We start from the raw sequence: 230686 nt of genomic DNA, 5'->3' as shown, positions 1-230686 counted from the left end.
CGCGCGCCCGAGCGCCAGCATCTGGCGCTCGCCGCCGGAGAGGGTGCCGGCGGCCTGGCGCTGCCGCTCCTTCAGGCGCGGAAAGCGATCATAGACCTCGTCCAGCGTCTTCTGGACGCCCGAGCGGTCGCGCAAGCTGTAGGAGCCGAGCAGGAGATTGTCGGCGACCGACATGTCGGAGAACAGCTCGCGCTTCTCCGGCACGAGGCACAGCCGGCGCTCGACGCGGTCCTCGACGGACATCCTGCCGATGTCGTTGCCCTGAAAGACGAGGCGGCCGCGGGAGGCGAGCAGCCCGATGGCAGCCATCAGCAGCGTGGTCTTGCCGGCGCCGTTCGGGCCGATCACGGTAACGATCTGGCCTTCCTCGACCGACAGCGAGACGTTGCGGACCGCTTCGACATTGTCGTAGCAGACGGTCACATCCGTCATGGAAAACATCTCGCTCACGCGACGCCTCCGAGATAGGCCTCTTGAACCCGTTCGTCGCTCCGGATCGCGGCGGGCGCGCCCTCGCAGAGCTTGGAGCCGAAGTCGAGCACGACGATGCGGTCGACCAGCGACATCACGAACTCCATGTCATGTTCGACGATCAGGATGGTCAGATGGTCCGACCGCAGCGAGCGGAGCAGCTCCGCAAGCCTGAGCTTCTCCTGGCGGCGCAGGCCCGCGGCCGGCTCGTCCAGCACCAGCAGCGCCGGGTCTGCGGCGAGAGCGCGCGCGATCTCCAGGATGCGCTGGTTGCCGAGCGGCAGATTGCCCGCGAGCTCGAACGGCTTGTCGCCGAGCCCGACGCGTTCGAGCTGCTTCAAGGCCTCGTGCCGGGTGCTGGCTTCCTCGCGCTGGTTGAGGCGCAGGGCGCCGGCGAACAGGCCCGTGCTGGTGCGCGCGTAGGTGCCGAGCATGACGTTCTCGAGCAGGCTCATGCGCGGCCGCAGCTTCACATGCTGGAAGGTCCTGGCGATTCCATCCCTCGCGATGCGGGATTGTGGATCGCGCGTGATGGCGCGTCCGGCAAAGACGATCTCGCCCTTGTTGACCCTGAGCGCGCCCGTCAGGCAGTTGAACATCGTGCTCTTGCCGGCGCCGTTCGGGCCGATGACGGCGAGGATCTCGCCGGAGCGGACCTCGAAGCTGACATTGTTGACGGCGACAAGACCGCCGAACCGCCGTTCGGCGCCGTCGACCTTCAGAAGCAGTTCGCCCGGTTTCGGCTGGGGACGGCGAGGCAGGGGCGGAGCGGCTGGTGGCCGTTCGCGCTTGATCTTCGGTAAGTAGCGCGCGACGAACGGCACGATGCCCTGCCGCGCCCATTGCAGGAACAGGATGAACAGCGCGGAGAAGGCGACGATCTCGAGCTGGCCGGACGCGCCCTTGGCGATCAGCGGCAGATAGTCCTGCACGCTGTTCTTCAGCAGGGTGACGATAGCGGCGCCCACGACGCCGCCGAGCAAGCTGCCGGCGCCGCCGACCATCGACATCATCAGATATTCGATGCCCATGCCGGCATCGAACGGGCCCGGGCTGATGAAGCGGCTCATATGGGCGTAGAGCCAGCCGGAGAGCGAGGCGAGGAAGGCCGCGATCACGAAGGTCACGAGCTTGATCCGGAAGGCGTTGATGCCGAGGCTTTCGACCAGGATATTGCCGCCGCGCAGCGCGCGCATGGCGCGGCCGACCCGGGAGTCCAGGAGATTGTATCCGAGGAAAAGCACCACGACGACGATGCCCCAGATCAGGAAATAGATCTGGGCGCTCGAGACGAGCGCGAACGATCCGATACTGATCGGCGGGATCGACGAGATGCCGTTGAAGCGCCCGAGTCCCTCGACATTGCCGAACAGGAAGCCGATGGCGAGCCCCCAGGCGACGGTCGAGAGCGACAGGAAATGCCCCTGGAGCCGCAAGGTGACGACGCCGAGGACGGTCGCGACACCGCAGGTCAGCGCCACCCCGAACACGAGGCCGAGCCACGGGGAATATCCATTCAGAGCAGAGACCCAGGCCGTGGCATAAGCCGCGACGCCGACGAAGGCGGCCTGTCCGAAGGAGACGATGCCGCCGACGCCGGTGAGCAGGGCAAGGCCGATCGCGACCAGCGAATAGATGCCGATATAGTTCATCAGCGTGATGCTGAAGGGGTTGAGGACGAATGGCGCGAGCGCAAGGCACGCTACCGCCGCCACCGCCGCGAGCTGAACGTGAAGGCGCGTCATTCCTCGATCTCCTCCTCGGAATGCAGCGAGGCGAGGGATCGCCAGATCAGGATCGGGATCAGAAGCGAGAACACGATGACATCCTTCAGCGCGCTGCTCTCGAAGGATGCGAAGCTTTCGAGGATACCGACGCCGACCGCGCCGATGGCCGCGCCGGGATAGCTCGTCATGCCGCCGACGATGGCGCCGACGAAGGCCTTGAGGCCGAGCAGGAAGCCGGAATCGTAGAATATGGTGTTGACGGGCGCGATCAGGATTCCGGAGACGCCGGCCATCAGCGAGCCCAGGAGATAGGCGATGGTGCCGGCGCGGGCGGGACGTATGCCCATCAGGCGGGAGCCGGTCCGGTTCACGGCCGTCGCGCGGAGCGATTTACCGACCAGCGTGAAGTCGAAGAAGAGATAGAGGAGGCCAGAGAAGACGAGGGCTGCGATCACGATCAGCATGGTCTGGCCCGAGATCAGCACGCCCGCAAACTCGGTCGACAATGACGTCAGCGGCTCGGTCCTGACACCCTCGGGACCGAAGAAGAGCAGCCCAAGGCCGACCAGCGCGAAGTGCAGGGCGACGGAAACGGTCAGGAGCAGCAGCACCGTTCCGTCCGCAATGGGACGGAAGACGATCCGGTCCAGCAGCGGGGAGATGGGGGTGATCAGCATCAAGGCCAGCACGAGCCTGATGGCGAGCGGCGGATCGGCGCGCATGGTCAGCCAGGCGAGGCCAACCACGGCCAGCGGCAATGCGAGATAGAAGAAGAGAGCGCGCGGAAGCAGCCGACGCTCGCCATTGCGCAGCAGCGAGACGATTTCGATCAGGGTTGCGAGGCACGCAAGGATGACGACCAGCGCACCCGTGCCCGGAAAGCGCTTCGCGTCGAGCGCCGCCAGCGTCAGCGCCGTGAAGGCCGCGATGTCGCCAAAGGGAATGAAGATGACCCGTGTCACCGTGAAGATGAGGACGGTCCCGATCGCCACCAGCGCGTAGACTGCGCCGGTGGCGATCCCGTCGATCGCAAGAATGGCTGCGATGTCGCTCGTCATTGAGAACGCCGTCCCCTTGTTCTGGTGGCCTGGCCTGTCCGACTACGGCGCGTATTTCCAGGCGCCGCCCGTCAGGCGCACCACGACCAGCGCGCGCTCATCGACGCCGGTCACCGCGCCGGGCTTGAAGTTGTAGATGGCGTGCACGCCCGGTAGCTCCTTGGTGCTGAGGATCGCGTCCCGCAGGGCGGCGCGAAATTCCGCCGTGCCGGGCTTCGCCGTCTTGAGCGCGCGCTCCGCTGCGTTGGCGAAGATCAGCCAGGCGTCGAAGGAGTAGGCCGAGAAGCCGTCGGTGGTCGGGATGTTATGGACCTTCTGGTAGACGCTGCGGAAATCCAGCGCGATCTTCTTGGCGAAATGTTCGTCGGGCAGCTGCTCGGCCACGATGACCGGGCCGGCGGAGACCTGGATGCCTTCGGCCGCCTTGCCGCCGACGTTCACGAAGTCCGGATTGACGAGCGCCACGGTGCCGTAGGTGTTTCCCTTGAAGCCGCGCTCCGCGAGGCTGAGGAGCGGCAGCGCACCTTGGGTCCCCGAGCCGCCGTCCAGCACGGCGTCCGGCCGCGCCGCGAGCACTTTGAGGATCTGCGCGGTGACCGAAGTGTCGGTGCGCGCATAGCGCTCGTTGGTCTGGATCTTGACATCGCCGGCGGCCTCCGCCGCCTTGGCGCCGTTGTAGACGAGGTCCCCCCAGGCGTCGGAGAAGCCGATATAGCCGATGTTCTTCATGCCATCGCGCTTCATGCGATCGGCGATGATCTTGACGAGGAGGGACGCAGGCTGCGGCACCGACACCACCCACTGCTCGGGTGTTTCCGGCAGTTTGCCGATCGGCGAGACCGCGATCATCGGCACTTTCAATTCGCTCGCCACCGCCGCCATGGCGATGGTCGAGGGCGCGGTCGCGGTGCCTATCAGAAGGTCGACCTTCTCTTCTTCCACCAGCTTGCGCGCGTTGCGGGTCGCGGCCGACGGGTCGGAGCCGTCGTCGAGCTGGATCAGGCGGATGGTCTCGCCGTTGACGGTCTTCTTGTATTCATAGGCCGCGTTGATGCCGCGCCCGTAGGGGATGCCGATCGACGAGCCGTTGCCGCTGAGCGAGGTGACGAAGCCGATGGTGATATCGGCCCGCGCGGCGGGGGCTGTGACGATGCCGGCGGCAAGTGCAAGTAAACTCAGAGTCTTGCGCATATGCGTTCTCCTCCGTTGATGCTGGATAGAAATGCTTCGATGCTGCCTCGCGGGATCCCCGGACGACGAACCGACCGATTGAAAACATTGCTGCGGCGCCAAAGACCGGGCGCGACCGAAGAGTGTGTGCTCCGGGCGCTCAGCAGCCATGATGTTGTGCGCCGCGCGAACGATAGGCCCACCGGCACATGCAAGCGGGCCTTTTCCGGAGCGATGAAAGGTCGTCGGTGCCGCCGCGATGCGCGACCGGCGATGCTGCTGCTAAGGCCGGCTGTTCGAGCACGGCGACTGTCCACACGATCGAGTCTCTCAAAATCGGTGCCCTGCAACATCATTGTCATGGCCACCGGTCCTTGACCGGCGAGGAATTACTTAAAGCCTAAAGTAACTCCGGTGGCGCCGTCAACACGTGTCACGGGGCTGTCAGAAAAAAATGTTGTTGCATACAATTTCGTCAGTGTGCGGCGCTTCTGCGCTAATCGGCCGATCGAAAACACCGTGCTCGCCGTGGCCCCGACGGCACTGGTCGCCGTCGCCGCCGCGCCCATTTGACGCGTCAATTAGTTTATGATTGAAATATATTCATCGGCAGCCGACGACCGATCCTCCGATCACCGCTTGAGGAGAAGGACGATGCGCATCTTCTGGCAGAGCTTTGTTGATGCGAGCGTGAATGCGCCCTACATGGCGCGGCTGTCGGAATACCTGAACGACATCGCTGCGCCAGGCACGACGGTCCACGTCCAGGGCATCAGTCCGCCGGACCGCGAGTTCGGACGGCTCGCGGAATTGCGCTGTGCGGTCCAGGCAATCGACAACGGTATTGCAGCGGAGGAGGGTGGGTTCGATGCCTTCGTCATGGGGCATTTTCAGGATCCCGGACTCTACGAGCTGCGCTCGGCGCTCGACATTCCCGTGATTGGGACTGGCGAGGCGACGTTGCTGGCGGCCTCACAACTCGGGCGGCGGCTGGGTCTTGTGACGCTCGATCCCGTCTTCGAGGTCTTGCACTATGAGCAGGCCGAGCGTTACGGCCTCGGCGATCGCGTCGTCCATGTGACCGGCCTTGGCTGCAGGCCGGATGATTTCGCCGATGCGTTCGCCGGAAACGCTGCCGCGCAAGCCCGCATGATCAAGGACTTCGTCGCCTGCGCGCTCCCGCTGGTGGAACGCGGCGCGGATGTCGTGATCCCGGCCGGCGTGTTGCCAGGCCTCTTGATCGGGCGAGAGCATGGCCTGAAGGTCGGCCACGCTCCGGTGGTCAACTGCGCGGCCGTGGCGCTCAAGAGTGCCGAGATGTGGGTACAGCTCCGGAAGCTCAATGGCACCGAGCCCAGCCGCGGGCCGAGCTTCAGGCGGGCCAGCGCCCAGGCCCGCGATGACTTCCGCGCGCTACTTGCCCGTAACAGCCGTTAGTGCTCGAAAAACCGTTCCTGGAGAACCAATCATGATGACCCCCGAGAAGATTTTGTACGAAACCGAGGTGACGGCGACCGGAGGTCGGGATGGCAAGGCGGCCAGCGCTGACGGTCTGCTCTCGGTGTCCCTGTCCTTGCCGAAATCGATGGGTGGTCCCGGCGGCGAAGGCACCAATCCCGAGCAGCTCTTTGCGGCCGGCTATGCCGCTTGCTTTCTCGGCGCGGTCAAGCTCGTCGCGCGCACGCGGAAGGTGGTGCCCTCTGCCGAGCCGTCCGTGACTGCGAAGGTTGCGATGGGGCCGGTGCCCGTCGGATATGCGCTCGCTGTCGAGCTGAAGGTCAGCCTGCCCGGTGTCGAGAAGGCCGTGGCCGAAGAGGTCGTTGCCGGTGCGCATGAGCGTTGCCCCTATTCGAACGCAACCCGCGGCAATATTGACGTGAAACTGACGGTGGTCTGAGGCGGATGAACGAGGGCGGTCGGTGACCAACACCTTGCGCGCACCATATGACGGCGTGGTGATCGCGGCTCCCGTCACGATTCCCTATGTGCGCTACTCCATCGAGAGCGCGCAGTGGTGGATCGGGCGGGCGCTGAGCGCGCTCGTCGCGCAGGCCGGCATCAAGGCCTCCGACATCGACGGCCTGTGCGTCTCCAGTTTCACCATGGGCACGGACAGTGGCATCGGATTGACACAGCATTTCGGGCTCTGCGTCCGGTGGTTGGATACGATCCCGCTCGGCGGCGCCAGCGCTATTGCGGCGCTGCGCAAGGCGGCGCGCGCGGTTCAGGCGCGCGATGCCGACATCGTGGCGTGCGTCGCTGGCGACACCAATCACGTCGATTCGTTCAGGCTGACGCTGGAGAATTTCTCGCGGTTCAATCAGGACGCCGTCTATCCTTACGGCGCGGGCGGCGCCAATGCCAGCTTTGCGCTGATTGCGCGCAACTATATGCGAATGTTCGGCGTCGCGCGCGAGGACGTCGGCAAGATCGCTGTCGCCCAGCGCGCCAATGCCCTGCGCAACCCGCATGCGCTCATGAAGGCTCCGCTCACGCTCGAGCAATACCTGGCGGCCCGGCCGATTTCCGATCCGATCCACCTGTTTGATTGCGTGATGCCCTGTGCGGGCGCGGAAGCTTTCCTCGTGATGCGCGATGAGACGGCTTCATCCCTGAAGCTGCCCGCCGCGCGACTCCTTTCGACGATCGAGCGGCACAATGCCTTTGCCGACGATCCGATGCAGGTGCGCGGCGGCTGGGCGATGGATGTCGACGAGCTCTATGCGATGGCCGGCGTCAAGCCTGACGATCTCGATGTCGTGCAGACCTATGACGACTATCCCGTCATCACGATGATGCAGTTCGAGGATCTCGGATTCTGCAAGAAGGGCGAGGGCGCTGAGTTCGTGCGCCAACACGATCTCACCATCGATGGCGACTTCCCGCACAACACCTCGGGCGGACAGCTCTCGGTCGGGCAGGCCGGTGCCGCCGGCGCCTATCTCGGCCTCGTTGAAGGGTTGCGGCAGGTTCTGGGCAGTGCCGGTCCCACGCAGGTCAGGAATGCCAGCCTCGCTCTGGCCTCGGGGTTCGGTATGATCAACTATGATCGTGGTCTCGCCTCGGGTGCCGCGATCCTTGCTGGACCTTCGCGATGATAGAGCCGATCAAGCCGCCCCGGCGCAAGAACCCGCTGCTGCGGACGCGGCTACCGGCCTCGCCACCGCGACCGCGCAGCAGGATGTCGCACGGGTTCACGCGCGCGGCCGCCGAAGGCCGCTTTATGCTGCAGCGCTGCGAGGCTTGCGGCACCTTTGCTTATCCGGCGCGCGAAGCCTGCCCGTCTTGTCTTTCGGCCGGCCTCGCTTTCGTCGATGCGCCGCGGCAAGGTGTACTGCTTGCCGAGACAACGGCGCGGGTGCCGAGCGACGTCTATTTCCGCGAGCGGGCGCCGTGGCGGATCGGCCTCGTCAAGATGGATTGCGGTCCGACGATCGTCGCACATCTTCATGCCGACTGCGCAGAGGGCGCGGCCGTCAGCATGTCGCTGCAACTCGACAAGAGCGGCCAGGCGGTGGCCTTTGCCCGTCCCGAAGGGGAGACTCCCAACATGGCAGACGACAAGCAGTGGCGGGAAATGACGGCCGATCCGAAATTCCGTCGCGTGCTCGTCACCAATGGCCGCAGCGTCATCGGTCAGGAAGCCGTCGCCGCATTGAAGGCGGCGGGTGCCAAGACGGTGTTCGTCGGCATTGCCGAACCATGGCGACCGTTCGCCGGCGAGGAGCGGCTGCGCGGTCAGGACGGGATCGAGATCGTGACTCTCCATGCGGCTGACGAGAAATCGGCTACCGATCTTGCGGCCGACATCGGCGGCAAGGTCGATATTCTCGTCAACACGACGGAATATGTCCGGCCGGGCGGCCTGCTCGACCGCAGGGGCACGAGCATCGCACGGGACGAGATCGATCAGGCCTATCTCGGCTTCATCAATCTGGCTCAAGCCTTTGGCCCGGCCATGCGGATGCGCGGTGCCGATGGCATCAACAGCAGCGCGACATGGGTCAATATTCTCTCGGTCTATGCGCTGGCGAACTGGCCCGCCTTCGGCGCCTACTCGGCCTCGCAGGCCGCCTGCCTGTCGCTGTCACATTGCTTGCGCGCGGAGCTGCGGCCGGGCGGCGTCCGGGTGATGAACCTGTTCACCGGCCCTGTCGACACCGAATGGTTCCAGACCGTGCCGCCGCCGAAGGTCGCACCGCGCGCGATCGCGCAGGCGATCGTGTCGGGCCTCAAGAACGGACTCGAAGAGATGTATGTCGGAGATGTCGCCGAAGAGATCCGGCAACGTCTCGCGGCCAATCCGAAAGCGCTCGAGCGCGAGCTCGACCGATAAGAAGCGGGATTTCAACCGAGCTGGAGGACTTGACGATGCAAAGCAATCTCCTGGAGCTAGCGAGTGCGATTTCTTCCGGCGCGGTGCGCGTCGTCGATCTGACCTTCACACTCAGTCCGGACTTTCCGGTCATCGTCCTGCCGCCGGAATTCGGTCAGGCCGCGCCTGTCCGCATCCAGGAGATATCGCGATACGATGGTCGCGGCCCGGCCTGGTACTGGAACAACGTTACGTTCGGCGAACACACCGGCACGCATTTCGACGCGCCGATTCACTGGTTCACCGGCAAGAACCTGCCGAACAATGCCGTCGACACGATGCCGGCCAAGGACATGATCGCGCCGGCCTGTGTCATCGACTGCTCGGCGCAGGCGGCGCAGGATCCCGACTTCCTGCTGACCGTCCCGATTGTCGAAGCCTGGGAAGCCAGGCACGGCCGCATCCCCGAGCGGAATTGGGTCTTGCTCAGGACAGACTGGTCGAAGAAGGGCTGGCGCGACTACTCCAATCTCAGGGACGACGGCGCGCATACGCCGGGCCCGAACCCGGCGGTGATGAAGTGGCTGGTGGAGGAGCGTGGCGTCATCGGCTTCGGCACCGAAACCATCGGCACGGATGCGGGGCAGGCCGGACACTTCGAGCCGCCTTATCCAGCGCATCACTTCCTGCACGGTGCGGGGCGCTACGGCCTGCAATGCCTGTGTAACCTGGATCAGCTGCCCGCTACCGGTGCCGTCATCGTGGCTTCGCCACTGAAGATCCAGAACGGCTCCGGCAGCCCGCTTCGAGTCATCGCGCTGGTGTCGTCGACCTGATCCCAATCCATGGCGCGCTCCAATCAGAACAAGAATTCTCACGAAAGACAGGTGCCATGAACTTGATCAAGAGCCTGGTGGCTTCCACTGCATTGCTGCTTGCCGTTCCGCAATTCGCGCAGGCCGAGATCCTTGTCGGCTTCGTTACCGGCCTCAGCGGGCCGGTGTCATCGATCGGTATTCCCAACGCGAAGGGGATCGCGGCAGGTCAGGTCTATATCGGCGAAATTGGCGGCGAGAAGCTACGGGTCATCCAGCTCGATGACGGCTCTGATCCGACTGCGTCGGCGCGCAATGCGCGCAAGCTGGTCGAGCAAGAGAAGGTCGATATCCTGATCGGCACGTCCGGCGCTCCCCAGACGCTCGCCATGGCGACGGCGGCTATCGAGATGAAGATTCCGATGATCGCGGTGTCGCCGATCGCACCGGTGCCATCGGGCGACGGCGGTCCCTGGGTCGTGCAGACACCGCAGCCGACGCCGCTTCTGGTGCAAGGTATCGTCGACCACATGAAGGCCAAGGGCCTGACGACCGTGGCCTTTATCGGTTTCTCCGATGCGTTCGGCGATCTCATGTACAATTCGCTCGAGCAGAGTGCGAAGGCCGCTGGCATCAAGGTCATCGCCAACGAGCGCTACGCCCGCTCGGACTCCTCGGTGACGGCTCAGGCGCTGCGCGCACTCGCCGCGCGCCCCGACGCCATCATGCTCGGCGGCACCGGCACGCCGGGCGCACTGCCGGTCATCGCTCTGTCCGAGCGTGGATATAAGGGACCGCTCTATGGCAACCACGGGCTGATCAGCGCCGATTTCCTTCGTCTGGCCGGCAAAGCCGCCAACGGCATCATCTGCCCGACCGGACCTGTGACCGCGGCGGAGCAGCTTCCGGCCAGCAATCCGATCCAGAAGGTTGCCCTCGATTTCCGCTCGGCCTTCGAAAAGGCCAACGGCGAGGCACCGACGGATTCATTCTCGTCCTATTCGTTCGACGGCTGGCTGATCTTCGCCGACGCCGCCAAGCGTGCGATGGCGACCGGTGCCAAGCCGGGCTCAGCCGAGTTCCGTACCGCGATTCGCCAGGCGCTGTTCACTACCAGGGAGGTCGTGGGGACGCAGGGCGTCTACACCTACACGCCGGCGGACCGGCATGGCGTCGACGATCGCTCGCGCATCATGATCCAGATCGAGGACGGTAAGTACAAGCTGCTGCCTTGAGGTGCGGGCATGATCGCAGTGGAGAACGATGCGCTGGGGAACATCACCAACGTGGTCGGTAGTGAGAATGCGACGCCTGCCTGGGCGCGCGCGATCGCGTGGTATCCACCGTCTGAGCGCATCCTCTCGACGATGCTCGCGCGGCAGGCAGAGCGTTACGGCGACCGCCTTCTGCTGGTGGCCGGGGAGGCGCGCTGGAGCTTTGCGCAGGCCGCCGCGATTGCGGCTGCGTCGGCCCAGACGCTGGTCGATGCCGGGATCCAGCCGGGCGACCGAGTTGCGCTGATGTGCTCGAACCGTCCAGAATTCTTGCAGGTCTATCTCGGCTGTGCGTGGCTGGGGGCGATCGCGGTCCCGATCAACACCGCGTTGCGCGGCTTCCAGCTGTCCCACATTTTCCGCAACTCGCGTCCCGCGCTGCTCGTCATCGAGGCTCAGTTCGCCAGCGCGGTCGAGAGTGTCGAGGCGGATGTCGAGCTGCCGCCTCGGACCTGGATCATCGGAGCTGCCGCCGACGCAATCGGTGCCAGGCTTTCCGCGGTCCCGCTGCCGCCTCTTGGCGCCGCAGCCCCGGCCGGCGCCGTGCGTCCCGGTGACACCGTTGCGATCCTCTATACGTCGGGCACCACGGGGCCTGCGAAGGGTGTGTGCTGTCCGCAGGCGCAGCTGTTCTGGTGGGGCGTCTATTCGGCGCGCGCGCTCGGAATCCGCGAGGGCGATGTGCTGTTCACGACGCTGCCGCTGTTCCACACCAACGCGCTGAATGCGTTCTATCAGGCGCTGCTGAACGGATGCACGTACGTGCTCGAGCCGAAGTTCTCGGCTTCCGGCTTTTGGGCTGCCGCGCGACAGCACAATGCGACGGTCGGCTATCTGCTCGGTGCGATGGCGTCGATGCTCCTGGCACAGCCGAAGAGCGCAGACGAGTCAATGCATCGTCTTCGTGTCGCGCTTGGCGGCGGCGTGCCGCCGCAAATCCACGGCCCGTTCCGCGAGCGCTTCGGCGTACCGCTGGTCGACGGCTACGGGTCGACGGAGACGAATTTCGTGTTCGCCGGCACGATTCCGTCGGATCGGGCGGGGACGATGGGGTACCTGGCCGATGGCATTGAGGCGCGGATCGTCGACGAGAATGATTCCGCGCTGCCTGATGGAGAGGCCGGCGAGCTCGTGCTTCGCGCGAGAGAACCCTTTGCGTTCGCGTCCGGCTATTTCGGCATGCCGGAGAAGACCGTGGAGGCCTGGCGAAATCTGTGGTTCCACTCAGGCGATCGGGTCGTTCGCGATTCCGACGGGCATTATCGCTTCATCGATCGCATGAAGGATTCCATCCGCAGGCGCGGCGAGAACGTGTCCTCGTGGGAGGTCGAGCAGGCGATCCAGGCGCACCCCGCGGTCGCTGCCTGCGCGGTCTACCCGCTGCCGTCGGAGTTGGGTGAGGATGAAGTTGCTGCTGCGATTCTGCTGGAACCGGGCCACTTGCTACAGCCCGTCGACATCGTCAGGCATTGCGAAGGACGGATCGCCTATTTCGCTATTCCGCGTTATGTGCGAATCCTCGGTCAGATGCCGCTGACGGAGAACGGCAAGATCAAGAAGGGCGTGCTGCGCGATGCCGGTGTCACGACGGATACATGGGATCGCGAAGCGGCCGGAGTGAAGGTACGACGCTGACGTCGTATCCGCTCAAGGTTTTTGCAAGGCGTCCCTGACGGCGGCCTTGAGTTCGTCGAGCTCGCCGATCAATCCATCGAACCGATCTGCCGGGAAATCCGCCAGCAGCTCGGCAAGCCATGCGCCGTGGCTCTTGGCCATTCGCCTGAAGATCTTGCGGCCTTCGACCGTCATACAGACGATCTGCACCCGCCGGTCGAGGTTCGACGCCGTGCGGGTGATGTATCCATCTGCGACCAGGCGGTCGACGATTGGCGTGAGGTTCCCGGCCGAGACCATCAGGCGCTTGGGCAGCTCTCCCAACACAAGTCCGCTTGGTTCGCGGTCGAGCTGGGCGAGAACGTCGAAGCGGGGCATCGTGAAGTCGAACTCTTCGCGAAACCGGCGCCGCAACTCGCCTTCGATGAGGGACGTGCAGGCGAGCAGTCGGAGCCAAAGGCGTGTCTGAGCCCTGTACTCAGCCTCCTGATCCGTCTCGTTCTTGGCCGAAACAGGGGTGGACTCCTTCGCGAGTGCCAATCGAATCTCCCGGGCTTCGTGGCTTACGAAAGCTGGCGCAGCTCTCGTGGACATTGGCAAGATAGTTCGTGCCAAAAGTAAATTCAAGGCTGGGTCCGAGGGATCCGGAATCGGCGCCGCCGTGCATCCGATTTACACTAAAATTCAGATCGACGCTGCGGCGAGGGGCGTGCCCTCCAGGGCCTTTGCAGAACCGCCTTGACAAGGCACGCGTCGAGGAAATATTTTATACTTAAAATAATTGGGTGAGAGCTCGGCGCAACGCGCGAAAGCGAGGGATCATGCGCATAGTCTGTATCGGCGGCGGGCCGGCCGGCCTCTATCTGGGCCTCCTGATGAAGCGTCGACATCCGGAACATGTCGTCACGGTCGTCGAGCGCAACAAGCCCTACGATACGTTTGGCTGGGGGGTGGTATTCTCCGATGCCATGATGTCTGCGATGCGTCTTGCCGACCCCGAAAGCGCGGCCGAGATCGAAGACGCCTTCAATCACTGGGACGACATCGAGCTGGTCTTCAAGGGGACGCGGCAGCGCACGACCGGCCACGGCTTCATCGGCATTGGTCGCAAGCATCTGCTCAACATTCTCCAGAGGCGCTGCGAGGCTCTGGGTGTCGAGCTCGCCTTCGAGCGTGAGGTGGAGTCCGATCTTGAATTCCCCGACGCCGACCTGATCGTGGCCACCGACGGTGTGAATTCCAGGATTCGCGCCCGCTATGCCGAACAGTTCCAGCCGGACATGGTGATCCGGCCGAACCGCTACATCTGGCTCGGTACCAAGAAGGCATTCGACGCCTTCACGTTCGATTTCCAGAGGACCGAGCACGGCTGGTTTCAGGCACACATTTACAAGTTCGACGCGGAGACCTCGACCTTCATCGTCGAGACCACGGAAGAGACCTACAATGCTCACGGGCTGGGCGAGCTCGATCAGCAGGGGTCGATCGACTTCTGCGAGAAGATCTTTGCCGAGACGCTCGACGGTGCGAAGCTCTTGACCAACGCCCGCCATCTGCGCGGCTCGGCCTGGCTCAATTTCAGCCGCCTGATCTGCGGCAAATGGAGCGTGTTCAACGGCCGCTCCCATGTCGTGCTGATGGGAGACGCCGCGCACACCGCGCATTTCGCCATTGGGTCGGGCACCAAGCTCGCGCTCGACGACGCCATCGAGCTCGCCAACCAGTTCGATCGCCATGGTCACGGGCGCGACCGCATCCAGACCGTGCTGGAGGCCTACGAGGAAGTACGCCGCGTCGACGTGGCGCGCATCCAGAACGCCGCGCGCAATGCGATGGAATGGTTCGAGGTGGTCGGCCGGCGCTATGCTGATACGCTCGAACCGCCGCAATTCTTCTATTCGATGCTGACGCGTTCCCAGCGCATCAGCCATGAAAACCTGCGCCTGCGCGACCGTGCCTGGTTGGAAGGATTCGAGCGATGGTTTGCCGCGCGCTCGGGCATCGCCGTCGAGGACGGCGAACGGGTACCGCCGCCGATGCTGACGCCGCACCGCGTGCGCGGCCTCACGCTGGCGAACCGCATCATGGTCTCGCCGATGGCGATGTATTCGGCGAAGGACGGGCTGATCAACGACTTCCACATCGCCCACCTCGGAGCGCGCGCCATGGGCGGCGCCGCGTTGATCTTTGCCGAGATGACCTGCGTCTCACCGGATGCCAGGATTACGCCGGGCTGTCTCGGGCTCTGGAATGATGAGCAAGCGGCACAATGGCGCCGGCTGGTCGATCTGGTCCATAGCCTCGGACATGCCAAGGTCGGCACCCAGCTCGGCCATGCCGGGCGGAAGGGATCGACCCGGCTCGCCTGGGAGGGGATTGACCAACCGCTGGCTTCAGGCAATTGGCCGCTGATCTCGGCTTCCGCGCTGCCCTATCTGCCGCACAGCCAGTTGCCGCGGGAGATGAACCGCAGCGACATGGACCGCGTCCGCGACGATTTCGTCGCCGCAACGCGCCGTGCTGCCGACGCCGGTGTCGATTGGCTCGAGCTTCATTGCGCCCATGGCTATTTGCTATCGAGCTTCCTCTCGCCGCTGACCAACCGGCGGACTGACGAATATGGCGGCAACCACGAAAATCGTGCGCGCTTTCCGCTGGAGGTCTTCAGGGCGATGCGCGCGGCGTGGCCATCCGATCGGCCGATGTCGGTGCGGCTGTCCTGCCATGACTGGACCGAAGGCGGCAACACGCCGGCCGACGCCGCGATCTTCGCTGCGATGTTCAAGGAGGCGGGAGCAGACGTGATCGATTGCTCCTCGGGACAGGTCTGGAAGGAGGAACGGCCGATCTACGGCCGCCTGTTCCAGACGCCATTCGCCGATCTGATCCGCAACGAAGTCGGCATCGAGACGATAGCAGTCGGTGCGATCTCCGAGGCCGATCACGCCAACTCGATTCTCGCGGCTGGCCGCGCGGATCTCTGCGCGATTGCGCGGCCGCATCTCGCCGACCCGGCCTGGACGCTGCACGAAGCCGCGCGCATCGGGATCACAGCGGTCAACTGGCCGAAGCAATATCTGTCCGCCAAGGGACAATACGAAGCCAATCTGGCGCGTGCCGCTGCCGTGGCCGCGCAGTGAGCGAAGGAGGGATCGGATGAACTCCGTGGTAAAGATGATCCGGCGCGAATGGCTGGACTGGCCGTTCTTCGAGCCCCGCCATCTTGCGATCGGCGAGGCGCTCGATCGCTTCGTGCAGTCGGGAGCCCTCGACAAGATCGATCACAATGATGTGGATGGTGCCTGTCGCAAGCTTGTGCGCGCGATGGGCGCGGCAGGGTTGCTCGATTGCGCGGTCGCGGCGCCCGATGGCGATGCGACGTCGATCGATTCCCGCTCGATCTGCCTGTCGCGCGAGTCGCTGGCCTATGCCGATGGCCTCGCCGATTTTGCTTTCGCCATGCAGGGGCTTGGCTCCGGAGCGATTGCACTGGGTGGCTCGGCGGAGTTGCGCAAGGCCGTGCTGCCGAAGGTGCGTTCCGGCGAATGGCTCGCGGCCTTCGCGCTCTCCGAGAAGGAGGCGGGGTCGGACGTCGCGGCGATGTCCTGCACGGCGCGGGCCGACGGCGACACCTACGTCATCGACGGCGAGAAGACCTGGATCTCGAACGGCGGCATTGCCGACGTCTATACGCTGTTTGCGCGAACGGGCGAGGCGCCGGGCGCCCGCGGCATTTCGGCCTTCGTCGTCTTTCCGGATGATCCCGGTTTTAGCATTGCCGAGCGCATCGACGTCATTGCGCCGCACCCGCTGGCGACGTTGCGCTTTACTAATTGCCGGATTCCCGCGAGCCGTAGGCTCGGCGCGCCCGGGGGCGGGTTCAAGCTCGCGATGCAGACGTTGGATATTTTCCGCGCATCGGTCGCCGCCGCAGCCCTCGGCTTTGCCCGTCGCGCGCTCGACGAGGCATTGTCGCATGCCCGCAGCCGAAACATGTTCGGTGCGACGCTGGGGGATCTTCAACTGACCCAGGCCGCGCTCGGCGACATGGCGACCGACACCGATGCCGCGGCGTTGCTGACCTACCGCGCGGCCTGGCGCCGCGATGTGCAGAAGCTTCCGACGACGCGCGAAGCTGCCATGGCGAAGCTGACCGCCACCGAGACCGCGCAGCGCGTCATCGACCGTGCCGTCCAGATGTTCGGCGGCCGCGGCGTGCGCAAGGGAGAGGTCGTCGAAAGTCTCTACCGCGAAATCCGCGCGCTGCGCATCTACGAGGGCGCGACCGAGGTCCAGAAATTGATTGTCGCACGCGAGCTGTTGAAGCCGCGCTGAGAGGATTGAGAGCGACGCATGAGCACGATCAGCAAGCCGGAAGTTCCCGCGACGCGTGGTCTGCAACTGCTTCAGCCCAGCGGCTGGCCGCAGCCGAAGGGGTATGCGAACGGCGTCATGGCTGAAGGACGACTCATCGTGACGGGTGGTGTGGTCGGTTGGGACGCAGCCGGGCGATTTGCCGACGGACTCGTTGCGCAGGTCCGCCAGACGTTCGAAAACATCGTCGCGATCCTGGCAGAGGGCGGCGCGCGGCCGGACCATCTCGTGCGCCTGACCTGGTACGTCGTGGATATGGACGAATATGTGTCGAACCTGAAGGCGCTCGGCAAAGTCTATCGCGAGGTCATTGGCACCCATTACCCCAGCATGGCGCTGGTGCAGATCGTGCGTCTCGTCGAGCCATCCTCGCGTGTCGAGATCGAGGCGACGGCCGTCGTGCCGCGCTGACGAAGGCGTCGGCCGCAGGCTCGCACGATGGAAAGCTCTCTACGGCGCCCATGATGGATTGGAGCGAGAGCTCAATATTTTCAATCGGCTAAGGGGCGGCGTGTGCACGATGTGTGCACCGGGAGATGCACAAAAATCTATCGACTGCAAATTTGAGCAGACGGTCTGAGGCGTGATACTGAGCTCGGCTTCCGCGCGATCGAATTGACGAGAGCAGTGCAGCGACTACAACAGGCGTTTCGCCGCCGGTCATGAGTGAGAAAGAAGCCCAATGTTCCTGACCGAGAACGATCTGAATGAATTGGTGACATGGCGACGCCATCTTCACGCCGTGCCAGAACTGTCGGGGCAAGAGGCAAAAACCGCGGAAGCCGTGCGGGCCCGTCTTCAGGCGGCGGGTGCCGACAGGATCGTTTCGGGCCTCGGTGGTCACGGCGTGCTTGGAATCTATGATGGACGTGAGTCTGGCCCGACGATCATGCTTCGGGCCGAACTGGATGCACTGCCGATTCAGGAAAAATCACAACTCAAGCATCGATCGCTGATAGCAGGAAAGGCCCATCTCTGCGGTCATGATGGTCATATGGCAATTCTGGCGGCCGTAGCGCAAAATCTGAGCCAGCAACGTCCAAGCCGAGGTCGCGTAGCACTCCTGTTTCAGCCGGCCGAGGAGGACGGGTCCGGTGCGGCCGCCGTTCTGGCTGATGCGAAGTTTGAGCAGGTGCGGCCCGACTTTGTCTTCGCGCTGCATAACCTTCCCGGCCTCGGTCTTGGACAGGTCTCTCTTGCCGAAGGTTTGGTGAATTGCGCCTCGCAAGGAATGCAGATCAGATTATCAGGACGAACGACGCACGCGTCGAAGCCGGCGCTCGGTATCTCCCCGAAAGACGCGCTCGCCAGGCTTCTGCTGGAGATACCCGCGCTCGGGCGCGGGACGGAGCTAGACGACGACTTCTCAATGCTGACGGTCACCCACGCAAGACTTGGGGAGCCTGCGTTCGGTATCGCGCCGGGCTTCGGCGAATTGTGGGCGACACTGAGAACATGCACCGACGTGATGATGGAACGGCTCCGCCTGGAGGCGGAAGACTTGGTTCGGCGCGTGACGGCCGGTGAGGGGCTGAGCACGGAAATCGCTTATCGCGACGTCTTCAATCATTGCGCAAACGACGTCGATGCTGTTGCCCAGCTTAGAAGCGCGCTGGACGCAGAGGGGGTGCGACATTCGGCGGAGGGCCTTCCACTGCGTGGCTCCGAGGACTTCGGACGTTTTGGCTCCCGTTCGAAGTCGGCGATGTTTTTCCTGGGAGCCGGCAAAGAGCATCCCGGGCTGCATGAGTCGAACTACGACTTTCCGGATCAGTTGATAGAAATTGGTGCAAGAATATTCGTGCGCACCATACGCAACCTGCTTGGCTAAATAGAGAATTCCGGACGGAGTGACAGCGTATCGCCTGCATGTCACATGTTGGATCGGCGCTTAGAACGATTTGAAACTAGAAGCTTTCGAAAATTTTCAGTGAAGTTCGAAGCAGGAAATCGCTTCTCCGATCACGACGGTTTCGTCGTGCAACCTTAGATAATTTCTAGGTCCCAATTCCTTCTCGCAGCACCGTCGTATGTTAGGAAGCGACGGGGACGTGCTTGCAAGTGGAATTGGGGCGCAGGAATGATGCGTGAACTCTCGGCCAGGAAAATCGTGCGTACACTATCGTTGGGCGCGGTGAGTTATCTCGCACTGTCGATGGAATCTTCGGGTGACCTTCAGCATGCGGTTGCGCAATCCAATCTGCCGCCCGTGACCGTGGATGCCCCCAAGCCAAGAGCTCGTCAGCCGGTCCAGAGATCACAGTCGACGCGCGCCTCGCGTGGACAGCGATCAGTCGCCGCGGCGCCTCCGCGCCAGGCTGCACCCGTTCCCTATGTGGTGCCCTCGACCGGAACGGTCGGCACGGTGCCGCCCGCCTACGCAGGCGGCCAGGTTGCAACCGGCGGGAGTCTCGGTCTGCTCGGCAATCGCGGCGTGATGAACACGCCGTTCAACCAGACGAGCTATACGGCGGAGCTGATCAAGAATCAGCAGGCGCGCACCGTCGGCGATGTGCTGTTCAACGATCCCTCGGTCCGGGTGAAGACGCCTGCCGGCAATGGCATCGATGGTGTCTACATCAGGGGCTTCTACCACGACAGTGGCGACTACGCCATGAATGGCCTCTATGGAATGGCGCCGTTCTATTCCACGTCAGCGAATTTCCTTGAGCGCGTCGAGGTTCTGAAGGGACCGGGCGTGCTTCTCGGCGGCATGCCGCCTGCAGGTGCCAATGGTGGTAGCATTAACTTGGTGACTAAGCGCGCACCTGACTTCGACATCACGCAACTCACTGCACTTTACATATCAAGGTCTCAGTTCGGACTGCAAACCGATGTGAGCCGTCGATACGGCGAACATAAAGAATGGGGCGTCCGGTTCAATGGTGAGGCGCGGGGCGGCTCGACTGCGTATGATCGGCAGACCGATCAGTTCGGCAACGCCGTGCTCAATCTGGACTACCGGGGTGAACGCGTGCGCTTTTCAACGGATATCGGTTATCAGGCTGATGATCTGAAGCCGCCGCTGCGGTTCCTGACGTTTACCACCAGTCCTCCGTTCGCGACCACCATCCCAGTTCCCGCCCTTCCGAAGCCCGGCGCCAATTACATGCCGGAATGGGCGACATGGAAACCGAAAGACGCGTTTGCCATGACGCGCGGTGAAGTCGATTTAACGGAGTCGGTGACGGCGTACGGTGCGGCTGGATATCACAAGAGCGAGATCGACTACGTCTATCCATCGCCGCGCATCACGAACGCGAACGGCAACTGGACGGCCGTTCCATTCAGCGGGCGCGATGTTTATGACAATTATACAGGTGAGGTCGGGCTGCGAGCCTCGGTGGATACCGGCCCCATCAATCATCTCTTGACTGTGAACTACTCGGCTTTCGAGCGAGATTACAGTTCGTTCGGCAGGGCAGGCGCTGCGATCAATTCAAACTTGTACAATCCGGTTCCGATCCCTTATCCCAACTTCGCTACCGTCGCCCAGAATCTGGAGACGCGAACCAAGCTTACCAGTGTCGGTATCGCTGATACGATGTCGATGTTCAACAACAGGCTTCAGTTTGTTGTCGGGGCGAGGCGGCAGACAGCGGGCGTAGACAGCGTGAACCTGCTGACCTCTGCCAAATCGAGTGTCGACGTTCCGACCTGGAGTCCCGGCTATGCGGTCATCGTCAAGCCGGTGGAGAACATCTCCCTTTACGCAAACTACATCGAAGGCCTTAAGGCGCCCGAAGTCGTTGTCGGCGCCACGTCGTATTCGAACGTTGGCGAGATCATTCCTCCTGCTCAGACCAAGCAGAAGGAAGTCGGCATGAAGGTCGATATGGGCCGGATCGGCTTTACTGCCAGCGCATTTGACATCACCAGTCCGAACATTATTTCGGTCGCAGTGCCGGGGCAAACCCTACCTGCGAGGCGACTTTCCGGCGAGCAGCGCAATCGGGGCTTCGAACTGTTCACCTTCGGGGAGGTGACCCCGACGTTCCGGGTGCTGGGTGGTGTGACCTTCATTGACGGCGAGGTCGTCAGGCAGGCGGTCTCCGTCGGATCGATCATCGTCAACTACAATGGCAAGGTTCCCGTCGGCGTGTCGGCGGTTAACTTGAACCTCGGCGCCGAGTGGGACACCCCGTTCCTGCCGGGACTGACTATGACCGGCCGGGTCATCTACACTAGCGAAAGCTACGCCAACGATGCGAATACGCAGGAGCTTCCTGCGTGGACGCGAGTCGACCTTGGCGCACGCTACACATTCCTGTCGCCTTGGAACGGTAAGCCGATTGTTGTTCGCGCCAGCGTGGAGAACGTGTTCAACGAGGCGTACTGGAATTCCTATCGCACGGTGAGTAGCGCGGTATCACTCGGCGCGCCGCGCACCTACCTCCTGTCGACGACGTTCAATTTCTGAACGCTGGTCCTTGGTACTCCCGATGCGCACCGCCGTGGATCTGGTCCGCGGCGGTTTTTCGTTGGTCCATAATCAGCAAGCTGCACTTGTCGCGATTGATGACAGTGTCATGAAACACCACCGCGATAAAATCGCACCATCACGCCACATCGGAAAAGTTCCTCCTTGCGCAGTTAGAATTGCAGCAATCTTCGTCGCGTCCTGAAATCCCAATAGTTTTCCGCGTATTGGCGCGCAAGCGCGGAGGTTGCATTGTGTCCGCCCGTCGCCAATTTTGAGGTCTTACAAAAAGTCGCGTCGATATTGCTTTGACCCTCGTCGGCTTCTCACCTAGTCAAACGTCTCTGCTTTCGCTTTCCGAAAAGGGGATCGCGCCATGATGGTGTTCGACAGAGACGATGTCACCTTCACCGTCGTCGTCAATCACGAAGAGCAATACTCCATCTGGCCGACGTTCAAGGAGATTCCGGCCGGCTGGAAGGCGGTGGGCAAGTCCGGCAGCAAGAAGGAATGTCTCGACCATATCGAGCAGGTGTGGACCGACATGCGCCCGCTCAGCTTGCGCAAGTTCATGGACGGCGCGTCGCCTCAGCAGACGACGTAGTCAGCGAAGTCTGGTCGTCCGATGCGGCTTCTTTGTCTGCCTTATTCCGGCGGCAGTGCCATGTTCTATGCGCGGTGGCGCAGGCTGCTGCCGTCATGGATCGACGTTCGGCCGGTCGAATGGCCCGGGCGTGGTGCGCGCATGGACGAGCCGCTGGCGACCGATCCGGGCGTGCTGGCGGCGCAGCTGGCTGGTGAACTCGCGGCACAGCTCGACGGGCCCTATGCGTTGTTCGGGCACAGCCTCGGTGCCGTGATCGCGTTCGAGCTCGCACATGGCCTGCTCGATAGCGGAGTGCCTGCGCCGGCCATTCTCTTCGCCTCGGGTGCGGAAGCGCCGGCGGTTCGGGACGGCAGCAAGTGGCGCCATCCCCTGAGCGACCAGGCGCTGATGCAGGAGCTGCGTGATCTTCAGGGCACACCCGACGAGGCGCTGTCGAATGCCGAGTTGATGCGATCCGCGCTGCCGGTACTGCGCGCAGATTTTCTGATGTGCGGAGCCTATGCCTACCGGCCGCGGCGTCCATTGCCGTGCCCCGTACACGTTTTTGGCGGAGCGGACGACGAGACCAGCCGCGAAGCACTCGAGGCTTGGCGGCTGGAGACCTCGGCGGCATTCACGCTCGATATTCTGCCCGGGCATCACTTCTTCATTCACACACAGCAGGCCGAACTGATCGACCGGATCGGCTGGGCGCTGGCCCGGCAATCGGGGCGATCGACCGGTTTGCATCGGAGCGAGGATCATGAGCGCGTTCTCCGTCCAGCCACTCATTGAGGGCAAGGCTCTTCCCATGCTGCTTAGGGCAGGTGAGGCCGGGCAGCCGCTCGGCGAATCCCTTCCCATGCTGCGTGCAACGATCGACCGGTACCTCACCGACAGCGGCGGCATCGTGTTTCGCGATTTCGCGCTCGATGGTCCCGATGCGTTTCGAGCCTTCGCGGCCGATTTCGGCCACCCGCTGCTGACCTACGAGTTCGGGTCGACGCCGCGTTCGCAGGTGACCTCAGGCGTCTACACGTCCACGGAGTATCCGCCGCACCAGCATATCCCGCTGCACAACGAGCAGGCCTATACCCGCGATTGGCCGATGAAGATCTGGTTCTACTGCATGCAGCCGGCGCTGGAAGGCGGCGAGACGCCGATCGCCGACAGCCGCGCCATCTATCGCGACATGCCGCCGGCCATTCGCGAGCGGTTTACCGAGAAGGGCGTGATGTATGTGCGGAACTACGGCAACGGGCTCGACGTCGACTGGCAGCAGGTGTTCGGCACCGACTCCAGATCGGAGGTGGAGGCTTACTGCGCTCGCCACGACATCGAATGCGAGTGGAAGGAAGACGGCGAGCTCCGCACGCGCCAGATCTGTCAGGGCACGGCGCAGCACCCGGTCACCGGTGACCGGGTCTGGTTCAACCAGGCGCATTTGTTCCACGTCTCCAATCTCGACCCGGAGGTGCGCGAGAGTCTGCTCGACGTGGTCGACGACGAAGCCGATTTGCCGCGCAACGTCTTCTATGGCGACGGTTCGACGATCGAGGACGAAACATTGTCAACGGTCCGGACCGTTCTGGAGAGGCACAAGATCAGCTTTCCCTGGCAGGCTGGGGACGTCGTGATGCTCGACAACATGCTCACCGCGCACGCGCGTGCCCCGTTCAAGGGGCCGCGCAAGGTGATCGTCGCCATGGCCGAAGCTCATCGGCAGGGGTGATCGGCGGCACTCGGCGTGGGGATTTCCGGCGCGCGGCCGGACAGGAATTTTCGAAGATGGATAGATCCAACCTCGTCGAACGCTTGCGAGAGCATGCCGCTTTGCGACCGCAGAAGATGGCTTTGCGGTTCCTCGAAGGCGACGACGTCGCCGACGAGCTGACGTTCGCCGCGCTCGACGCTCGGATCAGGGCGCTTGCGGCTTGGTTTCAGCAGATGGGCGGTACGGGCGAGCGGGCGGTGATCCTGCTTCCGAGCGGGATCAACTATGCCGTCGCATTCTATGCCTGCCTGTATTCGGGCGTAATCGCCGTGCCGGCCTATCCGCCTGAGGGCGGCCCCGAGCGCTATGCGGGACGACTCAACGGTATCCTGCGAGATGCCGCGCCGCGCTTCATCCTGGTGGAGACGGGGCTGCGCGGCCTCATCGAGGCGGCATTGCCCGAGCTCGCCGACGTGCAGATCGTTGCGGTGGACACGATTTCGCCCGATCTCGCGGCGGACTGGCGCGAGACGGGGCCTGCGGCCGATGGGATCGCGTTCCTCCAGTACACATCCGGCTCGACCTCGCAGCCGAAGGGCGTTTGCGTCTCTCACGGCAATCTGGCGGCCAACGAGCGTGCCATCGAAGCGGTTTGTGGCGGAACGCCGGACGACGTGTTTGTGAGCTGGCTGCCGCTCTATCACGACATGGGGCTGATCGGCGGACTTCTGAACCCGCTGTTCACGGGCTTTACCGGCGTCCTGATGTCGCCACGGAACTTCCTGGAGCGGCCACGGCGCTGGCTCGAGGCCATCGACCGTCACGGCGGCACGTTGAGCGGTGGCCCCGACTTCGCGTACTCACTCTGCACCGACCGCATCTCGGAAGAGACCATCCGTCGGCTCGACCTCAGCCGGTGGAGGTTTGCGTTCTCGGGCTCGGAGTTCGTCCGCCGCACCACCTTCGAGAAATTTGGCGACCGGTTTGCGCGGGCCGGGTTCGATCGACGGGCGTTGACGGCTTGCTATGGACTTGCGGAGGCGACGCTGCTGGTCACGGCCAGCGACATCACCGCCGAGACCGTCAGCTACACGCTCGACACCGCGGAACTCGCCGCCGGCCGCATCGCGAGCGCCAGCGAAGGCACGGACCTCGTGGCATGTGGTCGAACTGCTGCTGGTCACGCCGTGCGCATCATGCGCGTCGACGAATCGGCGGTGGCCGAGGCGAATGAGGTGGGCGAGATCTGGGTCACCGGTCCCAGTGTCGCGCTCGGCTACTGGAACAATGTCGAGGCCACGCATCAAGCCTTCGTCGAGCGAGATGGTGCGCGTTGGCTGCGGACCGGCGACATCGGCTTCCTTCGCGACGGCGCACTCGTGGTGGCCGGTCGTCTCAAGGACCTGCTGATCGTTCGCGGGCAGAACGTCTATCCGACGGATGTTGAGCAGGCGGTCGAAGCCGAGGTCGAATCCGTCCGCAGCGGACGGGTTGCCGCCTTTCCCATCGAGGTCGAGGGGCGTGAAGCCATCGGAGTGGCGGTGGAGTTCAGCCGCGCCGTGCTCAAGCGTAGCAATCCGGAAGCGCTCGCACATGCGATCGGCGAAGCCGTGCTCCGGCAGGCGCAGGAATATCCGGCCGTGATCGTTCTGCTGAACCCGCAAGCGATGCCGCTGACGACGAGCGGCAAGCTGCAGCGGTCGGCCTGCGCAACGCGTCTCGCCGACAACACGCTCGACAGCTTCGCGGTGTTCGAGAGAGGGCGTCGCCGCGGCACTGCATCCCTGACGGTGCCGGCGACTGATACCGAGCGCGCCGTCGCTGCGATGTGGTGCGAGGCGCTTGGCGTCGCGGCGGTGCATCGCGAGGACGATTTCTTTGTGCTGGGCGGAAACTCGATCGCGGCTGGCCAAGTAGCCGCGGCGATCCGCGACCGCCTGAACGTGGAAGTGGAGCTGCGCACCTTCTTCGACGCGCCGGCGCTTGCGGCCTTCGCTGGCCGGATCGATGTTTTGGCGGGCACCGGCGCTGGCCGAGCGCTCCCGCCGATCCCATGGGCCGTCGCGGCCGATCGCACGATGCTGTCGCACGCACAGGAGCGGCTCTGGTTCCTCTGGAACATGGATCCTGCTGGGACAGCCTATACCGTTGCGAGCACAATCGGTCTGAAGGGACGGCTCGACCGTGCAGTGCTTTCGCGTGCTTTCGGCGAGATCGTCCGTCGTCACGAGATATTGCGCACCACGTTCATCGCCAGAGACGGCCGTGGGACGCAGCTCGTCCACGATGTCATGAGCATCGGCGTTCGGCACGAGGATCTCCGCGCCTATTCTGTGCGGGAGCGCTCCGAGCGCGCGGAGACGGTCAGGCGATCCGAGCTCGGCAAGCCATTCGATCTCGTGAACAGGCCATTGTTGCGCGCCGTGCTGCTTCAATTTGCGGACGATGCGTATGAACTGCTGTTGCTGGCCCATCACATCATCGTCGATGGATGGTCGCTTGATGTGCTACTCGAAGAGCTGGCCGCTCTCTATCGAGCCGGTACCGGTCAGGACGCAGGCGTGCCGCCGGTTCCGGCAATTCAATATGCTGATTTTGCGGCTTGGCAGCGAAGCTGGCTTGCGGGCGGCGAGGGCGATCGGCAGCTCGCCTATTGGCGCGCCAAGCTCGGCGATGTTCACCCGGTGCTGGCGCTGCCGCATGATCGGCCGCGCCCGACGATCCAGAGCCATGCCGGCGATACGATCGGTCTGGCCATCGACGCCGTGCTTGCGTCCCGGCTCCGGGAGATCGCCGGCAAGCAGCGCGTCAGCGTCTTCATGCTGCTGCTCGGCGCATATTACGCGCTGCTCCAGCGCTACACCGGGCAGAGTGATTTGCGTGTCGGCGTGCCGGTCGCCGGGCGCCGGCATACGCAGCTCGAACGACTGATCGGATGTTTCGTCAACACGCTGGTGCTGCGGGCCGAGATGACCGCCGAAGCGAGCTTCACCAGCCTGTTGCGTCAGGTCAGGGAGTCGGTGGTCGAGGCGCTGACGCACCAGGATCTTCCGTTCGAAATGCTGGTCGACGGCCTCAAGCCCGAACGCAGCGGTGGGCAAAATCCCCTGTTCCAGGCGAAGTTCAACTACATGACGGCGCCGGGCGGTTTCTCCGGCGTCGAGGGGCTCACTGCCGACATCGACATTGTCGATCTCGCTGGTTCGCATTTCGATGTCGCCCTCGACGTCATCGATGGCGTCGGCATGAAGGTCACGTTCAACTACGCCACCGATCTGTTCGAGCGTCCGACTATCGCGCGATTGGCGACGCAATTCGGTTCGATGCTGCGCCAGATTGCCGACAACGCCGAGCGGCGGATATCGGACTTCGTCATCGACGACGGACACCGGCAGACCGTGCCGAGTGAGGCTGCGGCGTTCGGCTTCGCCGATGTGGTGAGCCTTCATCGCGCGGCGACAGTCGATCGACAGACCGCCATCGCCATTCGATGCGGCCGGGGGCGACTGACCTTTGCGGAGCTCGAGCAGCGGTCAAATCGTATCGCACACGCCCTCATCGCGAAGGGCGTGGCACGCGAGACACCGGTTGCGCTGTGGATCGAGCGCTCTCCGGCCTTTGTCGTCGCCTTGCTCGGTGTGCTGAAGGCGGGCGGCTCTTATGTCCCGCTCGATCCGAAATGGCCGTTGGAGCGCGTCCGCCGTATCCTGACCGACGGCGGCATCGACATCATGCTTGCGGCGGGCGACAAATTGGCGGATGCGCGCGAGCTGGGCTGCCTGGTGCTCGAGGCGGAGGCGGAAGCGGCGCGCGCCGAGGTGTCGAGCCTGCCGCCCGACACGATCATTCACCCGGCGCAGACCGCTTACGTCATCTATACCTCCGGATCGACCGGCGCGCCTAAGGGCGTCAGCGTCTCGCACGGGGCCTTGGCCAATTACGTGCAAGCCCTGTTGCAGCGCCTGAAGCCGCGCCCGTCGGCGAGCATGGCGATGGTTTCGACGGTGGCGGCCGACCTCGGCCACACTGTCCTGTTCGGTGCGCTCGCATCCGGCGGCACGCTGCATCTGCTGTCACCGGAGGCCGTATTCGACGCGGATGCGTTTGCACAAGCGATGCGCGAGGGCGAGGTCGACATTCTCAAGATCGTGCCGAGCCATCTGCGAGGGCTGCTTCAGGCCTCGCGCTCGGCCGATCTGCTCCCCCGCGACGCGCTCGTCCTGGGCGGCGAGGCGTGCGATGGCGCGCTGCTGGACGACGTCCGGCGCATGCGGCCGGAATGCCGGATCCTGAATCATTACGGGCCCACGGAAACGACCGTCGGTGCGGTGACGCATGAGTGCGCGGAAGGCCGCGGGGACGGTGCGGTTCCGATCGGTCTGCCTCTTGCCAATCTGCGCGTCCATGTCCTCGATGACGCCTTGAACGAGGTGCCGATCGGAGTCGTTGGCGAGCTCTATGTCGGCGGCGCTGGGCTGGCGCGGGGCTATCGCGGCGCGGCGGGCCTGACCGCGGAACGCTTCGTGCCGGATCCGTTCGGTGCCGCGGGCGGGCGCCTCTACCGAACCGGGGATCGTGTCCGCTGCGACCGCGAGGGCCGGCTGATATTCCTGGGTCGTTCTGATGACCAGATCAAGTTGCGCGGCTATCGCATCGAGTTGGGCGAGGTCGCGCGCGTCATCAAGGCGCTGCAGGGAATCGGTGACGCAGTGGTCGTTTCACGCGCCATCGGTGAAAGTGAGCGCCAGGAGCTGATCGCCTATTGCGTGGCTGAGAGCGGCGCCGCTCCACAGGCCGATGCGATCAAGCAACAGCTGGCTGCAATCGTGCCGGACTATATGGTTCCGTCACACATCGTCATGTTGGCGCAATTGCCGCTGACGCCCAATGGAAAGGTCGATCGTCGCGCCTTGCCCGAACCAGCCGAAGAGGGGGCGTCGGCCGGCTATGCCGCGCCTGCGGGGGATATTGAAATTGCCATCGCGGCGGTCTGGTGCGAGGTGCTCGTTCGCGAGCGCGTCGGCCGTAATGACAATTTCTTCGAACTCGGCGGCGATTCGATTCTGAGCCTGCAGATCATCGCCCGCTTGCGCAAGCGCGGCATCCGGCTCACTCCGAAGCAGATCTTCAGCCAGCAGACGATTGCCGGGTTGGCGACGGTCGCCGTGATATCGGCGGGGACGACCAAGAAGGAGAGACCGGCGGCGAAGGCGTCAGTCGGCGACACCGCATCTGGCATGCCCCATCTGATGCCGATTCAGACGCGCTTCTTCGCCGAGGACATTGCCAACCGGGATCACTGGAACCAGGCGGTTCTGCTGCTGCCCCGTATGCAGGTCGATTGGGAGACGCTGCGGCGCGCGCTTGCGGCCATCTCGGACCATCACGATGCGCTGCGTTTGCGGTTCAAGCAGGTGGATGGCGCCTGGCGGGCGGAGCAGGGCCCGGCACCGGCGTCATCCGAACTGTTATGGATTCACGGGGGCGTCGGCGGCGCGACGGACATCACGGCGCTCGCCCGTGCCGCGCAGGAAAGCCTCTCACTGTCTTCCGGACCGCTGCTGCGCGCGCTCGGCATGGACCTGGCGGATGGTAGCCAACGCTTGCTGCTTGCGATCCATCATCTCGTCGTCGATGGCGTGTCCTGGCGTATCCTGCTGGAAGACCTGGCGTTGGCCTATGACCAGCTGCAGCGTGGCAGTCCCGTCGCGCTGCCGCCGAAGAGCGACTCCTTTGCCTCGTGGAGCGAGCGGCTGCATGCCTATGCGGCAACGGCGGAGATCGCGGCCGAATTGCCGTATTGGCTGGATCGTGGCGCCGGCGCACGCCTGCCATGCAACGACGACCATGGCGATGTCGATCGCGTCGGTGATGGCGGCGAGGTGTCCTTGGTGTTGGATGCCGACCTGACGTCACAGCTCCTCGAACAGGCGCCGGCTGCCTATCGGACCCAGGCCAACGATCTCCTGCTCGCCGGTCTCGTGCGCGCGGTGTCGCGCTGGAGCCAGCACGACGAGATCACCGTGGAGCTCGAAGGCCACGGCCGCGAGGAGATCTTCCCAGATGCGGATGTGTCCCGCACCGTCGGCTGGTTCACGACGGCCTTCCCGGTCCGGCTGAAAGATGCAGGCGACGAGGCGTCGCTGATCAAGGCGGTCAAGGAGACGCTTCGCGCGATTCCGAATCGCGGGATCGGCTATGGCGTGTTGCGCCATCTCGGCTCCGAGCAGCAGCGCCATGCTCTGGCTCAATTGGCGGAGCCGCAGATCGTCTTCAACTATCTAGGCCGCTTCGACGCCAACATAGGCACCAACCAGCGCTTCTCCTTCGCAGCGGAGAGTGCAGGTCCCTCGCGTAGCGCCACGGCACCCATGCGCGGCTGGCTGAACATCACTGGCCTCGTGCGTGACGGCCGATTGGAATTATCTCTCGGATACGGACGCAAGCGCTACCGGGACGCGACGGTCGAGCGGCTCGCCGCACATTACAAAGACGCACTGCGCGAACTGATCGCCCATTGCTGCAAAGGAGCGTTCGGCCTCACGCCATCGGATGTCCCGTTGTCTGGGCTCGCTCAAGCCGACCTCGACCGGTTGGCTGCGAACCTGGATCTGCGCGGCATCGAGGAAATCTATCCGCTCTCGCCGATGCAGCAGGGCATGCTGTTTCATGCGCTGCGCGGCGGTGCCAACGACGCCTATGTGAATCAGGTCGGGCTCGAACTGTTCGGCGTCGATGCGGGCAAGCTGAAAGCCGCGTGGCAGATAGTCAGCGACCGGCATGCAGCCCTGCGGACCGGGTTTGTCTGGCAGAACCTGTCGGGCGCAGCGCAGCAGATGGTGCATCGTCATGTGACGGTGCCGTTCGTCGAGGAGGACTGGCGCGGCAGCGCGCCTCCGGATTTGCAAGCCGCGCTGGCGGAGATATCCCGGCGTGAGCGCGAGATGGGCTTCGACATTTCGCAGCCGCCGCTTCAGCGTATCCGTCTGATCCGTCTCGACGACGACAGGCACTGGCTGATCTGGACCCATCATCACATCTTCGTCGATGGTTGGAGCTCGGCCCGGCTAGTGGCCGAGGTATTGCAGCAGGCGAGCGGCCGCCCGCTGCCGGCCGTGCAGGGCGGCTATCGCGACTACATTGCCTGGTTGCAGGGCCGCGATCGCGAGAGCGCCGAGAGGTTCTGGCGCGAGGCTCTGGCAGGGCTTGAGGCGCCCACATTGCTCGCGAACACACTGACGCCCCCCAAAACATCCCTCGCCGAAGGCCATGCCAACGTCGGGCTTGCGGTGGACGCAGCGTTGACCGAGCGATTGAAGTCCTTTGCAAAGCATGAACGGGTAACACTTAACACGCTCATACAAGGAGCATGGGCGCAGCTGCTGCGGCGTCATTCGGGGCAGTCCGCGGTCTCTTTCGGCGTGACCATCTCGGGTCGTCCGGCCGAATTGCCCGGTTCAGAGGAGATGGTGGGCCTCTTCATCAACACGCTTCCCATCGTCGATGCGACCAGCCCGCAAGCTATCGTGGGCGATTGGCTGCGCCAGTTGCAGGAACAGAATTTGGCGCTGCGCGAGCACGGTTGGACGCCGCTCTACGACATTCAGCGGCTCGCCGGCCGTGCCGGGCAGCCGCTGTTCGACAGTATCCTGGTGTTCGAAAACTATCCGATCGACGAGGGGGTGCTGCGAGGCGGGGAAGGTGGTCCGCGGCTGGGACGTGTGGCGCATGTGACGCCGACGAACTATGCGCTGGCGGTCGCGGTGTTCGCCGCCGGCGATCGGCTGAACATTGAATTCAACTATGACCGGAGCCGGGTCGACGAGGCGGCGATCCTGCGCCTTCGCGACATTCTCCACGCCCTGCTGGAACGGATTGCGGCGAATTCGGAATGTGCGCTCGGTGATCTCTCTGCGGCAGTCGAGCAGGACGCGCGACGAGCTCTCGAATGGAGTGGCGCAGCGCGGCTGACCTCCGCATCATCCTGCGCCGACGTCGTGATGCATATCGAAGCACAGGCCGCGCAGGCGCGGTCTGCCATTGCCATCGTCTGCGGCGACCAGCGCATCTCCTATGGCGAGTTGAACGCGCGTGCGAACGCGCTCGCACGACGCCTTCGCCTCTGGAACGTCGGTCCGGATCGGCTGGTCGGCATTGCCTTGAGCCGAAGCCCGGACATGATCATCGCGTTGCTCGCGGTTCTGAAGGCCGGAGGCGCCTATCTGCCGCTCGATCCGGATTATCCGGCCGAGCGGCTTGCCTACATGCTGCGTGACGGCGGCGCGGCGCTGGTCCTGACGCAAGGCGCGCTGCTCGAGCCGCTTGCACCGGTGCTGCGCGAAGCCGGGGTCGAGGCGCTCTGCATCGACCAGCCATCGCCGCGCGCCGGCGAGGACGGCGGGAACCTCGACATCGAAATCCATCCGGACAGCCTGGCCTATGTCATCTACACGTCCGGGTCGACCGGCGCGCCGAAAGGCGTGGCGGTTGCGCGCGGACCGCTGGCGATGCATTGCGAAGCCATCGGCCGGCTGTACCGCATGACCTCGCGTGACCGCGAGTTCCAGACGGCATCGATCAATTTCGACATCGCCCACGAGCGATGGCTGGTGCCGCTGATGACGGGCGGTTCGCTCGTCCTGCCTTCGAAGCCCGGTCTCCTGATTGACGATCTCGTCAGCGAGATGACCCGCAATGCGGTGACCTCGATCTTCCTGCCGCCGGCCTATGCGGATCAATTGAGCGCGGCATTGCGGCAGGGTGGGCGCAGGCTGGCGATCAGGGCCTGTATCGTCGGCGGCGAAGCCTGGTCCGATACCGGGGTCAGGGCATTTCGCGAGGCCGTCGATATCCATCTTCTGGTCAATGCCTACGGCCCGACAGAGACGGTGATCGCACCGACGGCGTGGATCGTCGACGCCGCGGCGCTGACACCTCGCCAGCCCGCACCGATCGGGCGGCCCGTCGGTGCGAGGTCGGCGCACATTCTCGATTCCGACCTCAATATCGTTCCCGTCGGTGTCACCGGCGAGCTGTTCATCGGTGGTGTTGGCCAGGCCCGCGGCTATCTGAACCGGGCTGCACTGACCGCGGAGCGGTTCGTCCCCGATCCGTTCAGCGTCGATGGCACGCGCCTCTATCGCACCGGCGATCTCGCGCGCTGGCGCGACGACGGCGTGATTGAATATGTCGGCCGCGCCGACCAGCAGGTGAAGATCCGCGGCTTCCGTATCGAGCTCGGAGAGATCGAGGCGCGTCTGCTCGAGCAGCGTGGCGTGCGTGCGGCGGCCGTTGTGGCGGGCGAAGGCCGGACCGGGCGCCAATTGTTCGCCTATGCGAGTGGCGGGCCGTCGCTCGAGGGCCGCGCCTTGCGCGATGCACTGTCCGCCGTTCTGCCTGACTACATGGTGCCGTCGTCGGTGACGGTGCTGGAGCAGTTGCCGCTCACCGCTAACGGTAAGATCGATCGCCGTGCACTGCCGGCGCCGGGCGAGGATGCGTTGATGCGTCGCACCTACGAGGCACCCGAGGACGAGATCGAGCTTGCGCTGGCTGGGATCTGGGCGGAGCTGCTCGACGTCGATCAGGTCGGACGCAACGATCACTTCTTCGAGCTCGGCGGACATTCCTTGCTCGCAGTGCGGGTGCTGAGCCGGGTGTCGCAGGAGATCGGCGTGTCAATCGCGGTCTCGGATCTGTTCGCTCATCCCGATCTTGCCTCATTTGCCCGGGTCGTGTCGATCAGGCTCATCGAGCAAGAATTCGATGCCGAAGAGCTCCAGGAACTGGTGGGAACGGAGCAGTGAGCATGGCTGACACGGCAAAGCCGAGCTTACGCGATCTGGATCCCCAGCAGATGAGAAAGCTCGTCGCGCTGGCCAGGGATCGCGGCCGGAGTGCCGACAGGAGTGGCGCCAGTGCCATTCCGGTGGTGGCGCGGAGCGGATCGTTGGAAATGTCCTTTGCGCAGCAGCGGCTCTGGCTGCTGACGCAGCTCGATGGTACGAATTCCAGCTATCACATTCGCGGAGCATTGCGGCTTACGGGCGAGCTCGATCTCGAAGCCTTGCGTCGCAGCATCGACCGTGTGTTCGCGCGCCACGAAGCCCTGCGCAGCGTCTTTCGCGTAGTGGACGAACAGCCGCGCGTGGTGCTGCTGCCCACGGATGCGCGTGTGCCGCTGCTCGAGCATGATCTGAGTAGCCGGGACGATCGCGAGCAGGAGCTGGCGCGCCTCTGCCGCGAGGAGGCCGCGACGCCGTTCGATCTCGCCGCAGGACCGTTGGTCCGCGGTCGCCTGATCCGGATGGCGGAGGGAGAGCATCTCTTCTTGCTCACCCAGCATCACATCGTCTCCGATGGCTGGTCGATCGGCGTGCTCATGCGCGAGCTCGGCGCTCTCTACCGGGCATTCGCCGCCGGCAAGGACGATCCTCTGCCGCCATTGGCAATCCAGTATCCGGACTATGCCGTCTGGCAGCGGCAATGGCTGTCGGGCGAACGCTTGCAGCGGCAGGTCGACTATTGGCGAGAAGCACTCGCGGACGCTCCTGCCGTGCTTGAATTGCCGACGGATCGGCCGCGTCCGCCAATCAGGTCGCTCGCCGGGGCGTCCCTGCCGATCGAGATCGATGTGGAGCTGGCCTCCGGCATCAGGCGACTGAGTCAGTCGCATGGCGCCAGTGCTTTCATGACGGTGCTGGCGGCCTGGGCAGTGGTGTTGTCGAGACTCTCCTCGCAGACCGATATCGTCATCGGGACTCCGACGGCCAACCGAAATAGGCCGGAGATCGAGGGCCTGATCGGATTCTTCGTCAACATGCTGGCTCTCCGCGTTGATCTCTCGGCGGAGCCCAGCGTGGCCGAACTGCTCCGCCGCGTGCGCGCGGCGGCGCTCGCGGCGCAGGATCATCAGGACCTACCGTTCGAGCAGGTCGTCGAGATCGTCCAACCGCTGCGACGGCCGGAGCAGACACCGGTCTTCCAGGCCGTGTTCGCCTGGCAAAACAACGAGAGGGGGCCTCTCGAGTTGCCCGGCCTCAAAGCCGAGGTCGCTGATATTCCGCTGCAACAGGTCAAGTTCGATCTCGAGCTCAATCTCGGCGAGATGGACGGGCGCATTGTCGGCTCCCTGAATTATGCGACGTCGCTATTCGACGAAGCGACGATCACGCGCCATCGGGGCTATCTGTTGACCGTGCTGCGGGCGATGATCTCCGATGCGGACCAGGAGGTCGACCGGATCGATATCATTGGTGCCGATGAGCGCAGGCGCGTTCTCGACACTTGGAACGAGACGGCCACGCCGTTTCCCTCCGAAAGCTGCATTCAAGATCTGTTTGCGGAGCAGGTGAGAAGGGCGCCGGACGCCATTGCGCTGGCATACGAGGACGTTCGTCTGAGCTATAGCGAGCTCGATGCGCGGGCGAACAGGCTTGCGCGGCACTTGATCACGTTGGGAGTGGTGCCGGATCAGCCCGTTGCGATCTGCCTGCCGCGGGGCATCGCAATGGTGGTGAGCCTGCTGGCCGTGCTGAAGGCGGGCGGCGCCTATCTGCCGCTCGATCCCGCTTATCCTGCGGAGCGGCTACGTCAGATTGTCGACGATGCCAGGCCGCGCCTGCTGATCGCAGACGCCACAGGACGCGCGATCATTCCAGATGGGACCTGCGAGATGGTCGACCCCGACGTAGACGCAGGGCTGGCGACGTCGGATCCGAGTGTTCTCCTCGAAGGCCTGACTGCGCGAAGCCTCGCCTACATCATCTACACGTCCGGCTCGACCGGTCGGCCGAAGGGGGTGATGGTCGAGCACCGTGGCCTGGTGAATTTGGCGTTGGCGCAGCGGGCATTGTTCAACATCAATTCGAGCAGTCGCGTCGTGCAGTTTGCCTCGCTCAGTTTCGATGCCAGCATCTGGGAAATCGTCATGGCCCTGTGCTCGGGCGCCGCGCTGTTTCTGGCCGGCACGCGCGAGCATCAGGACACCGCGGCATTGTTCGGCTATCTCGCGGACAATGCGATCACGCATGCGACCCTGCCGCCGGCGATGCTGCAGGGGCGGACCGATCTCGAACGGCTCGCCTCGTTGCGGGTCCTCGTTCTTGCCGGTGAATTGCCCAAGGCCGAGCTGGTCAAGGGATTGCCTGCTGACATCGCCGCCTTCAACGGTTACGGGCCGACGGAAGCAACGGTCTGCGCAACGAGCTGGTTGCGGCATCGGGACTTTGACGACGACGCGGCTCCGATCGGTCGTCCGCTGCCGAATGCGCGGATCTATCTCCTGGACCGGTTCGGTGCGCCCGTTCCGCTCGGTGCCGTCGGCGAAATCTACATCGGCGGGGTCGGAGTCGCGCGCGGTTATCTCAATCGCGCCGATCTGACGGCAGAGCGCTTCGTGCGCGATCCCTTCCGCGGCGATGCGGATGCGCGCATGTACCGCACCGGCGATCTCGGCCGCTATCTCCCGGACGGCAACATTGTGTTTCTCGGCCGCAACGACTACCAGGTCAAGATCCGCGGCTTTCGCATCGAGCTCGGTGAGATCGAGTTTCGGCTCAACGAGCACGCCGACGTTGCCGATTCAATCGTGCTGGTGCAGCGCAATCATGGCGGCGACATGCGGCTGGTCGCCTATGTGGCCGCTAGGGGGGGCGTAAGGCGCGATGGCGGAGAGCTTGCCAGCGCGTTGCGCGATCACCTGCGTGCGTGTCTGCCGGACTACATGGTGCCGTCAGCGTTCGTAAGTCTCGATGCACTCCCGCTCACGCCGAATGGCAAGGTGGACCGCAAGGCGCTGCCGGCGCCGGAGAACGATGCATATGCGCGGCGCCGTTTCGAACCGCCGCGAGGCGAGGTCGAGCAGATTGTCGCAAATATCTGGGCCGAGCTCTTGGGCGTCGATCGGATCGGACGCAGTGACCACTTCTTCGAGCTCGGCGGCCACTCGCTGCTCGCAGTGCGCATGCTGGAGCGATTGCAGCGGCATGCGCTGAGGGCGGATGCGCGCATGCTGTTCGCGAAGCCGGTGCTGGCGGAATTTGCCGCCAGCCTCGATGGCGGCGTAGAAGCCGACGTTCCGGTCAATCAGATCACCCGGCAGACGACGGCGATCACACCGGAATTGTTGCCGCTGATCACGTTGACGCAATCCGACATCGACAGCATCGTGGCCGACGTTCCTGGCGGCGTCGCCAACATCCAGGATGTCTACGGCCTCTCGCCACTTCAGGATGGCATTCTCTTCCACCACCTGCTGTCGAAGGAAGGCGATCCCTATCTGCTGGTCGGCCGAATGGCATTTGCCAGCCGCGACCTGCTCGATCGCTATCTCGACGCGGTCCGGCAGGTGGTCGCCCGTCACGACATTCTGCGAACGTCTATCGTGTGGAGCGGCCTGTCCACGCCGGCACAGGTGGTTTGGCGGCAGGCGCCCTTGGTCGTCAGCGAGGTCGTGCTGGTCGGCGAAGGCCCTGCCGAGGAAGAGCTCGCGCGACGATTCGATCCGCGCTTCCATCGGATCGATCTCGGACAACCGCCGCTTCTGCGATTTGCGGTCGCGGCCGATCCGGGTGGAGAGCGCTGGCTGCTTTTGGTCCTGCTGCATCATTTGATTGGCGACCACTCCACGCTCGAAGTGATGCACGACGAGGTCGGGAAGATCCTGTCCGGGCGGAGCCACGAATTGCCGCCGCCTAATCCGTTCCGGAATCTGGTGGCACAGGCGCGCGGATCGGCGGCGACCGTGGAGCATGAGCGTTTCTTCCGCGGCATGCTCGCCGACATCGACGAGCCGACCACACCGTTTGGACTGGACCGGGTGCACGGCGACGGCGGTGGCGTCGTGGAAGCCCGGCGAATGCTGCCTGAAGGGTTGAACGCAAGGCTTCGTGTGCAGGCGCGGCGGTTGGGCGTCAGCCTCGCCAGCCTTTGCCATCTCGCCTGGGGGCAGGTGGTGGCGCGAACCAGCGGGCGCGAGCACGTGGTGTTCGGGACCGTCCTGTTCGGCCGCATGCACGCCGGCGCGGGCGGCGATCGCACCATGGGCTTGTTCATCAACACCTTGCCGTTGCGGCTGGATCTTGGTGACGCTGCGGTCGAGGACAGCGTTCGTGATGCGCATCGCCGGCTGACCGAACTGATGGCACATGAGCACGCCTCTCTGGCGCTCGCGCAGCGATGCAGCGGCGTCACGGCACCTGCGCCTCTGTTCAGCGCGGTCCTGAACTATCGGCACAATGCAATGCCGGCGGATCTGGCTGCCAACAGGGAGAGCACCGGCATCGAATGGCTCGGGGGCGAGGAACGCACCAATTATCCCCTGATGCTGGCCGTCGAGGATTATGGTCAGGCGCTGGGCCTGACCGCCCAGATCGTCCGGCCATTCTCGGCTGATCGCATCTGCGCCTTGATGCAGCGAGCGCTCGACCAATTGGCCGATGCGCTGGAGCATGCGCCGCGTGCGCCGGTCCGGCAGCTCGACATTTTGCCCCTCGAGGAGCGTCGGGTTTTGCTGGAGGTGTGGAATGGCGCGCAGGCGCATGATCCGCAAGTCCGATCATTCGTCACGCAGTTCGAGGCGCAAGTCCGGAAGTCGCCGCAGGCGATCGCGCTGGTGTTCGGCGAGGCGGAGCTGAGCTATGCTGCGCTGAATGCACGCGCCAACCGGCTGGCGCGGCGATTGCGGGATCACGGCGTCGGGACCGAAATCGTGGTCGGGCTGGCGCTCGACCGCGGCGTCGGGATGCTGGTCGCGCTGTTGGCGGTGCTGAAGGCCGGCGGGGCCTATTTGCCGCTCGATCCGGATTACCCGCCGGAGCGGCTGGCGCACATGCTGGGCGACAGCGGCGCGGCGCTGGTGCTGACGCAGGAGAGATTGCACGATCAGTTCGCAGCCATCCTGGCGGAGACCGGCGCAGAGGCCTGGTTCGTTGATGGACAGGACGGCGAGGGCGGCGATGCCGGCAATCTCGATGTTGCCGTTCACGGCGAGAGCCTCGCCTATGTGATCTACACGTCGGGCTCGACCGGTCTGCCCAAGGGCGTGATGGTTCGCCATGATGCCGTGACCAATTTCCTGGCGACCATGGCGGAGCAGCCCGGCATGACGGCCGCCGACCGGGTGCTTGGCCTGACCTCGCTGTCCTTTGACATCGCAGTGCTTGAGCTCTGGCTGCCGCTGACGATCGGCGCCTGCGTGGTGCTGGCGGATCGCGCGGCCGCGCATGATCCTGCCAAGCTCAAGGCGATCGTGGAGCGGCATGGCGTCTCCCTGATCCAGGCAACGCCGTCGACCTGGCGCATGCTGCTCGATCATGACGGCCCTGCGCTGCCGGCGAGCTGCCGGGTGCTGTGCGGCGGCGAGGCGCTGCCGCCGGATCTGGCGCGGCGGCTGGTGGCGCAAGCCGGCGAAGTCTGGAACCTGTACGGTCCGACCGAGACCACGGTGTGGTCGGCGCGCCATCGGCTCGATGCGATGGACGCTCGTCCGCTGCTCGGCCGCCCGATCGGCAACACCACGCTTTACGTTCTCGACGGTGACCTCAACCTCGCGCCGGTCGGCGTCGCCGGCGAGCTCTATATCGGCGGGAGCGGGCTCGCCCGCGGCTATTGGCAGCGCGGCGCCCTGACGGCGGAACGCTTCATCCCCGATTCGTTCGGTCTGCCGGGCGCACGGCTGTACCGTACCGGCGACGTCGCGCGGTGGCGATCCGACGGCGTGCTCGATTATGTCGGCCGTGCCGATTACCAGGTGAAGATCCGCGGCTTCCGCATCGAGCTCGGCGAGATCGAGGCGCGGCTGCAGGCGCAGCCGGGCGTCCGCGCGGCCGTGGTGGTGGCGCGCGAGGCCGGCACCGGCCGCCAGCTGGTCGGCTATGTCAGCGGCGAAGCGCTGGATGGGGCGGCGCTCAAAACGGCGCTGTCCCCGGTGCTGCCCGACTACATGGTCCCGGCGCGGATCGTGGTGCTGGAGCGTCTGCCGCTGACGCCGAATGGCAAGATCGACCGCAAGGCATTGCCGGCGCCGGATCAGCTCGCGGAGTCAGAACGCATCGCGCCGCGCACGCCGGCGGAGGCCGCATTGGCCGCGATCTGGGCCGATCTGCTGCGCCAGCCCAATATCGGTGTCACCGACAATTTCTTCGAGCTCGGCGGCGATTCCTTGATCGCGGTCCAGCTCGTCAGCCGCATCAAGCGGGATCTCGGCCACGACCTGCCGCTCAATCGTCTGTTTGAATTGACGACCGTTGAAACCATGGCTGCTGCGCTGGGCCTGGAGAGCGAGATCGACAAGCGAAGCGACGACATCGTAGCGATGCTCGACCTGTTGAAGGAAGTCGAACTGTCCCATGAGTGACACGGCAACCACGCAAAAGCAGCAGCTGCGCGACATTTCACGGCGCTTGATGCGTCTCGATTCCGGCAAGCAGCACGCGTTCGTGTCGCAGCTCGCGGCGAAGGGCGTCAACCTCGCCATGCTGCCGATCGTGCGCCAGGGGCGAAAGCGGGCGCCGCTGTCCTTTGCGCAAGCGCGCCTCTGGTTCCTGTGGCGGATGGATCCGTCCAGCGCGGCCTACAACATATCAGCGACGGTGCGCGTGCGCGGCCAGCTGCAACCACGCGCATTGCAACAGGCGTTCGATATGCTTGTCGCCCGCCACAGCGCGCTTCGCACCGTCTTTCGGCAGGAAGGGGAGCAGGCCGAACAAGTCATCCAGGTTCCGCAGCCGGCCGCATTGCGGCACCTGGCCCTCGATGGCGACGACCGCGAACGGCAGGCGCGCGAGCTTGCGCGGCAGGAGGCTTCGCTGCCGTTCGATCTCGAGGCCGGCCCGCTTATGCGCGCGACGCTGCTGACGCTGGACGAGGGCGATCACTTCCTCGTCGTCAGCCTGCACCATATCGTGGCCGACGGCTGGTCGATGGGCGTGCTGGTTGATGAGTTCTGGAAACTGTACGCGGCATTCGCTTGCGGTGAAGAACCGGCGCTGCCGGAGCCGGAGATTGACTATGCCGACTACGCCGAATGGCAGCGGCTCTGGATGAGTGCGGTCGATGGCGAACGGCAGGTCGGCTACTGGACCAGACGTCTCGCCGATCCGGCGGTGCTCCAGCTGCCGATCGACCGGCCGCGCCCGGCGGTCCCGGATCTGGCGGGATCGGCACTTCGCATCCCGCTCGACCGGGCGCTAGCCGATGGCTTGCGCGCGCTCGCGCGGCGGCATCGTACGACCCTGTTCGCCGTCCTGCTGGCGAGCTTCAAGCTGCTGCTCTATCGCTACACCGGGCAGTCCGACATCAACATCGGCGTGCCCGTCGCCAACAGGCATCGCGGCGAAGCGCGCGGCGTGATCGGTCTGTTCGTCAATACCCAGGTGCTTCGCACGCAGATCGACGGCCGCGCGGCGATCAGGGACTTCATTGCGGCGGTTCATGCGGCCACTGTCGAGGCACAGGAAAACCAGGACCTGCCGTTCGAACGTCTGCTCGAAATCCTTCAGCCCACGCGCAGCCTGAGTCAGAATCCACTGTTCCAGGTCCTCTACAATCACCAGCGCCGTCGGGTCTCCAGCAATCCGCCCAATGGGACCGGCCTCCAGATCGAGACGATCGATACGGAGGTCGATGCCGTCAAGTTCGACCTCGCGCTCGATACCGAGGAGGGGCTGTCAGGCGAAATCCGCGCCGTCTTTACCTATGCGGCGGCGCTGTTCGAGGCGGCGACGATCGAGCGTCTTGCCGCGCATTGGACCACGACCCTGAAGGCCATGGTCGCCGACGACGCGCAAGGGATCGCCGATGTGGCGTTGCTGTCCGAACAGGAACTGGGGCAGTTGCGGCAATGGAATCGCGCCGACGAAACGGCAAGCTCATCGTTCACACCGGTGCATCGGACGGTTGCACGGCTGGCCGCCGAAACGCCCGACGCGCCGGCGCTGGTCTTCGGTGACGATGAAATCAGCTATGCCGAGCTCAACCGCCGCGCCAATCGGCTCGCGCACCACCTGATCCGCCTCGGTGTCGGGCGCGACGACCTTGTCGGTGTCTCGGCACGGCGTTCGCCAGGCCTCATTACAGCGCTGCTCGCCATCTTGAAGACGGGTGCAGCCTATCTGCCGCTCGATCCCGAGCATCCGGCCAGACGACAGGTCGGCACCCTGCGCGATGCCGGCGCGCGCGTCGTGCTGGTCGACGCAGATAGTTCGGCGTTAACGCCGCCGCCAGCTGGCGTTGTGGTCGTTCCGCTCGGTGCGATCGATCTCGCCAAGGAGAGCGAAAGCGATCCCGAGATCGCGGTGGTGCCAACCAGCCTTGCCTATGTGATCTACACCTCCGGCTCCACCGGCATCCCCAAGGGCGTCGCGGTCGAACACGGTCCGTTCGCCATGCACTGCGAGGTGACGGCCGGGCTCTACGACATGGATCGGCACTCGCGCGAGCTGCACTTCCTGTCCTTCACCTTCGATGGCGCCCATGAGCGGCTCTGGACCGCACTGACCTGCGGCGCGGCGCTCGTGATGCGGGATGCGGACCTGTGGTCCGCCGAACAGACTATCGAGGTTCTGCGCCGGCAGCGCGTCACCAATGCCGGATTCCCGCCCGCCTACCTGCAACAGCTCGCTGATTTCGCGATGTGGCGTGGCGATCCGCCGCCAGTCGAGCTGTACTCGTTCGGCGGCGAGGCGATGCCAAAGGCCGGCTTCGACAAGGTCAAGCGCGCGCTCAAGCCGCGGGCATTGATCAACGGCTACGGGCCGACCGAAACCGTGGTCACGCCGCTGGTCTGGAAGGTCGATGCGAGCGAGGAGATCGACGGCAACTATGCCCCGATCGGTCGCCCGGTGGGCCGCCGCTCGGCCTACATCCTGGACAATGATTTCAACATCGTCCCGGTCGGCGTGACCGGTGAACTGTTCATCGGCGGCGAGGGCTTGGCGCGCGGTTACTGGCAGCGCGCCGAGTTGACGGCCGACCGCTTCGTCCCTGATCCGTTTGGCGCGCCGAGCGCGCGGCTGTATCGCACCGGCGATCTGGCGCGGTGGCGCGCCGATGGCGTCATCGAATATGTGGGCCGGACCGATCATCAGGTGAAGATCCGCGGCTTCCGGATCGAGCTCGGCGAGATCGAGGCATGGCTGATGCGGCAGGCCGGCGTGCGGTCGGCCGTGGTCGTTGCCCTTGAAGCCAGCGTCAGCCGTCAGCTGGTCGGCTATGTCGCCGGCGATGGGCCGTTCGACGAAGCGGCGATGCGTGCGGCGCTCTCGGATGAGCTGCCCGACTACATGGTGCCGGCCCGCATCGTGCGATTGGACCGGCTGCCGCTCACCGCGCACGGCAAGGTTGATCGCGACGCCCTGCCGGCGCCTGAGATGCCGGCCGCAACCACCGCGCATGTCGCGCCGCGCTCCGCAGCCGAGACGGTGCTCGCTGCGATCTGGGCCGAGCTGCTCGGCCAGCCCGCCATCGGCGCCACCGACAATTTCTTCGAGCTCGGCGGCGATTCCATCATCTCGCTGCAGCTGGTCGGTCGCGCGCGCCAGGCGGGCTGGCTGATCGAGCCGCGTGACGTCTTCCGGCATCAGACCTTGCAGGATCTGGCGCGCGTGGCGCGGAGTGAAGACAAAGCGGAGATCGTCGCCGCTGAGATCGATCTCGACGGCCGCGAGCACCTGCTGCTGCCGATCCAGTTGCGGTTCCTCAGTGAGGATGCAGGGGACCGTCATCACTGGAATCAGGCCGTCCTGCTGATGCCGAAGTCGCGGCTCGACTGGAAGCTCGTCGAGCTCACGCTTGCCGCTCTTGTCGCGCATCATGCGGCCCTGCGCCTGCGTTTCGAGGAGATTGATGGCGGTTGGCGCGCGACCTACGGCGCTACACCGCCAACGTCCGAGCTGCTGTGGATTCTTGGTGACCTCCAGGATGCCGCCGCAGTCACGAAGGTCGCCTCACAAGCTCAGGCCAGCCTGTCGCTGGCCGGGCCGCCGTTGCGTGTGGTCGGCATGGATCTCGCGGACGGCAGCCAGCGGCTTCTGGTGGTGGTGCATCATCTCGTCATCGACGGCGTGTCATGGCGTGTGCTGCTCGAAGACTTTGCGACGGCGTACGATCAGCTCCGCCAGGGCGCGGCTTCAGTCGCACTGGCGAGGAGCGACTCTTATGCATCCTGGGGCGCGCGATTGCAGGCCTATGCTGCAACCGACGAGCTGGCAGCCGAGCTCGACTATTGGCTGGAGCGGGGATCGCATGCGGCGTTTCCCTGCGATGACGATCATGGCGGGGTCGACCGGGTTGCAGACGGCGAGGAGGTCCTGCTGGCGTTCGACGCCGGATTGACCACGCGGCTGCTGAAGGAAGCCCCGTCCGCCTACCGCACCCAGGTCAATGATCTCCTGCTGGCGGCACTTGCGCGAGCCGTGTCGCGCTGGGGCGGGATCGAGGACGTCGTCGTCGAGCTCGAAGGCCATGGCCGCGAGGACGTCTTTGCGGGCGCCGATGTGTCCCGCACCATCGGCTGGTTCACCACTGCTTTTCCGGTGCGGCTGTCGGGTAGCTCCGAGGAAGATGCCTCTCTGATCAAATCCATCAAGGAGGAGCTTCGGGCCGTTCCCAACCGCGGGCTGGGGTACGGCATCCTGCGCCATCTCGGCACCGAGGCGCAGCGGAGCGCCCTGGCGACACGCCCTGAGCCGCGCATCGTCTTCAACTATCTCGGCCAGTTCGATTCCAGCATGGGAGAGAGTGCCCCGTTCCGCCTCGCGCCCGAGAGCTCGGGGCCGATGCGCAGCGAAAGCGCGCCACTCGGCCGCTGGGTCAGCATCAACGGTCAGGTCGGCGAAGGACAGTTGCGCCTGTCGTTCAGCTATGGCCGCAGGCGTTACCGGCGCGCAACGATCGAACGTCTCGCCGAGCATTACGCGGCTTCCTTGCGCGAACTCGTCGCGCATTGCACGGGCGGCGCCCGCGGCATCACGCCGTCGGACTTCGCCTTGTCGAACCTCAAACAGGCTGATCTCGACGCGCTGGTCGCGACGATCGACTGCCGCGAGATCGAGGACATCTATCCGCTGTCGCCCATGCAGCAGGGCATGCTGTTCCATGCCCTTCGTGATGGCGAGAGCGGCAATTACGTCAACCAGATCGGCCTGGAGGTCCGTGGTCTCGAGGCCGGCAGGCTGCGCGCAGCCTGGCACGAGATCAGCTCGCGCCACGCCGTGTTGCGAACCGGATTTGCGTGGCGCGAGCTGTCGGGGGCCGCGCAGCAGGTGGTCTATCGCTCTGCGCCTTTGCCATTCGAGGAAGAAGACTGGCGCTCGCGGGCGGCCGCCATGGAAGAGGAGGAGCTGCGGGTTGCGCTCGCGGGTATTGCGCAAGCCGAACGTACCAGGGCATTCGATCTGTCTCAGGCGCCATTGCAGCGGGTCCGGCTGATCCGGCTCGACGAGGCACGCCACTGGCTGATCTGGACCCATCACCATATCCTGCTCGACGGCTGGAGCGCCGCGCGTCTCATGGCCGAGATCCTGCAGCACGAACGCGGTGCGCGACTATCGGCCGTGAAGGGCCGCTACCGCGACTACATCGCGTGGCTGCAAAGGCAGGACCGCGACGCGTCCGCGTCGTTCTGGCGATCGGCCTTGGCCGAATTGGACGAGCCCAGCTTCCTAGCGGACACGCTGGGAGGACCTGCGGCCAACGGTGCTTCCGGCCATGGCTCGTCGGACCTGCTGCTCACGGCCGACCTGACGGCAAGCCTGCAAGCCTTTGCGCGGCGCGAGCGCGTCACGCTGAACACGCTGGTGCAAGGCGCTTGGGCGCAGCTGTTGCGCCGCCACACCGGCCAGAGCGCGGTCTGTTTCGGTGCGACGGTCTCGGGCCGGCCGGCGGAGATCAGCGGGGCCGAGGAGATGGTGGGCCTGTTCATCAACACGCTGCCCGTCGTCGATCAGGCAAGCCCGCAAACCGAGATCGGAGCGTGGCTGCGCGATCTCCAGGCGCGCAACACGGATCTGCGCGATCACGGCTGGATGCCGCTGTACGAAATCCAGCGTCTTGCCGGCCGTTCCGGACGCGCGCTGTTCGACAACATCCTCGTGTTCGAGAACTATCCGATCGATCAGGCGCTGCGGGGCGAGAGCGAAAGCGGACGCCGGTTCGGCCGGGTCGAGCAGGTCTCGATCACCAACTATGCGCTGACGGTGGCGGTCTTCGCCAAGCCCGACGGCATCAATCTGGGCTTTCGCTACGATCGCAGCCGCCTCGACCACGATCATATCAGATATCTGCAAGCCTCGCTGTCGCAACTGCTGGCCAGGATCGTGGCGGACGCCTCGCGGCCGCTGGGCGCGCTGGACAGCCTCGATGCCGATGAGGAGCAGAGATTGCTCGGCTGGGGCGGCAGCGCCGAGCGGGCACCGAAGCTTGGCGACACTATCGTCGCGCAGATCGAAGCCCGGGCCGCGGCTTCGCCATCGTCGATCGCGTTGATCTTCGGTGAACGACAGATCAGCTATGGCGAGCTGAACGCACGTGCCAATCGCCTGGCCTGGCGGCTGCGGGAGCACGGGATCGGTCGCGACCGGCTGCTCGGCTTGGCGCTCGAGCGCAGCGTCGAGCTGATCGTCGGCGTCCTGGCCGTGCTGAAGGCCGGAGGCGCCTATTTGCCGCTCGATCCCGACTACCCGTCCGATCGCCTGCTCCACATGCTGCGCGACAGCGGAACGGCGCTGGTGCTGACCCAGGAGCGGCTGCTTCCGCATCTGGCGTCTGTGATCACGGATGCGGACGTCGAGGCCTGGACGATCGACGGCGAGGGCGAGGCCCACATCGAGATGCCTGCGGGCAACCCCGAAGCGGTGCTTCATCCGGACAGTCTGGCCTATGTGATGTACACGTCGGGCTCGACCGGCGTACCCAAGGGCGTAGCCTGCTCGCATCGCGCACTCGCGGCACGGCTCGGCTGGATGCAGGCGGAGTATGGTCTTGATCCTGCCGAGACCTTGCTGCACAAGACCCCGTTCAGCTTCGACGTCTCGGTTTGGGAGATATTGTGGCCGCTCGCAACCGGCGCGCGGCTGGCGATCGCGCCTCCAGGCGCGCATCGCGAGCCGCGACTCCTGGTGGACGCCGTCATCGCCCATGACGTGACGACGCTGCACTTCGTGCCGCAGATGCTCGAGCATTTCGTGGCCGAGCCCGGCGCGGCGCGCTGCACCTCGATCAAGCGCCTGTTTGCTGGCGGCGAGGCGCTGTCGCTCGATCTCATGACGCGTGTACGTGCGGCGTTCCCCCACGTGCGATTCGACAATCGCTACGGTCCGACCGAGGCTCTCATCAACGCCACGTATTGGACTTGTCGCGACGAGGATGGGACGAGCGTGCCGATCGGCCAGCCCATTCCCGGCGTGACGATCCGCATCCTCGACGCCGATCTGAACATGGTTCCGGCGGGCGTCACCGGCGAGTTGTTCATCGGCGGGGCGGGCTTGGCGCGGGGCTATTGGCGACGCGAGAAGCTGACGGCGGAGCGCTTCATTCCCGATCCCTTTGGGGAGGAAGGCGAGCGGCTCTATCGGTCGGGAGATCTGGCGCGTTGGCGCGCCGATGGCGCGATCGACTATGTCGGGCGCGCGGATCATCAGGTCAAGATCCGCGGCTTCCGCATCGAGCTCGGTGAGATCGAGGCCCGGTTGCTCGAGCAGTCCGGCGTTCGCTCCGCGGTCGTGGTGGCGCGAGAGGTCGGGGCCGGCCGGCAGCTCGTTGGCTACGTCAGCGGGATGGGGAAGTTGGAAGAGGCTACGCTGCGGACAGCGCTGTCGGCCGTCCTGCCGGATTACATGGTGCCGCCGAGAATTGCCGTGCTGGAGCGGCTGCCCTTGATGCCGAGCGGCAAGGTTGATCGCCAGGCGCTGCCGGCGCCCGACATGGCCCAATGCCATGCGGATCATCAGGCGCCACGCACGCCTGCGGAGATGGCTTTTGCGGCGATCTGGGCCGAGCTGCTCGGCCGGCCGGCCGTCGGCCTCACCGACAATTTCTTCGAGCTCGGGGGCGATTCCATCATCTCGCTCCAGATGGTGAGCCGCGCCCGGCGCGCCGGATACCTGATCGAGCCCCGCGACGTATTCCAGCATCAGACGCTCGAAGCTCTGGCGCGCGCGGCGCGGACCGAGCAGCGCACGGGGACGCTCGCCGATCAGGGGCAGGTCATCGGCCCGCATCCGCTCTTGCCGATTCAGTCCCGCTTCTTTGCTGAGGACATGGAGAATCGGGATCATTGGAACCAGGCTGTGCTCTTGCATCCGCGAGAGCGCCTCGACTGGAACGTGATGCGGCGCGCGCTCGCCGCCGTGGTCGATCATCATGATGCGCTACGCCTGCGCTTCGAGCAGAAGCAAGGAAGCTGGTATGCCGAGCACGGCGCTGCTGTTGGCGCGGAGGAACTGCTCTGGGTCCGGCAGGCGGCCGGCCGCGATGCCGTGACGGCGCTGGCATCGTCGGCGCAAGCAAGCCTGTCGATCTCCGGCGGGGAGCTGTTACGGGCCGTCGGCATCGATGTCGCTGATGGCAGCCAGCGTTTTCTGATCGTTATCCACCATCTCGTGGTCGACGGGATGTCATGGCGCATTCTGCTGGAGGACGTCGCGTCCGCTTACAGGCAGCTTGCGAAGGTTGACGCCGCGGCCGCGCTTCCGCCCAAGACTCATGCTCACGCGCTGTGGGGTCAGCGCTTGCGGGCTTACGCGACCTCGCCAGAACTGGCGACGGAGTTACCCTACTGGACCAGCCGCTGTGCAAACGCGGACGTTCCCTGCGACGAGGACCACGCGGGCAACGATCGCATCGCCGATGCCGATGAGGTCCTGCTGTCATTCGAAAGTGAATGGACGCGGCGCCTGCTGACGGATGCGCCGTCGGCTTATCGTACGCAGATCAATGATCTCCTTCTTGCCGGCCTTGCACGCGCCGTCTGGCAGTGGAGTGGGCAGGACGACGTTCTCGTCGAGCTGGAGGGGCATGGCCGCGAGCCTCTCGCTGGCGATCTCGATCTCTCGCGCACGGTCGGCTGGTTTACGACGGCCTTTCCCGTGCGGTTGGCCGGTGGCTCGGAAGTTCCTTCGTCATTGATCAAGACCGTGAAGGAGGAGCTTCGCGGCGTTCCCGGCCGCGGACTGGGCTACGGCGTATTGCGCTATCTTGGCTCCGAAGAACAACGTTTGGCGCTATCGCATGCCGGCGAGCCGAAGATTGCGTTCAACTATCTCGGCCAGATCGACGGAGGCGATGAGGCGGCGCTGTTCAAGATGGCAGCGGAAAGCGCCGGCCGATCGCGGGATGCATCGAGCCCGCTGCGACGCTGGCTGACCGTGAACGGCACGGTGCGCGATGGTCGGTTGTTTCTATCGTTCGGGTTCGGCCGCAAGCGCTATCGGCGCGAGACGGTCGAGCGGTTGGCTGCGTTGTACGAGGCTGCGTTGCGCGAGCTGGTCGATCACTGCACCGGCGGCGCTTGCGGCCTGACACCATCGGACGTGGCGTTGTCGGGGCTGGGTCAGACCGAACTCGACAGGCTTGCGCTTGATTGGCGCGAGATCGAGGACATCTATCCATTGTCGCCGATGCAGCAAGGCATGTTGTTCCATGCGATGCATGACGGCGAGAGCGGGCTCTACGTCAACCAGGTCGCGGCGGAGATCCGTGGGCTGGACGCCGGAAAGCTGCGCCGCGCCTGGCAGGCAGCCAGCGATCGTCACGCGGTGCTGCGGACGGGATTTATTTGGCGTGACCTGTCCGGCGCGCCGCAACAGGTCGTCTATCGACGGGCCGAAGTGCCCTTTATCGAGGATGACTGGCGGGCACGGAGTGCGACCTGGGACCAGGCGCAACTGGATGCGGCGCTGGCCGACGTTTCGCGGCAGGAGCAGGCCGCCGGCTTTGACCTGTCGCGGCCGCCCTTGCAGCGCGTTCGGTTGATCCGGCTCGGCAACGACAGGCATTGGCTGATCTGGACGCATCATCACATTCTGCTCGATGGGTGGAGCTCGGCGCGGTTCATCGCCGAAGTGATGCAACATAACGGCGAGGGGCGCCTGCCGCCGTTACGGCACCGCTATCGCGACTACATCGCGTGGCTGAAGAGCCGCGACAGCGACGCATCGGCGGCGTTCTGGCGCAATGCGACGGCTGGGCTGGTCGAGCCGAGCTTCCTCGCAGGCAGCCTGGCCGAAGGGGGGGACGTGGAAACGTCCGGCCATGGCATGCTTGCGCTGGAGCTGGATCCTGCCATGACCGGACGGTTGCAGGAATTCGCGGCGCGCGAGCGCATCACGATGAACACGCTGGTGCAGGCGGCATGGGCGCAGTTGCTGCGACAGCATACCGGGCAGGGCACGGTCTGCTTCGGTGTCACCGTCTCGGGCAGACCGCCGGAGCTCGCCGGCGCCGAAGAGATGGTCGGCCTGTTCATCAACACGTTGCCGGTCATCGACGGTGTCAGCCCGCAGCAGACCGTTGGATCATGGCTGCACGAGTTGCAGGATCGCAATCTGGCCCTGCGCGAATTCGGCGCGACGCCGCTCTATGAAATCCAGCGGCTGGCAGGGCGCCCCGGACGGCCGCTATTCGACAGCATCCTGGTGTTCGAGAATTACCCGGTCGACCGCGCGCTAATCGGACAGAACCGGCAGATCCAGGTCGGCGAAACCCGGATCGTCGAGACCAGCAATTATCCTTTGTTCGCCAGCATCGGCGTCGATGAGCGCCTGCGCCTCGTCTTCAACTATCAGCGCAAATATTTCGACGAGGCCCAGATCGCACGGCTGCAGCGAACCTTTGTGCGGCTGATCGAGGCGCTGGCCATCGATGCCGATCGACCGGTCGGCATGATCGCAGCCCGCGACGCCGCGGATGACGTCCTGCTTGCACGGGCGAACGATACGCGCCGGGATGAACCGCGCGAGGGGATCATTGCGCAGTTCGAGGCACAGGTCCGGAAGTCGCCGCAGGCGATCGCGCTGGTGTTCGGCGAGGCGGAGCTGAGCTATGCCGCGCTGAATGCACGCGCCAACCGGCTGGCGCGGCGATTGCGCGATCGCGGCGTCGGGACCGAGATCGTGGTCGGGCTGGCGCTCGAGCGCAGCGTCGAGATGCTGGTCGCGCTGTTGGCGGCGCTGAAAGCCGGCGGGGCCTATTTGCCGCTCGATCCGGATTACCCGCCGGAGCGGCTGGCGCATATGCTGCGCGACAGCGGCGCGGCGCTGGTGCTGACGCAGGAGAGATTGCACGATCAGTTCGCAGCCATCCTGGCGGAGACCGGCGCAGAGGCCTGGCTCGTTGATGGACAGGACGGCGAGGGCAGCGATGCCGCCAATCTCGATGTCGCCGTTCACGCCGAGAGCCTCGCCTATGTGATCTACACTTCGGGCTCGACCGGTCTGCCCAAGGGCGTGATGGTTCGCCACGACGCCGTGACAAACTTCCTCGCGACCATGGCGGAGCAGCCCGGCATGACGGCCGCCGACCGGGTGCTTGGCCTGACCTCGCTGTCCTTTGACATCGCAGTGCTTGAGCTCTGGCTGCCGCTGACGATTGGCGCCTGCGTCGTGCTGGCGGATCGCGCGGCCGCGCATGATCCTGCCAAGCTCAAGGCGATCGTGCAGCGGCATGGCGTGTCCCTGATCCAGGCAACGCCGTCGACCTGGCGGATGCTGCTCGATCATGACGGCCCTGCGCTGCCGGCGAGCTGCCGGGTGCTGTGCGGCGGCGAGGCGCTGCCGCCGGATCTGGCGCGGCGGCTGGTGGCCCAGGCCGGCGAGGTCTGGAACCTGTACGGCCCGACCGAGACCACGGTGTGGTCGGCGTGCCATCGGCTCGATGCGGCGGACGATCGTCCGCTGCTCGGCCGCCCGATCGGCAACACCACGCTCTACGTTCTCGACGGTGACCTCAACCTCGCGCCGGTCGGCGTTGCCGGCGAGCTCTATATCGGCGGGAGCGGGCTCGCCCGCGGCTATTGGCAGCGCGGCGCCCTGACGGCGGAGCGCTTCATTCCCGATCCCTTCGGTCCGCCGGGGGCGCGACTGTACCGCACCGGCGATGTGGCGCGGTGGCGATCCGACGGCGTGCTCGATTATGTCGGCCGTGCCGATTACCAGGTGAAGATCCGCGGCTTCCGCATCGAGCTCGGCGAGATCGAGGCACGGCTACAGGCGCAGGATGGTGTCCGCGCGGCCGTGGTGGTGGCGCGCGAGGCCGGCGCCGGCCGCCAGCTGGTCGGCTATGTCAGTGGCGAAGCGCTGGATGGGACGGCGCTCAAAACGGCGCTGTCCTCGGTGCTGCCCGACTACATGGTCCCGGCGCGGATCGTGGTGCTGGAGCGCCTGCCGCTGACGCCGAACGGCAAGATCGACCGCAAGGCATTGCCGGCGCCGGATCAGCTCGCGGCGTCCGCCCAGCATGTGGCGCCGCGCACGCCGGCGGAGGTCACATTGGCCGCGATCTGGGCCGATCTGCTGCGCCAGCCCAACATCGACGTCACCGATAATTTTTTCGAGCTCGGTGGTGATTCCATCATCTCGCTGCAGATGGTGAGCCGCGCGCGGCGCGAAGGCGTGCTCATCGAGCCGCGCGACGTGTTCCGGCATCAAACCATCGAGCTGCTGAGTGCGTCGTCCCGAGATGTCGAGCCCGATAAGGAAGACCCCGCATCGGAGCGTGGCTCGCTGGCGGGACTCTCCAGTGAGCAGCTCGAACGGCTCGGTCTGGACTGGAGCCGCGTCGAGGACGTCTATCCGCTGTCGCCGATGCAGCAGGGCATGCTGTTTCACAGCCTGCGCGATGCTGGCAGCGGCGTTTATGTCAATCAGGTCAGTGTCGAGATCCGGGGCCTCGACCCGGAACGGCTCGGCACAGCGTGGCGCGAGGTGAGCGCGCGTCATCAGATGCTGCGGACCGGCTTCCTCTGGCGTGAGCTCTCCGGCTCCCCGCTGCAAGCCGTCTATCGCGACGCCATCGTGCCGTTCGCAGAGGAGGACTGGCGAGGGCAGGCGATCAGTGATGAAAGAATTGCGGCGGCTCTTGCCGATGAGCGCGCCGCCGAGTTCGATCTCCAGAGGCCGCCGCTCCAGCGGGTGCGGCTGTTGCGCCTCCAGGACCACCTGTATCGGCTGATCTGGACCTATCATCACATCCTGATGGACGGCTGGAGCTCGGCAAGGTTCGTCGGAGAAGTCCTGGAGTGCTATTACGGCGGCGCTGCTGCCGCGAACGCGACGCGCTACCGCGACTATATCGCCTGGCTGCAGGCGCAGGACGCCAAGGCTGCCGAAGCTTTCTGGCGTGAACAACTCAGGAGCTTTGATCAGCCAACGCAGCTCGCCGACGCCTTCGGCGCGCGCCGCCATCAGGCATCCGGCCACGAACGCTGTTACACGCGTCTCGGAGAGGCCGCGACCGCGGAGCTGAAGGCGTTCGCGCGCCGCGAACGGATCACGCTGAACACCGTCGTCCAGGGCGTGTGGGCGCTGCTGCTGCAACGCTATACGGGCCAGAACACAGTCACATTCGGCGTAACCGTGGCCGGTCGTCCGGCCGGTCTCGACGGATCGCAGCAGATGCTCGGGCTCTTCATCAACACGCTGCCCGTGATCGATACGATTCCGCCCGAAAGCCCGATCGGTGAATGGCTCCGCGCGCTGCAGGACCGCAATTCGGCGATCCGGGACTACGAGCACACGCCGCTCTATGACATCCAGGGCTGGGCCGGCCGCGCCGGTCAGACCATGTTCGACAGCATCATCGTCTTCGAGAATTATCCGATCGAACGCAGCATGCACCGCGGTGCAGGCGGGTTGCAGTTCAGCGGTCTGAAGAATGTCGACGTGACGAACTATCCGATGGACCTCTCGGTGCTGGTCGAAGACACGCTTCAGGTCGAATACACCTATATGCCGAGCCATTTCACCGCGGTGCAGACGACCCAGATCAAGGTGCAGTTCGAGCACTTGCTGGCGGAGCTGACGCGGGATGCCGCGGCCTTGCTTGGTAGCATCGATCCCGTCACGGAACTCGATGCCGCTCTTGCAGATCGTTGCAATCGGCACGCGACGTCGAGCGCTCCGCTGCCGCTGGTGCATGAGGCGATCAGCAGCCATGCGCGGCGTCTCCCGGAGCGGACGGCGTTGACAATCGGCAGCTCGGTGCTCTCGTTCGGAGACCTCGAGCGCAGGGCCAACCGTCTGGCGCATCACCTGATCGCCCGGGGGCTCAAGCCCGAGCAGCGCGTCGGCGTGGTGGTCGAGCGAACTGCTGCCACGATGATTGCGCTGCTGGCCGTGCTCAAGGCGGGTGGGGCCTACGTTCCACTCGATCCCGAGCTGCCCTCGGAGCGGCGCGCGTTCGTCATGCGCGATGCCGCAATCGCGTTCCTGTTGACGGGTCCGCTCGAAATCGAGGGCAGCCCGGACGGCATGGAGCGAATTTCCTTGTCTTCGTTCGAGTTCGACGCGGGACCGGACCATCCGCCGCAGCCCGAACTGCATCCGGAAAACCTTGCCTATTTGATCTACACCTCGGGCTCGACGGGGACGCCAAAGGGCGTCGCTGTCGCCCACGGACCGCTGGCGATGCACTGTCACGTCACGGGCAGCCTCTACGAGATCGACGAGAGCTCCTGCGAGCTGCATTTCCTCTCGCTGGCCTTCGACGGCGCCCATGAGCGCTGGCTCACAGTTCTGTCGCGTGGCGCACGGCTGTTGATGCGTGACGCCGAATTGTGGACGCCGGAACAGACCGTCGAGAACCTGCACGCCCATCGCGTCAGCCATATCGGATTGCCGCCGGCCTACCTCCAGCAGGTCGCCGATTGCGTCGAGCAGAGCGGCAATCCACCGCCGGTCAAGCTCTACTCGTTCGGCGGCGAGGCGATGCCGAAGGCGGGCTTCGACAAGGTCAGGCGCGTTCTCAAGCCACGCATTCTGATCAATGGTTATGGTCCGACCGAAACCGTCGTCACGCCGCTGGTCTGGAAAGTCGATGGCGCGTCGGAATGCGACACGCCCTACGCGCCGATCGGCGTGCCGGTCGGAGATCGCCGTGCCTACATTCTCGATGCCGCGCTCGACATTATTCCCGCCGGCGTCGCCGGCGAGCTTTATCTCGGCGGCTTTGGGCTGGCACGGTGCTATCACGGCAAGGCCGGTATGACCGCAGAGCGCTTCGTGCCTGACCCATTCTCGTCGGCCCCGGGAGCGCGGCTGTACCGCACCGGCGATCTGGCGCGGTGGCGCGAGGACGGCACCGTCGAATATCTCGGCCGCAGCGATGACCAGGTCAAGGTCAACGGTTTCCGGATCGAGCTCGGAGAGATCCAGACCTCACTGCTCCGTCACGAGGCAATCGCGCAGGCCGCGGTGGTGGCGGTGCCGGGTGCAGCCGGAAATCAGCTCATTGCCTATGTCGCGCCGAAGGCGGCAGATGACGCCGCGCCTGATGCGGCCGAGACGCTGGTCGAGCGCTTGACCGGTTTCCTGAAGCTCGTCCTGCCGGCCTATATGGTGCCGGCTCGGATCGTGGTGCTGGAGCGGTTACCGACATTGTCGAGCGGCAAGATCGACCGGCGTGCATTGCCGGCTCCCGATGCCTCGATGCGGAGCTTCGTCCCCCCGCGAACCCCGGCAGAGATTGCAATGGCGCGCCTGTGGTCCGAGATCCTGGAGGTGCCGCAGGTCGTCGTCACCGACAATTTCTTCGAGCTTGGCGGCAATTCAATCCTGTGCCTCAAGGTCGTGGCGCGGGTCCGTCAGGACAAGACGTTCGGGATCGAGATCAAGCTGCGCGATCTGCTTCAGAAGCCGACGATCCGCGCCTTGCTCGCCGGCAGCGCCACCGCGGCGTCCGCCGTCGCACCCGCGCCATCGGCGCTGCTGCCGCTGAATGCCGCGGTTCGCGGCGTGAACCCGGTCTTCGCTGTGCATGGGGGCTTCGGCACAGTGTTCGACTACGGGCCGCTGGCGCGCCGCCTCGAAGGGCACCGGCAGCTGATCGGGCTGCAATCGAGAATGCTGGTCGATCCCTCGTGGACCGACGCCTCCCTCGAAGCCATGGCCGTGGACTACGCGGCCGAGATCCGGCGGATGCAGCCGCGCGGTCCCTATAGCCTGGTCGGCTGGTCCTTGGGAGGACTGCTGGTCGGTCTCGTCGCGGCCGAGCTCGAACGCGGCGGTGAGCGCGTCGATCGTCTCGCGCTGGTCGACAGCTTCGTGCCGCGGCAGCCGGACGGATCGAACCGGCAGGAGTCGATGGCACACTGGGCCGACGATCTCGCAGGATTGCTGTCGGCGGTTCTTCCGAGCGCTGCGGCCTCTCGCATCAAGGCGCAGGCCGAGGCGGCGAAACGCGCTGATTTGCCGGAGACGCCGGAGCGCATCCGCGATCTGGTCGCCTCTGTTGTGGAGCAGAGCAGGAGCGTGAGAGCGAACGACGCCTCGCTTGGCGCCGATGATTTGTCCGCTGCATTCGCAGTCGGACGGCACCTCAACAGGCTGGCGCAGAACACAGCGCTGCCGCGGGGCCTGGAAGCCACGCCGCTCTGCTGGTGGACCTCGACCCGTCTGGCACAGCGTGATCGGCTGGAATCGCAGTTGCCGAAGGCGGTCGATCGCGGCTTCGTCGGCGACAACCATTTCACGATCCTGAGGGATGCCGGCCTGCTCGGTGAGATCTGCGGTCTGCTCGTGCCGGCGGAGGCGTCGACGATCGCGCAGGATACGGTCCCGGAGCCAGCGGAGTAAGTCTTTGAGTCTTGATCCAGATATCGCGGCATTGCTCGAGATGGTGCAGGCCGGCACCGAAAGCGGCGCGCGCGTTCCGTTTCCGCAATTGACTGCTGCGCAGGCGCGGGCCGATTTCGATGCGTCCTCGCCGCTGCTCGACGTCGATCCGCCGGCGCTTGCCTACGAGCGGCGTTTGTCGCTGCCGGTGCGGGATGGCGCGATCATCGAGGCGCGGCTCTATGCGAGCGCGCAACCGAGCGAACGCACTCCCATTCCTGTTCTTCTTTACATGCACGGCGGCGGCTTCGTCGTCGGCAGCCTCGATTCGCATCAGCCATTGTGCCGCGGCCTCGCCGAGGACAGCGGTGCGGCCGTGCTCTCGGTCGGCTACAGGCTCGCACCGGAGCACAAGTTTCCGACGGCCTTCGAGGATGCAGTCGATGCGCTGACCTGGATCGGCCTCGAGGGCCGCGCGATCGGGCTCGATCCCCGCCGGGTCGCCGTCGGCGGCGACAGCGCCGGCGGAACCCTTGCCGCCGCGCTCGCGATCGAGGCGAGGACAAACACGGGCCTTCCGCAGCCGGTGCTTCAGGTTCTCGCTTATCCCGGTCTCAGCTCCCGACAGACCTCCGCATCCTACCAGCGCTACGGTACCGGCCATCTCCTGGAGCGCAGCACTGTCGATTGGTTCTTCCGGCAATATCTCCGCGACGAGTCGGATCGCGACGATTGGCGTTTTGCGCCGCTCGCATCGGATGATTTGTCGGGCCTTGCTCCCGCATGCATCGTCCTCGCCGAGTTCGATCCCCTGGTGGACGAGGGGCACGATTATGCAGCCCGCTTGGCGGCGGCCGGCGTTCCCGTCGATCTGCACGTTTATCCCGGCATGATCCATGAATTCCTGCGCATGGGAAATGTCGTGGCCGATGCCTTGCAGGCGAGAGCGACGATCGGGCGGGCGCTGGCCAAGGCCTTTCTCGCCGCTGGTGAAAAGGCGGCCTGATATGGCAATGCAGCGTGAACGAGAGTATGTGATGATCATCATCTGTCGCGGCCTCTCTGCGAGAGGCGCCTGAACGGATCCCATGAGCACGTCTATTCCAGACCATAGGCTGTCCCGCCGTGCGCTCCTCGGCGCGGGCGCGGCGATCGGAGGCACGGCCCTTGCGGGTCCATGGCCCATGGCGTTTGCCCAAACCGCTGGATCGCAATCCGGGCCCCGGGTCGCCGCGCTCGGCTGGGCCTGTGCCCAGACGATCCTGGCGCTCGGCGTCGTGCCGCTGGTGATTCCGGAGATCGAGCGCTATGGCCGGCTCGTCGTCGAGCCGCCCGTTCCGTCCGCGGTTCAGGAAATCGGTCTGCGTTCGGAGCCAAATCTCGAACTGCTGCAGAGCTTCGCGCCCGACATCATCGTCATCGATCCCAGCATTGCGGCCGCCGTCCCCCGGCTCAAGCTGATCGCGCCGGTCGAAACGTTCACGATCTTCAGACCCGGCGGGCATCCTCTCGACACGGCGCGCCATTCGACGCTGGAGCTTGCCAAACGCCTCGGGGTGCAGTCGGCGTGCGAAGCCTATTTCGCCCGTTTCGACGTCGCCATGGCCGGCTATCGTGAGCGGCTCCGGGGTCGCGGCGGCAAGCCGCTCTATCTCGTCAGCGAGATCGCGCGCAACCGCGCGCTCGTGTTCGGTCCGAACAGCCTCTATCAGGAGGTGCTCGATCAGTGCGGATTGAGGAATGCCTGGACGGGACAGAGCGGCCCATGGGGCCATACCAGTGTTGGGCTCGAAGTGCTCGCCGCGGTTCCGGACGCGCGGCTGGTGTTGATGACCTCGCGGGTCGCCGATGTCGAAGCGCTGCTGAAAGCAAGCCCTGTGCTTCAAACCCTGCCGTCTCTTCGGTCGCATCGGCTGACGGTCCTGGGTAATCAATTTTTCTATGGCGGCGTGCCGGCGGCCGAACGTTTCGCCCGCCTTCTCGCCGAACGTCTGCCGCGGGAAAGCCATGAGCAAGGTTGAGGCACTGCCGGCCCGGTCCGGCTTGGAGATGCATCCGGCGGTGCTGATCGGCTTGCTGCTGGCAGCCGCGGCCGCGCTGACCTGGCGCAACCTGTCCGGATATCTGCCCGCAGGCGCCTGGCTGCCGGTGTTGTGGCGGCCCGAGGTCACCGATCCCCAGCAGATGCTGGTGCACTACACCGTGTTTCCGCGCATCGCAGTGGCGCTGCTGGCCGGCGCAGCCCTCGGTCTTGCCGGCACGGTCTCTCAGCAGGTGTTGCGCAATCCGCTTGCGGAGCCGAGCACCATCGGCGTCCTGAACGGCGCCTATCTTGCGCTGGCCGTGACGACCCTGTGGGCGCCGTCGCTGCTGGCCTTCGGCCGCGAGTGGATTGCGCTGTGCGGCGGGTTCGCTGCGTTCCTGTGCGTGTTCGGGCTGACCTGGAAGCGTGCGCTGTCGCCCGTCGTCCTGGTGCTCGCTGGATTGATCGTCAGCTACTACTGCGCGGTGACCACCCAGGCGCTGGTGCTGCTCAACCACGAATATCTGATCGGTCTGTTCATCTGGGGCGCCGGCTTCCTCAATCAGCAGGATTGGAGCAACGTCACCTTCCTGGCGCCGCGGCTGCTGATTTCGATCGTGCTGATCGCGGCGATGGTTCGTCCGCTGACCCTGCTCGGCTTCGACGACGAGACCGCGCGCAATCTGGGCCTCGGATTGACGAGGGCCCGGGTCTTCGCGCTCGTCATCGCGATCGCGCTCAGCGCGTCGGTCGTCAGCGTGGTCGGCGTCATGGGATTTGTCGGTTTGTCCGCGCCGGCCATCGTCATGCTGTCAGGCGCGCGCCGCTTTCGCGACCGGCTGATCTGGGCGCCACTTTGCGGCGCCCTGCTGCTGTGGCTGACGGATCAGCTCGTGCTTCTGATCCCGCCCGGCTATCGCGAAATGCCGGCCGGTGCGGTGACGGCCCTGATCGGCGCGCCAATGTTGCTCGTGCTGCTGCCACGGCTGCGAGCCACCATGCCGATGGGAAACCTCACGCCATCCGCTCCGGCGCGGCTCGATCATCCCTGGCGCGTGATCCTTTTGGCCTTAGTCTTGCTGCTGCTCGCCGTCTGGATCGCGCTGGCCCTCGGCGTCGGCTCCGACGGCTGGCGCTGGAGCGGCCTGTCGGGCTTGCAGGAATTCTGGCCGTGGCGCTGGCCGCGCGTGGTGTCGGCGCTGGCCGCGGGCGCGACGCTGGCGGTCGCCGGCACGCTGCTGCAGCGGATGACCGGAAACCCGATGGCCGCGCCGGAGGTCATGGGCATCAGCTATGGCGCCGCGATGGGCGTGATCGTTCTGCTCTATCTCTTTCCCGCCCACACCCGGCTGGAGCAGATTGCAGCGGCCGGGATCGGCGCCTTCATCGTGCTGGCGCTGGTGCTGCTGTTCAGCCGGCGGTCCGAGTTCAGTCCGGAGCGCGTGCTGCTGGCAGGCGTCGCCATGAGCGCGGCATTCGGTGCGATCATTGCCATGGCGCTGGCGACAGGCGATCCCCGCATCGGCACGCTGCTGTCGCTGCTGACAGGCTCGCTCTACCAGATCGGCCCGGCCGAGGCCGCAATCCTCGCCGCCGCGGCGCTCGTTCTGCTGATCATGGTGCCAATGCTGTCCCGCTGGCTTGATATCCTGCCGCTGGGGCCTGCGACCTCGCGTTCGATCGGCATCTCGCTGACGCGGAGCCGCGTCATCATCATGCTGCTGACGGCGTTGCTGACGGCGACGGCCACGCTGATGGTTGGTCTTCTGAGCCTGGTCGGCTTCATCGCGCCGCATATGGCACGGATGATGGGGGCGCAGCGCGCGCTGCATCAGGCGGCGCTGGCCGCGTTGATCGGGGCGATCCTGATGGTGACGGCGGATTGGGCCGGACGCATGGTGATCTTCCCGTTCCAGATGCCCGCCGGCATCTTCGCCATGATGCTTGCCGGACCCTATCTCATCTGGCTGCTGCGCCCGCAGCGCGGTTGACGGCGCTCACCGCGCGAAGCTGATGAGATGGCCATGGTCCGGCGACGGCATCACGCCCATGGGGATGCCGTAGATGGTTTCGAGCTCGGCCGGCGTCATGATCTTGTCCGGTGTGCCGCGCGCGATCAGCTTCCCGGAATGCAGCGCGATGATCTCGTCGCAGAAGCGGGCGGCCATGTTGACGTCGTGGAGCACCACGACCACGCCGAGATTGCGCTCGCGGGCGAGCTGCCTGACCAGCGACAGCACTTCGATCTGATGAGCGATGTCGAGCGCCGAGGTCGGCTCGTCGAGCAGCAGGCACTCGGCATCCTGCGCAACCAGCATGGCGATCCACGCCCGCTGGCGCTCGCCGCCGGACAACGTATCGACCAGGCGATCCGCAAAGGGTTCGATATGGGTCAACGCCATGGCGTTTGCGACCTTCTCGCGGTCGATGTCACCGAACCGTCCGAGCGCGCCGTGCCAGGGATAGCGGCCGAGTGCGACCAGCTCCTTGACCAGCATGCCGGCGGCGGGCGGCGTCTGCTGCGGCAGGTAGGCGACCTTGCGGGCATAGTCCCGATCGCTCCAGGCGCGCAGTGCGCGGCCTTCGAAACGAATCGTTCCTGACGAGCTCGGCTGCTGGCGCGACAACAATTTCAGCAAGGTCGATTTGCCGGAGCCATTATGGCCGATCAGCCCGACGACGCTGCGTGCGGGAAGGGATAGCGTCAGCGGTTCGAGCAGCGCGCGCCCGGCCACGGCGAAGCCGACCTGGTCGAGCTGGAACAAGGGCGCGGGCGCTTCCAGTGAGGCCTGCGTGACGTCGGGCAAGGCGAGCGTCCTTTCGCTCGTCTGCGCGTGTTGGATCGTCATGGTTGGCGTAGGCTCCAATAGGCGACGGCCAGAAGCTGGTCACGGGAAAGCTTTCGCTCATCGCGCAGATGGTTGCGCAGGGTCTTCAGCGCCTGCGCCTCACACGCGATCCAGGCGAAGACGTCCCGATGGTGCGGCCATCGCACTGCCTTGACGGCGTCGACCAGGAGCTGCGTCGTCCCGGCTGGACGGCCCTCGCGATGCAACCAGCGGATTGCTACCCCGGCCGGGGCGACCAGCGGAACTTCCTCGCGCCGATCCGCGACCTCGATAAAGGCCTCACCCGTCGCCGTCGCCGGCAGCGTCTCCAGAATTCGCGCGATGGCGGGCAGGGCGGTTTCGTCGCCCGCCAGCAGCACCCAGCGCGCCGGACGAATGCCCCGGCCGAGCGGGCCGGCCATGCCACAGATGGCACCGGCCGTCGCGTTCACCGCGAACGTCGAGCCCGGCCCGGCATGATCATGGACCACGAAATCGATGTCGATCTCGCGGCTCTGCAAGTCGATGCGGCGGATCGTGTAATAACGGGTGACGGGCCTGCGATCGGGCTCCGGCCACAGGATACGTCCGTCGGGCGCGGGCCACGGCCATTCGGGCTTGGCGAGGCCCTCGGGCGGGAAGTACAGCCGCACGTGCAGATCGTCGTCATTCACGAAACGGGCGATATCGTCGCCCGTGAAGGTCAGCCGCCGCATGTGCGGCGTCAGGGTGATCGCGGCCTTCAGCCGCACTTCACGGAAATTAGCCAGCGTGCCGCCGTTGGATTCATGACCGGACCAAATGATGGTTGGGGCAATGTCGCCCGCGAACTCGATCACATGCGAGGCGACGACCGAGCGCAGCATTTCCAGATTGCCCTTGTCGTTGGCCTCGACGCGGATCTTGAGCGCTTCGGCCTCGACGGCGAGGGAACTGATGCCGAACGGCAGTTTCGCCACCATGAGACCGTCCCGGTCCTCGAAGGCGATGTCATGCTCGGCCAGATGATCGATCATCCGCGCGGCGAGGCCGGCGGCGTCGGGAAGCGCGATGCGGGTTTCGGAGATCAGCAAGTCCAAACTCATTCTCCACCGGCCTGTCCGATGCCAGCCTGCAAGCGCTTCAAATGTCCGGATGTCGCGGCCTGGCACGGCTCTGGATCAAAAATCCTGCTCGCTCGCCGGCTGCGATGCAAAAGCGATACTACCCGCATCATATTAAAGGCATTGCCGATCCCAAATTAGAATCCATCGAAAGAGCAGCGAAAATAACCGCTGGAGTTGCGGTGCTGCCATCATGTATTCGCATCACTTCGGCACGGCTTGTCCGGCCATATAGGTTCGCTTCAGGTCTCCTCCAGCGCGGCTCTCATCATGAACTCACGAAGCGGCCTGACGACGCAGATCCTGCAGCTCCTGCGGCCCTACTGGCCACTCGTGCTCGGCGGCAGCGTTCTCGGAGTGGTCGGCGGTGCCTCCGTCGCGGCGTTGCTCGCGGTCGTGAATCATGGGCTTTATGCCACGCAGGCCGACGTGGTAACGCTGTTTTTCGCCTTCGCTGGCCTGTGCCTTCTGATCCTGATCGGTTCCATTGGCGCCGACATCAGCGCCAATTTTGTCGGACAGCGGATCATCGCCGAGCTTCGTAAGTCGCTCGCCGCCAAAATCCTGGCTGCGCCGATCGATCAGCTCGAAATCTACCGGACGCATCGCCTGATCCCGGTTCTCACGCAGGACGTCGACACGATCAGCGATTTCGCGTTCTTCTTTTCGTCCTTTTTCGTGTCGCTCGTGATCGCGCTCGGCTGCATGGTTTACCTGGCGGTGCTGTCTTGGCAGCTTTTCCTGATCACGGGAGTCGTCATCGTGCTGGGATCGCTGGCGCATGGATATGCGAGGACGCGCGGTGTTCGCGGCTTCAGCACCGCGCGAGAGGCCGAAGATCAGCTGCACAAGCAATATCGCGCGATCGCCGAAGGTGCCAAGGAGTTGCGCCTCAATCGGGTGCGCCGTCGGCGCGTCTATGTCGAGCAGCTCCAGCAGACCGTCGACCGGATCAGCTCGGTGCAGATCAGGTCGATCAATCTGTTCGTGACGGCGCGGGCGTTCGGGACGATGCTGTTCTTCGTCGTGATCGGCGTGGCGCTGACCTTGCGACCGTTCCTGTGGCCCGACAGTCCCGCTGCGGTGTCCAGCGGGTTCGTGCTGGTGCTGCTCTTTATGCGCGGGCCTATTGACCAGGTCATCGGCATCCTGCCGGCGCTCGGTCGCGCCCAGGTCGCGATGCGCCGCATTGCGGAGCTCTCGGGGCAGTTCTCGAGCCCCGAGCACGATCTGCTGGCCAGTGCGCCCGCTGCACCCGGCAAGACCGCCATCGAATCCATCGAGCTCCGCGGCGTAACCTATGCTTTTCGCGCCGTGCCGGGCAGCGATCCCTTTGTCCTCGGGCCGGTTGATCTGTTCGTTCGGCAAGGCGACATCGTCTTCATCGTGGGGCAGAACGGCAGTGGAAAGACGACCCTGATCAAGTTGTTGCTGGGCCTTTATGCTCCGCATGGCGGCGCCGTGCTGCGCGACGGTTCGCCGGTCCTGACGGAGACACGCGACGATTACCGCCAGCTCTTCACGACCATCTTCTCCGACTATTATCTGTTTGAGGATCTCATTCGTGGAGAGGGCGTGGTTCCTGATGTGGCGGAACGCTATCTCCAGCGGCTGGAGGTCGCGCACAAGGTCTCGGTCGAGAACGGCGTGTTCACGACGACGGACCTGTCGACCGGACAGCGCAAGCGATTGGCGCTGATGAATGCATGGCTGGAGGAAAGACCCGTGCTCGTGTTTGACGAATGGGCCGCGGATCAGGATCCGGCGTTCCGGCACATCTTCTATACGGAGCTGCTGCCCGATCTGAAGCGTCTCGGAAAGACCATCATCGTGATTTCACACGATGATCGCTATTTCGGGATTGCGGATCATCTGGTGCGGCTGCGCGACGGCAAGATCGTCGCAAGCGAGGCAAGGGCCAGCAACGTCGCTGGGCCTTCCGCAGTTCCAACCGATGCGCCGCTTTAGACACAATGTAGCGAGCCGCTGGCGCCATCTGTCGCACAAATGACGGCATACGATCCCGTTTTGCGACAGGCCGTCAGATTTGTAGAGAATCTAATCTGCGTGTGCGCGCATTCCTTGTCAGCCTGTAGGCGAGTGATCTACACCACGCCTCAGCGATGATCGAGATGCGAGGGCCGGATGAACAAGGCTTCGGATTCCGGGACCGGACCTCGTGCGTTCCCGGTCGGCCCATATTCCGCTCAGACCGTTTTCCAGGAGGGCGATCGCCTTCGCGTCGTCGCCGCCGATGTGACCGCGTTGGAACTGCGTCTGCGCGAGCGCGTCGATCACCTCGATATCCTGAATGCCTCGGACGACCGCGAGGTTGCGGCACGGGCGGTGTCGGCGTCCGCCGAGGCGCTGTTTGCCTGGCGACCTGGCGCCGATCGGCTTGTTCTGGACTTCGCTGGGAGAGCGCCGCTTGCACGAGAGCTGACCGAGAGTGGTCTTGCCATCATGTCCGAGGGGCGACTGGTGCTGCTGCCCGAACTGGTGATGCAGCGGCGGGACAACTGGCTGGTCAACCCCGGGCGACCGCCATTGCCGCAACTCCACGTCATGACGGACGGCAAGCGCCATCCGCGCCGCGCCGCAAAGCCGGCGGGAAAGGTGTACGGTCGTTTCATTCCCTGGCTGTCGGAGGTCATCTCGTTTCGCGTGGCCGATCTCGAGAATGACCTCCATTTGTTGCACCGCTGGATGAACGATCCTCGCGTCGATGCATTCTGGAACGAGGCGGGCGATCTCGACAAGCATCGGCGATATCTGGCCGGCATTCTGGCCGATCCTCATATGCTGCCGTTGATCGGCTGCTTCGGCGAGCAGCCGTTCGGCTATTTCGAGCTCTATTGGGCCAAGGAAAATCGCATTGCGCCGTTCTATGATGCCGACGACTATGACCGGGGATGGCACGTGATCGTGGGCGAGGACGCTTTTCGCGGCGGTCGTTACATCAGCGCGTGGCTGCCGTCTCTGATGCACTACATGTTTCTCGAAGATTGCCGCACGCAGCGGATCGTCGGGGAGCCGGCGGCGGCGCATGCGCAGCAGCTTCGCAATCTCGAGCGCTCGGGATTCGCAAGGATCAAGAACTTCAACTTTCCCCATAAGCGCGCGACCCTGGTCATGCTGTTGCGCGAGCGCTTCTTCGGCGATCGGCTTTGGCTTCCGGCAGCCGCCGGCCCAACGGTCTCGTCTTAAAGCGCAAGCGGAGCGCGGCTTCATGTCCCATCAACTTGCGATCGAGCACGACGTCATTGGCGTCGGATTCGGGCCTTCCAATCTCGCGCTCGCCATCGCATTGGACGAATGCGCGAAGCGATCACGGCTGAAATGCACGCCGCTGTTCGTGGAGAAGCAGCCGCACTTCACCTGGCATGGCGGCATGCTGCTTCCGGGCAGCGACATGCAGATATCGTTTCTCAAAGATCTGGTCTCCTTGCGCGATCCGACCAGTCCCTTCACCTTCGTGAACTACCTGCATAAGCGCGGCCGCCTACTGGATTTCATCAACTGCCGGACGTTCTATCCGAGCAGGGTCGAGTTCAACGATTACCTGCAGTGGGTGGCGAGCCATTTCAAGTCGCAGGCCGCTTACGGCGAGACCATCGTCGCCGTCGAGCCGGTGACGGCCGGGCAGACGGTGACGTCGTTGCGGGTGCATTCGCGCTCGCTCGCCGGCGGGGAGACCGTGCGGCTGGCGCGAAATCTCGTGGTCGCGGTTGGAGGCCAGCCCTATGTTCCGCAGGTGTTTGCCAAGGCTACCGACGATCGCAGGCTGCTGCATTCCAGCCGCTATCTCGACCTGATCGAGCGCGTTGTCCCGCGCGGCCGGTCCGTGCGTGTGGCCGTCGTCGGTGGCGGACAGAGCGCGACCGAGGTAACGGTCGATCTTCATGGCCGATGTCCCGAAGCGCATATCGATCTGATCTTCCGCGGCCATGCTCTCAAGCCGTCCGACAGCAGTCCCTTCGTCAACGAGATCTTCAACCCCGACTATACGGACTTCGTCTACGCGCAGCCTGCCGAGCGGCGGGATGCGATCGTCCGCAACTTCCGGAACACCAACTACGCCGTCGTCGATGCCGACCTGCTGGACCAGCTTTATCGGCTGCTCTACCAGCAGCGCGTCGGTGGCGACACAAGGGTCATGTTGCGTCCCCGCAGCGAGATTTCCAATGTGGATGCGGGACCGGACGGCATCGAGATCGGCGTGATTGACAAGTTCCGCGGCGAAAACCGTCGTTCGACTTATGACGTTGTCGTGCTGGCGACGGGATACGACAGGGAGACGCCGCACGGGTTTCTCGAACCGATCCGCCGCTACATTCGCGATGCGGCGCTGGATCGCAACTACCGGCTCGTGATCAATCCGGCGTTCCGGCCGCAGATCCACCTCCAGGGCTATTCGGAATCCTCTCACGGTCTGAGCGACACGCTGCTTTCGGTGATTGCCGTGCGGTCGCAAGAGATTGCGGAGTCTCTGCTCTCGACAATCTCGCGCCGGGAACTCATCGCCTAGAACACGATCCGGGAGAGATCGCAGCTCCAAAAGCCTTGCGCGGATGGAGATTGAAACGCATCACGAATCGTCCCGTTCTCATTACACAATAGCCGGCGTTCTCGCGGTCACCCTGCAGGCGTGTTCCGCTGTCGCTTTGGGGTTCCCCGATCTAGAACCTGTCTAATCGAGATCAACCGCAGCGTGTACGTGTGAGACAACGCCGATTGGCTTTGCTAGAGGAGTTCTTAGAACGATCTTGGAATTTCTGAAAGTCTAGCTGGAATTGACCGTGAGGAAAGCTCTCGTTCCCAAGCAGGGGCAAAGCCTTCTCCCTGAGCGAATTGCAGGCATTCTGGTTCACAGTCCGCTTGCGGCGTTGGTTGGCAGAGAGCCCGTGACGCGCATGCACTACCTCCTCGAGATTGCGTCGCTTCACACCAAGGCCGAGCTCCTGGCGCAGCCGGGCTTGGGACGTTCAGGCATGCGTCGCATCGAGAACTGGATGGCCTTTCACGGACACCGCATGCGCGACGTGAATGAGAGTCTCGATAGCGTCATCTGCCGCTTTGCGTTCCGACGTTCTTCCGTTCGGAAAGGAAACGTTCGTTCTCTCCCCTTATCGGCGTTGCCCTCGCGTTTCACGCGGGCGGCTGGTGGCTAAGGCGGTACATGCGTGGGCGCAAAGCAGGTCGATTGTTTTCAGACGCTGTCTCACGAGCTTGAGCATTGGACCGGCGCTCCCTGTCGAAGCCAGCGAGCTCGCCCGAGTGCTCGCAGGCGAGCTACTGCTTGAGCTTGGTGTAGCGCCGCGGCGTACGCCAATCCTCGCGGCCCGCAACAAGCGAGGTAAGGACGGCCGAGTGGCGAAGCCTGATCTGATCAGGCGCAACCACGCTGCACAGATTTGCTGCATGGCGACGTGATTGGAGCAGCCTGCGCTGCAATAGCGTGCTTGATTTCGCTTTCGATCTCTCATGTTGGTTAGGGGCTATCGTGTCCACGACATGTGCACCGGGAGATCAAGGCAAATCTTCCGACGGCCCACGTGAGTGAGCATGCTCTTCGCGCGCTACTCGCTGGCAGCGGACTGGTCGCGTTCGACGTGTACGCGTTCGAGCGCGGCGCCGCGCCGTGCTGCCGCGAACCGCTTGCCGTCTGGTCTGGCGCCGGCCTTCCCCGCGCCGATTGGCTCGCAGAGCGTGCCATCGGGCCCGGCACGGTCATGAAATCCGCTATTCCCGTCGGGGGCTCGAAAGTCTATATGATCCATATGTTGTATCATCGCTTTTCCGTGGCCCCCATGATGGATTGGACCGACCGGCATTGCCGGGTGTTCCACCGTCACCTGACGCGGCGGGGATTGCTCTATACCGAGATGCTGACGACCGGCGCGATCATTCACGGCGACCGGGTGCGGCTGCTTGGGTTCGACGCGGTCGAGCACCCCGTGGCGCTTCAGCTCGGCGGATCGGATCCGCGCGAGCTCGCGGCGGCGGCACGGATCGGCGAGGACTTCGGTTATGACGAGATCAATCTCAATGTCGGCTGCCCGTCCGATCGTGTGAAGGATGGCCGTTTCGGCGCCTGTCTAATGGCCGAGCCGGAGCTGGTGGCGAGGTGCGTCGACGCGATGAAGCGCGTGGTCGCCGTTCCCGTCACGGTGAAGTGCCGCATCGGCATCGATGATCAGGATCCGGAGGTCGCGCTCGATGCGCTCGCGCGTGCGGTGGTCGCCGCGGGCAGCGATGCGTTGATCGTGCACGCCCGCAAGGCCTGGCTCAACGGCCTGTCGCCGAAGGAGAACCGCGATATCCCGCCGCTCGACTATGATCGCGTCTACCGGCTCAAGCGCGCGATGCCCGATGTGCCCGTCATCATCAATGGCGGCGTTCGGAGCATCGACGAGGCAAAGGCGCATCTTGCCCATGTCGACGGCGTGATGCTCGGCCGCGCCGCCTATCAGGAGCCGTGGCGGCTGCTCGCGGTCGACCACGAAATCTTTGGAGGGCCGGCGCCGCACGCCACCATGCAGGACGCGCTCGAGGCGATGATGCCCTACATCGAAGAGCAGCTCGCGCACGGCACGCGGCTGCACGCGATCACGCGGCATTTCGTCGGCGCATTTCATGCTGTGCCCGGCGCGCGTGCGTTCCGCCGGCATCTTGCCGAGCAGGGTGTGAAGCCCGGCGCCGGTCTCGACGTGCTGCGCGAGGCGATCACGTGCGTCGGGGCCCGCGCGCCGGCTGAGGCGGCCTAAATGAGCGGGAGCATGATCCGGAAAAGTGCGCAGCGGTTTTTCGAAAAGATCATGTTCAAACAACAGCCTAAAGCGCGAGACGATTCATCCTAATCGCATCGCGCTTTAGTCGACCGCCGTACGCGCGCGGCGGGGACTGCGCTGCTGCTCCGGATACCCTGTCAGCATCAGCGTGTCGGCGCGCACGCCCCAGCTTTCCAGCCGGTCGAGGAAGCTCATGCCGAGCAGATTGGTCTTCATCTGGCCGCGCTGCACGACGAGGGCCGGCACCGACTTCTCGACCAGCTTGCCGACGGCGAGACGGTCGAGCGTGAGCCGCGCTGCCTTGGTGTGGCCGCCTGCGGTCTCGAGATCGACGTCGTATTCAAGCATCTCGAGCGGCAGCCCGATCGCCCTTGCGGTTTCCCAGGTCAGCACCACCGACGTCGCGCCGGTATCGATCACCATCGGCGCAGTGACGCCGTTGATCTTCGCGCGCAGCGTGAATTCGCCGCCCTGGCCACGCGGGATCTGCACGGCCGGCGCCGGGGAGGCGGCTTGTGCGCGAAAAATATGCGAGACCTTGTGGCTGGCGCGCGCGATCTGGTCGGGATCGCCATAGGCGACGACGGCACCTGCCGTGCCGGCGAGCATGATCAGGACGAGCAGGAAGCGGATCATCGCGCGCCTCCAAGGGCACGCAGGCGGATCAGACGTGCTTTGGGGATCCAGCGATCCGCACTAGTCCGGCTTCCGTCATGCGCTCCGGCAAGAGGGCCATGATCGCGCGCCGGTCCGCGCTCTCCATGGCGTGCCAGCGTGCGATCTCCGGCAAGGTGCGGCCGCAGCCGAAGCACAGCTTCGTCTTGGGATCGATCATGCACACGGCGACGCACGGCGTTTCTTTGCTCATACGGACATAGTGAGGGATGATCGGGCATGTCTGCAAGCATCTCGTTAAGAGCCTGTGCCGGCACTCATGATCGGCTTGTGCCGCGGCCGGCGTTTCTCGTCCGGCACGACGGAGCTCTCCGGCTGGAGCGGTGGAGAATCGTCCGAGAGTGGGGCAAGCGCGCTCATCACGCGCTCCGGCGGGAATGTGACGATCACCTCGGTGCCGATGCGCAGCTTCGATTTCAACGTGAACGTGCCGCCGTGCAGGTCGATCAGGTTCTTGGCGATCGGCAGGCCGAGGCCGGCGCCCTGTTCAGCCGACTTGATCGAATTGGAGCCCTGGCCGAACGAGGCGAGCACGACCGGGATCTCGTCCTCGGGTATGCCGGAGCCGGAATCCCTCACCGAGAGATATTGTCCGCCGGAGGCGGTCCAGCCGGCCTTGAGCCAGATCTCGCCGCCCTGCGGGGTGAACTTGATCGAATTGGAGAGCAGGTTGAGCACGACCTGGCGGATCGCGCGCTCGTCGGCCCAGAGCCGCGGCATCGCCTGCTCGAACACTTCGTGGATGGTGATGCCGCGGCTCGAGGCACGCAGCTTCATCAGATGATGGCAATCGGCGACGATGCCGACCAGGGACACCGCCTCCTCGTTGAGCTCGTAACGGCCGGCTTCGATCCGCGACAGATCGAGGATCTCGTTGATGAGGTTGAGCAGGTGCACGCCGGAATTATGGATGTCGGCGGAATATTCCTTGTAGACCGGTACCGCATGCGCGCCGAAAATCTCGCTCTTCATGACCTCTGAGAAGCCGAGGATGGCGTTCAGCGGCGTCCGCAGCTCGTGGCTCATCTGCGCGAGGAAGCGCGACTTGGCGACGTTGGCGGCTTCGGCGCGGTGGCGCGCTTCGTCCGAGATTGCCTTGGCCTGCTCCAGCTCGCCGATCAGCGCGTCCTTTTCCGCACGTGCTTCCAGCGTGGCGAAGGTGGAGGAGTGCAGGCGGTGCGCCAGCAGCACGAAATAGCCTTCGGCGGCGAGCGACAGCGCTGCCAGGATGTAATTGTCCAGCGATCCGGTCGTCACGAAGCTCAGCGCCATCGCAACCGCGACCGGCGCCGTGGCGGCGAGGGCTGCGATCGGCAGATTGGCCGCGAGCATGCTCGATACTGCGATCACCAGCAGCATCAAGAACATCATCAGCGTTTCCGTGACCATGTCGAGCACGGGATGGATCAGGATCGCCATCCAGCACAGGCCATAGAGCAGGTCGAGCACGACGAAGCGCGTCCGCCATGCGCGTGTCGCGGCCGGCGAGGCGGGCTCGGTCAGGAAGCGCCGGCAGCTGCGGATCATGGCGCTGTGGATGCAGAGCATGCCCGCGGTCCAGGCCGCGGCCGGGATCGGCTGCATCCATAGCCCGAACAGCACGCCGGTCGCCACCACCAGGAGCATCACGACATAGGAGGCCGACAGCCGGGTCTGGGCGTATTGCCGCAGCATCTCGGCGTCGAAAGCCGGCCGGGTTCCACTGGTCGACGTTAACTTGTCGCGCGCCTCGCGCACCCGCTGCGCCGCAGCCCTTCGGCTGCTCGCCGATGGCGCGCTCACCGGCTCGGCCGGAAGCTGCACGACCTCAGGCTTTTCAGCGGGGTTACTCATCAAGCAACACGGATTCCTGCCCACGCCGGAAGCGGGCTTTCTGCATTGTCTATCTCTGGCAAGAAATCCTTAAGAGCTGACTTAAGGAGCTAAAGAATTACGTTAACCGAACGTTAATTCATACGCAGTCCGGGCGGCCGCTTTCATCAACCCGCGCTTCAATCATCTGAAGAAAACGAGCGTGACCAACCCGAAGACCGGCAGCAGCAGGACGGAGGTCCAGGCCATGTATCCGAAGAAGCCGGGCATTGCGACACCACTCGCTCGGGCAATTGCGTACACCATGAAATTGGGCGCGTTGCCGATGTAGGAGTTTGCGCCCATGAACACCGCACCGGCGGAAATCGCGGCAAGGGTCAAGGCGCCGTTCGTCATCAGATGCTTGGCGTCGCCACCGGCAAGTTCAAAGAAGACCAGATAGGTCGGTGCATTGTCGAGAAAGGATGAGAGCAGGCCGGTCAACCAGAAATATGCGGCATTGTTCGGCGTGCCGTCTGCGTTGGTGACCATGTTTACGACGGAGGCAAACGCGCCGGATTTGCCGGCGTTGAGAATCGCGAGCACGGGAATGATGGTGATGAAGATCGCGGCAAACAGCTTTGCCACTTCGATCATCGGGCCCCAAGAGAAGCCGTTCGCGTCTTGGTCCTCCTTCGAGGTGACGGCGAGAGATGCGAACACGACTCCGATCATCACGGCATCGCGCAGGAGATTCTGCACCTGGAGATGCGTGCCGAGAACTTCAAATCCGCCGAGGTCGAGCTTGGCACTCAACAGGATCGCAGCGATGATGACTCCCATCAAAGCGAAGTTGAGGCCGCCGCTGATCCGCAAGGGATTGTCCGGAGTTGGGTCCGGTTTGACGCGGCCTTCCCTGCGATAGAGATAAGTATCGATGCAAAAGAACAGGGCGAGCAGAAGCCAGGCCGCGAACGTGGTCTGGGGAAGCAGGTGTGTCGTCGTCCAGAAAAAATCCACGCCGCGCAGGAACCCCAGAAACAACGGGGGATCTCCCAGGGGGGAGAGCGAACCGCCGATGTTGGACACCAGAAAGATGAAGAAGATCACGACGTGCGCGTTGTGCCGCCGATCGTCATTGGCGCGGATCACCGGTCGGATCATGACCATTGAGGCGCCGGTCGTGCCGATGACGCTCGCGATCAGAGTGCCGAGAGCGAGCAGCAGCGTATTCAGGACGGGGGAGCCGTGAAGATTGCCACGCACCACGATTCCGCCGGCGACGGTAAACAGGGCGAGGAGGAGCAGAATGAACGGGACGTATTCGAGCAGCGCCGTGTGAACGAGCGCTTGGACGGTTGGAAGCGGGCCGTACCAGATTGCAAGCGGCAGCGCGATCAGGGTGGCCCACATCGCGGCAATCTTGCCTTGGTGATGCTCCCAGAAGTGAGGCGCGGCGAGCGGAAATATGGCGATCGAGAGCAGCATCCCCGCGAATGGAAGCGCCCATTGCGGGCCAATGCTGGCACCATCGAGCGATGCGGCAAGCGCCTGTGCAGGAGATCCAACCAGGATCAGGAGCGCGACCGGGAGCAGGCGCGCGATGAGCCGGGATCGCCGCACGCCCAAACCTGCGGCAATCCTGGCGGTTCGGAGTCGAAGCTCCGGCGCGAATTCGACGCGGGCAACAGCAAGGATGGCGGCGATCACGCTAAGCAAGGCTCCCCCCGGAAGTCTATGGTTGTTCGGTCGGTGCGCTCGACACAATTCGTCGCGGCCGAGGTCGCGACGAAGTTCAAAGCCGGCTACGCCGAACCAGGCCGCAACAGAGCGTCAGCGTTGCAGGCGTGCGAGCAGGCTCGACGTATCCCAGCGCTTGCCGCCCATCTTCTCGACCTCGGAATAAAACTGATCGACGAGCGCGGTCACCGGCAGATTGGCGCCGTTGCGGCGGGCTTCGGCCAGCGCGATCGAGAGGTCCTTGCGCATCCATTCGACCGCGAAGCCGAAATCGTACTTGTCCTCGTTCATGGTCTTGTAGCGGTTCTCCATTTGCCAGGACTGGGCGGCCCCTTTCGAGATGGTCTCGATCACAGCGGCGACGTCCAGGCCGCTCTTCTTGGCGAAATGGATGCCCTCGGAGAGGCCCTGCACCAGACCGGCGATGCAGATCTGGTTGACCATCTTGGTCAACTGGCCGCTTCCGGCGGGCCCGAGCAGCTTGCACATCCGCGCATAGGCGCCCGTGATGATCGGCTCGGCGCCGGAATAGGCGTCCTGCGCGCCGCCGCACATCACCGTCAGCACGCCGTTCTCGGCGCCGGCCTGGCCGCCGGACACGGGGGCGTCGACGAATTTGAAGCCGGCCTTGGTCGCGGCCGCGTCGAGCTCACGGGCGACCTCGGCGGAGGCAGTGGTGTGGTCGACGAAGGTCGCACCCTTCTTCATGCCGGCGAAGGCGCCGTCGGGGCCGATCGTGACCGCGCGCAGATCGTTGTCGTTGCCGACGCAGCACATCACGAAATCCTGACCCTCGGCGGCGGCCTTCGGGGTCGGCGCGGTCTTGCCGCCGAACTTGTCCGCCCATTCCTTCGCCTTCGCCGCGGTGCGGTTGTAGACGGTGACCTCATGGCCCCCTTTTTTCACGAGGTGTCCGGCCATGGGGAAGCCCATCACGCCAAGACCGAGGAAAGCGACTTTAGCCATAGTGGTACCTTGTCCGTAGTTCGGGTTTACGGTTCTTGCCAAGCGAGGGATGCCTGGGTTCCGCGGTGAGGGCGGACCGGAGGCGCACCATAAACCCTTGAGGCCAGAGGGCAACGGCTTCGTTTGGCGGCCTGCCGTGCTAGGGTGGCGACCCAAGGACTTCAAAACAAGGGAGCGAGAGCATGGGCGGCGTGAGCGTAGGCGTCCTCGATCATTTCAACATTCGGACCCGGAATCTGGCCGAGACCGTCCGCTTCTACGAGGACGTGCTGGGCCTGGAAAAAGGCGCGCGGCCGAACTTCGCCTTCCCGGGCGCCTGGATGTACAGCGAGGGCAGGCCGGTGGTTCACCTCGTCGACATTTCCCCGACCGACGAGCCACAAAAGCCGGATTCCGGCGTTGTCCACCATGTCGCCTTCGCCAGTCGCGGCTTTGACGGTATGAAACAGCGGCTGGCGTCAAAGAAGATCAAGTTCGAGGCCCGCCAGGTGCCCGGTGGCGATCTCTGGCAGATCTTCGTCCACGACCCCAACGGGGTCATGATCGAGCTGAACTACGAGGCTGCCCTGGAGCAGGGGGCGGCGCCGGCCGAAAAGGCGGACGATATCGGCAGACAGTAGCCTTTTGGGCGTTTCCGCTCTAATGGGGCATCCTCAACTGCAGGAGATGCGCTTTGAGCGTGACGCAGCAACAGGTTCTCGATAGCCTCGCCAGGGTCCAGTCGCCCCGCGGGGTCGCGCTCCCCCATGCCAATGTGCTGAGCGCGATCAGCGCCTCCGACGGCAAGGTATTCTTCTCGATCAATGTCGACGCCGCCGAGGCAAGAGCCTGGGAATCCGTCCGGGCCGAAGCGGAAGCCGCCGTGCGCAGCATTCCCGGTGTCACCACCGTCATGGTGGCGCTGACCGCCGAGCGCAAGCCGGGCTCCGCGCCGCCGCCACCCCCGCAGCCGAGCCGCGGCGCGCCCGGCGTGCAGCCGGCCCATGCCCACAAGCCGCCCCAGGGCGGGGGGTCGCCGATGGCGCGGCAATCGGAAATTCCCGGCGTTGCGGCCGTAATCGCGGTCGCCTCCGGCAAGGGCGGCGTCGGAAAGTCGACCACGGCGCTCAATCTGGCGCTCGGCCTGCGCGACCTCGGCCTCAAGGTCGGGCTGCTCGACGCCGATATCTACGGCCCCTCGGTGCCGCGCCTGACGGGCCTGCGCGACAAGCCGGAGCTGAACGACGAGCGCAAGATGATTCCGCTTCGGCGCTTCGGGCTCGCCATCATGTCGATCGGCTTCCTGGTCGAGGAGGAGACCGCGATGATCTGGCGCGGTCCGATGGTGATGTCGGCGGTGACGCAGATGCTGCGCGACGTCGAATGGGGCAAGCTCGACGTGCTGGTCGTCGACATGCCGCCGGGCACCGGCGATGCCCAGCTCACGCTGGCGCAGAACGTGCCGCTCAAGGGCGCCGTGATCGTCTCGACCCCGCAGGACCTGTCCCTGATCGATGCGCGGCGGGGGCTTGCCATGTTCAAGAAGGTCAACGTGCCCGTGCTCGGCATCGTCGAGAACATGAGCTACTTCCAATGTCCGCATTGCGGCACCAAGTCGGATATTTTCGGCCATGGCGGGGCGCGGCACGAGGCCGAGAAGCTCGGCGTCCCATTCCTGGGCGAGATCCCCCTGCACATGGCGATTCGCGCCACCTCGGACGCCGGCAATCCCGTGGTCGACAGCGAGCCGGACGGCCCTCATGCGGCGATCTACCGCGCCATTGCCGGCCAGGTCCGGGACCAGCTCAAGGGTGTCATCGCCGCGGCCTGAATGGGGGCACCGCGGCAGGCTCCGGGGCATGCGACTTTCGTAGAGCCCCGTCATGCCATTGTCGCGTTCCGAAACCGGGCTGGCCGTGTTAAAGGCCCCCCGCAGTCAAGCCCCTTCGGTTCGACGCGACCTCAACGCGTCGCCGGAACGAGCGGCGGCAAGAAGAGAAGTCAAGGGGAAACGCCCCAGCAAGGAGAGACCTGAAGATGAAGCGTCGTGATTTTCTCAAAGTGTCGGCAGCAGGCGCGGCGGCGACCGCGGTGGCCTCGCCGGCGATCGCACAGTCCTCGCCCGAGGTGAAGTGGCGCCTGACTTCGAGCTTCCCGAAGTCGCTCGACACCATCTATGGCGGCGCCGAGCAGGTGGCGAAGTACGTCGCCGAGATGACTGACAACAAGTTCCAGATTCAGGTGTTCGCCGCCGGCGAAATCGTCCCCGGCCTCCAGGCGCTCGATGCGACCTCGAACGGCACGGTCGATATGTGCCACACCGTCTCGTACTATTACGTCGGCAAGGACCCCACCTTCGCGATCTTCGCCTCGGTGCCGTTCGGCCTCAACGCGCGCCAGCAGAACTCGTGGCTCTATCAGGGCGGCGGCAACGAGCTCGCCAACGAGTTCTTCAAGAAGTCGAACGTGATCGGCTTCCCATGCGGCAACACCGGTACCCAGATGGGCGGCTGGTTCCGCAAGGAGATCAAGACTGTTGCCGACCTCTCCGGCCTCAAGATGCGCATCGGCGGCATCGCCGGCCAGGTGCTGCAGAAGGTCGGCGTGGTGCCGCAGCAGCTCGCCGGCGGCGACATCTATCCCGCGCTGGAGAAGGGCACCATCGACGCCGCCGAGTGGGTCGGCCCCTACGATGACGAGAAGCTCGGCTTCGCCAAGGTCGCCAAGTACTACTATTATCCGGGCTTCTGGGAGGGCGGTCCGACCGTCCACGCCTTCGCCAACCTGGAAAAGTTCAATGCGCTGCCGAAGAGCTACCAGGCGATCCTCACCAACGCGACGGCGAACGCCAACAGCTGGATGGCCGCGCGCTACGACATGCAGAACCCGGCGGCGCTGAAGCGCCTGGTCGCCGGCGGCACCCAGCTTCGTCCGTTCACCAACGAGGTGCTGGAAGCCTGCCTCAAGGCGACCAACGAGCTGTGGGCCGAGGTTTCCGGCAAGAACGCCGACTTCAAAAAGGCCATTGACTCCATGCAGGCCTACCGCTCCGACGAATATCTGTGGTGGCAGGTTGCCGAATATACCTACGACAGCTTCATGATCCGCTCGCGCACTCGCGGCTGATTTATTGCTTAAGTAGTAAGACCGGAAAGCCCGGCCTCGCTCGCGAGGCCGGGCTTTTTCTTTGCCGCAGTGCGATCGGGATGGCATTCGGTCCCGTGATGCTCCATTCTGTCGGCAAGCCTCGCAAAGAAGGCTCCACAATTCGATCCATCAGGGTAGGAAATCATGAAGAGAAGAGACTTCATCAAGGTCACAGGACTTGGTGCGGCCGGCGCCGCCACGCTCGCGGCTCCCGCGATCGCGCAGTCGATGCCGGAAATCAAATGGCGCATGCCGACGAGCTGGCCGAAATCGCTCGACACGCTGTTTGGCGGCGCCGAGATGATGTGCAAGATGGTTGCCGAGGCGACCGACAACAAATTCCAGATCCAGATCTTCGCGGCCGGCGAAATCGTGCCGGGCCTGCAGGTGCTCGACGCCGTGCAGAACGGCACCTGCGAGATCGGCCACACCGCGTCCTATTATTATTTCGGCAAGGACCCGACCTTCACCTTCGGCTCGGCCGTGCCGTTCGGTCCCAACATGCGCATCAACCAGGCCTGGTACATGCTGGGCGGCGGCCGCGACGTGCTCAACGAGTTCTACAAGAGCTACAACGTCGTCTCGCTGCTCGCGGGCAACACCGGCTGCCAGATGGGCGGCTGGTTCAGGAAAGAGGTCAACACGCCCGACGATCTCAAAGGCATGAAGTTCCGCATCGGCGGCTTCACCGGCCGCGTGCTCCAGAAGCTCGGCGTGGTGCCGCAGCAGCTCGCCGGCGGTGACATCTATCCGGCGCTGGAGAAGGGCACGATCGACGCCGCCGAATGGGTCGGGCCCTATGACGACGAGAAGCTCGGCTTCTACAAGATCGCGCCGCACTACTACTACCCCGGCTGGTGGGAAGGCGGTCCGATGCTGATGGCTTTCGTCAACCTCGACAAGTGGAACGCGCTGCCGAAATATTACCAGAGCGTGCTGGAGCAGGCCGGCCACTACGCCAACAATTACATGATGGCGCGCTACGACAACGCCAATCCGCTGGCGCTGAGGAAGCTGCTCGCGGGCGGCACCAAGCTGCACGCCTTCTCGCCCGCGATCATGGATGCCTGCTACAAGGCGGCCAAGGAGCTGCACGCCGAAGTCGCTGCGACCAATCCGAACTTCAAGAAGGTGAACGACTCGCTCGCCAAGTTCACGAGCGACGGCTATTCCTGGTTCCAGGTGGCCGAGGTCGGCTACGACATCTTCATGGCGCGGCGCTCGCAGAGCTGATCGCGTCCCGATCGGATGCGGCACGCCCCGGAGCGAAAGGCTCCGGGGCGTTGTCGCTGCTGTTGGGAGGGCGTCCAACCAAAACATCGAAAACAACCCCATGCACAGTAGACCGGGGCAGCGATATCAATGACTTGACTTCGTTACCACGAGCGATTGCGAAATTACCGAAATTTTTGACCCGTCGGGCAAAACAGTGGTAGACATGCATCATCGCCCGATCCGAAATCGTGGCGCTGAACGATGCCCCCGATGCGCTTCGATCCCGATGAAATTCAAAGAGCGCTGCGCAAGGCCTGGTCGATGTCCTTTTCCGTTAGTGCCGGCGCGCGTCGTAATGGAAAGGTCCGCGCGTTGGGGCAAGCTGAGTCTTAGCAGCCGAGCTTATTTGCCGCCAGAGGCGGACCATCGGTCGGCTGCCGAGCATCGGAAGCGCGGCTAGCGAACGACGCCTGCTGCGTCTCTTGCGCTTGGCATGAGCCAGTCGAGCCCGAGCAGGGCAGCTTCGAGAATGACGAAGGCGACAATTCCGCCGATCCAGCCGAAGAACACGATCGAAAAGGTGCCGAGCAGGATCGCGCAGAAGACGTCGGCGAGCACCTTGCAAATGCGGAAGGCTTGGTCTTCGCCAGATGGAAAATACGACATCGGGCTCCTCCAGGCGCTCATCCTGAGCGCTTGGATTTAACGACACGCCAAAACGAATGTTCCGTGGGTCAATCTTCGGCCGGCGATGATCATGTGGTCGATGACCGGGTTCATGCGCAGCGCTGGCTTACACTGGCCTGACAAGGAGAGGCTATTCGGCGCTTTTTCGCTGGCCGCGGCGCCCCGAATGCTGGAAAAGAGCGCAGATGCGGCGCGAGCGGTGCGGTATCAGGAACGTCCAGCGGATATGCGATGCGGCTTCTGATCGTCGAGGACAATGCCGAGCTGTCGCGGCTCGTGGCCGGTGGGCTGGCCGCAGCCGGCTATGAGAGCGACATCGTGGGCAGCGCGGCCGAGGCGCGCGAGGCGGTGAACAGCGTCAGCTATGCCGCGATGATCCTCGACCTCGGTCTGCCCGATGCCGACGGCCTGTCGGTGCTGCGCGAGCTGCGCCTCAAGATGGAGCCGCTGCCGGTGCTGGTGCTGACCGCGCGCGGCGGCTTGCAGGACCGCGTCACCGGCCTGCGCAGCGGCGCCGACGACTATTTGGCAAAACCGTTCGCGATGGAGGAGCTGGTGGCGCGGCTGGAGGCCATCCTGCGCCGCCCCGGCCAGTTGCTCGGCCGCTCGCTCACTCTCGCCAACCTCGTCTACGACACCGAGAGCCGGCAGATCTTCGTCGACGACCAGCCGCGGATCATCTCCGCGCGCGAGACCTCGGTGCTCGAGATCCTGCTGCGCCGGCAGGGGCGGGTGGTACCGAAGAAGAACGTCGAGGACCACATCTTCGGTCTCGAAGGCGACGTCGCCTCCAATGCGATCGAGGTCTACGTGTCGCGGCTGCGCAAGCAGCTGACTGAACACGGCGCCAAGGTCGTGATCCATACGATCCGTGGCGTCGGCTATCTCATGACCGAGGAGAAATAGCGTGCCCGCCGCGGGCCGTGCCGGATCGCTGACCTTCAAATCACTGATCTCGCGCATCGTGTTTCTGCACATCGTCGCGGTCGCGATGGTCGCGATCTTCCTGCCGCTGGTGTTGTTCTGGCTGCTCAACTCCGAGATCGACCAGCTGCATCGCGATGCCATGCGCGCGCAGGCCGAGGTGCTGGCGGAGCGCATCGTCGCGCAGCCGGACGGCACGTTGACCTTCAACCTGCCCGACAGCCTCAAGGGGCTTTATTCGGACGCCTACGGCCGCTACCAGTTCGACATTCGCGATGCCGACGGAAGGTTGCTGTTCTCCTCCCACCGGCGTTCCGCCGCGACGGCGCCCTCCCGTTTCTCCGACACCGTCTCCGGCGCCAGCGTCACGCGAGACGTTGCCGGCAAGACGGTGCGCATCCAGGTTGCCGAGGATCTGGCCCACCGGGACGTCATCATCGACGATATCGTCTCGAACTTTTTTCGGCGGGTCGGGTGGATCACCGTCCCGATCCTCCTGGTCCTGCTTGCCATCGACATCATCATCTTCCGCCGCGCGATCGCGCCGTTGTGGAAGGCCTCCCAGGAGGCCAGCAACATCGGCCCTGCACGCACCGACATTCGCCTGCCGACCGAGCAGATTCCGCGCGAGATCGTGCCGCTGGTCACCGCCGTGAACCAGGCGCTCGACCGCCTCGAGGCCGGCTTTCGCGTGCAGCGGCAGTTCACGGCGGATGCCGCGCATCAATTGCGCACGCCGCTGGCGATCCTGCGCACGCGGATCGAGACGCTCGGCGACGGCGCGGAACGGCGGGCGCTGCATGCCGACATCGAGGCCATGAGCCGGATCGTCGCCCAGCTGCTTGAGATCACCGAGCTCGACACCCTGGTGCTCGATCCCGGCGAGGCCGCGGATTTGCGCGCCGTCTGTGCCGAGGTGGTCGGCTCGATCGCCCCGTTCGCGATCGCGCAACGCAAGGACATCGCGCTGAAGGGCACCGACGCACCGGTCCTGATCCACGGCAATTCGGAGATGCTGCAGCGCGCGGTGTTCAATCTTGCCGAAAACGCCATCAAGTTCACGGCGGAGGGCACCACCGTCGAGGTCGAGGTGGGGGAGGACGGTTCGGTGCGGGTGCGCGATTCCGGCCCGGGGATCGCGGAGGCCGAGCGCGAGCTGATCTTCCAGCGCTTCTGGCGCGCCGACCGCCGGCGCAGCGACGGTGCGGGGCTGGGACTCTCGATCGTGCGCGCCGTGGCGGACGATCACGCCGCCACGGTCGCGGTGCAGAACCTCCCCGGCGGCGGTGCGGAGTTCACGCTGCGGTTTCGGCTGGCGGACAAGGTCACGATGGGAAGGAACTGGCCCGGCAATGACAGTGCACCTTTTCCCGTGCGCGGAGCAGGGAGCCCGGATGGCGCTTGAGGCATGTATGACATTGTCATATCTTGCGTTGTAGAGCACTGAAGGGGGACCACATGCGGACCAGCAAGCCGATCCCCGTCACTCTTGGCCCGCAGCGCGCGAGCCTGGAAGCCCGCCTGAAGTCAGGCGAATATGCCTCCGCCAGCGAAGTCATGCGCTCGGCCCTCCGCGCCCTCGATCGTCAGGATGCCGCGCTTGACGAATATCTGGCCGCCAAGGTCCGAGCTTCGGTCCAGGATCCCCGCCCCAGCGTTGCTGCGAGCGACGTTTTCAAGCGCCTGCGGACTCGTCACGCCAGAAACGTGAAGGCAGCCAAGCGTGGCGCTTAAGGTCGTATTCCGACCGGAGGCGGAGGCCGATCTGGTTGGCCTTTACGAGTACATCGCAGAACGTGCCGGCTACCGAATTGCAGGCGGCTATATCGACCGTATCGAGAAGGCATGCAAGGCTCTCGCCACCTTTCCCAAACGTGGGACCAGTCGCGACGATCTTCTTCCGGTCTGCGTACCGTCGGATTCAAGCGGCGCGTGACGATCGCGTTCCGTGTCCTGAAGACAGAGGTCGAGATCGTCACAATCGCATATGCCGGACGTCATTTCGAAGGCGATGTCTGAACACTCCTGTTCGGACGAAAGAGCTTCGCTCTGTCTCGTCGCGACGGAAGGCCGCGAGCCGGAGAGTGACGGCGACCGCAGCCGCTATTTAAGCTTGCCGGTGGACAGGTCCATGATCATGCGTGTCGTCAGATAGAGCCGCGGCACGATGCTGCCCACCTGCACATATTCGGCATCGTTGGAGTGCGCGCCGAAGGCCGACAGGCCCATGCCTTCCACCACGGCTCCTTTGGATTGCAGCGCGGCAAAAGCCGCATCAGTGCCGCCGCCGATGGCCTTCTCGTCGACCTTGAGGGATAGTCCGATCTCCCCATAGATCGTCTTGCCATAGGCCGCCACCCGGCGCGAGGCCTCACTGGGTTCGAGCGGCGGGCGCCGCACCTCGAACTTCAGCTCGACTCTGGAATCGGGCAGCAGGCGATTCTTGATCTTGTCCTGCAGCGCCTTCTGCAACTCGTCGAAGTCGGACACCTTGAGGGCGCGCGCGTCGGCCTGGGCCGTCGCCTCGGCAGGGATCACATTGCGGTTGGTTCCGGACTTGGACACCGTCCAATTCAGCTTCAGGCCCTGCTCGGGCTTGGACAAGTCCTTCATCTGCAGCACCTGGTGCGAGAGCTCGTACAGCGCATTCACGCCGCCTTCGGGCCGTGCGCCGGCATGTGACGACTTGCCATGCACGGTAAGATAGGCCGAGCCGATGCCGCTGGTGGCGAGGCGCAGCGTGCCGTCGGTGCCGCCGCCTTCGAACGAGAACACCACGTCCTGATCCGAGGCGAGCTTGGTGATGGTGCTGCGCCAGCCGGGCGAGGAGATCTCCTCGTCGCCGTTCGTGAGCACCGTGAGCGTGCCGTAATCCCTGAAGTTCAGCTTCTGCAGCAATGCCACGGTATGGAGAATGAGCGCGATGCCCTGCTTGTCGTCGGCAATGCCGAGCCCGTACGCCTTGTCGCCGTCGATGCGGAACGGTTGGTCCTTCAGCATGCCCTTCAGGTACACCGTGTCCATGTGGGCAATCAGCATGATCTTCTTGGACCCCGTGCCCTTGAACACGGCGTGCACGGCCGGCCCGATCTTTTCGGGGGTGTCGTCGAGGCGATAGATGTCAGTCGGCTGCAGGATCTCCACCGTGCCGCCGAGTTGCTTGAGCTGACCGGCAATGCGCTCGGCGATCTGGTTCAGGCCTTCGATGTCCTTGCTGCCGGATTCGATGTTGACGAGATCGCGCAGCGTGTCGAGCAGCGGCTGCTGTTCCTTCTGCGCCAGCGCATGGACGTTGGCGACCGGCTCGGCGTGCACCAGCGTTGCGGCAGATGCCAGCCAGAGTGAGGCGATCAACGTTCCAAAGAACGTGGAAGCGAGGTGCGATCGGGGCATGAGCGGACAGTCCTTCGGTTGAAGAAGGAGCCGATATGCCTGTGTTCGCGGCGCTTGTCACGCGGCCGTGCTGCACCCTCTCCCCTGGTGGGAGAGGGCGGCTTCGCGATAGCGAAGCCGGGTGAGGGGTTGTCTCCGCGAGTCCGACGGCGAGTAAAATGCGCGGAGAGAAACCCCTCATCCGGCGCGAACTGCGTTCGCGCCACCTTCTCCCACAAGGGGAGAAGGGAAGAGGGTGTGGGCGCTCGCTGCTAGAACCAGTTGTCGCACTACTTCTGCGGAGGGCCGAGATCCAGCGGAGGCAGCTCGATCTGCGGCACCTCGATTTTGATCGTGCTGGGATCGATGTTCGTCTGCACGCCCTTGTAGTGCATCACCATCGACGGGAACGCGATCACGAGGCCGACCATGATGATCTGGATGACGACGAAGGGCACCGCACCCCAATAGATCTGGCCGGTGGTGACGGGGTCCATCCGCTTGCCAGTGACCCGATCGGTGTATCGCTCCTTCGGCGCGACGGACCGGAGATAGAACAGCGCGAATCCGAACGGCGGGTGCATGAACGAGGTCTGCATATTGACGCCGAGAATGACGCCGAACCAGATCAGGTCGATGCCGAGCTTCTCGGCGGCCGGTCCCAGTAGCGGGATCACGATGAAGGCCAGCTCGAAGAAGTCGAGGAAGAAGGCCAGTACGAATACGAGCGCGTTGACGAAGATCAGGAAGCCGATCTGGCCGCCCGGCAGCGATGTGAGCAGGTGCTCGACCCAGACGTGACCGTTGACCCCGTAAAAGGTGAGCGAAAAGATGCGGGCGCCGACCAGGATGAACACGACGAAGGCCGACAGCTTGGCGGTCGATTCCGTGGCCTGCCGGATCAGGTCCCAGCTCAGCCGCCGCTTCACGGCACCGAGAATGAGGGCGCCGGCGGCACCCATCGCACCGCCTTCGGTCGGCGTGGCGATGCCGATGAAGATCGTGCCCAGCACCAGGAAGATCAGGAACAGCGGCGGCACCATCACGAAGGTGGTCTGCTGCGCCATCTTCGAGAGGAAACGGAATCCGGTCAGCTTATCCACCACCCAGTTCAGCACGGCGACGGCGAATGCGAAGATGATGCCGTAGAACATGCTGAGCACCACGTAATCGGCGCCACGAGTGCTGGAATTGCGCATCATGAGCCATCCGAATGCGCAGCTCGCGAGGAACAGCACACCGAGCGATACAAGGCCGCGATCGCCGTTCTCTTCGCGGAAGCCGATGGCGTCCTTCGGCAGGCCGGGCGTCGCCTTCGGCCAGATCATGCTGACGAGGAAAGCGTATCCGGCGTAGAGGGCGGCAAGCACGAGGCCCGGGATGAAGGCGCCTTCGTACATGTCGCCGACGGACTTGCCGAGCTGGTCGGCCATCACGATCAGGACGAGGGAGGGCGGAATGATTTGCGCGAGCGTGCCGGAGGCGGCGATGACGCCGGCGGCCACGCGGCGATCATAGCCATAGCGCAGCATGATCGGCAGCGAGATCAGGCCCATCGAGATCACGGACGCCGCGACCACGCCGGTGGTCGCAGCGAGCAGCGCGCCGACGAAGATCACGGCATAGGCGAGGCCGCCGCGGATCGTGCCGAACAGCTGGCCGATCGTGTCGAGCAGGTCCTCGGCCATGCCCGACCGCTCCAGCACCAATCCCATGAAGGTGAAGAAGGGGATCGCGAGCAGCGTGTCGTTGTTCATCACGCCATAGACGCGCTCCGGCAAGGCCTGGAGGAAGTCGGGGTGAAACTGGCCGAGCTCGACGCCGATGATGGCGAAGAACAGGCCGACGGCGCCGAGCGAGAATGCCGCCGGATAGCCGAGCAGCAGCATGACGACCAGCGATACGAACATGATGGGCGCCATATTGGCGATGATGAATGCGGTCATGGATTCCCCCTACACCGTCGCCAACGGCTACTTCTTCTCGATCGCTTCAACGAGATGCTCGACTTCCGCTTCGAGCGCCGACACCTGCGATTCGTGCGGGTCCGGTATCAAGCCGCGCATCACCGCGATCCGCTTGATCAGCTCGGAGATGCCTTGGACCAGAAGGAAGGCGAACCCCACCATGATCAGGGCTTTGGCGGGCCATTGCGGCAAGCCGCCGGCATTGCCGGATTGCTCGTTGATCTGGAAGGAGCGCAGGAAGAACGGCACGCCCGTGACGATCATGACGATGCAGATCGGAATGAGGAAGAACACGTGACCGACGATGTCGATGACGTTGCGCGCCTTCTTGGGCATCGTGTTGCTTACGATGTCGATGCGGATGTGCTCATTGTCGAGCAGCGTCCAGGGCGAACAGAGCAGGAAGACGATGCTGAACAGCACCCATTGCAGCTCGAGCCACGAATTGGACGAGGTGTCGAACGTCTTGCGGATGATCGCGTTGACCGCCGAAATGACAACGGCGAGCACGATCAGCCACGCAATACGTTTGCCGGTCCAGCGCGTGAACGCGTCGATCCTGCTGCTCAGCTTAAGGAGCGCTTGCAACGATAGGTCCTCCCCCGATTGTGCCCCGGCCGTCTTGACTGCGCCGAGATGGCGCGTGGCTTATCCCGCCGCGCAGGCATGAGGCCGCCGCACCAAACCAGCGGGCGTGCCGCCAGTCAATCGGAAGTTTGTTGATAGTTAAGGGGAATAGGGCCGCAACTATACGGAGTTAGCCGCCGGTGACGCTCATGTGCCTGCTGACGCTGGGCCGGTCGTGGCGGCGGTCGATGATGAAATCGTGGCCCTTGGGCTTCAGGCCGATGGCGCGGTCGATCGCATCCGCAAGCAATAGATCGTCGCTCGATGCACGCAGAGGTTTGCGCAAATCGGAGGCATCCTCGTGGCCGAGGCAGGTGTGCAGCGTTCCGGTGCAGGTGATGCGTACCCGATTACAGGATTCGCAGAAATTATGGGTCATCGGCGTGATGAAGCCGAGCTTGCCGCCGGTCTCGGCGACGCCGACATAGCGGGCCGGACCGCCGGTGCTCTCGGCCAGATCCGTCAGCGTGAACTGCTGGGCGAGGCGGGCGCGCACCAGCGACAGCGGCAGATATTGGTCAATGCGGCCCGATCCGATCTCGCCCATCGGCATCACCTCGATCAGCGTCAGGCCCATGCCCTTGCCGTGGGCCCAGCGCATCAGCGAAGGCAGCTCGTCCTCGTTGAGGTTCTTCAGCGCCACGGCGTTGATCTTGACGGCGAGCCCTGCGGCGCGCGCGGCCTCGATGCCCTCCAGCACCTTGTCGATCTCGCCCCAGCGGGTGATCTCGCGAAACTTCTTGGGATCGAGGGTGTCGAGCGAGACGTTGATGCGGCGGACGCCGCAATCGGCGAGCTCCCGCGCGTGCTTCGCAAGCTGGGTGCCGTTGGTGGTCAGCGTCAGCTCGCTCAACGCGCCGCTCGACAGATGCCGCGACAACGAGCGCACCAGCGACATCACATTGCGGCGGACCAAGGGCTCGCCGCCGGTGAGGCGCAGCTTCTTCACGCCCTTGGCGATGAAGGCCGTACAGAGCCGATCGAGCTCCTCCAGCGTCAGCAGGTCCGCCTTGGGCAGGAACGTCATGTCTTCGGACATACAGTAGAAGCAGCGCAGGTCGCAGCGGTCGGTGACGGAGACGCGCAAGTAGGTGATGGTCCGCCCGAACGGATCGGTCATCGGGGTCGACAATGCGGCGGATCCGGTCATGCGAGAGGCCTTCACTTATGGCGACGGGCGCACCTTTGCTGCAGCGGTGCGGTCGACGCAATCTAAGCATCGGACGCGGCAAGGACAATCGGGTGGTATACGTGAGTGCAGCGCTGACGCATGTGACCCCCTCGGCGCGGGATTTCGGCTCGTTCGGTGCGGCTCGCAGCTGGGTTCCGCGTACGACCGGCAACGCCCGCGGCGCCGGTGAAGTCAGCCCTCTATGCATCCATTTGGGATGTGAGGCGGTGAAAATGGCAATCCTATCAAAGCGTTGCTGTGTTGCTTGCCGTCATCAGGCTGATCGCGGCCGCTGGCAGATCGCGCATGTGGTGGATCAGGCGGTCCGGCTTCAGCTCGGCGATCGGCACGTCGGTGTAGCCGAAGCTGACCCCGATCACCGGCACGCCGGCCCGCCGGGCGACGCCGACATCGGTTCCGGCGTCGCCGACCATGATGCTGGCCTTCACCTCGCCGCCGGCCCGGGCCACGGTCTCGCGAAGAATGGTCGGATCGGGCTTCTGGACGCCAAAGGTGTCCGCGCCGCAGATCGCCGCGAAGCGGCGGCTGAGGTCGAGCTGGTCCAGCAGGCGCTTCGACAGCCATTCCAGCTTGTTGGTGCAGACCGCGAGGCGATGGCCCTGGGCGGCAAACTGGTCCAGCGCGGCCTCGAGACCCTCGAAAGGGCGGGATTCCACAGCGATATGGTCGGCGTAATAGGCGATGAAATCCGCCGTCATCCGGTCCATGTCGGCGGGGGTGACGGTGCGGCCCTCCGCCTCCAGCCCCCGCTCGATCAGCTTGCGGGCACCGGCGCCGATCATGTTGCGGGCCGAGGCCATCGGCACCGGCGGCAGGCCTTCGCGGTCGAGCACGTAATTGAGGGCCGTGATCAGGTCGGGTGCCGTATCCACCAGCGTGCCGTCGAGATCGAAGACGATGGTGTGAGGGGAAGTCGTCTTGAAGGAGGTCATGATTCCCAAGCGCTACCGGCCCGGTCCTATCCGCGCAAGGGGCGGGCCCATAAGATCACCTTATAGGCCTGTTCCCAGACCCTGTTCCAGGCCCTGTTCTCCTGGGAAAAACGAGGCTACATAGGCGCCCGAAACCGGCCGGAATCGGCCGCATGTTCGAGACTTCACAAGGCAGGCGCACACGTGACCATGGACCAGTTGAAGCGGCAGGCTGCGGCGCGTGCGCTGGAGGAGGTGCGCGACGGCATGCAGCTCGGGCTCGGCACCGGCTCGACCGCCAAGCACTTCGTCGAGCTGCTCGGCGAACGCGTTGCCGCCGGGCTCAAGGTGATCGGCGTGCCGACCTCCGAGGCGACGCGGGCCGATGCGGAACGCTGCGGCGTCAAGCTGACGACGCTGGACGAGATCGACCATCTCGACCTCACGATCGACGGCGCCGACGAGATCGATCCCGAGCTCAATCTGATCAAGGGCGGCGGCGGCGCGCTGTTGCGCGAGAAGATCGTGGCGGCCGCCTCGGACCGCATGATCGTGATTGCCGACGACAGCAAATGGGTGCCGACGCTCGGCAAGTTTCCGCTGCCGATCGAGGTCATCCCGTTCGGGCTCGGTGCGACGCGCCGCGCGATCGAAAAGGCATTTGCCGAATGCGGCGTTTCCGGGCAAATGGCGGTCCGCAAGGCCAAAGGCGGGGACAAGGACGGCCACGTTTTCGTCACCGATGGCGGCCACTGGATCGTCGATGCCCAGCTCGGACGTATTACGGATCCCCCCGGTCTCGCCAAGGCGTTGAGCGCCATTCCCGGTGTGGTCGAGCACGGGCTGTTCATCGGCTTGGCCAGCTCGGCCGTTCTGGCGGGCGGCGGCGGAATCCGCGTGATTGAACGGCGCAAGCCGAAAGGAGACCAGGAATGAAGAACGTGTTGAAAATCTTGCCGGCTGCGGCTCTCGCTGCGGGATTGGCCCTTTCGGCCGCCCCGGTCGCCGCGCAGCAGGCGGGCCAGAAGGCTCCCGCGGCGCCGGCCCTGCCGAAGGCGTCGCCCGCGGCGATTGCGGCAGCGAAGGAAATTCTGCAGATCAAGAACGCCGCCGGGATGTATGCGGGCGCCGTGCCGGGCATGGTCGAGAAGACCAAGGGCGCGCTGATCCAGCAGAACCTGAATTACCAGAAGGACCTCAACGAGGTCGCCCCGATCGTGGCCCAACAGCTCAACGGCCGCCAGAGCGAGATCGGCGAAGGCATGGCGCAGATTTATGCCAGCGAGTTCACCGAGCAGGAGCTGAAGGACCTCGTCACCTTCTACAAGTCGCCGCTGGGCAAGAAGCTGATCGATGCCGAGCCGCGCGCGATCGGGCAGAGCATGGCGTTCATGAACAGCTGGGCCCAGAACTTCTCGGAAACCGTGATGGGCGCCTTCCGTGCCGAGATGCGCAAGCGTGGCAAGGAGATCTGAGCGCACCTATCTGAAAGGTCGTTCCTGATAAGGGGTCGGAGTGGATAATGGCTGATTTCGACGTCGACCTCTTCGTCATTGGTGGCGGCTCGGGCGGCGTCCGTGCCGCCCGCATCGCGGCCGGCTACGGCGCCCGCGTCATGATCGCGGAAGAGTACCGCATGGGCGGCACCTGCGTGATCCGCGGCTGTGTGCCGAAGAAGCTGTTCGTGATCGGCTCGCATGTCCGTCACGAGCTCGAGGACGCCGCCGGCTTCGGCTGGACCGTTCCGCCCGCCAGCTTCGACTGGCCGACGCTGATCGCCAACAAGGACAAGGAGATCGCGCGGCTGGAGGCGGCCTACACGGCCAACGTCGAGAAATCAGGCGCGCAGATCGTCAAGAGCCGCGCGGTGATCGAGGACAAGCACACCGTCCGCCTGCTCGAGAACGACAAGAAGGTCACGGCGAAGTACATCCTGATCGCCACCGGCGGCGCGCCCAACCATGGCGCGGCGATCCCCGGCATCGAGCACGTGATCTCCTCCAACGAGGCGTTTCATCTTGCGAGGCTGCCGAAGCGGATCGTGATCCAGGGCGGCGGCTATATCGCGCTGGAATTCGCCGGCATCTTCGCCGGCTTCGGCTCCGACGTCACGGTGATCTATCGCGGCGACAACATTCTGCGCGGCTTCGACGAGGATGTCCGGACCCATGTGCGCGCCGAGATGGAGAAGCAGGGCATCACCATCCTCACCGGCTGCACCGTGACCAAGGTCGACCGCCACGGCGAGGACTTCACCACGCATCTGTCGAACGGCTCGAGCCTCGCCTCCGACCAGGTGATGTTCGCGATCGGCCGCCATCCGAACGTCGCCAATCTCGGCCTGGAGAATGCCGGCGTCGCCATCAATCCCGCCAACGGCGGCATCGCGGTCGACCATTTCTCCAAGAGCTCGGTCGACAGCATCTATGCCATCGGCGACGTCACCCACCGCTTCAACCTGACGCCGGTCGCGATCCGGGAGGGCCATGCCTTCGCCGACACGGTGTTCGGCAAGCGCGAGGTGCAGGTCGACCATGCCAACATCCCGACGGCGGTGTTCTCGCAGCCGGAGGTCGGCACGGTTGGCCTGACGGAAACCGAGGCGCGCGCGCAATTCAGCCACGTCGACATCTACAAGACGACGTTCCGGCCCATCAAGGCGACGATGTCCGGCCGCGACACCCGCGTGCTGATGAAGCTCGTGGTCGACGGCGCGACCGACCGCGTGCTCGGCTGTCACATCGTCGGCGATGCCGCCGCCGAGATCACGCAAGCCGTCGCGATCGCGGTGAAGATGAAGGCGACCAAGGCCGATTTCGACGCGACCATCGCGCTGCATCCGACCGCGGCCGAAGAGCTCGTCACCATGCGCACCCCGACCGCACGCCACGTGCGGCAGGCGGCGGAGTAGTTGCGGCGGCACGAGCACACTCAACCGAATAAGTTGGTGCGCGCTTACCCTCTCCCCTTGCGGGAGAGGGTGGATCGCCGCGGAGCGGCGAGACGGGTGAGGGGTCTCTCTCCTCACGAACAGTGTTACGAGCTGAGAGAACCCCTCATCCGGCGCTTCGCGCCACCTTCTCCCACAAGGGGAGAAGGGAAGAAGACCCTAGCTGCGAGCCGCCTAGCCGTACAGATATCCGACCGGTTTGCCCTCGGTGCGCAGGGGACGCACGTCCTTCTGCGTGATGATCTGACCGGCGAGGCCGTCGATCTCGTCGCGCTGCGTCGCCGTCCAGCTGCGCAGCTCGTTCATGCCCTTGAGCAGGCCGAGGCGGAGAACCTGGGTGTTTTCGCCGACGCCGATCAGGCTGATGGAATCCTTGCCCGCCGTCACCACGTCGCCGGCAGAGAGTTCAAAGCTCTCGCCGGACTTCTTCTTGAACTCGGCCGTGCCGCGAATGACGCGATAGATCACGACCTCGCCCTTGGCAAAGCGGGTCGCGTCCGCCGCGGCAGACGTGCTCTTCGGCAAGAGCGCGTGGCCACGCGGGTCGGTCGCGATGATGTGGCCGGTGACGAGATGCCCGCTCGGAATCTCGATGCCGATGTCGCGAATGTAAACCGGCATCGCCGATCTGACAGAACCATCGCTGAGAGGCTTGAAGAGCGCGTCGAGCGCCAGGGGATCCTGAAGCCAGAAGCCGGCATCGGCCGGGCGGTCATGCAGCGGATGGCTCCAGGCCACGCGCGGCGTTTCGTCCTCATTGATCTGATCCGGACCGACGATGGTCGGATTCGGAAAGGTGGTGGGATCGGTGATGAAGGCTTCGAGGAATTTGCCGGAATAGCCCATCGAGATCGGATCGGGCACCACCGTCTGCGGCGTCTTCAAATTCTCTTCGGTTGGCAAACCCGACCAGGTGTAGAACAGCTGGCGATGCACGATCGCGCTTTGCAGCATCACCGCGCCCGGGCCGACATTGTACCAGCGGCCGTCATAGTCGAAGGTGAACGCGCCCGAGGTGACCAGCACGAGCTGAAAGCCGCCCGGCGGCAGATGCAGATGGAAATCGGTGGGGCCGGTGTCGGGCCGGTAGATCGGCAGATTGGTCGCGACCTCGTGCAGCAGGAAGGTTTCGTTGTTGGCGTGGAAGCCTTCATTGGCGCGGTTGTAGAGCGCCTGCGGCCGGTAGGTCGCCTCGAAATTCGCATTCTTATCGCGATCGATCGCCACGAAGTCCTGATCGTTGAGGCGCAGCCGGGCGCCGTTCGGATGGGTGAGACCGGTGAATTTGATGTCTCCGGCAGCATGCACGTTCATGGCATTCTCCGATCTGAGGCCATTCATCCCGGAAGCCGAGCGCACGTGACTGGCCGCTCCTCATCTGGCCGGGCAGGGACTTGGCCTGATGCAGTCTTGCGAATTTCAGGCCAGCCGGAGCGCAATGCGGCGCGCTGGTCCGCCGGCTGCACGCGACGCGCAAATAATCGAGATTGCACCTGAGGTTAGACAATGGGTGGCGCCGAACTCGCCCGACTTCTCCGGACAAGCGTCAGTGGGCGCAGCGGCTTGTCTTGTCTAATTTGTCGGCATGCCCTGCAAAAGCGCATGCAGCCGGCCCCCGCGACGGGCGCCTGGCACGGTTCAGTCGAATGATCGCGGGAGCGCCGGCTCGGGCTTGCCGGACGGGCTGCCTGCCCATTTCGCCATGTCCATGGCGCGCGCGTCGAAGCCTTCGCACCAGAGGCAGCTCGGCTCCGTGTGGCCGTGGGCCGTCAGCATCGGCACAAGCGCATGGCCGCAGCCGGGGCAGGGTGTGGTGCGGTTCATGCGCTTCTCCAACGATCTCCGTAACTCAGGAGTGGCATTTTCGTCGCGCAAGCTTGCGCGGGCGCTATGACGGTGCAGGAGCGCTGCGATGCACAGGCGCGCTCGTTCCTGACAGCGTAGAGGTAGCGATCCATTGTGACACGGCTGCGATGTCGTCGTCGCTTTCGCGATAGGCGCGAAGCTGGAATTCCGCCGAGCTGCCGCGCGCGACGATGGTACGGCAGTGTTCGATCTCGGCGGAGCAGTTCAGCGCGGCTGCGTCCTCCGCAATGTCGTCGATCACCCCGGTGAGCAGCTCCGAGATCGTCACCGGTCCGTCCTTCGAGGCGAAGATGCAGTCGGTGCCGTAGCGCTGGGCGCGCCATTTGTTCTCGACCGCGATCGCGCGCTCGACCGCAGTGACCTCCCGGGACAGCTGAGGGCGCAGATAGAGATGCCGCGTCAGGCAGCGGTACAGCGAGGCGATGGCAACCGCGTCGTCGACGAAGGTGCAGGTGTCGGGCGCGCGAAGCTCCAGCGTCGGATGCTTCACGGAGGGGCGCATTGCCCACCAGATGTGGCTTTCGTCCGGGATCACGCCGGAGCGCTGCAACGCGCCGACATAAGCGTCGAAATCCTGCTTGCCTTCGAACAATTCGGGCAGGCCGGTGCGCGGCAGCTCGGAATAAGCCGCGAGGCGGTAGCCCTTCAATCCGGTCTTGTGCGAATTCCAGAACGGCGAGGACGTCGACAGCGCGATGAACAGCGGCAGATGCGGCAGCATGGCCCGCATCACCGCCATGCGCTTCTCGGGATCCGGCAGCTGCACGTGCACATGCATGCCGCACATCATGTTGCGGTGGCCGAGGCTGCGCAGATCCTCGATCATCTCCTCGTAGCGCGGTTTCGGGCTGGGCTGCGACATGCGCCAGACTGCGCTCGGGTGCGTGCCGCAGGCCATGATCACGAAGCCGTATTGCGCAGCGACGTTCGCGACCTCGCGTCGCAGGAAGCGCAGCTCCTCGCGCGCGTCGTTCACGTCGACATGAACGTTGGTTGCGACCTCGAGCTGCGATTGCAGCATCTCGCGCATGGCCTGGCCGCCGGTCGACCAGTTTGCCGATTCGAACAGCTCGTTGGGCGTGCGGATCGCGACCTCGAAGCTGCGGCGGTCAGCGAGGAAGTATTCCTCCTCGATGCCGAAGGAATATTCCGCCGGATTGCCGCCGCCGCCGGCAGAACGGATGACGACATGCTGCTTGTCCTCGGAGGGGGCAAGACGCAGCAGCTTTGAAACGTCTGAAGCAAATGTCATTGGCCACCGGCGGGGTCATTACCTGCGGGCGATAATCCGTCTGATTGTGGCCGGTTCCGCACCCAATGTACTGGAAATTGCAGGGTCGAACGGAACAATTTTGACGGCTTCGGACGCTCGCGCGATCAGGGCGTGGTTCGGCGGGACTTCCGCCCAGTCCGATTCCTTATCGAACGGCTCGGAGACGACGATGACTTGCCCGCCGTCCTCGCGGAAGTAGAGCGTGTTCGCGGCATCGTTCACCGAGACCCGAAATGCGTAGAGGTCGCGGCCGTTGGCAATCGCGCTGGTAAAGCGCAGCCGCTCCCGAAGCCCGCCTTCATTGACGAATCCGAGGAGCGATTGCAGCACGGACTGTGTCGCGCCGAGCGGATCGTGCTCGAGACCGGCCCCCATCATGGCCAGGAACACGGCTTCCGAATCCGTCGTGCCCAGCCGCGACGGATAGTAGGCATCGGGAATCAGCGCCTCGACTTTGCGCCGCAGCCGATTCCAGCTGCCGACGAACCCGTTGTGCATGAACATCCAGTGCCCGCAGGCAAAGGGGTGACAATTCTGCCGCGTCACGGCCGTGCCGGTTGCGGCACGCACATGAGCGAAGAACAGATGCGAGTGCAGATGCCGGCAGAGGTAGCGCAGGTTTTCGTCCGACCACGCCGGGCGCGTCTCGCGATAAAGGCCCGGCTCGGGGTGCTCGCCATACCAGCCGAGACCAAAGCCGTCTCCGTTCGAGCCCGCCGTGGACTGAAGCGAGCGGATGCTCTGCGCAATCAGCGAATGCTCGGGTTCGGTGACATAAGGCTCGAACGAGGTGGTTTCGCCCCGGTATGCGATCCAGCGGCACATGCGGGTTCCTGCCAGGCGGTTTGATGCGTCGCGAGGTGCATCAACACCTGTCACGGACGCATGGTTCCAGCTGCGAAAGGGTTGCATGACCGATCCCGCAACGCCGAACGGATGCGGCGGCTGGTCGCAGCCGGTCCGCCTTGATTCCGACAGGCGTACCTATAATTCTGAAGCGAACAAGAATCCGGGCCCCTCTGGCGAGGACGTCGACGTTCGTCGGCAAACCTCGCGATGTCGGATGACCAGTCCCGCGCGAATGCGATGGATCGGCCGATTGTCGGGCCCCCTGTTTCGTTTTCTCCGACCATTCGTCCCCATCGCAGCTCCGTGCGGCTATTTCGCAAGTTAAGGGAGCTACGATGTCCGGAACCAAGTCCTCAAATTCGATCGAGATCACGGAATCGTCCAGCCTGAATGAGCAGGCCGCGGCGGCCGTGGTGATCGTGGGCGCCCTGGTAGCGGTTGCTGACCGGCGCGTCTCACCCGTCGAACGCGACGAGGTGATCCGTTTCATCAGAGACCGCAAGCTGGCGCCGCACATCGGCGACGAACGGCTCCGTGCGATGTTCGACGAACTCGCCGAACGGCTCGAAGAGCCGGATTTTGCCAACGTCGTGATCGATACGCTGCGACCGGTTTCGAACCTGCCGCTGTCGTCGCATCTGGTGGAGCTGTCGGAGCGCGTTGCTGCCGCAGACGAGGACGTACATCCCCACGAAGTCCAGGCGATTAAATTGTTGCGCTTGCTGACGCTGGTGCTGCCGCGCGCGAAGCCGGTCGGGGCGAGTGCGCCGGGCCCCAAGCTGCAGGCCGCCTCGAAGGGGTAAGCATGAGCACGATTTCGAACGAGCGCGCCAGGCAAACCGAGGGGAACACCGAGCAGATCGCTGGTGGAGACCCGCGCCTGGCCAAGCTCGTCGACCGCCTGCCGCCGCGCATGAGCGACACCCTGACCTATCTGCTCAAGCCGTCCAGCCGCTGGGTCAGGATCCCCTCGGGCACGCTGCTGGTCGTCGGCGGTGTGCTCTCCATCCTCCCGGTGCTCGGCGTCTGGATGCTGCCGCTCGGCCTTGCTCTGCTCGCCGAGGACGTGCCTGCGCTGCGCTCCTCCCGTTCAAAAGTCTTCGACTGGATCGAGCGGCGCAAGCCGCATTGGCTCGATCCGTCTGCCTCTAGGAATGATCAATCATGACTGAACTCATCACCGCCGAAGCGCTGTCCGCGCTGTTTCAAGTCATCCTGATCGATCTCGTGCTCGCCGGCGACAATGCCGTCGTCATCGGCCTTGCGGCTGCCGGCCTGCCGGCCGAGCAGCGCCGCCGCGCCATCATCGTCGGTATCGCCGCTGCCACCGCACTGCGTATCGCCTTCGCCGGCGTTGCGACCCAGCTTCTGCAAGTGATCGGCCTTCTGCTCGCCGGCGGCGTGTTGCTGCTCTGGGTCTGCTGGAAGATGTGGCGCGAGCTGCGCGAGCAGGCCGCGCATTCGAAAGAACTCGCATTCGATAGTAACGGCGCAGGTGCTGCGCCGGTACAGCAGCCGGTAACGCAGAAGACTTTCGGCCAAGCGGCGGTGCAGATCGTCGCCGCCGACGTGTCGATGTCGCTCGACAACGTGCTCGCGGTCGCGGGCGCCGCGCGGGAGCATCCCTACATCCTGGCCTTCGGCCTGCTCTTGTCGGTTGGGATGATGGGCGTTGCCGCGGATCTGCTTGGCCGTTTGCTCCAGAAGCAGCGCTGGGTGGCCTATGTCGGCCTCGCCATCATCCTTTACGTCTCGTTTGAGATGATCTATCGCGGCACGCTGGAACTTGCACCGGTGATTGCGAGTCTCTGAGGCGACAATCTACCGCAGTCCGGAGTGATCAATGACGTCTGAACCCAAAGCACCTTCGGCGCGGGCCGCGCCGTTGCCACCGGTCGGCCTGCTTCCGAAGCTGATCTTCGGCTCGCGCTGGCTGCAGCTGCCGCTCTATGTTGGCCTCATTGTCGCCCAGTCCGTCTATGTGCTGTTGTTCCTGAAGGAGCTCTGGCACCTCGTCTTGCATTCGTTCGACGCCAGCGAGCAGCAGATCATGCTGGTCGTGCTCGGGCTGATTGACGTCGTCATGATCTCGAACCTTCTGATCATGGTAATCGTGGGTGGATACGAGACCTTCGTTTCCCGGCTGAACCTCAGCGGCCATCCGGACGAGCCGGAATGGCTCGGTCACGTCAATGCCAGCGTGCTCAAGATCAAGCTCGCAATGGCGATCATCGGCATCTCCTCGATCTCGCTGCTCAGGACCTTCATCGAGGCCGGCAATCTCGGCACGACCCGCAGCAATTTCACCGAGAGCGGGGTAATGTGGCAGGTGCTGATTCATATGACCTTCATCGTCTCGGCGGTCGGCATCGCCTGGGTCGACCGCCTCAGCGAGAGCGGCCATCGCAAGGCGGCCGAGCACGGCTGATAAGCTGGCCGCCCAATACCTCCCGAGCGGCCAATCCTGGAGCCCGCCTGATCGTCCGGTTGGGCGGGCTCTCTTTCGAGATCGATAAAATTGTCTGCAATCGGTTCAGTGCCGGCAAACGCTGCCGACAAGAAGCCGGGCGCCTTAAACCAGGCCTTTGGAACCGATCTGCATCCTGCCCGCAAAGGGCAGGGCATCGGCATGACAATTCTCAGGGAGATCGTCGCAGCGGTCGCGGGAGTCTACGCGCTCCTGCTGGTCTGTGACGCATTGTTCGGCGTCGGCGAGGCGCGCTTCGACGACGCTTATTACCGCGCAAGCTTCTACGCACCGCGGCCGAAGGAGTTTCGGTTCGCGAGCGACACGCCGCCGGCGGTGCGCGTCAGCGACGCCTTCGCGCAGTTCGCACCTAGCGACGCCAAGCCGAACCGGCGCTACTCGTCGCTGACGACGATCATCCGCTGACGCAGCCTCATTCCCCCTGAATCCATTCCGCGACGCCGCGCCACAGCGTGTCGCGGTGCTCGGGGCGGAAGAAGCCGAAATGGCCTATTCCCTTGGCGCCGACGTCGGACGGTTTGACCATCAGCACCTCCGGCTTGATCGCAGTGAATCCGCTCGCGAGCAGCTCGACCGCGGGCCGCGTCGCCCAGGGATCGTCGGAGAAACATAGCGAGCGCAGCTCGCCCTTGAACCTGGCGAAGTTCTCGAGTGCCGGCAGCTTTGAATCGAACAGATAGCGCGGGCTCGAGACCCATTCGGTCCATTGCAGGAAGACGCCCTTGGGCAAATCCTCGCCGACGCCGGCCCAGCCCGGTGCGTAACCGAGTGCATGGACCAGCGGAACGCCGACAAAATTCATGAAGGCGTAGACCCGGTATTTTTCCGGCGAGGTCATCAACCGCCATGTCGCGGCCTGCGAGGCCACCAAGGCTGCGCGCGAGATCTCGCTGTTGTTCGCGATCAGCCCGAGCGCCTGGCCGCCGAAGGAATGGCCGATATAGGCGAGCGGCAGGGCATGATAGCGCTCGCGCATCCAACTGACCGCGGCGGTGACGTCGAGCGCAGCCCATTCCGACATCGAGGCCTTGAAGCCGACCAGCGATTTTGGCTGGTTGTAGCCGACCATCGCCGGCAGGCGGGAATCGCCGATGCCGCGATAATCGTAGGTCAGCACCGCGCAGCCGCGATGGGCGAGGTAGGAGGCAAAGCCCCGATAGATCTTTCGCGGCACGGCGGTCGCCGAATTGATCAGGACGGCATGGCGCTTGGCGCCGCGCGGCAGGAACAGGGTGCCGGTCAGGGCATAGCCGTCGGCTGCCGGGAAGCTGATCTCGTCGATGAAAACGTCATCCAGTGCCGCGCCCATGGCGGTCGGTGTCCTGTCGGATTCCTCAAGCCTGCCCAAGCAAATGCGAATTCGGCTTTGGCCGCAAGGGTTTGCGCTGCGAAATGGATTTACAACTGGCGGGGCGTGGCCGGCCTGTGTATAAGGCGGCCCTCGCAACCCCTAGATCAGGTTGCGGTTTTTGCTTCACGGAGAGATTGCGATGTCCGAGCGGTGGACGCCCGAGTCCTGGCGCAGCAAGCCGGTGCTACAGGTGCCCGAATATCCCGACACCAAGGCTCTGGCCGACGTCGAGGCGCAGCTTGCGACCTTTCCGCCGCTGGTGTTCGCAGGCGAGGCGCGCAATCTGAAGAAGGCCTTGGGCCGCGTTGCGGCGGGCGAAGCCTTCCTGCTGCAGGGCGGCGACTGCGCCGAGAGCTTCGCCGAGCACGGCGCCAACAACATCCGCGACTTCTTCCGCGTGCTGCTGCAGATGGCGGTGGTGCTGACCTATGCCGGCGCGGTGCCGGTGGTGAAGGTCGGCCGCATCGCCGGCCAATTCGCCAAACCGCGCTCGTCGGGGACCGAGAAGGTGAATGGCGTCGAGCTGCCGAGCTATCGCGGCGACATCGTCAACGACATCGCCTTCACCAGCGAAGCGCGCATTCCCGATCCGCAGCGCCAGCTGATGGCCTATCGCCAGTCCGCCGCGACGCTGAACCTGCTCCGCGCGTTCGCCACCGGCGGCTTCGCCAATCTCGGCAGCGTGCATCAATGGATGCTGGGTTTCCTCAAGGATAGCCCGCAGTCACGCCGCTACAAGGAGCTGGCCGACCGCATCTCGGACGCGCTCAACTTCATGCGCGCCTGCGGCCTCGACCTCGAGAGCCATCCGGAGCTGCGTGCCACCGATTTCTACACCAGCCATGAGGCGCTGCTGCTCGGCTACGAGCAGGCCATGACCCGCGTCGATTCCACCACCGGCGACTGGTACGCGACCTCGGGCCACATGATCTGGATCGGCGACCGCACCCGCCAGCTCGATCACGGCCATGTCGAATATTTCCGCGGCATCAAGAATCCGATCGGGCTGAAGTGCGGCCCCTCGCTCAAGGTGGACGAGCTGCTGAAGCTGATCGACGTGCTCAATCCCGACAACGAGCCGGGCCGGCTGACGCTGATCGGCCGCTTCGGCTCCGACAAGATCGGCGAGCATCTGCCGAACATGGTCCGCGCCGTGAAGCGCGAGGGCCGGGTGGTGGTCTGGTCCTGCGATCCCATGCACGGCAACACCATCACCTCGACGTCCGGCTACAAGACTCGCCCGTTCGACCGCATCCTGTCCGAGGTCAAGTCGTTCTTCGCGGTCCACGCCGCCGAGGGCACCCATGCCGGCGGCGTGCATCTGGAGATGACCGGCCAGGACGTCACCGAATGTCTCGGCGGCGCCCGCGCGATCACGGATGAGGATCTCAACGATCGCTACCACACGGTCTGCGATCCCCGCCTCAACGCCGAGCAATCCATCGATATGGCGTTCCTGGTCGCGGAGCTGCTCAAGCAGGAGCGCGCCGGCAAGGCTCAGCCGATTCCGGCCGCAGCGGGGCTGTAAGATCTTGCTGCGGATCTGGAAGGCCACGATCAATTCCCGCAACGGGCTGGCCTTTGCGTTCCGGTCGGAGCAGGCGGTCCGCGAGGAGATTTTTGCGCTGCTGCTGTCGGTGCCGCTCGCCTGGTTCATCGGCGCCACGGCGATGCGCGCGGTCGAATTGGTGTGCTCTGTCGCTTTCGTGCTGACGGTCGAGCTGCTCAATACCGCGATCGAGAAGCTCGCCGACCGGCTGACCTTGGATCACGACAAGCAGATCGGCCGCGTCAAGGACATGGGCTCGGCCGCGGTTGGCGTTGCGCTTTTGATGACCGGCGCGTTCTGGATCATTGCCATCATCGAGCGATTGGGATTCCTGTAACTCGGGATCGGATAAAGCGGCCATGACCGAACGTCTCGACACATTCGCGGTCACGCTCGCCCAGCTCAATCCGACCATGGGCGACGTGGAGGGCAATGCGGCCAAGGCGCGCGCGGCGCGGGCGCAGGCCAAGTCCGACGGCGCCGATCTCGTGTTGTTTCCAGAACTGTTCATCGCCGGCTATCCGCCGGAAGACCTGGTGCAGAAGCCCGCCTTCCAGGCCGCCTGCCGCGCCGCGATCGAAAGCCTCGCGCGCGAGACCGCCGATGGCGGGCCTGCGATGCTGGTCGGCACGCCCTGGGTCGAGGAGGGCATGCTCTACAATGCCTGTGCGCTGCTCGACGGCGGGCGCATCGCGAGCCTGCGTTTCAAGTGCAACCTGCCGAATTACGGCGTGTTCGACGAGAAGCGGCTGTTTTCGCGCGGCCCTGCCGCCGGTCCCGTGACTGTGCGCGGCGTGCGCATCGGTGTGCCGATCTGCGAGGACATCTGGCTGGAAGAGTCCGAGGATTACGAGAACGTGGTCGAGACGCTGGCCGAGACCGGCGCCGAGATCATCCTGGTGCCGAACGGCTCGCCTTACGCCCGCGACAAGAACGACGTGCGCCTGTCGGTCGCGGTGGCGCGCGTCACGGAGAGCGGGCTGCCGCTGGTCTATCTCAACCAGGTCGGCGGCCAGGACGAGCTCGTGTTCGACGGCGCATCCTTCGCGCTCAATGGCGATCTCTCGCTCGCGGCGCAGCTGCCGGCCTTCGAAGAGGGCATCGTCACGCTGCGCTTCAGCAGAAACGGCGACGACTGGCGCTGCAGCGGGCCGATCGCCGAGCTGCCCGAGGGCGACAAGGCCGACTACGCCGCCTGCGTGCTGGGCTTACGCGATTACGTCACCAAGAACGGCTTTCCAGGCGTGCTGCTCGGCATCTCCGGCGGCATCGATTCGGCGCTCTGCGCGGCGATCGCGGTCGACGCGCTCGGCGTCGACCAGGTGCATGGCGTGATGCTGCCTTACCGCTACACCGCGCCGCATTCGATCGCGGATGCCGGCGAGCTCGCCGGCCATCTCGGCATCCGCTACGAGGTGCTGCCGATCGCCGAAGCCGTGACCGGGTTCGAGACGATCCTGTCCGGCATCTTCAAGAACCTGCCGCCCGATATCACCGAGGAGAACCTCCAGGCCCGCACCCGCGGCACGCTGCTGATGGCGATCTCCAACAAGACCGGGCTGATGGTGGTGACGACCGGCAACAAGTCGGAGATGTCGGTCGGCTACGCCACGCTTTATGGCGACATGAACGGCGGCTTCAACCCGATCAAGGACATCTACAAGACGCAGGTGTTCCGCCTGGCAAGCCTGCGCAATTCCTGGAAGCCGGAGGGCGCGCTCGGCCCTGCCGGCGAGGTGATCCCGCCCGACATCATCACGCGCCCGCCGACCGCGGAGCTGCGCGAGAACCAGACCGATCAGGACTCGTTGCCGCCTTACGACGTGCTCGATGCCATCCTGGAGCGCCTGGTCGAGCGCGAGGAGCCGCTCGACCAGATCATCGCCGCCGGCTTCGACCGCGAGACGGTGATCCGGATCGATCATCTGCTCAACGTCGCCGAATACAAGCGCCGCCAGGCCGCGCCTGGGGTGAAGGTGACACCGAGGAATTTCGGCCGCGACCGCCGTTATCCCATCACCAACCGTTTTCGCGACAAGGGCCAGCCGTTGCCGGCGACGGATGAGGCGCTGGTGTCACGTGGAAGCACGGCGTCAATCGACGCATTCGAGGGGTGAAGCCTAGCCTGAGCGACGGCAGGGGCTATGACGGGGTTGCGAAAAACAGCACCCTCAGGAAGCGCGTGTATTCGGATTCGAGCGCCATGATCGCCACAAATACGAATACCACGACCGGCGGCAGCAGGATGGCATAGGTCAAGGCCAGCCGCTCCCAGGCCATGTGCATGAAGACGGCGACGATCAGGCCGGCCTTCAACATCATGAACAGCAGGATCAGCGACCACCTCAGATAGCCATGCAGGCCAAAGTAGTCGACGAGGTAGGAGAACGTGCTGAGGACGAACAACCAGCCCCAGACCACGAGGTAGAGCTTGATCGGGTGCTGTTGCCCCTCGGCGTGAACGGCTTCCGTTGCGACTGCGCCGTGCGCCGGAGCGTGGAGCCGCTCTTCCATGTGTACCGCCGCGTTTGTCATGCGCCGACCTCACCAAAGATAGAAGAATGCGAAGATGAACACCCACACGAGATCGACGAAGTGCCAGTATAGGCCCGTGATCTCGACGATCTCGTAATTCCCCCTTCGGCTCGTGAAGAAGCCGCGCCTCTCGACGTCGAAGTCGCCACGAAAGACCTTTCGCGCGATGGCGATCAGGAAGATCACACCGAACGTCACATGGGTGCCGTGGAAGCCGGTGATCATGAAGAAGCTCGCACCGAACTGCGGGGCGCCCCATGGATTGCCCCAGGGCCGGACGCCCTCCATGATCAGCTTGGTCCATTCGAAGGCCTGCATTCCGACGAAGGTCGCGCCGAAGGCTGCAGTGACCAGCATCAGGATTGCGGTTCTCACGCGATCGCGGCGGTAGCCGAAATTGACGGCCATCGCCATCGTACCGCTGCTGCTGATCAGCACGAAGGTCATGATGGCGATCAGGATCAGGGGCATGTGGTTGCCCCCGATATCGAGGGCGAAGACTTCGCTGGGATTGGGCCACGGCACGGTCGTCGACATGCGCGCCGTCATGTAGGAGAGCAGGAAGCAACTGAAGATGAAGGTGTCGCTGAGGAGGAAGATCCACATCATGGCCTTGCCCCAGGACACGTTCTTGAAGGCGCGCTGATCGGACGCCCAGTCGGCGGCGATGCCGCGCCAGCCTTCAAGCCGCGCAGGCGATTGGCCCGGATTTGTCAGCACGGTCTCAGCCATCTGGTCTCGCCTCCCTAGCTCAGCAATTGGCGGCAGATGTCGACGAAATCGTCGGTCCAGCCGGTGAGAAGACCGAGCAGGACAAGCCAGACCAACAGCAGGAAGTGCCAGTAGATGGCGCACAGCTCCACGCTCAAGCGCATGCCGGCGATCTCGGCGCCGCGCCACATCTTGGCCGAGGTTCGGCCCAAGGCCACCAGACCGCCCGTCAGATGCAGCCCGTGCACTGCGGTCAACAGGTAGAAGAAGGAATTCGATGGATTGGACGCCACGAAATATCCCGCAGCCCCGAGCCGTTGCCAGGCCAGGAGCTGCCCGGCGAGGAAGATCACGGCAGATGCTCCGCCCGCGAGCAGACCGATCATGACGCCTTCGGTATCGTGTCGGCGCGCGGCCACGTACGACCATTGCAGCGCGACACTGCTCAGGACCAGGACGCCCGTGTTGACCCACAGCAGCCGCGGCACCGGCAGCGGCCGCCAGTCCACCACGCTCATGCGCATCGAGTAGGCGCTGATGAAGAGGATGAACAAGGCGCTCGCGACCGCGAGAAACACGCCAAGTCCGATCTTCGCTGCCGGCCAGGTCATGGCATCGCCGCCGGGGAAGTCACCGGCCGGGCCTTCCTCCAGCCAGGGCTTGGCCGTCAGGCGCTGTTGCGACAGCCACCATCCGGCGATCACCGCAAGCACAGCCAGGAACAGGATGATGGCGCTCACGAAGCAGCTCCCTGAACGAGCTGAGTCGCGCGCGGCGGCTGGTTCTGCGGAATGAAGTCCTCCGCGGCACCGGGCACACTGTAATCATAGGCCCAGCGGTACACGACAGGGAGCTCCTTGCCCCAGTTGCCGTGCGCTGGGGGCGTCTCCGGCGTCTGCCACTCCAGCGTCGTCGCCCGCCACGGATTGCCGCCTGAGGCCTCACCTTTGAACAGGCTCCAGACAAGGTTGAACAGGAACACCATCTGGCTAAAGCCGACGATCAAGGCCACCACGGAGATGAAGGCGTTGAGTGAATGGGCCGAGGACGGAATGAACGTCGTATCCAGGAGTTCGAAATACCGGCGCGGGACCCCGAGCAGTCCAAGATAGTGCATGGGGAAGAAGATCAGGTAGGCGCCGAGGAAGGTGACCCAGAAGTGAAACTTGCCCATGGCCTCGTTCAGCATCCGCCCCGTGACCTTTGGGTACCAATGATAGATCGCGCCGAGCACGACCATGATCGGCGCCACGCCCATCACCATGTGGAAATGGGCGACCACGAACATGGTATCCGAGAGGGGCACGTCCACGACGACGTTGCCGAGGAAGAGGCCGGTGAGCCCGCCGTTCACGAAGGTGACGATGAAGCCGAGGGCGAACAGCATCGGCACCGTGAGATGAATGTCGCCGCGCCACAGGGTCAGCACCCAGTTGTAGACCTTGATCGCGGTGGGGATTGCGATGATGAGCGTCGTGGTGGCGAAGAAGTACCCGAATTGCGGGAACATGCCGCTCACATACATGTGGTGCGCCCATACGATGAAGCTGAGCGCGCCGATGGCTACGATCGCCCAGACCATCATGCGATAACCAAAGATGTTCTTGCGCGCATGCGTGCTGATCAGATCGGAGACGATGCCGAAGGCGGGCAGGGCGACGATGTAGACTTCGGGATGACCGAAAAACCAGAACAGGTGCTGGAAGAGCAACGGGCTGCCGCCGCCATGTTTCGAAAGCGTGCCCATCTCGAGGAGAGCGGGCATGAAGAAGCTGGTTCCCAAGAGACGGTCGAACAGCAGCATGACCGAGGCAACGAACAATGCAGGGAACGCGAGGAGCGCCATAACGGTCGCCGTGAAAATGCCCCACACCGTCAGGGGCAGGCGCATCAAGGTCATGCCGCGCGTGCGCGCCTGCAACACAGTGACCACATAGTTCAGCCCGCCCATGGTGAAGCCGATGATGAACAGGATCAGGGACGCGAGCATGAGAAGGATGCCCCAATCCTGCCCGGGCGTTCCTGAAAGGATTGCTTGCGGCGGGTACAGCGTCCAACCGGCGCCGGTGGGGCCACCGGGCACGAAGAATGTCGAGGCAAGCACCAGGACTGCGAGCAGGTAAATCCAGTAGCTCAGCATGTTCACATAGGGGAAGACCATGTCCCTGGCGCCGACCATCAGCGGGATCAGGTAGTTGCCGAAGCCGCCCAGGAACAATGCAGTTAGCAGGTAAATCACCATGATCATGCCGTGCATGGTGATGAACTGGAGGTACTGGTTGGCATCGATGAAAGAGAATGTGCCGGGGAATCCCAGTTGCAGCCGCATCAGCCACGACAGCACCAGGGCCACCAGCCCGATGGCCGTGGCCGTCAGCGAATACTGAATGGCGATCACCTTGGCGTCCTGCGAGAACACATATCGTGTCCACCAGCTCCGCGGATGATAGAGCTCGACGTCAGGTACTTCGGCAGGCGGGATGCCGGGGATCCCTTCATATGGAACATCGACCATAGAACCTCCTCGGTCGTTCCATCGGGGGGAGGCGCTGGCCTCTTGCGCCCGATCTATCTTCGGCGGCAGCTTGCTACTTGCTGCCGGATTGGTACGTCGTCTTCACGACGGCTTTTGCCGGCGATAATTCTGCGAATGTTTTTTGTTGCTCCAGCCAAGCGTGATATTCACGCTCTTCGTCGACGATGACCTTGGCCCGCATTTGATAGTGAGCAGTGCCACAAAGCTCCGCACAGAGGACATCGAAGGTTCCGGTTCGGATCGGCGTGATCCAGAAATAGGTCACCATGCCTGGAACCATGTCCATCTTGGCTCGGAATTCGGGCACGTAGAAATCGTGCAGGACATCAACCGAGCGGAGGAGAACCTTGACCGGCTTTCCGACTTGAAGGTGCAGGTCGCCGCTCTCGATCACGACATCGTCCTGCGCGTGCCGGTCGTCACGATTGAGCCCCATCGGATTGTCGGAAGCGATGTTGCGAACATCGGATGTGCCCAACTGCCCATCCTTGCCCGGAAGGCGGAAGCTCCACTGCCATTGCTGGCCCATGACCTCGATCTCGGTGGCATCCGCAGGCACCGTCACGAACTGGTGCCAGACCACGAGGCCAGGCGCCAGCATGGCCGCGACGCCGACGCCGGTCCCGACGCTCAGCCACCATTCGAGCCTTTTGTTTTCCGGATTGTAGTCAGCCCTTCTTCCCTCTCTATGGCGAAAGCGGAAGACGCAGTAAGCCATGAAGGCGATCACGGCGACGAAAACAAAGCCCGTGATCCAGAACGTGATGTTGATCGTGTGGTCGATATAGGCCCAGTTCGTGGCGATCGGCGTCCACCACCACGGGCTGTAGATGTGAAACAGCACCGAGCCGATCGCGACCAGAAGCAGTATCAGTGCGACAGCCATCCTGATCCATCCTTGCCATCGAAGGCTACGGATACGAATCCCGGGCGGAGCTCATGTCTGTCGCGATGGCTGGCCTTTCTTGGCATATGCCATCGCCGGCCTCTTGCTTCGCCCAGTCCACCGATCGCGAAATCAAGAGAACGCTCGCGACCTTCAACTCTAAGGGCGTCTGCGTCTAAAATGATCCCAGCCTAATCCGGCGTCAATAGAGCAATAGAGGTGCCCGAATTGGTGTGATTGCCGGTGCTGGCAAACCGACAAGCATCCGGTGCCCATTGTTCGGTTTGGGTGATGCAACGCACAAATCCGTGCTGGTGCGCAATTCACCCAACCGTGAGTGCAGTCGTGCTCCGCGCGCGCTAAGCTTGCCGGGCAAGTCGCGACGGGTTCCGTCCGGCCAGGCTCGGTTACTGAACCTGGGTTGCCGTACCAGACCCATCGCGTTTCCTGCTCGTCAGGCGGACACGCGTGGCTGAAGAGCGCGTGTTGTCGAAAACCGCGATTTTCAGCACGGGAGGGTCCGTACATGGCCACTCTGTACTCCCACGACATCAGGCGGCGCGCATTCGGCGAAGCGACCTCCTATCCCATTCGCAAGATCAGCTTGTCCGACCTGACCGAGGTCCTGCGCCTGGGTTGGGGTGATTTCCAGGCGATGCCGAGTCACGCGATCGTCGTGTGCCTGATTTATCCCGTTCTCGGTCTCGTCCTGTTCAGGATGGTGCTCGGCTATTCGGTGCTGCCGCTACTGTTTCCGCTGGCCGCCGGCTTTGCCTTGATCGGTCCTTTTGCCGCGATCGGTCTCTACGAACTCAGCCGTCGTCGCGAGCGCGGTGAAGAGGTCGAAGCATGGGATGCGATTAAGGTGCTGCGCGCACCGTCGTTCGGCGCCATGGTCGAACTCGGCGTGCTCCTGCTGGTCCTGTTCGGGGCCTGGATCGGTGCCGCGAACGCAATCTATGTCGCGATCTTCGGTCACGCTGCGGCCGCAAGCATACCCGACTTCGCAACGCGCGTGCTGACGACACCCGAAGGCTGGTCGCTCATCATCATCGGTTGCGGTGTCGGCTTCCTGTTTGCGGTTGTGGCATTGTGCGTTAGCGTCGTGTCATTTCCGTTGATGCTGGACCGTCATGCGACGGCGATCGACGCGATCCGCACGTCGCTCCGAGCGGTGGCGGCGAATCCGGTTGCGATGGCCGGATGGGGCCTCATCGTGGCGGCTCTGCTCGTGATCGGCTCGCTGCCGCTCTTCGTCGGTCTCGCCGTCGTTCTGCCGGTGCTCGGTCATGCCACCTGGCACCTCTATCGGCGGGTGGTCGAGCCCAATCCGAACCCACCGGATGCACCGCTTCCGCCCCGGAAGGGCAGGCGCTACGCAGCAGACTTTCCGGCCAATCTCTTCCCGTGGAGCCGCGAGGGCGAGCCGTAACAGCGGAACGGCCGCGCTGGGACGCCCGCGCGGAGCATGACAGAGCGACGGCCTACTTCTGCTGCTGCGGCAGGAAGGTCGGGCCGACCGAGCGGATCGGCTTGTTCTCCGGCGCGGGGCTCGCGTCCGCGGGTGGCGTGGCGACCGGTGCGGCAGCAGTTGCTGGCGCAGGAGCCGCGCCTTTCTTGGCATTGGCAGGCTGCGGCGCGCCCTTGTTGAGCCGTTGCTGCTGCATCTTCCTGGCGCTTTCCTCGGTGACGATGATGTCGCCCTGCTGCTCGGCCGCGGCCTTGTCGTCGGCCGATTTCAGCGCATCCGCCCAGGTCTGTCCCGCCGCCTTGCAGGAGCAGGACGGGTTGAACTCGCTGCGGAATTTGAATGCGGTCGGCAGCGCCGTGTAGGGCTGGCCGCCGATCGAGACCGCAGCGTTCATATCCTCGCCGGGATTGCGATGGCTGTAGAGCACGGCTTCCGCCGCCGGGCACAGCGCCTTGCAGGTCTTCTCATCGTCAGGGAAGCGCGCCGGCACGGTGGCAAAGGAGATCGGGAAATAAGCGCCGTCGCAGGTGCGCACGCAGACGGTGCGGAAGGTGCCGGATTGCGGGCCGAGATCGGAGGGCGGCATGGCCTGCGGATTGTTCGGGTTGTTGCCGCCGAACAGATTGCTGAGGAAGTTGCCGCCGCCCTGCTGCTGCACGGCATTGGCATATTGCGGGCCGCAATTGTTCTGCGCCAGCGCCATCAGCACCGAGCGGCGCTGGTTGTCGCGCTCCGGGTTGGCGCCGGGGCCGCCGCGCAGCCGCTCCAGGCTGCCGGTAATCTGGTCCAGATTGGCGCGCATCTGCTGGATCTGGGTGTTGACCGGGCCGCACTGCGCCGACTGGCCGTTGAACAGCGAGAAGAAGCCGGAGGAATCGCAGCCCATGCGCTTGGCCTGCATGGTGACACGGTCGAGCTCGGCCTGCTGCTTGGCCTGGGAATCCTGGTAGCGGCGGATCTGCTCTTCGCGCGCGGCATCACCTCCGCCGCGATCGAGCGCGGCGAGTTGGGCTTCCAGCCGCACGCACATCGGGTTCGGTCCGAGCCCGTTCTGGCCGGGCTGGGGCGGCGGGCCGGCCTGCGCCAAAGCGCCATCGGCGAGCACGAGTGTGCCGAGGAGCACGGTGCAGGCAAGGAGGGAGCGGGCACGGAGGAGAGAGAAGAATTCAGGCATATCCGCCATTCTAGCGAGGTCACGGCCCAGCGTGATCATCCAAGTGAGGTGGGGGCCGAAGCGCGCCCTCCAATAGCCGCTTCCCGCGGCATCGTCACGTCGTTTCAGGGGCCGAACTGGTCCTAAGGTCCGCCAGCTCCGAGGGAATTCAGCGCTGGCAGGTGATTGCGACATATTCGTCGCAATGGCCATGGGAGCAGTTTGTGCCGGTTTTGGGGACGGAGCCGGTAATTTCGTCGGGATCGATCCGGCGATAGCCTGATGCCTTTGCAAAATCTCGTGACTGACAATAGGTGCGCGCGGCGGAGGCGCCGCATGTGTCGCCCTTGGTGTCGTTCTTGGCCAGGCACTGGTCGGCGATGATGAAGACGCGGGTCTCGGCGCACGCCTGAGGTGCTGCAAGGAGGGAGGCGCCGAAAATGAGCGCGAGCAGGGATCGCATGAAATTACCGGGGGCAAAAAAAATTGGGAACCGCAGGTTCCAGAATGGCCTCAAATGGTTAGGGGATCATGAACCCTCCGGGCAGGCCGCGCCCCGTGCGGGGCAAAAACGGCATTTTCGCGGCCCTTGACGCCGGGGCCCGTGGTGGCCCATATGTGCCCGCATGAACGGTCTCCTCGCCATTTGCGCCATTTGCCGCGAGATTACGAGCTAGCGATTCGCTGGCTGGAGCCGTCTTTTCTCAAACACATTGAGAGCCTTGGACGCCCGGCCGAGAGGGATGGGTTGTCATGGAATTGCGTCTTTACGATACGCTGAGCCGGGAAAAGCGCACCTTCGTGCCGCTCGATCCGAACAACGTCCGCATGTATGTCTGCGGACCGACGGTCTATGACTTCGCCCATATCGGCAATGCGCGGCCGGTGATCGTGTTCGACGTGCTGTTTCGGCTGCTGCGCCACATCTACGGCGAGGCGCACGTCAAATATGTCCGCAACATCACCGACGTCGACGACAAGATCAACGACCGCGCCGCGCGCGACTTTCCCGGCCTGCCGCTGAACGAGGCCATTCGCAAGGTCACCGAGCAGACCGGCAAGCAGTTCCATGCCGACGTCGATGCGCTCGGCGCGCTTCGGCCGAGCGTCGAGCCGCGCGCCACCGAGCATATCGGCGAGATGCGCGAGATCATCGAGAAGCTGGTCGCCGGCGGCTTTGCCTATGTCGCCGAGGACCACGTGCTGTTCTCGCCGCAGGCGATGAACGCGGCCAATTCCGCGCTGCCGCGCTATGGCGCGCTGTCGAAGCGCTCGCTCGACGAGATGATCGCCGGCGCGCGGGTCGATGTTGCGCCCTACAAGCGCGATGCGACCGACTTCGTGCTGTGGAAGCCGTCGGAGCCGGGCGAGCCGTCCTGGCCGTCGCCATCCGGCATCAAGGCGGAGGGGCGTCCGGGCTGGCACATCGAGTGCTCAGCGATGGCCTGGAAGCATCTCGGCGAGCATTTCGACATCCATGGCGGCGGCATCGATCTCGTGTTTCCGCACCACGAGAACGAGGTCGCGCAGACCTGCTGCGCCTTCCATCGCGAGCGCATGGCGAATTATTGGATGCACAACGGCTTCTTGCAGGTCGAGAGCGAGAAGATGTCGAAGAGCCTCGGCAACTTCATCACGATCCACGAGCTGCTCAGGGATTGGCCGGGTGAGGTGCTGCGCCTCAACATGCTCAAGACGCATTACCGCTCGCCGATCGACTGGACCATGAAGTCGCTGGAGGAGAGCGCCAAGACGCTCGACGACTGGTATCGCGTCGCGGCCGATGTCGTGTCCGGCGAGCCGGCTCCGTCGGTGGTCGAACCGCTGCTCGACGACCTCAACACGCCGCAGGCGATCGCGGCGCTGCACGGCCTCCGCGGCAACGATATCGCAGGTCTTGCGGGCTCGTTGCGGCTGCTCGGATTCCTCTCCGAGAGCGCGGCGCAGTGGGAAGGGCGCAAGCAGCAGGCGAGCGGGATTGACGCCAACGAGGTCGAGCGCCTGCTCGCGGAGCGAACAGCTGCGCGTAGCCGCAAGGACTTTGGCGAGTCCGACCGCATTCGCGATCTGCTCGCTGCGATGGGCGTCGCGATCAAGGACTCCAAGGAAGGCACCACCTGGGAGATCGCCCGATGAAGCGCCCCGAGACGCCGTTTCCGCGGCACTGGCTCTATTACATCGCGCTGAAAATCGCGCTGCTCGCCGGCGCGGTGGCGATCGTGCTCAAGCTTTATGGGATGTGGTAAGGACGATGGGACAGACTTTGCCAAAGCCCGCACTGAGGCCCTTCCTGCCGGCGGATGTGCCGATGCTCGCCGCGATCTTCGCCGCCAGCATCGAGGAGTTGACCGGCGACGATTATAGCGAGGCGCAGCAGGAAGCCTGGATGGCGGCGGCCGAGGACGAGGAGTTCGGCAAGCGGCTTGCGTCCGACCTGACGCTGATCGCGACGCTGGAAGGCTCGCCGGTTGGTTTTGCTTCGCTGCGCGGCAACGATCACATCCGCATGCTCTATGTGCATCCGGCCGTGGCCGGGCAGGGCATCGCGACCATGCTGGTCGACGCGCTGGAGAAGCTCGCCGGCGGCCGCGGCGCCAAGAGCCTCTCGGTCGACGCCAGCGATACCGCGGAGGGCTTCTTCGCCAAGCGCGGCTACACCGCCCAGCAGCGCAACAGCGTCACCATCAATGACGAGTGGCTCGCCAACACCACCATGAAGAAGACGCTCGGAGCGGGGCAATGAGCAAGCAGCGTCTCTATCTGTTCGACACCACGCTGCGCGATGGGGCGCAGACCAATGGCGTCGACTTCACGCTGGCCGACAAGCAGGTCATCGCGGCGATGCTCGATGATCTCGGCATCGACTATGTCGAGGGCGGCTATCCCGGCGCCAATCCGCTCGATACGGAGTTCTTTGGCTCCAAGCCCAAGCTCAATCATGCGCGCTTCACCGCCTTCGGCATGACGCGGCGGGCGGGCCGCTCGGTGTCCAACGATCCGGGCGTCGCGGGCCTTTTGGAAGCGAAGGCGGACGCGATCTGCTTCGTGGCGAAGGCGTCGGCCTATCAGGTCCGCGTCGCGCTGGAGACCACGAAGGAAGAAAACCTCGCCTCGATCCGCGACAGCGTCGCGGCGGCGAAGGCGGCCGGCCGCGAGGTGATGCTCGATTGCGAGCATTTCTTCGACGGCTACAAGGAAGACGCCGCCTTCGCGCTCGCCTGCGCCAAGGCCGCCTTCGATGCCGGTGCGCGTTGGGTGGTGCTGTGCGACACCAACGGCGGCACCATGCCCGATGAGGTCGAGGCCATCGTCAGAGACGTGACCAGGCACATCCCCGGCGATCACGTCGGCATCCACGCCCATAACGACACCGAGCAGGCGGTGGCCAATTCGCTCGCCGCGGTGCGTGCCGGCGCGCGGCAGATCCAGGGCACGCTGAACGGCCTCGGCGAGCGCTGCGGCAATGCCAATCTCTGCTCGCTGATCCCGACGCTGAAGCTGAAGACGGGGTTTGCCGACGCTTTCGAGATCGGCGTCACCACCGAGAAGCTGGCGACGCTCGTCAAGGTGTCGCGCACGCTCGACGACATGCTGAACCGCGTGCCGAACCGGCATGCTCCTTACGTCGGCGAGAGCGCCTTCGTCACCAAGACCGGCATCCATGCCTCCGCCGTGCTGAAGGATCCGCAGACCTACGAGCATGTGTTGCCGGAGCTGGTCGGCAATCACCGCAAGGTGCTGGTGTCCGACCAGGCCGGGCGCTCCAACGTCATCGCCGAGCTCGACCGCGCCGGTATCCCCTACGAGAAGAGCGATTCGAAGCTGACGCGTCTCGTCGAGGAATTGAAGGAGCGCGAGGCGGCCGGCTATGCCTATGAATCCGCCAACGCCTCGTTCGAGCTCCTGGCGCGCCGCACGCTCGGCAAGGTGCCGCATTATTTCGAGGTCGAGCAGTTCGACGTCAACGTCGAGCAGCGCTACAACGCGCTCGGCGAACGCGTCACGGTGGCGCTCGCGGTGGTCAAGGTCGACGTCGCCGGCGAGCATCTGATCTCGGCGGCCGAAGGCAACGGTCCCGTCAACGCGCTCGACGTCGCGCTGCGCAAGGACCTCGGCAAGTACCAGAAGTTCATCGAGGGCCTGACACTGATCGACTATCGCGTCCGTATCCTCAATGGCGGCACCGGCGCAGTCACGCGCGTGCTGATCGAGAGCGAGGACGAGAACGGCGATCGTTGGACCACGGTCGGGGTGTCCCCGAACATCATCGATGCCTCGTTCCAGGCGCTGATGGATTCGGTAATCTACAAGCTCGTGAAGTCGGACGCGCCGGCGTAACCCCCACGACGACTGTCATTCCCCGCGAAGGCGGGGAATCCAGTACGCTGCGGCCCATCGATTTATCTACTGCTGTCACGGAGTACTGGATCGCCCGGTCAAGCCGGGCGATGACACCGAGGATGGGGAAAGGGCACGGCCATGATCGACCACATCTCCGTCGGCGTCAGCGATCTCGATCGCGCCGCAAAGTTCTACGAGGCGACGCTCGCCGCACTCGGCCTCGCGCGCCTCGTCACGCGGCCGCGGACGATCGGGTTTGGCAAGGCCTATCCGGAGTTCTGGATCAATCTGCGCGAGGGCATGCCGCGTGTCGCGCCGGAGAGCGGCGTGCACATCTGCCTGCGGGCGAAAACCGCGGCCGAGGTCGATGCGTTTCACGCAGCTGCGCTGTCCGCTGGCGGCGCCTCCGACGGCGCACCGGGCCTCCGCCCGCACGATCGCGTGCGCTACTACGCCGCCTTCGTCACCGATCCCGACGGCAACCGGATCGAGGCGGTGACGTTTCCGCAGGAATAGGGACGGTCTAAAGCGCGATGCGATTAGGATGGCTCGTCATCGCGCTTCAGGTTGTTGTTTGAGCATGATCTTTTCGGAAAACCGCTTCACACTTTTCCGGATCATGCTTTAGAGTCGCCGGGCCACGTCGGGCGCGAGATCGCGCTGGTCGTCAGGGATCTGCGCCGCCGCGGCGCGCAGCCGTGGGATGATCTCCTCGACCTTGTCCGCCTTCAGGATATCGACGGTGAGGCCGGCACGGATGAACTGGGTCTGCCGCATGTGGGCCACCAGGGAGAACAGCGGCTCCCAGAAGCCGTCGACATTGGCCAGCAGCACCGGCTTGGCGTGCCGGCCGAGTTGCTGCCAGGTCAGCTGCTCCACCAGCTCCTCAAGCGTGCCGAGCCCGCCGGGCAGGGCCACGAACGCGTCGGAGCGCTCGAACATCAGCCGCTTGCGCTCGTGCATGTCGGGCGTGACGACCATCTCCTGCACGCGCGTCAGCGCATTCTCGCGCATCCGGAGGAAGTCGGGGATGATGCCGGTGACCATGCCGCCGTGATCCAGCACGGAGGTCGCAACCGCGCCCATCAGGCCGAGCGAGCCGCCGCCATAGACGAGGCGGATCTTGCTTTCCGCCAGCGCTTTGCCGAGCGCCTTCGCCGCTTCAATAAAGTTGGGATTTGTTCCAGGGCCGGAGCCGCAATAGACACAGACGGTTTTGATCGTGCTCATTGGTGCCATGATGCATTGCAGCGAAGTGGCGTCAAGCCCAAACGGTGATTCGATACGTCCGGGAATTTACCGGTAAATCGCGACAAACAATCGAAGATTCGCCATCTGGCGGGGTGCGCGGGCATCGGGAAGGCTCTATATGACGGGCGAAAATCGTTAATCGCAGTTGCGCCCGCACCCGGCGGGCTTCGGGTTTGTTGATGGACCAACCTCAATCGTTCGACGGCGCCGACGTTCCTGATCCTTCCGTGGCAGGACCGCAGGCCGGGGCCACGCTGATGGGCACGCTGGCACATCTGTGGCCCTACATCTGGCCCGGCGACCGTTCCGACCTGAAGATGAGGGTGGTCTGGTCGCTGGTGCTGCTGCTCGCCGCCAAGCTGATCACGCTCACCGTGCCGTTCAGCTTCAAATGGGCGACGGATGCGCTGACCGGCGCCAACACCGCGCCGGTAGCGGCCGACAATTGGCATCTCTGGGTGATCGCCTCGCCCTTGCTGCTGACCGCGAGCTACGGCGTGATGCGTATCCTGATGGCGGTGCTGACGCAATGGCGCGACGGCATCTTCGCCCGCGTCGCCATGCATGCGGTGCGCAAGCTCGCGACCCTCACCTTCATCCACATGCACGAGCTGTCGCTGCGCTTTCACCTCGAGCGCAAGACCGGTGGCCTCACGCGCGTGCTCGAGCGCGGCCGCGAGGGCATCGAGGTCATCGTGCGCATGGTGATCCTGCAGCTGATCCCGACCATCGTCGAGGTCTCGCTGCTGCTGGCGGTGCTGCTCTGGCAATTTGACTGGCGTTACGTGGTCGCGACCCTGATCACGGTCACGCTCTACATGTACTACACCTACGTCGCGACCGAGTGGCGGATCGGCATCCGCCGCAAGATGAACGATTCCGACACCGAGGCGAACACCAAGGCGATCGACTCGCTGCTCAACTACGAGACGGTGAAGTATTTCAGTGCCGAGGCACGCGAGGCGCAGCGCTACGACAGGTCGGTCGAGCGCTACGAGGAGGCGAGCGTCCGCACCTACACCTCGCTCGCGGTGCTCAACACAGGCCAGGCGGTGATCTTCACGCTGGGCCTGACCGCGACCATGCTGATGTGCGCGATCGGCGTGCGCAACGGCACCAACACGGTCGGCGATTTCGTGCTGGTCAACGCCATGATGATCCAGCTGTACCAGCCGCTGAACTTCATGGGCATGGTCTATCGCGAGATCAAGCAGGCGATCATCGACATCGAGAAGATGTTCGGCGTGCTCAGCCGCGAGGCCGAGATCAAGGACGCGCCTGGCGCGAAGCCGCTGGTCATCTCCGCCGGCACGGTGCGCTTCGAGGACGTGCGCTTTGCCTATGAGCCGGCGCGCCCCATCCTCAAGGGCATCAGCTTCGAAGTGCCGGCCGGCAAGACGGTTGCCATCGTCGGCCCCTCCGGCGCCGGCAAATCGACCATCTCGCGGCTTCTGTTTCGCCTCTATGATGTCTCCGGCGGCAGGATCCTGATCGACGGCCAGGACATCCGCGAGGTCACGCAGGCCAGCCTGCGCGCATCGATCGGCATGGTGCCGCAGGACACCGTGCTGTTCAACGACAGCATCCGCTACAACATCCGCTACGGCCGCTGGGATGCGACCGATGCCGAGGTCGAGGAGGCGGCGCGGCTGGCGCAGATCGACCACTTCATCCGCATGGCGCCGAAGGGCTACGAAACCCAGGTTGGCGAGCGCGGCCTGAAGCTGTCGGGCGGCGAGAAGCAGCGCGTCGCGATCGCGCGCACGGTGCTCAAGGCGCCGCCGATCCTGGTGCTCGACGAGGCGACCTCGGCGCTCGACACCCATACGGAGCACGAGATCCAGGGGGCGCTCGACCGCGTGGCGAAGAACCGCACCTCCCTGGTGATCGCGCATCGGCTTTCCACCATCGTCGGCGCCGACGAGATCATCGTGCTGGACCAGGGCCGCATCGCCGAGCGCGGCACTCACGCGAGTCTGCTCGCGCAGGGCGGGCTCTATGCCAGCATGTGGAACAGGCAGCGCGAGGCCGAGGAGGCCCGCGAGAAGCTGGCCAAGATGGCCGACACCAATGCCGCGCCTAACCGGGAGCCGCCGCTGGTCGATGATAGCCTGACGACGCCCGCGGCGGCGGAGTGACCTTGTCTCCGGTCCCAAGTCTGGCCTAAACAAAGTCTGGCCTAAACAAGCCCGCGCGACGACCCCGTGGCATCAACCCCGACCGGCAAAAAGCAATGTCCATTCTCGATTCGATCCAGCGTCAGATCCCGCCGATCCACAAGGAGGGCTATCCCTTCATCGGCGCCTTTGCGCTGGCGAGCCTGCTCCTGTTCTGGCTGTGGTCGCCGCTGGGGTGGATCGGCACGATCCTGACCGTTTGGTGCGCGCTGTTCTTCCGCGATCCCGTCCGTGTGACGCCGGCGCGCGAGGGTCTCGTGGTGTCGCCGGCCGACGGGCGTGTCTCCATGATCACCATGGCGCTGCCGCCGGCCGAGCTCGGGCTCGGCGACCGGCCGCTGCCGCGCGTCTCGATCTTCATGAGCGTGTTCAATTGCCACGTGAACCGCGCGCCCGTGGCGGGCAGGGTGGATCGTATCGCCTACCGGCCCGGCCTCTTCATCAACGCCGAGCTCGACAAGGCGAGCGAGGACAACGAGCGCAACTCGCTGGTGATCACGACGCCGACGGCGCGGATCGGCGTGGTCCAGATCGCCGGCCTGGTCGCCAAGCGCATCGTCTGCTTCGTCAAGGAGGGGCAGGCGATCGGCGCCGGCGAGCGTTTCGGCCTGATCCGCTTCGGCTCGCGCCTCGATGTCTACCTGCCCGTGGGTACCAAGGCGCTGGTCTCGGAAGGGCAGACCGCGATCGCCGGAGAGACGATCCTGGCCGACCTTGCCGGCGACGACCCGGGCCGCGCGTTCCGCGCCAATTAACCAATAGTCGGTGCTCGCAGGCGTTCCGCCGCAATGGCGGAGGGCGGCGCGGCTTGCTATATCTCGCCTCGAGATAAGGACGAGCCATGACGCCTTACGATTTCAAGGATCCCGACGTCCGCCGCCGGCGGTTCCGACCGATCCCGGTGCGGATGCTGGTGCCCAACGTCATCACGCTGCTGGCGATCTGCGCCGGCCTGACCTCGATCCGCCTGTCGATCGAAGGACGGATGACGCTCGCGGTCTATGCCATCGTGTTCGCCGCCGCGCTCGACGGCATCGATGGCCGCATCGCGCGCATGATCAAGGGGCAGTCGAAGTTCGGCGCCGAGCTCGACAGTCTCGCCGACTTCGTCAATTTCGGCGTGGCGCCCGGCCTGATGCTGTATTTCTGGCAGCTGCATGAGCTCGGCAATGCCGGCTGGATCGCCGCCATGGTGTTCGCGATCTCCGGCGGCCTGCGGCTTGCGCGCTTCAATGCCACCATGGACGATCCGAACAAGCCGGCTTTCGCCGCCAATTTCTTCACCGGCGTGCCGGCGCCCGCCGGTGCGATCACCGTGCTGCTGCCGATCTATGTCGCGTTCCTCGACGTCGGGCGCACACCTGCGGCGGTGACCGCGGCCTACACGCTTCTGATCGCGTTTCTGATGGTGTCGCGCCTGCCGGTGTTCTCCGGCAAGACCAAGCGGATGCGCGTGCCGCCCGAGCTGGTGCTGCCGGCGTTCGTCGCCGTGATCGTCTTCATCGCGCTCCTGATCGCCTATCCCTGGCACGTGCTGTCGATCGGCACGGTGCTGTACCTTCTCGCGCTGCCGCTCGGCTACAAATCCTATCGCGACCAGGCGCGCGCGATGGAAGCCACCGCGCCGGCGGGAGGCGAGGTCCCGTCACCGCCCTCGGCGCCGACGCTGGCGAATTTGTCGGAGCCGCCGCAAGACGACGATCGGCCCGGACGACTGCACTAAAGCGCTCCTCGCGGATATCTGCCATGAAGCCTGCCTGAGTTGGGTCGAGGTCCGATCTCGGCTATATCGCCCTTGTGCCGGCGGCATCGCGCAATCAATCGCCGCCAACCTGGGAGAGAACGCCGTGACCAATTCCGCGACCGGGCCGCTGCCCGCTTCCGTCCTCGAAGCGCTGGGCCGTTACGATACGCCGACGATCTGCAACGCCATGGAGATCGTGGCGCCCGAGCGGCGGCTGATCGGCTACACCACCAAGCAGCTGGTCTGTCCGTTTCCCGACCTGCCGCCGATCGTCGGCTATGCCCGCACGGTGACGATCCGCTCGGTTCTGAAATCATCGCTTCCGGCCGAGGAGCAGTCCAGGCGCCGAATCGCATATTACGAATATGTCGGCACCGGCCATGGCCCGCGCATCTCGGTGATCCAGGACATCGACGGACCCGACGTCGGCTATGGCGCGTTCTGGGGCGAGGTACAGAGCAACGTGCACAAGGCGCTCGGCTGCCTCGGCGTCATCACCGACGGCTCGATCCGCGACATCCCGCAATGGGCGCCCGGGTTCCAGGCGCTAGCCGGCTCGATCGGCCCGTCGCACGCCTGGGTGCACGCGGAAAGCTTTGGCGGCGAGGTGCGCGTCGCCGGCATGACCGTAAAGTCGGACGACCTCATCCACGCCGACCGGCATGGCGCCATCGTGATCCCGCTCGACCTTGCCGCAAAGCTGCCGGAGGCGGCCGAACTGTGCGGCCGCCGCGAGACGCCGATCCTGGAGATCGCCCGCAGTCCCGACTTCTCGCTCGAGAAGCTCAAGGCCGCGCTGAAGCGCTCTGCGGAGATCCATTGACGGCTGCTGGAGCATGATCCGGAAAAGCGTGTAGCGGTTTTCCGAAAAGATCATGCTCAAACAATAACCTAAAGCGCGATGACGGTTGATCCTAATCGCATCGCGCTTTAGGGCAATCTACGGCCCGGACGACGGCCGAATGCCGCCTTGCTCGGTCAGAAGCAGGGCGACTTGATCCGGTTCTCCGAGCACGGCGGCGGCGCATCCGATCAGGGTGAAGCCGCCGGCAAGGTCCCAGAGGGTGATTTCGTCTGCGCTGTTGGCGCTGCGCATCAACCGCGCTGCGAGCACGGCGAAGGCGGCCTCGATAAAGAGCAGCACGCTGAACGCCGGAAGCACGAGTTCCGGCTCGAGCAGGTGGAACGCCAGCGCCGCGGGCAGCGCCGTGAGTAGACCGAATAGCATCAACATCGCGCTGGCTCCGCGATTGGCCCTGTCGCAACGCTAGCAGACACCAGCTGATCCCCGTCCACGATGTGGCGGAGGGCCGCAGCCGACGTGACGTGGTGGGCGCCTGCTTATGGTTAGCGAAAGGTTGAAATTCCTATCGCTGGACGGCAACCGGGACAAATTGCGGCGGCAGGCGGCACATCGTCGAGACTTAACCTTTACGCGCCTTTAAGGGCGGCGCTCTAGGGTCTGCGATGCGGTTCGGGGTTGAGCCGCGCCAGCGGCCAGGACGGCCGTTGTTGCGTAGGCGTTGGAGTCGATCATGGATATCGCAACACTTGTCGGCCTCGTCGCAGGCGCCATTGTTGTGTCGTCGCTGATCCTGATGGGCGGTACGTTCGGGATGTTCTACGACATCCACGCCGTCATCGTCATCTTCGGTGGCTCGTTCGCAGCGACGATGATCCGCTTTCCTTTGTCCGCGATGATCCACGGCGTGCCGCTGGGCGCGAAGTTTGCTTTCACCCTGAGCCGCCTGTCGGCTCACGACCTTGTCGACGAGCTCGCCCGCATCGCGGAAATCGCCCGCAAGCAGGGCCCGGTCGGACTCGAAAAGGTCGAGACCGACGAGCCCTTCCTCGCCAAGGGCATTCGCTATGTTGCCGACGGCTACGACCTCGATTTCATTCGCGACAATCTGGAGCGCGACCGGGACAACTTCCTGATGCACCTCGACGAAGGCAGCAAGATCTACCGCGCCGTCGGCGACTGCGCCCCGGCGTTCGGCATGATCGGCACGCTGCTTGGCATGGTGCAGATGTTCTCCAACATGTCGGATCCCTCCAAGCTCGGCCCGTTCATGGCCACCGCGCTGCTGGCGACCCTGTACGGCGCCGTTGTCGCCAACCTGATCTGCTTGCCGATCGCGGACAAGCTGCACGGCAAGCTGCTGGACGAAGAGACCAACCGCACCTTGATCATCGACGGCATCCTGATGATCCGCGACTCCAAGAGCCCGACCCTGGTGCGCGAAATGCTGCTGGCCTATCTGCCGGAGAAGCATCGTCACACCGAAGGCGAGCCGGTGCCGGCTTGAGGCCGCCGCCTGGATTTTGAGAGATGGCCAAGAAGAAGCGCGGCAATGCTCACGGTGGCGGCCACGGCTGGTTCGTGACCTTCGCCGACCTGATGGCGCTGCTGCTGGCGTTTTTCGTGATGCTGGTCGCGTTCTCCACGCAAGACGCCAACAAGCTGAAGATCGTCGCGGGCTCGATGCGCGAGGCGTTCGGCGTGCAGACCGAGGCGCGCTACTCCGGCATCGTCGAATCCGACGGCCTGCCGACGCGCCCGCGGCTCAAGAACGTCGACCACATCCAGCCGGAAGATGCCTCCAACACGCCGACGCCAGATCAGGAAGACCGCGAAAAGACCTCCGGCGCGAAGATCAAGGTCGACCGCAATTTCGCGCTGGCCGCAGCCTCGCTGCGCCAGGCGTTGCAGGACATGCCGGAACTGACCGAGATGTCCAAACACATCATGTTCGAGGAGACCAAGCAGGGCCTGAACCTCGAGATCGTCGACCAGGACGGCCGCTCGATGTTCGCCGACGGCTCCAAGGTGCCCTATGACCGCACCCGCCGCCTGGTCGAGAAGCTCGCGATCCCGCTCAAGGCGACGCCGCTCCGCGTCTCCATCGCCGGCCACACCGCGGCGGGGTTCGTGCCGACCCGCAGCGACTATGGCGCCTTCGATCTGTCGGCCGATCGCGCCAACGCCGTGCGCCAGATCCTCGAGCGCCAGGGCCTGCCGCCGTCGCACATCTTCGCCGTCTCCGGCAAGGCCGATACCCAGCCGCTGTTTCCGGACGATCCCTCGCTGGCAGCCAACCGGCGGGTGACCATCACCTTGATGCGCGAAGATCCGCCGCTGCCGCCGAATCTGAGGCCGTAACCCCCTTGCGCTACCATCTTACCTGAGGCATGTCGTCGCGCGGGCGATGAGCGTGGCTGTGGCGTCACAGCATCCGGCTCGGCGCCTGCTATGATGGTGCGCCGATTGACAGGTGCACCGGAAGCGTCAAAAGGCGCCGGATCAATTTCAGGAACGAAGCGTTCTCCACCTTCATGACGGCGAGCATCACACAGGCCGAGACCCAGGACGGGCGGCCCACCGCAAGTTTTTGGGCCCTTACGCTCGGGAGTGTTGGCGTCGTCTTTGGCGATATCGGCACTTCGCCGCTCTATGCATTCCACGAGGCGGTCAAGGCCGCCGCCCATGGCGAGCCCGTCTCGCGCGTCATCGTGCTCGGCGTGCTCTCGCTGATCCTGTGGGCGCTCCTGATCGTCGTCACCGCCAAATATGTCCTCTTGCTGCTGCGCGCCGACAATAACGGGGAGGGCGGCACGCTCTCGCTGATGGCGCTCGGCCAGCGCGCGCTCGGGCGGCGAAGCTGGGTCCTGCTCGCGCTCGGCGTGATCGGCGCTTCGATGTTCATCGGCGATTCCATGATCACGCCGGCGATCTCGGTGCTCTCGGCGGTGCAGGGCCTCAAGCTCGCAACCCCCGCGCTCGAGCACTATGTCGTGCCGCTCACCGTGCTCATTCTGGTGCTGCTGTTCGCCGTGCAGAGCAAGGGAACCGCATTGGTCGCCTCGGCCTTCGGGCCGGTGATGGTGGTCTGGTTCACCGTCATCGCCGTGATGGGGGCTGTCCACATCGCCGACGATCCCACGGTGCTGGCGGCGATCAATCCGTACTATGCGGTGCAGTTCGTGCTGTCGCACGGTGTGATCGGCCTCGTGACGCTCGGCGCGGTGTTCCTGGCGGTGACGGGCGGAGAGGCGCTTTATGCCGATCTCGGCCATTTCGGCCGCAAGCCGATCCAGTCGGCCTGGATGTTTTTCGTGCTGCCGGCGCTTCTAGTCAACTATTTCGGGCAGGGTGCGCTGGTGCTGTCCGATCCCAGCGCGATCGAGCATTCGTTTTATCGCATGGTGCCCGAGAGCCTGGTCCTGCCGCTGGTTGGACTCGCGACGGCCGCAACCGTGATCGCGAGCCAGGCGGTGATCACCGGCGCCTATTCGCTGGTCCACCAGGCCGTGCAACTCGGGCTCCTGCCGCGTTTTGAGGTGCGTTACACCTCCGAATCCCATGCCGGCCAGATCTATCTGCCGCGCGTCAACCGCCTGCTGCTGATCGGCGTGATGCTGCTGGTGCTGCTGTTCCACACCCCCAGCAATCTGGCTTCCGCCTACGGTATTGCCGTCTCCACCACCATGGTCGCCGACGGCATCATGGGCTTCGTCGTGATCTGGAAGTTGTGGAACTGGCGCGCCGCGACGGCCGCAGCCGTGATCGTCCCCTTCGTCATCGTCGATTTGAGCTTCCTCAGCGCCAACCTGCTCAAGCTGCTCGAAGGTGCCTGGGTGCCGCTGCTGTTCGGCATCGTCATGGCCGGGACGATCTGGACCTGGCGCAAGGGCTCCGCAATCCTGATCCAGAAGACCCGCCGGATCGAGGTGCCATTGGACGATCTGATCCGCAGTTTGGAGAAGCGGCCACCGCACATCGTCAAGGGCACCGCGGTGTTCCTGACCAGCGATCCCGCGTTCGTGCCGACCGCGCTCCTGCACAATCTCAAGCACAACAAGGTGCTGCATGAGCACAACGTGATTCTGACCATCGAGACCGCGCAGACGCCTCGGGTCGATCTGTCGGAGCGGTTCAGGATGGAGAAGATCAGCGAAAAGTTCTCCAAGGTCCGCTTGCGCTTCGGTTTCATGGAGCAGCCGAACGTGCCGAAGGCGCTCGCCATCGCGCGCAAGCAGGGTTGGCAGTTCGACATCATGTCGACGTCGTTCTTCGTGTCGCGCAGGTCACTGAAGGCCTCGGCACAGTCGGGCATGCCGCTCTGGCAGGATCATGTGTTCATCGCGCTGAGCCGGTCGGCCAACGATGCCACCGACTACTTCCAGATCCCCACCGGCCGCGTGGTCGAAGTCGGAACCCAGGTCACCATCTAGAATGCAACTGGCGAAGCCATGCAGATTTGCATGGCTATGGCCCGGAATCGGGCTAGGCCATGCCGGTGGCGCAGGACTATAAGCCGCGCGCTCTTCCGCCGTTGTGCAGTGAAGCATTTTAGAGGCCATCGGGCTCTCCCATGACAAGCGACGTAGCAGTTCCCGCCCCGGAAACGGTGGCGGCCAATGGGCATGGCAATGCCCATACCACCGCCGGTTTCGGCGCGCTGACGCTCGGCAGCATCGGCGTCGTTTACGGCGACATCGGCACCAGCCCGCTCTACGCGTTCCGCGAGGCGGTGATGGCGGCCTCGGGCGCGGACGGGTTGCCGACGCCGGCAGCGGTCCTCGGCGTGCTCTCCCTGATCCTGTGGGCGCTCATCGTGGTGGTGACGCTCAAATACGTCGTGATCCTGCTCCGCGCCGACAACAACGGCGAGGGCGGCACGCTTGCACTGATGGCGCTGGCCCAGCGGGCGGTTGGCACCGGCCGCGGCGGGGCCACCATCGTCCTGCTCGGCATCATTTCCGGAGCTTTGTTCTACGGCGATGCCGTGATCACGCCGGCGCTCTCCGTGCTGTCGGCGATCGAGGGCATGAAGGACGTCACGCTAAGGTTCGAGCCCTACATCGTTCCGCTGACGGTTGTGATCCTGGTCGGCCTGTTCGCCGTGCAGTCCCGCGGCACGGCGCGCGTTGCCGCCTTCTTCGGCCCGATCATGTGCGTCTGGTTCACGGTTCTGGCGGTGGCGGCGATCCCTCAGATCGCCCAGCAGCCGCAGGTGCTGCTTGCGCTCAACCCGCTCTACGCCGTGAGCTTCATGCTGCACCATGGCATCGTCGGCTTCGTGACGCTGGGCGCGGTGTTCCTGGCGGTGACTGGCGCCGAGGCGCTCTATGCCGATCTCGGTCATTTCGGCAAGCGGCCGATCCAGACCGCTTGGCTTACCATCGTGCTGCCCTCGCTGGCGCTGAACTATCTGGGGCAGGGCGCGCTGGTGCTCGGCGACCCCGGCGCGATCGTGAGCCCGTTCTTTCAGCTGTTCCCGCAAGGCTTCGTCCGAGGCTGCATGGTCGTGCTCGCCACCATGGCGACCGTCATCGCGAGCCAGGCCGTCATCACCGGCGCCTATTCGCTGACGCGCCAGGCGATCCAGCTCGGGCTGCTGCCGCGCTTTGAAATTCGCCATACGTCGGAAGCCCATTCCGGCCAGATCTTCATTCCGCGCATCAACCAGCTGCTGCTGGTCGCGGTGGTGCTGCTGGTGCTGCTGTTCCGCTCGTCGAGCGCGCTCGCATCCGCCTACGGCATCTCCGTCACCGGTACCATGGTGGTCACGGCGATGATGGGCTTCGTCGTGGTCTGGAAGGGCTGGCGCTGGTCAGCGCTTGCTGCCGGCGCGCTGATTGCGCCGTTCCTGTTCCTCGATCTGACCTTCCTGAGCGCGAACCTGTTGAAGGTGTTCGAGGGCGGCTGGGTGCCACTGGCGCTCGGCGCCCTCATGATCATCCTGATGTACACGTGGCGGCGCGGCAGCCGGCTGCTGTTTGAAAAGTCGCGCAAGCTCGAGTTTCCGCTCGCCGATCTCGTGGCGATGCTGGAGAAGCGGCCGCCGCAGCGGGTGCCTGGCACTGCGGTGTTCCTGACCTCGGACCCGCTCAGCGCGCCGACCGCGCTGATGCATAGTCTGAAACACTACAAGGTGCTGCACGAGAAGAACGTCATTCTCACCATCGAGACCGCGCAAACCCCGCGGATCGATCCGGCCGAACGGGTGAAGCTGGAGCAGATTTCACCGACCTTCTCCAAGGTGACGCTGAAGTTCGGCTTCATGGAATCGCCCAACGTGCCGAAGGCGCTCGCGATCGCCCGCAAGCTGGGCTGGCAGTTCGACATCATGTCGACCTCGTTCTTCCTGTCGCGCAGGGCGCTCAAGCCCGCCGCCCATTCCGGCATGCCGCGCTGGCAGGACCGGCTGTTCATCTCGCTCAGCCGCTCCGCCAACGACGCCACCGACTATTTCCAGATCCCGTCCGGCCGTGTGGTCGAGGTCGGCACGCAGGTGACGATCTAGGGCAGACGATCTAGGGCTTGGGATTCAAAGCGGACTTCAAGTCGCTGCGATTTAGCTTTAACTTGCGCCGCGCGGCTCAAGCCTTTGTGGCGCTTGATTTTCGTCTCCCGAGAGGCGAGGTTGCCGCCGGCCGGGATCGCCCCGGTACGCGGCCCGCGACGTTGGAGGATGATGTGGCAAATCAAGTGCAGGATCTGACCCCGGACGAGGTCGCAAAGGGTGTCGCGGAAGGGCGTTATCTGCTCGTCGACGTCCGTGAGCCGAACGAGGTCGAGGCCGAAGCGTACCCTTACGGCGTCGTGGTTCCGCTCTCGACCTTCGATCCCAAGGCGATCCCCGATCCGGCCGGCAAGGAGGTCGTGTTCGCCTGCCGTTCGGGCAAGCGCTCGGTGACGGCCTCGCTGGCGGCACAGGCGGCGGGCCTGTCTTACGACAAGCATCTGGCCGGCGGCATGCTGGGCTGGAAGGCGGCCGGGCTTCCCAGCAAGGTCGGTGGCTAACCGCGCAATGACGACCAAGAGCTCTTCGCTGAACAAGGTCTTCGCCGACCTTCCCGTCACCATCTTCGAGGCGATGTCGCAGGCCGCGCGCGACAACAATGCGATCAATCTCGGCCAGGGTTTTCCGGATGATCCCGGCCCCGAGGACATCCGCCGCGCCGCGGCCGAGGCTTCGCTGAACGGCTACAATCAGTACCCCTCGATGATGGGCCTGCCGGAGCTGCGCCAGGCGATTGCGACCCATTACGGCCATTGGCACGGCCTCAAGCTCGATCCGATGAGCGAAGTGATGGTGACCTCCGGCGGGACCGAGGCGCTGACCTCGGCGATCCTCGCGGTGGTCCAGCCCGGCGACGAAGTGGTCTGCTTCCAGCCGGTCTATGATTCTTACTTGCCGATCATCCGCCAGGCCGGCGGCATTCCGCGCTTGGTCCGGCTCGAGCCGCCGCACTGGCGGCTGAATGAGGACATGCTGAAAAGCGTGTTCAATTCAAAGACCAAGGCGGTGCTCTTCAACAACCCCTTAAATCCCAGCGCGGTGGTCTATCCGCGCGAGGACCTCGAGCTCTTGGCGCGCTACTGCCAGGAGTTCGACGTCATCGCGATCTGCGACGAGGTCTGGGAGCACGTCACCTTCGACGAGCACAAGCATATCCCGCTGATCACCATTCCCGGCATGCGCGAGCGCACCATCAAGGTCGGCTCGGCCGGCAAGATCTTCTCGCTGACGGGCTGGAAGATCGGCTTCGTCTGCGCGGCGCCACCGCTGCTGCGCGTCGCGGCCAAGGTGCACCAGTTCCTGACCTTCACCACCGCGCCGAACCTGCAGGCCGCCGTCGCCTATGGGCTCGGCAAGTCCGACGACTACTTCCTATCCATGCGCAAGGACCTGACGCGGAGCAGGGACCGCCTGACCAAGGGGCTGGAGAGCCTCGGCTTCCCCGTGCTGAAGTCGCAAGGCACCTATTTCCTCACCGTGGACCTGTCGCCGCTCGGGCTCAACGAGAGCGACACCGAGTTCTGCTGGCGCATCGTGAAGGACTATAAGGTCGCGGCGATCCCGGTCTCGGCGTTCTACGAGCAGGACCCCGTGACCTCGGTGGTGCGCTTCTGCTTTGCCAAGAAGGACCAGACGCTCGACACCGCGCTGGAGCGGCTGTCGGATGCGGTGCGTGGACGCAAGAGGTAGATCGAGATGACGAACGTCGGCTGCCCCAGGCTTGGTTTCGCGATCGCCGCCGCGCTGACGTTGCTCTCCGCTCCCGCAGGCGCCGAGGAGCGGGTCGTCAACTTCTACAACTGGTCCAACTACATGGCGCCTGATGTCCTTGAGGCCTTCACTAAGGAGACCGGCATCAAGGTCGTCTACGACACTTTCGACGCCAACGAGACGCTGGAGACGCGCCTGATGGCCGGCAAGTCCGGTTATGACGTCGTGGTGCCTACCGCTTATTTCCTGCAGCGCCAGATCAAGGCCAACATCTTCCAGAAGCTCGACAAGTCGAAGCTCCCGAACCTCGCCAATGCCTGGCCGGTGGTGACGCAGCGCCTCGCCACCTACGACCCCGGCAATGTCTACGCCGCCAACTACATGTGGGGCACGACGGGCATCGGCTACAACGTCGCCAAGGTGAAGCAGATCCTTGGGGTTGATCCGAAGATCGACAGCTGGGACATCGTCTTCAAGCCGGAGAACCTCGCCAAGTTCAAGGACTGCGGCGTCCACATGCTCGACTCCGCCGACGACATCTTCCCGGCGGCGCTGAGCTGGCTCGGGCTTGATCCGAACTCGACCAAGCAGGCGGACCTGGAAAAGGCCGCCGATGCCGTGGCGAAAGTCCGCCCCTCCGTACGCAAGTTTCACTCGTCCGAATATCTAAGCGCGCTCGCCACCGGCGAGATCTGCTTCGTGGTCGGCTGGTCCGGTGACATCATGCAGGCCCGCGCCCGCGCCGCGGAAGCCAAAAGCGGCGTCGAGATCGGCTACACCATTCCGAAGGAGGGCGCGCAGATGTTCTTCGACAATCTCGCGATCCCCGCGGATGCCAAGAATGTTAGGGAAGCCTACGAGCTGATCAACTATCTCTATCGCCCGGACGTTGCCGCCAAGAACTCGGACTTCCTGTCCTACGCCAGCGGCAACCTCGCCAGCCAGAAGCTGGTGGATCCAAAAATCCTGAACGACAAGAACATCTATCCGGACGAAGCGACGCTCGCAAAACTGTTCGTGATCACGGCGCGCGAGCCGGCCACGCAACGGATCATCAACCGGCTCTGGACGAAGGTGAAGACGGGGCGCTGAGGCTTGCCGTCATTCCGGGATGGCGCGCAGGTTCGATGCTTTCGCATTGCCCCCGAATGACGACAACGGGACTTCTACCGCCACCTTCTATGCAGCCACAGCCACTGCTCGGGATGTTCTCGTACCCAGCTTTCCACCACGCTCGTGATCGCCTGCGTGGTGCCCTGGATGTCGATCCTGCCGTCGGCATCGCGCACCGGCGGGATCTCCTCGGTCAGCTCGCCGCGGAAGCGGCCGTCGGGCAGGCGGATGATGCGCACGCCGTGGATTGGGCATTCGACCTGGCGCAAGAGGCGCGCCAGCATCGGATTGGCGCGGGTCTTGCGGCCGAAGAACGTGACCTCGACGCCGGCTGTCAGATACTGGTCGATCAGCATGGCGACGTGCTTGCCGTCCTTCAGCGCCTGCGCGAGCCGCAGCGGCGCGTCGCGGCCGGCCGGGATCAGCGTGCCCATGTTGACCTGGCGCATCTCCTGGATGATGCGATCGGCCGAGGCGATGTTCGGGCGGCGATAGAGAATCGCGGTGTCCAGGCCATGCGCGACCGCGGCGAGCGCCGGCAATTCCCAGTTCGCAAGATGTGCGGCGAAGATCAGCGCCGGCTTGCCGTCGTCGCGGATCTGGTCGAACAGCTCGATGCTGCGCGGGGAAATCTCGATGCGACTCTTCTCGGGGACATCGCGGGCGTAATCCCAGACCTGGTCGATATGGGCGAACTCGGCGCCGACGCGGCCGAGATTGTCCCAGACGCCCATCAGGATCCGTTCGATCTCCTCCGGTGACTTCTCGGGGAAGGCGGCGGTGAGGTTGGCGCGGCCGATGCGGTGCTCGCGCAGGCGCGGCCCGATCAGCTTGACGGCACGCGCGAAGAAGTCCGAGGTCTTGGCCGGATCGAAATAGCGCGTGGTGCGCAGCATCGCGACGGTCGCGGCGCCGATCAGGCTGCCGCCGAGCGATTTGGCAGCCTCCCGCGCGCGGGCCTTCGTGCTCGCAGGAAGCAGCGCCATGCGTCCGGTCAGGCCGGTTCGCGGGTCAGGATCAGCGAAGCGTTCTGGCCGCCGAAGCCAAATGAGTTCGACATCACCGCGGTCACGCGCGCATCGCGCGCCTTGTTGCCGACGACGTCGAACAGGATCGTGGGATCCGGATTGTCGTAGTTGATGGTCGGCGGAATGCGCTGATGCTCGAGCGTGAGCAGCGAGAAGATCGCCTCGACTGCGCCGGCGGCAGAGATGGTGTGGCCGACCATCGACTTGTTGGAGGTGACCGGAATCTTCTGCGCGAGCTCGCCGAAAACGGCCGACGTCGTGTTGAACTCCATCTTGTCGTTCTCGGGCGTCGCGGTGCCGTGCGCGTTGATGTGGTCGATCTGATCCGGCGTCATGCCGGCATCGGCCAGCGTCTTGTTCATGCAGCCGATGATCGGCTTGCCGTCGGGCGAGGAGCGGGTGCGGTGGAAGGAATCGGTGAGCTCGCCGCAGCCGGCGATCACGCCGAGAATTTTTGCGCCGCGCGCGGTGGCGGCTTCATAGCTCTCCAACACCAGCGCGCCGGCGCCTTCCGCCATGACAAAACCGTCGCGGTTCTTGGAGAAGGGACGGGAGGCCGCCTGCGGCGGATCGTTCTGGGTCGACAGCGCCGAGAGCAGCGAGAAGCGCACCAGCGCTTCCGGGTTCACGGTGCCGTCGGTCGCGACGCAGAGCGCTGCGTCCGTCTCGCCGCGGCGGATCGCCTCGACGCCGAGCTGGATCGAGGTGGCTCCGGACGCGCACGCCGTCGACAGCGAGATCGGCGAGCCCTTGGTGCCGAAGGTCTCGGCAAGATAGGCGGCAACCGAGCCGAACATGAAGCGATGATGATAGGCGCTAAACTTGCCGCCGCCGGAGATGCGGAGCAGATCGTCATAGGTGATGTCTTGCTGGCCGACGGCGCGACCGAGCTCGCGACGCTGCGGCCATTCAACCTCGACCGGCGCCACCGCGAGGAAAAGCGGACCCGGGAAATCGGCCTTGGCGCCGATGCCGGCCTGCTCCAGCGCTTCCTGCGTCACCAGCTCGGCCATCCGCTCGGACAGAGCGGTGGAAGAGAACGGATCGGCGCTGACGAAATCGACCGTTCCGGCCATCGTGGTCTTGAGGCCATCGACCGGAAAACGCGTGATCGTGCGGATACCGGATTCGCCGGCGACGAGCTTTGCCCAATTGTCGGATTTGCCGGCGCCGAGCGAGGTCATGATGCCCATGCCGGTGACGACGACGACGGGACGCCCGAGTTTGTCGCGTGGTGCAGTCATGTCGATCCCCGCTTGAGCTGATTAAATCGCCTCGACCAGCGCCATGCCTTCGCCGCGCCAGTGTCCGGCTCCCACCACCACGATCTGGGTGGGCGCGCCCTGCATTTCAATCTCGGTCCCCGTGGAATCATTCGGCGGGAACAGCGCGCCGCGCGAGATCGACAATGCGGCGAGGGCAATGCCGAGCGGGAATTGCGTTTCCATGGCGTGGCCGAACACCGTGCCGGTCGAGCGCACCGGAAAGTCGGCATGGTTCTTCAGGAAGTCGCGCTCGTCCGAGGTCGCAGGCTCCGCGCCGGTCGCCCCGGTGATGATCGCGCCCTTGCCCTCGCGCCTGGGCAGCTTGTCCCACAGTTTCTCGAGCGTCGCGGTCATGTCGCCGGGCTGCTTGCGTTTGGCGAGGTCGGCGACGACGCTCGACAGCTTTGCGAACGGCTTGGCGCCGCGCGCTTCCGCATGCGCCTTCGATTCCAGCACCAGGAAGGCGCCGGCCGAGCCGAGCGCGAAGCCGGGATGGTCCTTGCGCGCCCACACGGGCGCGAACTTGTCCTTCAGGTTGAAGTCGCCGAACTCGTAGAGGACGAGCAGGTCCTTGCGCTCGCCGTTGTACGAGCCGCCGACCAGCGCGATGTCGCTCTCGCCCGAGGCGATGCGCGCGAGCGCGATGCGGGCGGCGTCGGCGCCGGCGACCTCTTCGCCCATGAAGGTGCGCGAGGTGCCACCCAGACCGTGCACGATGGCGATGTTGCCGGCGAGCAGGTTGGAGAGCTGGGCCAGGAACAGCGTCGGCCTGAGATCGCTCATCAGCCGTTCGTTGAGGAAGCCCGGCGCGTTAGCGCCCTTGGCCTCGGCGGTGAGAATGCCGCTGTCGACGTTGATGTCGCGCTCTCCGCCGCCGGCGGCGACGACCATGTCGATCTTCGACAGGATGTCCTTGTTGCCTTTGATACCGGCGGAATCGAGCGCAAGACCGGCGGCATAGGTGCCGATGCGCTGCCAGGCTTCCATCTGGCGCTGGTCGCCCTTCTTCGGGATCTGGCTGTCGAAGGATACCGGCATCAAGGGATGCACGATGTAGGGCGCAAAGCCCTTCTCGTCGACATTGATGCGCTTCTCGGAAAGCGCGGCCCAATTGGCATCGAGGCCCTCGCCGAGCGAGGTGGCGAGTCCAATGCCGGTGATCCAGACCTCGGTCTGGCCCGGCTTCAAAGCGGGAGTGTCAGTCATGACGATACGGCCTGTTGCGGAAAGCCGACGCGCTCGGCGACCTTCGCCATGTATCCGCGCATATCCGCATTGGGGAAGGGAATCAGCGTGAAGGTCAGCGCCGAATTGGCGCGCAGCTTGCCGCCGACCCGGATCTTGGCTTCGGTCATGGCATAGCCGGAGCCTTCATGGGTGAGGCTCGCCTCGATGCTCATGAGGTCGCCGGGGAAGACCGAGCCGCGGACCTTGGCCTCCTTCACGGCGGCCAGGATCGGCATGCGTTCGAATCGGAACACGCCGAGTTGAAGCCAGCCCGAGGCCTGCGCCATCGATTCGATCAGGAGCACGCCGGGCATCAAGGGATAACCCGGGAAGTGCCCCTCGAAGATGGTGCTTTCCTGCGGGACCTGCGCTTCGACGACGATCGTCTTCTCGTCGACCTTGAGGTCGACGATGCGATCGATCATGTGGAAGTATTCGAGTTGCATGACTGCGCCCTTAGGCGCTCGCGCCCTTGGCCGCAACCAGTTCGTCGATGCGGGCGCACAGGTTCTTCAGCACGAAATATTGCTCGGTGGTCGCCTTGCCGTCGTTGACCTCCTGAGTCCACTTCTCCAGCGGCAGCTTGATGCCGAACTGCTTGTCGATCGCGAAGGCGATATCGAGGAAATCGAGGCTGTCGATGCCGAGGTCATCGATGGCATGGCTATCCGGCGTGATCGTGTCGCGCGGGATGTCGCAGGTTTCAGCGATGATCGTGGCGACCTGATCGAATGTGGAGGACATCACTAAGCCTTTGATATATTGTAGGTATTTGTCAGATTGTCCAGAGTGGCACGGTGGCTGGGCATCGCGCCCCTGATGACGCCCTCAAACCCCCCTCTGGCCGGGTCGAAAGCCCGTATATCGGAGCGCCGCCTTGAGTTCAATGGAGCCGGGCAGGCCTCCGGGGACAGCATCGGACGTGGCTGGGGATGCCGGCTGGGTCCGTCCGCCGCGAGGTCCGTGCCGGGCCGGTCCCTAAATATGCGGCGTCGTGATCTTGACGCAGTCGCGGCGGCCCATCAGCACGCAATCCTGGGTCCGGCGCAGGTCGGCGATGCTGACCGCGAGCCAGATCCCGATCGCCGTCAGCGCGATGGTGAAGGCGAGTGCTGCGATGTTGGCAAGCATGCGCTGCCGGTAATTGTCGGGTTCGGCACGCGGCTGCTCGTAGCGTGACAGGTCCAGCCGTTCGGGCGTGCCGCGGAGCGGTTGCACGGAGCCATTGCCGCGCTGGACCCTTGGAGAAGGCGGGGTGCGCGGCCTGAACTGGAGCACCCGGTGCTCCTCATCAGAGCTTATGGGCCGCTGATTGTTCATGGGGCGGGGATCACTCCGAAGCAGCGATCTAGATAGCATAGGTGAGGCACGCGTTGCAGTAAATCTTTGCAATGCCAGGATGCATTTGTGCGTTCGTACTATTTTGCGCATAGACCGGTGTGCCGCGATCCAGCAACGGGCCATCGTGTCCGTCGCGAGCGTTGCGCTGCAACGCGGGCATAGCGACAGCCATTGAGGACGTCTTTTTTACCGGCCGGCATCGACTTGTGATCTGCGCGTCTTCCGAACGGATTTTGCCACCGCGGGACCCGTGGCATAGTCGCGGGAACCCGAACCGTTCGTTGCTGCCAGGGGCCTTCGATCATGACCACGACCAACGCGCGCGAGCCGAGAGTGCATCCGGTTCCGATCCTGTCGCTCCGGCCGACGCAGATGACGGTCGGCATGCGCGAGGTCAAGGAGAAGCGCAGGCGCTGGCGCGAGCACGGCAAGAAGAAGCAGGCGGATCTGCTCGGCAAGCACATGATCCCCGTCGTTTACGGTCCTGACGCGCGCTACTACGTGATCGATCATCATCACCTCGGCCGCGCACTGCACGATGAAGGCGTCAAGGAAGTGCTGGTGACCGTCGTCGGCGATCTCAGGATGGTGGAGCGCGAGGCGTTCTGGGGCGTCATGGACAACAAGCGCTGGGTCTTTCCTTACGACGCCAAGGGTGAGCGGCGCTCGTTCCGCGACCTGCCGAAATCGGTGGCCGACCTCAAGGACGATCCGTTCCGCAGTCTTGCCGGCGAATTGCGCCGCATGGGCGGCTTCGCCAAGGACACCACACCGTTCTCCGAATTCCTGTGGGCCGACTTCCTGCGCCGGCAGGTCTCGCGCAAGGCGGTGGAGACCGATTTCGATAATGCGCTCGAGAAGGCGATGGCCGCGGCCAGAAGCAAGAATGCGATCTATCTGCCCGGCTGGTGCGGCCCGGCGGACGACGACTGAGGGTATTCACGTCAGTCGCGCTGGAAGATCCTGGCGCCGGGATAGGCGCGGCGGGCGTAAGTTACCACCAGCGCGCGGTCCTGGGTATCCAGGAAGGGCGTTCGGATCTGGCTCGATCCGACGATGAGGTGCCACAGGCCATTGAGCTTCTGGATCACGATCTTCATTTGCGTAGTCCTCGATGACTCCCATTTCACGAATGTTGCTCGTCACCGCAGTGCCTAGGATAGCGCTCGCGGGTATCAAATTCCCAATGCGGCCGGCGCTGCAAAACACGTCTACCCTTGTTAGTTGGTTACGGATTGCGCCCAGATAAGCCGGATCTCATCACAGCCGCTTGAGCGAAATCAATTTCCGCGCCCACGAAACCGTCCTGAAACAGAGCCGTCCCATCTCTATGGGGTAGTCGAGCTCACACAGGAGGCGAACATGCGCCGTCTGGCTTTCGTAGTTGGCTTGCTCGCGGTCGCTTCGGCGGGAATCTCTGCATCCTTCGCCGCAGTCCACCACGCCAAGACGTTGACGTTCGCGGAGCGCTTTGCTCCGGCGCTCGAGTTGATGGCGAAGCGCTAGCCGCATACGCCTCGCAGCCGTGAGCGATGCAGCGGCTGTTCGCTGCTGGGCGGACATCACGTCGCAGTCGCCGACCGATGATGGCCGGGTCAGGTTTGACTTGTCGCAAACTTGCCTCGCCCTGAGCGGCTAAGGTCTGCCTGCATGGTTGCAGAGACAGCGTTGTGCCCCGATGGGAGGGCCCCGGGCTCCAAGTCATGCAGATCTTGTCATGCAGATCTTGGAGGCACGACCATGAGCGTCGTCTTTCGCATCCTCTTTGTCCTCGCCGGCGCGATCACGGCGCTGTTCGTCGCGCGCGACGCGCTGAACTTCACCATCATCCAGACCTTCGTCGCCGTCCTGCTCGCCACCGCAATCGTCGGTGCCGGCAGCTTCTGGAGCCTGCGGCGGAAACCGTGAGGGAGGTGCAACGCGGAGGTGCGGCCGGTCTGAGTGAGACCGAGGCGCGGGCGAGGCTCGCGGCAGACGGCCCCAACGAACTGCCTCGGCCGGAACGACGCAGTCCGCTGCGCATCGTGGTGGAAGTGCTGCGCGAGCCGATGCTGCTGCTGCTGCTCTGCGGCGGGCTGATCTACCTCGTGCTCGGCGATCTCAAGGAGGCGGTGATCCTGCTGGCGTTCGGGGCAATGTCCATCGTGATCACGGTGGTGCAGGAAACCCGGACCGAGCGCGTGCTGGAAGCCTTGCGCGACCTGACCAGCCCGCGGGCGCTGGTGGTGCGCGACGGTGCGCGCCGGCGAATTGCCGGCCGCGAGGTCGTGCAGGGCGACCTTCTCGTCCTCGGTGAAGGCGATCGCGTTCCCGCCGACGCCGCGCTCGTCGAAGCGCGGGACTTGCAGATCGACGAGTCCCTGCTGACCGGCGAGTCGGTGCCTGTCCGCAAGAAGACCGCCGACAAGATCAAAGTAGCCGCTCACCGGCCCGGCGGCGAGGATCAGCCATTCGTTTATTCCGGTTCGCTCGTCGTGCGCGGCGAGGGGTTGGCGCTGGTCGAGGCCACCGGGCCGCGCAGCGATATCGGGAAGATCGGGCTGTCGCTTCGCGGCTTGCAGGCCGAGCCGCCGCGGCTTCAGCAACAGACCGCAAGGCTGGTGCGGCTCTGCTTCCTCGGCGGCGCCGTGATCAGCCTGGCCGCGATTGTGCTCTACGGCGTCTCGCGCGGCGACTGGCTGCAGGCGCTGCTGGCAGGCGTCGCCATCGGTATGTCGATGCTTCCGGAAGAATTCGGTGTCGTGCTCACGGTGTTCATGGCCATGGGTGCGTGGCGGATTTCGCAGGCCCGCGTCCTGACGCGGCGCGCCGCCGCCATCGAGGTCCTCGGCTCAGCAACAGTCCTGTGCACCGACAAGACCGGAACGCTGACGCAGAATCAGATGTCGGTCGCCGAGCTGCGCCTGCTGGACGGCGCGCGCCTGCGCGCGGAGGCGTCCGGACCGGATCAGGTCGGGCGCGAATTCGCAGAGCTGGCGCGCTGCGGGGCACTGGCAAGCTCTCCGGAGCCGTTCGATCCGATGGAGAAGGCGCTGCATTCGTTCGCGCGTGGTGTCCTGCGGGACGGCGACGCGATGGATGGCGAGCGGACGCTGGTGCGCACCTATGGTCTGCGCCCCGAGCTGCTGGCCATGACCCAGGTTTGGCGGACAGCCGGAGGGGCGGACCTCGTCGCATGCGCCAAGGGCGCGCCGGAAGCGATTGCGCGCCTGTGCAGGCTGAACGAGGCCGATCGGGAGGCCGTGCAAGCTGCCATCGGGGCAATGGCGAAGGACGGGCTCCGGGTGCTGGGGATGGCGGTTGCCGTTTGCGATGAGGCTTCCCTGCCGGCATCCCAGGAGGCTTTTGTATTTCGCTTCGTCGGCCTGGTCGGGCTTGCCGATCCGTTGCGGCCTCATGTTCCGGAGGCGGTTCGCGAATGCCGTTCGGCCGGCATCCGCGTCATCATGATCACGGGCGACTATCCGGCGACCGCCATGGCGATTGCCGCGCAAGCCGGGCTCGACGTCGATGAGGTCGCGACCGGGGAGCAGGTCAAGCTCGCAGACGACCGCGAGCTCGAGGCACTCGTCAGGAAGGTGAACGTCTTCGCGCGGGTTCTGCCGGAGCAGAAGCTGCGGATCGTGCAGGCGCTGAAGCGCAGCGGCGAGATCGTCGCGATGACGGGCGACGGCGTCAACGACGCGCCGTCGCTGAAGGCCGCCCATATCGGAATCGCGATGGGTGGCCGCGGCACCGACGTCGCTCGCGAGGCATCCTCGATCGTCCTGCTCGACGACGACTTCAGCTCCATCGTCGCATCCATCCGCCTCGGTCGCCGGATCTACGACAATCTGCGCAAGGCCATGGCCTTTATCTTTGCCGTCCACGTGCCGATCGCGGGTCTTGCGCTGCTTCCCCTGGTGTTCGGGCTGCCGCTGGTGCTCGGCCCGGTGCACATCGCCTTTCTGGAGCTGATCATCGATCCCGTCTGCTCGCTGGTGTTCGAGGCCGAGCGGGAGGAGCGCGACGTCATGAAGCGTCCGCCGCGGCGTGCCGATGCGGAGCTGTTCTCGTGGCCCCTGATCGCCTGGAGCGTTCTGCAAGGCACGATGGCCTTCGCCTTGATCGCCGTGATCTTCGTCGCAGCGCTTCGTTCCGGCCTTCCGCCCGAGGAGGCTCGCACCCTCGCATTCATCGCGCTCGTCGTCTGCGTCCTCGCGCTGGTGCTGGTCAATCGATCCTTCAGCGCATCGTTCTTGTCCGCCTTCTTCCGTCCGAACGCGGCATTGCTCTGGATCTTCCTCTTGATTGCGCTCGTTCTCGCCACAGCCCTGTTCTGGCCGCCGGCCTCCGGCCTGTTTCGCTTCGGTCCGCTGCATGTTGACGATCTGATGATCACGCTCGGCGCCGGACTATTGGTGCTCACGGCGCTCGAACTGCTGAAGCCAATTTGGGCGCGGCGGCTTCGGTTCTAGCTCTCGCGAGGACTCCTGTGAAGCCAGGCGTCCGTCGGTTGCGGACAGGAGTTCCGACCATCGAGCCCGGTCCTCGCGCCTCGACTACGTCTTCGGCAGGCGGCCCATCAGATAGAACTCCTCGTTCGGCCGCATGCCCGTGAAATTCGCCAGCCGGTTCGACAGCGCGAAGAAGGCCGAGATCGCGGCGATGTCCCAGATATCATCGTCGCTGAAGCCGTGCGGCGCGAGAGCGGCGAAATCGTTCTCGGAAATCCGCTGCGCGTCTGCCGAGACCTTCATGGCGAAATCGAGCATCGCCTTCTGCCGCGGCGTGATATCGGCCTTGCGGTAGTTGATCGCGACCTGGTCGGCGATCACAGGGTTCTTGGCGCGGATGCGCAGGATCGCGCCATGGGCGATCACGCAATATTGGCACTGGTTGGCCGCCGACGTCGCCACCACGATCATCTCGCGCTCGGCCTTGGTGAGGCCGCCGTCTTTCTCCATCAGCGCGTCGTGATAGGCGAAGAAGGCGCGGAACTCGTCGGGGCGATAGGCCAGCGTCAGGAACACGTTCGGGACGAAGCCGCTCTTCTCCTGCACGGCAAGGAGGCGCTTACGGATGTCGTCGGGCAGGGTGTCGAGGGCGGGGGCTGGAAAGCGTTGCGCGGCGGTCTTTGTCATGGGCATGGATTCCGGCTTGGGGCGGGAACCATAGTCGATGCGGAAGGCGGGCTCAATCTGCCGGTCCGAAGTGGCCGCGACGAAGGTGTCAGGTGGGAACGACGTCCATCCTCCGTCATTGCTTCGCTGCGCTCGCAATGACGATGTGGATGGAGCGAAGCCTTACCGCAGCGGCTTCTTCAGCAGCGAGAAGCGGTCCGGATCGAGGCCCATCGAGGGCTGCAGCATCGGGGCTTCGACGCTGGACATCGTCTTCGCGGGCGGTGCCGAGAACACGGGGTCGTTCGGCACGTCGCGCTGCGAGGTGGCGCCGCGCCAGCGTTCGAGCACGGCGCTGACGAAATGCATGTCGTGGCCGGAGGTGACGGAGGGCACGCTCGAGATGGTGGCCTCGCCGCGCGGCAATTGGTGCGGCGGCACCTCCTTGAAGCGCAAGCGGGTCGGCAGCGCCACGCCTTCGCCGAACGCCAGCACCTCGCGGGTGCCGAGCGAGGGCACGAAGGAGAGCAGGTTCGCGGCGGCGTCCGACACGGCGGCGCGCAGCAGCGCCTGGTCGCGGTCGTTGGCGAGGCGCATCGTGAACAGCGTGTTGCACTGGGAGATGATGGTGGCGTCGAGCTCGGCGGGGCGCTGGGTGATGAGGCCGAGATAAACGCCGTATTTGCGGCCTTCCTTGGCGATGCGCGATACCGCCTTGCGGGTCGGGCCGAAGCCGATGTTGCGGTCGGCGGAGGCGTAGCGGTGCGCCTCTTCGCAGACGAACAGCAGCGGCGAGACGCCGTCGCTCCACAGGCCGAAGTCGAAGGCCATGCGGCAGAGCACGGAGACGACGGAATCGATCACCTCGGCCGGGAAGCCGGCGAGCTGCATCACCGTCATCGGCTTGCCGTTGGCGGGCAGGCGGAACAGATGGCTGATCACCTCGGCCATGGTGTCGCCGCCGACATTGGCGTTGTCGAACATGAAGGCGTAGCGCGGGTCGTTGCGCACGGCCTCGATGCGCGAGATCAGCTTGTGATAGATGATGCGCGAGGAGCGGTTCTCGAGCTTGCCCATCCGCTCGTCGATCAGCGACAACAGGTCGACCAGGCGATAGGGCACAGGCGTATCGACGGTATAGCCGATCTGCTTGGGATCGATGCGCTTGAGGCCGATGCGGTCGGCGTTCTGGTACTGGGTGTAGACGCCTTTGGCGAGCGGGATCACCTCGGCGAGGATGTCGAGCTCTTCCGGCACGCCGGCGCGGCCGCCGAACAGCACGTCGACGATTTCCTCGAAGTTGAACAGCCAGAACGGCAGCTTCAGGTTTCGCGGGTTGAGCACCAGCGCGCGGTCGCCAAAGCAGCGGCCATATTCGTTGTGCACGTCGAGCAGGAAGATGCGCAGGTTCGGCCGCGCCTTCAGGATCTCGTTGAGCAGCAGCGAGACGCCGGTCGATTTACCGACGCCGGTCGATCCCAGCACGGCAAAATGCTTGGACAGCATTTCCTCGACGTCGACATAGGCGATGACCGAGCGGTCCTGCTGCAGGAAGCCGACATTGATCTGGTCCGAGCCGGTCGGCGCGTAGATCGTGCGCAGCTCCTGGCTCGTGATCAGGTCGACGGCATCGCCGATGGTCGGATAGTTGGTGACGCCGCGCTGAAATTTGGCCTTGTCCGCGGCATTGAGGATCTCGCCGAGCAGGTCGACCGAGGCGATGGCAATGTAATTGTCGGAGCTCGACAGATTTTCGCAGGAGACCTCCGTGATCATCGCAACGATGACCGAGCTGGCGCAGCGAATGCTGACGAACCGGCCGACGGTGGCCCGCACCTCCGAGATCGGCATCCGGCTTTCCGCCAGAAGCCCAACCCGGGCGAGCGATCCGCGAACCGAAATCACGCGTCCAAAGGATGTCACGATGAATGAACCTGGCAAGAGCAAGGGGAGTTGCCCGGACTATGCGCGGCCGTCGCTGCACAAACGGTTAAACGCCGGACGCGCCGGCTCCGTTAAATCCGCGGTAATTCGGTCGGGAGCCTCGCCGCCAATGCCTGCTTATTGGCAAAATCGCCGGGAAAATGCTGCATTTTCCGGACCTTTCAGGTGAGATGGTCCTTAAGGAAGAGTTTACCATTCGGGCAGGCTGCCCGTCTCGTCCGGAGGCCGGCGGTCAGGCGCCGATCGCAGCAGGATACCGGCTGCTTTGTTGACTGGACCTAATGATTTGTACATTAGTACAAATGAGGCGCCGCGCCGAAAGCCCCGCGTCCGATCCAGGAGGAAAACATGCAGCCCGAACCGATCCTCGACCTTGCCCACCTCGGCCACATGGAGCTGCTGACGCCGAAGCCCGACGAGAGCCTGAAGTTCTTCGTCGATGTCATGGGCATGACCGTCAGCGGACTGAAGGGCGAGTCGGTCTATTTGCGCGGCTGGGACGATTACGAGCGCTATTCGCTCAAGCTCACGGCGTCGAAGACCTCGGGCATGGGCCACATGGCGCTCCGTGCGCGCAGCCAGCAGGCGCTAGAGCGGCGCGTCGCCGCGCTGAAGGGATCCGGCTTCGACATCGGCTGGATCGACGGCGACATGGGGCAGGGGCCGACCTTCCGCTGCCGCGACCCCGATGGCCACATCGTCGAGCTCTATTACGAGACCGAATGGTATCAGGCGCCGCCGGAGCTCAAGCCCGCACTAAAGAACCAGGCGCAGCGCTTTCCGGCGCGCGGCGCCAACGTCCGCCGGCTCGATCATCTCAATTGCCTCGCCGTCGACATCAAGGCCAACCGCGAGTTCTTCGAGAATTACCTCGGCTGCCGCCTCACCGAGCAGATCGTACTCAACGACGGCCGTGAGGCCGCGATGTGGCTGACGATGTCGAACAAGAGCTACGACTTCGCCTATTCGCTCGATCACTTGGGCGTGCCGGGCCGCTTCCATCACGTCACCTACGCGCTCGACAGCCGTGAGGAGATTCTGCGCGCCGCGGACATTTTTCTAGAGAACGGCGTGCACATCGAGACCGGCCCGCACAAGCACGCGATCCAGCAGACCTTCTTCCTCTATGTCTACGAGCCCGGCGGCAACCGCGTCGAAGTCGCCAATGCCGGCGCGCGCCTCATTCTCGCGCCCGACTGGAAGCCGATCGTGTGGACCGAGGAGGAGCGCAAGAAGGGCCAGGCCTGGGGATTGAAGACCATCGAGTCCTTCCACACCCACGGCACGCCGCCGGTGGAGGTGAAGCACGACTAGCGTATTCACGCAGTGTCATTCCGGGGCGATGCGAAGCGGCGAGCCCGGAATCCATAACCCCGGCTGGTGGTTATGGATTCCGGGCTCCCTCGCTATGCTCGGGCCCCGGAATGACGTTAGTGGGTCGAACTTCGCACCCGCGAGATCGTCTCGCGCACGCCGGTCCAGGCCGGCTTGTCCGGCGCGAACTGCTTGCGCAAAAACGTCACGAGCTCCTCGACCTGTGCATCGCTCATGCTATTCCTGAACGCGGGCATGTAGCCGAGATCGCTGGAGACTGGGTCTGCAATGCCGTGCAGGATCACCTGCACGAGATTATCCGCCTTCGTGCTGTGAACGTTGCTGTTGAGCGCGAGCGAGGGCCGCGTGCCGAACAGCGGCAGGCCGCCGACCTCGTGGCACACGGCGCAGGCGCCTTGATAGAGGCGGGCGCCCGCGGAGGAGGCGACGGTCACTTGCGTTGCGCTCTCGAGCTTGGCGGCGAGCGCATTCGGCGCTGGTGTATCGGCCGTGTCGTTGAAGGAGTTCAGATAGACCGCCATCGCGCGGATGTCCTGGTCGGGCAGGGCTTTGAGATCCCTGACGACAGGCGCCATCGGGCCGGCCGCGACACCGTGGTAACGCGAATGGCCGGTGCGCAAATAGGCGTAGAGCTCCTCCTCGCTCCACGGAATCGGCGCGTGCGAGAGCGAGGTCAGCGCCGGCGCTTCCCAGCCCTCGGCAAAGCCGCCGGCGAGATAAGCGTTGCGTTGCTCGGCGCCGAGCGCGTTGCGCGGCGAATGACAGCCGCTGCAATGGCCGAGACCTTCGACCAGATAGGCGCCGCGATTCCATTGATCGGACTTGGCGGGATCAGGCTTGAACTCCTTCGTGTCGTGGAACAGCGCATTCCAGCCCGCGAGCAACGAGCGGAGATTGTAAGGGAAGGCGAGTTCGTTCGGCGGTGCCGTCGCACGCACTGAAGGCTGCGCCATCAGATACGCATAGAGCGCCTGCATGTCCGCGTCGCTGGTCTTTGCAAAATGCGTGTAGGGAAAAGCGGGATAGAGCTGCCGTCCGTCGCGATGCAAGCCATCGCGCATGGCGCGCTCGAAGGCCGGATAGGACCAGGCACCGATCCCGGTCTCGACGTCGGGCGTGATGTTGGTCGAATAGATCGTGCCGAATGGCGTCTCCAATGCGCGGCCGCCGGCGTTGAGCGCGCCGCCAATGCTGGTATGGCACTCCGCGCAATTGCCAAGCGCTGCAAGCTGCTCGCCGCGGGCGATGGTCGCCGCGGAATAGACCGACGCGTCGGGCCGTGCGATCGGCGCAATTGCGCGACCTGGAAGGAGCGCCGCACCGATGCCGATGGCAGCGGTGCAGACGGTTGCGATCGCTGCAGCGATACCGGCGCGCCTGGCGAACGGATTCGCCCAGACCCGGGACGGCCGCGATGCCGCCGGTGCGGGCAGAGCCTGCGGCGTCACCGCCGCATCGCCACGCAATCCCTTCAGGATTCGCTCAGGCGTGAACGGCGGCTCGCGGAAGCGCACGCCGGTGGCATCGAAGATGGCGTTCGCGATCGCCGCCGCGCTCGGCACCGAGGCGGACTCGCCAACGCCGAGCGGCGGCTGATTCTGCCGCGGCAGCATCAGCACGTCGATCTTGGGCACGTCGGGGAAGGGGATGATGGGGTAGGCGCCCCATTCGCGCGCGGCCACCGTGCCGCGCTCGAACGACACCTCTTCCATCAGCGCGCGGCTGGTGGATTGGATGACGTTGCCCTGGATCTGGTGGCGCACGCCGTCCGGGTTGATCATCAACCCGGAATCCTGCCCCGCGACGACCCGCGTCACGCTGACGTCGCCGGTCGTCTTGTTCACCGCGACGTCGGCAACCCAGGCCGACCACGCCGCGCCATAGCCCGGAAACTTGCTGTGGACGTAGAGCGCGTAGGCAAAGCCGCGGCCGTGCACGACCTCGCCGTCCTTCTCCTCGCGAACGGGGCGGGGCGTCCAGCCCGCGCGCTCGGCCACAGCATTGACGAGATCGACAGCGCGCTGATCCTTCAGGTAGCGCAGACGATATTCGATCGGATCGACGCCGGCTTCGGTTGCAGCCTCGTCGATATAGGATTCATGCGCAAAGGTATTCGGCAATGCCGAGACGCCGCGGAACCAGGAGGCCCGCACGATCGGCGGCGTGTCGTGGGCGACGACGCGCATGTGCTCGTAATCGTAAGGAGGGATCGCGGTGCGGTCGCCCATCTGGAGCACGGTGGGCTCGGGGGAGATGCGACCGGTCAGCAGCAGCGCCAGCGTCGGAGCGGCGTTCGAGGGGTAGCGCGTGGCGAGATCGTAAGCGGCGATGCTGCCGTCAGCGTCGAGGCCGCCATTGACGTCGATGAGCTGCGCGGTGCCCTTGGGCTCCCAGGCGTGCTCCTGCTCGCGCGTCAATTGCACGCGGACGGGACGGCCGACGGCGCGCGACAGCAGGAGCGCATCGGCGGAGACGTCGTCGGCGCAGTTGCGACCGTAGCAGCCGGCGGCCTCCAGCCGGATCACCTCGATCTCGCTCTCGGGGCGCTCGATCAGCAGCGCCAGGTCGCCGCGCAGCACATGCGGGTTCTGCGTGCCCGACCAGACGCGGATGTTGCCGTCCTGAAAGTCGGCGGCGGCGCAGGAGGGGCCGATCGAGGCGTGCATCTGATACGGCCAGAGGTAAGTGCGCTGCATCGGCTTGGCCGCGGCCGATATCGCCTTGTCGACCTCGCCCTTGTCGATCAGCGTGCGCGGCGTCGATGGATTGGCACGCAGGGCGGTCTCGACATCGCCAAGATCGGTAAGCGTCGGCGTCGGCTTCCAGCTCACCTTGAGCTGCTCTGCCGCACGGATCGCATTCTCCTCGCGCTCGGCGACGACGCCGACGAAATCGCCGATCCGCACGACGGCGACAAGGCCGGGAATGTCGCGCACGGAGGATTCGTCGACCGCAATGAGGCTGGTGCCGACGAACGGTCCGGCATCGACGCCAGCATAGGGCGGCCGCACCACGCGGCCATGCACCATTCCTGATACTCGGACGTCGTGCACGAAAGTCAGCTCGCCCGTGGCTTTAGCAGGTAGATCGACGCGCGGCACCGACTGGCCGACGATCGCGTAATCGCCGACAGGCTTGAGCTCGACGTCATCGGCGAGCTCGAGGCGGATCGCTTCGTCGCCGATGAGCTCGCCATAGCTGACGCTGCGATTGTCGTGGCCGCGAACGAGTCCGTCCTCGATCTTGAGCTCGGCTTCGGGCAAGTCCAGGCGTTCCGCGGCGCGCGCGATCAGAAAGTGCCGCGCTTGCGCCGCGGCCTTCCGCAGCGGCACGGCCGTGATCTGGATGGTCTCGCTCGCGATCGTCGCGCCCTGGTTCGGCACCAATGCCGTGTCGCCGAGCACGACGACGACGCGCGCAAAGGAGACGTCGAGCTCTTCGGCGACGATCTGGCCCAGCGCAGTGCGGATGCCGGTGCCGAGATCGACATGGCCGTTATAGGCCGTGACCGAACCGTCCGCGGTGATGCGGACGAAGGTTTCCGATGTGACCTCGTCCACGCTGCGCGCGACGATGAGCGAACCCGCACGCTCAGCTCCGTTCGTAACAAAGGACGCCATCAATCTGCGGCCTCGGTGAGCTGGCCCGATGCGCGCATCACCGCGCGAAGGATCTCGACATGCGTGCCGCAGCGGCAGAGATTGTAGCGCAGCGCCGCCAGCGCCTCCTGTTCGGTCGGCCGCGGGTTGATCGCGAGCAACGCCTTGGTGGTCATGATCATGCCGTTGAGACAATAGCCGCATTGTGCGGCCTGCTCGTCGATGAAGGCCTGCTGCACGACGTCGGGCTTGTCGCTTGTGCCGAGGCCTTCGAGCGTCACGATGTCGCGCCCGGCGCAGCCGCTCACCGGAATCGCGCAGGAGCGTGCCGCCAGTCCGTCGATCAGGACAGTACAGGTGCCGCATTCGCCGAGGCCGCAGCCGTATTTCGGGCCGTTCAGCGCGAGATCATTGCGCAGCACGTAGAGCAGCGGCGTGTCGCGCGCTGCCGTGAGCTCGTGGATCCTGCCGTTCACGGTGAGGCGGATCGGTGTCTGCGTCATCCTCGTTTCCAAGCCCAAGACGATATCCAAGATCATGCAATCGCGAAAATCGGACGCCGCGACGATACCGTTTGTACACAAACGTGCAAGCGGTGCATGCCGCACTGCAGCGCGGGTGCCTTCTTTGTGGACAGTGCGGATAGGCAAATGAGGTTTTATGCGGCAGTGGCATCTTTTGCGCTGCACCGCCGCTTGACAGCGCCGGGGCAGCGCGCGCAACATCGTTCGTATACGAATGATAACAGCGGTGTCCGCCAGCTCCGACATGGTGACAGAAACGACGAGCGCCGTCATCGACAAGATCCGCTGCGATGCTTGTCCGGTGATGTGCTACATCAAGCCCGGCGCGGCGGGGGCCTGCGATCGCTATGCCAATCACGACGGCAAGCTGGTCCGCGTCGATCCGCATGTCATCCTGGAGCGCACCGTCTCTCACGGCGGCAAGCTCGTCCCGTTCAGCCGCACCGAGGACTGGGACGGCAAGATCGTCCACGAGCCCTCGACTTTCGTGACGGCGATCGGGGCAGGCACGACCTATCCCGACTACAAGCCGGCGCCTTTCATCGTCTCTGCGGAGGTCGAAGGCGTCGACATGGTGACGGTCGTCACCGAGGGCATCTTCTCCTATTGCGGCATCAAGGTGAAGATCGACACCGATCGCTATCTCGGCCCGGAGACCGCGACCGTGCGCGCGCAGGGCGAGGCGGTCGGCCATGTCACCACCAGCGAATACGGCTCGCAGATGCTCTCGCTAGGCGGCGTGCATCATCTCACCGGCGGCTCCAAGAAGGAGGGCCGCGTCACCTGCGACACGCTGATGGACCTCGCCAATTGCAAGGCGGTGGAGCTCACCATCGACGGCGGCGCCACCGTGGTGGTGCAGGCCGGGCAGCCGCCGATCGTCAACGGCGTGAAGGAAGAGCGCATGCGCGTCGGCTGCGGCTCGGCGACGATCGGCATGTTCGCCAAGCAATGGCACGGCAAGGTGGACGAAGTCGTCGTGGTCGATGACCACATCACCGGCGTGCTCAGCGAGCATCAAGCGGGCAAGCTGCTCGACATCGCCGACACCGGCATCAAGATGAAGGGCCGTCGCTCGACGCCCGGCCGCTATTTCCAGGTGGCCGATCCAGGCACGGGCTGGGGCGGCACCAACATCTCAGATCCCCTGTCGATCCTTGGCCCGTTCGATGCCAAGGAAGCAAAGCCCGGTCTGACCATGCTGATGGTCTCCACCACCGGAGAGCATTCGTCCTATTACGTGCTCGATGAGGCCTTGAAGCCGGTCGAGACCGAGATGCCTGACGACTTGAAGTTCTCGGTCGAGCGCATCCAGGAAAATTGCGAGCCCGCGTTGTGCACGGTGTTGTTCATGGCGGGCGCGGGCGGCTCCTTGCGCGCTGGCGTCACCGACAACCCGGTGCGGCTGACGCGCTCGGTGAAGGATGCGCTGACGCGCGTCACCAGCGGCGGCGCGCCGGTCTATGTCTGGCCCGGCGGCGGCATCACCTACATGGTCGACGTGACGCAGATGCCGTCAGGCGCGTTCGGCTATGTGCCGACACCAGCCCTGGTCGCGCCGATCGAATTCACCATGAAGCTGTCCGACTATGCCGCGCTCGGTGGCCACATGGATTATGTGAAGCCGCTCTCCGAGGTGCAGAGCGGCGACGATGTCCGCCAATTGCCCTGGCAGAACCCGATTCCGGGGCCTCGCACATGACCAGGCGCCCGCAAATCGCATTGCTGTCTGATGGCCGGCGGCTGCATTTGCAGGATGGACCGATCGATCTGATCGTGGAGGCGAGGGGACGTACGGATGCGGTGCGGGTCGCCTATGAGGCTGCGGCGCTGCGGTTCACTGGATTGCTCGACGAGCTTTGCGCGGAATTGCCAGGGCTGCGTACGGCGGTCGAGGAGAAGACCTCGCTGAAGGGCGTTGTCGCCCGCCGCATGCACGCTGCCGTCGCGCCTTATGCCGCCGATTGCTTCATCACGCCAATGGCGGCCGTTGCCGGCAGCGTCGCGGAGGAGATTCTGGCCGCGATGCTGCGCGCTGCACCGCTCGATCGGATTTACGTCAACAATGGGGGCGACATCGCGCTGCATCTCGGTGTGGGCGAGCATTTTTCGGTCGGCCTGATGGATCGTCCCGACCACGACGGCGTGATGCGGAGGATGCGGATCGATGCGAACGATCCGGTGCGGGGCGTCGCGACCAGCGGTCGGCACGGCCGCAGCTTTTCGCTCGGGATCGCCGATGCCGTGACCGTGCTGGCCGCAACCGCTTCGCAGGCCGATGCGGCCGCGACCGTGATCGCCAATGCCGTCGATCTGCCCGGGCATCCCGCAATCATCCGACAGCCTGCGAACGAGCTTCAGCCCGACAGCGATCTGGGCGCACGCCTTGTGACGCGCGGTGTCGGCGAGCTGTCTCACGATGAGATCGCAGCCGCGCTTGAATCTGGCGCGGAATGTGCACGGCAATTGTTCGATCGCGGACTGATCGAAGGTGCCGTGCTGCGGCTTTGTGGTGATATGCTTGTCATCGGAACAAAGGATATAGAAGAGCAACGATCGCGCCCGCGTGTGCTGGAGAACGCGGTCCATGCCTGAACAGGGAAGCGAAACATGAGCGCGATCATCCGCAAGATCGTCACCGTCGTCGAAGAGACGCAGATGGAGATGGGACGCCAGGTGTCGCCGCCGACCCGGCGTGCCGCCGCGATCGCCGTGATCGAAAATCCTTTCGCCGGAAAATATGTCGAGGATCTCTCGCCGCTGATCGCGATCGGCGAGGAGTTGGGCGAGCTCCTGTCGAAGCGCGCGGTGGCGGCGCTCGGCATCGATGGTGCCAAGGCGCACAGCTACGGCAAGGCCGCGGCTGTCGGCGAGAACGGCGAACTGGAGCACGCCGCCGCCATCCTCCACCCCAAGATGGGGGCGCCGGTGCGCAAGGTTCTGGGCAAGGGCGCGGCGCTGATCCCGTCCTCGAAGAAGCGCAGCGGCCCCGGCACGACCCTGGACATTCCGCTGGGGCACAAGGACGCAGCCTTCGTCCGCAGCCATTTCGACGGGATGGAGGTACAGATCAACGATGCGCCGCGCGCCAACGAGATCATGGTCGCGGTCGCCGTCACCGACAGCGGCCGTCCGCTGCCGCGCGTCGGCGGGCTCACGGTCGCGGAGATCAAGGGCGAAGACGGTCTGAGATAGAAGTCGTAAGCGAGTTCAAATTGGAGGTTGGGATGCGAGCAAGAAATTACTTCGTCGGCGCGGCCTTCGCGCTTCTGGCAGGCGGCATGGCCCATTCGGCCCTGGCGCAGGACATCAAGATCGGCGAGATCAACAGCTATTCGCTGCTGCCGGCATTCACCGAGCCCTATCGCAAGGGCTGGCAGCTTGCGGTCGAGGAAGTCAACGCGGCCGGCGGCATCAACGGCAAGAAGCTCGTCGTCATCTCCAAGGACGACGGCGGCAAGCCGGCGGACGCGCAGACCGCGGCCAACGAGCTCGTCTCGAGCGAGGGCGTCGCGATGCTCGCCGGCACGTTCCTGTCGAACATCGGTCTTGCGGTCTCTGACTTCGCCAACCAGAAGAAGGTGTTCTTCCTCGCGGCCGAGCCGCTCACGGACGCCATCACCTGGTCCAAGGGCAACAAGTACACCTTCCGCCTGCGTCCCTCCAACTACATGCAGGCGGCGATGCTGGTGGAAGCTGCCAGCAAGCTGCCGGCGAAACGCTGGGCGACGATCGCGCCGAACTACGAATACGGCCAGTCGGCGGTCGCGGTGTTCAAGAAGCTGATGTCGGAGAAGCGCCCCGACGTCCAGTGGGTCGACGAGCAATGGCCGCCGCAGGGCAAGATCGACGCCGGCCCGGTGGTGCAGGCGGTTGCCGCCGCCAACCCGGAAGCGATCCTCAACGTCACGTTCGGCGCGGATCTCGTCAAGCTCGTGCGCGAAGGCAACACCCGCGGCCTGTTCAAGGGGCGCGAGGTCGTCTCCTTCCTCACCGGCGAGCCCGAATATCTCGACCCGCTCAAGGACGAGACGCCGGAGGGCTGGATCGTCACCGGCTATCCCTGGTACTCGATCAAGACGCCCGAGCATGACGCGTTCCTGAAGGCGTACCAGGCCAAGTACAACGACTATCCGCGTCTCGGCTCGATCGTCGGCTACCAGACCATCAAGTCGGCCGCCGCGATCCTGGCCAAGGCAGGATCGACCGATCCGGAGAAGCTGATTGCCGCGGCGGAGGGGCTTACGATGCCATCGCCGTTCGGCGAGATCACCTTCCGCAAGATCGACCACCAGTCGACGCTCGGGGCCTTCGTCGGCAAGACCGCGCTGAAGGACGGCAAGGGCGTGATGGTGGACTCGTCTTACAAGAAAGGCGCGGACTATCTGCCCAGCGATGCCGAAGTCGCGAAGTTGCGTCCGAAGGATTGATACAACAGAGACCGGGGCCTTCATGGTTCGAGACGCGCGGCGTCGCCGCGCTCCTCACCATGAGGGTCCCGGACCTCATCCTGAGGAGGCGCGGAGCGCCGTCTCGAAGGATGAAGACCAGCACCGAGACCTAACCAACCCGGACCGCCGATGGCCTTTTACGTCGTACAGTTTCTGACCGGTCTCGCCAGCGCAGCGTCGCTGTTTCTGGTGGCCTCGGGCCTGTCGATCATCTTCGGCGTGACCCGGATCGTGAATTTCGCGCATGGCGCCTTCTACATGATCGGCGCCTACATCGCCTTCACGCTGACCGAGCGCTTGTCCGGCGCGTTCGGCTTCTGGGGCGGCATCGTCCTGGCCGCGTTCGCGGTGGCGCTGATCGGCGTCATCGTCGAGATGGTGCTGCTCCGGCGCATCTATCATGCGCCCGAGCTGTTCCAGCTGCTCGCGACCTTCGGCCTGACCTTGATGGTCGAGGATCTCGTCGTGCTGATCTGGGGGCCCGACGATCTCGTCGGCCGCCGCGCGCCGGGCTTCAGGGGCGCGATCGATTTCTTCGGCCAGAACATTCCGAGCTACGACCTGTTCCTGATCGTGCTCGGTCCCGTCGTGCTCGGCATTCTCTGGCTGCTGTTCCAGCGCACGCGCTGGGGCGTCTTGGTGCGCGCGGCGACGCAGGATCGCGACATGGTGGCCGCGCTCGGCGTCAACCAAAAGTGGCTGTTCACGTCGGTGTTCGCTGTCGGTGTCTTCCTGGCAGCGCTCGGCGGCGCGCTCCAGATCCCGCGCGATGCCGTGCACCACGCCATGGACCTGCGCATCATCGTCGAAGTCTTCGTCGTGGTGGTGATCGGTGGCCTCGGCAGCATCGTCGGCGCTTTCGTCGCGGCGGTGCTGGTCTCCGAGCTGAATGCCTTCGGCATCCTGATCTTCCCGAAGATCTCGATCATTCTCGTCTTCCTGGTCATGGCGGTGGTGCTGATCGTGCGTCCCTGGGGCCTGTTCGGCAAGCCGGAGGCGGCCGCGCGCAAGACGCCGGGTCTCACCGTCAATCCCTGGCGGCCGCTGACCTCGAACGAGCGGCTGATGGCGCTTGCGGCGCTGATCGTCGCGGCCATGCTGCCGCTGTTCGCCGGCAACTATCTGCTGACCGTGGGCTCGGAGATCGCGATTTTCGTGATCTTCGCCGTCAGCCTGCACTTCCTGATGTCGGTCGGCGGCCTCGCATCGTTCGGTCACGCTGCCTATTTCGGGCTCGGCGCCTATGGCATCGCCTTCCTCGCCAAGATGGCGGGACTTCCGATGATCGTCTGCTTGCTGCTCGGGCCGCTGCTCGGCTGCATGGGCGCGGCCGTGTTCGGCTTCTTCGCGGTGCAGCTCTCCGGCGTCTATTTCGCGATGCTGACGCTCGCCTTCGCGCAGATCGTCTGGTCGATCGCGTTCCAGTGGGTGGACGTGACCGGCGGCGACAACGGCATTCTCGGCCTCTGGCCGTCGAGCTGGGCGGCAAGCCCGTCGCGCTTCTACTGGCTTTCGCTCGGCGTCGCGGCGCTGGTGACCGTCGCGCTGCGGGCCATGGTGTTCTCGCCGTTCGGCTACGCGCTTCGTGCCACGCGCGACTCGGTTCTGCGCAGCGAAGCCATCGGCATCGATGCCAAGCGCATCCAGTGGACCGCCTTCGTGATCGCCGGCACGACCGCCGGCATCGGCGGCGCCTTGTTCGCCTACCTCAAGGGTAGCGTGTTCCCCGACAATCTCGGCATTTCGCTCTCCGTCGACGCGCTCGTCATGGTGCTGCTCGGCGGCGTCGAGACGGTCTCGGGCGCGGTGATCGGCGCCATCGTCTACAAGGCTTTGAACATCTGGCTGGTGAGCCAGACCGATCTGTCGAAGCTCGTGCTCGGCGGCTTCATCATGCTGATCGTCGTCGTCTTCCCCAAGGGCATCGTCGGCACGCTGGAGATGCTGGCGCAGCGCCGCAAGAAAGCATCGCCGCCGGGATCACCTTTGCTCGCCAAGCCGATCGAGTCTGCCGAATGAGCGTCGCACCTCCACTTCTCGCGGTCGAAGGCCTGACCAAATCCTATGGCGGCATCCATGCCGTGCGAGGCGTCTCGTTCTCGCTGCGGGCCGGCGAGATCCTGGCGCTGATCGGGCCGAACGGCGCCGGAAAAAGCACCTGCTTCGACATGCTCAACGGCCAGAACATGCCTGATAGCGGCCACGTTCGCCTGCTTGGCGAGGAGATCACCGGCCGGAAGCCGCGTGAGGTCTGGCGGCTCGGCGTCGGCCGCACCTTCCAGATCACCGCGACCTTCGCCACCATGACCGTGCGCGAGAACGTGCAGGTCGCGCTGATCTCGCACGGCAAGCAGCTGTTCAATCTGTTCGGCTCGGCGCCGAAGTTCGATCGCGACGAGGCCGGCCGCCTGCTCGAGCTGGTCGGCATGGGCGGCTATGCGGACCGGCCCTGCGGCGAGCTTGCCTATGGCGATCTCAAGCGGCTCGAGCTTGCGGTTGCGCTCGCCAATCAGCCCAAGCTGCTGCTGATGGACGAGCCGACGGCCGGAATGGCACCGCGCGAGCGCGTCGAATTGATGCGGCTGACCGCGCGCATTGCCCGGGAAAAATCCATCGGCGTTCTCTTCACCGAGCACGACATGGACGTGGTGTTCGAGCATGCCGACCGCATCCTCGTGCTCAACCGCGGGACGTTGATCGCGGAGGGCTCGCCGGCCGAAGTGCGCGGCAATCCCCAGGTGCAGGCGGTCTATCTCGGCGAGGGCCTTGTCTACGATGCCCGGCACCGCGAGGGAGCCTCCACATGAAGCTCACGGTGCAAGACCTCAACAGCCATTATGGTCCGGCGCATATCCTGTTCGACATCGGCTTCGAGGTCGGCGAGGGCGAGGTGGTGGCACTGCTGGGACGCAACGGCGCCGGCAAGTCGACCACGTTCCGCTCGATCGTCGGCCTCGTCGCGCAGCGCTCCGGCCGCATCACGTTCGAGGGCAAGGACGTCTCGACGAAACCGACGCACGAGATCGTGCGCGAGGGCCTCGGCTACGTGCCGGAGGAGCGTCGCATCTTCACGGACCTGACCGTCGAGGAAAACCTCGAAGTCGGCCGCCAGCCGAAGCGTCCGAACGCGCCGCACTGGACGCGCGAAAAGCTGTTCGCGCTGTTTCCTAACCTCGGCGAGATGAAGAACCGCCCGGGCGGACGAATGAGCGGCGGCGAGCAGCAGATGCTCACCATTGCGCGCACGCTGATGGGCAATCCCTCGCTGGTGCTGCTGGACGAGCCGTCGGAGGGCCTGTCGCCGAAGATCGTGGAGCAGATGGTTGATGCCATCCTGACCATGAAGAAGGAAGGCGTCAGCATCGTCGTCTCCGAGCAAAATCTGCATTTCGCGCGGCTGATTTCGGATCGCGCCTACATCATCGAGCGCGGCCGCATCTGCTTCGGCGGCACCATGGCCGAGCTCGACGCGCGCCCGGATATCCGCGACGCGCATCTGTCGTTGTGAGGCAAGGGGAAGGGCTGCGAACGGATGGCGAGAAGCGTTGCGGCAAAGAAAAGTGTCAAACCGGCGAAACCGCCTTACGTGCTCGACGAACAGGTCGGCTTCATCCTGCGCCAGGTCTGGCAGCGCCACAGCTCGATCTTCGCCCGCGACATCGGCACCAATCTGACGCCGACGCAATGGGCGGCGCTGTCGAAACTGGCCGAGACCGGGCCGTGCTCGCAGAACCAGCTCGGGCGCCTGACGGCGATGGACGTCGCGACCATCAAGGGCGTGATCGATCGTCTCACCGCGCGCGGCCTCACCGAGACGAGCCAGGATCCCGAGGACGGCCGCCGCCTGCTGGTGAGCCTGACCCGCGCCGGACAGCAGCTTGCCGAAAAGCTGGCGCCGAACGCGCTGGCGATCACCCGCGAGACGCTGGCGCCGCTCGAGGCGAAAGAGCGCGAGACGCTGATGATGCTGCTGAACAAGCTCAGGTGAAGGTTTCGTAGGGCGGGCAGAGCGAAGCGTGCCCGCCATCCTTTCTCGAGTCGCAAAAATCGTGGGCACGGCACTTCGCGCCGTTTGACCACCCTACGGCAGTTGAACAAGGTGCCGGAACTGGCGACTAACCTTGATGAAGGGTTTATCGAGGTTTTGGTCATGAGAGTTGCGACGCGCTTTGCGGTTGTCTTGAGTCTTGGTGCCGTGCTCGCCGGCCAATGCGCTCCCGCCTTGGCGGCGCAGCCTTACGAAGGCTTCTGGGCCTCGACCAAAAAGGACTGTCGCAACGAGGACAGTCCCAACCGCATGAGCATCGAGGGCGGCAATCGCCTGTACTGGTATGAGACGCGGTGCCGCGCCAGCCAGATCACGGCCGACGGAAGGCTCGGCTGGAAAATGAAGCTGGCCTGCGAAGGCGAGGGCGAAAAATTCCGCTCCAATCCTCGCGTCTCCGTCGCTGCGGATGGCAGGCTGGTGATGGACAACGGTCCAGTTGGGCGGGCCAAGCGCCAGACCTATGTGCGCTGTGAGATTGCGAAGAAGCGCTGATCTCTTACGTCTTTCCCGGCCATTTGGCGCGGTAGCGGATTTCGCTGCCGTCACCAAGCCGCCGCCACGTTCCGAATTCCGGCGTATGCGGCGCGCGGGCCGTCAAATCGATCGGATAGATCCGGCTCGGCTGGCCCTGGATGTTGATGGCGAGCTGCCGGTGCGAGGTTCGAAACGCCAGCTCGACTTCGCCGGCGATAACCGCCTGGTCGCCATCGCGATAGAACGCGGCCGGACTGACTTCGCCCGGCATGGTGTTGATGTCGGTTTGCAGTTCGATGGTGATGTCCTGCGCCGATGTTGGCACCGTTACTCCCGCCGGAAAGCGGACCTCGAACACGAGCAGGGGATTGGCGCCGTTGCGGTTGAGCCAGGGCGTTGCGGTCGCGTATGCGTACGCAATGTAGGCGCCGAGGCCGGCGGTGCAGAGCAGGGCGACGATGCCGAGCGACTTCAAGCTGTTCCGCGCGACGCCGCCGACGCCTGCGTCCTGCCCTGCATTTTTGCCTGAACGCGTCACGAGCCAATTGGCGAGGACCGCGCCGGCGATTGCACCGGTGGGCGAGTAGACGAACAGTCCCAGCAGACCCGATGTGATCGGGTCCGCACGGTTGCCGACATCGAGGAGAGAAAACAGCACAAAGATCGCGATATAGCCCGCCACCGCGCCAGCGACGCCCACGGCTATCCGTGATGGGTCCTTCATGTCAGCCTCGATGGTCGAACAATGAACTGCCGCCGCCGAGGGCTGCCTGCGTTAGACGCAACAGGCTTGCGACTTGTTCAATGCCTTCGAGGGACGGTGCGAGCGGCGGGCCGCTCCGGCTGCATCACTTCGCCACCACCTCCGGCACCTTGCCGGCGGGCGGCGTGTTGCGGCTGCGCTGGGTGCGGACGATGCCGTCGATGATGGTCATTCCGATGCCGGGGAGATCGCCGAGCTGAACGCTCTCCAGGATGTTCTTGCCCGGCGAGTGCTGGGCCTTGTCCATGATGACGAAGTCGGCGGAGCGGCCGACCTCGATCAGGCCGCAGTCGAGCTGGCGCATCCGGGCGGTGTTGCCGGTGGCAAGGCAGAATGCGATCTCGGCCGGCAGGTCGCCGAGCGAGGACAGCATCGAGACCATGCGCAGAATGCCGAGCGGCTGCACGCCGGAGCCGGCGGGCGCGTCGGTACCAAGGATGACGCGATGCAGGTCGCCCATCTCGCGGGCGGTGCGCAGCGTGAACAGGGCCGAGCGCTCATTGCCGTTGTGCACGAGCTCGAGGCCGCGCTTGCAGCCCTCGCAGATGCAGCGGATCTGGTCGTCGGGCAGAGCAGTGTGGCCGCCGTTGATGTGGCCGACCACGTCGGTGTCGGCCTCAAGCACCACGTCCTTGTCGATCAGGCCGGAGCCGGGGATCGACGGGCCGCCGGTGTGGATGGTGCTCTGGATACCGTATTTGCGCGCCCAGCCGACCATCTTCCGCGCGGTCGGGCCGTCCTTGACGCCGCCGAGGCCGACCTCGCCGAGCAGCTTGACGCCGTTCGCGGCCATCTCCTTGAAGTCTTCTTCCACCATCTCGCATTCGATCACCGGCGCGCCGGCGTGAACCTTCACCCCGCCAGGACGCAAGGTCCAGAATGCGCGCTGGGCGAACACGGCCATGGCCTTGAGGCCGACGACGTCGCGGGGTCGGCCAGGCATGTGCACCTCGCCGGCGGAGATCATGGTGGTGACGCCGCCGTGCAGATAGCTGTCGATCCAGTTGATCTGGTTCTGCCGCGGCGTCCAGTCGCCGGCGACAGGGTGGACGTGGCTGTCGATCAGGCCCGGCGCCACCGTGGTGCCGTTGGCGTCGACGATGGTGGTGGCGCCTTCGGTATTGACCTCCTTGAAGCGGCCGATCGCGCTGATCTTGCCGTTCTCGGCGACGATGGTGTCGCCGTCCAGGATCGGCTTTTCCAAAGCGCCGGACAGGATCAGGCCGATATTGCGGATCACCAGCTTCGAGGGTCCGGTGGCCTGGGGTGCGTCATGCGCCATGGAAGGGGCTCCTTATTCCTAACTGCAACGCTTCCGATCTTGGGCAGCCTTGACCGCGGGATCAAGCCGGATTATTCATTAGTATACGAATGATCGTGTACAAACGACGCATAGCTGCCGGCCTCGGAACCGCAATCGACGCGACAGGGAAGGTGAGATGAGCAATTTCAATCAAGAAAGCGTTTTGAGCGTCCACCACTGGACCGATACGCTGTTCTCCTTCAAGACCACCCGCACCCCGACCTTCCGCTTCCGCAACGGCGAATTCACCATGATCGGGCTCAGGGTCGGCGAGAAGCCGCTGCTGCGGGCCTACAGCGTCGCCAGCGCCAATTACGAGGACACGCTGGAGTTCTTCTCGATCAAGGTGCCGGACGGACCGCTGACCTCGCGCCTCCAACATCTGAAGGAAGGCGACGAGATCATCGTCAGCCGCAAGGCCACCGGCACACTGGTGATCGACAATCTGGAAGAGGGACGTAACCTCTACCTGATCGGCACCGGCACGGGTCTTGCGCCGTTCCTGAGCGTGATCAAGGATCCCGAGACCTATGAGCGGTTCGAGAAGGTGGTGCTGCTGCACGGCTGTCGGCACGTCAAGGAGCTCGCCTATGGCGAGATGATCACCGAGCATCTGCCGAAGGACGAGCTGCTCGGCGAGTACATCCAGAACCAGCTGATCTACTATCCGACCGTGACGCGCGATCCCTTCCGCAATCGCGGCCGCATCACCGATCTCATCACCTCAGGCAAGCTGTTCGCCGATATCGGCCTGCCGGTGCTGGAAGCCGCCCATGACCGCGTCATGATCTGCGGCAGCCCGGCCCTTGTGGCGGACACCCGCGTCCTCCTGGGTGAGCGCGGCTTCGTCGAGGGCAATCACGGCGAGCCTGCCCAGTTCGTGGTAGAGAAGGCCTTCGCCGAGCGCTGAAGCGTTTTCGAGCGAAGTGGATACCGGTTCGCGTCAAGAAGACCCGCCCAAATAAGAATCTAGGGTCCCGTTGCGGGGCTCCAGATCCGGAATTTCTGCGCGAGAAGATCGCATTTTCGCCACCGCCGGGGCGTTGCGGCGCCGATTCGGCGCACGATACTATGGGGGACCGAATCAGCGGAGTTCCCACATGGTTGCGGACAGCGACAGCAACATCGCCTGGCACCGGGTTCAGTTGAAGAAGAACCGCGCCGAGCTGAAGGCGCTGGAGACCGCGCGCTTCACGATGGGCGAGATCGCCACCTCGAAGCGCAACGGCCAGACGCAGAAGACGATCGCGGAACTCAAGCGCAAGATCGCACAGTCGGAGCGCGCCATCGCCGATCACGACAAACGGACGCGCCGTCCACTCGCAACCGACCTGCAGAGCCTCAGCAATGGCAGCTGGAGCCATTGGGACGCCTACACCCAACAGCAGCGCAAGAGCGGCCAGCGCTCCTCCGGGCGCGGATAGCCGCGGCTCGCCACGCCCGCGGCCGACGAGCAGACGCGCCCTTGCGCCGGCCGCGCCGCGCACCATCTCGGTGATACGCCACCAATCGTTCCGGTGATCCCATGACAGCGCGCCTCGATTTCACCAGCGAGGCCTTCTTTCGCGATCCGCCCAAGGCGATCGCGAAATTGCGCATGTCCGCACCCGTGGTCGCGACGCGGTTTCCCATCGTCGGCAATGTCTGGATCACCACGACTCATGACGCCACCGCGCAGGTCCTGAAGGACGGCGCGACCTTCACGTTGCGCAAGGAGGATGGCGACATCGCGGGCTTGCGCTGGTGGATGCCGAGATTCGTCAGGACCATCGCCAACAACATGCTGACGATGGACGAGCCGGATCACACGCGGCTGCGCAGCATCGTCGACGAAGCGTTTCGCCGCCGCGCGATCGTTGCGATGGAGCCGCGCATCCGGGCCATCGCTGACGGTCTGGCCGACGAGCTGTTCGCGCAAGGATCCCCGGCCGATCTGGTCCAGCGCTATGCGCGCATCCTGCCGCTCGCGGTGATCTCGGAGCTGCTCGGCCTGCCGCTCGCAGATCGTCCAAAGTTCATCGCCTGGGCCAACGCGATATCCTCGCTGACGAATGTCGTCAGCTTCTTCCGCCTGCTGTTCGCGGTGCGCAAGATGCGCGCCTACCTCGAGCAGCAGTTGCAGATCGCGCGTGTCCAGGGCGGCGAGGGCCTGATTGCCGAGCTGATTCAGGTCGAGCGCGAAGGCGGCCAGATCACGCCGGATGAAATGGTCTCGATGGTGTTTCTGTTGCTCGGGGCGGGATCGGAAACCACCACCCATCTCATCAGCGGTTCCATCTACGAGCTGCTCAGGAATCCCGAACGGCGCGATTGGCTGGAACAGGATTGGAGCCGTGTCGGGCTCGCAGTCGAGGAGTTTCTGCGCTTCGTCTCACCGGTGCAATTCTCCAAGCCGCGCTACGTGCGGCGCGATGTCGAGGTCGAGGGCGTGCGCCTGAAGAAGGGCGATCGCGTCATGGTGATGCTCGCCGCTGCGAACATGGATCCCGCGGTACATGATCGTCCCGAGACCCTCGATCTCGAACGCAAGCCGAACCGCCATATCTCGTTCGGCACGGGAATCCACTTCTGTCTCGGCCATCAGCTCGCGCGCATCGAGGCGGCCTGTGCGCTGGAGGCGCTGTTCGTGCGTTGGCCGAAATTGAGTCTTGCCGTCGATGCCGCTGAAATCCGCTGGCGCAGGCGGCCGGGCTTGCGCGCGATCGCGAAGCTTCCCGTCACGGCAGAGGGCCGCGGAACAGAGACGACTGCACGCAGCGGAACGAGGCACGATCGTTCCCTCACCGCGGCGAACTGACGTCGGCGGCGCCCTTTCGGAAAATCTTTGCCTGTTGTGATCGGCCAGGAACGGTGTGCCGTTCGTGCTGTTGTCATCCCGACATGACGCGGAGGGGAGTTCCTTGGGGCGCATGTCGCAGATCGACGTCTTAACGGGAGACCAGATCATGGCCAGCAAGATGCCACCTGTTCCACCGGACAATCAGAGCCGCAAGGGAACCGGCGATCGCAAGCAGATGTCCGCCGATCAGATGCCGCACGGTCAGGAGCGTGTACAGAATCCAGATCAGCAGGGACAGCAGGGCAACATCAAGCAGAACACGACCAACCAAGGCTATCAGCAAGATCGCTGAGGAGGACGACATTCATGTCGACATCCACGAAGACACCGAACAGCATTCGACAGGGCGGACCCGGCGCCTCGCATGAGAACGCGAAGGCACCACTTCAGGTGAAGAAGCCGCCGGCGGACGATCCGCAGCGCAGCCACAGCCGGGTTTCCGGCGGCGGTGGCGAGCGCGATTCCCATCACACGCACGACGAGGCCGGAAAGGGCGGAGGCAGGTGACATGGCCAACAAGCAACCCAAGCTGTACGCGCCGACCGAGAAGGACCTGCATGACAATCCCCTGATCGGCGGATCCAAGGGCGCGAACAGGGCAGGCGTTTCGCCTGACGACCTCGAGGACGTCTTGGGCGAGAACACGATCGAAGGCGACGTCGAAAACGACGTGAACGCCGGTGGCGGTATCGACAAGGATGTCGCGCGGAGCGGTTCGCCCCGAAGAGGCCGGTAAGATTGGAGGCCCACAATGCAGGGCAAGAAGACTCACGAACAGCAAGTGCGCATCCTCGAGCGGAAGCCAGATGTTCCGGATGCGCGAGAACTCGAGCAGGCCGCCGGTCATAACCCGCAAGATACGCGCGTCCATCGTGCCAACCCCGAAGCTCGTCATAGCGAGTTTCCGGTGAGCCGCGGCGGCCTCAACCAGGAAAGCGATCACAACAAGCACAACGATCCCGGCCAGAGCGGCCACAAGCCGCCCAAACCGACGACGGCACAACAGAAGCACTAAATCATCGGAAGAGAGGAGAGACTGATGCCTGGTGGGCATGGCAGCAAGACGCACTTCAGATCGGGCATGCATGGCAAGGGCGACGGCACCGGCGCATTGACCGACGTGCCGAAGGAGATGATCGGCGACAACATGGTCCTGTCCAACCGAGACAAGAAACAGCATTCGGACATTCGCGGCATGGACGGCAAGTCCATCCAGACCGAACAATATCAGGACCACGCAGCAAACCGGCTCGATGAGAAGCCGGAGGCCGACGAGACCTGAGAGGGCGTTCCTTCCGCCGACTTGCGGACCGGTGTTCAGCCGGTCCGCTTTTTTGTGGGCGCAAGGTCGCGCTCCCAGCCGAACACCGAGCGGCCGTCGAGATCCGGTGAGGCCGCACGCTCGCCGGCGATGAAAGCCTCGACCGAAGGCCCGCGCGCGGTCCTCTCCAACCGCCGTGTTTGGTCGTCGAGGCGTTTGATCGCCTGCATCTCCTCGTCGCGTCCGAGCTTCGCGTTTCGGATCGCGCCCTTCAGCACCCGGATGGTCTCGTCATAGACCTTGATCGGAACGGGGTAGGGATGCCGGTCCTTGCCGCCATGGGCGAGCGAGAAACGTGCGGGGTCGGTGAAGCGATAGGGCGCGCCGTGCACGACCTCGGCAACCATCGCGAGCGAGCGCACCGTGCGCGCGCCGACGCCCGGCGTCAGCAGCAGCTCCGGAAAATCCGCCGGGCCGCGTTCGGCTGCAGCGGCGAGTGTGCCGTGCAGGCGGCGCGCGAACACGTCCTTCGGCCGCACATCATGATGCGCAGGCATGATCAGATGCGGCAGCATGCCTTGCGCCGGCGTGGACGGGGTCCCCGCGAGCCGCTCGAATTCGGAGACGATGCGATCCGGGCCGAGGTCGGAGAGCAGCTCGAGCTGTGCCGTCCGAGATAGATCGGCGCGATGATCGGTGAGATTGACGATCTCCCCCTGCTGCGGCCCGTCGATTGCGCTGTGCGGCGTATCGACAAAGCTCTTCAGTGCCTCGGAGTGCCAGTGATAGCGCCGCGCCTGCCGCTTGTCGCCGTTCATGCCCTGCTGCACCACCGTCCATTTACCCTCAGTGGTGACGAAGAAGCCGTGCAGGTAAAGGTCAAAGCCGTCCTGGACCGCGGCGCTGTCGACCTTGGCGACCAAACGGCTGGCCCGGGTCAGCTTGATGCCGTCGAATCCGACGCGGTCGCCGAGCTGCAACAGCTCGTCCGGCGTCTTGCGCGAATGCTGACCGCGACCGCCACAGACGTAAATCCCGAGCTCGTCCTGGAGCGGTCCGAGCCCGCGCTTCAGCGCGCCGATCACGGAGGTGGTGATGCCGGAGGAGTGCCAGTCCATTCCCATCACGGCGCCAAACGACTGGAACCAGAATGGATGCGACAGGCGCTGTAGAAATGCGTCGCGGCCGTAATGATGCACGATCGCCTGGGTGACGATCGCCCCGAGCGAGGACATGCGACTTGCCAGCCAGGGCGGAACCCGCCCGGTGTGAAGAGGAAGATCGGCGCTGCCGGTTCGTCGAGTCATGGCGACAAGCCTAGCGCAGCTCAGCGACGGTTGCACCTGCGGGATGCTGCATTGCACGGGGCGGGGGAGCGAAGCCGGCCGGGATGCGTTGTGCGGATTGCGTGAATGCAATGATGGGGACGATCCATGGATTGGCAGGCTCTGACGGCCGATATCGACAGGATGTTCGGCTGGATACCGTCATGGTTCATCGGCCTCACCCTGGTTGCCGGCGCGATCCTTCTGGCCCTGCTCGCCTACCGGGTCGCCACATGGCTGCTCAACCGCGCTTTCGGAACGCGGCTTCCGCTCTTGAGTGTGTTCATCGAGCGCACGGCAGGCCCCGCGCAAATGGCGCTTTGCCTTGCCGCCGTCGCAATGGTGCTGCCGCTGGCGCCGCTCGACGATACGATCCGCACCCCCCTGACGCGGCTGTTCGTCGTGGCCTTCATCGCGCTGATCGGCTGGATCTCGATCCGGATCGTCGACATGAGCGCGGCGCGCTACTTGCAGAACTTTCGCGATGTCACCGAGAATTTCGTCGCGCGCAAGCATGTCACGCAGGTGCGCGTGTTCAAGCGCGTCACCGACACCATCATCGTCATCATCACGGTCTCCGCCGCGCTGATGACGTTCGACTCCGTGAAGCAATACGGAGTCAGCCTGTTCGCCTCCGCAGGTGCTGCCGGTATCATCGTCGGCCTTGCCGCGCGCCCGCTGCTGAGCAATCTGATCGCCGGCCTGCAGATCGCGATCACCCAGCCGATCCGCATCGAGGATGCCGTGATCATCGAGAACGAATGGGGCTGGATCGAGGATATCGCCTCGACCTATGTCGTGATCCGGCTGTGGGATTGGCGCCGCATGGTGGTGCCGCTGTCCTACTTCATCGAAAAGCCGTTCCAGAACTGGACGCGCGACACCGCATCCCTCATCGGCGTCGTCGCGCTGCATGTCGACTATCGCGCCGACGTCCCGCGCATCCGACGCTGGCTGGAGGAGGCGGTGAAGCAGTCGAAGCTGTGGGACGGGGAGGTGGTGAATCTCCAGGTGATCGATGCCGATTCGCGCACCATCGAGCTTCGGGCGCTGGTCAGTGCCAGGAACGCACCGCAGTCGTGGGACCTGCGCTGCGAGATCAGGGAGAAGCTCATCGCCTTCATCCGCGACGAGATGCCGGAGGCGCTGCCGCGCGACCGCGCCATCCTGATCCCGTCGGGAGACGGAGAGGGCGATCTCGGACTGCGTCCCGCACCGCCGGAGAAGATGCGGGCGAGCGCCAGTCACTGAACGGCGCTTACGCGCCTGCGCCGTCCCGCCATTGCCACGTTCTTGTTGACGAGACCTGATCTTTTGTACGATAGTACAAATCTCATGGTACGCAAGCCCACCAGCAAGGAAGCGGCCCGCAAGCCGAACATGCGCGAGGCGATCCTCGCCGCCGCGGAGGAGCTGTTCGCCACCAACGGCTTCAATGCCGTATCGGTGCGCGACATTGCGCAAGCTGCCGGGGCAAATCCGGGCAGCGTGACCTATCATTTCAAGACCAAGGACGGTTTGCTGCTGGAGATCTACCGGCGTCATTGCGGGCCGATGAATCTGCGCCGTTCCGAGCTGCTCGCGGCCGCAAAGCGCGTGCGCGATCTCCAGGACCGGCTGGAGGCGATCGTTCGGGCCTATGTGGTGCCGGCCTTCACCTCGGGCAGCGATCTCGCCGGCGGCGGGGCGCGTTTCACGCGGCTGCGCGCGGTGATGTCGGCGGAAGGTAACGAGGTCGCGCGAAAGATCATCGCGCAGACCTTCGACGACACCAGCCACGCCTTCATCGACGCGGTGCACGAGAGTCTGCCGCACATTCCGCGCACGGACATCGTCTGGCGCAGTCACTTCCTGCTCGGCGCACTCTATTATTCGCTGGTGACGCCGGAGCGCGTGTCGCGCCTGTCGCGCGGCGAGGCCGACGGCAGCGATGCCGCTTGCGCCATCGAACAATTGGTGCAGGCCACCGTCGCCGCCTTCCAGGCGCCGGCGCTGGATGAGGCCGCGCCGGCGCGGCGGCGGCCGGTCGTCGCCGGCAAGGCGTGAAGCAAGAAATCTCGCTTCGGCGGTTCACCTCATGACGATGATGTACACGCCGACCATTCCACCGCCCGACCCGAACACGCGCACGCCGAAGTTCAGGCTGCCGAAGTTGTCGTGTGACGCGCATTGCCACATCTTCGGGCCCGGCACGAAATATCCGTACGCGCCGGAGCGTTCCTACACGCCGCCGGATGCGCCGCTGGAGGATTTTCGCGCGCTGCATGCCAAGCTCGGCGTGGAGCGGGCCGTCATCGTCAATGCCAGCGTGCACGGCACCGACAACAGGGTGGCGCTCGATGCGATCGCTGAGAGCAATGGCGCCTACCGTGCCGTCGCCAACATCGATGGCGCCGTCACCGAGCGCGACCTGCGCGTGCTGCATGAGGGCGGTTTTCGCGGCTGCCGTTTCAATTTCGTCCGCCATCTCGGCGGCCTCCCCGACAAGCGCGTGTTCGACCGCATCGCCGCGATGGTCACGCCGCTCGGCTGGCACATCGATCTGCATTTCGATGCGATCGATCTGCCCGAATATGCCGACATGCTGACAAGGCTGCCCCTGACCTACACCATCGACCATATGGGCCGGGTGAAGGCGGCAGACGGGCTCGACCAGTTGCCGTTCAGAATCCTGATCGAGCTGATGCAGCGCGATGACAAGTGCTGGGTGAAGATCTGCGGCTCGGAGCGGGTGTCCTCTATCGGTCCGCCGTTCACCGATGCGGTGCCGTTCGCGCGAAAGATCGTCGAGACCGCGCCGGATCGCGTCATCTGGGGTACGGACTGGCCGCATCCCAACGTCAAGGTGATGCCGAATGACGGCGATCTCGTCGATTTGATCCCGCTGTTCGCGCCGGAGCCGGAGCTGCAGACGAAGATTCTGGTCGACAATCCCGCGCGCCTGTTCGGGTTCGAGGCGTGACGACGTCATCGCGACCGGCACGCTGGGAGGACATGTGCTGTGGACGCATGCATACGAAACAAAAAGGAGTAGCCCATGAAAACAGGCCTCGTCGTCACAGCCCATCCCGGCGATTTCGTCTGGCGCGCCGGCGGCGCCATCGCGCTGCACGCGAGGAAGGGCTATCGGATGAAGATCGTGTGCCTGTCCTTCGGGGAGCGCGGCGAGAGCCAGTTCGCCTGGAAGGAGCAGGGCGCGACGCTGGAATCGGTCAAGGCCGGCCGCAAGGACGAAGCGGAGCGGGCAGCCAGGCTGCTGGGCGCCGAAATCGAGTTCTTCGATTGCGGTGACTATCCGCTGAAGCTCACCGAGGCGCATTTCGACCGCATGGTGGACATCTACCGCGAGCTCAATCCGAGCTTCGTCCTGACACATGCGCTGGAAGACCCCTATAATTTCGACCATCCGAACGCGGCCCATTTCGCGCAGGAGACGCGCGTGGTCGCGCAGGCCATGGGCCACAAGCCCGGCGCGCAGTACAAATATTCGGCCCCGCCGGTGTTCCTGTTCGAGCCGCATCAGCCCGAGCAGTGCAATTACAAGCCGGACACGATCCTCAAGATCGACGAAGTCTGGAAGGAGAAGTATGAGGCGTTCCAGATTCTCGCTGCGCAAAAACATCTCTGGGGCTATTACGAGCGCGTCGCGCTCAACCGCGGCATCCAGGGCAGCCGCAACACCGGCGTGCCCATGACCTATGGCGAGGCCTATCAGCGCCTGTTCCCGACGGTTGCGGACGAGCTGGCATGACGCCGGTCCGCAACATCAAGCTGAAGGCCGTGCTCGGCAGTCACCACCATGTGCAGGCGGTGAAGAGCGGGGCGCTCCGTTCCGACCTGTTCGATCTCGATTTCATCGAATACACGCCGACCAACACGGCGTTCAAGCCGATGGTGCGCGAGCAGGCCTTCGACGTCTGCGAGATGGCGATCGTCACCTATCTGATGGCGAAAGCGCACGCCAAGCCGCTGGTGCTGCTGCCGGCGACCATGCTCGGCCGCTTCCAGCATTCTTACGCGCTCTATAATCCCACGCATGGGACGCTCGGGCCCACCGATCTCGAAGGCAAGCGTGTCGGCATCCGCTCCTTCACGACCACGACGGGCGCCTGGATCAGGGGCATCCTCGCCAACGATTACGGCGTCGATCTCGACAGGATCCGCTGGATCACCTTCGAGGATCCGCACGTCGCCGAGTATGTCGACACCACGGAGCGCGCCCCGAAGGACAAGAAGATCCTCCAGATGTTGCTCGACGGCGAGCTCGATGCCGTCCTCGGCGAGACCTCCGATGATCCCAGGCTGAAGCCGCTGTTTCCCGATCCGGCCACGGAGGCCGCCAGATGGTATGCGCGACGTGGCGTGGTCCCGGTCAACCATCTCGTGGTCGTGACCGAGCAGCTCGCGAAGGCGCGCCCTGACGTGGTCGCCGGCGTCTATGATCTGCTCAAGCGCAACAAGGCGCAGACGGGACCGACGGCAAGGCCGGACCTCGTTCCGTATGGGATCGAGGCCAACAGAAAACCGCTCGAGCTGATCATCGACTACGCATTCCAGCAGGCGCTGATCCCGCGCCGCTATACGGTCGATGAGCTCTTTGACGAGACGACACGAGGACTGAACTGATGGCAGGTGATCCCAGGCGCTGGCAGATCGGACTGGTCGGCTATGGCGAGGTCGGCAGGATTTTGGCCGAGGATTTGCGCCAGCAGGACATCAGAGTCTCAGCCTACGGCATCAAGCTCGGCGGCGAGCAGGGCGCGCCGCTGCAGGAGCATGCGGCGAAATTCGGTGTCTCTCTTGCAACTTCCCACGCAGAGCTGGCCGCGAAGTCCGACTTCATCATCTCCGCCGTCACGGCGAGCCAGGCCGTGCCGGTCGCAAAGGCTTGTGCGGCAGCGATCAATCAGGGCACCTGGTTTCTCGATTTCAACTCGGCCTCTCCCGGCGCCAAGCAGCGCGCGGCAGGGCTGATCGACGGCGCCGCCGGGCGCTATGTCGAGGGCGCGGTGATGACCTCAGTGCCGCCTTATTGCATCAAGGTGCCTTTGCTGCTCGGCGGACCCGGCGCGAGGGAGCTCGAGCCGCTTCTGAATACGATCGGTTTCGCGGCCAAGGTTGCCAGTGACAAGCTCGGCGTGTCCTCGGCCGTCAAAATGTGCCGCAGCATCATGATCAAGGGCCTGGAGGCCATGGTCATCGAGAGCTTCACGACAGCGCGCGCCTATGGTGTCGAGGATGCGGTGCTGCCTTCGCTTGCGGAAACGTTCCCCGGGATCGATTGGGAGGAGCTGGGCGCCTATTGCTTCCAGCGCGTGATCGAGCACGGCCGCCGCCGGGCCGAAGAGGTGCGGGAGGTCGCCGAGACCGTGCGCGAGGCGGGGCTGACGCCGTGGTCGGCGCAAGGCACGGCCGAGCGGCAGGCCTGGATGGCTGATCTCGCCGATGAGGGGCTGTTCGGGTTGAGGGGCAGCAGCGAATTCGCCCGCAGTGCGGACTGGCGCACCGAGGCCGACCGGATCCTCGCCAGAATCAATCGGACGAAATAGTCAGCTCAGGATCGGATCGCTGGCTTCGAAGCTTACGACCTGGTCGCGCGCGCGTTCGATCAGGTCGATCAGATTGCGGGATTTACGGACGAGCTGCTCGGTGGCCGGCTGGGTGCGGAACTCCGCCAGCACGGCGCGAACACACTTGCTGGCGGCATCGAGCGTCCAGAGCGTACGGTTCACGTCAGCCTGCGTCTGGATGGCCGAGATATCGAGGCCCGAGAGAACGTGGCCGATGCCGTCCAGCCGCTTCACCGCCGTATCGGTCGGCGTTCGGGCCTGGACGGAATCATCGATGCTGCTGAATGCGCTGAACAGACTCATACTTCCCCACTGAACGCAGATTGTCAGTGCACGTCGTAGTTACGGCGGCGCGGCCCGCCTCGCAATGCGTTGAGCTACGGTCCGGGATTCTACCGAACTCGGGTCGGCGCGGACCGGCGGTAAAATCGAACTGCCGTGGCCTCGCGGCCGATCAGGTTGTGCGCGCGATGCCCGAAATATCGGCCGTGAAACGCGCTCAGCTCTTGAACAGGGTCGGCCGGGGCCGTGCAAATGTCTGCCGGCCGCGCTTGAAGCCCATCAGGACGTCAGGCAGCTCGGCGATGGCGAATCGGCTGTCCTTGGTATCGAGCACGATCAGATCGGCGGGATTGCCGACCTCGATGCCGTAGTCGGCGAGGTTCATCAGCCGGGCCGGCAGCTCGGTCACGAGGTCCAGGCAGGTGTCGAAGTCGCTGACCGAGGCGTGCGCGACGTTGGCGTAGAAGTTCGCCATCCGCAGCAGCGAGGCATCGCCGAACGGCGTGAAGGGATTGAGCACGTTGTTGGTCGCGACCGAGCAGAGCACGCCGTCGCCGGCAAGCTTGTGGGCGAGGGTCAGCCCGCGCGGCGCGTTGTGCGTGGCCTCGCGCCCCATCAGATAGAGATCGGTCGCGGGCAGGACGGTGACCGCAACGCCTGACCTTGCCAGTTGCGCAGTGGCCGCCTTCATCCGTTCGGGGGGCAAGGCCGACAGTTTCGTGGCATGGCCGATCGCGACGCGTCCGCCGTAGCTGCGCCGCTCGGTCTGGCGGCAGACCTCGTCGAGATGCCACCAGGAGGGATCGAGATCGAAATCGAGATGGAGATCGACGTCGATGTCGAATTCCTCAGCGAGATCGAAGATGCGCGCGAGATGGGCATTCGGGTCGGTGTCCATGTAGGGACAGCCGCCAATGACCTCGCCGCCTTCGCGCAGCGCCTGGATCAGCAGCTCCTCGGCTCCGGGATCGTTGGTGAGGCCTTCCTGCGGGAAGACGCAGAGCTCGAGATCGATCGCCCAGGCGTAATCGCGCTTCAGCGCCTTGACCGCCTCGTAGCCGCGGAGGCCGATGCGGGGGTCGATCTCGACATGCGTCCGCATGCGCGTCGTGCCGTTGACGATGGCGCGTTCGAGCACTCTGGCGCCGCGCGCGTAGACGTCCTCGATTGTGAAATCCTTCTTCATCCCGGCGACGGCGCGGATCGCCTCCGAGACGCTGCCGTGATCGTGGCCGCAGCGGCCGAGCAGGCAGGCCTTGTCGAGATGGATGTGGGTGTCGACGAAGCCGGGCAGGGCGAGGAGGCCGCCGAGATCGACGTCGGCGGCCTCGCAGGCCAGCTTTGGCGCGATCGCGGCGATGCGGCCGTCCTTCACCCCGATATCGACCGGTACGGCGGAAGAGCGCAACAATGCGTTGCGGAAGATCAGGTCGAAGGTGGCTTGGGCGGTCATGGCGTTGGATTCAGCCGTGGCAGCCTAGCGGAAGCCGTGGGGGCGGGCAGCTCCAGATTGTGTGCAATGCTGGGGCTGGATTGTCCAAAAATTGTGCATGCACTTTGAGGCACCCGGATTGTAAGATAGCGGCATCCGGAGAGAACCCCGCGATGTCTACTGCCGCAAAAGCCGAAAGCCCGATGACCGACGCCGAGATTGTCGAAGCCTATCTCACCGCTTCGATGATACCGGATCCCGACGCCGCTGCGGCCTATATGAAGCCGGGCACGGTGATCACGTTCACCGGCGGGCGCGCGTTCGACCATCCGCGCGGGCCGACCGGCTTCAACGCGAAACGCTATCGCTGGGTCAAGAAGAAGATGGACCGGTTCGACGTCTGCCCGGGCGCGGACGAGACCGTCGTCTACAGCGTCGGTACGCTCTATGGCGAGTGGATGGACGGCACGCCGTTCGAGGGCAACCGCTACGTCGATCGCTTCGTCGTGAGGGACGGGCAGATCGTGAAGATGGATGTCTGGAACGACAGCGCCGAGCGCATCCTCCTCCAGCGCGGCATCGAGGCCTAACTCCGTCGAGCCAGCTTCGGCAGCTTGATCACCCGATTGCTCGTCACCTCGTCCGCATAGGGTGCGAGGATGTCGAGCAGATCGCGGCCACGCTGCGGAGTGGGAGCGACCAGCGCACGATTGGCCACCGAATCCAGGTGATGATGCATCAATTCCATCACCTTGGCCGCATCGCCCTTGGCAAGCGCCGCGATGATGGCGCGATGCTCGTTGATGGCGCATTCGGTGGAATGCGGCCGGCTGTACAGCGACAGCGTCAGGCAGCAGCGATAGGCGACCTCGCTGACATAGCGCACCAGAATCGGGCTGTTCGTCATATGGGCGAGCAGAATGTGGAATTCGGTCGCGAGTCGGATCGAAACCGCATCCGTGCCGCCGCGGGCGCGATCCTCGGCATCGACATGGGCGTTCAGCTCGGCGATCTGCGCCTTGGTCAGCTTGCCCGCGAGCTGGCGCACGACGAGGCGTTCGAGCTCGATGCGGATGTCGAAGGCATCGCGCGCCTCCTGCCAGCTCGGCGTCGCCACCACGGCGATCCGGTTGCGGCGGAGCTCGACCAGGCCTTCGGCGGCGAGTTGACCTAGCGCATGGCGGGCAATGGTGCGGCTGACGCCGAAACGTTCGCCGAGCGCATCTTCCGGCAGCTTGGCGCCGGGCTCTAGCGCCTGCTCGATGATGGCGCGCCGGAGCGCGCGGCAGATTACGCTGACCTTGTCCGACGATTCAGAAGTCTTGCTGCTGGCGCGCGCCGCCATCGGCGAATCCCATGGGAGTGATATCTCTCTTTAGCACAGGCTCGCGCCGATTCAGCGCTCCAATTGCATGCAGTTTGGCCTTCGGACTGCCTAAATCGAATCCGGCGGTTTGGCGCGGGTTTCGGCTAGGCCTTTGATTTCGCGGGGCTCGATCGCTGGCATCCAGCTTGCATGCACTTTTTTCCGTGATGCGCATGCAACCCAACGCCCAGTTCGACGGCCAGCCCGTTCCCGAAGGCTCTGCGACGATCGCGATCGAGCTGTCGGAGGCCTCGGTGACCTTCGGGCGCGGCGACCGCGCCGTGCCTGCTTTGTCGAAGACCACGCTCAAGATCGCCGACGGCGAGTTTGTCGCATTGGTCGGCCCATCCGGATGCGGCAAATCGACCATATTGCGTCTCGTCAGCGGTCTGGTGCAGCCGACCAGCGGCGTCGTCATCGTCGGCGGCCGCGAGGTGGCGGCCCGGGCGATGCGGGTCGGCATGGCCTTTCAGAACCCGACCATGCTGCCGTGGATGACGATCGAGCGGAACATCATGCTACCGCTGAAGATCGTCGAGCCGTTCCGCTCGAAGTTCCGCAAGCTGCGCAAGACCGAATTCCGCGACAAGGCCAATGCGCTGCTGGAGCAGGTCGGCCTCAAAGGGTTCGGCAACCGCTATCCCTGGCAGCTCTCCGGCGGCATGCTCCAGCGCGCCAATCTTTGCCGTGCGCTGATCCACGAGCCGCGCATGCTGCTGCTGGATGAGCCCTTCGGTGCGCTCGACCAGTTCACGCGCGAGGAGCTTTGGGCGATCCTCCAGAATCTCTGGATGACGCACAAGCCGACGGTGCTGCTGGTCACGCACGATCTGCGCGAGGCGGGATTCCTTGCCAGCCGCATCTGCGTGATGAGCGCGCGCCCCGGCCGCATCCTCGACGACAGCCGCGTGGAGTTCGCGCGGCCGCGCACGGTCGCGATGACGTTCGAGCCGGATTTCGTCGCGCTGAACCAGAAGCTGCGCGCCTTCATCGAGGATGCGCGCAGCGCCGCTGAGCAGGGGGCAGGCTGATGTTCGGGATCGATGTCAGGCAGAAAGCGTGGTCGGCGGGGCTGATCGTGCTGTTCTTCGTCGCCTGGGAGCTGTTCTGCCTGATGACCGGCATGTCCGACCTGGTGCTGCCGCGGCCCTCGCAGGTCTTCGTGACGCTGGTCCAGCGCTTCCCGGTGCTGTGGCCGCACATCGTGCAGACGCTCGCCACCACCATGCTCGGCTTCGTGCTTGGCGTCGCGCTCGGCGTCGCCCTCGGCGCGATTATCGGCGTGTCGAAGACGGCCTACGACACCTGCTATCCGCTGCTGATCGGCTTCTCCTCGATCCCCAAGGTCGCGGTGGTGCCGATCTTCGTGCTGTGGTTCGGCTCCGGCACGGTGCCGGCGGTGCTGACTGCGCTGTCGATCTGCTTCTTCCCGATCGTGGTCAATATCGCGACGGGGCTTGCCACCACCGAGCCTGAGCTCGAGGACGTCTTGAAGGCGCTCGGCGCCAGCAAGCTCGATATCCTCTGGAATGTCGGTCTGCCGCGCACCATGCCGTTCTTCTTTGCTTCGCTGAAGGTCGCGATCTCCTACGCCTTCGTCGGCGCGGTGCTGTCGGAGACGGTCGCCTCCAACCGCGGCATCGGCAACGTCATGATGACCGCGTCCTCCAATTTCAACGTGCCGCTGGTGTTCGCGGGCTTGTTCGTGCTCGCCGGGCTCGGTGTCGCGCTCTACGTCGTGTTCTCGCTGATCGAAGGACAGGTCACCGGCTGGGCCACGCGCAAGAACGACGTGATCGCCACCTGATTTCTTGAACCGTCACGCAACGAAGCTGAGGAGGTCTCGATGTTGAGGAAGTTAACCGCCGCGCTGCTTGGATTGGCGCTATCCGCAGGCGCCGCCACCGCGCAGGAGACCACGATCAAGTTCACGCTAGGCTGGAAAACCCAGGGCAGCGACGCTGCCTTCTTCTATGCCAAGGACAACGGCTTCTTCAAAGAGGAAGGCCTCAACGTCGTCATCGATCAGGGCGAGGGCTCCGGCGCCACCGTCACGCGCGTGATGTCGGGCGCCTATGACGCCGGCTTCGGCGACGTCAACGCCATCATCCAGAACGCCTCGACCAAGCCGCAGGAGGCGCCCGTCATGGTCTACATGATGTGGAACCAGCCGCCGTTCGCCATCGTCGCCAAGAAGAGCAGCGGCATCAACACCATCAAGGATTTCGAAGGCCGCACGCTCGGCGGTGCGCAGGGCACGCCGACGACGCGCCTGTTGCCGGTGTTCACGCGCAAGAATAGTCTCGACGGTGAGAAGATCAAGATCTCCAACATGGCGCCGAACCTGCAGGAGCCGATGCTGATCAAGGGCGACATCGATGCGGCCCTCGTCTTCAACATCACCAGCTATTTCAATCTGGTGCTCAACCGCCAGGATCCGGACAAGGACTTCAAATGGTTCTCCTTCGGTGAATATGGCCTCGATCTCTATTCCAACGGCGTGATGGTCTCCCGCAAGCTGATCGCCTCGAATCCGAAGGCCGTGGCGGGCCTGGTGCGCGCCATCAACAAGGGTGCGATCGCGATCGCCAAGGACCAGAATGCCGGCATGAAGGCGGCACTGAACTACGACAACCTCATCAACGCCGATGTCGAGAAGCGGCGGCTGCAATATTCCTTCGAGAAGCTGATCGTCTCGCCGGAGATGAAGGAGATCGGCATCGGCGACATCAAGGACGACCGGATGACACGCGCGATCGGCATCGTGGTCGAGGGCTACCAGCTCGCCCGTGCGCCGACGCCGGCGGAGGTGTTCTCGCGCGAATTCCTGCCGCCGCGCGCGGAGCGGGAACTGGTGTACACTGCCAACTGAGATTGGAGGAACAGCCATGGCCACGGCGATCTCGGCAACCAGCCTGTTCCGTGGCCCTGACCGTGGCGTCAGCGAGAACGTCGTGCTGCGGCACGACGAGGGCGTCATCACCGAAATCTCGGAAGGAGCGGGGCCGGCGCCTCGCTCCTTCGTCATCCCTGCCTTCGTCAACGCCCATGATCATGCCCGTGCCACGCCGTCGTCCTTCGGTGCGGTCGGCATGCCCCTGGAAAGCTGGATTCTGCGCACCGCACTGGGCTCGCCGGTCGATCCCTATCTGACCGCCGCCTCGGCATTGGCCCGTTCCGCCAAGGCAGGCTGCGCGGCGATGATGGTCCATTACACGCGTCCGAGCGGGACGATGCCGCTGCTGGACGAGGCCAAGGCCATCGCGAAAGCCGCATCCGACGTCGGGATTCGCATGGCGTTTGCAATGGCGGTGCGCGACCAGAATCCCATCGTCTACGGTGATGCCGAGCCGTTGCTGTCGGGGCTTGCCGGGGACGATCGCAAGACGATCGAGGATCTCTTCGTTCGCGCGCCGATGTCGCCGAAGGCCTATATCGAGCTGACCGACGCAATTGCCGCAGCCATCGCCGGACCGATGGTCGACGTGCAGCTCGGGCCGGCCGGTGTGCAATGGTGCTCGAAGCCGCTGCTGGAGGCCGTCGCGGAGAACTCCGCACGGACCGGTCGCCGCATTCACATGCATCTGTTGGAAACAGTTTATCAGCGCGCCTGGGCCGACCAGCACTTTCCGGACATGGTGCGCTGGCTTCGCGATGTCGGCTTTCTCTCCGGGCGGCTGACGCTGGCGCATTGCATTCACGCCCGTCCCGAAGAGCTCGAGATGATCGCGGCCTCCGGCGCGCGCATCGTCACCAATTTCAGCTCGAACATGCATCTGCGTTCGGGCCTCGCCCCGATCGCCGCCGCGCACAGATGCGGCTGCGCCATCACTGTGGGCGTCGACGGTCTGGCGCTGGACGAGGATGACGACATTCTGCGCGAGATGCGGCTGGTGCAGATGGTCCATGGCGGCCTCGGCTTCAAGGCGACATGGACGCCGGCCGAGGTGTTTTCGCTCGCCATCCGCAACGGACGCCATGCGACCGGGGCGCCCGGGAATGGTGAGCTCGCGGCGGGCAATCCCGCCGACTACGTCGTGATCGATCTTGACCGGCTCGATCGAGACCAGATCATGCCGGTCGATCCCATGGCGCTGCTGTTCGCGCGCGGCAATGCGTCGCTGGTGAAGGAGGTGGTCGTCGCCGGCAGGACGATCGCGCGGGACGGGGTCTGCGCAGGCGTCGACCTGCCGGCTGTCGAGCAGGAATTGCGGGCGATGTATCGCGCCAATGTCGGCAAGCTCCACAGCTTCCGGCGGATGTGGCCGTCCCTGTCGGATCGGTTGAGCGGCTGGTTCGAGCAGCAGCTGACGTGCCAGTGAAGCAGCGTCCGTTTGGCCAGTATTGAAAAGCGCGATAGCTGGTAGTCGCTGTCCCGTCTGGCGGACGCTGCATGTGTCGGTTATCACCCCCCTCGCGATAAGGCCGACGACCCCATTGAGGAGCAACTGATGCGTCTACCCGTTCTTTTCCTTGCCCTGACATGTCTTGCCGGCGCAGCTTCGGCCGAAGACCTCACGGGCACGCTCCAGAAGGTCAAGGAGACCAAGAAGATCACGCTGGGCTATCAGGAGGCCTCCGTCCCATTCAGCTATCTCGACGGCAACCAGAAGCCGGTCGGCTTTGCCATGGACATCTGCCTCCGTATCGTCGAAGCCGTGAAGAAGCAGCTCGGCATATCAGACATTTCGGTCGAGACTGTCGCGGTGACGTCCTCGAACCGGATTCCTTTGATGGTCAACGGCACGCTCGACCTGCATTGCTCGGCGACCACCAACAATGCCGACCGCCAGAAGCAGGTCGCCTTCACCAACACGCACTTCCTCAGCGCGACGCGGTTCGCGGCCAGGAAGGCGGCGAGCATCAAGACCATCGACGATCTCAAGGGCAAGGCGGTCACGGCGGTCGCGGGATCCGTGAACTTGACGCAGCTCGCCAAGGTCAACACCGAGCGCAATCTCGGCATCAACATCATGCCGGCCAAGGACCAGGCCGAGGCCTTCCTGCTGCTGGAGACCGACCGCGCCCAGGCCTATGCGCTCGACGACGTCCAGCTCGCGGTCGCGATCGCGCGGTCGAAGGAGCCGCAAGCTTACATGATCAGCGAGGAGGCGTTCTCCAAGCCCGAGCCCTACGGCATCATGCTGCGGCGAGAGGATGCGCCGTTCAAGGCGCTCGCCGATCGCGCCACCGCGGAGCTTTATGCCACCCCCGAGATCGAGGCGCTCTACAAGAAGTGGCTGCAATCGCCGACGCCGCCGAACGGCCTCAACTACAACGTCCCGATGTCATCAGCCTTGCGCAACGCCTTCAAGAAACCGAGCTCGAGCGCCGATCCTGACGTCTATGTGGTGAACTGAAGCGAAGGAAGAGCGCCTTTCTTAGGCGTTCGAGTATTTCTTCAGCTCGAGCCGCGCGATCTGGTTGCGATGGACCTCATCGGGTCCATCGGCAAGTCGCAGCAAGCGCGCGGTGGCGTAGGCCTGCGTCAGGCCGAAATCGTTCGAGGTGCCGCCGCCGCCATGGGCCTGAATGGCCCAGTCGATGAGCTGACAGGCCATGTTGGGCACGGCGACCTTGATCATTGCGATCTCTGCCTTCGCCACCTTGTTGCCGACCGTGTCCATCGCATGGGCCGCGTTCAGCGTCAGTAGCCGCGCCTGCTCGATCATGATGCGCGCCTCCGCAATGCGCTCCTGCGTCACCGTCTGCTCCGAGACCGGCTTGCCGAACGCGACCCGGCTCCGCACGCGGCGGCACATCTTCTCCAGCGTGCGTTCGGAAAGGCCGATCAGCCGCATGCAATGATGGATGCGGCCGGGCCCGAGACGGCCCTGCGCAATCTCGAAGCCGCGGCCCTCGCCGAGCAGCATGTTCTCCTTGGGCACGCGCACATTGGTGAACACCACTTCGGAGGCGCGGTCGGGCACGCCGTAGAAGCCGAACACGGGCAGGGGACGCTTGACCTCGATGCCCGGCGTGTCCATCGGCACCAGGATCATGGATTGCTGCTTGTGACGGTCGGGATTGTCGGGGTCGGTCTTGCCCATGAAGATGCAGATCTTGCAGCGAGGGTCGGTCGCGTTGGTGGTGTACCATTTGCGCCCGTTGATGACGTAATGGTCGCCGTCCCGTACGATCGAGCTCTCGATGTTGGTCGCATCGGATGATGCGACCGCCGGCTCGGTCATGGCGAAGCAGGAGCGGATTTCGCCCGCGAGCAGCGGCTTCAGCCAGCGTTCCTTGTCCTGCTCGCTGCCGTAACGCTCCAGCACCTCCATGTTGCCGGTGTCGGGCGCCGAGCAGTTGAAGACTTCAGGAGCAAGGTGCGAACGGCCCATCACCTCGCACAGTGGCGCGTATTCGAGATTGGAGAGGCCCGCGCCGTGATCGCTCTCGGGCAGAAACAGATTCCACAGCCCCTCCGCGCGCGCCAGCGGCTTAAGCTCCTCGACGACCGGATAGACCTTCCACGGCCCGAGCTCTTCAGCCTCGCGGTAGAAGCGCTCCTCGTTCGGATAGATGTGCCGGTCCATGAAGCTTTCGAGCCTGCGCTTGAGCTCGACGACTTTCGGCGACATCGGATAGAGCATTTTCTGGTCTCCTTGATCGACGGCGAGCGGGTCACGCGACCCGGTACTCTTTGAACCTATCGCGCAGAGCGGATTTCAGCACCTTGCCGGTGCCGGTCATCGGGAATTCGTCGAGGAATTCGACGGCGTCCGGCAGCCACCAGCTCGCGATCTTCGGACGCATGTGCTCGAGCAGCGCCTTGCCGTCGACGGTCGCGCCCTTCTTGCGGACGACGAGGAGCAGGGGGCGCTCCTGCCATTTCTCGTGGCTGATCGCGACGACGGCCGCTTGCAGCACGTCGGGGTGGGACAGGGCGATGTCCTCGAGCTGGATCGAGGAGATCCACTCGCCGCCGGACTTGATCACGTCCTTGGATCGGTCGGTCAGCGTGACGTGGCCTTGTGGGTCGATCACGGCCATGTCGCCGGTGATCAGCCAGCCGTCGCGGTCGAGGCCTTCGTCCAGCTTCATGTAGCCGGAGGCGACCCAGGGGCCACGGGCGCGCAGATGGCCGACGGTCTTGCCGTCGCGCGGCAGCTCGTTGCCGGCATCATCGACGATGCGCAAGGCGGTGCCGAAGCAGGCGCGGCCGGAGACCTGGCGCCGGTCGAATCTCTCCTTCTCGCTGAGGTGCTCCGAGCCGGGCCGCAGGCCCGGCATCGAGCAGCCCAGCGCCTCGGTCATGCCCCAGGCCTGGATGTAGTCGACATTGTATTCGCGCTTGAGCTTCTCCACCATCGCGCGCGGCGGGGCCGAGCCCGACGACAACGTCGCGCGCAAGGCCGAGAATTTGTTACCGGTCCGCCCGAGCCAATCGAGCAGGATCAGCCAGAAGCTCGGCACGCCCGCCGACAGCGTCACCTTCTCGCCTTCCAGCAATTCATAGAGCTTGTCCGGCTCGTAGTTGCGGCCGGGCAGCACGAGCTTCGATCCCGTATAGGGCGCTGTGAACGGCATGTTCCAGCCATTGCCGTGGAACAGCGGCGCCATCGGCATCATCACCTCGCGCACACCTTCGACATGTCCCGGCAGGAAGTCGAAATTGCAGCAGGTCATGGTCTGCAGGATCGCGGCGCGGTGCGAGTAGATCACGCCCTTTGGATTGCCCGTCGTGCCTGAGGTGTAGCAGATCGTGGAGGCGGACTTCTCGTCGAACTCCGGCCAGGCGAAGCCGGCATCGTTCTCGCGGTCCAGAAGCTCTTCGTAACAATGCACGTTCGCGAGCTTCGTCTCCGGCATCCGCTCGCGCGAGGACATCACGACATAGGCTTCGACCGTCGTTAGCTGCGGCGCGATCGCCTCCACGAGCGGCAGCGTGGCGCGATCGATGAAGAGCAGGCGGTCCCCGGCATGGTTGATGATGTAGATGAGCTGCTCGGGAAACAGCCTGGGATTGACCGTGTGCAGCACGTAGCCCATGCCCGGCGCGGCGTAGAACATCTCGAAATGCCGGTGTGTATTCCAGGCCAGCGTTCCGACGCGATCGCCTTGCTTCATGCCGAGCCGCTTCAGCGCCAGCGCCATGCGCTTGATGCGCGGATGCGCGTCTGAGTAGGTGTAGCGATGGATGTCGCCCTCGATCTCGCGTGCGACGATCTCGGCTTCGCCATGATAATCGGCCGCATACTGGATCAGGCCGCTGATCAGCAGCGGCATGTCCATCATCAATCCCTGCATGGTCTCCCTCCGGATAGCCACGTCGTTGCATGGCGTAGGCTCGTGATTTGCGCTCGAGGTTAGCGGAACGTCACGCAGCGTTCACGCAAAAAACAATCAGCGTGATTGCATGCAGCGCTTTTTCGGCGCTAACGTGCGGTGAGCTGCCGGCGAAGCAGCATGCGCGGGAGGAATCGAATGTCAGCGGAAAGACACAAGACCGATGCAAGCGGCGCTTCTACGGTCGATATTTCCGCCCTCCGTGCCCGTTATCGCGACGAGCGCGACCGCCGTCTGCGCGCCGAGGGCAAGGCGCAGTATGTCGAGGTTGCGGGCGAGTTCGGCCGTTATCTCGACGACCCCTGGGCCGATCCCGGATTTGCGCGCGCGGCCATCAACGAAGCGACCGAAGTGCTCATCGTCGGCGGTGGCTTCGGCGGCCTGCTGTGTGGCGCGCGATTGCGCGAGGCCGGCATTGCGGATTTTCGTATTGTGGAAAAGGCCGCCGACTTCGGCGGCACCTGGTACTGGAATCGTTATCCCGGCGCCGCCTGCGATACCGAGAGCTATATCTACCTGCCGTTGCTGGAAGAGACCGGTTACATGCCCGTGCGCAAATATGCCCGGGCGCCGGAGATCTACGAGCACTCGCGCCGCATCGGCCGTCATTTCGACCTGTACGAGCGCGCGCTGTTTCAGACCGTCATCTCGCGGATGACCTGGCAGGAGCATGAGGCGCGGTGGCTGGTCGAGACCAACAGGGGCGACCAGATCCGCGCGCGCTTCGTCATCCTCGCCGGCGGTCCGCTGAGCCGTCCGAAGCTGCCGGGGATTGCCGGCATCGAGACGTTCAGAGGTCACAGCTTTCATACCAGCCGCTGGGATTACGGCTACACCGGCGGCAACGCGGATGGTGGCCTTACCGGTCTTGCCGGCAAGCGCGTCGGCATCATCGGCACCGGCGCCACCGCCGTGCAATGCGTGCCGCATCTCGGCCGCTCCGCCAAGGAGCTCTATGTGTTCCAGCGCACGCCGTCCGCAATCGGCGTTCGCGACGATCGTCCGACGGACCCGACCTGGGCGCAGAGCCTCAAGCCAGGCTGGCAGCGCGAGCGCATGGACAATTTTACCGCCGTGATTTCAGGCGAGCCGTTCGAGCAGGACCTGGTGCAGGACGGCTGGACCGGCCTGCTCGGCGAAATCCTGCTGGCACCGCGCCGGCAAAAGCAGCCGGTGACCTCGATTGAGGAAGCGCTGAAGGTCATCGAGCAGGCCGACTACCGCAAGATGGAGGAGATCCGCGCGCGCGTCGACACCGTGGTCAAGGACGAGGCGACCGCGGCTGCGCTCAAGCCGTGGTACAAGGCGTTCTGCAAGCGGCCCTGCTTCCACGACGAATATCTGGACACCTTCAACCGTCCCAACGTGCATCTCGTCGATACCGGGGGGAAGGGCGTCGAACGCATCACCGAGAATGCCGTCGTCGCCGGCGGCAAGGCCTACGAGCTTGACTGCCTGATCTATGCCAGCGGCTTCGAGGTCGGCACCGATTACGCGCGCCGAATGGGCTTCGAGGTCTATGGCCGCGACGGCATGAGCCTGTCCGAGCGCTGGCAGGATGGCGTCAAGACGCTGCACGGCTTCTACAGCCGCGGCTTTCCGAACTGCTTCCTGATCGTCACCGTGCAGGCCGGCCAGAGCGCCAATTTTCCGCACATCATCGACGAGCAGTCGCAGCACATCGCCTATGTCATCAAGCAGGCGCGCGAGCGCAACGCACGCACCCTGGAGCCGACGCTTGCGGCCGAGAACGCCTGGGTCGAGGAGGTCGTCAAGGCCGCGCTCGGTCGGCAGACCTATCTGGCCGAATGCACGCCGGGCTACTACAATAACGAAGGCGTGTTCGATCCGATCGCGGCAAGAAACAGCCAATATTGGCGCGGGCCGGTGGCATTCCTGCGGCTGCTCGACAAATGGCGCAAAGAGGGCAACCTGGAAGGCCTCGAATTGTCCTATGATCGGGCCATGGAGTCGGCGCATTCCAGCGGGTAAGATTGCGCCGCCGAGCGGTACAGGACAGGAGAGGTCGGGCATGATCAGGGGCAGGGCTGTTGCGGGAGCGGTTCTTGGCGCAATGACGCTGCTCGGTTGCCTGGCATCCTCCGCCGAGGCCGCGCAATGCGGCAGCTCGCCGGCCGGCTTCGAGGCCTGGAAGCGCGAGTTCAGCGCGGAGGCGCAGGGCAAGGGCATCGGCCCCACCGCGCTGTCGGCGCTGATGCAAACGAACTATGCCAGCGCCACGATCGCGGCCGACCGCGGCCAGCGCAGCTTCTCGCTGACGCTGGACCAGTTCCTGGCCAAGCGCGGCGCCACCACCATCGTCGCCAAGGGCCGGCAGCTCAAGCAGTCGCAGGCCGCTTTGTTCGCCTCGATCGAGCAGCGCTATGGCGTCCCGCCCGGGCCGCTGATCGCGATCTGGGGCATGGAGACCGGCTTCGGCAGCCAGCGCGGCAACCAGAACATGCTGTCGTCGATTGCGACCCTCGCCTATGACTGCCGCCGTCCCGAATTCTTCACCGACCAGCTCTATGCCGCCCTGAAGCTGATCGACCGCGGTACGCTGTCGGGATCGACCCGCGGCTCCATGCATGGCGAGGTCGGCCAGACCCAGTTCATGCCCAAGAGCATTCTGGCCTACGGCACCGGCAATCTCGAAGTTGCGGCCAATGCGCTGAACTCGACCGCGAATTTCCTCAAAGCCCATGGTTGGCGTGCGGGAGCCGGATACCAGCCGGGCGAGCCCAATTTCGCTGCCATCGAGGCTTGGAATGCCGCTGGTGTCTATCAAAAGGCGATCGCGCTGATGGGCCGGCAGATCGACGAGGGCGGGAGTGCCGCGGCCTCACGCTGAGCTCTTGCTCAGCGACGTGTGATGCGACGGCGAGAGAAAGTTGTTGCCTTCTGGAACCGACGGCACGAGGTTTGCTTTGATCAAGTTCAGGGCTGGGCATGAGGAGACTCAACATGGCTACCCAGATCGTGATGGACCAAACTGGCGATACGCGCCACGAGTTTGATCCTGGCAACGCCGAGGCGCTGGCGCGAGCCGAACGGCGCTTTCGTGAGCTGACCGGAGCGGGCTTCACCGCCGCGCTTCGAACCGGACCCGGCGAAGTAACCCGGATCCGATCGTTCGATCCGACCGCGCAGGAAACGCTGTTCTATCCCCGCCTGGTCGGCGGTTGATCTGAGCTGCTCATGATCGCGGCAGTTTGGCTCCGCGCGCCGGCGCGTGCGCGCCTGCATGCGCTGCGTGAACTCTATCGCCGCTTCTTCGGCGAGAACACGCCGGATGCGCGCGGCCGCCGGCTTCTGGCCGAATGGCTGTCACCGGCGCAGCGCGCTCAATTCGAGCAGTTTCGGTATTTCGACGTCGTCGGTTGCGACACCGGCCGGACCTATCGCATCCACTACGGCACAGCCGCCAACGTGCACGAGGTCGATAGTGAGGGGCGCGCGACGATGGGGTGGTGCTTCGTCCCGTCAGGCTTCCTGGTACCGGGTGATGTGATGTTGGCGCAGAAGATCGCGCTCGAGACGGACGAGAGGGGGGCGCTTGCGCTCGCCAACCGGTTTCCGCCGGCGACGCATTCCGAGCACTTCTACCGGCGACCTTTCTAGAGCATGATCCGGAGGAAAAGTGCGGAGCGGTTTTCCAAAAGGATCATGCTCAAACAACAACTAAAGCGCGATGACGATTCATCCTAATCGCATCGCGCTTTAGCGTCAGAACGGTCAGGAATGCGTAGTGCGGTAAGCGTCGAACGCATGCGCCGCGAAGACGCCGATGCTGCACAGCGCGAGCAGGGCTGAGATCAGCTCGATCATAGCTCGTCCTCCCGCAGCGGCTGGGCAACGAGATTCTGGCAGCACGAATATTCGTAGATCAGGTCGAGGATGAACTGCATGGTGGCCGTCCCTGTATTTATTTTGACAACTACTTAAGCGGCCATCTGTTTCAGGCGTGTTTCGTCGCATCGGGAAAGGGGTTTCGTCAGGAACCTTGCGCTGGTTTGTGCGCTGCGGGCCCGCTATATCCCTCATGGCTCAGTCGATTTTGAGCCGTCTCTTCGGGAGCGGCACGTCATTTTGCGAGGCAAAATCATGGCGCAGGTCGAGTGGTTCGACGATCTCACCATCGGAATGCAGTTCAAATCCCCCGAAGTCGTGGTCACCGAGGCCGACATCAAGCGCTTTGCCGCCGAGTTCGATCCGCAGCCGATGCATCTCGACCACGAGGCGGCGAAGCAGACCCTGTTCAAGGGGCTTGCCGCCTCGGGATGGCACACCGCCGCGATCGCCATGAACCTTGCGATCCAGACCCGTCCGTTCGGCCCGCATCCGCTGATCGGCGCCGGTGTGGACGGCCTGCGCTGGACCATGCCGGTGCGGCCCAACGACCGCCTGCATCTGGTCGGCGAGGTCATGAGCCTGACGCCGTCGAAATCGAAGCCGCAAGGCATCGCGCTGGTGAAATGGACCATGTTCAACCAGAACGGCGAGGAGGTTTACACCTTCACTCCGATCGCGATCGTGCCGCGGCGGGGATAGGACGGCCGCCGGCCGTTCGCCTCGCCCTCTTGCGAGCCGCCGGGAGAGGTGGTCATCTCGGCGCGGGGAACGCGCTGGAGGCCGACATGAAACGATCTCTTCTTGCCGCCGGAATTCTCGCTTGCGTCTTGAGCGCAACCGCCTCGAGCTCGAGGCCCGCGCTTGCGCAACAATCCAAGGTCGGCGACTGGACCATCGAGAAGCGGGCGCAGGACACCCATTGCAATGCCAGCCGCGGCTACAAGGACAAGGATGACGAGAACCGCGACTACGTCATCGTGATCACCTATTCCGAGCAGGCGATCGTGATCGTGATGATCTACGACGGTTGGGAATGGGACAAGGCCGGTGAGATCCTCCGGGCCGATGTCGGCACCGACGATGCCGACATCATGAAGAAGGCCAAGTGGGAGGTCATGGACAAGACCACGGTGCGCGGCATCTTCGCATACGACCAGTCGATCATGGACCGCCTCGCGAAGGCCAAGCGCCTCACGCTGGACTTCGAGGACGACGACGATGACAGCATCGAGATGCAGATCCCGCGGGCCGGCGAGGCGCTGGCGGCGCTGAAATTCTGCGAGGAGAACCGGAAATGATGGTCCCGCCGGGGGCGTGCCGCGGCGGGACGCTGTTCACTCGGCAGGCCCCTGGACCGGCGCTGCGCTGATGTCACTGCCGTGATGAACCAGCGGCTTCATGCCCGTGACGGTTCTGAGCAGCACATAGAACACCGGCGTCAGGAATAGGCCGAACACGGTGACGCCGATCATGCCCGAGAACACGGCAACGCCCATGGCGCGCCGCATCTCCGAGCCGGCGCCGGTCGAGAGCACCAGCGGCAGCACGCCCATGATGAACGCCATCGACGTCATCAGGATCGGGCGTAGCCGCAAGCGGCTGGCTTCGATCGCAGCCCGGATCGGCGTGCGCCCGGCGAATTCGAGCTCGCGCGCGAATTCGACGATCAGGATCGCGTTCTTGGCGGAGAGGCCGACCAGCACGATGAGGCCGATCTGGGTGAAGACGTTGTTGTCGCCCTTGGAGATCCAGACGCCGAACATCGCGGCGAGCAAGCCCATCGGCACGATCATGATGATCGACAGCGGCAGGGTCAGGCTCTCATAGAGCGCGGCCAGCACCAGGAACACCAGCAGGATCGCCAGCGGAAACACCCAGATGCCGGAATTGCCGGCGATGAACTCCTGATAGGTCAGGTCGGTCCATTCGAAGGCAAAGCCCGGCGGCAGCACCTCCGCCGCGATCCGCGTCGCCGCTTCCTGCGCCTGGCCCGATGAAAAGCCCGGCGCGGCCGCCGCGTTGATATCGGACGAGAGGAAGCCGTTGTAGCGGATCGCGCGCTCCGGCCCCGCGCTCTGGCGGATATTGAGCAGCGCCGACAATGGCACCATGTCGCCGGACGACGAGCGCACCTTCAACTGCCTGATGTCGTCGGCGCGGGCGCGGAACGGCGCATCGGCCTGGACGCGGACCGAATAGGTGCGGCCGAACTTGTTGAAGTCGTTGACGTAGTAGGAGCCGAGGTAGATCTGCAGCGTGTTGAACACCTCGGTGACGGGCACGCCCAGCTGCAGCGCTTTGGTGCGGTCGATGTCGGCGAACAGCTGGGGCACGTTGACCTGGAAGCTGGAGAACACGCCCGCGATCTCCGGCGCCTTCTGCATCGCCGCCATGAAGGCGGTGGTTGCCTCGTTCAGGGCGTCATAGCCGAGACCGGCGCGGTCCTCGATCTGCAGCTTGAAGCCGCCGATGGTGCCGAGGCCGTTGACCGGCGGCGGCGGGAACATGGCGATGAAGGCTTCCTGGATGCCGGCATATTTCTTGTTCAGCTCGGCCGCGATCGCAGGGCCGCTGAGCGAGGGATCCTTGCGCTCGTCGAACGGCTTCAGCGTCGAGAACACGATGCCGGCATTGGATGAGTTGGTGAAGCCGGAGATCGACAGGCCCGGGAAGGCCACCGAGCTCTCGACACCGGGCTGGGTCAGCGCGATGTCGCTCATCCTGCGGATCACCTCTTCGCTGCGGTCGAGCGTGGCGCCGTCGGGCAGGCGGGCGAAGCCGACCAGATATTGCTTGTCCTGGCCCGGCACGAAGCCGCTCGGCACCTGCTGGAACAGAAATGCGGTGAGTCCGACGAGGACCACATAAAGGCCCATCATCGCGGACTTACGCGAGATCACCTTGCCGACGCTGCCGCTGTAGTTCTCCGAGGACCGCGTGAACGCCTTGTTGAACCCGCGGAAGAACCAGCCGAGGCTCTTCTCCATGATCAGCGTCAGCCAGTCCTTCGGCTCGTTGTGGCCCTTGAGCAGCAGCGCCGACAACGCCGGAGACAGCGTCAGGGAATTGATGGCCGAGATCACCGTCGAGATCGCGATCGTTAGCGCGAACTGCTTGTAGAACTGTCCCGTGAGGCCGGAGATGAAGGCGAGCGGCACGAACACCGCGATCAGCACCAGCGCGATCGCGATGATCGGGCCCGAGACCTCGCGCATGGCCTGATAGGTGGCATCGCGCGGCGACAGCCCGGACTCGATGTTGCGCTCGACGTTCTCGACCACGACGATGGCGTCGTCGACAACGATGCCGATAGCGAGCACCAGGCCGAACAAGGTGAGCGCGTTGATCGAGAAGCCGAACACGTGCATCACGGCGAAGGTGCCGACGATCGACACCGGCACGGCCAGCAGGGGAATGATCGAGGCCCGCCAGGTCTGGAGGAACAGGATCACGACCAGCACGACCAGCGCGATCGCCTCCAAGAGCGTGTGGATCACAGCCTCGATCGAGGAGCGAACGAACTGGGTAGGGTCGTAGACGATCTGGTAGGACACGCCCTCCGGCATGTTCTTCTTGATCTCCGCCATGGTGGCGCGGACATTGTCGGAGATCTGCAGCGCGTTGGAGCCCGGCGCCTGGGAGATCGGGATTGCCACCGCATGCTTGTTGTCGAGCAGCGAGCGCAGGCCGTATTCGGACGCGCCGAGCTCGATGCGCGCGACATCGCGCAGACGGACGACCTCGCCGCGCGTGCCGGTCTTGACCACGATGTCGCCGAACTGCTCCTCGTTGGCGAGGCGGCCTTCGGCATTGACCGAGAGCTGGAGATCGATGCCTTTGACATTCGGAGAGGAGCCGACCACGCCGGCGGCGGCCTCGACGTTTTGCGCCTGGATCGCGCGCACGATGTCGCTCGCGGTCAGGCCGTGCTCGGCCGCCTTCTGCGGATCGACCCAGACCCGCATCGAATAATCGCCGGCGCCATAGAGCTGAACGTCGCCGACGCCGTCGATCCGCGCTAGCCGGTCCTTGACGTTGAGCACGGCATAGTTGCGCAAATACGTCATGTCGTAGCGGCCGTTCGGCGACAACAGATGCACCACCATGGTGAGGTCGGGCGAGGACTTCTTGGTGATGATGCCAAGCTGGCGCACCACGGCCGGCAGGCGCGGCTCGGCCTGCTGCACGCGGTTCTGCACCAGCTGCGTCGCCTTGTCGGGATCGGTGCCGAGCCGGAACGTCACCGTCAGCGTCATCGCGCCGTCGGTGGTCGCCTGGCTCGACATGTAGAGCATGTTCTCGACGCCGTTGATCTGCTCCTCGATCGGGGTCGCCACTGTCTCCGCGATAACCTTGGGGTTGGCGCCGGGATAGGTAGCGCGCACCACGACGGAGGGCGGCACGACGTCGGGATATTCCGAGATCGGCATCGCGAACAGCGAGATCAGGCCGGCAAGGAAGATCAGGACCGACAGCACGCCGGCGAAAATCGGACGATCGATGAAGAACTTTGACAGATTCATGGCCTTGCCCCTGGGCAATATCCTGATGTTCTCCGAGACCTCCACTCGTCATTCCGGGGCGCGCGAAGCGCGAACCCGGAATCCAGAGGTGATGTGTTCGGAGTTTCGTACGCTCGAGATTCTCAGGTGCGCAATTGCGCACCGTAGTTCGCGCGATGCGCGCCCCGAGATGACGGGGTGCATTAACGCTGCACCACGTCCTGGTTGCTGTGGTTCGACGCCTGCTGCGGCCCCCGTGCGCCCATCGCCGCCACCTCCGTCTTGAGGAGGGCTCCCGGACGCACGCGTTGCAGACCATTGACGACGATGCGGTCGCCGGACTTCAGGCCCGAGGTGACGATGCGAAGCCCATCGACGGCGCCGCCGAGCGTGACCGGCCGGTAGACGGCGCGGCTGTCGTCGCCGACTGCCATCACGAACTTCTTGTCCTGGTCGGTGCCGATCGCGCGCTCGTCGATCATCACCAGCGCCTGTTGCTTCGGCTGGCCCATGCGCACGCGCGCGAACTGGCCGGGGATGAGACGCCCATCGTCGTTGCGGAACACCGCGCGGACACGGATGGTGCCGCTCTGGCCGTTGACCTGGTTGTCGATGAGCTGGATGTTGCCCTTCGCGGACAAGCCGCCCGAGGTCGTCATCTCGACCGGGATCTGGTCGAGCTTGCCGCGTTGGCCGGAAGCATCGGCGATCGAGTTCAGCGCGCGCAGCACCACCTCTTCGTCCGCATCGAACGAGGCGTAGATCGGATTGACCGAGACCAGCGAGGTCAACACCGGCGAGGCGGTGCCGGCGGCGACGAGATTGCCGACGGTGACCTCGATCTTGCCGACGCGGCCATCCACGGGCGCGCGCACTTCGGTGTAGTCGAGATTGAGCTTTGCGGTCTGCAGCGTCGCCTCGGCCGCCTTGACGTTGGCGATCGCTTCGCGATTGGCGTTGTCGCGCTGGTCGTAGTCCCGCCGGGTGACCACGGCGTTGCCGACGAGCTGTGCGCCACGCTCGAGCTCGCTTTGGGTGAAGACGACGCGCGCTTTGGCGGCCTCGAGCTGGGCGGCAGCTTTGTCGACCTCGGCCGCATAGGGGGCGGGATCAATCTTGAACAGCACGTCGCCGGCCTTCACCAGCGCGCCCTCGGTGAAGTTCGCCGACATGATCGCACCCGCAACGCGGGGGCGGAGCTCGACACGGTTGATCGCCTCGAGCCGGCCGGAGAAATCGTCCCACAGCACGGTCTGCCGCGGCTCGATCATCGCGACGGTGACGGAAACGGCTTGTTCAGCTGCGGCCGCCGGTGCGGTCGCTTGCGCCGCATGAAAATAGCGGCCGGTCACGATCGAGCCGGCCGCGGCGAGGGCGCCCACGATGGCGACGCCGCCCAGAAGGCGGCGGAAATGGCCGGTGCGGGAGGTATTTTGGGAGGGATGCATTTGCGCGCTCCAGATATGTAGTGTTCACTACAGATGTGGAGCTGGATACCGCAGTGCAAGATACTTATGTACCAATCACTAAGAAAATTGTACGCCGATACCGCGACGATTGGAAGACACAAGAAAAAGAAAGCTAGAACAAATAGATAGGATCCGGCGTTAGGCTGAGACAGCACGCCGAATCCGAGGAGACAGGCACATGGGCATGGGACGCCCCCGCGAATTCGACGCCGAAACGGCGTTGGACCAGGCGATGGAAGTGTTTTGGCGCCATGGCTATGAGGGCGCGACCATTGCCCAGCTCACGGAGGCCATGGGCATCAATCCGCCCAGTCTCTACGCCTGCTTCGGCAACAAGGAAGGCCTGCTGAAGGCTGCGCTCGACCGCTACACCACGCTGCGCAACATCTGGATGGACGAGGTGGTCGCAGCGCCCACCGCTCGCCAGGTGGCGGAGCGGATGCTGATGGGCATTGCCGACAAGCAGACCGATCCCGCCAATCCGCCCGGCTGCCTGCTCGTGCAGGGCGGCATCGCCTGCGGCACCGGCTCAGAAAACGTCCCCTTCGAGCTCGCCGCCCGCCGCGCCCAGAACGAGGACCAGCTCCGCGACCGTTTCGTCCGGGCCAAGGCGGAGGGCGATCTCAAGGAGAGCGCCGATCCGGCCGCGCTCGCGCGCTATGTCTCGGCGGTGGCGGTCGGCATGGGCGTGATGGCGTCTTCAGGCGCCGATCGTGAAGCGCTGCGGCAGGTCGCTGATGTCGCCGTGCAGGCGGTGGAAGCGCAGTCGGCCAGGGGGTAGAGACGAGTGGCCTGCGCTGAACGACGATCTGCCCGCTCGGGAGCGCGATAGATCGCAAGGCCGCTTAGCTCAGGTCGTGAAGGTCCTTTCCAAGCGGCGGTGTCAGACGAAAGTTCGAGAACACGACTTCCAGTCCCGCCCGCTCGGGCGTGCAGGCCATCGGGCCCACAAGATAGGAGCTTGCTGCCGGAAACGGCGCTAGCCGCATGAGAGGCCAGGTCTTGCCATCGGCCGAGACTTGTAGACGAAGGACGCCGTCGGCGACGGTTGCGCGGACCCAGAAGTCTCCGGCATCATGCTCATAGGGTGCCGTTGCCCAGTCCGATCGCCCGTCGGTTAGCACGCTTGCAAGCATGGCGCGGCCGTCCGACAGTTCGATGCCGGCCTTGACCCAATGTCGCGCGTCGATGCGCACCATGATGCCCGCCTGATCGTAGAGCGTCTGGAAGTCGCCCTGTACACGTAAGCTGGCGGTGAATGCCTCGCGGGTTGGAAAGCCCAGGAAATGCCCGCTGTCACGATTAAAGCCGTAGTAGGTTTCGCGCCAGAAATCGGTGCCTTTGTCCGTCACGACCTGGAGGCGATCGTCCTCTGCCGTCCATCGTTTCGGTTCGTTCAACCACACGCCGTCACTTCTGAGGAGAGTCATTTCCAACCTCGATTGCCGATGCCTGCCGTGGCTCGATCCATCTGCCGGACAAGCATGGCCTCGTGCAAACTGCGATCGGGCGCGTGCATAGAGTTCAGCCTCGCGCCATCGACAGTAGTGCCGATGTCGAGGCCGGCTCACGTTTCATAGCAGCCATGGCTTCCGACCGGTTAACGGCGTCGGCGCGAGTTGCGGATTCACGATCGGCGATCATGCAACTTTGCGCCTGTTCTGCCCGACGTGTCAAACGGCCTTCGCCGGCAGGACCCGCACCATGCGGTGCGAAATTCTTCAATGATTCGTACTGTGCATGGGGTTGTTTTCGCATTTTTGTTTGAGCGTGCCCGGAGCCTGATCATCCAGCGCCGCAAACCGTATCGATACGGGAACCCCTAAGAGTTTTTACATACAGTTCTGGCACGTTCCGTGCGTGAATATCCGCAACCTGCATTGTGTCTCATTGCGCGCACGAAAAGATGGGGCCTGCGGGCATCGAGGGGGCGTAAGCCATGACTGCACTTGCTTCGGACGCCGGTCGCGCCAGGAGTGGGATCGTGCCGATCCTGTTGTGCGTCGTGCCGTTCAGCCAGATTCCGCTCGATGCCTATACGCCGGGCCTGCCGCAGATGGTGGTGGATCTCGCAGCTGACGCGGCGTCGATGCAGAACACCGTCACCGCTTACATGCTCGGCATGTCTCTGGCGCTGGTGCCGGTCGGTATCGCCTCGGACACCCTTGGCCGCCGAAACGTGCTGCTCGCGGGGTTGTCGGTCCTGATCGCGATGAGCATCGCCTGTGCGCTGGCCACCAGCGCCTCGCTGCTGCTCGGTTTGCGTTTCCTGCAAGGCATCGGCGGCTGCACTTGTCTCGTCGTCGCCTATGCGGTCGCAGCTGATTGTTTCCGCGGCCGCGAGCTCACCGCGATCTCCGGCCTGTTGGGTGCCGCCTGGGGCCTTGCGCCGGTACTGGCGCCGGCGGCCGGTGGCTTCATCGTCGAGCTGACCTCGTGGCGTGGCGTCTTCGTCGTCATTGCCGTCGCCGCGGCGATCGTCGCCGCGATCGTCGCATTTCTTCTGCCCGAAACATTGCCGGCAGAGCGGCGCGCGCCATTCGATCCGCGCCGCACTGCCGGTATTTTGCGCGATGCGCTGGTCCGCCCGGGCTTCCTCGCCTTCGTGCTGGTGTTTGCCGCGGCGGCCAGCGCGCAGCTGGCGTTCGGCGTCGTCGCGCCGTTCTTCTACCAGACCGGTCTCGGCTATTCGGCGGCCATCTACGGCCTCGTCGCACTCGGGCTTGGCGGGGTCAATCTCGCCGGCGAGCTCGGCTGCGCGCATTTCGCGCGCGTCATGCCGGCGCGCTTGCTGGGCTTCGGCGCCTTCGCGCTGTTCCTCGCCGGCTCTGCGGTCCTGAGCGTAACGGGCATGACCCTAGGTCTGGATTTTACGTCGATCACGATCGGCGGCGCGCTGGTGCTCGGCGGCTGCGGCGTGCTGTGCCCGATGATGTACGGCATGGCGCTTGGCCTGTTCGAACGCGACCATGGCCTGGTTGGCGGCCTCATCAGCGCGCTCTGCTATCTCGCCGTGAGCGGTGCCATGGCGATCACGGCGGTGTTGCCCGAAGCGACACAGGCGCCGATCGGATGGCTTTATCTCGGGCTCTGCGCCATTGCGGGGACGCTGCTCGCGATCTCGCTGCCGTCGGCGCGGCAAGCGACACACAGTTAAATAAGGACCCAAATCATGACCACGGTCGGAATTCGCGGCACGTTCTTCGATTTCGTCGACGATCCCTGGAAGCACGTCGGCAACGAGCCGGCCGCCGCGCGCTTTCACCAGGATGGTCTCATGGTCGTCACTGACGGCGTGATCAAGGCGTTCGGTCCTTATGACAAGATTGCCGCCGCCCATCCGGGCGTCGAGGTCACCCACATCAAGGACCGCATCATCGTTCCCGGCTTCATCGACGGCCACATCCATCTGCCGCAGACGCGCGTGTTAGGGGCCTATGGTGAGCAGCTCCTGCCGTGGCTGCAGAAATGGGTCTACCCGGAAGAGCTCAAATACCGGGATCGCGACTACGCGCGCGAGGGCGTGAAGCGTTTCCTCGATGCGCTGCTCGCCTCAGGCACCACCACCTGCCAGGCCTTCACGAGCTCCTCGCCTGTTTCGACCGAGGAGTTGTTCGAGGAAGCGAGCAGGCGCAACATGCGCGTCATCGCGGGCCTCACCGGGATCGATCGCAACGCGCCGGCCGATTTCATCGATACGCCGGAAAATTTCTATCGCGACAGCAAGCGGCTGATCGCGCAGTACCACAACAAGGGCCGCAATCTCTACGCCATCACGCCGCGCTTCGCCTTTGGTGCCTCGCCGGAATTGCTGAGAGCGTGTCAGCGCCTCAAGCACGAGCATCCGGACTGCTGGGTCAACACCCACATCTCCGAGAACCCGGCCGAATGCAGCGGCGTGCTGGTCGAGCATCCGGATTGCCAGGATTATCTCGGCGTCTACGAGAAGTTCGACCTGGTCGGTCCGAAATTCTCCGGCGGCCACGGCGTCTATCTCTCCAACAACGAGTTCCGCCGCATGTCGAAGAAGGGCGCGGCGGTGGTGTTCTGCCCGTGCTCGAACCTGTTCCTCGGCAGCGGCCTGTTCCGCCTCGGCCGGGCCACCGATCCCGAGCATCGCGTCAAGATGTCGTTCGGCACCGATGTCGGCGGCGGCAACCGCTTCTCGATGATCTCCGTGCTCGACGACGCCTACAAGGTCGGCATGTGCAACAACACGCTGCTCGACGGCAGCATCGATCCCGCGCGCAAGGACCTCGCGGAAGCCGAGCGCAACAAGCTCTCGCCCTATCGCGGTTTCTGGTCGATCACGCTCGGCGGCGCCGAAGGCCTCTACATCGACGACAAGCTCGGCAACTTCGAGCCGGGCAAGGAGGCCGATTTCGTCGCGCTCGATCCGAACGGCGGGCAGGTCGCGCAAGCGTGGCATCAATCGCTGATCGCCGACGGCGCCGGCCCGCGCACGATGGACGAGGCCGCGAGCATGCTGTTCGCCATCATGATGGTCGGCGACGATCGCTGCGTCGACGAGACCTGGGTGATGGGCAAGCGGCTCTACAAGAAAGGCTGAGGCGGACCGCTGCCAATGAGCGCATCTCCTGAAACAACCGGCCAGCCGGTCGCTCTCGTCATTCAGCGCCGCATCGCCGACGACGGCTTTGCTGCGTTCGCCCGGTGGAACGGTGAGGTCGGCGAGGTGCTCAAGGCCTGGCCAGGCTTCCTCAGCCTTGAAGTGGTGCCGCCGCAACCGCCGGCGCATGTGGACTGGGTGACGATCCTGCGTTTCGCGAGCCCCGCTGCGGCACGTGCCTGGCTGCAGAGCGAGGTGCGGGCGAAGATGATCGCGGAGGTGCAGCGCTTCTTCGTCGGTTCGGAGGACGTCCATATCCTGCCTGACACCGGCGTCCCGCGCGACAGCGCGGTCTCGGCGGTCATCTCATTCAAAGTCCCTGATGGGCTCGAGGACGCGTTCCTGAAATGGCAGCAGCGCATCCAGGCGGCGGAGGCCGAGTTCAAGGGATTTCTGCGCCATAAGATCGAGCGGCCGATTCCGGGCCTGCACGACGAATGGATCATCATCCTGTCGTTCGATTCTGATACCAACCTCAATGCGTGGCTCGACTCGCCCTTGCGGCAGACGCTGCTGAAGGAGGGCGCGCGCTTCAATGCCGGAATGCACGTGAGGCGGGCGAGCTACGCCTTCAATTTCTGGTTCCCGGCCGGCAAGACGCAGGCTCCCGAGCAAGGGCCCGGTTTCATCTGGAAGAGCAACCTGATCGTTCTCCTGGTGCTTTATCCCGTGGTCTACCTCTGGGGTACTTTCATCAGCGCGCCCCTGATCGACAGAAACGGCGTGCCGGTCTGGCTGTCGCTGTTCATCGGCAATCTCGTCAGCACGCAGCTGCTCGGCTGGTGGCTGGTGCCCGCCGCCTTCAAGGCGCTCGACTGGTGGGTGACGCCGAAGGCGACGCTCGGTCGCCAGATCGCCGGCTACGTGCTGCTTGCCGTGCTCTATGCCGCGTCGATGGCCCTGTACGCGCTGCTGCTCGCGTGGCATTGGGGACGGTGAGACCGTCAACCGTATCGACGCGGAGAAGGACGGTCGCTGGACATCGACCATGTTCGCCCTGACGTTTCTCGGGACATCAGCGAGCGTTCCCTCGGCGGAGCGCAACCATCCGGCACTCCTTGTGGAAGCCGCAGGCAAGCGCGTCCTGGTCGATTGCGGCGAGGGCACGCAGCGCCAGCTGCTGCGCAGCGGCGCCGGCTTCCGGCGGCTCGACCGCATCCTGCTCACCCACGCCCATCTCGACCACGTGCTCGGCATCCCCGGACTGTTTTCGACGCTCGGCTTGCGGCAGACGTCCGAGACGATGACCGTTCACGGCGGCGCGGGCACGCTCGACCTCGTCACCCGCATGCTCGCCGGCCTGTGGGGCGCGGGCAGGGCGCCGATCGCCGTCCAGTTCGAAGCGCTGACCGAGGGACGAGCTATCGATACCGGTGAATTCGCCGTTGACTGTTTTCCGGTCCGCCACCGCGACACCGACAGCTTCGGCTTCATCTTCCAAAGCCCCGCGCGCCGTCATCTGCGGCCTGATCGCCTCATCGCGCTCGGTGTCCCCGATGGTCCGTTGCGCGGCGAGTTGGCCGCCGGCCGACCGATCGTGGTTGCAAACCGAAGCATCGATCCGGAAGACGTCCTGGGTCCTCCGAGCGGCGGCAGCAAGCTCGTCGTGATCGGCGACACCGAGACCACCGATGGGCTGTCGCGATACGTGGCCGGCGCCGACATGCTGGTGATCGAGGCCACGTTCCTCGATCGCGACGCGCCGACCGCGCGGAATTACGGCCATCTCACTGCGGCAGAAGCGGCCTCTTTTGCGGCCACGAACAAGGTCGGACAGCTTGTGCTGACGCATATGTCAGGGCGCTACGAGGACGCGGAGATTCTCGCCGAGGCGGCAAAAATCTTCCCGAACACCCGGATCGCCGCAGACTTCGACCACATCGTCGTCTGATCAAACCTGCTCTGACCCCCGATCCATCCACCGCAGCGCTTGCCAGCCCAGATGCGAGCGGGTAGAAGGCTGCCACGCCTGAGCCGCGATTGGCGCGATGCGCTTTCCGGCCACAGTCGAACAAATCAGTTATGTCTTTGAATTTGTTCGACTATTCCGTTGGGGAATGGTGTAACGGTAGCACAACAGACTCTGACTCTGTTTGTCTTGGTTCGAATCCAGGTTCCCCAGCCACGCACTCCCACGTACGCTCATCTACGATCTACTACTCCCCGCACCCGGTCGATTCTGCTCACTTTGAGATGACCTCAGCGATCTGTCCGACGTAGCCGGGCTCCGGATGGGGGACAGCCAAGAGCCAAGCGTAAGCCAATCCGAGCCCTCGCGGAGAGGTTCGCTCTACGCACGAATGGCAGCTTTGCCAAACCGGACTAGACATCTGCGCGATGGAGGAGTTGACCGCGAAATCGGTGCGTCCGGGCGTGAACATCATGATCGTGCTTCGTCGCCCGCTCGTGCTGCCTCACATGCTCGGCCTAGCTCGGCGGGAAGAATCGCTCGATCGACGCCGGGGCGCCCGCCGCCTGATAGACACCCCAGTTATGCGCGCCGTCGCGATAGCCCTCGTCGGAAAGATCAAACATTCGCAGCAAGAAACGCAGGCGTATCCGCCGTCGATCCTATAGCGAGTCTTGCCCACCGGCGCGCGGCTAGGGACGGCATCGAGATCCTCGGCCACCAACGGTTCCGGCCGGCTCATCGCGGGCTGAGGTCGAGCGCCGCGCCCTGGCCGAGCTTGGCGCGCCAGCTGAACGGGATCGCGATGATCGCTTCGCGTAGGCAGCTATAAGCTGTCAGACGAGGGCTTCCGATCCGTCTGGACTTGCTTTGATGAGATACTCGCCGCTTTCTCTGAAACTGCGAACTGTTGCAAAGGTATCTTCCATAAACTGCACGTAGGACAGCTTGCCGTTCTCGCCGCGCGCCAGAACCGCGAAGGGTGATGTCACTGTTTTACCCAGAATGTTTGACGTGTAAGTAAAGGAGCCAAAGATCGCGGCGCCGTTCTTATTTTCAAAGCTGTCCTGAATTTGGAAGTCGTCTATCGTCCAATAACGACTGACGTCGATAAAGGTCTGAACCAGTCCCTCGGTGCCTTTGTTTGTTCCGGCCCAAGGCATGATCTGCTTCAGTTCCGCGTGTTCATAGTTGAGCGATACATAGATGAAGTCATCAGTCGTAAATTGTTTGACGAAATCCAGATCGGTCGGATTCGACAAAATCGACCGCAGTACCGCCAAAGGCGATGCCGTCGAGGCGGGTTCGGCTGTAGACGACCTCTGGGCAAGAGCGGGCGCACGAGTGGACATGGTGGGTTCCTCCTTTAGGAAATTCTAGGAATCGAGGCGTCAGTGTTGCTTCAATTGACCTCCCTTACGCGATTGCGCCTGCATCAACGGTCAGGGTGGCGCCAGTGATCACGCTTGCCGAAGGGCTGGCCAGAAAGACCACAGCATTCGCGATTTCGCGCGGCTCAGCGAATCGCCCCAGCGATGTAAGACTCTTCTGGACAGCGGAAGTCGGCCCGTCCGCCGGATTGGCATCCGTGTCTACCGACCCGGGTTGGACAAGATTCACGGTGATGCCCCTAGGGCCAAGTTCACGCGACAAGCCGCGCGTAAAGGAGATCAAGGCAGCCTTGGACATCGCATAGGCGGTCACTCCGGGAAACGGGACGCGCTCGCCGAGATCCGATCCGATCGAGATGATGCGACCTCCTGCGGAAAGATGGGGAATGACAGCCTTGGCAAACAGAACTGGCGCTCGCACGTTGACGTCCATCAGAGTTTGGTATTTGGCCACGTCAAGATCAGCGATCAGTCCGTACTGACCGATCGCCGCATTGTTGACGAGGATGTCGAGTCCGCCGAGCCCCGAGACGGCTTCTTGCACGGAGCGTACGATGGCGCCCGGGTCCGCGCTGTCGGCCTGGATTGCGACCGAGCGCCGTCCTGTCGCCTCCACGGACTTGACCACCGCGTTGGCTTGTTCGACCGAACGCTGAAAGGTGAACGCCACGTGCGCGCCGTTCTCAGCCAGCGCCAAGGTAATTGCGGCTCCGATGCCCCGCGCCCCGCCAGTCACCAACGCACGCTTCCCGTCCAGATGGATCATCGTTGTCCTTTTCTTTCATCTTCGAATTTGAGCACGGCCTCATATCAGGCGCCCGATATGCTCCGCCTTGTATGGGCAGGGCGGCTCATCTGGTCCCGTCCAGGCGCGGCCCGTGTCTCTCTGCGACACGGGCCCTTGAGGGCGAAGCCCCTTGGTCGTAGCCTGCTATCGAACTGCTCCCGCAGCTTTCTCGGGGTTGAACCCGTCGAAGCTTTCGAAGACGCCCATGAATCCCGGGACGGTCGCTTCGCGCGCCCAGTCGCGCTGGAGCTCGCAATACATCTGCACCCGGCTGATCAGCTTGGCACCGGCCTGCTCGATGCGGCGCAGCGCCGCCTCATGCGCGGCCAGCGACGTCCCGCCGACCGCGTCGACCGGCACATAGACCTCATAGCCCTCCTGGATCGCGTCCAGCGCCGGGAACGTCAGGCAGGCTTCGGTCCAGAGCGCGGTCATGATCAGCTTGTGGCGGCCGATCGCCTTCACCGCCTGCTTGAACGCTGTGTCCTCCCAGCTGTTGATCGAGGTCCGGTCGTATGTCGGCAGGTGCCCGAGGACGGCCTGCAGTTCCTGAATGGGTGGCTTGTTGCGGCCGGTTGCAACATTGACCGTCGAATGGACGATCGGAAGCTTGTAATGCACGGCCGCCTTGGCGGTGCTCACGATGTTGAACACCAGCTCGTCGCGCGGAATCGAGCGGATCGAGGACACCTGAATCGGCTGATAGTCGATGATGATGAATGCCGCGTTCTGCGGCGTCAGAAGATGGTCGGTCTGCGGATTGCGGATCGGTTCACTGGCCATTGCTGGGCCTCTCTTATCGGTCGGGGTTCTGCGCTGGGAATGGGCCGGAGCCCGGGATCGCGCGGACGAGTGAGCGCACACCCTTCCGCAAGGAAAAGGGGCCGGACCCACACGTGAGTCCGGCCCCACAGTCACGCCGCGGCGGTGACGAAGCGCCCGCTGTTGAGGTCGTCGATGGCTTGGCGGATTTCCGCCTCGCTGTTCATGACGAATGGCCCGTAGCCCACGATCGGCTCGTCGATCGGATCGCCGGTGAGGACCAGCAGCTTCGCCACTCCGTTCGCGTGAATGGCGACATCGCTGCCCTTGCGGTCGAGCAGCAGCATTTCCGCCGCACCCGCGTCCAGACTGCGGCCGACCGTGACATGCCCGGTCAACACCACGATCATCGCGGTATGCCCCTCGGGCAGGTCGAGCGTGAGGTCCGCATCGGCCTTAAGGCTCAGGTCCCACACATTGATCGGCGTGAACGTGCGGGCCGGTCCTTTGATGCCGCGATACGCGCCGGCGATGACCCGCGCCTTCCCCGCACCATGCGGGAGCGAGACGTTGGGAATGTCCGCCTTCGCGATGCCCTGATACCCGCCCGGTGCCATCTTGTCCTTGGCCGGCAGGTTGACCCAGAGCTGCACCATGCGGAGCGGTCCACCCGCCTTGGCAAAGCCCGCCGAGTGATATTCCTCATGGAGAATGCCGCCGGCGGCCGTCATCCATTGCACATCGCCGGGCCCGATCACCCCGCCATTGCCGGCGGAATCACGGTGCTCGACCTCGCCTTCGTAAACGATGGTGACGGTTTCGAAGCCGCGATGGGGATGCTCGCTCACGCCTCGCCGATGCATGGTCGGCGCGAAGGTATACGGTCCCGCATAGTCGAGCAGGAGGAACGGGCTAATATGCGCGCCCAGTGTGTTGTACGAAAAGAGCGAGCGCACTGGAAAACCGTCGCCCACCCAATGCTGCCGGTCATTGCCGTACCGGCCGAGTACCGTCTTGGCCATGTTGCCCTCCTGACGCGGTCGAGCTGCGTCGCTTCACCAACAAAAGACTAAAAGCGCGACGATGAAGCTCAAAGATTGCCATACGGGACGCAGCGTCCTATGCTTAGGACGATGCAGGACTTCAATGACCTCTACTATTTCGCCTCCGTCGTCGAGCATGGGGGCTTCGCGCCGGCGGGCCGTGCCCTCGGGATTCAGAAATCGAAACTGAGCCGCCGTATCCTTCTGCTTGAGGAGCGCCTTGGCGTTCGCCTCCTCAATCGCTCGTCGCGTCGCTTCTCGGTGACCGACATCGGGCAGGACTTTTATGAGCGCTGCGTCGCGATGATCGTCGAAGCCGAGGCGGCCGAGCAGATTGTCGCCGCGGTGCAGGCGGAGCCGCGCGGCGTGGTGCGCATGAGTTGCCCGAGCGGCCTGCTCTCCTTCCAGTTCGGCGAACTGATCGCGCGCTTCATGATGCAGCAGCGCGGCGTGCAGGTGCGGCTGGAGAGCACGAACCGCCGCGTCGATGTGATCGCCGAAGGATTCGACCTCTCGATCCGTGTGCGATTTCCGCCGCTTGAGACCAGCGATCTCGTGATGCGCTGGCTCGATGAAAGCAGCCAGTGTCTCGTGGCTGCATCCTCACTCATCCACGGCACAATAAAATCGCCGGCGGATCTCCACGGCCTTCCCAGCCTCGACCAGGAGCGACCGGATCGGGTCCATGCCTGGGACCTGCACCATGCAGATGGCCTAGCGACCTTGGTGCCGCATACACCGCGCCTGATCACCGACGACATGTCAGTCCTCCGCGATGCGGCGATTGCCGGCGCAGGGGCTGTCCAACTCCCGACCATCTTTGTCGCCGACGACATCAAGGCGGGACGCCTCGTCCACGTCCTTCCTGACTGGAGGCCCCGTTCGGGCATCGTGCACGCCGTATTCCCGTCGCGCCGGGGACTTCTCCCCTCGGTTCGCGCGCTGATCGACTTTTTCGTCCGCGAATGCGCGATCCAACGCGCCCAGGCCGACAAGATCGTCCCGCCAATCGTCAGCGACAGGCTGGATTGAGCGCCGGGCGCCGGCAGTCATCCACGAAGGGCAGCCAGTTCCGGGCGTGTTCCCAGGGTTGATTGCAAGGCGTTCGGGGCATGCATCGCCATCTCACCACACGCGGCGGTTTGCCTCACCTGACATTTGCATTTCCAAGTCGGATCGCCGCGCGCTGTATCGTCCTTGGGCTGGACAACCCAAGGAGATCCGCAAATGCCCTATGTCGATGGTTTCGTTCTCGCCGTGCCGAAGGACAATATCGAGGCCTACAAGGCGCTGGCGACGCAAGCGTGCGCCATCTGGATGGAGCACGGCGCGCTCGACTACGTCGAATGCATCGGCGACGACGTTCCCTATGGCGAGCTCACCTCGTTTCCGCGCGCTGTGATCGCGAAGGAGGACGAGGTCGTGGTGTTCGCCTGGATCGTCTATCGGGACCGCGAGAGCCGCGATGCCATCAACAAGAAGGTGATGGCGGACCCGCGCATCAAGTTCGAGGGCATGCCGTTCGATGGCAAGCGCATGATCTATGGCGGCTTCACGACGCTGCTTCGGGCGAGCGACATCGTGACGTGAGGAAGCCCGCTACTTGATTTTGTCGTAGGCCGCCGCGAAATCGCCGAGCGGCATCGGAATCGCGATCGTCTCCTTGGCCATGTTCTGAAACGAGACCTTCAGCTGCTTGCCCGATCGCAAGGCGGCGAGCAGGTCCGGCGCAACCGGGGTCGAGGCGTAGCAGCCGCGATTCTCGCAGGTCTGGATCTGGAGATCGAACGTCTTGCCTTCGTCGACCTGGAGCTTGGCCCCGACGGGAAGGTTGAGGCCGAGCGGCAATTGCAGAAGCGCGATCGGCGTGCGGGTGTCGGGCGCGATGCGGATGTTGATCAGGACGACGGTCTGGCCCGTCTTGGTCAGCACCGCGTTCTGCTCCATCGCGCATTCGAGCGGCGCGTCGCGGCTTGCGCTGGTGCAGCGGACGATCCAGCCGGGCTCTCCGGAAGCCCCGTCAGCCTGCGTCGGGGCGGGCGCGGGCTGCGCGGCCGGCGCGGGCGCGGCGTTCTTCTTGGCGCCCTGCTGGGCGTGCGCTGCGCCTGCTGACAACAGGACGGCAGCGGCAAGGGCGGCAAGTCTGGATTGCATGGGCATGGGAAACCGCATTTGCGAACCGGGGTCTCGCTGCGCGGCAGGCGCGGCGCAACCTTACTCGGCGGCTTCCTTGACGCTGCCCTGCTCGGGCGTCTCCTCGCCTTCGTCGTCCGAACGGCCCCAGGTCGAGAACCAGTTGTTGAGCTTGTCGAGATAGAGATAGACGACCGGCGTGGTGAACAGCGTCAGCGCCTGGCTGACGATCAGGCCGCCGACCATGGCGTAGCCGAGCGGCTGGCGGATTTCGGCGCCGGTGCCGTGGCCGAGCATGAGGGGCACGCCGCCGAGCAGGGCCGCCATCGTCGTCATCATGATCGGACGGAAGCGCAGCAGCGCGGCCTGACGGATCGATTCCTCCGGTGTCTTGTGCTCGTCGCGCTCGGCGGCAATCGCGAAGTCCACCATCATGATGCCGTTCTTCTTCACGATGCCGATCAGGAGGATGATGCCGATCAGCGCGATCAGGCTGAAGTCGAATCCGGCCGCCATCAGGATCGCGAGCGCGCCGACGCCGGCCGAGGGCAGCGTCGACAGAATCGTGATCGGATGGATGTAGCTCTCGTAGAGAATGCCGAGGATCAGATAGACCACGACCAGCGCGGCGAGGATCAAGAGCGGCACGGTGCCGAGCGACTGCTGGAACGCCTGTGCGGTGCCCTGGAAGCTCGAATTCAGCGTGGGCGGCGTACCGAGCTCCGCCATCGCCTTCTGCACGGCCTCGGTGGCCTGGCCGAGCGCGACGCCTTGCGCGAGATTGAAGCTGATCGTGATCGACGGGAACTGGCCTTGATGGCTGATCGAGAGCGGGCGGACCGGATCGGTGGTCCAGCTCGCGAAGGTCGACAGCGGCACCTGGTCGCCGGTCAACGGCGATTTCACGTAGAGCTTGTTCAGCGTCTCGAGATCGCCTTGCATCTCGGGCAGCACTTCCAGGATCACCTTGTAGGTGTTGAGCTGCGTGAAATATTGCGTGACCTGCCGCTGTCCGAAGGAATCATACAGCGTATCGTCGATCAGCTGGGGCTGGATGCCGTAGCGGGCGGCGGTGTCGCGGTTGATCTTGAGCTGGACCGTTGTGCCCTGCGTCTGCTGGTCGGTCGCGACGTCGCGCAGCTCTGGCAATGTCTGCATCTTGCCAAGGATCTTCGGCGCCCATTCGTTCAGCTCGTCCAGATTGGCGTCTTGCAGCGTGAATTCGAACTGAGTGCGCGTGGGTCGACCGCCGAGCCGCACGTCCTGGGCCGCCTGCATGTAGAGGCGGGCGCCCTGGACCTTGTCGAACTGCGGACGCAGACGCGCGATAATCTGCTGGGCCGAAGCGTCACGCTCATTGCGCGGCTTCAGCGTGATGAACAGGTTGCCGTTGTTGCCGGCACGGCCGCTGCCGCCGATCGACATGGCAACGCTGGCAACGTCGGGATCGGCCAGGATGATCTTCCCGAGTTGCTCCTGGCGTCTCACCATCTCCTTGAACGAGATGTCCTGCGAGGCTTCGGACGTGGCCGTGATCAGGCCGACGTCCTGCTGCGGGAAGAAGCCCTTGGGGATCAGCACGAACAGGTAGATCGACAGGCCGAGCGTGACGAAGAAGATCGCGAGCGTGGTGCGCCGCCAGGCGAGGGCGTGATCGAGCACATATTCGTAGCCGCGCAGCATCGCGTCGAAGGCGCGCTCGCTCCATTGATAGAAGCGGCCGTGCTGCACCTCACCATGGGCGCGCAGGAAGCGTGAGGCCATCATCGGCGTCAGCGTCAGCGATACGAACATCGAAACGAAGATCGTCATCGCCAGCACCACGGCGAATTCGCGGAACAGGCGCCCGATAATGCCGCCCATCAGGAGCAGCGGGATCAGCACCGCGACCAGCGAGATGCTGATGGAGACGATCGTGAAGCCGATTTCCTTGGAGCCCTTGAAGGCGGCCTCCATCGGCGAGTCGCCTTCCTCGATGTAGCGCGTGATGTTCTCGAGCATTACGATGGCGTCGTCGACCACGAAACCGACCGCGATGGTGAGCGCCATCAGCGACAGATTGTCGAGCGAATAGCCGACCGGCCACATCAGGGCGCACGCGCCCAGCAGCGCCAGCGGGACCGTGACGGTAGGAATGACCGTCGCCCAGAAGCTGCGCAGGAAGATGAAGATGACCATGACCACGAGCACAATGGTCAAGAGCAGCGTGAACTGGACGTCCTCGACCGCGGCACGGATGGTCGCGGTGCGGTCGCTGATGAGCTCGATCTTGATCGCGGGCGGGATCGCCGCCACGAGACGAGGGAGGGTCGCCTTGATCCTGTCGACGGTTTCGATGACGTTGGCGCCGGGCTGCTTGAAGATCACCAGGAACACGCCGCGCTTGCCGTTGGCCCACGCCGCCTGCTTGGCGTCTTCGGCAGCGGTGACCGCTTGGCCGATATCGCGGATTCGCAACGGAGCGCCGTTGCGATAGGCGATGATGACGTCGTTCCAGTCCTTCGCGTGAGTGAGCTGGTCGTTGGCGTAGATCGTATAGGCCCGCCTCTCGCCGTCGATATTGCCCTTGGGGCTGTCGACCGTGGTGATCGCGATCTGGCTGCGGATATCCTCCATCGACAAGCCCTTGGCGACCAGCTTTGCGGGATCGACCTGAATGCGGATCGAGGGTTTCTGCTGGCCGCCGATGAAGACCTGGGCGACGCCCGAGAGCTGGCTGATCTGCTGGGCGAGCTGGGTGTCGACGGCATCGCTGACGCTGGTCAGCGGCAGCGTCTCCGACGTCGCCGACAGTAGCAGGATCGGCGCATCGGCGGGGTTGACCTTGCGGTAGGTCGGGGGCGACGGCAGGTTCCTCGGCAACTGGCCGCTGGCCGCGTTGATGGCACCCTGTACGTCGTTGGCGGCGCCGTCGATGTTGCGGTTGAGGTCGAATTGGATGGTGATCGACGCCGTGCCCAGATAGCTCGTCGAGGTCATCTGCGCGATGCCAGGAATCTGGGCGAATTGCCGCTCGAGCGGCTGCGCCACCGACGAAGCCATGGTCTCGGGGCTGCCGCCGGGCAAATTGGCGGTGACCTGAATGGTCGGAAAGTCCACCTGCGGCAGGGGCGCGACCGGGAGCAGGGGATAGGCGACCAGGCCGACGAAGAGAATGCCGGCCATCAGCAGCGAGGTGCCGATGGGATATCGGATGAAAGGCGCCGAAATCCCGCCGCCGATCATTGCTGTCGAACCTTGTTCTGGGTCGGATCCGAGCTTGCTACCGCCGTCGACACCAGGCTTCCGGGCTGCACCTTGAACTGTCCGCCGACGATCACCTGCTGACCGGGGCTCAATCCTTCCTCGATGACCGAATGACCGTCGATGCCATAGCTGACCTTGATCTTGTGCAGTTCGGCCTTGTTGTCCTGGTTGACCGTATAGGCATAGAGTCCGTTGGTGGAGCGCTGGACCGCGTCATCCGGAACGACGGTCGCATCCTTCAGCGTTCGCACCAGGAGCCGCGTCGAGACCGATTGCCCCGGCCACAGCGTTCTTTCCTTGTTGTCGAACACCGCCTTGAGCCGGATCGTGCCGCTGGTCGCGTCGACCTGGTTGTTGATCACCGCGAGCTTGCCCTCGGCCAGCGTCCTCTTGCCGTCGGTGGTGAAGGCGATCACCTTGAGCGCGCCGGCCTTCTGGCCCTCGCTGATATAGGGGAGCTGGTCTTCCGGCGCGGTGAAGATCACGGCGATCGGCTCGACCTGCGAGATCGTGACGATGGCGGTCTGCGACGAAGCGTTGACGATGTTGCCGACGTCGACCTGACGCAGGCCTGCCACGCCGGTGATCGGCGCCTTGATCTGGGTGTAATCGAGCTGGGTCTGGGCGTTGGAGATCGCGGCATCGTCGGCGGCGATCTGGGCGGTGAGCTGAGCGACGGTGGAGCGCTGTGTGTCGACGCGCTGGGCGGTGGCGAATTCGCCGAGCTTCGTGGCGCGCTGGAGCTCGAGATTGGCGTTGGCGAGACTGGCCTCGTCCTGCGCCTTCTTGGCCTTGGCTTGGTCGAGCGTGGCCTGATAGGGGCGGGGATCGATCGAAACCAGGAGATCGCCCTGCTTGACGATCTGGCCTTCCCTAAATTCGAGCTTGTCGATCTGGCCATCCACACGGCTTCGGACCTGGACCGTGTTAAAGCCCTGAACCGTGCCGAGACCAGTGAGATAGACCGGAAAGTCGGTCTTCTGAACCGGCGCAACGCTGACCGGGACGGCGGAGGGGCGAGGCAGGCCTTTTTGTGCGGTCTGGGTTTTTCCCGCCTCGGACGTGCCGAATTTCTGCCAACCATAATAGCCCGCAGAAGCCACGGCCGCGATGATCAGAAGCCAAAGGATCGGCCGGGACTTGTTCATGTCGTCTCGTGTCGGCTCGTATGCCCTCGGCTATGAATATCGGGGCAATCGTACGGTTCCAGCATGATGTATAATACACGCCAACTTCCAGAGTAAACAGCACTATCGGGTGAGAATCCTAAACAATTGGAAAGCTTTGCACCGTGTAGGCAGCTCGTTGGCGCGGCGACGTGCAATGCCGCGTTTTCCCGCCGCGATCGGCCGGCGTGCAAGTCTTGCGCAGCACGCGGAGCAGTGTGCTCGGGACCGATCGGCCCCGCGCCGCGCTACCTTTCGGATCTGCCGCAAGAACGGTTCTAAGTCGCCTCGTAGCCGTTTCGGTTACCATGGATTTCGGCATCGTCCATTTCGGCGCCGCAGCGACGGAGCAAAGCATGGACGAGCTGAACGGCAAGCTGATCGCGTGCCAGATTCTGATCAAGGGGTTGATCGCGCGTGTCGCCAACGAGCAGCGCGATCCCTTGTGCTTCCTCACCGACTTTCGCGACGAGATCAAAGCCGTTGTCAACGGCGCCAACATCGCCGGCATGGACAGCACCGATCGCGTGCGCGCCGTTGCGAAGACCGTCGACGAGTTGCTGTGGCTGATGAAACCCAGAGCGGCGATCGAGTGCCCAGCAATCGATTTGCGTTTAGGACGCATCCTTCGCTCAGAGAGCGGGGCAGTTTAGAATCGTTTTGATCTTGATCTATTCAAGGGTTCTCGCGAACGGCACGCATTGACCCGCAATTGTGTGGCCGATACCAACAGGCGACATTCGTTCGACGCGTGTGAACGACAGGAATTGGAGGGCCTTGTGCTCTATCCTCCAGCACCTCTCGTCGCCCCCGTGACCAGGGGGACGCGGGTTGCGTCTTTCTTCTGGCTTCAGAGCATGATACGGGACGATCAAGCCCGGAGCATGATCTATGGCCTCGACACCGCGATACAGGCGCTGGTGGAACGGCTCGGGCGTGACGATCCCGAAACGGTCAAATTGACGGGTATCTATCACAGTCTCATTCGCTACTGGGCCGAAGTATGAAGACCATCTCCTTTCAAGCAAGCCTTGCCGCAGCCTTGATGCTGGCGTCTGCCTGGCTCGCATCCCCCGTTTCCGCCCAGACGCAGAGCCCGCCGGCACCGGCCCCATCGACGGCTCAGCCGTCCGCTGCCGGGACCGTCCCCCCGGCAGCTGCGCCTGCGGCCTCGACGGCTCCCGCCGTCGTGGGCGCCGCCCCGGTGGCCGCCAATCCCGCGGGTGCGAAGCCCGAGGCTGCGGCCATGAAGGAATTGTCGCCCTGGGTGATGTTCATGTCGGCGGACGTCATCGTGAAGGCGGTGATGATCGGGCTCGCCTTCGCTTCGCTGATGACCTGGACCGTCTTCATCGCCAAGTCGATCGAGCTGTCGGTCGCCTCCGGCAAGCTGCGTGCGGCGTTGAAGAAGATTGCGGAGGCGCGCTCGCTTGCCGAAGCGCAGATGGCGCTCGGCACCAAGGAGGGCATCCTGCCGTCGTTCCTTGCGGCGGCGTTGCGCGAAGCGCGGATGTCGGCTGGCCTGTCCAGCGATGCCGGCATCAAGGAACGCGCCGCCTCGAGCTTTTCCGAGATCGTGCGCGCGGAGCAACGGCGCATCCGGATCGGCATGGGCGTGCTCGCGACCATCGGCTCGACCTCGCCCTTCGTCGGCCTGTTCGGCACGGTCTGGGGCATCATGAACAGCTTCATCGGCATCTCGAAGTCGCAGACCACGAACCTCGCCGTGGTCGCGCCCGGCATCGCCGAGGCGCTGCTCGCCACCGCGATCGGCCTCGTCGCCGCCATTCCCGCCGTCATCATCTACAACCACTTCTCGCGCGTGACGAAAGGCTATCTCGAGCTCGTCAGCCGCGCCTCGGGCGCGGCGGGGCGACTGCTGTCGCGTGATCTCGACCGCAGCCACGGCAGCGTGCATTCGCGCGCGGCGGAGTAGACCATGGCCGTTTCGCTCGCTGACAATGATGACGACGACGATTTCTCGGAAACGCATGACATCAACGTCACGCCGTTCATCGACGTCATCCTGGTGCTGCTGATCATCTTCATGGTCGCCGCGCCGCTGTCCACGGTCGACCTGCCGATCGATCTGCCGTCGTCGAGTGCGACGCCGCAGAAGAAGCCGGACAAGCCGACCTATCTCAGCATCAAGCCCGATCTGACGCTCGCGATCGGGGAGAACGCCGTTCACCGGGCCGAGTTGATCGGAACCCTCGACGGCCTTTCCGAGATGAGCAAGGACAAGTACGTTTTCCTGCGCGCTGATCGCTCGGTGCCCTATGGCGAGTTGATGGGCGTGATGGAGCTCTTGCGCTCGGGCGGCTATACGCGGGTGAAGCTGGTCGCGCTGGAAGGCGCACCGGGGGCGCCTGTGGCAGGCGCCGCCCAGCCTTAAGAAGACGGAACGATGGCGGACGAACCGAGACCATCCCGGAAGCTCTGGATCCTGGCGGCGGCGGCCGCGCTCGCCCTGCATCTCGGCGGTGCTGCGCTCGCGCTGGCGCATTTGCACGGCGACGACGACGGCGATGGTCTCGGCGCGGCCGGAGCCGAGTTCGCCGTCGAGATGGCTTCGCCGGAGGCTCAGGAATCCGATTTGCCGACCGGACCAAACGACTCCGCGGCACAAGAGGAGCGCCCGGAGCTTCCGGAGCAGAAGGCCGAACTGAAGGAGACGGAACTTCCTCAAGATCGACCGCAAGAGGCCGAGGATCCCGATCGCATTGTCAGCGAAAAGGTTGCGAAGAAGGAGCAGGACGACGATCCGAAGGCGGCTGCCGTTGAAACGCCCGCCATGGAGGCTGCCCCAAAGCAGGTTGATATGGCCCGGCAAACGTTCGAGGACGCAACGCGCGAGGCCGAAAAGGCCCTGGCGCCGGTGGTTGGGCTCGGCAAGGACATCCTGAAGATCACGGTGGACTGGAACAAGAAAATCAGTGCGCGTATCAAGCAGCACCAGATCAATCCGGAAGGCAGAGAGAACGCCAATCAGAAGGTCACGGTGAGTTTCGCGCTCAACCGAAAGGGAAATGTGGTCTCGGTCGACGTGATCGCGTCGTCCGGCGACGCCGCCTACGATGCAGCTGCGATCTCGATGGTTCGCAAGGCGGATCCTTTCGAGCCGCCTCCGGTTCAACTGACCGAGGAGCGTTTCGAGCGCACCCTCGAGATCAGCTTCGCCCCTGAGAAATCGAAGAAGACCGCCAACAAGAAGTCGGCTCAACGCCAGTAGAGCCGGATCCCGACATAGACCACCACCAGGCAGGCGAAGATCAGCGCCACGGGCAGGGGCCGTTTCTGGGCTCCGCTGGCCGCGCCTGTCCCGAAGAAACCTGCGCTTTTCGGCTTCGGCGCCGGGCGCCGGAAAGCGGTAACATTATCCGCTGCCGGCTCGGCCTCGCGCGGACGGACGTCGGGCGGCTTTCCAGCGCCACCCATCTCGACGTAATAGGCCTTGTAGATCGCACCGATGGTGGCCTCGGTGGCTTCGCCTTCGCTCATCTGCGCCAGCAGGTTCCTGTAGCTGCTCAGGAACTCCTGGGCCTCCGGAGGCAGCGCGGACGCCCCATTGAGCTTAGCCATCATCTTCCAGGTGGCAAAATCGGCGCGGGCACGGGTGTCGGCGCGTCGCGCGATCAGCATATCGGCAGCTTTGACCAAGTCGGCCTCTGGCCTTTCGGCTCGTGTTCGGGTGTTCCGGTTCAACTACGCATTGCCGGTCAGGAAGAGAACAGCCTGAATCACATAACCGGTCAACGTCCGCAGTATTGCTGAAATAACATCAAGATTTAGACCTAACTGCGAGCCCGCCAGCGGCAGCAGGATCAAGAGCCCGATCAGGATCAACATACCGAACGGCTCGAGCCGGGCGAGCGGCAAGGCCAGGGGGCGCGGCAGCAGCCCGACCGCGACGCGGCCGCCGTCCAGCGGCGGGATCGGCATCATGTTGAAGACGGCCAGGATGGCGTTGATGATGAGGGCATTCTTGAGGTTGTCGGCAACCCATTTCGCCGCGCTCGCGGGCACCAGCGGCAGGGCATGGAAGGCGAGGGCGGTGGCGAGCGCCAGCAGGATGTTGGTGGCGGGTCCGGCCAGCGCTACCCAGACCATGTCGAGCCTGGGATTGTTCAGCTTGCGGAAGTTTACCGGCACCGGCTTGGCGTAGCCGAACAGGAACGGCGAATGCGCGAACAGCAGCATCGCCGGCAGGATGACGGTGCCGAACGGGTCGATATGCCTGATAGGATTGAAGCTGACGCGGCCGAGCTGCGCGGCCGTATTGTCCCCGAGCCGGTCCGCGACGAAGGCATGCGCGGCCTCATGGAAGGTGATGGCGAGCACGAGGGGAAGCACCCACACCGACAGGTCGTACAAGGAAATGTTCACAGCTCATCCATTTCGGTTAGCTAGCGGCCTTGCAACCGTCCTGACCAAACCGGCGCAGCAACGCTTCGGCTCAACATAGGGCGGCCGGTTCCGAATTGCCACGCTGCAGATGGATGCTTCGGCCGGCCGCCGTGCAGTCGCGCAAAGTCACGCCGGGATCGTCCCGGGATATTGCACCAAGCCGTCGTCGAGCTTCACCCAGGCGAGCTTTTCCGACACCCAGATGTGCTCGGTCGGCGCAAAGGCGTTACGATCATCGAAGGTGGCGAGCGCAACGCCCGCTAGCGTGCCGTTGCGGCGCCAGGCGAAAAGCCGCGTGCCGCAGCGCTTGCAGAACACGCGATCGATATTCTCCGAGGAGGCGTAGCGTGCAGTCTCGCCGTCGACGCTCAGCGCACGCTGGTCGAACTGCGCGCGGGCGAAATAGGGCGAACCCATCGCCTTTTGGCAGATGCGGCAATGGCAGATGCGGACGTTGAGCGGCTCGCCCTCCGCCTTGAACCGTACCGCGCCGCACAGGCAGCCGCCTTTCCGGATCATGATGTCCTCAATAGGTCGCCCGCCCACCGGAAATATCAAACACCGCGCCGGTCGAGAACGCGCAGTCCTCCGACGCGAGCCAGCTCACCATCGCGGCGAGCTCTTCCACCAGCACGAAGCGCCCCTTCGGGATCTTCGACAACATGAAGTCGATATGCTGCTGCGTCATCTGGTCGAAGATCGCGGTCTTCGCCGCCGCCGGTGTCACCGCGTTGACGAGGATGTCATGGGCGGCGAGCTCCTTGCCGAGCGACTTCGTCAGCGCGATCAGGCCGGCCTTGGACGCCGAATAATGCGCGGCGTTCGGGTTGCCTTCCTTGCCTGCGATCGAGGCGATGTTCACGATCCGCCCGTATTTCTGCTTGAGCATTTCGGGCACGATCGCCTTGGAGACGATGAAGGGGCCGTCGAGGTTGATGCGCAGCACCTTCCGCCATTCCTCCAGGTCCGTCTCCCACACCGGCTTGTTGACCCCGGCGATGCCGGCGTTGTTGACGAGAATGTCGATCTTGCCGAAGGCCTTGAGCGTCGCATCGCGTGCCTGCTCGACGGCCGCCGTGTCGGTGACGTCGACCTTGAAGACATTCGTTTCGCCGCCGATCTCCTTTGCCGTCTTCTCGGCCAGCGCGGCGTCAAAGTCCCAGATCGCGACCTTGGCGCCGGAGGCGACGAAGCGCTCGGTGATGGCGCGGCCAAAGCCCTGCGCGCCGCCAGTGACGATAGCGATGCGGCCGTTGAGATCGATCTTATTCATGCCGGAGGCCTTCCTGCGTCAGAGCATGTAGCCGCCGTCGACGACGAGATCGACGCCGGTGGTGAAGGCGCTCTCGTCGCTGCCGAGATAGACCGCCATCGCGGCGATCTCCTCGGCGGTGCCGAGCCGGCCCATCTTCTGGCGCGAGATGAACATCTCCTTGCCCTGCGGGCCCTGGGCTGCCGCGCGGTCGAGCATCGAAGGCGTCTCGACGGTGCCGGGACAGATCGAGTTGCAGCGGATGCCCTTGGTGATGAAGTCGAGCGCGACCGCGCGCGACAGCAGCGACACCGCCGCCTTCGACGAGCTGTAGACGTAGCGGTTCGCCGGCGGCCGCAAGGCCGCGCAGGACGAGATGTTGACGATGCTGCCGCCGCCGCCGGCGATCATGTCGGGCAGGAAGGCCTTGATGGTCCGGTGCATCGACTTGACGTTCAGGTCGAACGAGAAATCGAAATCCTCTTCCGAGCACTCCAGGATGGTGCCGTGGTGCACGAAGCCGGCGGCGTTGAGCAGGATGTCGATCTTGCCGACGCGCTTGGCGAAGGCGTTGACGTCGGCGGTGTTGCGGACGTCGAGCTTTGCGACCTCGGCGATGCCTTCCTTCGTCAGGCTCGCGATGCCGGCTTCGTTGATGTCGGTGGCGATGACGGTTGCGCCTTCACGCGCGAACGCGATGGCGCAAGCGCGCCCAATGCCTGCCGCGGCAGCCGTGACGACGGCGCGCTTTCCCTTTAGGCGGTCTGCCATGTTGTTTCTCCTGCGAATTTTCCTTCGTCATTCCGGGGCGCGCCTCTTGGCGCGAACCCGGAATCCATCGCGCCACAGCGTCGGTGGATGAATGGATTCCGGGCTCGCGACTGCGTCGCGCCCCGGAATGACCGTGTCAGTGATTGTCCCGCGCCACACCGAACGTACCGGCGACGTTCTGGTAGCGCGTGGCGAGCTCCATGCAGGCGCCGGTCGATTGCTGGCCGACGGTGTTGCGATAGATCTCCTGCCACGGCGTCTGGTTCGGCGGATGCTTGAAGCCGCCGCTGGCCTTGAGCTCGGCATGGCGCTTCTTCAGCTCCTCGTCCGAGATCAGGATGTTGGCGCTGCCCTTGTTGAGGTCGATGCGGACCTTGTCGCCGGTCTTGAGGACGGCAAGCCCGCCATTGGCGGCCGCTTCAGGCGAGGCGTTGAGGATCGAGGGCGAGCCAGAAGTGCCGGACTGGCGACCGTCGCCGATGCAGGGCAGGGACAGGATGCCGCGTTTGATCAGCGCCGCCGGCGGCTGCATGTTCACAACCTCGGCGCCACCGGGGTAGCCGATCGGGCCGGTGCCGCGGATGAACAGCACGCAGCGCTCGTCGATGTCGAGCGAGGGATCGTCGATCCGCTCGTGATAATCCTCCGGCCCCTCGAACACGATGGCGCGGCCCTCGAAGGCATTGAGGTCCTTCGGGTTGCTGAGGTAGCGGTCGCGGAATTCCTTGGAGATCACGCTTGTCTTCATGATCGCGGAATCGAACAGATTGCCCTTCAGCACCAGGAAGCCGGCGTCCTTCACCAGCGGCTTGTCGTAAGCCCAGATCACGTCGTTGTCGGGAGCGGGCGCGTTCTTGCAGTTCTCGCCGATGCCGCGGCCGTTGACCGTGACCGCGTCCTCATGGATGCGCTTGTGCTTCATCAATTCGCGCACCACGGCGGGCACGCCGCCGGCGCGGTGAAATTCCTCGCCGAGATAGAAGCCGGCCGGCTGCATGTTGACCAGGAGCGGCACGTCGTGGCCGAACTTCTGCCAGTCCTCGATCGACAGCTCGACGCCGATATGGCGGGCGAGGGCGTTGATGTGGATCGGCGCGTTGGTCGAGCCGCCGATCGCCGAATTGATCACGATGCAGTTCTCGAACGCCTTGCGGGTCAGGATGTCGGAAGGCTTCAAATCCTCCCAGACCATCTCGACGATGCGTTTTCCGGTCTCGTAAGCGATCTGGCCGCGCTCGCGATAGGGCGCCGGGATCGCCGCGCAGCCCGGCAGCGAGAAGCCGAGCGCTTCGGCAAGCCCGTTCATGGTCGAGGCCGTCCCCATGGTGTTGCAATGGCCGACCGAGGGCGCCGAGGAGGCCACGATCTCCATGAACTCTTCATAGTCGATCTCGCCGGCCGCGAGCCGCTCGCGCGATTTCCAGACGATGGTGCCGGAGCCGGTGCGCTCGCCATTGTGCCAGCCGTTCAGCATCGGGCCGCCCGACAGCACGATCGCAGGCAGGTTCACCGTCGCCGCCGCCATCATGCAGGCCGGCGTGGTCTTGTCGCAGCCGGTGGTCAGCACCACGCCGTCGAGCGGATAGCCGTAGAGAATTTCGACGAGGCCGAGATAAGCGAGGTTACGGTCGAGCGCCGCGGTCGGTCGCTTGCCGGTCTCCTGAATGGGATGGGTCGGGAATTCCATCGCGATGCCGCCGGCCTCGCGGATGCCTTCGCGGACGCGGTGCGCGAGCTCGAGATGATGGCGGTTGCAGGGGGACAGATCGTTGCCGGTCTGCGCGATGCCGATGATCGGCTTGCCGGATTGCAGCTCGGCGCGGGTGAGGCCGTAATTCAGGTAACGCTCCATGTAGAGCGCGGTCATGCCCGGATTGTGCGGGTTGTTGAACCATTCCTGCGAGCGAAGATGGCGGCGGGTACCGTTGCTGCCGGCGGCATGCCCGTTGGTTGGTTTCTTTGTCATTGGTTTCTCCTGCAATGCAAACGCGACTACCGTCCGTCTCATGGTGTCGGCATGTGCGGTGCCCAACGGCGCGCGCGATGATCTGCCTTCCCGCTGGCGGGTCGTTTCCTCACGATTCCGATACTAGTCGTGGCTGCTTGGTAACGCTATCATTTTGTTCGCCGCGCCCGCGCCTGATACGGCTGGCCTGCTGTCCGAACGTCGCGCCGACGAGCTTTGCCGCTCGATCACCTTGAAGCCGAGATCGAGCACCGGCTGCTCCGGGCGGCGGCCCTCGATCGCGTCGATCAGCATGGCGGCGGCCGTCTTGCCCATCTCATAGCGGTTGGTGCGGACGCTGGTGAGGGTGGGGACGGCGGCGGCCATGAATTCGAGATCGTTGAAGCCGACGATCGCGATCTGCCCGGGGACTGCGATCTCCCGGCGCCGGCATTCGAACAGCACGCCGAGCGCGAGGTCGTCGTTGGCGCAAAACACCGCATCGATGTCCGGCTCGCGCGCCAGCAGATCGGTGAACAGGGCGCCGCCGAGCGTCACCGAGGTCGGCGTCGCCGTCGTGACCACCAGGCGCTGGTCGAACGATCCGGCGTCCTTCATGGCCGAGACATATCCGTCCAGCCGCCGCTGCACCCTGGGATCCATCCTCGCGCCGACGAAGCCGACCTTGCGGTGACCTTGCTCGAACAGATGCGCGATCGCCGCGCGGGCCGCATCATAGTGCGAAAAGCCGATCATCATGTCGACCGGGTCCGGGCCTATCTCCATGATCTGCACGATCGGACAGTCCGCGGCCTGAAGCATCGCGCGGGACTCCGCGGTCTGGTCGATGCCGGTGACGATCAGCCCGGCCGGCTTCTGTGCCAGAAACAGACGCAGCAACTTCTCTTCCTGGAGAATGCTGTAGCGCGTGTTGGACAACTGGATCGAGTAGCGGCTGCCTTCTGAGGCGTCATAGATGCCGCGCAGCACGTCCGAGAACACGTTGTTGGTGAGCGATGGGATCAGGACACCGATGACCTCGGTGCGTTGCGAGGCGAGGGCGCGCGCGGCAAGGTTGGGCACATAGCCGAGCTCCTTGGCGGCGCTCTCGACCCGCGTCCGCTTGGCGACCGACAGGGCCTCCGGATTGCGGAAAAAGCGCGACGCGGTAATCGGGCTGACGCCGGCGAGCTCGGCCACTTCGGCCAGCCGGATTTTGCCTGACTTAGTGCGTTTTCGACCCATTTGCTGCTCTTAACACAGTCAGTCCCGCAAACAAAGGAACGTTGACAGCGCTACCAGCAACGACTAACCAAAGACAAATTGCCAAAACCGCACAAACTACCGACAATGTTGCCCGCTAATATCGGGCCTGGTTCGGTAAAGTCCGAAAAACAAGACGGTCGCGGCGCGAGAGGCGCCGTGGACTTTCGAGGAGGGAGCTAGATGTCGTCTGTGCAAATCCGCGACGTGCGGAAATCGTTCGGCAATTTTGAAGTCCTGCACGGCGTGACGATTCCGATCGAGGACGGCCAGTTCGTCGTCCTGGTCGGCCCCTCCGGCTGCGGCAAGTCGACGCTTCTGCGCATGCTCGCCGGCCTCGAGAACATCACTTCCGGGACGATCTCGATCGGCGACCGCGTCGTCAACAATGTCCAGCCCAAGGAGCGGGACATTGCGATGGTCTTCCAGAACTACGCGCTCTATCCGCACATGACGGTCGCCGACAACATGGGCTTCTCGCTCAAGCTGCGGAATGCCAGCTCGGACGAGATCAACAAGCGCGTCAAGCGCGCCGCCGAGATCCTCGCGCTGTCGCCGCTGCTCGACCGCTATCCGCGACAGCTCTCCGGCGGTCAGCGCCAGCGCGTCGCCATGGGCCGCGCCATCGTGCGCGATCCGCAGGTGTTCCTGTTCGACGAGCCGTTGTCGAACCTGGACGCCAAGCTGCGCGTGGCCATGCGCACCGAGATCAAGGAGCTGCACCAGCGGCTGAAGACGACGACCGTCTACGTCACCCACGACCAGATCGAGGCCATGACCATGGCCGACAAGATCGTTGTCATGCATGACGGCATCGTCGAGCAGATGGGCACCCCGCTCGAGCTCTACGACAAGCCCGACAACCAGTTCGTCGCCGGCTTCATCGGCTCGCCTGCCATGAACTTCCTCAAAGGCCATGTGCGCGTCAACGGCGTTGCGAGCTTCGAAGGACCGAATGGCGTCAAGCTCCCGCTCAAGACCGCGCCCGCCAATTCCGACGGCCGTCCTGCGGTCTATGGCGTGCGGCCGGAGCACTTCACCATCGCCGATGACGGCGCCGAGGCCGAGATCATCGTCGTCGAGCCGACCGGCTCGGAGACGCAGGTGTTTGCCAAGCTCGGCGGCGAGCAGGTCGTCGCGGTCTTCCGCGAGCGTCACCAGTTCAATCCGGGCGACAAGGTGCGGCTGAAGCCCGAGCCATCGCTGGTCCATCTGTTCGACGATGCGACGGGCAAACGCATGAACGCCTAACGCATCAGACGACAAGGCATAAGACGACAAAAAGCATCACAGGGAGGACAACATGCAAGACTTTACCCGCCGGTCTCTGCTTCAAGGCGGCACCGCTTTGGCTGCGACCGGCATGCTGACGGGGCCGGCACTGTTCGACTTCGCCAAGGCCTGGGCGCAGAGCGCGCCCTGGAAGGCCGAGCCCGGCGCCAAGCTGACGGTGATGCGCTGGAAGCGCTTCGTGCCGGCGGAGGACGATGCGTTCAACGCGATGGTGGCGGCGTTCAAGGCCGCGACCGGCACCGAGATGAACACCTTCAGCGAGTCCTTCGAGGACGTGCAGCCGAAGGCCTCGGTTGCGGCCAACACCGGCTCCGGCCTCGATCTCGCCTGGGGTCTGCACACCCTGCCGCAGCTGTTCCCGACCAAAGTGCTGAAGATGAACGATGTCGCCGATTATCTCGGCAACAAGTACGGCGGCTGGACCGATGCGGCTGCCAAGACCTGCAAGCTGGGCAACGACTGGCTCGGCATTCCCGTCGCCACCAACGGCGGTTACATGACCTACCGCAAGTCGGCGCTCGACAAGGCTGGCTTCAAGGAATTCCCGAAGGACTTTCCCGGCTTCCTCGAGATGTGCAAGGCGCTCAAGGCCAACAACACGCCGGCCGGCTTTGCGCTCGGTCACGCCTCGGGCGACGGCAATTCCTGGCTGCACTGGGTGCTGTGGGGCCACGGTGCCTACACGGTCGACCAGAACGACAAGATCGTCATCAATTCGCCGGAGACGGCGAAGGCGCTGGAATATTGCAAGGCGCTGTACGACAGCTTCATTCCGGGCACGGCGTCCTGGAACGATTCCTCCAACAACAAGGCGTACCTCGCCGGCGAGCTCTATTGCACAGCGAACGGCATCTCGATCTACGTCGCCGCCAAGACCGATCCCAGCAAGAAGGAGCTCACCGAGGACACCTATCACGCGCTCTGGCCGGTCGGTCCTGTCGGCAAGCCGACCGAGCTGCAGCTGGCGCTGCCGATCCTCGCCTTCAACTTCACCAAATATCCGAATGCGGCAAAGGCCTTCGTCGCCTTCATGCTGGAGAAGGAGAACTACGAGAAGTGGCTGGCCGGCGCGCAGGGCTATCTGACGCAGACCCTGAACGCCTATGAATCGGCGCCGATCTGGACGGCCGATCCCAAGAACGCCGTGTTCTCGCAGGCCTCCAAGCGCACGCTGCCGGCGTCGGGCATCGGCACCGTCGGCGAGAAGGCGGCAACCGCGATCGCCGACTTCATCGTCGTCGACATGTTCGCCAATTACTGCACCGGCGCCAAGGATGCGAAGGGCGCGATGGCGGAAGCCGAGCGCCAGCTGAAGCGCATCTATCGCTGAACAGTCACGGGGCGGGCGCCTCTTGGGTCGCCCGCTCGTCAACATTTCGATCAGGGATATCGGGCATGGCTGATGTCGCAATTCCCCGGGCCAAGCCTCAGATGACCGAGGCTGGCGCCTGGGCCCAGCTTAAACACAATCGCAATTGGCTCGGCTTCTGGTTCATGGTGCCGGCCATGGTGTTCCTGATCTTCTTCCTGGCCTATCCGCTGGGGCTGGGCATCTGGCTGTCCTTCACGGACACGCGCATCGGCAGGGTCGGACAGTTCATCGCCTTCGAGAACTACGAATGGCTGTGGGACGATTCCATCTTCTGGCTGTCGGTGTTCAACACGCTGCTCTACACCTTCGTCGCCAGCGCCTTCAAATTCGGCATCGGCCTTTACCTCGCGCTGCTGCTCAACGAGCACATGCCGTTCAAGGCGATGCTGCGCGCGATGGTGCTCATCCCCTTCATCGTTCCGACGGTGCTCTCCGCGCTCGCCTTCTGGTGGATCTTCGACTCGCAATTCTCGATCATCTCCTGGTCGCTGAAGCAGCTCGGCCTGATCAACCAGAACATCAACTTCCTCGGCGACACGACCTGGGCACGCATTTGCGTGATCTTCGCCAATATCTGGCGCGGCGTGCCGTTCGTCGCGATCACGCTGCTCGCAGGCCTCCAGACCGTCTCGCCGTCGCTCTATGAAGCCGCGACGCTCGACGGCGCCACGCGCTGGCAGAATTTCCGCTACATCACCTATCCGCTCTTGACGCCGATCATCGCCGTCGTGATGACCTTCTCGGTGCTGTTCACCTTCACGGACTTCCAGCTGATCTGGGCGATGACGCGTGGCGGCCCGGTCAACGCCACTCATCTGATGGCGACCCTGTCCTATCAGCGTGCGATCATCGCCGGGCAGCTCGGCGAGGGCGCCGCGATCTCCAGTGCGATGATCCCGTTCCTGCTCGCCGCCATCATGGTGTCCTGGTTCGGCCTGCAGCGTCGCAAGTGGCAGCAGGGAGAAAACAATGACTGATCTCCCCACCTCGCGGATCGATCTCAAGGCCGTCCTGCATAGCTCGGCTCCGACAGTCGCGAAGGATGATCACAGCGAGGGCATGAGCTATCTGCAGTCGGTGCCGCGCAGGCTGGTGACGCTGTACCTGCCGCTCGCGATCATCGTCGTCGTCCTGCTGTTCCCATTCTACTGGATGGCGCTGACCTCGGTGAAACCCGACGAGCAGCTGCTCGACCTCGACAAGTACAATCCGTTCTGGACCTGGAATCCGACCTTCAAGCACTTCCACAAGCTGCTGTTCGAGAGCTACTATCCGTACTGGCTCTGGAACACGATGTATGTGGCGATCTGCGCCACGGTGCTCTCGATCATCGCCTCGGTGTTCGCCGCCTACGCCATCGTGCGCTTGCGTTACAAGGGCGCCAATCTCGTCGGCGGGCTGATCTTCCTCGCCTATCTGGTGCCGCCGTCGATCCTGTTCATTCCGCTCGCCACGGTCGTGTATCAGTACGGCCTGTTCGATTCGCCGCTGGCGCTGATCCTGACCTATCCGACCATCCTGATCCCGTTCTCGACCTGGCTGTTGATGGGCTATTTCAAGACCATCCCCTTCGAGCTCGAGGAATGCGCGCTGATCGACGGGGCGAGCCGCTGGCAGATCCTGGTCAAGATCGTCGTGCCGCTAGCCATTCCCGGCCTGATCTCGGCCTTCATCTTCTGCTTCACGCTGTGCTGGAACGAGTTCATCTACGCCCTGACGTTCCTGCAATCGACCAGCAACAAGACGGTGCCGGTTGCGATCGTCAACGAGTTCGTGGACGGCGACATCTACCGCTGGGGCTCACTGATGGCGGGCGCGCTGGCCGGCTCGCTGCCGCTCGTGATCCTTTACGCCTTCTTCGTGGAGCATTATGTGTCGGCCATGACCGGCGCCGTGAAGGAGTGATCGCGGGGCTTGCCGAGGGCGCGCCAATGCGTTTCAAGAGCGGCGCGCTCCGGCCAATAAGAAGGAGTTGAGCTCTTGCACATTCTGGTTCTCGGCGCCGCCGGCATGGTCGGCCGCAAACTTTGTGAACGGCTGCTGCGCGACGGCCGGCTCGGCAAGAGCGACATCACGAAATTGACCATGCACGACGTGGTCGAGCCCAAGAAGCCGGAGAAGGCCGGCTTCCCGGTCGAGACCGTGTCGGGCGATTTCGCCGTCCCGGGCGCGGCTGAGAAGCTGATCGCGGGCCGCCCTGACGTGATCTTCCATCTCGCCGCGATCGTGTCCGGCGAGGCCGAGCTCGATTTCGACAAGGGCTATCGCATCAATCTTGACGGCACGCGGATGCTGCTCGATGCCATCCGCCTTGCGGGCGGCGGCTACAAGCCGCGCGTGGTGTTCACGTCCTCGATCGCAGTGTTCGGCGCGCCGTTTCCCGATGCGATCGGCGACGAGTTCTTCCATACCCCGCTGCTCAGCTACGGCACGCAGAAGGCGATGGGCGAACTCCTGCTCGCCGACTATTCCCGTCGCGGCTTCCTCGACGGCATCGGAATCCGCCTGCCGACCATCTGCATCCGGCCCGGCCTGCCCAACAAGGCGGCATCGGGCTTCTTCTCCAACATTCTGCGCGAACCGCTCGCCGGCAAGGAAGCGATCCTTCCGGTCTCCGAGGACGTCCGCCACTGGCACGCGACGCCTCGCTCGGCCGTCGGCTTCCTGCTTCACGCCGGCACCATGGATCTCGCCACTGTCGGCCCGCGCCGCAACCTGACCATGCCGGGCCTGTCGGCCACGGTCGGCGAGCAGATCGCCGCCTTGAAGCGGGTTGCGGGCGAGAAGGTCGCCGCGCGCATCAAGCGCGAGCCCGATCCCTTCATCGTCGGCATCGTCGGCGGCTGGCCGCGCAATTTCGATGCCAGGCGGTCGCGCGAACTCGGCTTCACCACCGCCGAGAAGACGTTCGACGATATCATCCGCATTCACATCGAAGACGAGCTCGGCGGCAATTTCGTCGCCTGAGCTCGGACTGAGCGGGCCCTGATGATGGCGAGCGTTGCTTGCATCGGCGAATGCATGGTCGAGCTGCGGCAGGCCCAAGGCGGCGCGTCCGCCGGGCAGGGGCAGGGCGGTGGCCTGTACTCACGCGGCTTCGGCGGCGACACCCTCAACACGGCGGTGTATCTGGCGCGGCTGGACGTCAAGGTCGATTATCTCACCGCGCTCGGCGATGACGCCCTGAGCGACGAGATGGTCGCTGCCTGGAATGCGGAAGGCGTCGGCACGCGGCGTGTCGTGCGGCTCGCGGGCAAGCTGCCCGGCCTCTACATGATCCAGACGGATGCGCAGGGCGAGCGCCAGTTCTTCCATTGGCGCGACAGTGCGGCCGCGCGCCAGCTGATGAGCCTGCCGGAGACGGACGAGCTGCTCAACTCGCTGATGAGCTACGACGTCGTCTATCTCTCTGCGATCACGCTCTCGATCTACGACGCGGCCGGGCGCGAGCGCCTGTTCGGCGCCATCAAGCGCGCGCGCCTGCTCGGCACTCGCTTCGTGTTCGACACCAATTTCCGCGCGCGCGGCTGGCCGGACCGCGATATCGCGCGGGAGGTGTTTGCGACCGCCTTCGCGGTCGCCGACATCGTGCTGACCTCGACCGAGGATCTGCTCGCGCTCCATCCCGGCGAAAGTCACGACCAGCTGATGGCGCGCATCCCAACCCCGGAACTGGTGTTCCGTCTGCCCGAGCCGGTGAGCCTGTTGCGCTACCCCGGCGGCGCCAGCGAGGTCCGCGCCGAGCCCATGACCAAGCCCGTGGTCGATACCACCGCCGCCGGCGACAGCTTCGCCGCGGCCTATATCGCGGCCCGACTTGCCGGCGCCGAGCCGGCCGAGGCGGCCCTATCAGGACATCGGCTCGCCAGCCTCGTGATCTGCTATCCCGGCGCCATCATTCCGGGCTATGCCATGCCGCCGAAGAAGCGGCACCGGCCGGCGGCGTCCCGCCAGGCCAACAATTAGACAGCGACCAAATGAATCGAGACCCATGACCACGGCTGCCCAACAGAACCACCTCGTCGCGCTGTTCAAGGCTGCGACCGTCATTCCCGTCCTCACCATCGAGCGCATCCAGGATGCGGTGCCGCTGGCGCGCGCGCTGGTTGCCGGCGGGGTCCGCACGCTGGAGGTGACCTTGCGCACCCCCGTTGCGATCGAGGCGGCGCGCGCGATGATGACCGAGGTCCCCGAGGCGGTCGTCGGCATCGGGACCATTCTCAACCCGTCCGACTTCAGCCGCGTCGAGAAGCTCGGCGTCGCGTTCGGCATCAGCCCGGGCCTGACCCCCGATCTGCTCAAGGCCGCGACCGACAGCTCCTTGCCGTTCGCGCCGGGGATTGCCACGGCCTCGGAACTGATGATGGCGCTGTCCTACGGTTTCGACGTCGCAAAGTTCTTCCCGGCGGAGCAGGCCGGCGGCATCAAGGGCCTGCGCGCCCTCGGCGGGCCGTTCCCGAACGTGCGGTTCTGCCCGACCGGCGGGGTGGGCGAGGCCAATGCCGCGACCTGGCTGGCTGAACCCAATGTCGTTGCGGTTGGCGGGTCCTGGCTGTGCCCGACGGCGGAAATCCGGGCCGGGAACTGGGCCGGCATAACTGCCATCTGCGAGCGGACCCTCAAGGCGCTGAAAGCCGCGTGAAGTCTTGCGATCCCTGGGCTAAGACTTAGCTCAGGAAGAGGCCTCCAGGGAGAAATGACCATGACCGCCAGCATCGTCGGATGGGCGCATACGCCGTTCGGCAAGTTCGACACCGAAACTGTCGAAAGCCTCGTTACCCGCGTCGCCAATGAGGCGCTGGCGGATGCCGGCATTTCGGCCGGTGATGTCGACGAGATCGTGCTCGGGCATTTCAACGCCGGCTTCTCGCCGCAGGATTTCACGGCGTCGCTGGTACTGCAAGCCGATCCCAAGCTGCGCTTCAAGCCGGCGACCCGTGTCGAGAACGCCTGCGCCACGGGATCTGCCGCCGTGCATCAGGGCCTGCGCGCGATTGCCGCAGGGGCGGCCAAGATTGTGCTGGTCGTCGGCGTCGAGCAGATGACACGCACGCCGAGCGCCGAGATCGGCAAGAACCTGCTCAAGGCTTCCTACCTCCCTGAGGACGGCGACACGGTCGGCGGTTTCGCCGGCGTGTTCGGCAAGATCGCCAGCTCCTACTTCCAGAAATACGGCGACCAGTCCGATGCGCTGGCGCTGATCGCGGCCAAGAACCACAAGAACGGCGTCGCCAATCCCTTCGCCCAGATGCGCAAGGACTTCGGCTTCGACTTCTGCCGCGCCGAGAGCGAGAAGAACCCCTATGTCGCCGGCCCGCTGAAGCGGACGGACTGCTCGCTGGTCTCCGACGGCGCCGCTGCGCTGGTGCTGGCCGATGCCGAGACGGCCAAGGGCATGACCAAGTCGATCGGCTTCCGCGCCACTGCGCACGCCCAGGACTTCCTGCCGATGAGTAAGCGCGACATCCTGCAGTTCGAGGGCTGCACGGTCGCCTGGCAGCGGGCGCTGGAGAAGGCCGGTGTCACGCTGTCCGATCTCTCCTTCGTCGAGACCCATGACTGCTTCACCGTCGCCGAGCTGATCGAGTACGAAGCGATGGGTCTGACGCCGAAGGGGCAGGGCGCCCGCGCCATCAAAGAAGGCTGGACGCTCAAGGACGGCAAGCTGCCGGTCAATCCGTCCGGCGGCCTCAAGGCCAAGGGCCATCCGATCGGCGCCACCGGCGTCTCCATGCATGTGATGACCGCGATGCAGCTCGCGGGCCAGGCGCCCGAGGGCATGCAGCTCAAGAACGCCAAGCTCGGCGGCATCTTCAACATGGGTGGCGCGGCCGTCGCCAACTACGTCTCCGTCCTGGAGCCGCTGAAGTAGTTTGATCCTGTAGGGTGGGCAAAGGCGCCATACGCCATGCCCGCCTTATTTCTTTGCGTTAGATCATGGTGGGCTCGCGCGGCCCCCTTAATGCTCTGATTGATTTTGCGGGAAATGCATCATGAGCACTAACTATGAAGATTCACTGTCGATGGACGCACTCAACGATCGTATCGCGATCCTCGAGGACAATATCCGCCAGCTCATCGAGCAGGCCGCTGCCGCCTCCGGCGAGCAGAACGAGTCGCGCATCGCCGACCGGATCAATCAGCAGAATGACGAACTCGACCGGCTCCTGAAGATCCGGGAATCCCGTCAGAAGAAATAGCGGCCGACCTCGCCCCGCGGCGCATGCCGCCATACGCCGCCCGCCCTTGCGCGAGCGGCGGCACTGCCGTTAGCTGGACCGAAATCGCGTGGGCAGTTGGGCTCGGCGCAATCGGGAGCGAACGATGGGGCCGCTGAAAGGCATCAAGGTCGTCGACATGACCACCGTGCTGATGGGCCCTTATGCGACCCAAATGCTCGGCGATTACGGTGCCGACGTCGTCAAGGTGGAATCGCTGGACGGCGACGTCACCCGCCTGATCGGCCCGATGCGTCACGCCGGCATGGGGCCGGTGTTTCTCAACACCAACCGCAGCAAGCGCTCGATCTGTCTCGATCTGAAGAAGGCTGCGGGGCGCGAAGCCGTGCTGCGGCTTTTGAAGGACGCCGACGTCCTGGTCTACAACGTCCGCCCGCAGGCGATGGCGCGGCTTCAGCTCGGCTACGACGTCGTCTCCGCCATCAACCCGCGCCTGGTCTATGCCGGCGTGTTCGGCTTCGGCCAGGACGGGCCCTATGCCGCAAAACCCGCTTACGACGACCTGATCCAGGGCGCCACGGCGCTGCCGGCGCTGATGGCGCAGACCGGCGACGGCGTGCCGCGCTACGTGCCGAACGCGCTCGTCGACCGGATCGTCGGCCTCACCGCGGTCGGCGCGATCTGCGCCAGCCTCGTGCACCGCGACCGCACCGGCCGCGGCCAGCGTCTGGACATTCCGATGTTCGAGACCATGGCCGGCTTCGTCATGGGCGACCACATGGGCGGGCTCACGTTCGAGCCGCCGCTCGACAAGGGCGGCTATGCCCGCCATCTCTCGCGCGACCGCAGGCCCTACAAGACCTCGGACGGCTATCTCAGCGTCATCGTCTACAACGACAAGCAGTGGGAGAACTTCTTCAAGGCCACGGGGCGCGACGACCTGCGCGCCGATCCCAAATTTGCAACCTTCGCCGGCCGGGCCGCCAATATCAATGTGGTGTATGCCGAGCTCGCCCGCATCTTCGAGACGCGGACCACGGCGGAATGGATCGACCTGCTGACGAAAGCCGACGTGCCTGTCATGCCGATGCACGATCTCGCCTCGATCCTGCACGATGAGCATCTGGAGGCGACCGGCTTTTTCCCAGTGGTGACCCATCCGACCGAAGGTCCGATCCGCAGCATGAAAGTGACGGCGACCTGGTCCGAGACCGAAGCCGAGCCGGTACGCCTGGCGCCGCGGCTCAACGAGCACGGCGCCGAGATCTTGCGCGAGATCGGCTATTCCGCTGACGAGATCGCAGCCATGGTGCGCGACGGCGTCACGCGTGACGCACTGGAGTAGGGGGAGTGGAGATGACCACGCTTCTCTCATCCGTCATTCCGGGGCGCGCCCACTTGGGCGCGAGCCCGGAATCCATTCATCCTCCGCACATGCCGTTCGATGGATTCCAGGCTCGCGACTTCGTCGCGCCCCGGAATGACGGTGGAGAAATGGCACCATGAGCTTCATCACCGGCGTCGGCCTCACGTCGTTCGGCAAGCACGAGGGCTCCTCCTCGCTCGACCTGATGAGCGAGGCCGCGCAAGCCGCGCTCGACGATGCCGGCCTCAAGCGCACCGACATCGACGGCATCCTCTGCGGCTATTCCACGGTCTCCCCGCACATCATGCTCGCCACCGTCTTCGCCGAGCATTTTGGTATCCGCCCGTCTTACGCCCATGCCGTCCAGGTCGGCGGCGCCACGGGTCTTGCGATGACGATGCTTGCACATCATCTCGTCGCGTCAGGTGTCTGCCGGAACGTTCTGGTGGTCGCTGGCGAGAACCGGCTCACCGGGCAGAGCCGCGATGCCTCGATCCAGGCGCTGGCGCAGGTCGGCCATCCCGACTACGAGGTGCCGTTAGGACCGACCATTCCCGCTTATTACGGCCTCGTTGCCAACCGATACATGCACGAATACGGCGTGACCGAAGAGGATCTCGCCGAATTCGCGGTGCTGATGCGTGCCCACGCCTGCACCCATCCCGGCGCGCAATTCCACGATCCCATCAATGTCGCCGACGTCATGGCCTCCAAGCCAGTGGCGCTGCCGCTCAAGCTGCTCGATTGCTGCCCGGTCTCCGACGGCGGCGCGGCGTTCGTCGTCAGCCGCGAGCGAACCGGGGAAGCGGGCGTGCGTATCCGCGGCTGCGCCCAGGCCCACACGCATCAGCATGTCACGGCAGCGCCCGCCCTCAGCGAGCTTGGCGCCGAGATCTCCATCGCGCGTGCAAAGGCGGCCACGGGTCTCGCGATCTCCGACGTGCGCTACGCCGCGATCTACGACAGCTTTACGATCACGCTCGCGATGCTGCTGGAAGACCTCGGTCTCGCCGGCCGCGGCGAGGCGGCCGCGCGCGTGCGCGCCGGCCATTTCAGCCGTGACGGCGCGATGCCGCTGAACACCCATGGCGGCCTGCTCAGCTACGGCCATTGCGGCGTCGCCGGCGCCATGGCGCATCTCGTCGAGGCGCATTTGCAGATGACGGGGCGGGCAGCTAGCCGCCAGGTCCGCGACGCCTCGATTGTACTGCTGCATGGCGATGGCGGCGTGCTGTCGTCTCACGTCAGCATGTTCCTGGAGCGGGTGCGATGAGTGAGCGTCTGGCGGACTGGACCAAGGGTGAAGAGGCCATCACCTACCAGGCCTGCACCGCATGCGGGCATGTACAGTATTTTCATCGGGCCTTCTGCGCAGCTTGTGGCGAATTGGACCCGCGCGAGCAGCGCGCCAGTGGCAAGGGCAGGGTGTATGCGACCTCGTTGGTCTGCCGCGCGGCAACGCCCGAGACGCGCGCCCACGTGCCCTACAACATCCTGCTGGTCGATTGCGCCGAGGGTTTTCGCATGATGGCCCACGGCGAGAATGACCTCGCCATCGGCGATTCGGTCATCGCGAGCTTCAAGCCGTTCGCCGGCAAGCTGGTGCCGTTCTTTGCCAAAACCAAATAGGGAAACGCGAATGTAGCCCGGATGGAGCGCAGCGAAATCCGGGATTCGCACCTCGCGGACAGACTTCCCGGATTGCGCTGCGCTTCATCCGGGCTACACGCCAACCGAGGGATCCGTCATTCGGGGGCGGTCATGCGACCGAGCCTGGAACGGGAATTCTGGGCTTGGCTTGTGCGAGAGCCACCCCGGAATGACGAAAACGCTGAGCGCCTGATCCGGAAAAGTGTGAAGCGGTTTTCCGAAAAGATCATGCGCAATCGAAATACTCTAACGCCCGTAGAACAAGATGCTGGCGATGACGAGCATCGCCGTCACCGCCAGCATATGCGCGAGCGCTCCCGAGGCTGCCCCCTTGGTGGCTTCCTTCATGCCGTTTTCTCCCTAGACTTGGGCGTGACTCATCGTTGCGCGGTGAGCGCTTACGACGGCCAATTGTTTTTACTCGGAACACCCCTTGCGAGTATCCGCCGCGATTTGTCCCCCGCGGCGAATATCGACTGTGTCAGGGTCGATCAGCAATGCGGCGGCAATTTGACTCGATGATGTTGCTCGTGCGTCCCCACGCGAATAGAGTCTTCGGGAACCTTCGCCAATGGCGACAAAAAGCATCAAAAGATCAGGGAAACTTTAGGAAAATCATGGCCCGCATTCAGTACAGCGACCCGTCCAAGGCATCCGACCGCACCCGCGAAATCCTCGACAAGAACCGCCATGCCAACATCTTCCGGATGATGGCGCATTCGCCGAGTTACTTTGAGCAATATTGCCGCCTCGGGGGCGCAATCAGGCACAAGGGCGAGCTCGACCCCATCGTGCGCGAGCTTGCGATCACCCGTACCGGCATCCTGTGCGAGGCACCCTATGAGATCGTCGCGCACAAGCGCATCGGCAAGAATGTCGGCGTCACCGACGAGCAGAACGAGGCGCTCGAGAACTGGCAGGCCGCATCCTGCTTCAACGAGGTGCAGCGCGCCGCGCTCGCCTTCACCGACGAGATCGTGAAGCTGACGAAGCCGACGGATGCGACCTTCAAGGCGATCGCATCGAAGCTGACACCGGCCGCGCTGGTCGAGCTCCAGCTCTCGGTCGGCTTCTACATCATGACGTCGAAGTTCCTGGAAACATTCGAGATCGATCTTCAGCCCGTCACCGAAGTGGTCGGCTGATCCAAAGCTCGGCTTGCGAGGGATGCTCATGACAATCGATGAATATGCGGCCTGGGCCGCAACCATTGCCAAAGTCGACGAGCATCCGTCGAACGAGCGGTTGTCTTATCTCGGGCTGGGCCTTGCCGCTGAGGCGGGCGAGGTCGCCGAGCACATCAAGAAGCTCCTGCGCGACGACTGGCTCGACAAGGCCGGTCTAGTCGAAGAGCTTGGCGATGTCGTCTACTACTGGGCCTGCCTGTGCGCCGCCACCGGCCAGCAGCCGTCCGCGCTGCTCAACGCCAGTGCCGCCAAGATCAGGCGACGCATCAGCGAAGCGGCGAGCCGGTAGAGCAAGTGAAAGCTGGGAGCTCCGGCGTCATGGCCGGGCTTGTCCCGGCCATCCACGACTTGCCGCGCAGCACGAAGAACGTGGATGCCCGGGACAAGCCCGGGCATGACGATCTGTTGCGCATGAACCGCTCACGTCGAGGTCAGAATATCCACCTTGGCGTTGGCGACGATCAGGCGGTCGGCCAGAAGCTGGGCCAGGTTACGCATGATGCATTCGCTGGCGCGGGGGTGCTGCTTGCGGAAGCGCTCGAAATCCTTCAGCGGCACCTCGCATGCCGTCGCTGCCATGTCGGCGAACACGTCGGCGGAGCGGGTTTGTTCCAGCAGCGCCATCTCGCCGAACGCCATGCCGGCGGTGAGCGTAGCCAGCCTGACGCCATCGGGCAAGGTGACGTGCACAGCGCCGCTGCGCAGGAAGTACAGGGCATCGGCGGGGTCGCCGGCCGTGAGGATTTTGGCGCCGGATTGATAGGTCCTGATGGTGCAGAGCGAGGCGAGATCCGTCAGCTCTTCCTCGCTCAGCCCGGTCAGCAGCGGCTGTTCGGCT

General features: G+C 64.5%; 195 protein-coding genes, 1 tRNA gene and 1 pseudogene (2 of these 197 cut by a window edge). 128 read left to right on the top strand and 69 right to left on the bottom strand.

The features are described from left to right. The 4 genes in view from I6F16_RS04265 to I6F16_RS04250 are tightly spaced (at most 42 nt apart) and all read right to left on the bottom strand, a layout consistent with a single transcriptional unit that may run on beyond the window. A protein-coding gene (locus I6F16_RS04265) for an ABC transporter ATP-binding protein (protein ID WP_109144179.1) crosses the window boundary here: on the bottom strand, positions 1–450 show its 5' portion. It extends 264 nt beyond the left edge of the window; only the first 450 of its 714 coding nucleotides appear in the window; its start codon is at positions 448–450; its stop codon lies off the left edge, out of view. Further along, on the bottom strand, positions 447–2216 hold the full coding sequence (locus I6F16_RS04260) for a branched-chain amino acid ABC transporter ATP-binding protein/permease (protein WP_225173453.1): 1770 nt from the start codon (positions 2214–2216) through the stop codon (positions 447–449). Before I6F16_RS04260 ends, I6F16_RS04265 begins: the two co-directional genes overlap by 4 nt. Beyond that, positions 2213–3256, bottom strand: coding sequence for a branched-chain amino acid ABC transporter permease (locus I6F16_RS04255; protein WP_225112769.1), 1044 nt, complete (start codon positions 3254–3256; stop codon positions 2213–2215). Before I6F16_RS04255 ends, I6F16_RS04260 begins: the two co-directional genes overlap by 4 nt. A gap of 42 nt (positions 3257–3298) precedes the next feature. Continuing rightward, the gene (locus I6F16_RS04250; protein WP_225112770.1) at positions 3299–4447 is read right to left on the bottom strand and encodes an ABC transporter substrate-binding protein; all 1149 of its coding nucleotides are present in this window, start codon (positions 4445–4447) and stop codon (positions 3299–3301) included. Between the two features lie 633 nt (positions 4448–5080). Between I6F16_RS04250 and I6F16_RS04245 the strand changes: the two genes are divergently transcribed. Genes I6F16_RS04245 through I6F16_RS04215 form a run of 7 tightly spaced genes read left to right on the top strand, consistent with a single transcriptional unit; the run spans position 5081 to position 12465 of the window. Next, positions 5081–5863 (top strand): aspartate/glutamate racemase family protein, encoded by a 783-nt coding sequence (locus I6F16_RS04245; protein WP_057029858.1) that lies wholly within the window; start codon positions 5081–5083, stop codon positions 5861–5863. Positions 5864–5894: 31 nt separating this feature from the next. Then, a complete protein-coding gene (locus I6F16_RS04240) occupies positions 5895–6323 on the top strand; it encodes an organic hydroperoxide resistance protein (RefSeq protein WP_345944074.1) in 429 nt (142 codons plus the stop codon). Between the two features lie 22 nt (positions 6324–6345). Further along, positions 6346–7524 (top strand): thiolase family protein, encoded by a 1179-nt coding sequence (locus tag I6F16_RS04235; protein ID WP_109144175.1) that lies wholly within the window; start codon positions 6346–6348, stop codon positions 7522–7524. Further along, a complete protein-coding gene (locus tag I6F16_RS04230) occupies positions 7521–8762 on the top strand; it encodes an SDR family NAD(P)-dependent oxidoreductase (RefSeq protein ID WP_225112771.1) in 1242 nt (413 codons plus the stop codon). Before I6F16_RS04235 ends, I6F16_RS04230 begins: the two co-directional genes overlap by 4 nt. Positions 8763–8797: 35 nt before the next feature. Next, positions 8798–9577 carry a cyclase family protein gene (locus I6F16_RS04225; protein ID WP_036013430.1) on the top strand — a complete coding sequence of 260 codons (780 nt, stop codon included), beginning with the start codon at positions 8798–8800 and terminating at the stop codon, positions 9575–9577. A gap of 56 nt (positions 9578–9633) precedes the next feature. Further along, positions 9634–10791 (top strand): ABC transporter substrate-binding protein, encoded by a 1158-nt coding sequence (locus I6F16_RS04220; protein ID WP_225112772.1) that lies wholly within the window; start codon positions 9634–9636, stop codon positions 10789–10791. 9 nt (positions 10792–10800) lie between these two features. Next, the gene (locus I6F16_RS04215) at positions 10801–12465 is read left to right on the top strand and encodes an ATP-dependent acyl-CoA ligase (protein WP_225112773.1); all 1665 of its coding nucleotides are present in this window, start codon (positions 10801–10803) and stop codon (positions 12463–12465) included. Positions 12466–12477: 12 nt separating this feature from the next. Here the strand turns inward: I6F16_RS04215 and I6F16_RS04210 are convergent, their stop codons facing one another. Next, the gene (locus I6F16_RS04210; protein ID WP_225112774.1) at positions 12478–12984 is read right to left on the bottom strand and encodes a MarR family transcriptional regulator; all 507 of its coding nucleotides are present in this window, start codon (positions 12982–12984) and stop codon (positions 12478–12480) included. Positions 12985–13265: 281 nt separating this feature from the next. Between I6F16_RS04210 and I6F16_RS04205 the strand changes: the two genes are divergently transcribed. From I6F16_RS04205 to fhuB, 14 genes are all read left to right on the top strand, one after another. Further along, entirely contained in the window at positions 13266–15584 is a 2319-nt protein-coding gene (locus I6F16_RS04205; protein ID WP_225112775.1) for a bifunctional salicylyl-CoA 5-hydroxylase/oxidoreductase, read from the top strand. A 16-nt stretch (positions 15585–15600) separates the two neighbouring features. Then, positions 15601–16779, top strand: a complete 1179-nt coding sequence (locus I6F16_RS04200; RefSeq protein ID WP_225112776.1) for an acyl-CoA dehydrogenase family protein — start codon at positions 15601–15603, stop codon at positions 16777–16779. Positions 16780–16797: 18 nt separating this feature from the next. Further along, complete coding sequence (locus I6F16_RS04195) at positions 16798–17229, top strand: RidA family protein (protein WP_225112777.1); 432 nt, start codon at positions 16798–16800, stop codon at positions 17227–17229. Positions 17230–17500: 271 nt separating this feature from the next. Next, a complete protein-coding gene (locus I6F16_RS04190) occupies positions 17501–18649 on the top strand; it encodes an amidohydrolase (protein ID WP_225112778.1) in 1149 nt (382 codons plus the stop codon). A 249-nt stretch (positions 18650–18898) separates the two neighbouring features. Further along, entirely contained in the window at positions 18899–21238 is a 2340-nt protein-coding gene (locus tag I6F16_RS04185; protein ID WP_225112779.1) for a TonB-dependent siderophore receptor, read from the top strand. A gap of 376 nt (positions 21239–21614) precedes the next feature. Beyond that, positions 21615–21842, top strand: coding sequence for an MbtH family protein (locus I6F16_RS04180; RefSeq protein ID WP_036013449.1), 228 nt, complete (start codon positions 21615–21617; stop codon positions 21840–21842). A gap of 21 nt (positions 21843–21863) precedes the next feature. After that, a complete protein-coding gene (locus tag I6F16_RS04175) occupies positions 21864–22619 on the top strand; it encodes an alpha/beta fold hydrolase (RefSeq protein ID WP_081494622.1) in 756 nt (251 codons plus the stop codon). Further along, positions 22588–23556 carry a TauD/TfdA family dioxygenase gene (locus tag I6F16_RS04170; protein WP_225112780.1) on the top strand — a complete coding sequence of 323 codons (969 nt, stop codon included), beginning with the start codon at positions 22588–22590 and terminating at the stop codon, positions 23554–23556. The genes I6F16_RS04175 and I6F16_RS04170 overlap by 32 nt, the downstream gene beginning before the upstream one ends. A gap of 56 nt (positions 23557–23612) precedes the next feature. Continuing rightward, a complete protein-coding gene (locus I6F16_RS04165) occupies positions 23613–33344 on the top strand; it encodes a non-ribosomal peptide synthetase (protein ID WP_225112781.1) in 9732 nt (3243 codons plus the stop codon). A gap of 2 nt (positions 33345–33346) precedes the next feature. Beyond that, on the top strand, positions 33347–39895 hold the full coding sequence (locus I6F16_RS04160) for a non-ribosomal peptide synthetase (protein ID WP_225112782.1): 6549 nt from the start codon (positions 33347–33349) through the stop codon (positions 39893–39895). Next, entirely contained in the window at positions 39888–56324 is a 16437-nt protein-coding gene (locus I6F16_RS04155; RefSeq protein ID WP_225173452.1) for a non-ribosomal peptide synthase/polyketide synthase, read from the top strand. The genes I6F16_RS04160 and I6F16_RS04155 overlap by 8 nt, the downstream gene beginning before the upstream one ends. A gap of 4 nt (positions 56325–56328) precedes the next feature. Further along, positions 56329–57309 carry an alpha/beta hydrolase gene (locus I6F16_RS04150; RefSeq protein WP_036001621.1) on the top strand — a complete coding sequence of 327 codons (981 nt, stop codon included), beginning with the start codon at positions 56329–56331 and terminating at the stop codon, positions 57307–57309. Between the two features lie 82 nt (positions 57310–57391). Then, entirely contained in the window at positions 57392–58324 is a 933-nt protein-coding gene (locus tag I6F16_RS04145; RefSeq protein WP_036001618.1) for an ABC transporter substrate-binding protein, read from the top strand. After that, positions 58311–60317, top strand: coding sequence for a Fe(3+)-hydroxamate ABC transporter permease FhuB (gene fhuB / locus I6F16_RS04140; RefSeq protein ID WP_225112784.1), 2007 nt, complete (start codon positions 58311–58313; stop codon positions 60315–60317). Before I6F16_RS04145 ends, fhuB begins: the two co-directional genes overlap by 14 nt. Positions 60318–60323: 6 nt before the next feature. Here the strand turns inward: fhuB and I6F16_RS04135 are convergent, their stop codons facing one another. Further along, on the bottom strand, positions 60324–61175 hold the full coding sequence (locus I6F16_RS04135; protein WP_081494481.1) for an ATP-binding cassette domain-containing protein: 852 nt from the start codon (positions 61173–61175) through the stop codon (positions 60324–60326). Continuing rightward, positions 61172–62233 carry a siderophore-interacting protein gene (locus tag I6F16_RS04130; protein WP_225112785.1) on the bottom strand — a complete coding sequence of 354 codons (1062 nt, stop codon included), beginning with the start codon at positions 62231–62233 and terminating at the stop codon, positions 61172–61174. Before I6F16_RS04130 ends, I6F16_RS04135 begins: the two co-directional genes overlap by 4 nt. A gap of 294 nt (positions 62234–62527) precedes the next feature. On the opposite strand from I6F16_RS04130, the gene I6F16_RS04125 reads away from it, so the two are divergent. The 4 genes from I6F16_RS04125 (at position 62528) to dusA (ending at position 69024) form a co-directional block, all read left to right on the top strand. Beyond that, positions 62528–64225 (top strand): cyclic peptide export ABC transporter, encoded by a 1698-nt coding sequence (locus I6F16_RS04125; protein ID WP_225112786.1) that lies wholly within the window; start codon positions 62528–62530, stop codon positions 64223–64225. A 177-nt stretch (positions 64226–64402) separates the two neighbouring features. Then, positions 64403–65464 (top strand): GNAT family N-acetyltransferase, encoded by a 1062-nt coding sequence (locus tag I6F16_RS04120; RefSeq protein ID WP_225112787.1) that lies wholly within the window; start codon positions 64403–64405, stop codon positions 65462–65464. 22 nt (positions 65465–65486) lie between these two features. Then, entirely contained in the window at positions 65487–66785 is a 1299-nt protein-coding gene (locus I6F16_RS04115) for a lysine N(6)-hydroxylase/L-ornithine N(5)-oxygenase family protein (RefSeq protein ID WP_036001610.1), read from the top strand. Between the two features lie 1252 nt (positions 66786–68037). Next, positions 68038–69024, top strand: coding sequence for a tRNA dihydrouridine(20/20a) synthase DusA (gene dusA, locus I6F16_RS04110; RefSeq protein ID WP_225112813.1), 987 nt, complete (start codon positions 68038–68040; stop codon positions 69022–69024). A 105-nt stretch (positions 69025–69129) separates the two neighbouring features. Here the strand turns inward: dusA and I6F16_RS04105 are convergent, their stop codons facing one another. The 5 genes from I6F16_RS04105 to I6F16_RS04085 form a co-directional block, all read right to left on the bottom strand. Further along, positions 69130–69684 (bottom strand): TIGR02281 family clan AA aspartic protease, encoded by a 555-nt coding sequence (locus I6F16_RS04105; RefSeq protein ID WP_036001607.1) that lies wholly within the window; start codon positions 69682–69684, stop codon positions 69130–69132. 28 nt (positions 69685–69712) lie between these two features. Further along, entirely contained in the window at positions 69713–69916 is a 204-nt protein-coding gene (locus tag I6F16_RS04100) for a DUF1289 domain-containing protein (RefSeq protein WP_036001604.1), read from the bottom strand. A 44-nt stretch (positions 69917–69960) separates the two neighbouring features. Then, the gene (locus I6F16_RS04095; protein ID WP_036001601.1) at positions 69961–71556 is read right to left on the bottom strand and encodes a HAMP domain-containing sensor histidine kinase; all 1596 of its coding nucleotides are present in this window, start codon (positions 71554–71556) and stop codon (positions 69961–69963) included. A 162-nt stretch (positions 71557–71718) separates the two neighbouring features. Next, entirely contained in the window at positions 71719–73110 is a 1392-nt protein-coding gene (locus I6F16_RS04090) for a sodium:proton antiporter (RefSeq protein WP_225112814.1), read from the bottom strand. A gap of 237 nt (positions 73111–73347) precedes the next feature. Beyond that, positions 73348–74220 (bottom strand): NAD(P)-dependent oxidoreductase, encoded by an 873-nt coding sequence (locus I6F16_RS04085; protein ID WP_036001597.1) that lies wholly within the window; start codon positions 74218–74220, stop codon positions 73348–73350. 182 nt (positions 74221–74402) lie between these two features. Between I6F16_RS04085 and I6F16_RS04080 the strand changes: the two genes are divergently transcribed. The 4 genes from I6F16_RS04080 to I6F16_RS04065 all read left to right on the top strand — a co-directional run bounded on the left by I6F16_RS04080 (position 74403) and on the right by I6F16_RS04065 (position 78579). Next, positions 74403–74840: a VOC family protein gene (locus I6F16_RS04080; protein ID WP_036001594.1), complete on the top strand. Its 438-nt coding sequence runs from the start codon at positions 74403–74405 to the stop codon at positions 74838–74840. Positions 74841–74893: 53 nt separating this feature from the next. Continuing rightward, entirely contained in the window at positions 74894–76030 is a 1137-nt protein-coding gene (locus tag I6F16_RS04075; protein WP_157282350.1) for an Mrp/NBP35 family ATP-binding protein, read from the top strand. Between the two features lie 206 nt (positions 76031–76236). Continuing rightward, a complete protein-coding gene (locus I6F16_RS04070; RefSeq protein WP_036001589.1) occupies positions 76237–77325 on the top strand; it encodes a TRAP transporter substrate-binding protein in 1089 nt (362 codons plus the stop codon). A 165-nt stretch (positions 77326–77490) separates the two neighbouring features. After that, positions 77491–78579 carry a TRAP transporter substrate-binding protein gene (locus I6F16_RS04065; protein ID WP_036001586.1) on the top strand — a complete coding sequence of 363 codons (1089 nt, stop codon included), beginning with the start codon at positions 77491–77493 and terminating at the stop codon, positions 78577–78579. Between the two features lie 438 nt (positions 78580–79017). On the opposite strand, the gene I6F16_RS04060 is transcribed toward I6F16_RS04065, so the two are convergent. Next, complete coding sequence (locus I6F16_RS04060) at positions 79018–79227, bottom strand: hypothetical protein (protein ID WP_036001583.1); 210 nt, start codon at positions 79225–79227, stop codon at positions 79018–79020. Between the two features lie 252 nt (positions 79228–79479). On the opposite strand from I6F16_RS04060, the gene I6F16_RS04055 reads away from it, so the two are divergent. The 4 genes from I6F16_RS04055 (at position 79480) to I6F16_RS04040 (ending at position 82108) form a co-directional block, all read left to right on the top strand. After that, entirely contained in the window at positions 79480–80154 is a 675-nt protein-coding gene (locus I6F16_RS04055; RefSeq protein WP_036001578.1) for a response regulator transcription factor, read from the top strand. An 85-nt stretch (positions 80155–80239) separates the two neighbouring features. Next, positions 80240–81577 carry an ATP-binding protein gene (locus tag I6F16_RS04050; RefSeq protein ID WP_225112815.1) on the top strand — a complete coding sequence of 446 codons (1338 nt, stop codon included), beginning with the start codon at positions 80240–80242 and terminating at the stop codon, positions 81575–81577. Positions 81578–81630: 53 nt separating this feature from the next. After that, a complete protein-coding gene (locus I6F16_RS04045; RefSeq protein WP_225112788.1) occupies positions 81631–81906 on the top strand; it encodes a type II toxin-antitoxin system ParD family antitoxin in 276 nt (91 codons plus the stop codon). Continuing rightward, a complete protein-coding gene (locus tag I6F16_RS04040) occupies positions 81896–82108 on the top strand; it encodes a type II toxin-antitoxin system RelE/ParE family toxin (protein WP_225112789.1) in 213 nt (70 codons plus the stop codon). Before I6F16_RS04045 ends, I6F16_RS04040 begins: the two co-directional genes overlap by 11 nt. Before the next feature lie 167 nt (positions 82109–82275). Here I6F16_RS04040 and I6F16_RS04035 read toward each other — a convergent pair whose 3' ends face one another. From I6F16_RS04035 to I6F16_RS04015, 5 genes are all read right to left on the bottom strand, one after another. After that, positions 82276–83565: a M20/M25/M40 family metallo-hydrolase gene (locus tag I6F16_RS04035; protein ID WP_036034498.1), complete on the bottom strand. Its 1290-nt coding sequence runs from the start codon at positions 83563–83565 to the stop codon at positions 82276–82278. Positions 83566–83834: 269 nt separating this feature from the next. After that, complete coding sequence (locus I6F16_RS04030; RefSeq protein ID WP_036001569.1) at positions 83835–85490, bottom strand: TRAP transporter large permease subunit; 1656 nt, start codon at positions 85488–85490, stop codon at positions 83835–83837. A 27-nt stretch (positions 85491–85517) separates the two neighbouring features. Next, on the bottom strand, positions 85518–86099 hold the full coding sequence (locus I6F16_RS04025) for a TRAP transporter small permease subunit (protein WP_036001566.1): 582 nt from the start codon (positions 86097–86099) through the stop codon (positions 85518–85520). Between the two features lie 169 nt (positions 86100–86268). Beyond that, the gene (gene moaA, locus I6F16_RS04020) at positions 86269–87288 is read right to left on the bottom strand and encodes a GTP 3',8-cyclase MoaA (RefSeq protein WP_036001562.1); all 1020 of its coding nucleotides are present in this window, start codon (positions 87286–87288) and stop codon (positions 86269–86271) included. Positions 87289–87554: 266 nt separating this feature from the next. Beyond that, entirely contained in the window at positions 87555–88262 is a 708-nt protein-coding gene (locus I6F16_RS04015) for an HAD family hydrolase (RefSeq protein ID WP_036034495.1), read from the bottom strand. 183 nt (positions 88263–88445) lie between these two features. Here I6F16_RS04015 and rpiA point away from each other — a divergent pair, with 183 nt between their 5' ends. Genes rpiA through gor form a run of 3 tightly spaced genes read left to right on the top strand, consistent with a single transcriptional unit; the run spans position 88446 to position 91152 of the window. Further along, positions 88446–89177 carry a ribose-5-phosphate isomerase RpiA gene (rpiA, locus tag I6F16_RS04010; protein WP_036001558.1) on the top strand — a complete coding sequence of 244 codons (732 nt, stop codon included), beginning with the start codon at positions 88446–88448 and terminating at the stop codon, positions 89175–89177. Continuing rightward, complete coding sequence (locus I6F16_RS04005) at positions 89174–89716, top strand: DUF2059 domain-containing protein (RefSeq protein WP_036022233.1); 543 nt, start codon at positions 89174–89176, stop codon at positions 89714–89716. The genes rpiA and I6F16_RS04005 overlap by 4 nt, the downstream gene beginning before the upstream one ends. Before the next feature lie 47 nt (positions 89717–89763). Next, entirely contained in the window at positions 89764–91152 is a 1389-nt protein-coding gene (gene gor / locus I6F16_RS04000) for a glutathione-disulfide reductase (RefSeq protein ID WP_109144146.1), read from the top strand. Positions 91153–91365: 213 nt separating this feature from the next. Here the strand turns inward: gor and I6F16_RS03995 are convergent, their stop codons facing one another. From I6F16_RS03995 to I6F16_RS03980, 4 genes are all read right to left on the bottom strand, one after another. Beyond that, a complete protein-coding gene (locus I6F16_RS03995) occupies positions 91366–92505 on the bottom strand; it encodes a glucuronate isomerase (protein ID WP_225173451.1) in 1140 nt (379 codons plus the stop codon). Positions 92506–92829: 324 nt separating this feature from the next. Then, entirely contained in the window at positions 92830–93015 is a 186-nt protein-coding gene (locus I6F16_RS03990; RefSeq protein ID WP_036022282.1) for a hypothetical protein, read from the bottom strand. A gap of 64 nt (positions 93016–93079) precedes the next feature. After that, on the bottom strand, positions 93080–94309 hold the full coding sequence (locus tag I6F16_RS03985; RefSeq protein WP_225112791.1) for a carboxylate-amine ligase: 1230 nt from the start codon (positions 94307–94309) through the stop codon (positions 93080–93082). Between the two features lie 18 nt (positions 94310–94327). After that, positions 94328–95155 carry a class II glutamine amidotransferase gene (locus I6F16_RS03980; RefSeq protein WP_225112816.1) on the bottom strand — a complete coding sequence of 276 codons (828 nt, stop codon included), beginning with the start codon at positions 95153–95155 and terminating at the stop codon, positions 94328–94330. Positions 95156–95514: 359 nt separating this feature from the next. Here I6F16_RS03980 and I6F16_RS03975 point away from each other — a divergent pair, with 359 nt between their 5' ends. The 5 genes from I6F16_RS03975 (at position 95515) to I6F16_RS03955 (ending at position 98072) form a co-directional block, all read left to right on the top strand. After that, complete coding sequence (locus tag I6F16_RS03975; RefSeq protein ID WP_225112792.1) at positions 95515–95982, top strand: TerB family tellurite resistance protein; 468 nt, start codon at positions 95515–95517, stop codon at positions 95980–95982. A 2-nt stretch (positions 95983–95984) separates the two neighbouring features. Then, positions 95985–96347 carry a hypothetical protein gene (locus I6F16_RS03970; protein ID WP_036022245.1) on the top strand — a complete coding sequence of 121 codons (363 nt, stop codon included), beginning with the start codon at positions 95985–95987 and terminating at the stop codon, positions 96345–96347. Then, positions 96344–96991: a TerC family protein gene (locus I6F16_RS03965; protein ID WP_036022248.1), complete on the top strand. Its 648-nt coding sequence runs from the start codon at positions 96344–96346 to the stop codon at positions 96989–96991. Before I6F16_RS03970 ends, I6F16_RS03965 begins: the two co-directional genes overlap by 4 nt. Positions 96992–97022: 31 nt before the next feature. Further along, a complete protein-coding gene (locus tag I6F16_RS03960) occupies positions 97023–97607 on the top strand; it encodes a TIGR00645 family protein (RefSeq protein ID WP_036022249.1) in 585 nt (194 codons plus the stop codon). A gap of 201 nt (positions 97608–97808) precedes the next feature. Beyond that, complete coding sequence (locus I6F16_RS03955; RefSeq protein WP_036001521.1) at positions 97809–98072, top strand: hypothetical protein; 264 nt, start codon at positions 97809–97811, stop codon at positions 98070–98072. 7 nt (positions 98073–98079) lie between these two features. On the opposite strand, the gene I6F16_RS03950 is transcribed toward I6F16_RS03955, so the two are convergent. Next, entirely contained in the window at positions 98080–98976 is an 897-nt protein-coding gene (locus I6F16_RS03950) for an alpha/beta fold hydrolase (RefSeq protein ID WP_225112793.1), read from the bottom strand. 181 nt (positions 98977–99157) lie between these two features. Between I6F16_RS03950 and I6F16_RS03945 the strand changes: the two genes are divergently transcribed. From I6F16_RS03945 to I6F16_RS03935, 3 genes are read left to right on the top strand one after another with little or no spacing between them, the layout of a single operon-like run. Further along, positions 99158–100546 (top strand): 3-deoxy-7-phosphoheptulonate synthase class II, encoded by a 1389-nt coding sequence (locus I6F16_RS03945; protein ID WP_225112794.1) that lies wholly within the window; start codon positions 99158–99160, stop codon positions 100544–100546. A 4-nt stretch (positions 100547–100550) separates the two neighbouring features. Further along, on the top strand, positions 100551–100904 hold the full coding sequence (locus I6F16_RS03940) for a diacylglycerol kinase (RefSeq protein ID WP_036001513.1): 354 nt from the start codon (positions 100551–100553) through the stop codon (positions 100902–100904). Positions 100905–100926: 22 nt separating this feature from the next. Next, a complete protein-coding gene (locus I6F16_RS03935) occupies positions 100927–102684 on the top strand; it encodes an NAD+ synthase (RefSeq protein WP_225112795.1) in 1758 nt (585 codons plus the stop codon). A gap of 25 nt (positions 102685–102709) precedes the next feature. Here I6F16_RS03935 and I6F16_RS03930 read toward each other — a convergent pair whose 3' ends face one another. From I6F16_RS03930 to I6F16_RS03910, 5 genes are all read right to left on the bottom strand, one after another. Continuing rightward, on the bottom strand, positions 102710–103102 hold the full coding sequence (locus tag I6F16_RS03930; RefSeq protein ID WP_036001507.1) for a cytochrome C oxidase subunit IV family protein: 393 nt from the start codon (positions 103100–103102) through the stop codon (positions 102710–102712). A gap of 9 nt (positions 103103–103111) precedes the next feature. Next, positions 103112–103834: a heme-copper oxidase subunit III family protein gene (locus I6F16_RS03925; protein WP_036001504.1), complete on the bottom strand. Its 723-nt coding sequence runs from the start codon at positions 103832–103834 to the stop codon at positions 103112–103114. Between the two features lie 14 nt (positions 103835–103848). Next, on the bottom strand, positions 103849–104553 hold the full coding sequence (locus I6F16_RS03920; RefSeq protein WP_225112796.1) for a cytochrome c oxidase subunit 3: 705 nt from the start codon (positions 104551–104553) through the stop codon (positions 103849–103851). Further along, positions 104550–106328: a cbb3-type cytochrome c oxidase subunit I gene (locus tag I6F16_RS03915; protein ID WP_036001499.1), complete on the bottom strand. Its 1779-nt coding sequence runs from the start codon at positions 106326–106328 to the stop codon at positions 104550–104552. The genes I6F16_RS03920 and I6F16_RS03915 overlap by 4 nt, the downstream gene beginning before the upstream one ends. 73 nt (positions 106329–106401) lie before the next feature. Beyond that, the gene (locus I6F16_RS03910) at positions 106402–107235 is read right to left on the bottom strand and encodes a cytochrome c oxidase subunit II (protein ID WP_036001495.1); all 834 of its coding nucleotides are present in this window, start codon (positions 107233–107235) and stop codon (positions 106402–106404) included. 526 nt (positions 107236–107761) lie between these two features. Between I6F16_RS03910 and I6F16_RS03905 the strand changes: the two genes are divergently transcribed. Continuing rightward, entirely contained in the window at positions 107762–108667 is a 906-nt protein-coding gene (locus I6F16_RS03905; protein ID WP_036001493.1) for a DUF2189 domain-containing protein, read from the top strand. Positions 108668–108719: 52 nt separating this feature from the next. On the opposite strand, the gene I6F16_RS03900 is transcribed toward I6F16_RS03905, so the two are convergent. After that, positions 108720–109889 (bottom strand): DUF2865 domain-containing protein, encoded by a 1170-nt coding sequence (locus tag I6F16_RS03900; RefSeq protein WP_225112797.1) that lies wholly within the window; start codon positions 109887–109889, stop codon positions 108720–108722. 139 nt (positions 109890–110028) lie between these two features. Beyond that, the gene (locus I6F16_RS03895; protein ID WP_225112798.1) at positions 110029–110322 is read right to left on the bottom strand and encodes a hypothetical protein; all 294 of its coding nucleotides are present in this window, start codon (positions 110320–110322) and stop codon (positions 110029–110031) included. Positions 110323–110612: 290 nt separating this feature from the next. On the opposite strand from I6F16_RS03895, the gene cysS reads away from it, so the two are divergent. The 4 genes from cysS (at position 110613) to I6F16_RS03875 (ending at position 114716) form a co-directional block, all read left to right on the top strand. Further along, positions 110613–111995, top strand: a complete 1383-nt coding sequence (gene cysS / locus I6F16_RS03890) for a cysteine--tRNA ligase (protein WP_225112799.1) — start codon at positions 110613–110615, stop codon at positions 111993–111995. A 115-nt stretch (positions 111996–112110) separates the two neighbouring features. After that, positions 112111–112602 carry a GNAT family N-acetyltransferase gene (locus tag I6F16_RS03885; protein WP_036001471.1) on the top strand — a complete coding sequence of 164 codons (492 nt, stop codon included), beginning with the start codon at positions 112111–112113 and terminating at the stop codon, positions 112600–112602. Further along, positions 112599–114197 (top strand): citramalate synthase, encoded by a 1599-nt coding sequence (gene cimA, locus I6F16_RS03880; protein WP_057028835.1) that lies wholly within the window; start codon positions 112599–112601, stop codon positions 114195–114197. Before I6F16_RS03885 ends, cimA begins: the two co-directional genes overlap by 4 nt. A gap of 141 nt (positions 114198–114338) precedes the next feature. Then, a complete protein-coding gene (locus I6F16_RS03875; RefSeq protein WP_036001466.1) occupies positions 114339–114716 on the top strand; it encodes a VOC family protein in 378 nt (125 codons plus the stop codon). Between the two features lie 108 nt (positions 114717–114824). Here the strand turns inward: I6F16_RS03875 and I6F16_RS03870 are convergent, their stop codons facing one another. Beyond that, positions 114825–115430 carry a TIGR00730 family Rossman fold protein gene (locus I6F16_RS03870; protein ID WP_025035586.1) on the bottom strand — a complete coding sequence of 202 codons (606 nt, stop codon included), beginning with the start codon at positions 115428–115430 and terminating at the stop codon, positions 114825–114827. 200 nt (positions 115431–115630) lie between these two features. On the opposite strand from I6F16_RS03870, the gene I6F16_RS03865 reads away from it, so the two are divergent. From I6F16_RS03865 to I6F16_RS03850, 4 genes are all read left to right on the top strand, one after another. Further along, positions 115631–117589: an ABC transporter ATP-binding protein/permease gene (locus I6F16_RS03865; protein ID WP_225112800.1), complete on the top strand. Its 1959-nt coding sequence runs from the start codon at positions 115631–115633 to the stop codon at positions 117587–117589. Between the two features lie 71 nt (positions 117590–117660). Then, positions 117661–118383 carry a phosphatidylserine decarboxylase gene (locus I6F16_RS03860; protein ID WP_225112817.1) on the top strand — a complete coding sequence of 241 codons (723 nt, stop codon included), beginning with the start codon at positions 117661–117663 and terminating at the stop codon, positions 118381–118383. Positions 118384–118469: 86 nt separating this feature from the next. Next, the gene (locus tag I6F16_RS03855; RefSeq protein WP_036001453.1) at positions 118470–119351 is read left to right on the top strand and encodes a phosphatidylcholine/phosphatidylserine synthase; all 882 of its coding nucleotides are present in this window, start codon (positions 118470–118472) and stop codon (positions 119349–119351) included. Positions 119352–119475: 124 nt separating this feature from the next. After that, positions 119476–120195: an RraA family protein gene (locus I6F16_RS03850; protein ID WP_036034447.1), complete on the top strand. Its 720-nt coding sequence runs from the start codon at positions 119476–119478 to the stop codon at positions 120193–120195. Positions 120196–120312: 117 nt separating this feature from the next. Here I6F16_RS03850 and I6F16_RS03845 read toward each other — a convergent pair whose 3' ends face one another. Continuing rightward, positions 120313–120606: a hypothetical protein gene (locus I6F16_RS03845; protein ID WP_225112801.1), complete on the bottom strand. Its 294-nt coding sequence runs from the start codon at positions 120604–120606 to the stop codon at positions 120313–120315. A gap of 301 nt (positions 120607–120907) precedes the next feature. Between I6F16_RS03845 and I6F16_RS03840 the strand changes: the two genes are divergently transcribed. The 7 genes from I6F16_RS03840 (at position 120908) to I6F16_RS03810 (ending at position 129484) form a co-directional block, all read left to right on the top strand. Then, complete coding sequence (locus I6F16_RS03840) at positions 120908–121681, top strand: MotA/TolQ/ExbB proton channel family protein (protein WP_036001447.1); 774 nt, start codon at positions 120908–120910, stop codon at positions 121679–121681. Between the two features lie 23 nt (positions 121682–121704). Continuing rightward, positions 121705–122535 carry a flagellar motor protein MotB gene (locus I6F16_RS03835; RefSeq protein WP_036001445.1) on the top strand — a complete coding sequence of 277 codons (831 nt, stop codon included), beginning with the start codon at positions 121705–121707 and terminating at the stop codon, positions 122533–122535. Positions 122536–122708: 173 nt separating this feature from the next. Continuing rightward, complete coding sequence (locus I6F16_RS03830) at positions 122709–124607, top strand: potassium transporter Kup (protein ID WP_036001442.1); 1899 nt, start codon at positions 122709–122711, stop codon at positions 124605–124607. A gap of 140 nt (positions 124608–124747) precedes the next feature. Next, positions 124748–126682 (top strand): potassium transporter Kup, encoded by a 1935-nt coding sequence (locus tag I6F16_RS03825; protein WP_225112802.1) that lies wholly within the window; start codon positions 124748–124750, stop codon positions 126680–126682. 173 nt (positions 126683–126855) lie between these two features. Beyond that, positions 126856–127182, top strand: a complete 327-nt coding sequence (locus tag I6F16_RS03820) for a rhodanese-like domain-containing protein (protein WP_036022412.1) — start codon at positions 126856–126858, stop codon at positions 127180–127182. A 7-nt stretch (positions 127183–127189) separates the two neighbouring features. Continuing rightward, complete coding sequence (locus I6F16_RS03815) at positions 127190–128371, top strand: aminotransferase (protein ID WP_225112803.1); 1182 nt, start codon at positions 127190–127192, stop codon at positions 128369–128371. A gap of 6 nt (positions 128372–128377) precedes the next feature. Then, positions 128378–129484: a polyamine ABC transporter substrate-binding protein gene (locus tag I6F16_RS03810; RefSeq protein WP_225173450.1), complete on the top strand. Its 1107-nt coding sequence runs from the start codon at positions 128378–128380 to the stop codon at positions 129482–129484. A gap of 74 nt (positions 129485–129558) precedes the next feature. Here I6F16_RS03810 and I6F16_RS03805 read toward each other — a convergent pair whose 3' ends face one another. From I6F16_RS03805 to I6F16_RS03780, 6 genes are all read right to left on the bottom strand, one after another. Beyond that, positions 129559–130491 (bottom strand): lipid A biosynthesis lauroyl acyltransferase, encoded by a 933-nt coding sequence (locus tag I6F16_RS03805; protein WP_036034424.1) that lies wholly within the window; start codon positions 130489–130491, stop codon positions 129559–129561. 8 nt (positions 130492–130499) lie between these two features. Next, a complete protein-coding gene (locus I6F16_RS03800; protein WP_225112805.1) occupies positions 130500–131777 on the bottom strand; it encodes a beta-ketoacyl-ACP synthase in 1278 nt (425 codons plus the stop codon). A gap of 21 nt (positions 131778–131798) precedes the next feature. Next, positions 131799–133004 carry a beta-ketoacyl-ACP synthase gene (locus tag I6F16_RS03795; protein ID WP_225112806.1) on the bottom strand — a complete coding sequence of 402 codons (1206 nt, stop codon included), beginning with the start codon at positions 133002–133004 and terminating at the stop codon, positions 131799–131801. Next, entirely contained in the window at positions 133001–133471 is a 471-nt protein-coding gene (locus I6F16_RS03790; RefSeq protein ID WP_036001387.1) for a 3-hydroxyacyl-ACP dehydratase FabZ family protein, read from the bottom strand. The genes I6F16_RS03795 and I6F16_RS03790 overlap by 4 nt, the downstream gene beginning before the upstream one ends. A gap of 10 nt (positions 133472–133481) precedes the next feature. Then, positions 133482–133769, bottom strand: a complete 288-nt coding sequence (locus I6F16_RS03785; RefSeq protein ID WP_007592476.1) for an acyl carrier protein — start codon at positions 133767–133769, stop codon at positions 133482–133484. Positions 133770–134003: 234 nt separating this feature from the next. Continuing rightward, the gene (locus I6F16_RS03780; RefSeq protein ID WP_036001385.1) at positions 134004–134345 is read right to left on the bottom strand and encodes a hypothetical protein; all 342 of its coding nucleotides are present in this window, start codon (positions 134343–134345) and stop codon (positions 134004–134006) included. Between the two features lie 324 nt (positions 134346–134669). Between I6F16_RS03780 and I6F16_RS03775 the strand changes: the two genes are divergently transcribed. Next, positions 134670–135299, top strand: coding sequence for a ParB-like protein (locus I6F16_RS03775; RefSeq protein WP_225173449.1), 630 nt, complete (start codon positions 134670–134672; stop codon positions 135297–135299). 11 nt (positions 135300–135310) lie between these two features. Here the strand turns inward: I6F16_RS03775 and I6F16_RS03770 are convergent, their stop codons facing one another. After that, a complete protein-coding gene (locus I6F16_RS03770) occupies positions 135311–135466 on the bottom strand; it encodes a hypothetical protein (RefSeq protein ID WP_165637160.1) in 156 nt (51 codons plus the stop codon). Between the two features lie 262 nt (positions 135467–135728). Between I6F16_RS03770 and I6F16_RS03765 the strand changes: the two genes are divergently transcribed. From I6F16_RS03765 to I6F16_RS03755, 3 genes are all read left to right on the top strand, one after another. Continuing rightward, complete coding sequence (locus I6F16_RS03765) at positions 135729–135872, top strand: hypothetical protein (protein ID WP_167361652.1); 144 nt, start codon at positions 135729–135731, stop codon at positions 135870–135872. 234 nt (positions 135873–136106) lie between these two features. Continuing rightward, on the top strand, positions 136107–136274 hold the full coding sequence (locus tag I6F16_RS03760; protein ID WP_225173448.1) for a hypothetical protein: 168 nt from the start codon (positions 136107–136109) through the stop codon (positions 136272–136274). Beyond that, complete coding sequence (locus tag I6F16_RS03755; protein ID WP_225173447.1) at positions 136271–138823, top strand: cation-translocating P-type ATPase; 2553 nt, start codon at positions 136271–136273, stop codon at positions 138821–138823. The genes I6F16_RS03760 and I6F16_RS03755 overlap by 4 nt, the downstream gene beginning before the upstream one ends. Before the next feature lie 84 nt (positions 138824–138907). Here I6F16_RS03755 and I6F16_RS03750 read toward each other — a convergent pair whose 3' ends face one another. Both I6F16_RS03750 and I6F16_RS03745 read right to left on the bottom strand, forming a co-directional pair. Further along, positions 138908–139489, bottom strand: a complete 582-nt coding sequence (locus I6F16_RS03750; protein WP_225171336.1) for a peroxidase-related enzyme — start codon at positions 139487–139489, stop codon at positions 138908–138910. 162 nt (positions 139490–139651) lie between these two features. Then, positions 139652–141391 carry a DUF87 domain-containing protein gene (locus I6F16_RS03745; RefSeq protein ID WP_036001369.1) on the bottom strand — a complete coding sequence of 580 codons (1740 nt, stop codon included), beginning with the start codon at positions 141389–141391 and terminating at the stop codon, positions 139652–139654. Between the two features lie 369 nt (positions 141392–141760). Between I6F16_RS03745 and I6F16_RS03740 the strand changes: the two genes are divergently transcribed. After that, positions 141761–142726, top strand: a complete 966-nt coding sequence (locus tag I6F16_RS03740; RefSeq protein WP_225173446.1) for a catechol 2,3-dioxygenase — start codon at positions 141761–141763, stop codon at positions 142724–142726. 116 nt (positions 142727–142842) lie between these two features. Here I6F16_RS03740 and I6F16_RS03735 read toward each other — a convergent pair whose 3' ends face one another. Beyond that, entirely contained in the window at positions 142843–146367 is a 3525-nt protein-coding gene (locus I6F16_RS03735) for a molybdopterin cofactor-binding domain-containing protein (protein ID WP_225173445.1), read from the bottom strand. Beyond that, positions 146367–146849 (bottom strand): (2Fe-2S)-binding protein, encoded by a 483-nt coding sequence (locus I6F16_RS03730; protein WP_036001419.1) that lies wholly within the window; start codon positions 146847–146849, stop codon positions 146367–146369. Before I6F16_RS03730 ends, I6F16_RS03735 begins: the two co-directional genes overlap by 1 nt. A gap of 265 nt (positions 146850–147114) precedes the next feature. Here I6F16_RS03730 and I6F16_RS03725 point away from each other — a divergent pair, with 265 nt between their 5' ends. The 9 genes from I6F16_RS03725 to I6F16_RS03685 all read left to right on the top strand — a co-directional run bounded on the left by I6F16_RS03725 (position 147115) and on the right by I6F16_RS03685 (position 155861). Next, positions 147115–148572: a 6-hydroxynicotinate reductase gene (locus I6F16_RS03725; protein WP_225112274.1), complete on the top strand. Its 1458-nt coding sequence runs from the start codon at positions 147115–147117 to the stop codon at positions 148570–148572. Further along, on the top strand, positions 148569–149465 hold the full coding sequence (locus I6F16_RS03720; RefSeq protein WP_036001359.1) for a UPF0280 family protein: 897 nt from the start codon (positions 148569–148571) through the stop codon (positions 149463–149465). The genes I6F16_RS03725 and I6F16_RS03720 overlap by 4 nt, the downstream gene beginning before the upstream one ends. Positions 149466–149480: 15 nt before the next feature. Then, entirely contained in the window at positions 149481–150065 is a 585-nt protein-coding gene (locus I6F16_RS03715) for an amino acid synthesis family protein (protein ID WP_025035619.1), read from the top strand. Between the two features lie 32 nt (positions 150066–150097). Then, positions 150098–151300, top strand: a complete 1203-nt coding sequence (locus I6F16_RS03710) for an ABC transporter substrate-binding protein (RefSeq protein ID WP_225112167.1) — start codon at positions 150098–150100, stop codon at positions 151298–151300. Positions 151301–151450: 150 nt separating this feature from the next. Then, positions 151451–153340: an ABC transporter permease gene (locus I6F16_RS03705; RefSeq protein WP_057028848.1), complete on the top strand. Its 1890-nt coding sequence runs from the start codon at positions 151451–151453 to the stop codon at positions 153338–153340. Then, entirely contained in the window at positions 153337–154128 is a 792-nt protein-coding gene (locus I6F16_RS03700) for an ABC transporter ATP-binding protein (protein ID WP_036001349.1), read from the top strand. The genes I6F16_RS03705 and I6F16_RS03700 overlap by 4 nt, the downstream gene beginning before the upstream one ends. Further along, positions 154125–154829 carry an ABC transporter ATP-binding protein gene (locus I6F16_RS03695; protein WP_057028850.1) on the top strand — a complete coding sequence of 235 codons (705 nt, stop codon included), beginning with the start codon at positions 154125–154127 and terminating at the stop codon, positions 154827–154829. Before I6F16_RS03700 ends, I6F16_RS03695 begins: the two co-directional genes overlap by 4 nt. 24 nt (positions 154830–154853) lie before the next feature. Then, positions 154854–155309 (top strand): MarR family transcriptional regulator, encoded by a 456-nt coding sequence (locus tag I6F16_RS03690; protein WP_036001344.1) that lies wholly within the window; start codon positions 154854–154856, stop codon positions 155307–155309. Positions 155310–155471: 162 nt separating this feature from the next. Then, positions 155472–155861 carry a hypothetical protein gene (locus tag I6F16_RS03685; protein ID WP_036001342.1) on the top strand — a complete coding sequence of 130 codons (390 nt, stop codon included), beginning with the start codon at positions 155472–155474 and terminating at the stop codon, positions 155859–155861. Between the two features lie 4 nt (positions 155862–155865). On the opposite strand, the gene I6F16_RS03680 is transcribed toward I6F16_RS03685, so the two are convergent. Both I6F16_RS03680 and I6F16_RS03675 read right to left on the bottom strand, forming a co-directional pair. Next, positions 155866–156567, bottom strand: a complete 702-nt coding sequence (locus tag I6F16_RS03680; protein WP_036001338.1) for a hypothetical protein — start codon at positions 156565–156567, stop codon at positions 155866–155868. Positions 156568–156691: 124 nt separating this feature from the next. Continuing rightward, positions 156692–157888, bottom strand: coding sequence for an amidohydrolase family protein (locus I6F16_RS03675; protein WP_036001335.1), 1197 nt, complete (start codon positions 157886–157888; stop codon positions 156692–156694). A gap of 157 nt (positions 157889–158045) precedes the next feature. On the opposite strand from I6F16_RS03675, the gene I6F16_RS03670 reads away from it, so the two are divergent. The 8 genes from I6F16_RS03670 to I6F16_RS03635 all read left to right on the top strand — a co-directional run bounded on the left by I6F16_RS03670 (position 158046) and on the right by I6F16_RS03635 (position 162030). Next, a complete protein-coding gene (locus tag I6F16_RS03670) occupies positions 158046–158819 on the top strand; it encodes a ferredoxin--NADP reductase (protein WP_036001332.1) in 774 nt (257 codons plus the stop codon). 190 nt (positions 158820–159009) lie between these two features. After that, positions 159010–159333, top strand: coding sequence for a hypothetical protein (locus I6F16_RS03665; protein ID WP_036001330.1), 324 nt, complete (start codon positions 159010–159012; stop codon positions 159331–159333). Positions 159334–159434: 101 nt separating this feature from the next. Beyond that, complete coding sequence (locus I6F16_RS03660) at positions 159435–160706, top strand: cytochrome P450 (RefSeq protein ID WP_036001328.1); 1272 nt, start codon at positions 159435–159437, stop codon at positions 160704–160706. Positions 160707–160854: 148 nt separating this feature from the next. Further along, positions 160855–161040 carry a hypothetical protein gene (locus I6F16_RS03655; protein WP_036001413.1) on the top strand — a complete coding sequence of 62 codons (186 nt, stop codon included), beginning with the start codon at positions 160855–160857 and terminating at the stop codon, positions 161038–161040. 14 nt (positions 161041–161054) lie between these two features. Further along, positions 161055–161255: a hypothetical protein gene (locus I6F16_RS03650; protein ID WP_036001325.1), complete on the top strand. Its 201-nt coding sequence runs from the start codon at positions 161055–161057 to the stop codon at positions 161253–161255. A 1-nt stretch (position 161256) separates the two neighbouring features. Next, on the top strand, positions 161257–161484 hold the full coding sequence (locus tag I6F16_RS03645; RefSeq protein WP_036034382.1) for a hypothetical protein: 228 nt from the start codon (positions 161257–161259) through the stop codon (positions 161482–161484). Positions 161485–161499: 15 nt separating this feature from the next. Next, positions 161500–161763, top strand: coding sequence for a hypothetical protein (locus I6F16_RS03640; protein ID WP_036001319.1), 264 nt, complete (start codon positions 161500–161502; stop codon positions 161761–161763). Between the two features lie 24 nt (positions 161764–161787). Then, positions 161788–162030 carry a hypothetical protein gene (locus tag I6F16_RS03635; RefSeq protein WP_036001316.1) on the top strand — a complete coding sequence of 81 codons (243 nt, stop codon included), beginning with the start codon at positions 161788–161790 and terminating at the stop codon, positions 162028–162030. A 35-nt stretch (positions 162031–162065) separates the two neighbouring features. On the opposite strand, the gene I6F16_RS03630 is transcribed toward I6F16_RS03635, so the two are convergent. Beyond that, on the bottom strand, positions 162066–163316 hold the full coding sequence (locus tag I6F16_RS03630) for a DUF763 domain-containing protein (RefSeq protein ID WP_225112169.1): 1251 nt from the start codon (positions 163314–163316) through the stop codon (positions 162066–162068). A gap of 126 nt (positions 163317–163442) precedes the next feature. Here I6F16_RS03630 and I6F16_RS03625 point away from each other — a divergent pair, with 126 nt between their 5' ends. The 6 genes from I6F16_RS03625 to I6F16_RS03600 all read left to right on the top strand — a co-directional run bounded on the left by I6F16_RS03625 (position 163443) and on the right by I6F16_RS03600 (position 168883). Further along, complete coding sequence (locus I6F16_RS03625) at positions 163443–164585, top strand: mechanosensitive ion channel family protein (RefSeq protein ID WP_109144111.1); 1143 nt, start codon at positions 163443–163445, stop codon at positions 164583–164585. Between the two features lie 84 nt (positions 164586–164669). After that, positions 164670–165380: a TetR family transcriptional regulator gene (locus I6F16_RS03620; protein WP_036001304.1), complete on the top strand. Its 711-nt coding sequence runs from the start codon at positions 164670–164672 to the stop codon at positions 165378–165380. A gap of 31 nt (positions 165381–165411) precedes the next feature. Next, the gene (locus tag I6F16_RS03615; RefSeq protein ID WP_225112170.1) at positions 165412–166296 is read left to right on the top strand and encodes an amidohydrolase family protein; all 885 of its coding nucleotides are present in this window, start codon (positions 165412–165414) and stop codon (positions 166294–166296) included. 75 nt (positions 166297–166371) lie between these two features. Further along, complete coding sequence (locus I6F16_RS03610; RefSeq protein WP_225112171.1) at positions 166372–167085, top strand: PIG-L deacetylase family protein; 714 nt, start codon at positions 166372–166374, stop codon at positions 167083–167085. Continuing rightward, positions 167082–167960 carry a hypothetical protein gene (locus I6F16_RS03605; RefSeq protein WP_225112172.1) on the top strand — a complete coding sequence of 293 codons (879 nt, stop codon included), beginning with the start codon at positions 167082–167084 and terminating at the stop codon, positions 167958–167960. Before I6F16_RS03610 ends, I6F16_RS03605 begins: the two co-directional genes overlap by 4 nt. Beyond that, positions 167960–168883, top strand: coding sequence for an NAD(P)-dependent oxidoreductase (locus I6F16_RS03600; protein WP_225112173.1), 924 nt, complete (start codon positions 167960–167962; stop codon positions 168881–168883). The genes I6F16_RS03605 and I6F16_RS03600 overlap by 1 nt, the downstream gene beginning before the upstream one ends. Here the strand turns inward: I6F16_RS03600 and I6F16_RS03595 are convergent, their stop codons facing one another. Together I6F16_RS03595 and I6F16_RS03590 are read right to left on the bottom strand one after the other, a co-directional pair. After that, positions 168884–169207 carry a hypothetical protein gene (locus tag I6F16_RS03595; RefSeq protein ID WP_345960823.1) on the bottom strand — a complete coding sequence of 108 codons (324 nt, stop codon included), beginning with the start codon at positions 169205–169207 and terminating at the stop codon, positions 168884–168886. A gap of 196 nt (positions 169208–169403) precedes the next feature. Further along, a complete protein-coding gene (locus I6F16_RS03590; RefSeq protein ID WP_225112174.1) occupies positions 169404–170639 on the bottom strand; it encodes an amidohydrolase family protein in 1236 nt (411 codons plus the stop codon). A gap of 152 nt (positions 170640–170791) precedes the next feature. Here I6F16_RS03590 and I6F16_RS03585 point away from each other — a divergent pair, with 152 nt between their 5' ends. Then, entirely contained in the window at positions 170792–171208 is a 417-nt protein-coding gene (locus tag I6F16_RS03585; RefSeq protein ID WP_225112175.1) for a nuclear transport factor 2 family protein, read from the top strand. On the opposite strand, the gene I6F16_RS03580 is transcribed toward I6F16_RS03585, so the two are convergent. After that, positions 171205–171963: a GntR family transcriptional regulator gene (locus I6F16_RS03580; RefSeq protein WP_057028867.1), complete on the bottom strand. Its 759-nt coding sequence runs from the start codon at positions 171961–171963 to the stop codon at positions 171205–171207. The two genes, I6F16_RS03585 and I6F16_RS03580, sit on opposite strands and share 4 nt — an antisense overlap. Before the next feature lie 194 nt (positions 171964–172157). Here I6F16_RS03580 and I6F16_RS03575 point away from each other — a divergent pair, with 194 nt between their 5' ends. The 5 genes from I6F16_RS03575 (at position 172158) to I6F16_RS03555 (ending at position 177344) form a co-directional block, all read left to right on the top strand. After that, a complete protein-coding gene (locus I6F16_RS03575; protein ID WP_036001404.1) occupies positions 172158–173015 on the top strand; it encodes an ABC transporter ATP-binding protein in 858 nt (285 codons plus the stop codon). After that, a complete protein-coding gene (locus I6F16_RS03570; protein ID WP_036001283.1) occupies positions 173015–173791 on the top strand; it encodes an ABC transporter permease in 777 nt (258 codons plus the stop codon). Before I6F16_RS03575 ends, I6F16_RS03570 begins: the two co-directional genes overlap by 1 nt. Before the next feature lie 39 nt (positions 173792–173830). Continuing rightward, positions 173831–174856: an ABC transporter substrate-binding protein gene (locus tag I6F16_RS03565; protein WP_036001276.1), complete on the top strand. Its 1026-nt coding sequence runs from the start codon at positions 173831–173833 to the stop codon at positions 174854–174856. Positions 174857–174872: 16 nt separating this feature from the next. Next, positions 174873–176306 (top strand): amidohydrolase family protein, encoded by a 1434-nt coding sequence (locus I6F16_RS03560; RefSeq protein WP_225112176.1) that lies wholly within the window; start codon positions 174873–174875, stop codon positions 176304–176306. 129 nt (positions 176307–176435) lie between these two features. Then, a complete protein-coding gene (locus I6F16_RS03555) occupies positions 176436–177344 on the top strand; it encodes an amino acid ABC transporter substrate-binding protein (protein ID WP_225112177.1) in 909 nt (302 codons plus the stop codon). A 21-nt stretch (positions 177345–177365) separates the two neighbouring features. Here I6F16_RS03555 and I6F16_RS03550 read toward each other — a convergent pair whose 3' ends face one another. Both I6F16_RS03550 and I6F16_RS03545 read right to left on the bottom strand, forming a co-directional pair. Further along, entirely contained in the window at positions 177366–178577 is a 1212-nt protein-coding gene (locus I6F16_RS03550) for an acyl-CoA dehydrogenase family protein (RefSeq protein WP_225112178.1), read from the bottom strand. Positions 178578–178608: 31 nt separating this feature from the next. Beyond that, positions 178609–180234: a long-chain fatty acid--CoA ligase gene (locus tag I6F16_RS03545; RefSeq protein WP_225112179.1), complete on the bottom strand. Its 1626-nt coding sequence runs from the start codon at positions 180232–180234 to the stop codon at positions 178609–178611. 177 nt (positions 180235–180411) lie between these two features. Between I6F16_RS03545 and I6F16_RS03540 the strand changes: the two genes are divergently transcribed. The 6 genes from I6F16_RS03540 to I6F16_RS03515 all read left to right on the top strand — a co-directional run bounded on the left by I6F16_RS03540 (position 180412) and on the right by I6F16_RS03515 (position 185423). Further along, positions 180412–182265, top strand: coding sequence for an NAD(P)/FAD-dependent oxidoreductase (locus I6F16_RS03540; RefSeq protein ID WP_225112180.1), 1854 nt, complete (start codon positions 180412–180414; stop codon positions 182263–182265). Between the two features lie 40 nt (positions 182266–182305). After that, entirely contained in the window at positions 182306–183124 is an 819-nt protein-coding gene (locus I6F16_RS03535) for a lytic murein transglycosylase (protein WP_036001257.1), read from the top strand. Positions 183125–183237: 113 nt separating this feature from the next. Continuing rightward, entirely contained in the window at positions 183238–183459 is a 222-nt protein-coding gene (locus tag I6F16_RS03530; protein WP_007592399.1) for a hypothetical protein, read from the top strand. A 12-nt stretch (positions 183460–183471) separates the two neighbouring features. Then, the gene (locus tag I6F16_RS03525; protein WP_036001255.1) at positions 183472–183894 is read left to right on the top strand and encodes a hypothetical protein; all 423 of its coding nucleotides are present in this window, start codon (positions 183472–183474) and stop codon (positions 183892–183894) included. Positions 183895–184377: 483 nt separating this feature from the next. Continuing rightward, entirely contained in the window at positions 184378–184824 is a 447-nt protein-coding gene (locus tag I6F16_RS03520; protein WP_036001252.1) for a MaoC family dehydratase, read from the top strand. An 86-nt stretch (positions 184825–184910) separates the two neighbouring features. After that, positions 184911–185423 carry a hypothetical protein gene (locus I6F16_RS03515; RefSeq protein ID WP_036001249.1) on the top strand — a complete coding sequence of 171 codons (513 nt, stop codon included), beginning with the start codon at positions 184911–184913 and terminating at the stop codon, positions 185421–185423. Between the two features lie 36 nt (positions 185424–185459). Here the strand turns inward: I6F16_RS03515 and I6F16_RS03510 are convergent, their stop codons facing one another. Next, positions 185460–188648 carry a multidrug efflux RND transporter permease subunit gene (locus I6F16_RS03510; RefSeq protein WP_036001401.1) on the bottom strand — a complete coding sequence of 1063 codons (3189 nt, stop codon included), beginning with the start codon at positions 188646–188648 and terminating at the stop codon, positions 185460–185462. A 182-nt stretch (positions 188649–188830) separates the two neighbouring features. After that, positions 188831–190075 carry an efflux RND transporter periplasmic adaptor subunit gene (locus I6F16_RS03505; protein WP_036001246.1) on the bottom strand — a complete coding sequence of 415 codons (1245 nt, stop codon included), beginning with the start codon at positions 190073–190075 and terminating at the stop codon, positions 188831–188833. Between the two features lie 199 nt (positions 190076–190274). On the opposite strand from I6F16_RS03505, the gene I6F16_RS03500 reads away from it, so the two are divergent. Next, a complete protein-coding gene (locus I6F16_RS03500; protein ID WP_036001244.1) occupies positions 190275–190877 on the top strand; it encodes a TetR/AcrR family transcriptional regulator in 603 nt (200 codons plus the stop codon). Between the two features lie 64 nt (positions 190878–190941). Here the strand turns inward: I6F16_RS03500 and I6F16_RS03495 are convergent, their stop codons facing one another. Further along, entirely contained in the window at positions 190942–191526 is a 585-nt protein-coding gene (locus I6F16_RS03495) for a DUF1349 domain-containing protein (RefSeq protein WP_225112182.1), read from the bottom strand. A gap of 509 nt (positions 191527–192035) precedes the next feature. Between I6F16_RS03495 and I6F16_RS03490 the strand changes: the two genes are divergently transcribed. From I6F16_RS03490 to I6F16_RS03465, 6 genes are all read left to right on the top strand, one after another. Beyond that, on the top strand, positions 192036–193253 hold the full coding sequence (locus I6F16_RS03490; RefSeq protein WP_225112183.1) for a multidrug effflux MFS transporter: 1218 nt from the start codon (positions 192036–192038) through the stop codon (positions 193251–193253). A gap of 15 nt (positions 193254–193268) precedes the next feature. Next, positions 193269–194666 (top strand): guanine deaminase, encoded by a 1398-nt coding sequence (gene guaD / locus I6F16_RS03485; RefSeq protein ID WP_036022398.1) that lies wholly within the window; start codon positions 193269–193271, stop codon positions 194664–194666. Between the two features lie 15 nt (positions 194667–194681). Next, a complete protein-coding gene (locus I6F16_RS03480) occupies positions 194682–195665 on the top strand; it encodes an antibiotic biosynthesis monooxygenase (protein ID WP_225112184.1) in 984 nt (327 codons plus the stop codon). Positions 195666–195714: 49 nt separating this feature from the next. Next, a complete protein-coding gene (gene rnz / locus I6F16_RS03475; protein ID WP_225112185.1) occupies positions 195715–196617 on the top strand; it encodes a ribonuclease Z in 903 nt (300 codons plus the stop codon). A 160-nt stretch (positions 196618–196777) separates the two neighbouring features. After that, a tRNA-Gln gene (locus I6F16_RS03470) sits at positions 196778–196851 on the top strand. 212 nt (positions 196852–197063) lie between these two features. Next, a complete protein-coding gene (locus I6F16_RS03465) occupies positions 197064–197303 on the top strand; it encodes a hypothetical protein (RefSeq protein ID WP_225112186.1) in 240 nt (79 codons plus the stop codon). A 168-nt stretch (positions 197304–197471) separates the two neighbouring features. Here the strand turns inward: I6F16_RS03465 and I6F16_RS03460 are convergent, their stop codons facing one another. From I6F16_RS03460 to I6F16_RS03445, 4 genes are all read right to left on the bottom strand, one after another. Further along, positions 197472–197987, bottom strand: coding sequence for a nuclear transport factor 2 family protein (locus I6F16_RS03460; RefSeq protein WP_225112187.1), 516 nt, complete (start codon positions 197985–197987; stop codon positions 197472–197474). Between the two features lie 64 nt (positions 197988–198051). Continuing rightward, positions 198052–198792, bottom strand: a complete 741-nt coding sequence (locus I6F16_RS03455; protein WP_225112188.1) for an SDR family oxidoreductase — start codon at positions 198790–198792, stop codon at positions 198052–198054. Between the two features lie 165 nt (positions 198793–198957). After that, entirely contained in the window at positions 198958–199596 is a 639-nt protein-coding gene (locus I6F16_RS03450) for a hydrolase (RefSeq protein WP_225112189.1), read from the bottom strand. Between the two features lie 131 nt (positions 199597–199727). After that, on the bottom strand, positions 199728–200597 hold the full coding sequence (locus tag I6F16_RS03445) for a pirin family protein (RefSeq protein WP_225112190.1): 870 nt from the start codon (positions 200595–200597) through the stop codon (positions 199728–199730). A 111-nt stretch (positions 200598–200708) separates the two neighbouring features. Between I6F16_RS03445 and I6F16_RS03440 the strand changes: the two genes are divergently transcribed. Together I6F16_RS03440 and I6F16_RS03435 are read left to right on the top strand one after the other, a co-directional pair. Beyond that, complete coding sequence (locus I6F16_RS03440; protein WP_225112276.1) at positions 200709–201650, top strand: LysR substrate-binding domain-containing protein; 942 nt, start codon at positions 200709–200711, stop codon at positions 201648–201650. Between the two features lie 195 nt (positions 201651–201845). Beyond that, positions 201846–202208, top strand: coding sequence for a DUF1428 family protein (locus tag I6F16_RS03435; protein WP_036001227.1), 363 nt, complete (start codon positions 201846–201848; stop codon positions 202206–202208). Between the two features lie 9 nt (positions 202209–202217). Here the strand turns inward: I6F16_RS03435 and I6F16_RS03430 are convergent, their stop codons facing one another. Genes I6F16_RS03430 through I6F16_RS03420 form a run of 3 tightly spaced genes read right to left on the bottom strand, consistent with a single transcriptional unit; the run spans position 202218 to position 207145 of the window. Beyond that, a complete protein-coding gene (locus I6F16_RS03430; protein WP_192893240.1) occupies positions 202218–202778 on the bottom strand; it encodes an invasion associated locus B family protein in 561 nt (186 codons plus the stop codon). A 54-nt stretch (positions 202779–202832) separates the two neighbouring features. Continuing rightward, the gene (locus I6F16_RS03425; RefSeq protein ID WP_225112191.1) at positions 202833–205976 is read right to left on the bottom strand and encodes a multidrug efflux RND transporter permease subunit; all 3144 of its coding nucleotides are present in this window, start codon (positions 205974–205976) and stop codon (positions 202833–202835) included. Continuing rightward, positions 205973–207145 carry an efflux RND transporter periplasmic adaptor subunit gene (locus tag I6F16_RS03420; protein ID WP_225112192.1) on the bottom strand — a complete coding sequence of 391 codons (1173 nt, stop codon included), beginning with the start codon at positions 207143–207145 and terminating at the stop codon, positions 205973–205975. The genes I6F16_RS03425 and I6F16_RS03420 overlap by 4 nt, the downstream gene beginning before the upstream one ends. A 374-nt stretch (positions 207146–207519) precedes the next feature. Here I6F16_RS03420 and I6F16_RS03415 point away from each other — a divergent pair, with 374 nt between their 5' ends. From I6F16_RS03415 to I6F16_RS03395, 5 genes and pseudogenes are all read left to right on the top strand, one after another. After that, on the top strand, positions 207520–207816 hold the full coding sequence (locus tag I6F16_RS03415) for a hypothetical protein (RefSeq protein WP_225112277.1): 297 nt from the start codon (positions 207520–207522) through the stop codon (positions 207814–207816). A 126-nt stretch (positions 207817–207942) separates the two neighbouring features. Next, a pseudogene (locus I6F16_RS03410) lies at positions 207943–208170 on the top strand (PKHD-type hydroxylase); the annotation flags it as partial. Beyond that, on the top strand, positions 208167–209099 hold the full coding sequence (gene exbB / locus I6F16_RS03405) for a tonB-system energizer ExbB (RefSeq protein ID WP_225112193.1): 933 nt from the start codon (positions 208167–208169) through the stop codon (positions 209097–209099). The pseudogene I6F16_RS03410 and the gene exbB, both read left to right, overlap by 4 nt. A gap of 3 nt (positions 209100–209102) precedes the next feature. Further along, positions 209103–209558 (top strand): TonB system transport protein ExbD, encoded by a 456-nt coding sequence (gene exbD, locus I6F16_RS03400; protein ID WP_225112194.1) that lies wholly within the window; start codon positions 209103–209105, stop codon positions 209556–209558. Positions 209559–209570: 12 nt separating this feature from the next. Next, positions 209571–210395 (top strand): TonB family protein, encoded by an 825-nt coding sequence (locus tag I6F16_RS03395; RefSeq protein WP_036001198.1) that lies wholly within the window; start codon positions 209571–209573, stop codon positions 210393–210395. Here I6F16_RS03395 and I6F16_RS03390 read toward each other — a convergent pair. The 7 genes from I6F16_RS03390 to I6F16_RS03360 all read right to left on the bottom strand — a co-directional run bounded on the left by I6F16_RS03390 (position 210383) and on the right by I6F16_RS03360 (position 216783). Next, positions 210383–210805 carry a hypothetical protein gene (locus I6F16_RS03390; RefSeq protein WP_036001196.1) on the bottom strand — a complete coding sequence of 141 codons (423 nt, stop codon included), beginning with the start codon at positions 210803–210805 and terminating at the stop codon, positions 210383–210385. The two genes, I6F16_RS03395 and I6F16_RS03390, sit on opposite strands and share 13 nt — an antisense overlap. 63 nt (positions 210806–210868) lie before the next feature. Then, the gene (locus I6F16_RS03385; RefSeq protein WP_036022448.1) at positions 210869–211549 is read right to left on the bottom strand and encodes a site-2 protease family protein; all 681 of its coding nucleotides are present in this window, start codon (positions 211547–211549) and stop codon (positions 210869–210871) included. Positions 211550–211696: 147 nt separating this feature from the next. Continuing rightward, positions 211697–212089: a GFA family protein gene (locus I6F16_RS03380; RefSeq protein ID WP_225173444.1), complete on the bottom strand. Its 393-nt coding sequence runs from the start codon at positions 212087–212089 to the stop codon at positions 211697–211699. Between the two features lie 7 nt (positions 212090–212096). Further along, positions 212097–212843 (bottom strand): SDR family NAD(P)-dependent oxidoreductase, encoded by a 747-nt coding sequence (locus I6F16_RS03375; RefSeq protein WP_057028884.1) that lies wholly within the window; start codon positions 212841–212843, stop codon positions 212097–212099. An 18-nt stretch (positions 212844–212861) separates the two neighbouring features. Then, a complete protein-coding gene (locus I6F16_RS03370; protein WP_036001186.1) occupies positions 212862–213593 on the bottom strand; it encodes an SDR family oxidoreductase in 732 nt (243 codons plus the stop codon). 136 nt (positions 213594–213729) lie between these two features. Beyond that, positions 213730–215559 (bottom strand): IlvD/Edd family dehydratase, encoded by a 1830-nt coding sequence (locus I6F16_RS03365; protein ID WP_036001184.1) that lies wholly within the window; start codon positions 215557–215559, stop codon positions 213730–213732. 123 nt (positions 215560–215682) lie between these two features. Then, entirely contained in the window at positions 215683–216783 is a 1101-nt protein-coding gene (locus I6F16_RS03360) for a LacI family DNA-binding transcriptional regulator (RefSeq protein ID WP_036001181.1), read from the bottom strand. 201 nt (positions 216784–216984) lie between these two features. Here I6F16_RS03360 and ugpC point away from each other — a divergent pair, with 201 nt between their 5' ends. From ugpC to I6F16_RS03290, 14 genes are all read left to right on the top strand, one after another. Next, on the top strand, positions 216985–218052 hold the full coding sequence (ugpC, locus tag I6F16_RS03355) for a sn-glycerol-3-phosphate ABC transporter ATP-binding protein UgpC (protein WP_036001178.1): 1068 nt from the start codon (positions 216985–216987) through the stop codon (positions 218050–218052). Between the two features lie 52 nt (positions 218053–218104). Further along, positions 218105–219424 carry an ABC transporter substrate-binding protein gene (locus I6F16_RS03350; protein ID WP_225112195.1) on the top strand — a complete coding sequence of 440 codons (1320 nt, stop codon included), beginning with the start codon at positions 218105–218107 and terminating at the stop codon, positions 219422–219424. A gap of 65 nt (positions 219425–219489) precedes the next feature. After that, a complete protein-coding gene (locus I6F16_RS03345) occupies positions 219490–220443 on the top strand; it encodes a sugar ABC transporter permease (RefSeq protein WP_085972022.1) in 954 nt (317 codons plus the stop codon). After that, complete coding sequence (locus I6F16_RS03340; protein WP_036034295.1) at positions 220436–221371, top strand: carbohydrate ABC transporter permease; 936 nt, start codon at positions 220436–220438, stop codon at positions 221369–221371. Before I6F16_RS03345 ends, I6F16_RS03340 begins: the two co-directional genes overlap by 8 nt. 75 nt (positions 221372–221446) lie before the next feature. After that, positions 221447–222433, top strand: coding sequence for a D-erythronate dehydrogenase (gene denD, locus I6F16_RS03335; protein WP_225112196.1), 987 nt, complete (start codon positions 221447–221449; stop codon positions 222431–222433). A 24-nt stretch (positions 222434–222457) separates the two neighbouring features. Further along, positions 222458–223432 (top strand): sugar kinase, encoded by a 975-nt coding sequence (locus I6F16_RS03330; RefSeq protein ID WP_225112278.1) that lies wholly within the window; start codon positions 222458–222460, stop codon positions 223430–223432. Between the two features lie 25 nt (positions 223433–223457). Next, positions 223458–224108, top strand: a complete 651-nt coding sequence (eda, locus tag I6F16_RS03325; protein ID WP_036022476.1) for a bifunctional 4-hydroxy-2-oxoglutarate aldolase/2-dehydro-3-deoxy-phosphogluconate aldolase — start codon at positions 223458–223460, stop codon at positions 224106–224108. A gap of 60 nt (positions 224109–224168) precedes the next feature. Further along, positions 224169–225338 carry an acetyl-CoA acetyltransferase gene (locus tag I6F16_RS03320; protein ID WP_027571779.1) on the top strand — a complete coding sequence of 390 codons (1170 nt, stop codon included), beginning with the start codon at positions 224169–224171 and terminating at the stop codon, positions 225336–225338. 121 nt (positions 225339–225459) lie between these two features. Beyond that, positions 225460–225666: a hypothetical protein gene (locus I6F16_RS03315; RefSeq protein WP_036001140.1), complete on the top strand. Its 207-nt coding sequence runs from the start codon at positions 225460–225462 to the stop codon at positions 225664–225666. A gap of 124 nt (positions 225667–225790) precedes the next feature. Continuing rightward, positions 225791–226990: a CoA transferase gene (locus I6F16_RS03310; RefSeq protein WP_225173443.1), complete on the top strand. Its 1200-nt coding sequence runs from the start codon at positions 225791–225793 to the stop codon at positions 226988–226990. 157 nt (positions 226991–227147) lie between these two features. Next, positions 227148–228284: a thiolase family protein gene (locus I6F16_RS03305; RefSeq protein ID WP_225112198.1), complete on the top strand. Its 1137-nt coding sequence runs from the start codon at positions 227148–227150 to the stop codon at positions 228282–228284. Next, positions 228281–228640, top strand: a complete 360-nt coding sequence (locus I6F16_RS03300; protein WP_225112199.1) for an OB-fold domain-containing protein — start codon at positions 228281–228283, stop codon at positions 228638–228640. Before I6F16_RS03305 ends, I6F16_RS03300 begins: the two co-directional genes overlap by 4 nt. Positions 228641–229278: 638 nt before the next feature. Continuing rightward, positions 229279–229806 carry a carboxymuconolactone decarboxylase family protein gene (locus tag I6F16_RS03295; RefSeq protein WP_036001128.1) on the top strand — a complete coding sequence of 176 codons (528 nt, stop codon included), beginning with the start codon at positions 229279–229281 and terminating at the stop codon, positions 229804–229806. Between the two features lie 28 nt (positions 229807–229834). Beyond that, on the top strand, positions 229835–230137 hold the full coding sequence (locus I6F16_RS03290; protein WP_036022497.1) for a nucleoside triphosphate pyrophosphohydrolase family protein: 303 nt from the start codon (positions 229835–229837) through the stop codon (positions 230135–230137). Positions 230138–230268: 131 nt separating this feature from the next. On the opposite strand, the gene glsA is transcribed toward I6F16_RS03290, so the two are convergent. Then, positions 230269–230686 carry the end of a glutaminase A gene (gene glsA / locus I6F16_RS03285; RefSeq protein WP_225112200.1) on the bottom strand. It continues 1430 nt past the right edge of the window, so 418 of the gene's 1848 nt are visible here — the last part of the coding sequence; its start codon lies off the right edge, out of view; its stop codon occupies positions 230269–230271.

This window comes from Bradyrhizobium sp. IC4060, from assembly GCF_020193715.1.
Classification (GTDB): domain Bacteria; phylum Pseudomonadota; class Alphaproteobacteria; order Rhizobiales; family Xanthobacteraceae; genus Bradyrhizobium; species Bradyrhizobium yuanmingense.
The sequence above is the reverse complement of the archived record's forward strand: the minus strand, read 5'-3'. Positions and strand labels throughout refer to the sequence as shown.

Bases quoted from the DNA above. Each gene is read 5' to 3' on its own strand.
- I6F16_RS03905 (WP_036001493.1), top strand. From the start codon at position 107,762: ATGGCCACTCTGTACTCCCACGACATCAGGCGGCGCGCATTCGGCGAA.
- I6F16_RS03305 (WP_225112198.1), top strand. From the start codon at position 227,148: ATGAGCTTCATCACCGGCGTCGGCCTCACGTCGTTCGGCAAGCACGAG.
- I6F16_RS03970 (WP_036022245.1), top strand. From the start codon at position 95,985: ATGAGCACGATTTCGAACGAGCGCGCCAGGCAAACCGAGGGGAACACC.
- I6F16_RS03465 (WP_225112186.1), top strand. From the start codon at position 197,064: ATGGAGGAGTTGACCGCGAAATCGGTGCGTCCGGGCGTGAACATCATG.
- I6F16_RS03595 (WP_345960823.1), bottom strand. From the start codon at position 169,207: ATGAGTCTGTTCAGCGCATTCAGCAGCATCGATGATTCCGTCCAGGCC.
- I6F16_RS03675 (WP_036001335.1), bottom strand. From the start codon at position 157,888: ATGGCGCATGACGCACCCCAGGCCACCGGACCCTCGAAGCTGGTGATC.
- I6F16_RS03695 (WP_057028850.1), top strand. From the start codon at position 154,125: ATGAAGCTCACGGTGCAAGACCTCAACAGCCATTATGGTCCGGCGCAT.
- I6F16_RS04170 (WP_225112780.1), top strand. From the start codon at position 22,588: ATGAGCGCGTTCTCCGTCCAGCCACTCATTGAGGGCAAGGCTCTTCCC.
- I6F16_RS03365 (WP_036001184.1), bottom strand. From the start codon at position 215,559: ATGACAAAGAAACCAACCAACGGGCATGCCGCCGGCAGCAACGGTACC.
- I6F16_RS03625 (WP_109144111.1), top strand. From the start codon at position 163,443: ATGGATTGGCAGGCTCTGACGGCCGATATCGACAGGATGTTCGGCTGG.
- I6F16_RS03785 (WP_007592476.1), bottom strand. From the start codon at position 133,769: ATGTCCTCCACATTCGATCAGGTCGCCACGATCATCGCTGAAACCTGC.
- I6F16_RS04135 (WP_081494481.1), bottom strand. From the start codon at position 61,175: ATGACGATCCAACACGCGCAGACGAGCGAAAGGACGCTCGCCTTGCCC.
- I6F16_RS03530 (WP_007592399.1), top strand. From the start codon at position 183,238: ATGGCTACCCAGATCGTGATGGACCAAACTGGCGATACGCGCCACGAG.
- I6F16_RS04215 (WP_225112773.1), top strand. From the start codon at position 10,801: ATGATCGCAGTGGAGAACGATGCGCTGGGGAACATCACCAACGTGGTC.
- I6F16_RS03865 (WP_225112800.1), top strand. From the start codon at position 115,631: ATGGACCAACCTCAATCGTTCGACGGCGCCGACGTTCCTGATCCTTCC.
- I6F16_RS03600 (WP_225112173.1), top strand. From the start codon at position 167,960: ATGGCAGGTGATCCCAGGCGCTGGCAGATCGGACTGGTCGGCTATGGC.
- I6F16_RS03885 (WP_036001471.1), top strand. From the start codon at position 112,111: ATGGGACAGACTTTGCCAAAGCCCGCACTGAGGCCCTTCCTGCCGGCG.
- I6F16_RS03965 (WP_036022248.1), top strand. From the start codon at position 96,344: ATGACTGAACTCATCACCGCCGAAGCGCTGTCCGCGCTGTTTCAAGTC.
- I6F16_RS03565 (WP_036001276.1), top strand. From the start codon at position 173,831: ATGTTGAGGAAGTTAACCGCCGCGCTGCTTGGATTGGCGCTATCCGCA.
- I6F16_RS03825 (WP_225112802.1), top strand. From the start codon at position 124,748: ATGACAAGCGACGTAGCAGTTCCCGCCCCGGAAACGGTGGCGGCCAAT.
- I6F16_RS03715 (WP_025035619.1), top strand. From the start codon at position 149,481: ATGAGCGCGATCATCCGCAAGATCGTCACCGTCGTCGAAGAGACGCAG.
- I6F16_RS04225 (WP_036013430.1), top strand. From the start codon at position 8,798: ATGCAAAGCAATCTCCTGGAGCTAGCGAGTGCGATTTCTTCCGGCGCG.
- I6F16_RS03950 (WP_225112793.1), bottom strand. From the start codon at position 98,976: ATGGGCGCGGCACTGGATGACGTTTTCATCGACGAGATCAGCTTCCCG.
- I6F16_RS03700 (WP_036001349.1), top strand. From the start codon at position 153,337: ATGAGCGTCGCACCTCCACTTCTCGCGGTCGAAGGCCTGACCAAATCC.
- I6F16_RS04160 (WP_225112782.1), top strand. From the start codon at position 33,347: ATGGCTGACACGGCAAAGCCGAGCTTACGCGATCTGGATCCCCAGCAG.
- I6F16_RS03310 (WP_225173443.1), top strand. From the start codon at position 225,791: ATGGGGCCGCTGAAAGGCATCAAGGTCGTCGACATGACCACCGTGCTG.
- I6F16_RS04190 (WP_225112778.1), top strand. From the start codon at position 17,501: ATGTTCCTGACCGAGAACGATCTGAATGAATTGGTGACATGGCGACGC.
- I6F16_RS04050 (WP_225112815.1), top strand. From the start codon at position 80,240: ATGGTCGCGATCTTCCTGCCGCTGGTGTTGTTCTGGCTGCTCAACTCC.
- I6F16_RS03510 (WP_036001401.1), bottom strand. From the start codon at position 188,648: ATGAATCTGTCAAAGTTCTTCATCGATCGTCCGATTTTCGCCGGCGTG.
- I6F16_RS03670 (WP_036001332.1), top strand. From the start codon at position 158,046: ATGAGCAATTTCAATCAAGAAAGCGTTTTGAGCGTCCACCACTGGACC.
- exbD (WP_225112194.1), top strand. From the start codon at position 209,103: ATGGCCGTTTCGCTCGCTGACAATGATGACGACGACGATTTCTCGGAA.
- I6F16_RS03570 (WP_036001283.1), top strand. From the start codon at position 173,015: ATGTTCGGGATCGATGTCAGGCAGAAAGCGTGGTCGGCGGGGCTGATC.
- I6F16_RS03495 (WP_225112182.1), bottom strand. From the start codon at position 191,526: ATGACTCTCCTCAGAAGTGACGGCGTGTGGTTGAACGAACCGAAACGA.
- I6F16_RS03780 (WP_036001385.1), bottom strand. From the start codon at position 134,345: ATGAACAATCAGCGGCCCATAAGCTCTGATGAGGAGCACCGGGTGCTC.
- I6F16_RS03390 (WP_036001196.1), bottom strand. From the start codon at position 210,805: ATGCTGATCGCGCGACGCGCCGACACCCGTGCCCGCGCCGATTTTGCC.
- I6F16_RS03875 (WP_036001466.1), top strand. From the start codon at position 114,339: ATGATCGACCACATCTCCGTCGGCGTCAGCGATCTCGATCGCGCCGCA.
- I6F16_RS03910 (WP_036001495.1), bottom strand. From the start codon at position 107,235: ATGGCTGTCGCACTGATACTGCTTCTGGTCGCGATCGGCTCGGTGCTG.
- I6F16_RS03925 (WP_036001504.1), bottom strand. From the start codon at position 103,834: ATGGCTGAGACCGTGCTGACAAATCCGGGCCAATCGCCTGCGCGGCTT.
- I6F16_RS03340 (WP_036034295.1), top strand. From the start codon at position 220,436: ATGACTGATCTCCCCACCTCGCGGATCGATCTCAAGGCCGTCCTGCAT.
- I6F16_RS04200 (WP_225112776.1), top strand. From the start codon at position 15,601: ATGAACTCCGTGGTAAAGATGATCCGGCGCGAATGGCTGGACTGGCCG.
- I6F16_RS03575 (WP_036001404.1), top strand. From the start codon at position 172,158: ATGCAACCCAACGCCCAGTTCGACGGCCAGCCCGTTCCCGAAGGCTCT.
- I6F16_RS03300 (WP_225112199.1), top strand. From the start codon at position 228,281: ATGAGTGAGCGTCTGGCGGACTGGACCAAGGGTGAAGAGGCCATCACC.
- exbB (WP_225112193.1), top strand. From the start codon at position 208,167: ATGAAGACCATCTCCTTTCAAGCAAGCCTTGCCGCAGCCTTGATGCTG.
- I6F16_RS03480 (WP_225112184.1), top strand. From the start codon at position 194,682: ATGAGCGCATCTCCTGAAACAACCGGCCAGCCGGTCGCTCTCGTCATT.
- I6F16_RS03955 (WP_036001521.1), top strand. From the start codon at position 97,809: ATGACAATTCTCAGGGAGATCGTCGCAGCGGTCGCGGGAGTCTACGCG.
- I6F16_RS03615 (WP_225112170.1), top strand. From the start codon at position 165,412: ATGACGATGATGTACACGCCGACCATTCCACCGCCCGACCCGAACACG.
- I6F16_RS03705 (WP_057028848.1), top strand. From the start codon at position 151,451: ATGGCCTTTTACGTCGTACAGTTTCTGACCGGTCTCGCCAGCGCAGCG.
- I6F16_RS03680 (WP_036001338.1), bottom strand. From the start codon at position 156,567: ATGAAGGACCCATCACGGATAGCCGTGGGCGTCGCTGGCGCGGTGGCG.
- ugpC (WP_036001178.1), top strand. From the start codon at position 216,985: ATGTCGTCTGTGCAAATCCGCGACGTGCGGAAATCGTTCGGCAATTTT.
- I6F16_RS03895 (WP_225112798.1), bottom strand. From the start codon at position 110,322: ATGCGATCCCTGCTCGCGCTCATTTTCGGCGCCTCCCTCCTTGCAGCA.
- I6F16_RS04175 (WP_081494622.1), top strand. From the start codon at position 21,864: ATGCGGCTTCTTTGTCTGCCTTATTCCGGCGGCAGTGCCATGTTCTAT.
- I6F16_RS03815 (WP_225112803.1), top strand. From the start codon at position 127,190: ATGACGACCAAGAGCTCTTCGCTGAACAAGGTCTTCGCCGACCTTCCC.
- I6F16_RS03535 (WP_036001257.1), top strand. From the start codon at position 182,306: ATGATCAGGGGCAGGGCTGTTGCGGGAGCGGTTCTTGGCGCAATGACG.
- I6F16_RS03795 (WP_225112806.1), bottom strand. From the start codon at position 133,004: ATGACTGACACTCCCGCTTTGAAGCCGGGCCAGACCGAGGTCTGGATC.
- I6F16_RS04085 (WP_036001597.1), bottom strand. From the start codon at position 74,220: ATGGCTAAAGTCGCTTTCCTCGGTCTTGGCGTGATGGGCTTCCCCATG.
- I6F16_RS03395 (WP_036001198.1), top strand. From the start codon at position 209,571: ATGGCGGACGAACCGAGACCATCCCGGAAGCTCTGGATCCTGGCGGCG.
- I6F16_RS03800 (WP_225112805.1), bottom strand. From the start codon at position 131,777: ATGACTGCACCACGCGACAAACTCGGGCGTCCCGTCGTCGTCGTCACC.
- I6F16_RS03450 (WP_225112189.1), bottom strand. From the start codon at position 199,596: ATGGCCAGTGAACCGATCCGCAATCCGCAGACCGACCATCTTCTGACG.
- I6F16_RS03420 (WP_225112192.1), bottom strand. From the start codon at position 207,145: ATGAACAAGTCCCGGCCGATCCTTTGGCTTCTGATCATCGCGGCCGTG.
- I6F16_RS04115 (WP_036001610.1), top strand. From the start codon at position 65,487: ATGTCCCATCAACTTGCGATCGAGCACGACGTCATTGGCGTCGGATTC.
- I6F16_RS03725 (WP_225112274.1), top strand. From the start codon at position 147,115: ATGGTGACAGAAACGACGAGCGCCGTCATCGACAAGATCCGCTGCGAT.
- I6F16_RS03290 (WP_036022497.1), top strand. From the start codon at position 229,835: ATGACAATCGATGAATATGCGGCCTGGGCCGCAACCATTGCCAAAGTC.
- I6F16_RS04065 (WP_036001586.1), top strand. From the start codon at position 77,491: ATGAAGAGAAGAGACTTCATCAAGGTCACAGGACTTGGTGCGGCCGGC.
- I6F16_RS03845 (WP_225112801.1), bottom strand. From the start codon at position 120,606: ATGTTGATGCTATTCGGTCTACTCACGGCGCTGCCCGCGGCGCTGGCG.
- I6F16_RS04070 (WP_036001589.1), top strand. From the start codon at position 76,237: ATGAAGCGTCGTGATTTTCTCAAAGTGTCGGCAGCAGGCGCGGCGGCG.
- I6F16_RS03415 (WP_225112277.1), top strand. From the start codon at position 207,520: ATGGACGAGCTGAACGGCAAGCTGATCGCGTGCCAGATTCTGATCAAG.
- I6F16_RS03460 (WP_225112187.1), bottom strand. From the start codon at position 197,987: ATGTCCACTCGTGCGCCCGCTCTTGCCCAGAGGTCGTCTACAGCCGAA.
- I6F16_RS04045 (WP_225112788.1), top strand. From the start codon at position 81,631: ATGCGGACCAGCAAGCCGATCCCCGTCACTCTTGGCCCGCAGCGCGCG.
- I6F16_RS03650 (WP_036001325.1), top strand. From the start codon at position 161,055: ATGTCGACATCCACGAAGACACCGAACAGCATTCGACAGGGCGGACCC.
- I6F16_RS04145 (WP_036001618.1), top strand. From the start codon at position 57,392: ATGAGCACGTCTATTCCAGACCATAGGCTGTCCCGCCGTGCGCTCCTC.
- I6F16_RS03790 (WP_036001387.1), bottom strand. From the start codon at position 133,471: ATGCAACTCGAATACTTCCACATGATCGATCGCATCGTCGACCTCAAG.
- I6F16_RS03645 (WP_036034382.1), top strand. From the start codon at position 161,257: ATGGCCAACAAGCAACCCAAGCTGTACGCGCCGACCGAGAAGGACCTG.
- I6F16_RS04105 (WP_036001607.1), bottom strand. From the start codon at position 69,684: ATGATCCGCTTCCTGCTCGTCCTGATCATGCTCGCCGGCACGGCAGGT.
- I6F16_RS03380 (WP_225173444.1), bottom strand. From the start codon at position 212,089: ATGATCCGGAAAGGCGGCTGCCTGTGCGGCGCGGTACGGTTCAAGGCG.
- I6F16_RS03840 (WP_036001447.1), top strand. From the start codon at position 120,908: ATGGATATCGCAACACTTGTCGGCCTCGTCGCAGGCGCCATTGTTGTG.
- I6F16_RS03490 (WP_225112183.1), top strand. From the start codon at position 192,036: ATGACTGCACTTGCTTCGGACGCCGGTCGCGCCAGGAGTGGGATCGTG.
- guaD (WP_036022398.1), top strand. From the start codon at position 193,269: ATGACCACGGTCGGAATTCGCGGCACGTTCTTCGATTTCGTCGACGAT.
- I6F16_RS03360 (WP_036001181.1), bottom strand. From the start codon at position 216,783: ATGGGTCGAAAACGCACTAAGTCAGGCAAAATCCGGCTGGCCGAAGTG.
- I6F16_RS03765 (WP_167361652.1), top strand. From the start codon at position 135,729: ATGCGCCGTCTGGCTTTCGTAGTTGGCTTGCTCGCGGTCGCTTCGGCG.
- I6F16_RS03630 (WP_225112169.1), bottom strand. From the start codon at position 163,316: ATGACTCGACGAACCGGCAGCGCCGATCTTCCTCTTCACACCGGGCGG.
- I6F16_RS03660 (WP_036001328.1), top strand. From the start codon at position 159,435: ATGACAGCGCGCCTCGATTTCACCAGCGAGGCCTTCTTTCGCGATCCG.
- I6F16_RS03720 (WP_036001359.1), top strand. From the start codon at position 148,569: ATGACCAGGCGCCCGCAAATCGCATTGCTGTCTGATGGCCGGCGGCTG.
- I6F16_RS03425 (WP_225112191.1), bottom strand. From the start codon at position 205,976: ATGATCGGCGGCGGGATTTCGGCGCCTTTCATCCGATATCCCATCGGC.
- I6F16_RS03855 (WP_036001453.1), top strand. From the start codon at position 118,470: ATGACGCCTTACGATTTCAAGGATCCCGACGTCCGCCGCCGGCGGTTC.
- I6F16_RS03605 (WP_225112172.1), top strand. From the start codon at position 167,082: ATGACGCCGGTCCGCAACATCAAGCTGAAGGCCGTGCTCGGCAGTCAC.
- I6F16_RS03775 (WP_225173449.1), top strand. From the start codon at position 134,670: ATGACCACGACCAACGCGCGCGAGCCGAGAGTGCATCCGGTTCCGATC.
- I6F16_RS03685 (WP_036001342.1), top strand. From the start codon at position 155,472: ATGAGAGTTGCGACGCGCTTTGCGGTTGTCTTGAGTCTTGGTGCCGTG.
- I6F16_RS04080 (WP_036001594.1), top strand. From the start codon at position 74,403: ATGGGCGGCGTGAGCGTAGGCGTCCTCGATCATTTCAACATTCGGACC.
- I6F16_RS04260 (WP_225173453.1), bottom strand. From the start codon at position 2,216: ATGACGCGCCTTCACGTTCAGCTCGCGGCGGTGGCGGCGGTAGCGTGC.
- gor (WP_109144146.1), top strand. From the start codon at position 89,764: ATGGCTGATTTCGACGTCGACCTCTTCGTCATTGGTGGCGGCTCGGGC.
- I6F16_RS03545 (WP_225112179.1), bottom strand. From the start codon at position 180,234: ATGCAGGGATTGATGATGGACATGCCGCTGCTGATCAGCGGCCTGATC.
- I6F16_RS03540 (WP_225112180.1), top strand. From the start codon at position 180,412: ATGTCAGCGGAAAGACACAAGACCGATGCAAGCGGCGCTTCTACGGTC.
- I6F16_RS04035 (WP_036034498.1), bottom strand. From the start codon at position 83,565: ATGCCCCGATCGCACCTCGCTTCCACGTTCTTTGGAACGTTGATCGCC.
- I6F16_RS03525 (WP_036001255.1), top strand. From the start codon at position 183,472: ATGATCGCGGCAGTTTGGCTCCGCGCGCCGGCGCGTGCGCGCCTGCAT.
- I6F16_RS03900 (WP_225112797.1), bottom strand. From the start codon at position 109,889: ATGGCGGATATGCCTGAATTCTTCTCTCTCCTCCGTGCCCGCTCCCTC.
- I6F16_RS04030 (WP_036001569.1), bottom strand. From the start codon at position 85,490: ATGACCGCATTCATCATCGCCAATATGGCGCCCATCATGTTCGTATCG.
- I6F16_RS03730 (WP_036001419.1), bottom strand. From the start codon at position 146,849: ATGACGCAGACACCGATCCGCCTCACCGTGAACGGCAGGATCCACGAG.
- I6F16_RS04060 (WP_036001583.1), bottom strand. From the start codon at position 79,227: ATGTCGTATTTTCCATCTGGCGAAGACCAAGCCTTCCGCATTTGCAAG.
- I6F16_RS03640 (WP_036001319.1), top strand. From the start codon at position 161,500: ATGCAGGGCAAGAAGACTCACGAACAGCAAGTGCGCATCCTCGAGCGG.
- I6F16_RS03750 (WP_225171336.1), bottom strand. From the start codon at position 139,489: ATGACAAAGACCGCCGCGCAACGCTTTCCAGCCCCCGCCCTCGACACC.
- I6F16_RS03445 (WP_225112190.1), bottom strand. From the start codon at position 200,597: ATGGCCAAGACGGTACTCGGCCGGTACGGCAATGACCGGCAGCATTGG.
- I6F16_RS04240 (WP_345944074.1), top strand. From the start codon at position 5,895: ATGATGACCCCCGAGAAGATTTTGTACGAAACCGAGGTGACGGCGACC.
- I6F16_RS03440 (WP_225112276.1), top strand. From the start codon at position 200,709: ATGCAGGACTTCAATGACCTCTACTATTTCGCCTCCGTCGTCGAGCAT.
- I6F16_RS03555 (WP_225112177.1), top strand. From the start codon at position 176,436: ATGCGTCTACCCGTTCTTTTCCTTGCCCTGACATGTCTTGCCGGCGCA.
- I6F16_RS03835 (WP_036001445.1), top strand. From the start codon at position 121,705: ATGGCCAAGAAGAAGCGCGGCAATGCTCACGGTGGCGGCCACGGCTGG.
- I6F16_RS03870 (WP_025035586.1), bottom strand. From the start codon at position 115,430: ATGAGCACGATCAAAACCGTCTGTGTCTATTGCGGCTCCGGCCCTGGA.
- I6F16_RS04245 (WP_057029858.1), top strand. From the start codon at position 5,081: ATGCGCATCTTCTGGCAGAGCTTTGTTGATGCGAGCGTGAATGCGCCC.
- I6F16_RS04185 (WP_225112779.1), top strand. From the start codon at position 18,899: ATGATGCGTGAACTCTCGGCCAGGAAAATCGTGCGTACACTATCGTTG.
- I6F16_RS03995 (WP_225173451.1), bottom strand. From the start codon at position 92,505: ATGAACGTGCATGCTGCCGGAGACATCAAATTCACCGGTCTCACCCAT.
- I6F16_RS04250 (WP_225112770.1), bottom strand. From the start codon at position 4,447: ATGCGCAAGACTCTGAGTTTACTTGCACTTGCCGCCGGCATCGTCACA.
- I6F16_RS03610 (WP_225112171.1), top strand. From the start codon at position 166,372: ATGAAAACAGGCCTCGTCGTCACAGCCCATCCCGGCGATTTCGTCTGG.
- I6F16_RS04195 (WP_225112777.1), top strand. From the start codon at position 16,798: ATGAGCACGATCAGCAAGCCGGAAGTTCCCGCGACGCGTGGTCTGCAA.
- I6F16_RS03710 (WP_225112167.1), top strand. From the start codon at position 150,098: ATGCGAGCAAGAAATTACTTCGTCGGCGCGGCCTTCGCGCTTCTGGCA.
- rnz (WP_225112185.1), top strand. From the start codon at position 195,715: ATGTTCGCCCTGACGTTTCTCGGGACATCAGCGAGCGTTCCCTCGGCG.
- I6F16_RS03945 (WP_225112794.1), top strand. From the start codon at position 99,158: ATGTCCGAGCGGTGGACGCCCGAGTCCTGGCGCAGCAAGCCGGTGCTA.
- I6F16_RS03830 (WP_036001442.1), top strand. From the start codon at position 122,709: ATGACGGCGAGCATCACACAGGCCGAGACCCAGGACGGGCGGCCCACC.
- I6F16_RS03590 (WP_225112174.1), bottom strand. From the start codon at position 170,639: ATGACCGCCCAAGCCACCTTCGACCTGATCTTCCGCAACGCATTGTTG.
- I6F16_RS03370 (WP_036001186.1), bottom strand. From the start codon at position 213,593: ATGGCAGACCGCCTAAAGGGAAAGCGCGCCGTCGTCACGGCTGCCGCG.
- I6F16_RS04220 (WP_225112772.1), top strand. From the start codon at position 9,634: ATGAACTTGATCAAGAGCCTGGTGGCTTCCACTGCATTGCTGCTTGCC.
- I6F16_RS03975 (WP_225112792.1), top strand. From the start codon at position 95,515: ATGTCCGGAACCAAGTCCTCAAATTCGATCGAGATCACGGAATCGTCC.
- I6F16_RS03500 (WP_036001244.1), top strand. From the start codon at position 190,275: ATGGGCATGGGACGCCCCCGCGAATTCGACGCCGAAACGGCGTTGGAC.
- I6F16_RS04180 (WP_036013449.1), top strand. From the start codon at position 21,615: ATGATGGTGTTCGACAGAGACGATGTCACCTTCACCGTCGTCGTCAAT.
- I6F16_RS04255 (WP_225112769.1), bottom strand. From the start codon at position 3,256: ATGACGAGCGACATCGCAGCCATTCTTGCGATCGACGGGATCGCCACC.
- I6F16_RS03345 (WP_085972022.1), top strand. From the start codon at position 219,490: ATGGCTGATGTCGCAATTCCCCGGGCCAAGCCTCAGATGACCGAGGCT.
- I6F16_RS03430 (WP_192893240.1), bottom strand. From the start codon at position 202,778: ATGCCCATGCAATCCAGACTTGCCGCCCTTGCCGCTGCCGTCCTGTTG.
- I6F16_RS03375 (WP_057028884.1), bottom strand. From the start codon at position 212,843: ATGAATAAGATCGATCTCAACGGCCGCATCGCTATCGTCACTGGCGGC.
- cysS (WP_225112799.1), top strand. From the start codon at position 110,613: ATGGAATTGCGTCTTTACGATACGCTGAGCCGGGAAAAGCGCACCTTC.
- I6F16_RS03935 (WP_225112795.1), top strand. From the start codon at position 100,927: ATGACCGAACGTCTCGACACATTCGCGGTCACGCTCGCCCAGCTCAAT.
- I6F16_RS03930 (WP_036001507.1), bottom strand. From the start codon at position 103,102: ATGACAAACGCGGCGGTACACATGGAAGAGCGGCTCCACGCTCCGGCG.
- I6F16_RS04095 (WP_036001601.1), bottom strand. From the start codon at position 71,556: ATGAGTAACCCCGCTGAAAAGCCTGAGGTCGTGCAGCTTCCGGCCGAG.
- I6F16_RS04120 (WP_225112787.1), top strand. From the start codon at position 64,403: ATGAACAAGGCTTCGGATTCCGGGACCGGACCTCGTGCGTTCCCGGTC.
- I6F16_RS03435 (WP_036001227.1), top strand. From the start codon at position 201,846: ATGCCCTATGTCGATGGTTTCGTTCTCGCCGTGCCGAAGGACAATATC.
- I6F16_RS03735 (WP_225173445.1), bottom strand. From the start codon at position 146,367: ATGGCGTCCTTTGTTACGAACGGAGCTGAGCGTGCGGGTTCGCTCATC.
- I6F16_RS04205 (WP_225112775.1), top strand. From the start codon at position 13,266: ATGCGCATAGTCTGTATCGGCGGCGGGCCGGCCGGCCTCTATCTGGGC.
- I6F16_RS03770 (WP_165637160.1), bottom strand. From the start codon at position 135,466: ATGAAGATCGTGATCCAGAAGCTCAATGGCCTGTGGCACCTCATCGTC.
- I6F16_RS03915 (WP_036001499.1), bottom strand. From the start codon at position 106,328: ATGGTCGATGTTCCATATGAAGGGATCCCCGGCATCCCGCCTGCCGAA.
- I6F16_RS04055 (WP_036001578.1), top strand. From the start codon at position 79,480: ATGCGGCTTCTGATCGTCGAGGACAATGCCGAGCTGTCGCGGCTCGTG.
- I6F16_RS03330 (WP_225112278.1), top strand. From the start codon at position 222,458: ATGGCGAGCGTTGCTTGCATCGGCGAATGCATGGTCGAGCTGCGGCAG.
- I6F16_RS04100 (WP_036001604.1), bottom strand. From the start codon at position 69,916: ATGAGCAAAGAAACGCCGTGCGTCGCCGTGTGCATGATCGATCCCAAG.
- I6F16_RS03990 (WP_036022282.1), bottom strand. From the start codon at position 93,015: ATGAACCGCACCACACCCTGCCCCGGCTGCGGCCATGCGCTTGTGCCG.
- I6F16_RS03515 (WP_036001249.1), top strand. From the start codon at position 184,911: ATGAAACGATCTCTTCTTGCCGCCGGAATTCTCGCTTGCGTCTTGAGC.
- I6F16_RS03505 (WP_036001246.1), bottom strand. From the start codon at position 190,075: ATGCATCCCTCCCAAAATACCTCCCGCACCGGCCATTTCCGCCGCCTT.
- I6F16_RS03810 (WP_225173450.1), top strand. From the start codon at position 128,378: ATGACGAACGTCGGCTGCCCCAGGCTTGGTTTCGCGATCGCCGCCGCG.
- I6F16_RS03585 (WP_225112175.1), top strand. From the start codon at position 170,792: ATGTCTACTGCCGCAAAAGCCGAAAGCCCGATGACCGACGCCGAGATT.
- I6F16_RS03635 (WP_036001316.1), top strand. From the start codon at position 161,788: ATGCCTGGTGGGCATGGCAGCAAGACGCACTTCAGATCGGGCATGCAT.
- I6F16_RS03295 (WP_036001128.1), top strand. From the start codon at position 229,279: ATGGCCCGCATTCAGTACAGCGACCCGTCCAAGGCATCCGACCGCACC.
- I6F16_RS03665 (WP_036001330.1), top strand. From the start codon at position 159,010: ATGGTTGCGGACAGCGACAGCAACATCGCCTGGCACCGGGTTCAGTTG.
- I6F16_RS03760 (WP_225173448.1), top strand. From the start codon at position 136,107: ATGAGCGTCGTCTTTCGCATCCTCTTTGTCCTCGCCGGCGCGATCACG.
- I6F16_RS03320 (WP_027571779.1), top strand. From the start codon at position 224,169: ATGACCGCCAGCATCGTCGGATGGGCGCATACGCCGTTCGGCAAGTTC.
- I6F16_RS04125 (WP_225112786.1), top strand. From the start codon at position 62,528: ATGAACTCACGAAGCGGCCTGACGACGCAGATCCTGCAGCTCCTGCGG.
- dusA (WP_225112813.1), top strand. From the start codon at position 68,038: ATGTTGTATCATCGCTTTTCCGTGGCCCCCATGATGGATTGGACCGAC.
- I6F16_RS03520 (WP_036001252.1), top strand. From the start codon at position 184,378: ATGGCGCAGGTCGAGTGGTTCGACGATCTCACCATCGGAATGCAGTTC.
- I6F16_RS03690 (WP_036001344.1), top strand. From the start codon at position 154,854: ATGGCGAGAAGCGTTGCGGCAAAGAAAAGTGTCAAACCGGCGAAACCG.
- I6F16_RS03620 (WP_036001304.1), top strand. From the start codon at position 164,670: ATGGTACGCAAGCCCACCAGCAAGGAAGCGGCCCGCAAGCCGAACATG.
- I6F16_RS03985 (WP_225112791.1), bottom strand. From the start codon at position 94,309: ATGACATTTGCTTCAGACGTTTCAAAGCTGCTGCGTCTTGCCCCCTCC.
- I6F16_RS03980 (WP_225112816.1), bottom strand. From the start codon at position 95,155: ATGTGCCGCTGGATCGCATACCGGGGCGAAACCACCTCGTTCGAGCCT.
- I6F16_RS04015 (WP_036034495.1), bottom strand. From the start codon at position 88,262: ATGACCTCCTTCAAGACGACTTCCCCTCACACCATCGTCTTCGATCTC.
- I6F16_RS03960 (WP_036022249.1), top strand. From the start codon at position 97,023: ATGACGTCTGAACCCAAAGCACCTTCGGCGCGGGCCGCGCCGTTGCCA.
- I6F16_RS03560 (WP_225112176.1), top strand. From the start codon at position 174,873: ATGGCCACGGCGATCTCGGCAACCAGCCTGTTCCGTGGCCCTGACCGT.
- moaA (WP_036001562.1), bottom strand. From the start codon at position 87,288: ATGACCGGATCCGCCGCATTGTCGACCCCGATGACCGATCCGTTCGGG.
- I6F16_RS04155 (WP_225173452.1), top strand. From the start codon at position 39,888: ATGAGTGACACGGCAACCACGCAAAAGCAGCAGCTGCGCGACATTTCA.
- I6F16_RS03350 (WP_225112195.1), top strand. From the start codon at position 218,105: ATGCAAGACTTTACCCGCCGGTCTCTGCTTCAAGGCGGCACCGCTTTG.
- I6F16_RS03455 (WP_225112188.1), bottom strand. From the start codon at position 198,792: ATGATCCATCTGGACGGGAAGCGTGCGTTGGTGACTGGCGGGGCGCGG.
- eda (WP_036022476.1), top strand. From the start codon at position 223,458: ATGACCACGGCTGCCCAACAGAACCACCTCGTCGCGCTGTTCAAGGCT.
- I6F16_RS04005 (WP_036022233.1), top strand. From the start codon at position 89,174: ATGAAGAACGTGTTGAAAATCTTGCCGGCTGCGGCTCTCGCTGCGGGA.
- I6F16_RS03580 (WP_057028867.1), bottom strand. From the start codon at position 171,963: ATGGCGGCGCGCGCCAGCAGCAAGACTTCTGAATCGTCGGACAAGGTC.
- I6F16_RS04230 (WP_225112771.1), top strand. From the start codon at position 7,521: ATGATAGAGCCGATCAAGCCGCCCCGGCGCAAGAACCCGCTGCTGCGG.
- I6F16_RS03315 (WP_036001140.1), top strand. From the start codon at position 225,460: ATGAGCACTAACTATGAAGATTCACTGTCGATGGACGCACTCAACGAT.
- I6F16_RS03550 (WP_225112178.1), bottom strand. From the start codon at position 178,577: ATGCTCTATCCGATGTCGCCGAAAGTCGTCGAGCTCAAGCGCAGGCTC.
- fhuB (WP_225112784.1), top strand. From the start codon at position 58,311: ATGAGCAAGGTTGAGGCACTGCCGGCCCGGTCCGGCTTGGAGATGCAT.
- I6F16_RS03805 (WP_036034424.1), bottom strand. From the start codon at position 130,491: ATGGCGCTGCTTCCTGCGAGCACGAAGGCCCGCGCGCGGGAGGCTGCC.
- cimA (WP_057028835.1), top strand. From the start codon at position 112,599: ATGAGCAAGCAGCGTCTCTATCTGTTCGACACCACGCTGCGCGATGGG.
- I6F16_RS04165 (WP_225112781.1), top strand. From the start codon at position 23,613: ATGGATAGATCCAACCTCGTCGAACGCTTGCGAGAGCATGCCGCTTTG.
- I6F16_RS03655 (WP_036001413.1), top strand. From the start codon at position 160,855: ATGGCCAGCAAGATGCCACCTGTTCCACCGGACAATCAGAGCCGCAAG.
- I6F16_RS03740 (WP_225173446.1), top strand. From the start codon at position 141,761: ATGCAGCCCGAACCGATCCTCGACCTTGCCCACCTCGGCCACATGGAG.